We start from the raw sequence: 190,877 nt of genomic DNA, 5'->3' as shown, positions 1-190,877 counted from the left end.
GGGTTGGGTGGGTGCGACTCTTTTACAGATAAGGAATGAAGACATGACAATTAAATTAATCGCACTGGATGTCGATGGAACGCTGCTTAATGATCATCATGAACTTACCGAAATGACGCAAGAGACCTTAATTCGTGCTTCCCGTCAGGGAGCTGAGATTGTTCTGTGTTCAGGCAGAGGTCCTGCGAATACGATTCCGTTTATGGAACAGATGGGACTTGATGGATATGTCATTACACATAATGGAGCGGTAACTGCACAGGTCCAGACTCGAGAAGTAGTGCACCATTTTGCCATGGATGGACAGGGGCTGGAGCCTTTCATATCTTACTGCCGTACGCAAGGTGTGCATTTTGATATCAACACAGCGTTTGGACTTTATGTGGATCAGCCGGAAGGTTTGGAGTTGCAGGTACGCGAAATGTATCAAAACTTCATGGCAGAGCCATTAAAGCTGCCGCAATGGGCGGATATGACAGAGCCGCTTGCCAAATTCACTGCGTTTGGACCCATCGAGCAGATGAATGCGGTGCAACAGGAGTGGTCGACCTGGAATCTTCCATATTATATGACGCGCAGTGGTGATTTTTTCATTGATCTGATGCATCCCGAAGCCTCCAAAGGTGCAGCCCTAAAAAGACTGGCCGAAGCAAAAGGAATCCTGCCTTCCGAGATCATGGCGGTAGGTAACTACTATAATGACATCACCATGTTGACCTTTGCAGGCAAAGGGGTTGCGATGGACAATTCCCCGGAGGAAGTTAAGGCTGCTGCGGATGAGGTTACACTTTCGAACAACGATCAGGGTGTGGCCTACGCTATCCAAAAATATGTGTTGTCCGTCTAATAGTTCGCTCTTAAAATCTGAATAGCGTTGTATCTTATAAACTGTCGCTCTCAAGGGTAACCTAATAGAATAACGTTAGGAACCGAGGAGGACAGGTGCATGGAACTGAAAGTAGAGCTTATTCCTGATCTTCGTACATCAGGTGGCGAAGTGCAGGATATAATGGTGGAGGGTCAATATGCGGGTTCATTGCTGCTCGTGTTCAGGGAAGGGGATCGGGTATCCGGCAGCCTTCAGATTGAGCAAAATTCGCTACCTGACGAGACAGAACAGTATATTGTGGAGCAGGTGCACGAATATATTCGTTCTCTCGCGGATGCGGTAAGTGCTGCTGAATATGAAGTGCTTGTAAGCTGCGGTACACTGTATTCTGTGTTACAGAAGCCACAGTCTCAAACGGATGTGTTAATTCAGTCTTCACGGTCTGAAGATACGTATAATCACGATGGACAGAATGGTCGAGCTGATGTAAATGAAGTACACGTCATTCCTGGCTCACAAGCCGAATCATTTACATATGAAGACCCCGAACATTTGCTCGAGATGGAGCTTGTAAGCGCCGGACGCAGCATTTCCACCTATGTATTTAATGACGCCAATGGACAGGAACTGGCCGAAGCCTCTCTGAAACAATATGGTGCTGATGTACAGGGTGAGATCCACTGGTATGATGAACCGGCAGAGAATTATCAGGATGCGGCTGCCGAGCTGCTGGTACGAGAGCTGGATGAAGAAATCATCGATACGATTACGATCCGCATGTGGCATCAAGGGCAGGAGCTGGAATCGGCGGAATGGGTACACCGAGATTTTGCGGATGATGATCAGATAGTGTCCGAAGAAGATCTCGAAGAGATTGAAGCTGCTGAAGAAGCCTGTTATGTCATGTTGGTACGCAAAGATCGGGAATTTCGGGTATATGAACTGTACCTACAAGAACGCGGAGGCTTACCTGTAGGTACAGCAACGATTGATACCTCACAAGCAGATTTGTCAGGCTATATCGATTATCAGGTTCCCGGCACAAGTGTTCAACGAAAGAGTTTGGTTGAAGTTCTGATGCGAGAGCTGGACAAAGAGCTTGAGTTTGATACATTACATCTCACGATGTTATACCGAAACCAAATTATCGATGAAGCGAAGATTGAAGGGTAAGAGGCATAGCCTCTTACCTTTTTTGTTTTCTTTTTGACGAAAAAGCCATTTCCCGGTATAGTACCATTAGTTTAAGAGAGACCTGGAAGTGGAGGAGAATCATGAAGCACTCATTCAGTATCACAACAGACTACATTAATGATGAATTTAAGGCATTGCAGGCTCAGCCCGAAGACACGGAGGATGTGATGTCTCTGCTTATGGAAACAGCCGAATGGCTGCGGAGCCAGGGGTCTTCTCAATGGAATGCGTTGTTAAAAGGTGAGGATTCTCATAATACGGCGGAGGCTATTCAGCGTGGCGACGTATTTGTATTTAAAAAGGGTTCTGACGTAGCTGGCATGGTTATTTTGATGAGCCAGCCAAGTGCATGGGATTTGCATTTGTGGGGAAGCAAAGCGCATGCCGGGGATGGCGCACTTTATCTGCACCGATTAGCCATTCGCAGAAAGTATGCCCAGAGTGGATTGGGAAGGGCGATTTTGCAATGGTCCAGCAGCGGGATACAGTTTGAGGACAAACATATCGTCCGATTGGATTGTGGAGCCGAGAACGCAACATTGAACGCATTCTATGTGCGTAATGACTATACTTTTGTGGGAGAGACAGACGGCTTCAGTACGTATGAGAAGGCGGTCACACATCTGTCTGTATAACACTGTATGCAACATATCGAGTGCATTCAAAAGCCGGGAGCTACCACTGCTCACCGGCTTTCATTTGCATGTGGGCAAAGAGGTTTAACTTTCAATCCATACATTCGCTTCTTAGCCGAGCATCTTCTGAATATGTTGTATATACGACTCCGGAGTAAGGGCTTACGCAATTATTTCCATTGGAATTCCCCAGTACCTAACAGTATTCGTAATGTCGTCAGCGTCAGATGCAACATGGTACAATTGATATTGAAATGAATTCTAGTATTCGGCTGTAAATGAGCGAGTGATAAGGAATCTCATTTTGTACCTTTACTGAACATATGTTCTGATATATCATGATTGAAGATGTAATGAAAAGATTTATGCTAGAAAGGGGGAAACTAACGGTGAGATTGCTGCAGGCGCTTTTCTTTCCTCCGGAGCAGCCCGGAGGAGTATCCTCTATGATTCCGTATATGCAAGAGAGGTTTACAACCCCGAGGTGGGAAATGGATCTTTTCTCGCTGCCTAAGCGAATTCGCAACAAGGGCAGGGAAGATATCCAGTTTGAGACGTTCGATTGGACTCAGTATCAGGACAGTCCTGTCGTGCAAAAATATATGCAAACCTACCGGGATTATTTGTGGTGGACCAAGCTGCGTATTCAGAAGCCTTACGATCTGATTCATGCCCATCACCCTATTGCGGGGCTTGCAATGAAGAAGGTTTTTCCGGATGTTCCTCTCATTCAAACGATCCACTCCAGTTATGAGCGAGAGCTGATACTGAATGGACGCATTGAGCCGGATGGACCGGAGCATCAATTCCTGTTGGCCATCTATGGTGAGCTGGAGCATCAGGCAGAGCGGATGTTAACAGTATCGGATTCTTTCCGTCGTTATCTGGCTCCCTATGTACAGCATCCCGATGTTATCGGTGTGATTCCGAATGGTTTTGATGAGAAAAGGTTTAAGCCAATCCCCCATGAGAATGCGATACCACAGCTAGTCACCGTATGCCGTCTGGTTCCGGCGAAAGGGCTGGATATTCTGTTCAAAGCCTGTGCGGAATTGAAAGCGCGGGGGCATGATTACGTACTTCATATTATTGGGGACGGACCAATCCGTCCAGACTTGGAAGAATTAGCCCAGCGGCTGGGCATTTATAATGAGACTATTTTTTATGGCTACACGCTGCACCCGGAGGAATTCATGCCATTTTTTGATATCTTTGTACTTCCTTCGCGGGCGGAGGCGTTCGGGTCTGTTTTCGCGGAAGCAGCGCTTAGCTGTCTCGCCCTTGTAGGTACAGATGTTGGCGGCATACCAGAGCAGATCGAGAACGGCAGTAACGGCTTGCTGGTACCTTCAGAAGATCCGTCTGCACTGGCAGAAGCGCTGGAGAAGGTGATGGTTGACCCGGCGTACCGTTATGAGCTCGCTCGTTCGGCATGTGAGAAGGCCAAAACCCATTACTCTTTGGGCAGATCGGTCAATGCACTGAAAAAAATGTATTTGCAATTCCCGAGCCAGTTCTAACTTCTGGAAAGGGAAAAGAAGGAAGCCGCTGCGTAAACAGCGGCTTTTTTATATTTAGGGAAATGATGTTTCGCAACAAAAATACGTTGTTATAGGTGTTTGTTACGATCTCCAAAGCTTCCCCATCGATCCATAACTAATTTTGCACCCCAGATTAGTGCCAAACTGCCGAAAATGGGGTAAAGGATAGAGAGCAGGGAACTGAATCCAAACTGGCTAAGCGAATAACATAGCAGCATGATGGCCAGTATGATTAGTTTGGGATGTACATGGACATGCTGCCTGAGTTGGAGCGTCATTCCATAAATATCGGCTACAAATGTACTGAAGATTTCCATAAAAATCAGGGATACATAGATGGACTGGACTACCCATCCAAGTTGAAAGGCAATGCTGCCCATCGGAATTTCAAATTGTGTGATGCCAGGCATCTGGGCTGACATGGCGAAGTGGGCTGCCATAAGCATGAATCCTACACCAATCCCGCCCAGAACGCCGCCCCATTTGAGTACCTTTCGGCTGCGAATCTGGTTACCCACCGGAACGAGCACTGCTTGGGCAAGTGCCAGGTTGAATGAAGTATACAAAAGAGGAGATAACCAGACCTGGATTGGATTGCTGTCCGTGGTTAATGTAATAAATCGGTTTGCGCCGGGATGATGTATGGTGCTGGTGATCATAAGCAGAGAGAGCAGGAGCATCATGGGCACCACGATACTGTTCATTTGCAGAATAGCCTGAATACCCCGTCCAAGCAGCAGATATGTACCTATAAGGGTAACAATCAGTCCGGTCTGGTAATGAAGCCCTAGATGCTCTACAAAGACCGACCCTGCTCCGGCCAGCATGACACTGTTTACTCCAATGAGAATTACAAGGGTAACCCATGTAATCCAGTTTCCTGCTTTATGACCGAATAGATGCTTGTTGAGATCTTCGTAAGAGCGCGAGCCGGTATCATGGGCAATCAGCATCATTTTTGTACCTAACCAGACAAAGAGCATGGTCGATAAGCCAATGGTAATAGTGGCCCATTTGCCATACTGGGTAAAGAACTGCAATATCTCTTGCCCTGTTGCAAAGCCGGCTCCTACTACCGTTCCAATGTATGTAAATGCGATCTGCAGCACCCGAAATGCCTGTTTCATGCGTTTCCCCTCTCAGGCCCCTGAATAGTTTGGACATGTGGGTGCCATGGTACAAGGTATGCTTGACCCGTCAAAGTCATGACAATTGAAGTTTGGCAAAGGGTCATTTAACATGCTCTGAACAAGAGCAAAGGCAATTTCGCTTGAACTGAGAGCCTGATCTATGATACTTTTACGTCATAGGATAGGCTTGGGAGGTCAAATTATGGAAGTATTGAAACAACGAATTTTACAAGAAGGCGTAGTCATGTCAGATCAGGTGCTGAAGCTGGATGGTCTGCTGAATCACCAGATTGACCCTGCATTGACGATGGAAATGGGACGGGAATTTGCCGCTCGTTTTCGTGAAAGTGGGGTAACTCGGGTCATTACAGTGGAGTCTTCCGGGATTCCGGTCGCTTTTGCTGCCGCACATGAACTGGGTGTTCCGCTGGTATTTGCCCGTCGCAAAAAAACACTTTTGGCTGACCCCGATGCCTACTGTGAAAGAGTACCTTCTTTTACCAAAGGGATTGTAACGGATATTATGGTGTCCCGTGAATATATTCATGAGAATGACCGCATTTTGTTTATTGACGATATCATTGCGAATGGCGATGCCGCTCGTGGTGTCATTAAAATTATCGAACGTTCGGGTGCAGAACTGGTTGGATTCGGTGTTGTGGTCGAAAAATGTTTTCAGGCCGGAGCGCGCACCATTCGTGAGCAGGGCATCCCGGTTGAAGCGTTGGTGCGCATTCGTTCATTGAACGATGGTACCGTGCAATTTGACGATAACGAATTGTGACTTTTTAAAGGAAAAAGTGCCTATTTTTATAACAATGCCTTTGCATGACCGCTGATTTCATTTATAATGGGGTTATGTTAGGGAGAGGAGGCAACACCATGGGTAACCAACCGGCAACAGAACAATTTTTTATTGATAAGCTGGCGGAATCGAAAGTACATTTTGAGCGTGCCCTGGATTGTAAACATACGGAATTCGATGACCTTTATCCCTATATGATTGAACATCCTCAATTTTTCTGGTACAAACGCTACGTTGCCTGGTCAGAATTGCTGACGATTGTAGGCTTGTGCGAAGAGTTGTCCTTCTCTTGGAAAGAACAATTTACACCGCATCAAGTGGAGTACCTTGAAGAACGTGTGATGTCCGCCAAAGTGCTTGATTTTTGGTTTGAGAAGAACGACAGCAAAGAGCACGCGCAGCGGTAACTTTCAGTCGGGACATATTTTCGAATGACATGACAGTCCAATACAGTCACGTGAGACCTAAATGACTTTTCATTTAGGTCTCTTTTTGTAAATAATTTTTTTTGGGAAAGTAGGCGCCATGAATATGATCAGTGATGCAGAATTGGATGCACTGCGTTTATCGGGTGAGAAAGTAAGGGTAGTACGGGACGAGATTCAGTCTAATGATGTGACAGGCATTGTAGTGGCTTGGGACGGGGAGCAGGTGCTCATTCGCCGTCAGAATCGTCGTGTGGTTAAGCTTGATCGGAATTATCAGTATCAGTTGTTCAGCGAACCACGTAAGAGCCCGCTCGAAGAATAGGACAGGCGTTTTTAGGTTCATTTACCATGGATGTTTTGGCATAATTACACCTCTCGGGAGAAAAGATAGGTACAGTGAGAGCTTGTAACATATCAGCCGAGAGGATGTGCGGTAACCATGACATTGATGAATGATAAGGTCCATGCCTATAAAGATCAGATTGGTGAATTAAGCGACGTGCTGCCAGCTGTGGTGAAGTCTTATCATGAGTTCACTGGAGAGTGCTTTCAGGCAGGGGCGATTGATGCCAAGACCAAACAGCTGATTGCGCTGGGCATTGGACTGTTTGCAAACAATGAGGTATGTACGTTTTACCACGTGGAAGAAGCGCGTGCCAAAGGAGCGACCGATCAGGAGATTATGGAGACGGTTGCTGTGGCTGGAGCTGTTGGCGGAGGCCATGCGTTGTCTCAGGGTGCAATGAGAGTACAGAAGGCTTTACATTAAAAGCTTTGGTTAAGACTGATTATGACCTTGCGTATCTCTAGAATCAATATCAATGTAGACAAAGATAGACGAAGAAAAGGCTCCGGTTATAACCGAAGCCTTTTCTTGTTTAACTTATATTTTGCCCAGCATTTTGTTATACATAAACTGTCCTGTTACCCGGCGTGCTGTTACGTAACGATCATTGAAGTAAGGATTAGATAATTGTGTGATGCTAACGCCCTTGCTGCTTGAAGCATGAGCGAACTGTCCGCCCCCGATATATACACCTGTATGTGAAATACCATTACCCATCGTATTAAAGAATACCAGGTCACCCGTACGCAGATTAGCTTTGGATACAGGAGTTCCGGCCTTAGCTTGTTGCTGGGAAGTACGTGGTAATTCAATGCTATATTTGTTGAAAATATATCTCATAAATCCAGAGCAATCAAATCCGGCCATTGTTGTGCCGCCCCATTTATAAGGTATGCCAGTCATGTTGTTAACGACGGTGTTAATACTGCTTGCCTCTGTGCTTGCTGCACCGGATGTAAATAGTACTGCTGCTCCAAAAATGGAGATGATAAGCTTTTTCAAAATTTTTGTTCTCCCTTCGATGCCTACGGAGTTAGCTAAGGGTTCGGTAGAAGGTTCCCTATATTTCCTATGTATAAGAATAATTCACCCAAAATGGTTCCCCCGTTTTCAAACATGAAACTCGGCAAATGAATAATTAAGTTTTTGTAACCTTTTGAAACTATATTGCATAAATGCGAAAATGTCAAACCGTTCTTGAACACTTCTTATCATCTCAATGTTAACGGAATTATCGCTATTTATGTAGAAATAACTCGAATGTTGGGTTCTAACAGATGACAAAAAAGTAACTACTGTTTCAAATGCAGGATTCCAGCTTCCTAAAACTTGAAAGAAGAGGTGGGTATGTATTACAGTGCATGTTGATAGTATTGGTTTTGCATGAAATGATGGAGGAATATAGCTTTACACATTAGAAGGGGAATTATTTTTTTGTTGACACTAATTACCTGCACATGATATATTATTTCTTGTCGCCGCGATATAATTTCTCGGAGATACAATATACGCGGTCGTGGCGGAATTGGCAGACGCGCACGGTTCAGGTCCGTGTGGGCTAACCCCCGTGGAGGTTCGAGTCCTCTCGACCGCATCATATGTAATACGAAGAAAGGTTCCTAGAATGGCATTACTGCCACTCTAGGAACCTTTTTTCTTTGTTTACGAATTAGAGTGATTGCTCATCCTGGTTGTCTTCAACCCATTCCCTTAATTTGAGCAAAGATGAAGTTTTTATTTGTTTATTTATCCATTAATGGAAATATGTTTGTTCTGCGACGGTTTGCCCCTATATTTCAGGCTAATTGTACGTAAAATACCGAATTGTACCTATCCTGGAAATCCACCATACACTATTCTCTTCTCGTATGGAAGCGCTATCAACAGGAATTTGATTGACCAAATTCAGAGGGGGTAGGGATAATTTGAAACGAATCGGAAAAAGGATGGCAATGTGTTTCATGGTGTTCATGATTGCGGCAGTGCAGTTCGGAATTATGGGAACGACAGGTAATGTGGCACAAGCAGCAGATAAGAGCCTGGCCCAAAAGCCGTATATGGGTTGGAGCAGTTACAGCATGCAGGTATATGACGGGGCGGGTAACTGGACATCTGCTGAGAGTATTAAGAAGCAATCGGATGCGATGCGTGAGAAGCTGCAAGCCCATGGATATGAATACATTAATATTGATGCTGGCTGGAACGGTGACGAAGATGAATACGGCCGTCCTATTCCGAGTACTGTTCTTTATCCAAATGGATTTCAGGAGGTCATCGATTATGTCCATAATAACGGACAGAAGATCGGAATCTATCTGATTCCTGGATTATCAATCACAGCCTATGATAAAAACCTTGAGGTTTATGGGACGGGCGGGGCATGTCGTATGCAAGATATTGCAGTAAAACCGCTCGTTGTTATGGATGCTTGGGATTCGTACACGTACAAAATTGATTTTTCGAACCCTTGCTCACAGAAGTACATTGACTCCATCGCGGATCTTCTTGGCGAGTGGGGTATCAACTTTGTCAAATTCGATAGTGTGACGCCAGGATCGGGAATTAATAACCTGAGCCGGGATGCACGCGGTGATGTGGAGGCATGGTCCAAAGCCCTGGACAGGAATAACATCTGGTTTGAGCTTTCCTGGGCGCTTGATCACAATTACGTGGACTTCTGGAAAAAGTATGCAAACGGCTGGAGGATCGACTGGGATGTTGAAGCCTACGATAGCAGTAAGGGCTTAACGGAGTGGTCGAGTATTTCACGCTTATTTCCCATAGCGGCCCTCTGGTGGCGGGATGCAGGTCCCGGAGGCTGGAACGACTTCGATTCACTGAATGTCGGGAATGGCTCGATGGATGGTCTGACCAAGGTTGAGCGGCAAACCGCCACGACCTTCTGGTCTATCTCTTCAGCACCGCTTTATACAGGTAATGATTTAACAAGGCTGGACAGCTATGGATTGGAATTGCTTACTAATGACGAAGTCATTGCCGTCAATCAGGCCGGACGTCCAGGCCATCCGGTTTCCATGGAGACCCAGCAGCAGGTTTGGTACGCTAATAACGGAGATGGTACTTACAGTGTAGCCTTGTTCAATTTGGGCGACCAGAGTGCGGAGGTTAAAGTCAAATGGAGCGATCTTGGCCTCAACGGTCCTGCTTCGGTCCGCGACCTGTGGAGTCGTTCCGAACTGGGAACCTTTAATAAGGAATTCAGTGGCGGCGTGCTGGAACCCCATGCTTCTCGAATGCTTAAAGTAACAGCGTTGAAAGGCACATCAGCCGTCAATGACGATGATACAGGCATGCGTTATAGCGGGGATTGGCAGCGCAACGGGGGCAAGGAGCAGACAGATGGGAGACAGGATCTGAGCATAGCGATTAAGGAATCCTCTGGTACTGGTCCAGCGAATAGCAGTCAAGAGGGTACCTTGGACGCTGAAGCTGACAATGCTGCAAATTCAATTTCCGTGGAAGATGCCGCCACTGTTACCAATGAGGTCTACATTAATGATGATGATAGCAGTATTAAATACACGGGCTCATGGAACTCCAATACCGGCAGAAGTTACGGTGATTACAATGGCGATGTGCATTTTACTGAAAAAGACGGCGATTATTTTGAGTATAGTTTCACGGGCACTCGCATTGAACTGCTGACGGAGAAGGATAAAGACCAAGGAGACATGATTGTCACCCTCGATAATGGAGCACCTGAAACTGTAAACGCCTATACCAGTGGAGAAAGGGAAGTCCAGCAGGTTTTGTACAGCAAACTTGATTTGGACAACGGCCCACATACCTTGAAGGTGGTCAAGGGCTCGGGCCAGTATATGTTGCTGGATGCGCTTAGAGTAACCATGGAAATTCCTCCTGGAGGGCAGAACAGCACCATTAGTCCGACCTCTGCAAACTTTGACAAGGAGACGGAACAACAGAAGGATGTCACCGTGAGGCTGTCCTTGAACGGCAATACGCTGACCGGCGTTGAAAATGACGGGGTGCTCCTCAGTGAAGACGACTACACGGTGGTCAATGACAAGCTGACTATCAGGAAGCAGTACCTCACGCAGCTGCCTATAGGGACAACGAGTCTAAACGTAATCTTTAGCGCGGGTGATCCGCAGTCTTTGGCAATAAGGATCAGCGATACTACGGGCATTCGATTTATAATGATCAATAACGACGATCCGGCAATCAAGTACAACGGCTCCTGGTCACGAAGCACTGGCAGAGGTTTGGGTGACTATAAGGACGATGTGCAGTATACCGAAAAAAACGATGATTCTTTTGAATACACCTTCAAGGGAACGGGGATCCAGTTATTTACGGAGGTTGACCAGTCACAGGGAGACATGGATATCTATGTTGACGACCAATTCAAGGAAACAGTCAGCGCCCATCGTAACGGTCGGTTGGCACAGCAGAACCTGTACAGCATTTCGGGGCTGCCGGATGGGCAGCACACGCTCAAGGCAGTGAAGAAATCGGGGGAATACATGCTGCTCGATATGCTCAAAGTTGAGCTTCCGAATCTAATTAATCCGGTAACCACGGATTTCGACAAGTCAGCTTCCGCTCAGACGGACATTGATGTGACGCTGCTGCAACAGGCGGAAAGCTTCAGTGGTATTACTAACGGATCATTTGATCTGGTTCCGGGGTCCGATTATACAGTTGCAGGGAACCGAGTTACACTGAAAAAATCGTATCTTGCTGCCCAGCCTGTGGGAACGTTAAATCTCAGTTTTTCCTTCGGCGGTGATTATCTCAATGACGTACATTCTACGACGGCGGATGGAGCTTTCTTCGAATATACCTTCAAGGGTACCGGAATAAGCTTGATTACACCTATGGGACCGGAGCAAGGGGAAGTCGATATCTATGTCGATGGACAGCTGAAACAAACCGTGAACGCATACAGTCCGAGTCGCCAAATAATGCAGGAGATTTACAGCATCTCAGGACTGGTGAAAGGTCAGCATACACTCAAAGTTGTGAAAAAATCTGGTGATCTTATGCTGGCCGATCAACTGAAATTTACTGTGCCTACTGGAAACGGAAACGGTGAACCAACGAATCCGTCCAATCCGTCGAATCCAGGCGGTCCATCCAATCCAGGCGGACCATCGACTCCAGTCGTCCAGCCTTCAGACACTTCTGTGCCAGCGCCAACTCCTGAATCTGGAACTACAGACGGGACAATAGGAACAGAGGGTGGTCAAGATATTCTGTACAAGGCGTATATTCAAGGATATCCGGGCGGTTTGTTCAAGCCAGATAACAAACTCACCCGTGCAGAGATGGCAACCATACTCACATTGGTATCTGAGAAAGAAGCCACAGGATCTGCTGTTGCATTCAGTGACGTTAAAACTGAATATTGGGGAGCCGACGCCATTGCTAAGGTAAGCAAGATGGGGCTGATGAATGGTTACAAGGATGGCACGTTTAAGCCAAATCAGCCGTTGACTCGTGCGGAGATGGCCAGCCTTGTGGTCCTTCTCGGTCTGGCTTCCGATACTTCAGGCGATGGATTCTCGGATATCGGTGGCCACTGGGCCAAGGAAGCCATTTTGAAAGCGCAAAGCGCAGGCATTCTGAAAGGTTATAGTGATGGAACTTTTCGACCGAATGCCTTACTGACAAGAGCGGAAGCCGTTGTAGCAATCAACAGAGCTTTGGGCAGAGCACCGCTCACGAACGTTTCGCGGGCGCAGTGGAAGGATGTTCCTTCCACACATTGGGCCTTTGGTGATGTTGAAGCAGCATCGGTCGATCAGATTGTAAATCCCCGGACAGAGGGGGAAGAACCAAAGAAGAAATGATGTGAACTAGGATTGGGGGCCATCTCGGCCCCTTTTTTCTGAATGATAAGAAGGTATGGAAAAGGAGGGTTACTGTACACAAAAACAGGTTTTTGGAGTCGCGTATCATCTCAAACCAAAGAACTTCGGAAATGTTAAAAAAAGCAATGATAATCTTCTTTTTATCGTTGCCTTTTATTCATTCCCGAATGAAACATGATTGAAGAATGAGATAAAACAATTGACTAACCCGGAAAATATTATTATCTTTGATAACGCTACCAATACCTCAAGGAGGGGGAGGAGGGTTACCCATTAAATATTCCAATGTTTTTCGTAAATTTTTAATTTCCTACGTGATCATTTTGGTGATACCCAGCATTGGCGGTTATATGTCTTATCTGACGTCCATCTCCGTAACACAGTCCATTTCCATTGAGAATAGTGTTACCCAACTTCAGAAAAGCCAGGAAATATTGGAGGGCCGCATGGCGGAGGTGGAGGGCTTCACCCGACAGCTTGCGGTCAATCAGGAATTGAACGTTCTTATGAATGAAAGGGACAATGAAACCAACGTATATGGGATATGGAGAACGATGGAGAATGTGTTGACCTTTGGACAGACCAATGATTTTCTGCAAAATTATTATATTTATCTTGCGAATTACAATCTAATTTTGACCCCGGGTTCTTCTTACAGACCAAATCACTATTACGCTGATTTCCGTTATAACGATCTTTCGTTAGAAGAATGGATGAAGGACGTGTTGGGGAAGACACATCGGAGTGAGATTAAACCGCTTAGTTCCTATGTCAGTAGGGGGAAGCAGACTTCCGTAATCACATATATGCAGTCATTGCCTCTGGACAGCTTCAATGATTCTTCACCGGCTGTCGCCGTTGTAATCATTGACGAGAAAATGATTCTCAGTCTGTTGTCCAGCCTGAATGACCGATACGGTGGCTGGGTTCATATCAGCGATGCGGAGGGAAATACCATTGCGCTGCAAGGGAGCTCCGAGCCCGAGATGGTGAAAATGGCCTCTGACTCTCATTTTGATCCAAGTAGAGTCAGCCAGTTCTATGGGGATGATCTTGTGATCACTACAAGATCTGATAAGAACGGATGGGTATACCAAGCGGGCATTCCCCGTCATGTCCTGATGGAGAATGCAAACAGGATTAAGGGGATGACGATGCTGATTACAGGCGGCACACTGCTCATCGGACTGATTGTTGGACTTGTGCTGGCCTATCGCAACAGCGTTCCAATCAATCGACTGTTAAGTGTAATGAAAGAGCAGTTTGGGAAGGATGAATCGGCTCCCAAAAATGAATTTGACTTTTTGAGTGGAAATATCGCTGATATGCTTACCAAGAACAAGCTGCTCGAATCCGAATTAAATCGCCAGCTCCCACTGGTCAGGGATGCCTTCCTGAAGCGGCTGATCTCAGGCGAATTCAAATCGCGGGATGAGATTCTTTCCGCGGCCGAACAGGCAGATATTAATTTGTATCAAGGCACTGGATATGCAGGAATTGTCCAGATTAAGGGTTATGCCAGTATGGACAGCGTTGAGATCCTGAATGAACTGAATGCCTCCCGACTACTGTTGAAGCAGGCTTTGGCTGAACTGGGCGTAGATGTTCTGATGACGGATATGGGCTCGGATAAAGTGGTCATCCTGTTCTTTTCCAAGGAAACCGACTCCGAAAAGGATCGTGAGAAGGAAGATATCACGCACATCATGGAGAATCTGGCACAGTATGTGTTCAATGAATACAGGATTACCATCCAGTCAGGATTCGGAAATCTCTTCACATCGTTGACAGAGGTCAGCCTTTCCTTTGATCAGGCCAATCAGGCGTTGGAGTATGCAGTCTACATGAACAAAAAAGGCATGATGTGGAACAATGAAGCCCAAACCGAAAATACAACGTACTATTACCCGCTGGATTCGGAGCAGCGACTGATTGGCACGATTCGTGCAGGAGAACTTGAAGAGGCCAAACGGATTGTCGATGCAATCATTGTTCATAACATGGAGCAGCGGGAGTTGTCCATGGAAATGAAGCATCAACTTGTTGGAGAAATGAAGGGGACTTTTCTCAAGTTACTGGATCAAAAGGCGTTTACGGAATATGCCTCCATTGAGAATGTGAAACGGCGGGTCATTGATATTGGTTCCTCGGAGCCGCTTGAAACGATCAAAGCTGAGCTTTATGAAATCATGGAAGAGCTGTGCTCCGTTATTGCAAACAAGAAGAAGGATGCCCATATTCAAATCATCAAACAGATTAAGGAATATACTGCGAAAATGTATTCAGATACTGAGCTGACTCTGTATCGAGTGGCAGAGCATGTTGAGCGGCCCGAGAAATATATTTCTCAATTATTCAAAGAGTTTACGGGTGTTAATTTCTCCGATCACCTGATCAAAGTCCGAATGGATCAGGCTGTGATTTTGTTAAAAGAGAGCAATTATACAGTAGATGAGATTGCGTCACGGGTAGGTTACAATAGTTCTCACTCCTTCAGAAGAGCCTTCAAACGATTGAATGGCGTTTCGCCCAGTGTGTATAGACAATCGGTTGACGATTAAATGAAAGGAAGACCCATAGACTGTGTTGTCCGTGTTCCGGATAATGCGGTCTTTTTTTGCGAATACGCCTCCGTAATGGAAAAATGGCTGTCGTACTGCGGATTTGTGCCCCCAAAAACAGGATAACTGTACGTTTAACGGCGCAGGTGTACCTGTTTATGGGACATTAAAATCGACTATGATCAGAATCAAGAAAGCGCTATCATAATTTGCACATCGCAGACAGCTAGTAAGGGGGGATTGTTCTGGAGAAGGAAATCGTATTAAATCACAAGACATCAACACAGCCGAAGGCACCTGGTTTTCTGACCAATGCCCGCAAAAGAATGATGAAGCACTGGCAGTTACATCTACTGGTGATTCCGCCCTTGCTATTTTTTCTCATCTTCAAGTATTATCCGATGATCAATGCGGTTCTTGCCTTTAAGGACTATAACGTCATCAAGGGAATATGGGGAAGTGATTGGGTTGGTTTTCAAAACTTTCGTCTGTTCTTTGAGAACCCATTATTCTGGACCCTGGTGAAGAACACCATTTTACTTAGCGGTTATTTAGTGTTGGCCGGATTTCCAATTCCGATTGTGCTCGCACTCATGATTAATGAGGTGCGCGGAGCCAAGTTCAAGAAATTCGTCCAACTCGTATCCTTTGCACCCTATTTCATCTCAACAGTCGTGATGGTGTCCATGATTATGCTGTTCCTGGCACCACGACTTGGATTTGTGAACATCGCCATGAATTTCTTTGGGTTGGATTCCGTGAATTTTCTGGGTGAGCCTGGCATGTTCCGCTCGATCTATGTCTGGTCCGACATTTGGCAGACTGCCGGCTACAGTGCAGTTATATATTTGGCAGCACTTGCTGGAATTGACCCCACATTGTACGAAGCGGCAAAAGTCGATGGGGCCTCGCGTTTTCAAAAAATCCGGCACGTGGATCTGCCTGGGCTGGTGCCAACCATTGTCATTATTTTGATCCTGAATGTCGGAAATGTCATGGCGATTGGCTTTGAGAAAGTCTACCTGCTACAAAATCCGCTCAATCTGGCTAATTCTGAAATCATTGCAACTTATGTCTACCGAGTCGGCCTGTTGAATGCCAACTATAGCTTTGCAACTGCCGTAGGGCTGTTCAACTCACTGATCAATCTGGTTTTACTGGTTACGGTGAATGGTTTGGCGAAGAGAGTTACTAAGAATAGCATTTGGTAGGAAAGGAGTTCACCTATGGCTGCAAACGTTCAAACCAAGATTAAAGAGTCCGCCGTCGACAAAACGTTTCTGATTACAATCTACATTTTGCTCAGTCTCGTGGCGCTGGTGGTCATTTACCCACTGATATTTATCGTCAGCAGCTCAATCAGCAGCCCGGCAGCAGTAACTTCCGGTCGGGTATGGCTATGGCCCGTAGATATTTCCTTCAACGGTTACAAGGCATTATTTAATACACCTGAGATTCTCATCGGCTACGGTAACTCCATTTTCTATACGGCCGCTGGTACGCTGATCAGTGTAGCGTTGACCATCATGATTGCCTATCCGTTGTCACGAAAAACTTTTTTCGGCAGAAACACCCTGATGATGATCATCACCTTTACCATGATTTTCAGTGGTGGGCTGATTCCGACTTATATGGTGGTGAAGCAGCTTCATCTGATTGATACTCGCTGGGCGTTACTGATCCCGAATGCAATCTGGGTATGGCAGGTTATTATTGCTCGCTCGTTCTTTCAATCTTCGATTCCTGGGGAGCTTCTGGAAGCCAGTGAAATTGACGGCTGTAGTGATATGAGATTCATCTGGAGTGTTGTACTCCCGTTATCGAAGCCAATCATCGCCGTGCTGGTTCTCATGTATGCTGTGGGGCAGTGGAATGCGTACTTTGATGCCCTGATCTATCTCAAATCGGCAGACCTGTTCCCGCTGCAACTCATCTTACGAAGTATCATCATTCAAAACAACGGTTCGGGTGCCATGGACGTGGCGAAAATGGTGGAAAGACAGCAGCTTACCGAACTGTTAAAATATTCGTTAATTGTGGTCGCCACTTTGCCTGTACTTGTCATCTATCCATTTGTACAGCGTCATTTTGTACAGGGGATGCTGGTCGGTTCCGTTAAGGGTTGATCCTTAGATTCGGTGTATGGAGAAAGAAGATATAGACAGTTCATACGCAAGGTACCATCGTCTCAACTGGTAAACTACAAAAAGGGAGTGATCAGATTTGAAGAAAAGTATGGTAACGTTATTGATGCTGGTAGTGGCATTTACAGTTGTCATGAGCGGGTGTTCCAATGGCAGCTCGTCCTCACAACAGGGGAGCTCGGAAGAGGGCGGCAAGGTGAATATCAGCGTGTTCGCGGTTCAGGATTCTAGCATTGATATTCCGACCAATAAATTTACTGCATTTGTGGAAGACAAATTCAATATCAAATTCAATTGGGAGATCAATCCATCGGATGGAGCCAAGGAAAAGCGTCAAATCTCACTTGCAAGCGGCGACTATCCTGATGCCTATCTGCTGACCCACTATATAGACCAATTCTCTCAAGCAGATCTGCTGAAGTATGGCAAGCAGGGTGTGCTCGTTCCTTTGAACGATCTCATTGATCAATACGCTCCCAACATCAAAGCGGCCATGGAGAAGAACCCTAATTTGAAAACGCTTAATACAGCGCCTGATGGTAATATCTATGGACTTGTTGCGTATACGGAATGTTTCCACTGCTCCTATCCGAGCAAGATGTGGATTAATACCGAGTGGCTGAAAAAGCTGAATCTGGAAATGCCAAAGACGACCGAAGAATTCAAAAACGTGCTGCAAGCTTTCAAGACGCAGGACCCGAACGGAAACGGCAAAGCAGATGAGGTACCGCTGAGTGGTTCCATAGAGGAGTTCGGCGTACGAATTATTCCTTTCCTGATGAATGCATTTGTCTATGACGATGACCGAAACTATCTGCAAATGGAAAATGGAAAAGTTCAATCTGCAGCTATTACACCAGAATGGAAAGACGGATTGACTTACATCAAGTCCCTCTTTGATGCAGGTCTGATTGATCCTGGCGCATTCACACAAAACGCAGAAGCATTCAAGAAAATCGGTGAAAATGCTGACGCTGAAATTTTGGGTGCTGGTGCAGCCATGCATCCTGCAATCTTCGTAAACATTGACGAAGGCAATACTCGATCGGCGCACTATAACCCGCTGCCACCGATTTCTGGACCACAGGGTGTGTCCTATGCGACGCATGATGCGGGCGGTGTATCTCCAGGAGCGAAGTTTGTAATCACAAACAAGGCAAGTGAAGAAGCGCAGATTGCCCTGATCAAAATGGTAGACTACATGTTCACACCAGAAGGCCAAACGAACGGTGCGAGCGGTATGAAAGGGATTGACTGGACTGATCCTGTGGAAGGTGATGTGGCACTGGGTAAAGACGTTAAACCTGTAGTGAAACAAATCCCTATGGCTGAAGGTGAGGCACCACGTAATGCAGGCTGGAGCGGCATGGCTCACTTCTATATGCCAAAAGAATACCGTGATACCTTCGTACAGGGCACAGATATTTATGCATCCAATGGTTATGAGCGCAGATTATATGATGCATCGCTGTTGTACGAAGGGCATGAGCCTAAAGAGCTGTTCCCAATCTGGTCCGTCTGGATTGATCCAAACGAAATTGATGAAGCCAGCTTGCTGCAAACCAACATCAGAAACTACATTGAGCAAAATGAATTGCAATTCATCACAGGCAACAAGGACTTGAATAAGGACTGGGATGCTTATGTGAAAGGTTTACAGAACCTGAAGCTCGATCGTTATCTGGAAATTTTGCAAAAAGCATATGACACAAGCAAGTAATTAACAGGGATATCGGAATCAGGTGCCTATGATGTACCGGCGCCTGATTTTCCTTGTATTTAGGCAGAAGAGAAGTATGATGATGGAATATATGTGTTGATAGAAGATAAGCAATGGATGTGTTACATACCAAGAAGGGTGGGATCAACATTCCTGTGACTGAACAAGAACATATCACGAATTCCACGACGATAAGACTGACGGATTATGGCGCTGTGCCAGACTCTGAGTTGGACACCCAGCCAGCGATGGCTCGTGCCATTCAGGCGGCGGCCGAAATCCCTGGTCCGGTGGTGCTGGACTGTGCGAGAGGTAGGTATCATTTCTACCCGGAGGAAGCGATTCGGCAGCCTTATTATATCTCCAATACAACGAGTGAAGAAGAGAACCCAGACGTAACCAAGACCATTGCCATTTTGCTTAAAGGAATGAATGATGTAACGCTGGAGGGCAACGGCTCCCTGTTTATTTTCCACGGCAAACAGACCCTGTTTTTGCTGGACAAATGCATCAATGTAGAGATTCGCAACCTGCGTACAGACTATCACCAGCCTACGGTGACCGAAATGACGATTATCTCAAACGGAAAGCATTATTTCGATGCGCGGGTTCACCCCGATTCCCGTTATCAGATTCGGGACAACAAGCTAACCTGGCTCGGTGAAGGCTGGAGTTTTGCGGAAGGTCCCATGCAAACCTATGATCCATTGCGGAATACAACCTGGCGAATCGACAATTGGTTGGAGTTGGCCCAATCTGTGGAAGAACTTGAGCCCATGACCATCCGTTTGCATTTTGATTTTCAACCTGATGTGGTCCCTGGTCATGTACTACAAAACCGCGATGGCATTCGTGATCAAGTTGGAGTTTTTATTACCGAATGTTCAGATATAACGTGGAGAGACGTGAGTCTGCATTTTTTGCATGGACTCGGTGTCGTCGGCCAGTTCAGCACAAATCTGACCTTCTCACGGATGAACTTGGCTCCCCGCACTGAAACGGAACGTACGGTTGCCGGCTTTGCGGATTTCTTGCACATTTCCAGCTGCAGAGGCAAGGTTGCCATAAGAGATAGCTATTTTTCCGGTTCGCATGATGATCCTGTCAATGTCCACGGTACCTATTTACGAATTGTAGATCAGCCGGCGGTGGATCGCGTGAAAGTTCGATTCATGCATCCCCAGACGTATGGGCTTCCGGCGTTTTATCTTGGTGATGAAATCGAATTTGTCCGTTCCGGTTCGTTGACGACCTACGCCTCCAACAATGTGGTTGCGGTAGAGCGTTTAAGTGCTCGTGAGCTCTTGCTGACTCTTGCTCATCCGGTACCGGATGGTATTGGCAGCCATGATGTCATTGAGAATGTAACCTGGACACCAGAAGTGGAAATTACAAATAATCATTTTGCACGAGTGCCAACACGAGGCATACTCATAACGACTCGTCGGAAAGTGCTGATTACCGGGAATACGTTTGAACGCATGTCCATGAATGCTATTTTGATTGCGGTGGATGCCGAGTCCTGGTATGAGTCCGGAAGGGTAGAGGATGTGACGATCACCGATAACCATTTTATTGATTGTGGCGGCAGTGAGCATCCCGTGATATTCATATCCCCGGAGAATGTGGTGGTTGATGAGAGCGCTCCTGTCCACCGACAGGTCGTTATCCTGAATAACCGTTTCGAAACTTGTAGTGATGTCTCGATTCTGAGCGCCAAGTCCACCCGTGGGTTGATTTTTAAGTCGAATAAAATATGTTCCTCCAGCGAGACAGGAAAGTTATTCTGCGTTGAAGAGGCGGTCTATGCAACCGCCTGCAGCGAGGTTGACATTGCGGATAATACGTTCACTAATGTTCCAGAGGAACTGACTAGCAATTGAGAAAACATGAGGGAGAGTGCACATGAAACTTCAATATGACAAACCTGCACATGTATGGACGGAAGGGCTTCCCATAGGTAATGGCCGTCTTGGCGGCATGATTTTTGGTGGGGTGGAGCAGGAGAAAATTAGCTTGAATGAGGACACGCTGTGGTCCGGTTATCCGAAGAACGGCAGTAATCCTGGCGCAAAGGACGCTCTACCAAAGGTTCGCAAGCTGTTACAGGAGGAACGTTATACAGAAGCAGACACGCTGACCAAAGAGATGTTGGGTCCGTACACCCAGTCCTATCTTCCTTTCGGGAATTTACTCCTGCGCTTTGAACACGGGGACATCCACCATTCTTACAAGCGGACGCTGGATGTAGAAAATGCAGTGCACAGCCTTGAATATCAGATTGGCCATGTTATCTATACCCGTGAAATGTTTGCGTCGCATCCTGATCAGGTACTTGTACTGCGGCTGGCTGCAAGTGCGGAAGGTGCGCTGAATGTACATGCGTCACTGGATAGCCCACTTCGGCATGCGATTAGTGTTAGGGAAGGCCGCTTTGTTCTGGAAGGAACAGCCCCGGAGCATGTCGATCCCAGCTACGTTACAAGCGATGAGCCGATCCGATACGGTGATCCCGGAAATAACAAGGGCATGGTCTTTGAAGGCCAGCTAGCGGTGAAGACAGAGGACGGACAGGTAACGGTAGATGGCAGTGGAATTCATGTATTGGGTGCAACAACGGCAACCTTTTATTTCAGTGCGGCTACAAGTTTTAACGGTATGGATGCCATTCCGGGAGTCGAGGGAAAAGATGCTTCCTTCACTGCAAGTTCATTTTTGAATGAGGCGTTAGCCAAGACATATGACAGCCTGCTTGACTCACATATTGCGGATTACCGTTTGCTATTCGATCGGGTGAAGCTTCAGCTTGGGAATTCACCTGCTCCAGAGCAGATGTCCACTGAACAGCGGATTACAACCTATGGGGCGGAGGATCCGGGGCTTGTGGAGCTTCTCTTTCATTATGGGCGTTACTTGCTAATCGCAAGCTCCCGTCCTGGAACGCAGGCTGCAAATCTTCAGGGCATATGGAATGCCGTAACTCGTCCTCCCTGGAGCAGCAATTACACGCTGAATATTAATACTGAGATGAACTATTGGCCGGCTGAAATATGCAATCTGGCTGAATGCCATGAGCCCTTGCTGGACTTGATCAGCAATTTGGCGAAGAAGGGCGTTGAGACCGCACAGGTCAACTATGGCACTCGCGGCTGGACCACGCATCATAACACGGATATCTGGGGACAGACGGCACCAGTGGGCAATTATGGTGACGGTGATCCAAGCTGGGCCTTCTGGCCGATGGGAGGTATTTGGCTGACCCAGCATTTATGGGAGCATTATGCCTTCAGCGGAGATGAGACGTATTTGCGAAATTCCGCTTATCCAGTGATGAAGGAAGCTGCGCTATTCGCACTGGACTGGCTCATTGACGATGGTAGCGGTAACCTTGTGACCTCACCTTCGACTTCGCCGGAGCATAAATTCCGGACAGCGGAAGGCGTAGCAGCGGTCAGTCCGGGTTCAACCATGGATATCTCATTAATCTGGGAGTTGTTCACTAACTGTATTGAAGCCTCGGAAATACTTGGAGCGGACCCGGATTTCAGAAAAGAACTGGTGAGCATCCGTGATCGTCTTCTGCCGCTGCAAGTCGGCAAATATGGTCAATTGCAGGAGTGGTCGAAGGACTATGAGGATGAGGACATTTACCACCGGCACACCTCGCATCTGGTAGGCGTGTATCCGGGTCGACAGCTTTCGGACGAAGAGACACCAGAGATGTTTGTCGCCGCCAGAACCTCCCTTGAGCGGCGGGGAGACGAAAGCACGGGTTGGAGCCTGGGATGGCGTGTTGCGCTTTGGAGTCGTTTCAGGGAAGGAAATCGTTCCCTGCGTCTGCTTTCCAACATGCTGCGCCTGGTCAGAGATGGAGCATCGGAACAATACAACCATGGCGGTGTATATCCGAATCTTTTGGGCGCACATCCTCCGTTTCAGATCGACGGCAACTTCGCGGCCTCTGCCGGGATAGCCGAGATGCTGCTGCAATCTCACCGTCCTTATATGGAACTGCTTCCAGCACTGCCAGATGCTTGGCAGCAGGGTAGCGTTTCCGGCCTGCGTGCCCGAGGCGGATTTGAGGTCAGCATCCGGTGGGACAACGGACAACTTGCAGAAGCGCACATCACTTCACAACTGGGCCGGGACTGTGTCCTTAGAGGTGAAGGCCCGATTGTGGTAACGCTTGACGGCAGCGTGGTTGAAACGGAGGACACCGATTCAAATATCATAAGTTTCCCTACATCTGCAGGACAAACCTACAGGGTTAAGTTGAGTTAAATCGCGTTATGGATCGGAAGATCGTTGCATGGAAAATGCTCTATTCGGTCTTTATAATGAGGGCAGACTTGGGCAGGAGAGACATAATCAGCTCCGCTCAGGGCACAGCATGCAACAATAAGGAGGCATATGATGCTAACTAGCGATACAGCCGTACAAGTGCAGCAACAGAATGTTAATCTTGTAAGCGTTACAAATGGCCACGTGAGCCTGGAGATCAATCTTGAAAATGGTGAAGTGTCCTGCATCGGCAAGCATTCTTCCCATGTGAAGGGCATTCGTAGTGCTTTTCGCTGGCAGGGCCGGGAATACAGCACGGATCATTATCAGAACCATGAGCTGACGGCACAGGAAGATATTGTTCGAGAAGGATTTGGAAAAGGCATCCGCTTGGTCGTTCTGCATAAAGCCTCGTTGCTGCCGCAACTGGAGCAGCATTTCTATATGTATGAATCCTCACCGTATGTCCTGGTGCAGACCGCTATAGTCGGCGATGAAGAGCTTAAGGCGAATCGCATGGCTGTCATCCAATCCAAAGCCATATCGCTCGGCGGAGAATCCGGCCAGGATGAACCAAGCATTCTGCGTGTTCCGTTTGACAACGATAAATGGGTCAGATATACGGTCGTTAAGCCGCCGCTTGATGTGGAGAGTTACGAGGCGACAGCCTTGTTCGCGCCCGACAGCCGCCGGGGAATTGTGATGGGTTCCCTTACGCATAAGGTATGGAAAACAGGGATTCGTATGCAAAGCGAAAAAAGCGGACATATCGAGGGACTTGATCTGTATGGCGGTGCCGTGAGTGAACTGACTCGCGATTCCCAGCCTCATGGTTATGTGAAGGGAAAAAGAGTTGAGTCCCCATTGGTATTCGTCGGGTTCTATGAAGACTACCGTGAAGGTCTTGAAGCCTACGGTCAGGCGAATGCCTGGATTGAGGCTCAATTACCTTGGGAGGGCGGTGTTCCGATTGGATGGAACAGCTGGTCCGCGGCCATGAGTGATCTGGACTATGATCTGTATACAGCGACCAGCGATTTTCTGAAAAATGAAGTACAGCCGCTTGGATTCGAGAATGAGGAAACGTTATACATCAACTTTGATGCTTTCTGGGACAATTTTACGCCGGAAGAGATGAAGAGCGCGCTGGACCGGGTGCGGCAAAATGGACATAGAACGGGAACGTACTGGACCCCATTTGCCTTCTGGGGAGGGCCTGATCAGTTCGGTCAGGCGGTCGAAGGAACGAACGGCAAATACACCTATGCAGATATCCTGCTGCGTGACAGTGAGGGCGAAATTCTGCCAGATGTAGACGGTGGTCTGGCGATAGACCCGACACATCCTGGCAACCTGCAAAGAATCGACTGGTTCACGAACAAATTCATCGCGGAAGGCTTCGAATATATCAAACTGGATTTCTTGGCACATGGCTCGTTGGAGGGACAGCACCACAATTCGGATATTACAACAGGGATCGCGGCTTATCACTATGGCATGTCTTATTTGCAGCATAAGATCTCACCAGAAGTAATCGGACGGCCATTTTTCATAAACTTGTCCATCGCTCCATTATTTCCATATGCATTTGCCCACAGCCGCCGTATTTCCTGTGATGTCTTCGGTACACTCGCGGATACGGAATATATGCTGAACTCGCTGACACACGGTTGGTGGATGAGCAAGACGCTCTATCGCTACAATGATCCGGATCATTCGGTGTTATACAAGAGCTTCAACCAGGAAGCTACCGGCTGGCATGAAGGACGTAGCCGTCTGACTGCTTCAGTCATTGCCGGTACGGTGCTTCTACTCGGGGATGACTTCCGTAAAGAGGAAGCTGCCGAACGAGCAAAAGAATGGCTTGGCAACAAGGATATTTTGAACGTTGCTCGTATGGGCAAAACCTTCCGTCCAGTTGAAGGTGATTTTGGGAAACTGTCTTCTGATGTGTTTGTCCTTGAATCTCCGGAAGAGAAGAGTTTCTATCTCGCTGTCTTCAATTTTGATGCTGAACAAGCTGCGGTTAAATCCATCTCGCTGGAGCGGGCCGGACTAAACGTCAATGCCGTATACCGCTTGCAAGATCTGTGGGAAGGCTCACAAGGGGAAACGTCTGGAGAGCTTGCGGTCTCACTGGAACCGGCGGAATCCAAAATCTTCAGATTGACCGTGAAGGGAAACTGACCTGGGCGACATGACAACCAAGAGCTGTGATCGGTTGTAGGATATAAAAACAAACAAAGTCAAACGCGCGCTTTTGTATCTCACAGATCGCGCGTTTGTCTATTTTGGGTATGAGTCTATTTCTAAAGATAATCATTATTGGACTGGAGGACATGATATGAACGATTTTACTTTGTGGTATTCAACCCCTGCAGCGGATTGGTCTCAAGGCCTGCCGCTGGGCAATGGAAGAATAGGGGCAGTTGTTATGGCGTCATCGCATCGTGAGGTATGGAGTATGAGCGAGGTTACCTTCTGGTCGGGTCGGATTGACCCGGAGCATCCTTCCGAAGGAGGCAAGGCTGCACTGGAAGAGATGCGTAGCTATTTCTTCTCCGGCGATTATGATGAAGGAGATCGACTTGCCAAACAACATTTGCAGCCAAAGAAGCGTAATTTCGGCACCCATCTTGGATTATGTGATGTTGTTATTGATTTTGGGAAGAAGAATTCGAGTTCTGATGAAGCTGGAAGCTTCCAACGTGAGCTGGATCTGACTCATGCGCTGGCCGGGGCTTTCTGGAAGGATGATGACATCACGATTCTTCGTGAAGTTTTCGCTTCTCACGCCGATGATATAGTGGCCTCCCGAATTTGGAGCGATGCCCCGGGTGGCGTATCTTTTACACTTGGCTTACAGGCAGGCACGGAATCATTCAAGGTTGTAGCCTTAGATGACAACACGCTTGAATTCCAAGGGCAGGCAACGGAAAACGTACATAGTGATGGGACTTGCGGTGTATGGGCCAAGGGTTTGGTCAAGTTGGTTATATCCGGGGGGACCATCGCAAGTATAGATGGTCGATTGACTGTGACCGGAGCGGATGAGGCATGGATTTATTTTAGTGTGAGCACAGATTATCGCCGTACAGATCAGGATTGGGAAACAGAGAACGAGTCTACGCTGATGAAGGCTTTAGAGAAGGGGTATGCCTTGCTGAGGGAAGATCATATCCGTGATTACGGTGAGCAATATGACAAGGTAGATATTCAGTTGGGGCACAAGGGGAAATCCGGTCTGGCTACAGACCAACGCATTCGTTTGTTGGAACAGGGTGAGGGGAATGAAGATCCGCAATTGTTTGCATTATTTTTTCAATATGGACGGTATCTGACCATTGCGGGCTCTCGCGAGAACTCTCCACTGCCACTCCATCTCCAAGGAATTTGGAATGATGGTGAAGCGTGCCGAATGGGCTGGAGCTGTGATTATCACCTTGATGTGAATACCCAGATGAATTATTACCCCACAGAGATTACGAATCTTGGAGAGAGCCATCTTCCGTTATTTCGGTATGTTGAGGGTCTGGCACAGGCGGGCAGGGAAACGGCTCGTAATGTATATGGATGCGATGGATGGGTAGCTCATGTCTTCTCCAATGTATGGGGATTTACGTTGCCTGGGTGGGAAACCTCATGGGGGCTGAACGTTACAGGCGGATTATGGCTGGCTACACACCTGATTGAGCATTATGAGTACAGTCAGGATCGTGTTTTCCTAGAGAATGTGGCCTATCCTGTACTTAAAGAATCCGCGGCCTTCTATCTGGACTACATGTGTGAGCATCCTCGAAACGGTTGGCTGGTGACGGGTCCTTCCAATTCGCCGGAGAATCATTTTTATCCCGATAATTCGAGAGAGGGGGCACAGCAGCTGTCTATGGGAACAACAATGGACCAGATGCTGGTGCGCAGGCTCTTCGAATTTTGTCTTAATTCAGTTGAACTTTTGAATAAAGACGAGGAACTCGGACGCAAGCTGGAAGAAGCAATTAGCAAGCTTCCACCTCTACAGATTGGCAAGAAAGGCCAGTTACAGGAGTGGCTGGAAGATTATGAGGAGGTGCAGCCGGAACATCGGCATTTGTCTCATATGTATGCGCTGTATCCGGACAATCAGATTACACCTGACCATACACCGGAACTCAGTGCGGCAGCACGAGTAACGCTGGAGAACCGCATGGTCCAGGAAGAGCTAGAGGATGTTGAATTTACAGCTGCTTTGTTTGGACTGGGTTTTGCGAGATTGCACGATGGGGAGACGGCATATAAACACCTCTCACATTTGATCGGCGGCTTGTGCTTCGATAATCTGTTCACCTATTCCAAATCCGGAATTGCTGGTGCAGAGAGTAATATTTTTGTCGTTGATGGAAATTTCGGCGGTACAGCTGTCGTAGCGGAGATGCTGCTGCAAAGTTATGCGGGCGAGATCCAGCTTCTCCCAGCGCTGCCACAGGCATGGAGCGCCGGCTCGATAACCGGGCTGAGAGCAAAAGGAAATGCCGAGGTTGACATCGTCTGGGAGAATGGAAAGCCGACCTCTACGAACATTCATACTTTCTCACCGGGAACGTTCACCATTTGTTGGGGCAACCAAAGAACGATCCTTCATGCCGAAGCAGGCGAAAGTTACTATTTCAATAGCGAGCTGGAGTTGGTAAAATAACGATCTATACTTGAAAATAACTTTCATTTATATGGACCATGGTCCCACGGGGGGAAAAACATATAATAGAGACAGAAAGAGACAAAGGGAGGGGACGTTGATGTATAGTATTTTTTTGGTAGACGATGAAGAGCTGGGACTTGAGATGATGAGGGATTATATCCGTTGGGAAGAGATGGGTATCTATATCATGGGAACGGCGAATAACGGCAGGGAGGCCTTGGAGAAGATCGAGGCCACCCAGCCTGATATCGTTCTTACGGATGTTCAGATGCCGATAATGAACGGTATTGATCTGGCGAGAAAGATACATGAGAGCTACGACTCGATCCAGGTGATGTTTCTGACCGGGCACGATGAATTTCAATATGTAAAATCGGCTATCAACGTAGGGGCCGTGGGATATATGCTAAAACCTTTGGATTTAAACGAAATTGAAAGCGTTATCAGTAAAGTTAAACAGCGTTGTGAAGAAGTTGCAATGAAGAACCGTTCCATGGAGGCGGCCAAAGCCAATATTCTGAAGGAGTTATCTTACGAAAAAAATGAGGATCGTGCTCTTGATCTCGCTTTTAGTTTCAGCCGTCTAACCCGACAACCGGAGACCACCCGATATGCAATGGCCTTGTTCAGTATCGATCCCAAGGAGGCTGAAGAGGAACAGCAAAGTCTGGAGGAATGTACAGCTCGGCTGGTGTCTTTTCTCGATCATTTCTTTAAGGCGAAGAATCTGAAAGCAATCTTTGTGGATTACAAGGAAGGAGAGACCGGTGTATTTATGGAAGCGGCCCAGCAGCCGGGACATTATGCGTGGGAAGACTTAGCGGAGGCTATTCGTAGTGCCCTGGATTTTACGGTAACGGCAGCTGTAGGCGGACAAGAGACCGAGTTATCCAACATTCACTGTCTGTACGAACAGACGCGAACCATCTTGAACGAGCGTTTCTATGAAGGTACAGGCACGATAATTCATGCGGAGACGCTTTCGAACCAATTTTATACGGAGCATATGCCCCCTTTTGAACAAAAGGAATGGTTTGAGGCTATTAATCGACTGGATTTTGAATGGGCCGCACAGAAGCTGCACGGGTATATTGAGGGATTGGCAACATTGCGAGTCAAGAAGAAAATCATCTGTGACTGGTCGATAGATCTCGTTAATGAGCTGCTGGAGCAGCTTCACAAACCTGTTCCGAAGCGGGCTGAGCTATATCATTCCATCTATAATGCACTGACTCTGCATGAGATCGAAGATCTGATTCTCGGTACTGCGGAAGATGCCGTGAGTATGCTGGGGGAGCGGTTTATGGACAAAAATGCAAAATTGATTCACAAGGTCCGTACCCTCATCGATCAGAATTACAATCAGCCGATTACCATCAACAGCCTGTCTGATCAGGTCTATTTGTCACCGAACTATTTGAGATCCATTTTTAAAGAAAAAACAGGGGTGACAATTCACGATTATCTGACACGCATCAGACTGGATAAAGCCAGGGAACTGCTGGCAGATGGCTCGCTCAAGATTCACGATATCGCGCAGAACGTGGGCTATGAAAGTACATCCTATTTTATTTCTCTGTTCTTGAAGACACAGGGCGTAACACCCAACGAATACAGGAAAAGTATATGACGATACAGGCTGTTTGGTAATGATGATGTTGATCCTCCTGTTTTCCTTGAACATGATTTGGATAGGCTCCCTCTTACTAACCCCATGATATGGTAAATGAAAGAGGCTTTCCTGTATGAATAGTAACATTGTGGTATGGAACATCCCCCGCCTCCTTTTTACAATTAGGCATATAGGAAAGGAAGGAGGAGAGAGGGGATTTAACAGATCTTTATGAAAGCGATTACAGATAAAGGCTGTGAACCAACGCAGGATAGGCATATGGAGACCTAACTCAATCAAAAGAAAATGGAGGCATGTTATGTTGGGACGGATTATGAAAAAAGGATTTGTGTGCTTAATCATTTTTTGCCTGGTAGTTGGTGGAGGTCAGTTCGTTCGAACAGCTCACGCCGATGATATGAATACCTATGAAGCCGAGGCCGAGGGGAATATTTTGCTTGGCAACGCGAAAATCTCTGATAGCCCGACGGCTTCAGGCGGCAAAAAGGTCGGAGGCATGTACCAAGGCAGTTCCTTGCAATTTAACAATGTTACTGTAAGTGAGACAGGAAATTATAAGATTTCCGTTTACTACATTTCAGGTGATTCGCGGCCGTTCAATATTAGTGCGAATGGCGGGGAGAAGCAATTTGAAGAACCGCCCAAGACAGTCGACTGGGATACGGTGGGAACGTATGATGTGATTCTTCCGTTGAACGCGGGTACCAACACAATCCTGATTGATGACAACAACTGGTATTCTCCCGACATCGACAAGATTGTGATCCGCGGTTTGGACAGTGACATGCCGGGAGAAGGTGGCGGAGACGACTGGAAGAAAAATCTGCATGGTGCAATCATTGAGGCAGAAGCAGCCGACAATATTTTGAAAGGCAATGCCAAGGTGGTGGACAGCAGTATCAGTTCAGGCGGAAAAAAAGTAACGGATATGAACAAAAACAGTTCACTGCAATTTACGAATGTAAACGTACCGGCAGATGGTACATATTTGATCCGGATATCTTATATTTCTGGTGACCAGCGACCTGTCTATATGCAGGTGAACAATGGCACGGATGAGATGATTGATCTGCCCAAAACGGCAAGCTGGAATACGGTAGGCACGTATGATGCGGAAGCTTCCCTCCATAAGGGAGTTAATAGCATCACGTTCTCGGATCATGATTGGTACTCCCCCGATTTTGACCGAATTGAAGTGATCCCGTATACGCTTAGCTATGAAGCCGAAGATTCGGGCAATACACTGACTGGTGAAGCACGCGTAACAGAGAGCCCGAATGCTTCCGGAGGCAAAAAGGTCGGCTATCTGAATGGCGGGAGCTCCTTGACGTTCAATAAAATTATAGCCCCCATGACAGGTGATTACCGCGTTAAGGTAGATTATTTTTCCGGTGATCCGCGGAGTTTCTATGTCCATGCGAATGATGGGGAAGAGCAGTTCCACGACCTGCCCAAAACCCCGGACTGGGATACGGCAGGTACGTATGATCTTACACTCCCATTAACTGAAGGCGAGAATACGATTACCTTTTCAGACAACAATGGCTATTCTCCCGATCTGGACCGGATTATCGTAGAGCCTGCGATAGAGACAGAACCCGAAAATCCAGGTGAAGGAGATGACGATCTGGGAACACCGGGTGACTCTCAACGATACGGGGATATCACGGTGACTGATTACACGTATGGCCTTCTGGTATCGAACGGACAATACGAAGTGTCTTATAATACCCAGACTGGATTCGTCGGCTATAGCTGGGCAGAAGGGCAGAAGATGCGGGGGATTTTCAGCAGCATTAAACTTGGTGAGAGTCTTGTGGAAACCAAAGGTTATGAGAGTCATGCGAGCGGTGGAGCACCGCGGGAGATTCAGGATGGATTCGGCAAAGGCATTGAGTTGAACTTTGTTCATACGTCAACTGGCAAACCAACCCTGAAGCAGATCTATCGGTTTTATGAAGATAAATCGTATTTCCTCAACCGTCTGGACGCCATCAGTGATACAGAGATCCAGAGTAATTACATGTCACCAATTACCGTGAAAAATACGGGTGGTGTGGATATCGGCGTCAGCTCGGATAACCGCGTGCTTACGGTGCCTTTTGACAACGATGCATGGATTCGCTATAAATCTCAAACGATGAACCGGGCGGATACCAGTTACGAAATGACAACGGTATTCAATAACTCAACACGTAACGGTCTCGTGATCGGTTCAGTAACCCATGACACCTGGAAGACCGGTATTGACTGGAAAGGCTCAGCTAATCGTCTAAATGAATTTGCTGTGTATGGTGGTGCAGCGAGTGACGTTACTCGCGATACTCAGCCACATGGCAGCCTGACTGGTACTGAACTGTCCTCACCACTGATTATGGTAGGTGGTTTCAGTGACTACCGTACAGGACTTGAAGAATACGGTAAAGCCAATGCGATTATTACTCCTCCGCTGGCGTTGAATCCGGAGCTGCCACAAGGTGTTCCAGTAGGTTGGAATAGCTGGGGAGCTTATGATAGCGGGCTTTCGTATCAGAACGTAGTGGACGTGTCCAATTATTTCAAGAACAATCTTAAGAAGTTCAACAATAACGGCAATGTATTCATTAATATGGATTCCTACTGGGACAATCTAAGTGATGCTGAGCTTGCCCAAGCCGTATCTGTAATTAAGGACAATGGTCAGCATGCAGGCATCTATTGGGGACCATTTGTGTATTGGGGCAACGATATGAGCCAAAAAGTAGATGGTACCAACGGGCAATATACGTATGGTGATATTGTGCTTAAGGATGCTGAGGGGAAACCTCTGCCTACACTGGATGGAGCATATGCACTGGATGTGACACATCCGGGGAGTCAAATGCGTATGAATTATTTTTTGGATAAGTTTAAATCACTTGGATTCACGTTCATCAAACTGGATTTCCTGACCCATGGCTCACTGGAAGGCCAACACTATGACACTACCGTGACGACAGGAATCCAGGCTTACAATGAAGGGATGCGTTATGTCGAAGAGCGATTGGATGGGAAAATGTTTATTAGTGCGTCCATTGCACCGATCTTTCCAAGTCAATATGCGCATAGCAGACGGATCTCTTGTGACACCTATGGCAAAATCAATGAGACGGAGTACATGCTCAATTCATTGACATATGGTTTCTGGCAAAATGGAACGATCTATTCCTATACAGACCCAGATCATTTGGCATTAAGCAGTGCTTCAAGCCTGGAGGAAGCCCGCAGCCGGGTAAATTCCGGTGTAATTGCCGGCACGGTGATGATGGATTCCGATGATGTGAACGATCCCAAGGCACAGGAATACATGACAGCATTGTACAATAACACGGATGTTCTTCAGGTGGCGCTGAAAGGCAAAGTATTCAAGCCGCTTGAAGGAAATACGAATGCAAATGCCGCAGATACGTTTGTTCTGAAAGACGGCAATGATTATTACCTTGCCGTATTTAATTACAGCGCTAATGGTTCAGCGAACAAAACGATTAATTTGGGTCGTGCCGGATTAAATGAATCCAAATCCTACACGTTACAAGATTTGTGGACAGGAGAATCTTCGTCAGCCACGGGTTCATGGTCCATCTCGCTTGGACCGGCTGAATCGAAGTTGGTTAAATTGACCGAAAAACCAGTCAACCCAGGAAATCCAGGAAATCCAGGCAACCCAGGAAATCCAAGCAACCCTGGCAACAATGGCAATAACAATAATACTACTAGTGGGAACTCCGGCAACAGCACGGCTCAGGAGAATGATACAGCAAAATTGGTCATCAGGGCCGATATGCTGAAAGTGGACAATGGGGCAGGGAAAGCCGTTGTGGACATCAAGGCTGGTACTCAAGAGCTACAATTGTCATCTGCTGTTTTACGCCAGCTCGGCGACCATACACTGGAAGTGAAATCAGGTAAGTTAACCCTGCAAGTACCTGCGAGTTTGTTCCAGCAGCTGTTGAGCAAGCTACCAGCGGGGCAACAGGAAGATAGTACGATTTCCTTGAAAATGCTTTCGCTTGGCAGCAAGGCCAAGGAGGTCGTTGCTGCAGTGGAATCATCTTCCCGGGCAACGGTTTCCCTTAAGGGTGAAATCTATGAATTCAGCCTTTCGGTAACAACTAAATCTGGTGCAACCGAAACCCTCTCTGCGTTTGATCATCCGGTTACGCTGAGTCTGGCAGCGGCTGAAGGCTTCGACCCTTCACAGGGAGGAATATATTATATTAACGAAAATGGGAAATTGGAATTTCTCAAATCGGATTACTTGAATGGCGTATTAACGACTAAAGTGAGCCACTTCAGCAAGTACGCCGTTCTGGAACTGAATCGGACGTTTGCCGATGTTCCGGCCAATCATTGGGCCAGCTCTGTAATCAAGGAGTTGGCTGCAAAAGGCTATGTCGAAGGCACAAACGAAGATCAATTTGAGCCAGGACGGGCAGTCACTCGCGCTGAATTCACCGCCATGCTCGTTCATTCTCTGGGACTGACCGTAGCGGGGAAAGTACAATTTACAGATGTAGCGACAGATGCTTGGTACGCGGAACCCATCTCGATTGCGACCCAAGCCGGTATTGTAAACGGCCGAAGCGCAGCCAGTTTCCAGCCGGACGCACAGATTACCCGTGAAGAAATTACGGTGATGCTGATGAAAGCATACGAACTGAATGATGGGAAAGTGCCTGTTGGTTCTACAGACATCTTGTTTACAGATATGGCTCAGGTTTCTTCATGGGCAGCTGTTTCGGTGAAGGATGCAGCCCGACTAGGACTGGTCCAAGGCCAAAAACAAGGACAGTTTGTACCTAAAGGGATTGCTTCCCGTGCAGAGGCGGCTCAGGTCATCTATAACCTGATTTTGAAGTAAGCTATAAGGCTGCGAAATGCATCGCAGCCTTATTTTCATAACTTAGAATGACAGATGATTTCCCCTATGGATTGTAAGAATGCGATATGGCTAATTTAACTCCTGCTTCCTACAATAATATGTATGTTCACAACACACAGCACGAGGGTAACAGGAACTCGAAAGGATGATAAACTTGACGATTCAATATAATGAACAACTACGTATATTTGCAATACAGACGCAAAATTCGTCCTACATTTTCGGAATTAATGAGAGGGAACACCTCCAGCATCTGTATTGGGGTAACCCCGTGGACATCGAGGACAGCGCTCCGTTGCTCCATCTACAATCCCATAGCTCTTTTGACGCGGAAGTGGAAGGAGAGGTGGAGGAGTACAGCTTCTGGGGAGGAGCATCTTATACAGAGCCATCTCTGAAGCTGCGTATGTCTGATGGTGTCCGCGATCTTCAGGTAAAGTATGACCGTCACGAGATCATTGAACAAGATGGCAGACAGACGTTGATTATCACGTTGAAGGATCAGGTCTATGCACTTGAAACGCAGCTGGTATATCGGGTCATCCCGGAATTCGACCTGGTGGAGCGTTATGCCAATATCGTAAATAAGGGACAAGAGGATATCGTGCTGGAAAGCATGCAATCCGCAGCCTGGACTTTGCCATATCTCCAGGATTACCGCCTGACGCATGTTACGGGGAAATGGTCGGGTGAATTCCAACTGCGCAATACCATTTTGACAGAGGGAAAAAAGGTACTTGAATCGCGGAGAGGTTTCACGGACGGTCATGCCAACCCATGGTTTGCGATTGATGATGGTCTTTCGACAGAAAGCGGCGGTGGGGTATGGTTTGGTGCTCTGGCCTGGAGCGGCAACTGGAAGATTGTTGCGGAGAAGACCCCATTCACGCATGTACGGGTAACAGGTGGCATCAATGATTTTGACAATGAATGGTTGCTGGGTGCGGGCGAAACGTTCGAGACGCCTGTCTTTGTCGGCGGATTCAGCCCAGAAGGCTTTGGCGGAATGAGCCACCGCTTGCATCAATATCAATACAATTACATACTGCCTCGCAGTGAAATCGGGAAAGTGCTGTACAACTCCTGGGAAGCTACCTACTTCGATGTTAACGCACAGGACCAAATGGCGCTTGCCGAGCGGGCAGCCAAGATGGGCGTGGAGCTATTCGTCGTGGATGACGGCTGGTTTGGACAGCGGCATTCCGACCGAGCGGGGTTGGGCGACTGGAACGTGAATAAGGAGAAGTTTCCGAACGGACTTGTTGAGCTGATTGACCGGGTTCACGGACTTGGGATGGAGTTTGGCATATGGGTAGAGCCGGAGTCGGTCAACCCGGATAGTGATCTCTATAGAGAACATCCAGACTGGGTATATCATTTTGAGACCCGGGGACGTACGGAGCTTCGCAATCAGCTGCTGCTGAATATTTCCAAGCCGGAGGTTAAGCAATACATTATCAATTTTATGACCGAACTGCTTGGCAACCATGAGATTAAGTTCATTAAATGGGACATGAACCGGACCATCACGGAGCCTGGCATGAAGGGGCACCCTATTAACCGCCAGAAAGAAGTATGGGTAAGGCATGTCCAGAGTCTCTATGATATATGGGCACAGCTGAGAGCCAAGTTCCCGGATGTGGAGTTTGAGACTTGCGCAGGAGGTGGCTCGCGGATTGATTTGGGCATTTTCCGTTATGCCGACCAATCCTGGCCGAGTGACAATACGGATGCGTTCGACCGTCTGAGCATTCAGGAAGGCTTCTCCTATACGTATGCACCAGGTATGATGACCTGTTGGGTAACCGAGTCACCTACAGGAATGAACGGTCGAAACGTCTCCCTGAAGTATCGTTTCCACAGTGCAATGATGGGCACGCTTGGTATTGGCTCCAATCTGAACGAGTGGAGTGATGAATGGATCGAGCAGTCCGGGGAATTCATCGGACAGTACAAAGCCATTCGCCACCTCGTACAATTCGGCAGACAATTCCGCCTGACTGCGCTTCGCGATAAGGGAGTTACGGCTGTCCAGTACAGTAATGCTGCCGCAAGTGACCATGTGCTGTTCGCGTTTCTTCACTCGCAGAAGCTGGGTGAACCGTTACCTAGACTGCGTTTGGCAGGTCTTCAGGCTGACAAGACCTATCTCATTGAAGAGCTGGGATTATCGGTCAGTGGCCGTGCGCTGATGAACATCGGGGTGGAGCTGCCTCTACGTGGCGATTTCGACAGTCTGGTATACCGTATCCGTGAGCAGGTATAAAAGGATGCTGTAGAATGGATTAAAAGGAGTGCTTTGCAAGCCAATAGTGGCTGCATTGCACTCCTTTTTTATTGGATCTCTTTTTGTGGCAGACGAATTTGGACCGTGGTTCCCATGCCTAGTTTGCTATACACTTTAACACCGTAATATTCACCGAATTTCAGCTTAATTCTCCGATCCACATTTGAAATGCCATAGCCTCGTCCTTCTTTCTCTTCAAACAAAGACTGAAGCGTCTCACGTCGCATGCCCATTCCATCGTCTATAACAGATAAGATGATACTATTGTTTTCGATGACGCCCTTGATATGGATATTTAGGGGCCGATCCTGGTTCCACAGTGCGTGAATCACTGCATTCTCCACAAAAGGCTGTAACGCAAGCTTTACGGTCGAGTAGGGCAAGATCGATTGATCTATCGTGTAGATGATGTTCAGCTTGCCTTTAAATCGAATAAGCTGAATGGCATTATAGCTCTGCGTCAATTTCAATTCCTCATTGATAGTCAGGATGCTCTTTCCTTTATTCAGGGATATCCGATAAAACTTAGCCAGGTGAAGGACCATATCCTGAATCTGGGGATCCTGATGTTTTACGGCCAGAGAGGAGATCGAGCCGAGTGTGTTATACAGAAAGTGAGGATTGATCTGAGCTTGAAGCAGATCAAGCTCGGCTTCCTTGCTCTGTAGCTCCTTCTGGTAGACCTCCGTAACCAGACTTTTCAGCCGGGTTGTCATCTGTTCGAATGCAAAGTGAAGCTGTCCTATCTCATCATTGCCCATTTGTTCCTCATGGGTAGGGTTGAAATCCCCTCGTTCAATGCGCCGAATCATCCGTATTAACGTCCTGATGCGTTTGCTGAACAGCGATGCGGTAATATAAATGAGCAACAGCGCCACGCCGATGAAGCCCAGTGAAATTTTGATAATAAGCTGAGAGAGAGATTTGGCATCCTTGATAATACTGTCATAGGGGAAGATGGACACCGTTTTCCAGCCGTTTTTGAGCGTGTTATAAACCGCCAGAGCCTTCACACCTTGATACGTTGTATCAAATCTACCTGAAGGCGTCTCGTCAAAATTTTGATGAAGCAATTCGGGCAGGCTTGTGTTGATTAACTGCTTGTCCGCTGAAGATAGAATTATGCCCTTGTCATTTATAATAAAGATATCTTTGCCGCCTGCTTCTTTTTCCATGAGAGAGTAGATGACAGACTCGGAAATTTGAAATACCAGCATCCCGTAGGGATACTGATTACTATTGTTGTTCAGCAGCCGGGCAAGCGTAAACATGGCGGGACCATTCTCGGTCTGCGGCGATGAGAGATGAATAATGTTCCCATAAGATTGTTTCAACTTGTGGAACAGTTCCGTGTTCTGAACTTCGGGTGTAATCGGCCGGATATAATAATTGTCTTTGGGCAGTGATGGATTGTCTGAATAAATGAATGCGCTATCAAAATCAGGGTAGGCAGCCATCACGGTGTCGATTCGATTGCCAATGTAGTTATAGACGTCCAAATAGGATGGATCATCCTGATACTCGTTCGTAAGGTAATTGGCAAGACGATTATCCAAATAAATGGAGGCGGAAATATGTTCGTAGCTATCCAGTTTATTTTCTAGATTTTTAGTGATCTGAGCTGTTGAGTTCGTCATGTTGATGTAGATCTGCTCGGTAAGTTTTGTTTTGGTAAGTTCATAGGAAAAATAAACCAATAACATCATCGGAATGATGGTGACGAGTACAAATACCATAAATAGTTTGGAACGAAAGGTCAGGTTAACAAAAGGCATGTATATGTATTTTCGATATAATTGGCGCATTAGGTAGCCCTCTCTTGACTGATTATTCGTTGCACAGTTCATCATAGCAGAGTGATTATGGAAATCCAATCCTCTCTTTGCACAAAAACATCTTTAAAAAGCGGTATCTTTCGGAGAATTCGACTATGGCAAGCGATCTGCGTCAAATTTATGATAAATAGGAGAGAAGTTGATCAAGATATGGCTGGCCATGCTGCTGTATAGAAAAAGGGAGGGTATTTAATGCATAAGGTAAGCGCTATCAAAACAGTCAGGAGCAATAATCTGATAAGCAGACTAAAAGAGCAAAAATGGTTATTCGTGCTTATGCTTCCTGCCTTCATTGCGACATTGTTATTTTCCTATGGTCCGATGTTTGGACTATATATGGCGTTTACGAATTATCAGCCGGGTGGGGGATCGTTTTTTTACCAGTTCTTCCATGCCGAATTTGTAGGTTTCCAGTGGTTTGAGTATTTCTTTACTACAGGGGACTTCTATCGGGTTATGCGTAATACGCTTGCGACAAGCTTGCTGACGCTGTTCTTCGGATTTCCTGCTCCGATTATTCTCGCGCTTGTGTTGAATGAAGCGAGACAGGGATTTTTCAAGCGTTTTGTACAGACGGTTTCTTATCTGCCGCATTTTATCTCATGGGTTATTGCAGCCAACATTGTAATTACGCTGCTGGCTTCGGATGGAATGCTTAACAATATACTGGTTCTGCTGGGTATTGTCAAAGAACCAGTTGCATTTTTGCAGAATGGGCCTCTATTCTGGTGGATTATCGCATTATCGAATATGTGGAAAGAGATGGGTTTCAGTGCCATTATGTATCTCGCCGCAATCGCTTCCATAAATCCGGAGCTCTACGAAGCGGCCAGGGTGGACGGAGCCAGCCGATTTAAGCAAATGTGGCATATTACGCTGCCATCCATGCGCCCTACAATTGTCATATTGGCTATTCTTGCGGTCGGAGGCATTTTGAATGCAGGATTTGAACAGCAATACCTGCTGCAAAATAATACCGTACTTGAATACTCCGAAGTTATCGATATTTATGCTTACAAATACGGACTACAGAACAGCATGTTCTCATACGGGGCTGCTGTAGGGATGTTCAAATCCGTTGTTGCCTTTATTCTTGTTCTCATCGTGAACCGGATTTCCAGAAAAGTGAACGACCAGGCGTTGTTCTAACTATAAAAGACAGAGGGGAGCGCTTGTGATGATTCTGAACAGATTCGGGGATCGTATTTTCAAAATTATTGTGTATTTCATTCTTATTCTCGTATTACTGGTTACATTTCTTCCGTTTTGGAATATACTCGTTCTTTCATTGAACAGCGCGGAGGATACGGTAAGGGGCGGCGTTTACTTGTGGCCCAGGGACTTGACTTTGGATAGCTATCAGCAGATTTTGAAAGATAGCGAGATTTTAAACGGGCTGTGGGTAACCGTCAAACGAACGCTGATTGGCGCACCGCTATCGGTTCTCGTCATTACGATGCTTGCGTATCCGCTAAGTCGGCGGAATCTGGTTGGTCGCAAAGGCTGGAACCTGTACTTTATCTTTACCATGTATTTCAGTGGCGGGCTCATTCCGTTCTACATGGTGCTTAAGGCACTGAACATGATCGATACATTTTCGGTGTTCATTTTGCCAAGTTTGATGAATGTTTTCTATATGATTATTGTCCGTACCTTTATGGAACAGCTTCCCCATGAGATTGAAGAATCGGCGAGGGTGGATGGCGCTAACGATCTGACAATTTTCTTCCGGATTGTCATGCCGCTGACAACACCTGTACTTGCAACAGTGGGGCTTTTTCAAGCAATTGGGCATTGGAATGCCTGGTTTGATTCCTATGCGTTCACCTACAGCTCGGACCTGAAGACCTTACAAGCCGTGCTTGTCAAAATATTGAATCAATTTCAGACTGGCGGCATGATTTCACAAACGCAAATGCTGGCCAACTCGGCCAAACGAAATGCCGTTTCCAGCGATACCATTCGAATGGCTGCTACGATGGTAGCCACCTTACCAATCGTTATGGTGTATCCGTTCCTGCAAAAATACTTTGTTAAAGGCATGACTTTGGGAGCGGTGAAGAGTTAATCTATTCCATAATCCGGTTGCAGGAAAGGCTTGTCCGGTGGCCTCTCCTGAAAGGGGGTGGGCAAAGATCGTTTTGGAAATGCTCAATCAATCACTACAGGAATTTATTCATTGGGAGGAATTAGGGTGTCAATGACAAAGACAAAAAAATGGATGACCATGGGGATTACGGCTGCATTAGTCGTTGGTTTGCTTGCGGGCTGCTCCTCCAGTGATGGGGAGAACAATACAGCGGGAAAAGATGCGGAGCAAGGGCCGATTACGCTGTCCTGGTTTGATGGTAATACCAAAGGAGAGCCTTTTACCGATGCGGTTGCACAGGAAATTACCAAAAAGACAGGCATAGAGATTTCCATACAACAGCCAACGGGTAATCCAACGGAAAAACTGAGCCTGATGCTTGCCAGTGGTGACTATCCGGATGTGGTGGTCATGAGCCGGGGAGATGCTTCCCTCGATAAATATATTTCAAGCGGCGCATTCATTCCACTGGATGAGTTAATTGAAAAGTATGGTTCTGATCTGAAAGAAATGTACGGCGAAACTTTGACCAAAACACGATATTCAGACGGCAAAAACTACTATTTGGCAAATTGGTATGGACTCGACAGTGATCCGGTCTTCGGTATGCTGATGAGACAGAGTCTGTTGGAAGAGTTCCTTCCAGACAAAGCAGATGGTTCACAACCCCTCTCCACGGACGAGTTTGAAGCACTCCTGAAAAATTTTAAAGAAAAATACAACACGATTGATGGCAAAGAATCCATTCCCATGACGATGAACGGTGAAAACATGGGCGCAAATCTGGGCACATTCAAAGGCATGTGGGGTTTGAAAACGTATTATGACAACAACGGACGTCTGCAATATGATGTTAAGGACCCCAAATATCGCGAAATGCTGTTATATATGAATCGATTATATAGAGAAGGTCTGATTGAAAAGGAATTTGCGATTAGCAAAACGCAAACATGGATTCAAAAGCTGACGACTGGCGCGGTATTTGCTACCCCAGGTGCATATTGGGATCCAGGTAACGGTAATGCGGCCCTGAAGAAGGATGGCGGGGAAAAGAATCAGTTATTCGCATACAAAATTGTTGCTCCAGGAGTAGATCCGGCTCAAACCACATTTGGTCCAAGAAGCTCGCTTGGATGGGATGCAATCGCCATTACCAAAAACAACAAACACCCGGAAGAGACCATAAAGCTGTTTAATTACCTGGCGAGTGATGAAGGACAGCATTTGCTGCTGTGGGGTAAGGAAGGCGAACAATATACCATGGTGGATGGCAAGCGACAACCGGACCCTGCATTCCTGCAAAGCTTCAAGGATAACTGGGATGATACGGTTAAGAAAAGTGGCGTCCGCAAATGGTTATGGTTTGTCAAAAATGGTCTGGATCCAAATGGACAGCCGTATGACATGGCCGTTAAATTCCAACGCAGTGAAGTGGATGAACTGGCCCTCAAGAGTCTTGGTGATTCCGTATGGGATACAGCACAGTATGATAACCTGAACCCGGATGGGGGAACACCTCAAGCACTGACGGCCCAGAAGGTGAAGGATATTATGGATCAGAGCATTACGAGAGCCATTATTGCTCCAAGTGAAGCTGAAGCCAACTCCGTATTTGACAAGATGCTGGAGGATATGAAGAAGGCTGGCGATGAGAAAGTGGAAGATATCATTAACGAGAAATATGCTCAGCGTATGGAACTGTGGTCTTCCAAGTAATTGAAAAGCTACTTCTAAATAAGAGTGTCCCGGGTGATTGCCCGGGGCGCTTCTTATTTATGGACGCATTCTACAAGATGAGCTAAACCGTTGCTTTAACAATGGAGATGAAATCCCCTGCTACCGTAGAGATCTTGCCAACCTGACCAGACAGTATATATTGCTCACCAGAAGAAACTGTGCATAATGCCCCTTCTGCCCAAGGGATATAGAAGGTTAGGCAAGTACCAGCTTCGCTCTCAATCTCGATCCAATCCGTCTCCCCATCCACAAAAGCCGCACTGACAAGGAAGCCACCCACGGCACGGAGGGTGTGGAACTCTGCCTTCTGTCCATTAGGCCAGTTGGGAAAGAAACGCAGGTTTCCATTATAACTTTGAAGAAGGCATTCATTGATAACGGCAGGCAGGGAGAAATTTTCGAACCAGATACCCATCCGGGACATGAAATCGAAGTTCTCCGTGTCAGCATAGCGACCACCGCTCATGAGGACCCGATCTGTGCAAGTGCCGTTTGGTAGCAGACAATACTGGATTTGACGTTTGAAGCGTTCCAAATCCAACACGCCAAGCCGGGCTCCGGCAAGATGATAGAATACTAGTTCATTCCCACCTTCGTTGCGGTGATTAAGGTAGGAGTTCACTGCGGTCTGGTATTCCTCCTCTGGCGAATGAAGCCCGTGCTCTTCACCTGGAAATACGGTCGTAATAGGAATGGGGACGTTATACACCACATCAGGATCCTCACCCTCCACCGACACAAAGACTGGACCGTTGCGGGATTCGGCTGTGGGATAAGAAGGGAAATGGCTCAAAATCTCTTTTACTTTCTCTAGCAGATCCTGCTCGGATTCCATCCTTTCAAGAACATCGCAAGCCTGGGTGAACGCATTGAACAGAAATCGCGTTAGTGTAAGGTCAATCAGGCAGTCTTTGTTTTTGGCAAAGCCGGGTGAAATCTCATATAGCTCCGGCACCACCGTCGGAAAAATGTGATAATTACCATCTCCCCAGCGTTCACCCTGTGCTTCAGGACGATTCATGTAATCGACCATGAATAGCACGGCTTCCTTCATGGGTTGAAATGCACGATCACGCAGGAACGTCTCGTCCATGGAATACAGATAGTGCCACCATAGACTTTGTACGGTCCAAGGTGTCTCACAGATTTCCCATCCCCAGTGCGGGACAGGGTAGGGCATCATGGACATTTCAACAGGATAAGCTGAGTGGGGGAAGTAAGCACCGTTCAGTCCGTAATAATCACGTGCCCACGCTCGGCTGACGGGAAGTACATGATCAACCATATCCACGTAGGGAAGATGTTTGTCGAGATGATTGCTGGAGAATGCGAGCCAGAATGGCTGCTGTGTGTTGTAATTCATGTGGTAATCCCCATGCCAGTCTGCACCGATGGTACGATAGCTCCAGTTGGCGAATAGACCTGGACAGGTAACGCCCTCTTTCACGGCACAATTAAAAAAGTACAGATTGTGGTACCAGATACGCTCCAGAAATTCATCTTCCAGTGCGACGGAGGAGCGGCTCCAATAATCACGCCACATGGCATTGGATTCTTCCTTAGCTTGACTTAAAAAAGATAGTTCTGGCGGGTGGACCTCATTATTCAGTTCGCTATAAAGGCCTTCCCAGAGCTCTGCGCAGGCCAAAAAGCCATGTAAAGGTTCTCCCAGAGGAGAGCCGTTGACTGCGGGCTTCTGATGATGCAAAGCATGTTCTTTCATTGCAGTTAATTCAGACGAGCGAACAGCGAGCCGGAAAGCTCTATCTTTTTCATGTGTAGTATAGGGCACAGCGGGATGCTCCACGTGCGGCAAAATTTGCGTAAATGACTGTCTACCCGTAATTTCGCTGGTTACGACTGTTGCTTGGGGAAATTCAGGCGGTGTTTCAGGATCGGGAATCAGCTTGATCTCCTCGAATAAGGAAATCAGAGCACCCGTCGCGGTATCACTTACCTTCATCCAGACCCGGTCGTGCTCTCCTTCTACAAAGAGTTCGAATACAGCAGGTTCGCCATCGATCAGGAAATCAATTGTGCAAAGGCCATTGGCAATATCCATTGTATGGCCGATGACTTCGGCCTTTCGCCGATCATACCGCAGCAGCAGTGACCCGCAGGGCATGGGCTTGGGATAAGCTTTGCTGTAATTTTGGCCAGCCATCTCACAATATTGTTTGTACCACGGATGATCCGTTAATTGCGGCAAATCTGCTGGCAGTGCAGCGAATCTGTCATATACCTCTTGGAAAGTCATGAGCTCTTCACGGTGTTCTTCGGCGAGACGAATATCCCATACATTGTTGTGTCCAAAATGGAGCATTACAGCGTCAGGGCGGGTTGTTACGACAATACCCAGTCCTCCATTGCCCAGTAGTGCGCCTTCAAAAAAATCCGGTGCAGGACCATTGAAGCAAATGGGATGCTTCTTTGCACGTTCATAGCCTCTGTTCTTGTTTATCTCGTATCTTCTCTTCGGCTGCTTATCATTCTTCTGCACAAGTCGTCCTCCTCATGAAGTCATTGCGATGTACAGTTATTACTGTATCTGAACAGCAGTTTGCTGTATTTAGCAAGACGTCCATGATTTGCACGATCGTCAGATCAATTGGCGCACGATGATATGTACCTCTAGTCCCCAATTGTACCTTTCGGTGAAGGAGATGAAAGGTTAACATCGAGAAAAATGGAGTCGGAAAGGAAACTTCCAATGAATTTTGCTTCCTTGCATCCCTATGTATATTTGGCGACCCGATACCCTTTTGCGAAGGGACAGTCGAGTTCTCCGCGAGTTTGTTATACCAGCTCGATTTACTTGATCAGCGAAGGGTATGGGGTATTAAGTACAAATGGAAAGAGCAGCAGACTTGGTTCCGGTTCGCTGATCTATATTCCAGCAGGGCAACTGCATGAATGGGTGGCTGATTCGGATAACCCTATGGTTCACCTGTGTTGTTATTTTGATTGGCATTATGTGGAGCGAAAAGATGTATTTGATACGGCTTGTCCGGTCTGTTATCCACCAAAGGTGTTACAGCAAGCTTTTGTGGGCCCCACTTTTCCGTATGCGCTTAAAGAAATATCAAAGGTGGAATCTCTGCAGATTTGGCAGGATCTTTTCGAGGATTTTTATAAAAGCGGGGCATACACCAATGAGCAGAATTTTATGTGGAGTTTGATGATTCAGCGTAATTTCCAGACGTTTATCGACTATTTTCTGAACTGTTGCATGGGAAATGACCATGTAATCCCTGATCGCCGGATATCTCAAATGCTTAAAATGATGGAGCAGGACTTACTTCACGGAGCGCCCAAGCCACTGGATAGCTATTACAAAAGCCTCAATATGAGCCGTGGACATTTTTTTGAGCTGTTCAGGAAGTTTACAGGATACTCTCCCAGTAAATATATGAACCAATTTCGTATTGGACGGGCGAAGTACGATTTGCTTCACACCACATTAAGTATCACTCAAATTGCAGATAAATATCACTTTAGGTCGGTTCATTATTTCTCCCGCCTCTTTCATCAACTGACAGGTCAGGCTCCGCGCCAATATCGCTTAAGTCAATCCAACACTGCGGCCTCAAGCGCTCCATTGGAATGAACAGGCTTTTTTTGTCTACATATTCCCCCTTCATTGTTCAAATAATGATGGGACAGAACAAAGGAGGGAACGATGGATGAATAAGGCCGGGCGAAAAGGGTGGTCCAGCACCTGGAAATTCAAAATGTCAGTGGTACTTATAGGTACGATATTCATGGTTTACGTTGTAGGCCTCTCTGCCAGCAGTGCGGAACCACAGATTCCTTCAGGGCAAACGCCAGAGCAAATGTTAACGGAGCAGACCTCGATACAAGTACCTGGTTCAACTTCAGGTAAGATATCACCAACTCCGGCAGACAAATCGCAGCGTAAACGAATGGCGATCATCATTGATGATGCGGGGAATGACATGAAAGGGACTTCTGAAATTTTGGCGACCCCGGTTAAACTCACATTGGCCGTGATGCCATTCTTGCCAACGACGAAGAAAGATGCGATTGACGCACATGAAAAAGGAATGGATGTGATTGTTCACATGCCAATGGAGCCCAAAAAGGGTAGACCGGAATGGCTCGGTCCAGGAGCGATCACATCCAATCTGACGGATGAAGAAGTGCGTGAACGAGTGGAGAAAGCCATAGATGAAGTTCCTTATGCCGTCGGCATGAACAACCACATGGGTTCCAAAATTACGTCTGATAAACGCATCATGTCCATTGTATTGGATGTATGTCGAGAGCGTGGGTTGTTTTTTGTGGATAGCCGAACCAATTTTCGCTCTGTGGTAGGGGAATTGGCCATCACCAAAAACATGCCACCCGTCGGCAACGATATTTTTCTGGATGACCACAATTCCAAACAACAAATACGCAAGCAAATGGATTTGGCAGCCCAACGTGCTCTGGACAAAGATGTGTGTGTAGTAATCGGACATGTTGGCCATACCGGATTAAATACCTCTGCTGTCGTCCATGAATCCGTAGCTCGGCTCAAAGGTCAGATTGAGTTCGTCGGTATTAGCGACCTGGTCCGCGATGTGTGGCATTGGCAAGCTGAGCCTAAACTGCCGACAGATAATAAATAATACCATTAGCAATGGACTGTGCGATCCGTTTCTGTTCGCCGGGGTCGCTGATCATTGCGCGATCATGTGCATTGCTCAGAAATCCGGTTTCAACAATTACAGCAGGTTGTTTTACATGATTCAACAGGTAAAAGGGTTTGCCCCATACAACATCACGCTCCGACTCGTACAATTGATTAAGCTGATTCTGGATGGAACTTGCGAGCATGTAGCTTCGTCCTTCGTTCTGATGTAAAACAACCGGGCCTTGAGCAGATGATCTTGGACTCCAATTGGCATGGATGCTGACGACGATGTCGGTGCTGACCTCTTCGCTAAGGCTTTTGCGTTGAGCCAAATCCCTGCGATGGCGTGAGCGACTATTTAACCAGCGATTTTCGTCACTCAGTGCATAATCGCCGAGTCGGTTGATGATGACTGCATAACCCTTGCTGCGAAGCAGGAGATACACCTTTTGGCTAATGGCTAGATTGATGTCTTTTTCCAGTACGCCATGGTCTGTTGTTCCACCGTCAATGCCGCCATGACCAACGTCCAGAAGGATGACAGGTGCTGCAAACGCATGATGAGTGGAGTGATAGGCATCTCCATCGGTTACCGGCAGCATGGATGGGCTTATTGGCGATCGCTGTGAATGCAATGTAGGCAGGTCGGTCAGGGGGATGGAACTGATGCTGATTAGCAATGCCATCGATGCGGCCAGCAGTTTATACATGAGAATACACGCTCCTTCATGAAATAGGCATCTTATGCCATAAAGTGAGTGAATGGATACCTTTGGCATTAGACTGTGCATTCTTCTGTTTTTCATACTCTTTGCAGCAAAAAAAATGTTTATTGATGATCCCTTCTGCACACAATAGAGATAACAAAAGCCCCGGCTTTGCCGGAGCTAAGGGAGGCAGAGGTTATGGCCAAAAGTGATGAGCTGGTGAAATACATTACAGAGCGAGTCGTTCATTATATTGATACACCGAAGGATGAGCGTAAAGGACGCACCAAAGCCAAAGAGCCGTGGACAATGAAGTGGTTTGGAATGATTCCTTTTGCCGTATCTCTATGGGTTGGGAAAAAGGAAAAAGCGATGAATTCGCAGGGGGAAATGAAGAAACGAAGCTCTTCGGGTAAAGGGTGAATCAAGAACCAACGTAGGTAGTAGCTTCTTCCAAAGAAAAAGACGCATTCCTATGAAGAACTAGAGGAAGGCGTCTTATTTGTTGTATAGATCGGTCACGGTTTCACAGCATAGAAATGCCCGTCCCTCAGCAAGGTCTGGAGAGGTATAAATCGTCTTACCGAAGTATTCCCGCCAATAGCTACATATTGTTTTTGAACGGTTCCACGGTCGTCACGCCAGATCTGATAACCACTGACAGGCAAAGGCCCGCCATACAAGACATTTTGCTGATCTGCAGAGAAAACAATCTTTTTATGCTCTTTCCATTGCTGATTCAATGTCTTAACACCGCTGATCGAAAGTGCTTTGGACGTGATCCATAACAGATTGTCCGCGGGATCAAACAGAGGTTGCAGATCCATGGAGTCAACGGACAACGAGGAGACTTGTGATAAATCTTCAGGCGTCATCACGACAGCTTGTACAGATATTGACCTTATGGACTTCATTCGTTTCGTAGGCTGCCGTGAGTCCGTATCCAGTGCATTCAAAATACCTGTTGGCAAGGTATCCCCGTTGGTTGCGTCAATATAGATTGCATCATCGTTAGGCCTTTCCACTTTCCAATAAGCGAGCAGGGGAGGCGCATAACGTAATTGAAGCCCTCCTCCGTTAGTAATTAGCTCCTTCAAGTCCAGTTGCTGTCGATTCAGAGCTTGATCCAACAAGGAAGTGTTGTACGGCCGTTGTTCTCCCTGACCGTACTCGCCAAGTTGAAATTGTCCTTGATCGTTAGCTGAAATGATCATATAACCAACGGGTGACTCTCCAACATTAGCGTATACCAACCAGCTGCGTGTGCCTGGACCCAGGGGATAAAAATCCAATTGAGCATGATCCCAACGGTTCCCTTCATATTCAGTACTTAGAATGATGGCTTGCTCGCGAGCAAATTGTTGTACTGCATCAGGAGCCAGTGTGTCGGAATGAAGTTCCGCCGTACTTGTGGCCAATGTAGTGGGGAGTACGGACCTAAATGCATTTTGAATTCCAGCACCTTCAGCTTGCAATAAGGGGAGCAGGGTGATTACACATAGAAGGCACATTACAATTCCGGTTATTCGGCGAATCACGTTCCATCCCTTGTGGAAGGGTCGTTTCATGCTAACACCTACTTTTCTGGGGTACATATCCTGACAAAACGGAATCCATTTTCGCTGGGTGATCGTTTCTAGTTCCATTTTAGAGGACAGGTTATGCGAAGGTTGCTGCAACCTGTCGGGCTGTCACTCATGAATAAACACTACTTTTGCCGTCATTTGCGGGAAAAGTAGTGTCTTCGTCGTCTATCTTAAATGAAACATGCCGCTGCTTATCGCGGTAACCTTCACTTTGGGCTCGTATTGCCAAATCATCTCGGTACGGCGTGTCTCGTATTGCAGCTTCATGGCTTCCCGGTCCATGACCGCTTGGCGGGCTTTATCCTGTTCCGGGTCCGTTTCTGGTTCTGCCTGAACAGCAGCTTCAGCAGCGAGTTCGACATCTGATCCGATTGTCACACTAGTTGATTCAACGGGCTGCAGACGTGCATTCTGGATACGGGAAGGGGCGGGGCGGGAAGTCTGAATTTGGGCAGATGGACCGGCCCCTGCATGTTCCTGATCCGTTGAACTACCGTCTGTGTTGGAGGCAGAGCTTGAGTCTACGTCGACCTCAGGGGTATCCTCTCTAAGAACTGCTTCATAGTACGTATCCACAACAGCAAGTTCCAGATCAAGCCGTTCTTTGGCTTTCTCTGCCCAGCTATAGTCGAGTTCCAGCAAGCGGTTTGTCAAATGCGATTCCAGAGCTGCCCCAGCATCGGCTAGCGATACTTTGGCGGTCTGTATATGCATATTCTCAGCAAGCCTTGGGCTAAGGTCACGCCTGTTTAGCTTCGAGCCGAACTTCTCGACAATTTCCCCTGTTCTGAGGGAGATACCGATAAAATGAAGTTCCTCTTTTTTCAGATCACAGGCGAATTCCACTTTAAAACACACACCAAGCCATGGCTCGTAAACTGCTGGTGCGGTAGCACGCAATTGTCTTTTTGCAGCCTGTTCAAACAGGTTCACGAATGCGCCGCCTTCACGCGCTGCATTGAAGATCTGCTGCAACCTGCGGCTGCCATATACAACATCTTCTTTCAAAATCCGTCCGGGTCCCAGCTGAGGCAGAGAAGGGACAATACCGAAGTACCGACCTAGAATAGTCTCTTTGGGAGCCTCAGGGGTACCGAGACCGGCATCTGGTGAGGCTGGTGGAGCTAACTGTGCAGCTTTTGCTTCTTCAGCTTCTAACGCTTGCTGATAGGCATCCGGATCAAAGACGAATGTAAAGGACATCGTCTCGGCAGGTGCGCCGGTTCGCTCCACAAATCCCCAATAATACGGACGGTTGGTTAATGCCTTGTCGGCTTCAGGTGAAAGTTTTACCGTAACATGGGCAGGAGAACGCTCCATAATCTGACAATCAAGTGTTTCCAGGTAAGTGAGCACATATGCCTGCACTTCATGGGGTGACATGGTCATGATCAGAGGCCTCCTTTACGAATATCAAGCCCGGATACGGCCGGTGCCTCATCTGCGACTTCGCGCTGAATGGAGTTCAGCGATTGTCCAAGCGTATCCATTTTACGGCGGATATCTTCTTCGTTTTGTGATTCAAGCATGATTTTGTACAAACTTTTTTCGATCGATTCCTTCTTCTCCAGCCGCTCCAGAATGACATCCAATCCACCAATAACCATCTCGAACATATTGATCTTCTCATGAAGCAGATTCAGAATATGCTCCTCGATTGTGCCTGTCGTGGAAAGGTTGTAAATGTTCACATCATTCTGCTGTCCCAATCGGTGTACGCGACCGATCCGCTGCTCAACACGCATGGGATTCCAGGGCAGGTCGAAGTTAATCATGTGATGGCAAAATTGCAGGTTGATACCCTCACCGCCCGCCTCGGTTGCAATCATTGCCTGTACGCGGCCACGGAAGAGGTCCATCATCCAGTCTTTTTTACCCCGGTTCATGCCGCCCCGGTAGGGAACTGCGGTCAGGCCGTTGTTGCGAAAATAATTGAGCAAGTACTCCTGCGTGGCGCGGTATTCGGTGAATATAATAACCTTCTCATTCATGTCACGAACGAGTTCCATCGTTTTTTCCGCTTTGGTATTTTCCTTGATCGCTTTAATATGGGCAACGAGCTCCCAAATCTTATCCCGCAGTGGGGAGTCAAGTGGAAGCTTCTTCGACAGATTGACCAACGTCACAAACACGGCATCCCGGCTGCTGCATACTTCTCGCTGCAACGTCACCAGGGAAAGCATGCTGCTCAGGTTTCCGCCCGCTTCCTGGTACTGATCCTTCACAAAGGAAGTTACCCCATCGTAAAGGGCTTGTTCTTCAGGCGAAAGCTGCAAATTCACATTGGACACGTTCCGTTTGGTAAATTGAACAGGTCCTTCACCGCGACGGTTACGGATCATGACTTTGGACAACTCATCCTTGAGCTGCTCCTGATTTTTCGGAATGCGTTTGTCGACGACAAAGTTGGCTGCAAAATCACCCTGACGGCCAAGCTGTCCCGGCTTGAGCAGATTAATGAGGTTGAACAGCTCGCTCATGTCATTCTGTACCGGTGTAGCCGTAAGCAGCAGACAGTACTTTTTCCGCAATTTCAGCATGAATTGATAGTTCGTTGTTTTTTTATTTTTGAGTTTATGAGCCTCGTCTATAATAATCATGTCGTAATCTGTATTCAGCAGCATATCTTTATGCGGGTCACGCTTTGCTGTATCCATCGAGGCAACCACGATTTCGTTTTGCCAGGAATACGCCTTTTTCTGTGCAACGGCAGGGATGCCAAATTTGGAATTCAGCTCCCGAACCCATTGCAGTACAAGGGACGCAGGCACGAGAATGAGCACTTTGGATACGAGTCCACGAACCATATATTCTTTCAAAATCAGGCCAGCTTCAATCGTTTTGCCAAGTCCAACCTCATCGGCGAGAATGGCACGACCTGACATTTCAAACAGTACTCTGCGTGCAGTATCCATCTGGTGTGGAAGAGGAGTGAGTCCCTGTAAATGCTTCAGACATTGGATTTCATCAAAGTTGGGAATCAGATTCGTCTCTTCGGCTTGAATGCCAAGTTGAAAGAGTCTGTAATCGCCCCAAGGGCCGCCTTTATCGAGTCTGGATTCCAGTTGGGTGATCCAGCTGCGATCGAATTCAAGCGGAACGGGTAGTTCTGCTGCAGGTTGATTAATTTGATGCGGGTTTTTCCGGTTCATGGTGCTTCCTCCCCTGCCATTCGTGATGACGTTTATTCGTAGGTAATAGTATGGACGAATGAGAGGCAGTTCATAACCAACCTTGGAATAAGGGGTGATTTCAGTCAAGAAATCTGGAAGGGTTGTAAAATGATAGGTATTCACGTATGTTGATGAATAGTAACTTTACCTAAGTAGAGTGAGCATTGTATCTCATTATATATCCTGAATATAAAGGAGGAGAATCTGTTTATGCTTTCATTGATTTTTGATATGGATGGTACGTTATTTCAAACAGATCGGATATTGGAAACTTCGTTGCATGACACGTTTAATCATCTGAGGTCAAAGGGATTGTGGGAGCAGAATACGCCAATAGAAAAGTACCGTGAAATTATGGGAGTTCCTCTGCCCGTCGTCTGGGAGAATTTATTGCCCGGATACTCGGACCAGATCAGACAACAAGCAAATGAATGGTTTCATGAGAAGTTAATTGCGAATATCGAGGCAGGTCATGGTGCCCTGTACCCGTACGTAGAAGAGTTCTTTCAATACTGTAAAGAGAAGAATATACCGATATACATAGCGAGTAATGGACAAATCGAATACTTGAATGCCATCGTAACCTATTATCATTTGGATAAGTGGGTAACGGAAACATTCAGCATACAGCAGATTTCATCACAAAATAAGTCTGATCTCGTACGCTACATCGTGGAGAAATATAAGATCACTCATGGGATGGTAATCGGGGATCGATTGTCTGACATTAAGGCGGCGAAGGATAATGATTTAATTTCCATTGGGTGTAATTTTGACTTTGCTCAAGCCGATGAATTAGCTCAGGCGGATCGGGTTATTGATAGCATCGAGGAGTTGAAGACTGTAATCGGTTTACTGTAAATGGATGCAACAAAAAAGCGGCCTATGTGGCCGCTTTATTATTTATTTAAAGAGATTAACTCCAATATTTCTTGATAATTTCATCGCGTCCGGAATAAATCCGGGATTCTTTATAATATTTCGGATCTTTGCGATGGAAATTTTGATGATATTCTTCTGCCGGATAAAATACGGAGGCTTCCTCAATGGCAGTAACGACAGGTTTATCGAATCGGCCTGTTTTGCCCAGTTCCTCTCGTGATTTCAAGGCCGATTGGCGTTGCTCTTCATTGTGATATAGAATGGCAGCCCGATATTGGCTCTTGCGATCATTACCCTGACCTGTGGCATCTGTTGGATCGATCTGCGGCCAGTATAGCTCAAGCAATTTCTCATAGGGGAAAATGGCTGGATCAAACGAGATTTGCACAACTTCCAAATGCCCTGTTTCCCCGGTCAATACTTGCTCATATGTAGGGTTCTCTACGGTTCCACCCATGTATCCGGATATAATCCCGTGAATGCCAGGCTGCTCTTCAAAAGGACTGACCATACACCAGAAACATCCCCCGGCAAACGTTGCTTTTTCAATCACTGCTATTCCCCATTTCTCAGTTGTGTTTAATCAAGATTACTATGAATGCTAGTCATAGCGCAATCTATTTGATAGCTCATCCACCCGCTCCCAATCGAGCACAACAAAACCTTTTCTTTTTTTGCACAGGATTTCCAGATCGGACAGTTTCTGAATGAGACGATTCAAGTGACGGGGCGTTGTACCGATTACGGATGCTATTTCCGGAATGTGAGGCGTGCTAATTTCCTTGCCAAATTCTTTCGGCAGACGAGTGGACATCAAATAGATGGCAAATCGTTCTTCAACGGAGGAAAGTGAGTTGATACGGGATGCCGCTGTACATGTCTGCAATTTATAGGACAGATGTTTGAGCAGTTCATTCAAAAAACGATAATCCTGCATTAATTTTCGTTCAACGGTTTGTATGTCTATAAACAGGAATTTGGAGGGCTGCACAGCTTGAACCTGTGATTGTACAACCACTTTCTGAATCAATTCAATATCACCAAAGATGGATAAGGGGTGGCAGAAACGCAGCAAAAGAGATTTGCCAGTCTCGACACTTGAGGAGACTCTGGTCAGACCTTCCACCTGGAAATAAAGCCCATCCAGTTCATCTCCTTCCGTAAGAACATATTCATCTGAATCATACTCCCGAAGCTGAATGGGAAGCAAAGCAGCGTCAGCAAAGATTTGTTCCAAATTAAAAAGGGACATATAAGGTTGTATTTTTTCATATCCCCTGTACATTTTCATTTTTTTCACCTCGAATGGACATCGGTCCTTTTCATTATATATGAACTTGATATGATTAGAAAAACGAGGGGGAATGATGATGAAGTTTGTATTTGATCTGGATGGAACCATCTGTTTTCAGGGGAAACCGTTAACCAGAGAAATGGTTCAGACATTGGACTTTCTCGTGGAGAAAGGTCATGAACTTATTTTTGCATCTGCACGACCGATCCGTGATTTATTGCCTATACTGCCTGTCCATATGCAGCAATTTCCGCTGGTAGGCGGTAATGGAGGATTTGTGTATCGCAGCGGGCTTGAGATTTCCACAGTTTATTTGGAAGCATCTATTGCTGACCATATACTGGCGTTATTGAAGCAGCATGAAGCAGAGTATCTCATTGATTGTCAATGGGATTACTGTTATTCAGGCAACCCGGAGCATCCCATTCGAAGAAATCTGGACCCCGAGTGCAGAGCGAAGAATGTGCTGCTGGAGGAATTAACCGAGATTGTGAAGATAGTCGTCTTAAGCAGCCGGAATCACCAGGAGATGTTGAAGGCGTTGTACAACCTTCCTGTGGTGACCTACATGCATGGAACAGAGAATATCATTGATATTAGTCCTGAGGGTGTGAATAAATGGACAGGCTTGCAAGCACTTGGGGTCTCTCCCCATGATTTTATTGCTTTTGGAAATGATGTGAATGATATTCCGATGTTTGAGTATGCCAGTCGTTCCATTTGCGTAGGGCAACATGAGAAGCTTGCCCAGATTGCGAGTGAAACGGTGGCGAATCAGGAGAAGGATGTCATCGACAAAATTATTGAAATTGCAGAAAGATTGGAAGAAGAGAGCAGTGTATTTGGCGAAGCGAGGGTAAAAGTCGAAGGCATTGCGATAGGATGATCACTATCAGGATTTATCATTAGAGATAATCTGAAAAAACAAGAAGGAGTCCGCCAGCAGTGGCCCCGTTTTCGCTAATATTTTCGTATGTTCAAAAAGTGATTAGTGATGAAGGAAGTAATTCTTTTTCATCCTTTACTTATATTGTATAATTATGGATGAGAAAAGGCCTATTACAGCTTAAGGGCCTATTGAAAACGAAGAGGTGATCAGATGCGGAAACCGATAGATGAACCTATGTTTTATTCGTATCCCGGCATGGTGGCGGTAGTGACATCCCGTCATAAGGGAATGCAGAATGTGATGGCCTCAGGCTGGCATACCTATATTGGATCGTCTCCCGGAATTTACGGGATATCGCTGAGGAAGGAAACGTACTCTTATGAATTGATTGAGCAGAGTGGCGTATTCGGGGTACACTTCCTTCCGGGTCATCATTCGGAGTGGATTCAGGCTGCGGGAACCTTCAGTGGAAGAGACACAGACAAATTCTCGAAATTCGGAATTACATACGAAGAAGGAATCATAGTGAATGTACCAATTCTGACCGAAGCTTATTTTGCTTACGAGTGCAAGGTTATCGATATCACAACGTATGGGGATCATGAGTGGATTGCAGGTGAAGTGTTACAGCGGTATCAAGACCCGGAATACTTCTTGGAAAATGGAATGGTTAATCTGGACAAATTGCAGATTCCAATGTACGTAGGAAGATCCTCTTATCGGATTCTCGATGGGAGTGCGGAAGAGAAGGTTCATCCGTTTTACCTCTAGGGTCCTAGGCACCAAGATGCAATTATGAGCAAAACTTTCAATCCGGCAAGAGATAGGTTTATAATGGTTATTGGCTGCTGAGCAAGTCGGCAGCCTTTTCCTATTGGCTCAAGCATACACTCCAGACCCTCAGAGGGATCTGCTCATATATGAAATAAAAGGCAAGGTAATATTAGCCATTCCATGAAAAATGCTGTATTTAACAATAAAATTAGAGTATGATTTTACAGCTATATATGCTTGGCAGGAAAGGTTACATCGTTTCACTGGATTGTAACTAATGCTGTAATTTGTGAATAATCTTTCGGGCGTATAATGCTAAACGGGAGATAACAACAAAGATATAAAGAAATCGTAATCATAAAACATCATGGTTAAGTAATTCGTCTTCTTTATGTTGTAAATGAATGATGGAAGGTGCAATACGTATGTTAATGACAACCAGAACCACAAGGAGTTCTCGAACGCCCCAGACATGGATGATGTCGACTCACATTGTCAAGGAGGGGCTCGCATGTCACAATCGTTGAAAAGCAAGCGGCATATGAACGGACTGGATGGTTTGCGAGCCATCGCTGTGCTTGCAGTCATAGGGTATCATCTGAATTTAGGTTTTATTCCGGGTGGTTTGCTCGGTGTAGGCATTTTCTTTGTTCTATCAGGGTATTTAATTACAGACATTCTTTTGACACAATGGCAGGAGCATGGCCGGATATCGCTCGGTGATTTCTGGGTGCGGAGAGTAAGGCGCTTGTTACCTGGCATGATTACGATGACAGCAGTGGTGATGATTTGGTTGCTCTGCACAGATCCATCTCGACTCGCTGCGTTGCGTGGTGACATTGTCTCGGGAGTATTATACATAAGCAATTGGTGGTATATCTTTCATAACGTTTCCTACTTCGAAAGTTTCGGCCCTCCATCACCCTTTGGACATTTCTGGTCGCTGGCTGTGGAAGAACAGTTTTACATTGTATGGCCCCTTCTACTGGTCGCAGCAATCATTTTGTTCAAAAGAAAGGGATGGCTGGTCGTCTTTATTGTCGTGGCAGCTGAATTGTCTGCTGGTGCAATGGCCATCATGTATAATCCGGATCTGGACCCGAGCCGTGTTTATTATGGAACAGACACAAGAGCATTTGCTCTACTGGCTGGTGCTGCACTGGCCGTGGTATGGCCGAGTCGCAAACTATCGTCATCCCTTGCCCGCATCAATCGCCTTGTCCTGGATGTGTTAGGTTTAGCTGCGCTGGCTTGGTTAATCTACATGATGCTGAATAGCAGCGAGTACGACCCTTCATTGTATCGAGGAGGAATGGTACTTCAGGCCATAGCGACGACACTGCTCGTAGCTGTACTGGCTCATCCATCATCCTTCCTGGCAAGGCTCATTGGCGCTAAGCCATTGCGCTGGATTGGGGAAAGGTCCTATGGTTTATATTTGTGGCACTATCCTGTCATTATTCTAACGAGTCCAACGGTAGACACGGGTGGAGCACATCCTGTGCGAATGGTTTTGCAGGTTGCAGCAACGGTTGCACTGGCCTCCTTGTCACTTAAATATATTGAAAATCCAATACGTCATAACGGATTTCGTGATTCCTGGTCCCGGTTATGGGGAAGAGGGCGCAATACAACAGGTATTCGCAACGTATGGTGGAAGCGCGCTGGATTGCTGATGAGCATTCTGTTGATGTGTTTTACAGTGTCACAGATGATGATTACTTCAGCAGCGAATTCTGATTCCCATTCGGTATCGATGTCGGCTACGCTGAATGGCGAACACTCCGTAACGGAGGAAAAGGGGCAGGACGTTCTTCCAGCAACAGTGAGCACTTCTGGGGCAGACAACCAACCTGCGCCACAGAAAAACGACAAACCAGCGGCGAACGCTGGAGATCCAGCAGGCAAAGAAGAACAGCAAACGGCGAAGCCAGGTAATGCTCCCAAATCGGAGGAAACAACTTCAGGTGAGCAGAAAGGATCAACTCCTGGCGATTCGAACCATGCTATTGGTAAACCCAGAGGTAGCACCGACAATCCAGGAAATCCAGAAGACAACGGTAATGACCAACCAGAGGATCCTGTAAATACGTCAGATTCGTCCAAAGAACAAGAGGAAACAGTTCCTCCAGTCAAAGACGGCAAGATTCATTATACGGTCATTGGAGATTCAGTTATTTTGGACGCCAAGCCTTATCTTGAACAAACTATTTCGGGCGTGCACGTGGACGGTCATATCGGCCGTCAGATGTGGGAGGCTGCCGATGTACTGGATGGCCTGAAGAGAAATAACCAAATGGGCAGTCAGGTCGTATTGGAACTTGGAACAAATGGTTCCTTTAATTCCAAAAGTCTGAATTCTGTACTGGATTATTTGAAAGATGAAGAACATGTTTATCTGGTTACCGTACGAGTCCCTCGCCCATGGGAACGAACCGTGAATAAAGCACTGAACGAAGCGGCTTCCGATTATAGCAATGTATCTCTCATTGACTGGCACACTGCAAGTGAGGGGCATGACGAATATTTCGAAAAAGATGGCGTACATCTAACGAAGGAAGGTTCGGAAGCTTTTGCAGTACTTGTGAAAGACAGTATGAAATAAATCAGAACTTATCTATTCAATTATTTATAAATTCAAGAATGGTTCACGAATCCACATACAGAAAGAGCTCTCATGATGAGGGCTCTTTCTGTATGTAAGCAAAGATTTCAGGATCAACGGGGTATCCGATATTTTTCACCCCTGCATCCGTGCATCGTCACCTTACAAAATGATAGCGTTACCATTTACAATAAGTGTATTCAAATCGCCAAGGGGGAGTATAGAGATGTTGAAAAAATGGCTTTTGGGAATATTGGCAATGACGCTATTTTCCATCGTTCTGGCTGGTTGCGGCGGCGGGGACAGCTCCGAAGGCAGCAACAGCAAGGATAAAGTAACCGTCACCATCTGGCACAACTGGACTGGACAGGACGCCAAAGCGGTAGCGATGCGCAAAATCATTGAAGACTTCCGAGGGGCGCACCCGGATATTGAAGTGGTGGATGAAGGTCTGCCGACAGATGGCCTCAAAACAAGGCTCCGGACGGTGGCAGCGGCCAATGAAATGCCGGATCTGTTCGTCATGTGGCCGGATGCGATGACCAAGGAGTTTGTGAAAGGAGATCTGTTGCAGCCCATCAATGCAGAGCTGGACGCGAAGCCAGAATGGAAAGACAACTTTATTCCGAACGCTCTGGATGGATATACGGTGGACGGGGATATCTACTCGGTACCGATGAATCTCGCACCAACTTCCTTTATTTATTACAATGAAGCACTATTTAAGCAGCACAACGTGAAAGTACCTGAAACATGGGCTGAGCTGGAGCAGGCCATCGCTACATTTAATGAGAACAAAGTAATACCGATCGCATTGGGGAACAAGGCCAATTGGGTGGCTCAATCCACGATCTTCAGTACACTGGCTGACCGGGTAACCGGCACAGACTGGTTCTTAAAAGCAACAGCGCAGGATGGGGCCAGCTTTACAGACCCACAATTCATCCAGGCGCTGGACAAAATGCAGGAACTCGGTAACAACAAAGCATTTCAGGATGGTTTCAACAGTATTGACGAAACACAGATGATGCAGCTGTATTTCCAGGAAAAAGCAGCGATGGTTATAAACGGCGGATGGGCATTAGCTAACCTCGTCAACAACGCACCAGAAGACATTTTGAACAATACACACATTACGATTTTACCAGCAGTAGATGGAGGCAAAGGTGAGGCAAGAACGACATCGGGAGTTGTGGGGACAGGCTTGGGTGTAAGCAAAAAGTTAAGCGGTGCCCAGAAGGATGCGGCCATGGAGTTATTCTATGCTTTGGCAGGCCCTGAAGGTCAGAAGGCAACCCTGGATAGCAGCACGCTGGTCAGCTACAAGATTGATCTGGACAAATCAAAAGCCCATCCATTGTTTGTGGAACTCTATGACTTAATGCAGGAAGTAAAGATTACTCCGGTGTATGATTCCAAGCTAGGATCTGCAACCGTCGAGGTTATCAATAATGGATTGCAGGAGCTATTGATGGGTGGCAAAGCCGCAGATATCGCGAACAAAATTCAGGCATCGCAAGCCAGTGCAGTCGGAAATTAAGGTCATAGGTCATTCCGATCCAGATCTGGATGAGCTGTAAGACGCTCTGTAAGATTCAGACCCCTTCCCGGCAGGGGAGGGGTTTTGCATTGATATCAAGAGTTGGTAACTGCCAAAGGTTTGATGAAAGGAAGTGAGCAAAATGAACGCATTGCGCAGTCGACGTTTTATTATGCTGGGGCTCGCTCCGGCAGTTCTGATTTACGCGTTATTTGTATTTGTACCCGTCGTATGGTCAGCGTACTATGGATTCTTCAACTGGTCGGGGATCGGAGAATCAATATATATTGGACTGGATAACTATGTGGAAATATGGCATGATTCCGTATTTTGGCGGGCGCTGAAAAACAACGTCATTTTTGTTCTAGCCTCGGTATTTGGGCAAATTCCGTTAGCGTTGATGCTGGCGGTCATTTTGCACAAAAGCAATCCGTTACAGCGTTTTCTGCGTTCAGCCGTATTTCTGCCGATGGTATTATCCACAGTAGTTATCGGTATGATCTGGCAATATATCTATCACCCGCAGATCGGGATACTGAACTTCCTGCTGGATGCATTGGGGCTCGAAAGCTGGAAGCTGGAGTGGCTTTCGGATGACAAAATCGCCATTTTCTCGCTGGTACCGCCGCTGCTCTGGAGTTTTGTCGGTTTGTACCTGATTATCTTCATCTCGGCGTTGCAGAATATTCCGGGCGAAATCCATGACGCTGCCAAGATTGATGGTGCTTCCGGAATCCGCAAGCTGGTTTCCATTTCTTTGCCCATGATTTGGGGAACGGTTCAGGTTGCGATCATTCTATGTATCTCGGGCAGCCTGAAATCATTCGATCTGGTGTATATCATGACCAAAGGCGGCCCGGCACATGCGACAGAGCTGCTGGCAACGTATATGTATAATTCAACTTTCACAACGTATCGCTATGGTTTCGGGAGTGCCATCTCGACGACCATCGTGTTAATCTCCCTGCTACTGATCGGAACAAGCCAGTGGGCGACAAGCCGTAAGAGAAAAGAGAATTAGGAGAGAGGGGGGAACGTAATGAGTGTTACACCGTTATCGATGCCAACACCTGGGAATACTTCAGGCCATCCGGTTCGCCTATTCCGTAGTGGAATTGTTTGGACGCTGTTGACAGTCTATGGTATTTTAACATTGTATCCGTTCTATTGGCTTGTGATCAGTGCATTCAAAACGAATGAAGATTTCTATAGCAGGCCCTTCGGGCTTCCGGAGAGATGGAACGTGGAGAATTTCAGCAATGCTTGGGAAAGCTCCAAGCTGGGAACCGCTTTTGGCAATTCCCTGATTGTATCCGTAGGTTCGCTTATCATAACGCTGTTTATTGCAGCGCTGGCCTCATTTATACTCGCACGTTTCCAGTTTCGCTGGAAAGGGCTGATCATGACCTTCTTCGTTGTAGGCATGCTGATTCCCATTCACAGCACATTGGTTCCGTTATTTATTTTGATGAAACAGATGTCTCTGCTGAATACGTATTGGGCACTGATATTGCCGTATACCGCATTTGCGCTGCCGACCGCGATATTTGTGCTAACAGCTTATTTGACTAGCATTCCACGTGACATTGAAGAGGCTGCTTTTATTGATGGAACAGGTCTATGGGGACTGTTCACCCGGATCATGCTTCCCATGTCTGTGCCTGCCTTGTCAACGGTCACTATTCTGAGTTTTCTGCACGCGTGGAATGACTTTTCATTCGCACTCGTGTTTATTAACAAAACAGGTTTGAAAACGTTACCGCTCGCGATTGCCAATTTTGCCGACGGATATCAGACCGATTACGGCCTGACTCTTGCTGCCATGACCTTGTCCGTAATCCCGACCATCATTCTATACCTGGTATTTCAGGAACAAGTCATGAAAGGCATGACGGCCGGAGCAGTCAAAGGTTAAATGAGAGCGCATCCAGAGGAGGAAAAGGTGTGGGACGCTGGCTAACATCTTCACTGCAACGGAAGTTGTCCATCGTGATTACGGCTTCCATGATTGTGCCGCTGCTGGCACTGGGGCTGTTCGCCTTTCTGATCTCTTCCCGCATCACAGAGCAAAAAACAAAGCTTTCGGGCATGGACACATTGAAGCAGGTGGAAGCAAATTTGCGCTATATGCTTCAGGATGCCGAGACGTTATCGATTTTTTTGATTGGAGAAAGGGACATTCAGCAGTATTTGAGTAGCGATGAGGACGATGTGCAGGAGCGTGTGGATATTCTGGGCAGGATGACTAATCTGGCAGCTTCCAAAAAATATATTGCCAACATTGCCATCTATCCAGAACGTTTCGATGCGGCTCTGTCCACGGCTACATGGTATGAATCATCCAATGTCACTTATCCTCCTGCTCCGCGTGGTGATGACGTTAAAGCATGGACTGGCGTATATCCGGTTCAGAATTATGCGGGTATCCAAAATGTAATAACATTGGTTCGACCCATTCGCAGCATTCATGATTATCGGCCCATCGGATGGCTGGCGATCAGTCTAGACGAGAAGGCAATCTCGAAAGGATGGGCAGCGCTGGGACTGGGTATGGGCGAAGGTCGACTGGAACTGATCGGTCCCACTGGAGAGATTTTGTCTTCCATGGACAAATCCCGTCTTGGACAGTCACTGGAGAAGATCGAGCCTGAAGTACATACACTGATCCAACAAGAGGGAAGCGGAACAGCCACGTATGACAGCGGCGATGAGAAACGTACTTTGCTCTATTATCCGGAACTGTTGACAGATTGGACGCTGACCGGAACGGTTCCCTACGATCAGTATAAGTCCGAAAACGGTTATATTCTGATCCTCACTGCCGTTGCAGTGACGCTGTCTGCTGCCATCAGTGCAGGACTGGTCTGGTTTACGGTGCGACGAGTCACAAAGCCGCTTCGAGTTCTTACGAAGCATTTGTCCCGAATGGACCCGGATCGACCACTGCCCTTATTCCTATCGGAAAGTGATGATGAAATCGGCAAGCTGGGAGAGAGTTATAATTTGCTCGGTGCCCATATTGAGAGACTGAAGGAAGAGGTTATCCGCGGTGAAGTCCGCAAGAAGGAAGCTGATCTCAGGGCACTTCAGGCACAGATCAATCCTCATTTTCTGTATAACACCCTTTCATCCATTCACTGGATAGCCTTGATGTCTGAGGAAAAACGGATCGCAGAGATGGTCGAAGGATTGAGTGATTTTTTGCGCATCAGCTTGAATCAGGGTAGGGATTATTGTCCGGTAGGGCAGGAGATTGCTCATATTCGCCATTATGTTCGTGTGCAGTCCATCCGTTTTCCCGACAAGTTCGCCGTGCATTATATTGTAGATCCGGCACTTGAACAGCGAATGATGCTGAAATTGCTACTCCAACCACTTGTCGAAAATGCCATGATTCACGGAATTCAGCCGAAAGCGGGTACGGGCACAATCACAATCATGATTCGGCAAGAACAGGAACGAATGAATGTGCTGGTTCTGGATGATGGAGTTGGCATGGAGCTGGACAGACTGGAGCATGTCAGAAGCAATCTTGTGTCATTGGATGAGGAAGAGCACCATGATTCAAGTGGTTACGGGCTCCGCAATGTGAACGAGAGACTACTGCTTCATTACGGAGCTGAGGCGCAGCTCGAAGTGGACAGCCGGGTCGGAGGTGGAACCCGGATTTCATTTTCCATTCCAATCTTGGAGGAGTCGCCATGAGATTACTGATTGTTGATGATGAAGTAATTATCCGCACAGGGCTCGCCAGTGTAATCGCTTGGCATGAACTGGGGATTGAGTTGCTTTCGCCAGCAGCTTCGGCAGAAGAGGCATTAACACGCATGGCCGAGGAGAGGCCGCATATTCTGATGACTGATATTCGGATGACGGGAAGGACGGGGCTTGAACTGGCAGAGGAAGGGCTGCGTATGCTGCCTGAACTCGAGGTTATTATTTTATCGGGATACGATGACTTCTCTTACGCGCAACAAGCGATTCGTCAAGGTGTTACGGATTATCTGCTTAAGACGAGTAAGCCGGAAGAGATTATCAAGACGGTGCTTCAGGCCAAACAACGGATTACCGAACGATGGGCTGAGAAATCAAGAGAAGGGCAGCTGCTGCGAGAGAACAAACAGCGTCTGTTCGCTGCATGGATCATTGACGGAGACGTTGAAACTAACCCTTGTCCTGTATTTCTCCAGTCGGGAATGAATGTGCAATGGGAATGTTCCTCAGACAAGGAGCAAGTGCAGAGACAGATTCTAATTTTGAAAGCTGAGGGGTGGAATCGTTCTTCGGCTACTTTGCTAAACTTTGCCGTGCAAAATATGCTGGAGGATGTCCTGCCAGGCGCAGTTGCACACATTCAAAAGGACCGAATTATCTGTGTTGTGGAGCTGCCGTTGGGTGAGCAGGATTTCCAATTCACTTTGGGCATTGCGCTAACCCGGATGGAGCAACTGTTGAAATGTACATTGCGTGCAGCAGCAGGTCGACCCTGTATGGAGGTTCAAATTCTGCATGAGAGCTACCGTACAGCGCTGAGCGCATATCGTTACCATGGGTTACTTGAGGACAGAATATGGAAATATGAGGATATTATGCATCGCATAGGAGGTAAAACCGTCCTTCAACAAGAGGAAGAAACCACCTTGGGGTCATTGTTGATGGATAATGACTCGATTATGCTGACCACATGGACACGAGAATTGGTGGATGAACTCCTGATGGACCCCGAAGTAACGCCAGAGTCTTTTGATTCCTGTCTGCATGCTGCGGTGAATGCAGGACAGCGTTGGTTGATTCGCACCATGCGAGCCATTGGAAGGGATGAAGTGGAACGATTCAATCCATGGAAGCCAGAGCCGGATGCCGATGCTGGTGAACTTCGGGATCTGCTATTTCAACATTTATATGGGCTGATGCATACCTATCACAGCCAGATGGGACAAGGGCGGACTACGCATGTACAGAAGGCTATTGCTTATATGGAATCCGGATTGGCACAGGATATTAGCCTGCAACATGTCGCAGGACAGGTTCATCTGCATCCGGGTCATCTCAGTGAACTGTTTAAGAAGGAAACAGGCGTCACTTTTGGTGATTTTGTAACAGGTATGCGAATTCGGCGCGCGATGGACATGCTGGTGGTTTCTCCTGCGAAAGTAAGTGAAGTGGCCGCCATCAGTGGATATGAGGACGTTAAATATTTTAGCAGGCTGTTCAAAAAACATACTGGCAAAACTCCGAGTGAGTATCGCGAGGACGCTGTGTCGTACAAGACTTCCGGACATTAAAGGTTAGCAGACAAAAAAATGAATAAAGTCATGTTTTTATTGCAAACGTTTTCGATATCGTATGACCAAGGAAACTGGAGAGCGAGGCAAGGATGAAGATGAATAATTCAAGTCAGAATTTGTCAGGGCAATGGAAAGTACAGCATTTCGAGGTTGGGGAAAAGCGGGCCATGGATGTTGCAGCTGCAGCGCTCGATGATCGATTCTGGATCGGAGCGGAGGTGCCAGGGGATGTGCACACCGCTCTGGTAGAACGCAGCATCATTGATCCGCCCTACTATGGGCATAACGATGCCAAGAGTCGATGGATCGAGCAGAAGGAATGGTGGTATCGTACTAACTTCAACCTGGTGAAGGATGGGGAAGCAGAGGAGTACTTTGAGTTAGTATTCGACGGGCTGGATACGTTCGCCACCGTATATATGAACGGACATGAAGTGGGGCAAACGGCCAATATGCTCATGTCCCACACTTTCGATGTGTCGACATTGGTTCGTCATGGCTGGAACGTCATAGCGGTCAAGTTCGACCCCCTTTATCTACATCATAGAGACAAGGAAACGTTTGACTGGTCTTCGTATACGAAGGAACGGCCCTGGTTGCGCAAAGCTGCGATGAATTTCGGTTGGGACTGGGGTCCACGGATGGTCACCGTAGGAATTTGGGGAGCGGTACGTCTTGAAAGACGAACGATTGCGAAACTGGAGAACGTATTTGCACGTACCGAATCCGTGAGTAAGCAGCAAGCGGCTGTCCATGTCACTGTGGATGTGAAGTCTGTATTGTCTTTTCGTAGCAGACAGAAACGTGAAAAACCTGTGGCTTTGTCATGTGATATCCGTTTACTGGATGCGAGTGGTCAGGAAGTGGTACGGTCTGCTGAAGTCGTTGTGGAAAATGGTCTCGCAGATACAATACTAAAATTGGATTCACCGCAATTATGGTGGACGCATGATCTGGGTGAACCTTACTTGTACAGGCTGGAAGTTACTTTATTTGCGGATGGAGTGGAAGTGGATCAATACAACAAGCCATACGGTATACGAACCATTGAACTGGCGCTTCATAATGAACAGGGTGAGGATGCGTTTACGTTTATCCTGAACGGAGTGCGTGTGTACGCGAAAGGTGCTAACTGGATTCCGGCCGATCATCTAATTGGCGCCATCCCTGCCTCCCGGTATCGTGAGCTGATCGAGTTGACCGTAGAAGGGCATATGAATATGCTACGTGTCTGGGCAGGCGGTATATATGAAAAGGACGTCTTCTATGATGAATGTGATCGGCAAGGCGTACTGGTGTGGCAGGATTTTGCTTTTGCCAACGCCTTATTCCCTGATTTCAATCGGGACTTCATGAACAATGTACGGGATGAGGTTGAAAATAATGTCCTGCGCCTGCGCAATCGTGCCTCACTTGCACTTTGGTGTGGCAATAACGAAATTGACTGGCTCTATGACATGAAGTCCGCCAATGGAGATATTACCAGCCCCTTCTATGGAGAGCTGATCTACCATGAGCTGATCCCGGAAGTTCTGGAGCGGCTGGATTCGTCTCGTCCATACTGGCCTTCCTCACCGTATGGGGACAGTCTCGGCAATGATGCCAATGATCCGGATGTGGGGGATCGTCATAACTGGCAGGTATGGCATGGTTCGGTCTATCCACGAAAACACGGCGAGCCGCCCCTGCTGAATTACAGTATTGAGGGCGTGACTTTCAAAAACTATAAAAAAGATAATGCTCTGTTCAGCAGTGAATTCGGCATGCACGCCTCGGCCAACCGCTATACACTGGAGAAAAACATGCCTGCAGGGCAATTTTACTGGGGCAGTCCCGAAATGGCCTATCGGAATAAGGATACCAATCATCAGAAAGGCATTCTTCTGATGGAAGGATATACGGGCATTCCGCAAAATATCGAAGAGTACATGAACTACTCGATGCTGACACAGGCGGAAGGATTACGGTATGGCATTGAACATTTCCGGCGGATCAATCATCGTAATAGTGGAGCCCTTGTGTGGCAGCTGAATGACAGCTGGCCAGGCACAAGCTGGTCCATGATTGACTACGAGCTGCTGCCCAAGGCCTCCTTTTATTACGGAAAAGTATTCTTTCATCCGATACTGCTGTCTCTGGAACATGAACCGGGTGAGCCGCTTACGTTATGGGTTGTGAATGATACACGGGAGACCCTGAAGGGACAGCTTCGACTTAATGTGTATGGACTGAATGGGGAAAAGGTGTATTCCAGTTCGCATCATGTGGAGACAGGCTCGCAATCCGCTACTCGTATTGCAGAGCTGAGCGAAGCGGAAGTATTGGGAGGCAGATTGGCGGAAGAAGTAATGGTTGAATTGGTAGCCGAAGGTTTCACTGCACGGCTGAATCGATATTTCTTACGTGATCCGAAGGATGTTAACCTGCCTCAAGCGCAGCTCAGTGTGCATGTGAACGAAGAGGAGCAATCCGTATCGGTTACGGCCATTGGAGCAATTGCACGGTTGGTGAAGCTCGAGCTACCCCTTGGTCGTGTTCGTTTCAGTGATAACTATTTCGATCTTCTCCCTGGTGAGAGCCGTACGGTGAGATTGCGTCATCCCGAGAAGCTGTCTCTGCCTATGACTGAGCTACGGGTAAGCGCTATGAATGGTAGTGAAGCCTGATCCCTAATTATTTTTCAAAAGCTTTTGGGAATCTGATTCACAGATGGTGACATTCGGGTTAGTCACAACATAAGCAAACAGCCGATGCTTCCCCAACTGGGAGTCATCGGCTGTTTGTTGATTACGCGGTGCTTGAATACACACATCATTATTGAAAAGATTCGTACCGCTGCTGGAACGAAGACTCCATTTCCAGTTGCCTAGCCAACTGTTGCTTCACTTTTTCTCCACGTCTGGCCTGCAGCTCTTGCAGTCGTTCTGTAGAAGTGAATTGATCGGCGGCCATATCAATGAGTAACTCAGCGAGCACGTCTGCATCTTCCAATGCTGCATTCAATCCAAAAGCGCCTGTTGGAGTCATCGTGTGAGCGGCATCACCAAGCAAGACCACGTTGTCCTGCGCCCATAATTCGGCGAAACTGCTCTCTACGGATAACAAAACAAAATCACTCCATGTCTGGATATGTTGAGCTACCGAATCAGCGAGACAGGGGAAGGCCGCCACGAGTTTCTGTACAAAGGGAGCAAAAGGCTGTTCACGCAACTTGGAGAAGGACCCTTGCGGAATGTTCCATCCAATCTGCACGTATCCTCCGAATTGTGAGAATAACGCCAACTGCTGACCATCCATACTGGCCATTCGAACAGCAGGTTCCCAGCCTGCTGGAGCAGGAATGCGAGCCCATAACAGGTCGTATCCATGTTTGCGGATATCCGGGGTCAGACCAGCGTGTTTGCGAACAGCTGAATATCTGCCATCTGCACCAACAATTACCGCTGCTTCAATGGAAGCAGGCCGTCCTTCTTGCCGAATGTTGATGCCAACCGTATGGTCAGCCTTATTCCGTAATAATCCAGTCATAACCGTATTATAAAGAACTTGTTCGTTTCCCTGGTGCTGTGAATGTGACACGATGACTTCCAGCAGATGATCCTGCGGCACGTGAATGCCTACATGGGATTCTTGCTCTCCAGGGAAAATGGTGTGGATGATCTGACCGTTCTCCCAGTATTGAATTTGCTCCAGGGGCAGCACGCCACGCTTGGTAACAGAAGAGTATAACCCATGCTTATTCAATACGTTTTCACCATCTGCATTAAGTACTTCGCCACGAAACGACTTAAGCAGATGCGGCTGGCGCTCGATCAGAATGGTGGATATTCCCTGCTGTTTCAGCAGGAATGAGAGTAGGGCCCCTCCAGGGCCAGCTCCCACAATACAAACGTCAGTTTTTAAATGCGTATTTTGATTCATGTGTAAAATTCCCTTGCAATATAATGGATGAATATCGTATTACTTTATAATAACAGATTTATAAAAATCATTAAGTAACTAAAAGTAACTTTAAAGATATACGTTATTATAAACAAATTCAATCCAATATTGCAACAGAATCATTCTATTTCTATACAGGAAGGGGAGTTCAAGCCTGCGGTATTGCTTTTCAGCTTATGAGCGCAGGCTTGATAAGAACAGCAAAAATTTCTTTTAAGGGAAATACTCTGATTTCTATGTGATCAGTCGGTTGGTTATGCGAGCCACACGTTCTCCCAGAGCTTTACCTAGTGCTATGCCCTGTTCGCTGAGCAGATCATCACTGTCCACCGGGCAAGTCACCCCAACACCGTAATAGGAGCCATATAATGCATTATCTGCAAAGTTCCCAGGTAGCCCGGTAATAATCATGCCCTGATGGAGCATCGGTGTCAGCAAATGAATCAACGTTGACTCCAGTCCACCATGCTCGGTCGCGATGGTACAGAACACCGCACCGACTTTGTCTACAAGCTTGCCCTCTGCCCAGAGGTAGCCCAACTTGTCGATCCACTTTTTCAACCCGGAGCTGATGGAGCCAAAATGTCCGGGGCAGCCCCAGATAATGGCGTCCATTTCCACCAGCTTGTAGATGTCGGCTTCTTCTGTGGAATGCAAATGAACGGTTGCACCATGCACACTGGCTGCGCCAGCAGCAATCGATTCGGCAAGCGCTCGTGTATGCCCGCCTTCACTATCGAAAACAATATAAATGTTCATTGCTTGATTCCTCCTTGTGTGGTTATCTGTTCATGCTATAAGGTAGCTTGTCACATGAAACCGCAAAATAAGCATGAACTTTACAGACAAGTAGAGGGTTCTGGGAAACAAGCGCATTTTTCACAAACAAAATAGTACAAATATGTTACAATATAAGGTAGGTTATGATCAAAGGTAGGAGGAACGTTTATGAGCCCGGATACGGAGCGAAACTCTCAATTGGCAAATGTGGATCAATTGTTGGAGGCCTTCTTCAGATATAAAAATAAAGTATTGGATCAGCAGCAAAAGAATGAAACAAACTGCAAATTGAATCCGACGAAAAGTCATATATTGGGCATGATTTTACGTGAAGAACGCTGTATGGCTGTGGATGTGGCCAGACAACTTAGTCTATCTTCAGGAGCAACCACAATTGTACTGAATCAACTGGAGAGCGAAGGTCTGATTCAGCGGGTACGCAGTGAAGAGGACCGAAGAATTGTATGGTTATCCTTAACGGAAGATGGGCAGCAGCTTGCAAAAACGTTAATTAATAATCGCGGTCGAATGACGTGGGAACTTTTGCAGGCGCTTACGGAAGAGGAACAACTGCAGATGTTTGGCATGCTGAAGAAAATTGAGCTGAAACTGTTAGAGAAAATGAAAACGTTGGAACAAACGCATCGCTAAATATTTGGGATGTAAAAAGCCAGCCTTCAAGAAAGAGCCCGTTTTGGGACTTGAATCTTGAAGGCTGGCTTTTAATTTTTCCAGTCAGAGATGGAAGCGTTGAATGTGATCGGTCAGACCTTCCTGGATCAGAATTTCCTTCTGTTTTTTACCGAGCAGGTCAAAATGGGGAAAAGGCTGACGCCGATGGATATAACGTGGGTCGAGTTCATGCTCTCTACACCAATCCTCAAGCCGTTTCAGATCCGAACAGCCTACCTTGGTCACACTGGTAATGCCCGGAAAACGATTGTCGATCCAGAAATGAGTGAGATAGGCAAGGTCGCCACGAGATACACGTTCTTTCCACTCGGCCAGTTCCTGTCGTTTAATTCCAAATGCCATAGACACCAAGTTCCTTTCCAAACGGGTATTGTCCTGAGCATATTGTAACATCTTATAAACAGAACCAATCAGAAATCTGCAATCGGACTGTTGTCCATTCGCATTAGACGGGGATTGAATATGACAACATTTTTATAATAAACTTTGGTTTATGCTAAAATAAGGCTATACAAAATGGTTTTCACCACTTCATTTTTCGGAAAGGGATTGTCATCATGGAACTATTTATCGCCGTGCTTGTTTTGCTGGTACTGATCGGTTTATCGAATATTTTGAACCGGTTTGTACCCTTTATCCCCGTTCCGTTGATTCAGATTGTTCTCGGTGTAGCCATTGCACTATTACCTGCGGGTGTGCATCTGCCACTGAATCCGGAATTGTTTTTCGTGCTCTTTATCGCTCCGTTGCTGTACAACGACGGGAAGCGAACACCGAGGCACGAGCTGTGGAATCTAAGAGCACCCATCCTTTTGCTGGCCCTGGGCCTTGTATTTGTTACGGTTGTCGTGGCAGGATATGCCATTCACTGGCTCATTCCAACCATTCCGCTTCCTGCGGCTTTTGCACTCGCAGCAATTCTGTCCCCGACAGACGCTGTGGCAGTAGGCGCTATGGCAGGTCGTGTGCATTTACCCAAGAGCATACATAGGCTTCTTGAGGGAGAAGCATTGATGAATGATGCATCCGGTCTGGTTGCATTCAAATTTGCGATTGCCGCCACGGTTACAGGGGTGTTTTCCCTGGCTCAGGCGTCATTTAGTTTTATACTTATCGCGATTGGCGGGTTGCTGATTGGTGCCTTGTTATCGTTCTTGTTGATCCGATTGGGTGTCTGGATTCGGCGTCTGGGGATGGAAGATGTCACCATTCATATGTTATTGCAAATTCTTACGCCCTTCGTCATCTATCTGGTAAGTGAAGAGGTGGGTGTTTCGGGCATTCTTGCGGTCGTCGCAGGCGGGATCATTCATGCAATTGAGCGAGACCGGACCGAGTCCGTACAACTGAAGATGCAGGTGGTATCTGCCAGTACCTGGTCAGTTATTTTATTTATTTTGAACGGGTTGGTCTTTGTCATTTTGGGGGTACAGATCCCGGATGTACTGAGTACCATCTTCGAGAATGTCTCGTTTGATAACCTCCAAGTACTCGGCTATGTGGGCCTCATTTCAGTGCTATTGTTGGTGCTTCGTTTTGTCTGGATCTATTTGTTCTGGAAAGGTAATGAAAATTCCGGTGAGGCGTTGTCTAGCGGGAAGCCTCGGCTGAAAGAAATTACGATCATTACTCTTTCGGGTGTGAGAGGGGCTGTAACACTGGCGGGGGCCTTCTCCATCCCGTATGTTCTCCAAGACGGGTCTCCTTTTCCGGAAAGGGATCTGATCATATTCCTGGCGGCAGGTGTGATTCTGTTCACTCTGATTGCTGCAAGTGTGTTCCTTCCTATTCTTGCGAAGAACGAAGAAAAAGCGGAGGAAGGTACACCGCAAACGACGGAACGAAAAGCACAGGATATTATGCTGAATGCTGCCATTCGTGCAGTGAAGTCGGAAATGAATGACCAGAACAAAGCTGCTGCGCTTGCAGTTGTTTCCGATCTGTCGAAATATATCAGGCAGGCGGCTGGCGAGCTTACTGCCGGTAAGCGCAAGGACATTTTGAAACAGGAAACAGCAATTAATCTCATCGGTACGCGGGCTGAACGTAAGGAAATTGAGAATATGATGGATGAAAATGTAATTGCTTCGGAAGCCGCCTTTAGATGTAACAGCTGGTTGGACCGTAAGGAAATGATGCTTGCGAACCGCACCAATACCCAAATGATGTTCTCACTCAGTGAAATTGTGCGAGTATTTGGACATGTGTTTACGAATCGATCACAGAAGCCGGATCAACCATTCATGATTGAGAATGCGGACCTGTTCCGTCAAGTGAAGATGCGTACCTCCGAAGCAGCAATCAAGGCAATTCGTGCTAACATGAACGATAGCAACCGGATTGTGGCTCTGTCGGTTATCTCCAGATATGAACGGGTCATTGCCAAATTACGCACCTGGAACCAGGGCAAAACGGAAGATCCATTTGATCAGGAAAAGCTGGAATTGCAAATGGTTGCGATGCAGGAGCAGCGCAATACCATACAGCAGCTATACGAAAATGGTGAAATTAATCGCGATGTGGCTGCAAAGCTCCGTCGATTCATTAATGACGTGGAAGCCACTGCGCTGAAAAACACCTAATCCGACAAACCCTATATTTTAAATATGCTTAACCCTCTGATATAATATATGTGAGTTACCAACGCTCAGAAAAGGAGATGGATGAGACATGGCAGAACAACGTACTCGCTTGGGCAAAACCGATCTGATTGTTAACCCGATTGGATTGGGGGCAAATGCAGTAGGAGGACATAACATCTATCCGAACATGCTGAATGATGAGACAGGCAAGGATGTCGTTCGTACGGCTTTGAAACAGGGCATTAACTTTTTGGATACTGCTTTCATCTATGGACCTGAGCATTCAGAACGGTTAATTGGTGAAGTGCTGAAAGAAACGGGTCAGCGCCAAGATACCATCATTGCAACGAAAGCTGCACATAAATTCGTGGATGGCAAGGTAGTTTTTGATAACTCACCTGCTTTCCTCAAAACCTCGGTAGATGAGGCATTGGAACGTCTGCAGACAGATTACATCGACTTGTTTTATATTCATTTCCCGGATGAACGTACACCGAAGGATGAGGCTGTAGGGGCGCTGAAACGTTTGAAGGACGAAGGTAAAATCCGTGCCATCGGAGTTTCTAACTTCTCCATTGACCAGTTGCGTGAGGCGAATCGGGATGGAGATGTGGATGTACTGCAGTCTGAATATAATCTGTTCAAAAGAGAAGCGGAGAAAGAATTGCTGCCTTATACGGCAGAGCATGACATTTCTTTTGTACCTTACTTCCCTCTGGCAGCAGGTCTGTTGGGAGGCAAATATAATCGTGATACAACCTTTCAGGATGGGCGGGCGAAGAACCCGTTATTCACAGGGGAAGCCTTTATTCAGAATCTGGACAAGGTGGAACAACTACGCAGCATTGCACAGTCCAAGGATGCTGAGGTCGCACATCTCGTTCTGGCCTGGTATCTGACTCAGCCGTCCATTGATGCGCTCATTCCTGGTGCCAAGAAACCGGAGCAGGTCATCAACAATCTGAAAACACTGGATGTTGAGCTCACAGCTGAGGAAATTGCAGTCATTGATCAAATATTTCGTTAAATAGTTCTGGTGAATCGGGAAATGCTAACAGGGAGTTTACGTTTGAAGATAAAGAGAGGACATAAACATGAACCTGAAGGCAGCCCGATGCATCGGATTGTGTGCGCTTGTTTTTTTGCTTGGAAGTAGCTCTGCCTACGCCAAACCTGTGCAGAAGAATCGACAGTATTATGAGGAACGGGGAGAGATTGTGTGGGAGGTTCCCACACATGATAAACTCATCGCACTGACCTTTGATGATGGGCCAGATCCGGTCCAGACCCCGCAGATTCTGGCTTTACTCGAGCAGTATCAGGCCAAAGGCACTTTTTTTGTGCTTGGCAAATGGGCGGAAAAGTTTCCAGACCTGATTAAGCAGGAGCAGCGGGAAGGACATGAAATCGCCAATCATACGTATGCACATACGTACGCGGTCAGATCAACAAGGGCGGATAAGTACAGCCACGAAGTGAACACAGCGGAGAAATCCATTGTTGGAGCAGGGGCGCATCGTCCAACGTTGTTTAGACCCCCGGGAGGTTACTACAATGACATGGTCATTCAGGTCGCCAAGCAGCAAGGCTATACGATTGTGTTATGGTCCTGGCATCAGGACACACGTGATTGGGCTTCACCAGGTGTATCCGCCATTGTGAACAAAGTGCTGAAGAACGCACGTAACGGGGATATTGTTCTGTTTCATGACAAGGTGGAGGGCAAGTCCCAGACGGTTGCTGCGCTAAAAACGATTCTGCCCAAGTTGCAGGAGCAAGGTTATCGTTTTGTAACTGTATCGGAACTGCTTGCCGTTAAAGCGAGAGAGGCTGCCAAGGATGACAATTCATCCTTACCACAGCATCCATAGTGCAAGCCAAAAACCGCACGTCTCTGGATTGAAGAGACGTGCGGTTTTTTATTTTTCCTTTTACTAATTAAAGTTTGCTAATCTGATCTGTGTGATACAGGGTTGTATATAGAGTATAGGTTTGCCCAAGGCCATTTTAGCGTTCAGGCTTTACTTTACGAGGGCGGGAGCGAGCCCGCCGCAGGAATAACGACAGAAACAGACCAATGATTGAAATCCAGGTCGCTACAATGAAAGCATCATTAATGCCTTCAATCGTTGACGTCTGAACAGCGATACCATAGAGCTGCTGTAATGCAAGGCTTGAACCTTGTTCAGGCGGCATTCCAGCCGCAGTAGCCATCTGCGTGCCGAGTATACCCACTTGTTCTGTCAGTGCGACATTGGTTGTGGTCACGGTGTTGCTGTAATCGGCCAAATGAATACCTGCACGTGTCGCCATCACGGTGATGAGCAGGGCGGTCCCGATCGAACCAGCGACCTGTCTGACCGTATTGGACATGGCCGTTCCATGACTGGTGAGATGAGGCGGCAATTGATTTAACCCCTCTGTCTGTACAGACATCATCAGCATGGACATGCCGAAGCTACGAAACGTGTATAACATCATGATGTGACCATAGGGCGTCTCCCCCGTCAATTTGCTAAACTCAAAGGTTGAGATGGCGGTAATGATTAAACCGACAATGGCAAGCGGGCGAGAGCCAATCCGGTCAAACAGCGCTCCTGAGATGGGAGACATAACGCCCATTAGCAATGCCCCAGGCAGCAGCAACAACCCGGATTGCAGGGGAGAGAATCCCCTTATATTTTGCAGATAGATCGGTAACAGCAGCATTCCGCCAAAGAGTGCCATGTTAATCGTTGCACTGACCAGCGTTGAGATGGTGAAAATATCGTATTTGAATACACGAAATTCCAGCAGAGGGTTCTTCATGGCCGTTTCTCTGAGTACAAAGAAGACGATGAAGAGCACGCCGATAATCAGTGTCAACAGCACAGTTGCACTGGTCCAGCCTTTATCTCCGGCAGAGCTGAATCCATATAGCAGAAAGCCGAAACCGATGGTGGAGAATAAAGCGCCAAAACCATCAAATTTCGGCGAAGTAAGTTTGGACACATTTTTCAGCCAAATAAAGGCAAACAAAATATCTAGCAAGGCAAGCGGGATGACCATATAGAACAGAATCCGCCATGTATAATGTTCCACGATCCATCCAGATAAGGTTGGGCCAATGGCCGGTGCAAACATCATGGCAATGCCCATCGTGCCCATGGCAGTTCCCCGTTTCTCAGGAGGGAAAACAGTCAGAAACACGTTCATAACCAAAGGCATAATAATACCCGCCCCACTGGCTTGTACGATACGACCGATGAGCATGACCGTAAATCCAGGACTGATGGCACAGATCAACGAACCTAACGTAAACAACAGCATCGCAGTCACGAATAATTTGCGGGTTCCGAACGACTCGATCAAGTAGGCGGTAATCGGAATGAGTACCCCGTTCACCAGCAAATAGGCTGTGGACAGCCACTGCACGGTCGTTGCTGATACGTTAAAGTCATTCATCAGATGGGGGATGGCTACATTGAGCAAAGTCTGGTTCAGAATGGCGATAAAGGCGCCGAGCAGCAGGACAGCGATGGTTTTCCCAAGAGGTACTTGATTCTCCATCAGCAGCCTTAGATATGAACGCGCACGGTAGCGCTCATGCCGGGAACCACACCCAGTCCTTTATATCCTTCGATCGTAATGATGATCGGGATGACTTGTGTTACTTTGGTGTAATTCGCATTGGTATTGGACGACGGCAGCAGCGAAAAGGAGGACGCAGTGGCAAGTCCGATCTGGTCTACTTTGCCTGTCAATGTCGTGTCCGGAAAAGCATCGACATATACATCGACGATCTGACCCGCTTTAATTTTATCAATCGCGGTTTCATCCACATTGGCCGTCACGTACAGGTTATTGAAATCATAGGCCCGTGCGAGGGGTGTACCCGCAGATACTAGTGAATTTTCGACGGCGGTCTGTTGTACAATGGTGCCATCAACAGGCATTGTCACGGATGTTGATTTTCCCGCAGCGGTGACGGTGGCAACGGTATCGCCTGCATTAAATGTTGTACCTACCTTGCCTTTCCAGGATCGAAGCTCACCGCCTACTGCGGAAGCCACGGAGATCGGCTGCCCGGTAACAAGCGCATTATCGGTTTTAACGTAGCTGGTGGATTGGTTGTAATAGTAGATCCCGGCGGCCCCGGCTCCCAAAATCACCAGTATAACAATGATATTGATCAAAATGGCACGTGAATTCATGCTGATCATTCCCTCCTCAATTCGGTTTCCTGTAAACATTCTCTTCGCTAGGTGTTGAAAGTCTTCTGCTGACAATCCTGTTTGGAGCATTCCCGCTACTTTGTCGCTCTATACGAAACAAGATGAAATATTATTCGCAGAATAGGGCACCAATATATTGATTAAAGCTGCCTACAGGCGGATGATAAGGAGGATGCTCATATGTTGATCATTTTGGCGGTAATCGTTGTTATTGGGGTTTTGTTTCTGATGATTTATAACTCCAGATCGTCCCGCAAGGCTGCAGAAGCACGAGCTTCCAAAATAACAGAGGTGGATGAAGGGCCAGTCCTGCTGCATGAAGAAGACCAAGCCCGGAAGGAAGACCGAATTTACGCAGAGGCAGAGCATGCAGAGGTTTTGGGACATGGGGATCCTAGGCAAACGGAGATTCACCAGATGGATTCTACATCGGAAGTGACCCCTTCACCACAGAAAAGAGAGACGCAGACTACAGACGGTGATCAAGCTTATCGTCAAGCATTGCTTCATTTCCGTAAACCTGCCGAAGTGGAAGACGAAACGGTGCTGACGGAGACAAAAGAACCTGAAAAGAGTGCAGATGAAGTCTATCGATCAGCTCTGAAAGTAATGAAAAGCAAATCTTCTGATCCCTCTCCAAAGCGAAAATAACAGTTCAGTTATGCTTTTGAACATGGGACATGGCTTTCGTTTTCAATCCAAAACGTCTACAATAGATGAAGCTTTGTGAATTATGGCTACATGACATGGAATACGTTGAAGAGGAGAGAGAAAACCATGAATGGACAACAACGAGTAAATATCAAACCAGGTCTTGAAGTGGATATCGTGCTCAAGCAAGATCAGCCGACAGGCAAACTGACACGCGGTATCGTGAAGGATTTGTTGACCAAATCGCCCACACACCCGCATGGGATCAAAGTGCGTTTGACCAGTGGACAGGTGGGTCGAGTAAAACAAGTCGTTACAGGAGCGTCAGAATGAGCCGCTACCCGAGGGTGTGACATGATTACAACTACGGATGTAATGGCACATCTGGCCTCGGGGAACGAGCGTCAGCAGGATGCTTATAAGGTGTTGCAATCCAGTGGATTGTTGAGCATATTGGCTGCTTACCAGCCTTATCCGGCTGGAACAGTGCCAATTGATATTGATATTCCCGGAAGTGATCTTGATCTATTATGTGAGGCATCGGATCTCGAGGCGTTCGAAACCTTGGTGCACCAACAACTGGGCGGAATGCCGGGTTTTCGATGCGACCGGGGGGATGGCCATGCTGGCCAGCGTCCTTATGTGACCTGTATTGTGGAAATTGGAAACTGGCCTATAGAGATTTTCGCTCAATCCCTATCTGTACGCAGGCAGAATGCTTATATTCACATGTTGGTAGAGTGGGAATTATTGCAACTCTGGGGTGCAGCAGGACATCGGGAGATTCGCAAATTGAAGCTGGAAGGCTGGAAGACGGAGCCTGCATTCGCTGTGGTCCTGGGACTTCAGGGAGACCCTTATGAGAAAATGCTTCATCTGGCCTCAATGAGCAAGGATGAGCTTTGGCAATGGGCACGCTTGCGTACGTCTTTTCAGTTCGAATAGCATGTTTTCCGCAATTAGATTAGAAAGATAGCCACAATAGTAGTAACTGTTAACCCCAACAGTACAGGTTTCAGATTACGGCGTGCCAGTTCAAATGGACTGACTCCGCAAATGGCCGCAGCTGGAATTAAAGCCCATGGAATTAAGGTCCCACCGCCTACCCATATGGCGGCGACCTGACCCAGTGCCGTCAATACAGGTGCGGAATCTGCCGAGCCTGCAAACATGGACGCAATGGAGCCGACCAGGGATATTCCAGAGAATCCCGAACCATCCATTCCCGTGACCGCTCCGGTCACAGTCATCGTTATAGCACCTACCGTATTATTCAATGGCACTAGTCCTGCAAGAGCAACCCCTAAATCATTCACAATACCGTGTGATCCAGCAGGAAGCGGGTTGTTGAACAGTTCTGTGATCGCAGCATCCCCAAGATAAAAGAAAGCGGCAATCGGGATGACAGGACCAAACACCTTGAATCCGAACTGAAATCCTTCAATTAAATAGTTTGTTGTTTCTTCCGGACCTGTATGACGATGTGCGGCAAGTGATACGGCAATCAGAATGAGCACGGCCGTTCCACCAATTAGTGCTGTGGCATCACCGCCTTGTAATTTAAGTAAAAACATCAGAATGACGTCGACTAAGAATAACAATGGGATGATCAGAGCGAATACCTTTTGCAGACGTGGTGGCATTGGTTGACGTTGAACGGCTGGCTCCTCGGAAATCGACGCAGAGTCTGACGAAGCTGGATGAACGGTTACTGCTTCACCAGAGATCGGATCACTGAGTTTAACGGGGGAACCTGACTTCATCTCCTTGCGCAGCATCCAGAATGCCGTTACGGTAGACACCGTCCCCATCACTATGACAAGAGGGATACTTGCAGTCATAACAGCGGTAACGGGAAGTCCAGCTGCATCAGCTGTCAGTTTGGGTGCCCCTTGGATAATGTAATCCCCTGATAAGGCAATTCCGTGCCCGAACAGATTCATGGCAATGGCAGCGCCGATGGGAGGAAGTCCGACTCGTACGGCTACCGGAAGAAGTACAGCCCCAACCAGGGCAACGGCAGGTGAGGGCCAGAAAAACAGCGATACGATCATCATAATGAATCCAATTCCCCAATAGGCGACCTGTGGAGAACGGATGAATCGGGTAAGCGGTGTCACCATGACTTCATTGATCCCCGTCCGAATTAACACCCGGCTCATTGCAACAATGATCGAAATGATAAAAATGGTGCTGAGCAGCTCCTTGGCTGCGTAGATAAAACTGTTGAAGATTCCGGAAACCGATCCGCTTAATGTTTCAGTTGCCAGGAGTCCAATGGTCATGATACCTGCGACACAAATGATGGTTGTGTCTCTACGCCGTACCATGACGGCGATAATCAAGACGATAAAAGCCAGATATACATAATGCAATGGGACGAGTTGAATATTCATCGGACATGCCTCCTTACATCCTTGGTGTCAATCCAAGGAGTGATATATCGTATGCATGTCATCACCGGGCGTTCGTGGAGTATGGAGAAGGATTTTTTTACAGATGGAGAACTAATTAGAGCATGGACCCGCGAACACGTACTGTAAGCCAAGAAGTGCAAGTCACCAGAGTTGACAGTGACAGGTCACGGAACCACATAGACAGATGCAAGCAAGTATGACTACAATAAACATGCTATTATAAGGAAGAAGATGGAAGAAACACAGAGGTATAGCATCAGAACACGGAAGAAATCGTTTGATATTGATAGCGGTTACAAATATGTGCAACAGAACTGAAATCCAGATTAGATAAAAGGGCGGGAATTCATGAACTTCATCCGTTCACTGCGCTTTAAGTTTATCGTGGGTCTGACATTGATCATGCTGCCACTATTTATGCTGCTATATTACAACAACGTATACGCCATGAAAGTTGTACGTGATCAAGTCTCTCTCACCAATATGAATCATCTTGCAAAAAGTGTGGAGCAGAACGAGCGTGTGCTGCAGGAGACCAATCGTTATTTATACAGTCTGGGCGAGCGAGACCCGGACATTATCTCCCTATTTTTTCTCAAATACGGCAGCGGCGATTATATTATTGCCAAACAGCGTATTATGAACAAATTCATGACCGATATCGGATTTTATAATCTGATCGATTCATTTTTTCTGTACGATGCTGTGAATGACGATCTGTTACTCGCTACCTCGGGCAATTATGATGTCAAAATGTCGATTGTGCAGGAGAGCATGCCGGTGCAGATGCAGCAGCTGGAGGGGGAAATCCAGAAGCCAGAGTGGAGCATCGTTCGGGGAGGCACATGGAATGCCTTGGTCAAAACGGTGCGGATCAACGCCCAGTTCTATGCGGGGGCGCTGGTGGACATGAATGCACTGAATCACCCCGAGCAATTCACGGAATCCGGTGACCGGGGAGGTGCAGTTATCGTGGGAGCAGATGGCGGGGCGTTGTCCGATTCAGCCCTGAACTCAGCACAAATCAAATTGGCCGCAGCCCATATCACTGGATTGAATAATCCATACCAGGTGATCTCTGAAGTAACGTCCACAGGCAGTGCACGTCAGTATCTGATGCTTGGCATTCCCTCAGCCATGTCTGAGATGAATTATATTGTCCTGCTGCCTGAGGAGGACATGATGCGAAACCTACCATTTTTTCAGCGGATCATTCGCCTGCTTCCGATCGGTGCAGCGGTCATCTTGATCACAGCTATGATTTTTCTCAGGCAGCTCCTATTCCGTCCAATGAATGTGCTCATACGTGGGATGAGGAGGGTTAGCAGAGGAGAACTTGATGTAAGGCTTGAGACGCCGGCTTCATCTGAACTGGAGTTTGTCACGCACAGCTTCAATCAGATGACAAGTGAGATCCAGCATCTGAAGATAGATGTGTATGAGGAGCAATTACGAACGAGAGAAGCAGAGTTTAAACAATTGCAGATGCAGATCAATCCTCACTTTTACCTGAATTCATTGAATATCATTCATAGCCTGGCTTCGTTGCAAAAGCATGAGTTAGTGCAGCAGATGGCTGGTCATCTGGCAGATTATTTCAGGTTCAGCCTGCGTGCAGGCAAACGTGTCATACGATTGGATGAAGAATTGGAACACATCAGTCATTATTTGGAGATCCAGAAGCTGCGGTTTCCCAACAAGCTGGATTTCGTACTGGATGTTGGAACAGATCTTGGGCAGTATGTGCTGCCGCCCCTAACGGTTCAACCTTTTGTGGAGAATGCCATTATTCATGGCTTTCAGCGTCGCAAAGAACCTTTTGTTATTTGCATAACAGTACGGAAGTCGAAAACGTTATCTGATCCTGAACCATCTTCGGTTCTTCAACTTACAATTACAGATAACGGTGTTGGATTTGAGCAAGACATACTGGAGCGCCTGCAACAGGGGCAATACGCCGAAGATCCGGGTGGACAGCACATTGGCATCTGGAACGTTATCCATCGGCTGCTTGTAAAGTACGGCGAACATGCCGGATTGCAGTTCAGCAATCTGACTGAAGGAGGGGCAGCAGTTCATATTCATATGCCGGCCCAGACGGAAGAAGAAGAAGGGAGAGCCTATGCGGAACCTGTTGATCGTGGATGATGAAGTATACGCCCTGCAAGCGATGGTGGAAGGGGTCGACTGGAGCCTGGCCGGAATTGACCAGGTATTCAGTGCTGGTGATGCGGAAGAAGCGAGAATGCTGATGAAAGCCCATCCCATTGATATTATGATCTGTGATATTGAGATGCCGGGTGAAACGGGACTGGATCTGCAGAGCTGGGTGTTAAAGCATGATCCCGGCATGCTGACGATTTTTCTTACAGGTCATGCCCTGTTCGATTATGCCCAAACGGCAATCAAGCTGAACAGCTTCGATTATGTACTGAAGCCTGCTCCCGCAGACCAGCTGCTCAAGGTTGTGAGCCAGGCAATGGACAAAATCAAGGATGACGAGCAGCGTTCCCGCACCAATGAAGTATATGAGACCGTGTATAAACGCTGGCAAACGCATAAACCACTGTTGACCGAGCGTTTCTGGAAAGACGCCATCTCACAGCGTGTAACCTTAACCCAGCAAAAGCTTCAGGAGCTGGCCGAGGTATATGGAGCCGAGATTGATCCGCAAGTGCGCGTGTTGCCGATTGTCATATCCGTCGAAGAATGGGTGCGAGACTTCGATTTGCGAGACGAGGAGGTGCTGGAATATGCGCTCCGCAATGCTGCCAAGGAAATGCTGCTTGGTGACAAACCTGGGGAGGTGTTTCAGGATCACAGTGGACTAAATATTGTGCTTGCATACGAACAGGACGGTATCATACCTACGGCGAGTGAAATGGCACAAGGATGTCAGAGTTATATTCAGGAGTGCGGTACCTACTTTTATTGCCGATTGTCCTGTTACGTCGGAGTCCCGGTAGCAGTTACAGATTTACAGGGGATGCTGAATGAGCTGATGGACATGGAGCGTCGCAATATCAACGAGCTTGAAGGGGTCTTTATATATGACGAGCAAGGCCGGGAACCGGAGGATCGCTTCTTGCCGATACCGTGGTTTTCCGAGCTATCCATCCTGTTTGAAACGGGGAAGTTCGAGGACCTGCGTGAGCGCGTCGATGAAATCTTTGAGTTACTGGCTGCTCAGGAGCGGCTGTCACCTGAGATTCTGCGCTTGTACTATCATGCGATGCTGCATGTGGTCTACCCGCTGCTTCATCAGAAAAATGTGTCCGTGCGCAGCCTGTATCCTGGCGAAAGGGAGCCGGAGGAAAGTGTAGTAACTCGTTCGTTACCCCAACTGAAGCAGTGGACATCAGACTTGATCAGTCGTGCGATCCCTGTGCTGTATCCGGACGATCACAGTCCTATGACCATTGTGGATCAACTGTGCATTTACATTGAAAATCATATTGGTGAAGAGCTGATGCGTGAAGAACTTGCATCCTTTGCCGGATTCAACCCGGCTTATTTATCCCGCCTGTTTCGTAAAGAAAAGGGCATGTCGCTCTCCGAATTCATTCTCCAGCGCAGGGTAGCCAAAGCAAAGACATTATTGTCCCAATCCACCGTGAAGGTAACGGATATCGCAGGCAAGGTCGGGTATTACAATTACTCTCATTTTACGAAAATGTTCAAAAAGTGCACGGGCATTACACCGCAGGAGTTTCGCAAACAGTCCAGAACGGTACAGATTTGACGCAGCGTGCTGCGTCTTTTGTTTTTTTGTGCCCTAAAGTCATAATTTGATAAGTGAACAGGTCACCACAGCCGATAGTGGACTTGAGCTTCCCGCCGTATACTTGAATCACAGGAGACACAGCGGTGTTTCATTCTGAGGATGAAATTCAAGAGGAGTGAGGGAGAACAAGTTATGAAGACACAACCCCAGGTGGGTAAGGGAGCACGTCTATCAGCTGTACAGGACATCCCGGATGTACCGGTTCGAAAACGAAAGTCTGTCCTGTACAATCTAGGTAAATTCAAGGTTTTGTATCTCATGTTTTTGCCAGGCATTCTGTTTCTGCTGGTGAACAACTATATGCCAATGTTTGGCGTTCTGATTGCGTTCAAAAATGTGAATTATGCCGACGGTATTTGGGGCAGCCCGTGGAGTGGTTGGGATAATTTTAAGTATTTGTTTTCTACCAGCGATGCTTGGGAGATCACACGCAATACGCTCGCTTATAACACCGTATTTATTGCGCTGAATTTATTTGTAGGTGTAGGGCTTGCGATTTTGTTGAATGAAGTGAAGAACAAGGCGATGTCCAAATTGTATCAATCACTCATGCTGCTTCCCTATTTTCTGTCAATGATTGTAGTCAGTTATCTGGTGCTTGCCTTCCTTGGCAAGGATTCCGGATTCATGAACTCGACAATCCTTCAGCTCTTTGGCGGACAGCCCATTGATTGGTATTCGGAACCCAAGTATTGGCCGTATATTTTGCCCTTGGTGAATACATGGAAGAACATCGGTTATTATGCCGTTATTTATCTCGCAGCTGTGGTAGGTATCGATGAGGAGTATTATGAAGCGGCCGTGCTGGATGGCGCGACCAAGTGGCATCAGATTCGCTTCATTACGGTTCCGTTTCTCGTACCGCTGATCGTGGTCATGACACTGCTGCAGATCGGTCGTATTTTCTACGCGGACTTCAGTCTGTTCTACCAGGTTCCACTGGAATCGGGCGCATTGTTCCCGGTCACGAACGTTCTGGATACGTATGTGTACCGTACATTCCTCATCGGGGGCGATATCGGGATGTCCTCTGCAGCCGGGCTGTACCAGGCTATTGTCGGATTTGTACTCGTTCTCGTATCCAATACCATCGTAAGGAGAATGGACAAAGATAATGCATTATTTTAAGAGGAGGCAAGCCAGCTGTGAAATCACGTGATCCATTAGCCGTGTCGCGGCGTTCCGCGTCCGTCATTCACGGTATGTTTATATTCTATGCCATTGCCTGCATCGTGCCGATCCTGCTTGTCTTCGCCATCTCATTCTCGGACGAGACAACGGTTATTGCGAACGGGTATAAGCTGATTCCAGAAAAGTTTAGCCTGACTGCCTATGAATTTCTGTTCAAGGACATGGATCAGATCATCCATTCCTACGGCATTTCGATCATTGTAACCGTGGTAGGTACGATCACGAGTGTGGCACTGACTGCATTGTATGCGTACCCGCTTTCCCGGAGGGATTTGCCGTATCGAGGATGGTTCGCCTTTTTCATCTTCTTCACTATGTTGTTCAATGGTGGTTTGGTCCCTTGGTATCTCGTTTATGTGAACGTGCTGGATTTGAAAAATTCGATTTTGGCACTGATCATGCCGCTGTTGCTGTCACCATTCTTCGTGCTGGTGATGCGTACGTTCTTCGCCAATTCCATTCCGGTCTCCATTCTGGAATCGGCACGGATTGATGGAGCGGGTGAAATGAGAACGTTTACACGTATCGTGCTGCCGCTCTCTCTTCCAGTGATGGCGACCGTTGCACTGTTCAGCACATTGAATTACTGGAATGACTGGTATCTCAGCATGATCTTTATATCTGATAACCGGACGATCAGCCTTCAGTACCTTATGTATCGGACGCTGCTCGATATTCAATATTTAACATCCAACTCCAATGTCTCTTCACAGATTTCTTCCCAGGGCGGATTGCTGAATCTGCCGAATAAGACACTGCAAATGGCGATGGCTGTTGTCGGTATTGGTCCAATCGTACTGGCATATCCGTTTTTCCAGCGGTATTTCATCAAAGGCCTTACGGTAGGCGCAGTGAAGGGGTAACTCCGGCCGGTTAGCGGAGAGGGCAATGGATAAACGAAGATGGACCTGAAAGGGCATATAAAAAAAACAGCAGCGAGTACAGTCATGCCGGAGGGCCGGCAAAGGGAACGGACCTTGCACATTGAGGAACATGGCGAATTGGGGCAAACGGTTGCAAGGTCCAACAAATGACGGGAGGGGTTCACTTGATTAGAACGTTAAAAGTATGGCCGCGTATGGCAGCAGCCGCTATGGCGCTGAGCCTGGTGCTGGCAGGATGCTCATCGGACAAAGGGGGGACGACAACACCTGGAGCCGAGGGCGGCGGTGCAGCAGAGAGTGGGGGCAAGCCCTATGAAGTGACCCTGTATTATCCGGGCACTCCGCAGAAAGATGTGGCGCTGGTTGAGGCCGAGATCAACAAAAAAATGGAGCCCAAAATCGGAGCCACACTCAAGATCAATGCCATCGACTGGGGACAGTGGGATAACAAGCTGAACCTCATGATCTCTTCCGGCGAAAAATCGGACATTATTTTCACGGCTGCATGGCAGAATTACACTGTCAATGTGGCAAAAGGTGCTTTCCTGCCGCTCAATGAGCTGCTTGACAAGTATGGGCAGGATATCAAGAAAAATCTCGACCCCGCCTTCTTGGAAGGTTCCCAGGTGGATGGGGTTAACTATGGTGTTCCTACCAACAAGGAGTTGGCAGCAACACGTGGTGTACTGGTACGCAAAGATCTGGCTGACAAATACAAGCTCGATCTAACCGCAGTGAAAACATGGGTTGACCTGGAGCCGCTGCTCAAAACAATTAAGGAGAATGAACCTGGCATTACACCGTTCTATATGTCCAATACCAATGGTAACGGACTGCTGGAAAACCTGGACTGGGATTATCTTGGCGATGCCTCTGTCCCTGGTGTAATCTCCAAAACAGCAGGTACAACAACGGTGCTGAATGAAGTAGAGACTCCTGAATTCAAGGAGGCCGCCGAGCTTGCACGCAAGTGGTATCAAGCTGGATACATCAACAGTGATGCGGCGACTTCCAATGTCTTTCCAAAAGATCAGGCGAAAGCAGGCAAGGCTTTCCTGTGGACCGATGGCATGAAGCCAGGCAAGGATAAGGAAGAAGAAGGGTATGTTGGATATCCACTGACCCAGATTGAGATGACACAACCTACAATTACAACCGGTGATGCTTCGGGTGCCATGCTGGCGATCTCCCGTTCCTCGGAACAACCTGAGAAAGCCATGCAAGTCATTAACCTTCTGCATTCTGACAAAGAAATCAACAACCTGCTCAACTTCGGTATTGAAGGCACACATTATGTGAAAAAAGACGGACAGGACAACATTATTACCCTCCCGGAAGGGGTAGATGCGAACAGTCGAACCTACAATCCGGGCGCACAATGGCAGCTCGGTAACCAGTTCCTGAACTATCTCTGGGATAATGAAGATCCACAGAAATGGGAAAAGTTCAAGGAGTTTAATGCCAAAGGCGTTAAGTCACCTGCACTGGGCTTTACGTTCAATAGCCAATCCGTCAAAAACGAAATTGCTGCGGTCAACAACGTGAACAAACAGTTCAAACCGGGCATGACCTCGGGTGCAGTAGATCCGAACGAGATGATCCCGAAATATCTGGAGAAATTGAAAGCCGCAGGTATTGATAAAATCATTGCAGCCAAACAAGAACAGCTCGACGCATTCCTATCCAAAAAGTAGACTTGAGTTGCAAAACCAAAGACGTCTTCGGTTAAAAACCGGAGCGTCTTTTTTTATTTGGATCACAAACCATAATAAGGAAAAATATGATATAATCAGGTGGTTGATTAGGGGGTGTTCGTGTGTCGAGAACCAGACTTGTGTTCTCTGCGATGTTATTGCTGTTTGGCATCATTTTTACGTTTAAGCATCACCTTGGTTTCTCAGTGGGGGACACGATGCTGTCTGCTATAGGCATGTCGCCTTATACCACATCCTACGTAAGTGGTGTGCATATCACATTTTTTTTTGGAATGGGTATATTAGTGTGCAGCTACTATTTTACACGCAAAGAAATCATGTCATTATATCCGGTTCTGGCCAAACGGCTCTGGCTGATCGTTCTCGCTATCGTTCTCAGTTATTCCTACATGACGGATAAATTGATGTATGTAGCCAAATGGGGGGCTTCGGGTATCAATGGTGTTTCCTATGTCCAAAATGATAGCTCCTGTACCTATGATGTACTGGACAATGGTATTACACGAGTTAACTGTGACCTGAAACTCAAAAATTACACCCGAGAGACTGTAGCAGCTGTGCTTTTGCCTGACTTGGGCCGCAGTTACAAACAACATGATGATCCGCTCTATGAATCCCTGCAGTCTGTCGAGCTCAAACCTGTACATATTGAGATTGAGCCGTATGGAACATTTAAGGGTCAACTGGCGTTTTCCGGATTAGCTGACTCCCCGTTGCAAGTGAATGGAAAGCTAACCGATATTGTTTTGGATGTCGCCGTGGATGGAGAGAATACGGTGTTTGATTACGATATTCCATAATAGATACTGCGTTAGCAAGATAGAATGAATACATAAGAAGAGTATTTTGAAGTAGAAGAGATTAAGCAATATATAGTATTTAGAAAAGAGCTGACGGTTGTCAGCTCTTTTTTGCGTGGAAGTTGCAATTAGTGCAGAAAAGTTGGTTTTGTCACCTTTATGCATGTATATGGTAACGCTTACGATATATAGATAACCTCTTTAAAGAGGTTAAGTCAGGAGTAACAGATGAGCTGTGAAGCGGTTTCGCCCAGAAAAAACAGTTTATGTTTAACGCTTTCATCGTTAAAATTAGATTCACTGACTAATGAAGGCAAGGTGAGGTAGGAAGATGTCATACCGGACGAATCTATTTTCCAAAATGGTCATTTTAATTCTAATTATGCTGGTTCCAGTCGTACTTCTGTACTGGTATTCCAACCATAAAACAACAGCAGTTCTACGGGATGAACTCAATCGCTCCAACAGTAACCAACTTGAATTTTTTCAAAATCAGGTGAATACACACATCGAGTTGTTATCCTCGTGGCCGAATCTGCTCATTCATGATCCCGATATTGCGAGCTTTCGGCGGATCTACGCCGACAGTAAATATTTCGATCTGGATACGATCAATCTGGTAAAACGTATTCAGAACAAGCTGAGTATCCAGGAAAGTTCATCCAACTGGACAACGAAATTGTATCTTTATTCGCCGACGCTTGGCAGGGTCATCTCTGAACGAGATGCCGGTTATTACGATCAGCAAACGCTGCGAGGCAACATTTCATCCGGATGGAATGTTCGAAAGGCTCAGGAGGGGGAAGATGATAAATTCATCTTCAGCTGGATCACCGTATCTCCATACGGCATTAGCGATCCCGCAGCCAATGCGCAGACCGTGATTAAGCTTGAATTCGACAGTGACAACATTCGAGATATGCTGGACAAATTCAAGGACGATGGTCGCCATGACCCCTTCTATTACCGGGAAGAGACGGGGGTTATCTATAACCGAACCTCGGATCGTGCCCTGACGGGTGAGCTGATGGATAATCTGGCCATTGATAAGCTTAAAGATGTTGATAACCGGACGGTGGTCATTGACGGTGAACCTTACATGGTTAATACGGTAAAGTCCAGCACGACAGGCTGGTATCTAGTTGATTACATGCCACTATCAGCTATTCTGAAGCCGATTCATCAGTCCAATATTCTATTTTATTCGGCCATGATCTGTCTGCTATTGATGAGCTTCGCCGTAGCCTATCTGTTATATGTACAGGTTCAAGTCCCTGTCAAACAGTTGATTCGTGGATTCCAACGATTGAAGCAAGAGGATTATTCAGTCCGAATTACGCCCAAGGGACGCAATGAATTCAGCTTTTTATCCGAACGATTCAACTCCATGGTGGCGCAGATTCAGCAGTTGTTTGAACACGTGTATTTGGAACAGATTCATGTGCGTGAAGCCCGGCTGAAACAGCTGCAATCTCAGATTAATCCACACTTTTTCTATAATTGTTTCTCATTCATTACGAGCATGGCCAAGCTGAAGCGTGTCGATGCTGTCGTTGCCATGTCGCATAATCTGTCCCGATACTATCGCTATACAACGAGGCAGGAACGTGATGTGGTGCCGCTCACAGAGGAAATCGAGTTCGTCACCTGTTATCTGGAGATTCAGCAGATGCGTATGGACCGAATACGTTTCAAAATTGAATTATCGGAAGACATCCTGAGGCAAGAGGTACCACCACTTATCGTACAACCACTGGTAGAGAATGCGGTTATACACGGGATTGAAACCGATGCCGAAGCTGGGGAAATACGGGTGTCGGGGGAACAGAGAAATGGCATGATGATTCTTACCGTAGATGACGACGGACAAGGTATGGATGAACTGGCCCGGCAGATGCTGCTCCACAAACTCACAGGAGGTATGGATCAAGAGATGGGTTGTGGGTTGTGGAACGTCAATCAGCGCCTTCAGCTCAGATATGGGGAGCAGGCGGGAATTAGCATTATGGAATCACCTCTTGGTGGGCTACGTGTTACCTTGTCCTGGCCGGCCGACGAAGAACATCTTCTTGAATAGAAGGATAGAACTAGTGTGTTTATATGACTACAGCATAAGAACGATAGATTTCATTGTATAACGAAGTGGATAGGGAGTGACTGTCTTGATTGATATCTTATTGGTGGATGATGAAACGTATGTAACGGAAAGTCTGGAATTGACCATTCCCTGGGGCGAGCTCGGTGTTACGACAGTTTTGCGTGCGGCATCTGGCAAGGAAGCGCTGCGGATATTGGAAGAGAATGCAGTGGACCTCGTGGTGACCGATATTCGAATGCCGGGCATGTCCGGGCTGGAGCTGGTTGAGGAGGTAAGTAGTCGATGGGCGCATATCCGCTGTATCCTGTTGACCGGACACAGTGATTTTCAATATGCCAAAAAAGCTATTCAACTGCAGGCTGCCGATTATATTCTCAAGCCGGTGAACGATGAGGAATTCATGGCTTCGGTCTCTGCTGCCATCACGTCCCTTCGGGATGATTGGGATGAATTTGATAAATACCATCGGTTGTTATACAGCCGGAAGTCAGATTATAAAATTTTGCGGGAGAATCTGATGCATGATTTGTTATTGGGCCGCGAGATTACAGCACGGGCACTGGGTGAACAGCTTGAAAAGTATGAGATTGTGCTTCAGCCGGATCAACCAGCAGTTATGATGTTAATTCGCCTTACGGGCCGGTTCTCTGCAATGGATCAGCAATCACTGGATTTGATGGAGTTTGCGGTTGGTAATATTGCTGAAGAGGTGTTTGGTCCGCATTTCAACGTATGGTTTGGGCGAGGTCCCCATGAGAGTCTGGTCATGATTATACAGAATCAGGGCTGGACGGAGCCTGTTCAGACGAATGTGGAAGAGCTGAAGCAGCCAGTTGGGACTTTCCGCGAGCATGTTATTCGATATTTGCAAGGCGATCTGTCCATGGTGGTCACAGCACCGTTTCAATTTGCCGATCTGACGAACGCTTATCGTAAAGGTTTGGGATCACTTGTTCTATCGGGTCCAGAGGAAAATACGATCATTTACATGGATAAAGAAGTGTCGAAACGACCGGAGAACGATGCGGCTCAAGCGCTTGAAGAGCTCTATAAGCCACCCGTACTGCCTCAATTGCTTGAAACCAAACAGTGGGAGGCAGCGGCACGTAAACTGAATGCCGTATTTGATGCAGCGGACCGCGTATGTCTTTCCAGAGAGCATGTATATGAGATGTATTTGTCTGTAACGAATGCCTTTATGTATATCGCTCATAAGCAGGGGCATCTCGTACATGAGATTGATCATGCGGGATTTGACCTGCTGCTCGCGCATCAGTTGATTCAATCACCTGACAAACTTCGCCGCTGGGCAACTGAGATGCTTGCCAAGCTGCAGGAGGAGCTGTCGGATCAGGAAGGCGTACAGAGCCGCAGACACGTCATCAAGCAGGTTCAGGAGATGGTAACCAGAGACGCAGGACAGGATCTGTCCGTGAAGATGATCGCAGACAAGGTGTATTTGCATCCGGTCTACTTGTCCAAGATCTACAAAGCCGAGACAGGTGAGGGGCTGGGCGATTATATGATTCGCATGCGGATGGAGCGTGCATTGTATTTGCTCAAAAACACCAACAAAAAGATATACGAGATTACGAGTGAGCTGGGGTACCAAAATCCGCAATATTTCAGCAAAATGTTCAAAAAGCATTACGGGATGACACCGAATGAATATCGGGATCAGGCATAATTTCAACATCATTCCAATATATAGGTTGCCAAAGGTGCAGAAATCTTGTTTTCGTGACATAGGCTGAAAGACCCGGCAGGCCTATAATGAAAGGGTAACCAAAATGATTGAAGGGGGAACAACATTGAGAGCGAAATCCACGAAAAAGAGATTACTGTCGCTTCTCGCAACGGCGGTGTGTCTGACCGGCGTCCTTGCAGGCTGTACAGGAGGAAATAGCGGAGGAGATAGCGAGGCATCAAGTGCGCCAGCTGTTGAAAACGAATACAAAGAAAAATATGATCCTGCAGTTACCATTACAACGGCATGGGGAATTGACCCTGAGCTAAAATTCAAAAATGGCGAATCGATGGAAAATAACGTAGCAACCAAGTGGGCCAAAGATCAATTCGGAATCGACATCAAATCATTGTGGTCTGTGACGGATACGAACAACGCATTCGCCACAAAACTTCGTCTTGCGATGTCATCCGGGCAGGAGATGCCTGAAGTGGTAATGGTAGGGGACAACCTGCTTGCACAGGATCTGATTGATTCTGGCATGTACCAGGAAGCGGGACCGCTGTTCGACAAATACGCTTCAGACACATGGAAAAAAGCGATGGAGCAGGATCCAAATGTATGGAACCAGTATAGCCGTGACGGCAAAAGAATGGGTATTCCCGTACTGGACTATGCGTACAACAATGATTACCTGCTGTGGATTCGCCAGGACTGGTTGGACAAGCTGAATCTGGAGGCGCCAAAAACAATCGACGAACTGGAAAAAGTCATGGATGCGTTCAAAAATCAAAATCCAGATGGACTGGCTCCAGACAAGGTTACTCCACTGAGCATCGGTTTCAAAACATCCATGAACACTTGGATGGGTGATCCATCCTGGATTTTCGGTGCATACGGAACACTGCCATTCCAATGGAATGTAGCTGAAGATGGCAAGCTGGAGTATGGTTCCATCAATCCTGGCATGAAGCAAGGTCTGACCAAATTGAGCGAATGGCTCAAAAAAGGATATATCCCACAGGAAGCAGCATTATGGGATGAAAACAAAACAGCCGAGCCAGCAGTGGCAGGTACAGCGGGTATTATCCCAGGTCCATACTGGATGAGTGGATGGCCGCTTCTGGATACAGTGAAAAATGTGCCAAGTGCCGTTTGGAAACCGATTGAAATCCCGACCGGTCCAGAAGGCAAAGCGATGCGTCATGGTACACAGTTTGTTAACGGCGTCATTCTGATCAAGAAAGATATGGAGCACCCTGAAGCGTTCTTCACGTATGAGAACTACCTGTTCGACAATTATGCAGACCCGGCACCAGGTAGCCAATATGATAACGGTCTATTTGCAAAGTATGACTATCAATTGGATGCCAATGGCAAACAAATGCCGATAGACCAAATTGAAGGCGGTTATGTGAACGTTGTACGTTATTTGCTCGTTCGTGACGGTGCCCGTATTCCGGATGCTCAGATGAAAGCCCTGCTGAATCTGGCAGATGGCAAAGAGCCGGAAACTAAGTTGGAGAAAGACGTAGCCGTTAACTATGGGCCAGAAACCCCTGCTGCTGCAAAAGTTTTGCTCAGTCAGGAAGAAATCTCGTTCAAAAACATGTTCACAGGTCCTACAACAGCGACAATGAAATCCAAACTAGACTACCTGAACAAAATTGAAAATCAAGCATTCAACGAAATTATTTATGGCAAAAATCCGGTAGATGCGTTCGATACATTTGTACAAACGTGGAAATCGGGTGGCGGTGACCAAATCACACAAGAGGTCAACGAATGGTATGACAGTGTGAAAAAATAAGGATAGAGGGGCGTGCAGACCATCCAAGTCTGCACGCTTTTTTTGTCGTTATGAGAGCCTGATTTGCTTCGGAAAGGTGTGGGTCAGCAGTGGATGAATGATTGAAAAGACAGCGAGTCCAAACTGGTTGCTTTTGTGCCATTTATATTGCTTTTATGTGCTGTTTGACCTATGCAAACGGTTGATATAATCGCAGTATAAGCCACTCAGGGAGCACTTGAGTAGGAAGAATTACAGGGGGAGCAATCATGAGAACTTTAAAACGAACTTGGCCATTTCACGTAATGCTGCTGCCAGCCATCATCTTTCTGATTATATTCAGTTATGTGCCTATGGGCGGAATCGTTATGGCATTTCAGAACTACAAACCATGGCTCGGCATCAGCGGCTCGGAGTGGGTCGGGCTAGATAATTTTAGATATTTGTTTGAACGCGAGGACAGTCTGCAAGTCATTTGGAACACACTGATCATTGCTGTGCTCAAACTCATCTTTAACTTGTTTGTCCCTTTTGTATTCGCGATTTTGTTGAATGAGGTTCGCAAGATGGCGATCCAGCGAACGATCCAAACCTTGGTGTATCTGCCTCACTTCTTGTCTTGGGTTATCCTGGGCGGAATTCTGATTGATCTGTTATCCACCGGTGGACTGGTGAACCGGGTACTCGGAACATTTGGACTTGGGCCATATTTCTTCCTTGGAGATAACAGCTGGTTCCGACCAACAATCATTCTAACGGATGTGTGGAAGGAATTCGGCTACAACATGATTGTATTCTTGGCTGCCCTTGCCGGCATTAACCCGGCGCTGTATGAAGCAGCAGAGATTGACGGAGCGGGTCGCTGGAAGCAGACGCTGCACATTACCATCCCGTCACTTGTACCGATGCTGATGGTGGTTGGGACACTGGCACTGGGGAACGTACTTAACGCCGGGTTCGATCAGATTTTCAATCTGTATAACCCGCTTGTATATCAAACGGGTGACATTATTGATACATTCGTTTATCGCTCGGCGCTGGAAAACGGAGAGATGGGCTTCGCGACCGCAATTGGATTATTTAAATCGGTCATCAGCATGGTCTTGATCCTTGTGTCATACAGCCTAGCCAAAAAATACGCCGGATACCGCATATTCTAATCGAATGAACAGAGAAAGAAGGGACCACGATGTATCATAAATCAACGCCTTATCGCGTGTTCAATGTCATCAATATTTGTTTTCTCATTTTGGTTGCCATTATGTGTATTGTACCGATGATTCACGTTTTGGCTGTATCCTTCAGTAACAAGGCTGCCGCAGATGCCAATCTCGTTAACCTCTGGCCGGTAGGGTTCTCACTTGAAGCATACAAAAAAACGATGAATAATCCGATTTTCCTAAACTCTCTCTGGATTTCCTTGCTGCGGACAGTCATTGGTACAGGAATTACGTTGCTGATTACCTTTTTGGCGGCGTACCCGTTGTCGAAAGAAAATAGTGAATTTAAAGGCAGAACCGTATATTCATGGATTTTTGTTTTTAGTATGATCTTTAATGGGGGACTCGTTCCTTTCTACATGGTCATCCAGAAGATCGGCCTGATGGATTCCTTCTGGGTACTGGTGCTTCCGGGAGCTGTCAACACCTTCCTCGTCATTCTGATGCTAAACTTCTTCCGGGGTATTCCGAAAGAGCTTGAGGAAGCGGCGCTGATGGATGGTGCCAATCACTTTAGAACGTTGTTCAGTATCTTCCTGCCGATTTCCATGCCATCTATCGCAACGATTGCATTGTTCAGCATGGTGTTTCACTGGAACTCATGGTTTGACGGATTACTCTACATGAACAATGCCAAGGATTATCCGCTGGCTACTTTCATGCAGACGGTAATTATCAAACGTGATATGAGTACGATGGCCATGAACCCGAAAGAGATGGAAACCATTTCTCAAACCACAGTAAGAGCGGCACAGATTTTTATCGGAAGTGCGCCAATCCTCATCGTGTATCCATTCCTGCAGCGCTTCTTTGTCAAAGGTATGACCTTGGGTTCGGTTAAAGGCTGAGCCTGCATCTAAATTAAACGGAGGTTGATGAAGTGAGCAATTTAAAGGAAGAGGCATTCATTCTCGGAATGGATGTGTCATTTATGGATGAAATTGAGCAGCATGGTGGGAGCTATCGTGATGAGCATGGGCAACAGGCGGACTTACTGACCCTTCTCAAGCTGGGTGATGCCAATGCAATCCGATTGCGAATCTGGAATGATCCTGTAGGCGGATTCTGTAATCTGGAGCGGACGGTAGCGGTAGCCAAACGGATTAAGGAACAAGGATTGCAATTTTTACTGGATTTTCATTATTCCGATCGTTGGGCTGATCCAGCCAATCAATGGAAGCCAAAGGCGTGGGAGAAGCTCTCCTATGAAGAACTGCAGCGTGAGATATGTACCTATACGGCAGATGTACTGAGAACACTCAAGGAGCATGATGCGTTACCGGACATGGTGCAGGTGGGGAACGAAATAACACCGGGCATGTTATGGGATGAGGGACGTGTGAGCGGAGAAGAGCATGATACGGATGAACAATGGGAGCGTTTTGCCGGACTTGTGAAGTATGGTATCGCTGCGGTTAAATCCATCGATCCTGATATCAAGATCATGATCCATATAGACCGCGGTGGTGATAATGCGGAGAGTCGCAAATTCTATGATCGGTTTGAGGCGCTAGGTGTGGATTTCGATATCATTGGGCTCTCCTATTACCCTTGGTGGCACGGAACACTGGATGCACTGCGGGATAATCTGCATGACCTGGCTCAACGCTACGGCAAACCAATTAATGTTGTTGAAACCGCTTATCCGTGGACATTGGAGCAGCCTGAAGGCCACGAGTGGATTCTGAATCAGGAAGAACTGTTGCTGCCAGGATATCCGGCAAGTGTGGAAGGACAGACACGTTATCTGAAGGATCTGCTGCAGATTATTCGTGAGGTTCCCGACGGTCTAGGAGTGGGATTCTATTACTGGGAGCCTGCCTGGATTCCTAGCAAGGAAGAGTGGTCTGTTGGACATCCGAATAACTGGGGCAACCTGACGATGTTTGACTTCAAGGGTCAGAAATTGCAATCGTTTTCAGCGCTGAAGGCTGGAGAGGAAATTAACACTGCATTGGATGAGCAGCCGAGTGCTGCATTGATCAAATAGATAATTAAAATGAAATAAATAAGGAGTTGTCAGCATGACATACAAATATCCACCTGTAAGTTCCAAAGCACCTCATATGTTACATGGTGCAGACTATAACCCGGAGCAATGGCTACGCTATCCTGAAGTCCTTGAGGAAGATATTCGCCTGATGAAGCTTGCCAAATGTAATGTGATGTCCATTGGTATCTTCTCATGGGTATCCCTTGAACCGGAGGAAGGGGTATACACATTTAACTGGCTCGATCATGTATTGGATACGTTTGCAGCGAATGGAATTTACGCATTTTTGGCTACCCCAAGCGGGGCAAGACCTGCCTGGATGTCGGCCAAGTATCCCGAAGTGCTGCGTGTTGGGGCCAATCGGGTTCGCAACCTGCATGGCTTCCGTCACAACCATTGTTATACATCTCCGGTATACCGGGAAAAGGTTACGGCAATCAATACAAAACTTGCAGAACGTTACTCGGATCATCCCGCAGTCATTGGCTGGCACATTTCCAATGAATTCGGCGGGGATTGCCACTGTGATTATTGCCAGGACGCTTTTCGCGGCTGGGTGAAAAACAAATACGGCACACTGGACGAGTTGAATCACTCCTGGTGGACAACATTCTGGAGCCACACCGTGACAGACTGGAGTCAAGTGGAGTCTCCTGCCCCGCACGGAGAGACACAGGTCCATGCGATGAATCTGGACTGGCGCAGGTTTGTCACCGATCAGACTGCTGATTTTATCGTGCACGAAACGAAACCGTTGAAGGCCAAAAATCCCGATCTGCCGGTAACGACCAACTTGATGGAATTTTATGAAGGATTGAACTATTGGAAGTTCGCTGACATTCTGGATTTCCTGTCATGGGACAGTTATCCGACATGGCATGATGCGGATGAAGAAGATACGCTGGCATCCCGAATTGCCATGATGCATGATATTGTTCGTTCAATCAAGGGTGGGCAGCCGTTTCTATTAATGGAGAGCACACCAAGCTCAACCAACTGGCAAGAGACAAGCAAATTGAAACGTCCGGGCATGCATTTGCTTGCATCTCTGCAAGCTGTAGCGCACGGCTCGGACAGTGTACAGTACTTCCAGTGGAGAAAGAGTCGGGGGTCCAGTGAAAAGCTTCATGGAGCAGTTGTGGACCATGTTGGACATGAACATACCCGTGTGTTCCAGGATGTTACCGACGTAGGAACGGCACTGGAAGGAATGCAGGCGGTGGTTGGAACGTCCGTTCCGGCTGAGGTTGCTATCATCTTCGACTGGGAAAACCGCTGGGCAGTAAAGGATTCCCAAGGACCGCGTAACATCGGAGTGAAGTACGAGCAGACGGTAGAATGGCATTATGATGCCTTTTGGAAAAAAGGTGTGCCTGTGGACGTGATCGACATGGATGCTGATCTCTCCAAGTACAAACTGCTCATCGCACCTATGCTCTATCTGGTACGTGAAGGCGTCGGCGAACGCATTGAGCGATTCGTAGAAAATGGTGGTACATTTGTAGCCACGTATTGGTCAGGTATCGTAAATGAGAATGATCTATGCTTCCTGGGAGGATTCCCTGGACCACTTCGCAAGACGCTGGGAATTTGGTCAGAAGAGATCGACGGCTTGCATGACCGTGATCTGAATGGGGTTGTGCCTGTGAAGGACAACGAGCTTCAACTGAATGCCGAGTATGATGCTTTCGAATTATGCGACCTGATTCATCTGGAAGGTGCAGAAGCGTTAGCGACATATCGCTCCGACTTCTATGCTGGACGGCCTGCTTTGACCGTTAATCGTCTTGGTTCAGGTAAAGCTTATTATATGGCTACACGTTTCAAAGCTCCATTTTACGATGATTTCTATGGCAGTTTAATCGCTGATCTGGGTATTGAGCGTGCTCTTGAAACTCAGCTTCCTACTGGAGTTACAGCACACATTCGTACTGATGGCACAGCTGATTATGTATTTGTGCAGAACTACACACCGGAGCCGAAACAAGTACAACTGGACAATCAGTCCTATCGTGATCTGCTGAGTGATGATGCTGTGGAGGGCAGCCTGGATTTGCAGCCATATGACATCCGGGTACTGCGCAGAGCGGCTGAGCGTAAATAATATAATATTACTCAATTGACTGTAAAATCTGGGGATAAAGCGATCGGAAGGTTGTTCTGTCATCAGAGTGGCAAGTGTAAATTTCTTTAGATCAACTTATATAGCATGCAGAAGGGTCACCCATAACGTCTCGATCAGACGGAGAGGGTGGTCCTTTTTGTCGTATTTAGATCACGTTGAGTACTTTTTCTGGGCAAGATAAAGGATAAACGTGTCCGCGCAGCGAAGACAAACAGGTAACATTGCAACTCATGACTTTCAGTCTGGGAGGAATTGGAATGAATCAAAGGAATTTAGACGGTAACAGCTTTATTATTCGGCTGGAAATGACAACAAAAGACATCAAGTTTGGCGAAGTGGCTTCGGCCATCTCGGAAGCTGGCGGGGACATCATCGCCATCGACGTAATTTCGACCAATCAGGATGTTAGTGTGCGCGACTTAACTGTCGCTGTAACGGATGCACAAGATAACAACAAAATTATAGAAGGGGTGCGTCAGCTTAAAGGGGCATCCATCATAAACGTATCGGACCGGACGTTCCTGCTGCACTTGGGCGGCAAGATCGAGGTTACTCCGAAGGTCCCGATTCATAACCGGGAAGATCTGTCACGCGTATATACACCGGATGTGGCCCGGGTATGTTCGGCTATATCAGAAGAGCCTGGAAAGGCATTTTCGCTGACAATCAAGCGGAATACGGTTGCCGTAGTATCAGACGGCAGTGCGGTGCTCGGACTTGGCAATATTGGACCACGTGCCGCGATGCCGGTCATGGAAGGTAAAGCGATGTTGTTCAAACAGTTTGCAGGAGTGGACGCTTTTCCAATCTGCCTGGATACACAGGATACCGAGGAAATCATTCGAACTGTGAAAGCGATCTCACCAGCATTTGGCGGGATTAATCTGGAGGATATTTCTTCACCACGTTGCTTCGAAATTGAGCGTCGCCTGAATGAGGAACTGGACATCCCAGTATTTCATGACGATCAGCATGGTACAGCAGTTGTATTGTATGCAGGTCTGATTAATGCGCTCAAGCTGGTTGGTAAGTCCATCACGGATGTAAAAATAGTTGTCTGTGGTATCGGTGCAGCAGGTGTGGCATGCAGTAATATTCTGCTGTCCGCTGGTGCGAGTCGGGTTGTCGGAGTCGATCGTGAAGGTGCATTGGTACGGACGACTACCTATGAAAATGAAGTATGGAGCGACTATGCAGCGCGTACCAACCCAGAACTGGAGACAGGTTCACTTCGTGACGTGATTCGCGGAGCAGACGTCTTCATCGGCTTGTCACGCGGTAATCTGTTAACCCGGGAAGATGTGCAAACGATGGCCGCTGACCCGATTGTCTTCGCCATGGCGAATCCGGTACCGGAGATTATGCCATCAGTGGTGGAAGACATCGTGGCTGTCATGGCGACAGGCCGCTCGGATTATCCGAATCAGATCAATAATGTATTGTGTTTCCCGGGGATGTTCAGAGCCGTGCTGGATTGCCGTGCCAGTGAGATTAATGAGGAAATGAAGCTCGCAGCAGCTCAGGCGATTGCTTCAGCCATTTCAGATGAAGAGCGCACCCGTTATTATATTATTCCGAGTGTGTTTAACGATAAAATTGTCAAATCGATGCGCAATCGCGTGATTGAAGCAGCGGTCAAGACCGGTGTGGCAAGACGTATACCACGTGAACAAACTCGCGAAGGCGGGGACGTGTAAGATGCAAGAGAATTCCCCTCAACATCTGAATCAAAGCACGCAACAATCAGGGCATGGGGATCAGGTTGATGGAACGTTAAAAGGAGAGGCTATTCTTCGGGCGGCTCGTGCTTTTGTACAGGGAGATGCGGCTGCACATACGGATGGTCATGACTGGCCTCATATCGAGCGGGTGACCGCACTTGCGGTCGAGCTTGCACACCGTATGGGTGCCGATCCCTTTATCTGTGAACTCGCTGCATTGCTTCATGATGTGCCGGATGAGAAGCTGAACGAAAGTCTCGAAGCCGGAATGGCGAAGCTGAATGCGTGGCTGGACACCCAGCCGCTTGAAGCGGGTACACGGGAAGCCGTGGTACACATCACTAGTTCCATTTCCTATGCAGGAGGACAGCGCCCTGCCGTCTCATCCCTGGAAGCCCAGGTGGTGCAGGATGCAGATCGTCTGGATGCGCTGGGCGCTATTGGTATTGCGCGTACGTTTGCTTTTGCCGGCGCGAGAGGTCGTGAGATGTATGATCCTGCACTTCCGCCACGAGAGCAGATGAACCGGGAGGAATACCGGAATGGACGCAGTACAACGATCAATCACTTTTACGAAAAGCTGTTTAAGCTAAAAGATCTGATGAACACGTCCTACGGCAAGGAACTGGCGGAGCAGCGTCATGACTTTATGATGCAGTTTGTGGAGCAGTTCAAGCGTGAATGGGAAGGAAGGTTTTCATAACTTTCTCCGTTTGAGTTAAACATACAATACCCCCTACTTCCGAAAGTGGAGTGTGGGGTATTGTTTTGTGTACATAGAAGTAGTAGGAAATTGAATTTAACTCATCAACAGGATACAAGGCATGGTAACCCAAAGGCTTCCATGATACAATAAATCGTTCTCCTGAATAGATTCGGGCAAAAAAAGAAATATGGGGTAATAATGATAATGATCATCCAACGAATGAAATCAGTTTCGAAAAAGAGGAGGGGTCACCATGTCATTTGGTGCACGTGTACTTAAGACAGGGATTGCGGTCACGCTGGCCCTGTACCTTAGCAGCATGTTCCTGAACCCGCAATCTCCCGTTCCCGCCGCGATTGCGGCCATCTTTGCGATGCAGCCATCGATTTATCGTTCCTGGAAGTATTTCCTGGATCAGCTGCAAACCACCACACTTGGGGCAATTGTGGCCTTGCTGGGAGGCATGGTGCTGTCCAATGAGCCCATCGCCGTCGGGTTAATTATTGTGCTGGTTATTATGATTTGTCTTAAATTGAATATGGGCGAAACGGTTGGTCTGACGCTGGTAACCGTTGTATCGATTATGGAAGCGTCGGGTGACTGGCATTTTGCATTGAACCGTTTCCTGCTGACCCTTGTCGGCATTGTATCTGCGTTTCTTATTAACATTACGGTATTTCCACCCAAGCCGAAGATTCAGTTCGTGAAGCAGATTCAGAGTGTGTTCAGTGGCATGTCACTGCTGCTGCGTACATCGATCTCGGATGAGATCAAGGAAGTGGTGTTCCGGGATGAGAAAAACAATCTGGGCGGTTCCATTAAATCTTTGTCAGATAAATATAATTTGTTTGAAGAAGAACAGAAGAAGATGAAACGTTCCAAATTCAGTGAGACCCGGCAGATGGTCGTTTACAAACAGATGCTGCTGAGCCTGCAAAAAGGATTCGATGTGCTGGATTCGGTAGAACGCCATTATTTCCAGGCACAGCGAACACCGGAAATGGATCAGTTCTTTGATACACATCTGGAGCTTGTTATCAAATTCCATGAACATGCGCTGCTCAAATTCGAGGATAAGCTGAAACCGAACGGAGAAGAAGCGGCACAGTTCATTTTGGATAATGATCGTTTTATGGAGCAGGCCATTTCCCAGTTTGATATCGATCAGGAAGGGATGTTGAGACTGTCCATCGTTGCCGCTGCAATCTATGATTATGGCTATCAGCTGGAACGATTAAACCGGCTTGCCGAACATGTGCATAGTGCCAGTGAAGACAAGGAGTCACAGGATAAAATTCTGAATTGGCTTAAATGGCCGTAAACATGGTAATACGGTTTGCGGTGATGTGGTTTGTCATATACAATGGAACCACAACCAGCCCGGACAGCGTGTCCGGGTTGTTTTGCATACATAGCGCAAACCTTGCGCAACCAACTCAATCGAACCGAGGTAGATACGTATGAATTTAACACAGCTTAGCACTGAATGGATGGAGTGGTTCAATGGACAGGATCTGGAGCAGAAGCAGCACGAAGCGATGCAATTGCTTACTGTGTCCGAAGGTGGCTGGCCGCATCAGGCGATGATCAGTATGGGGGAAGTCATTGCGGTCACGCCAAACCTGCTGAGACTGGCTTTATGGCCGGGAACACAGACAAGTATGAATATGAGTCGAACAGGCAAGGCTACCTTGATTGCTGTTCATCAGCAAAGCTTGTTATCTATTCGTCTGGATGTGACGTCACTGCCACAACTCATGGAAGCTGTGCATCCGAGAGATCGCTTTGAGGCTCAGGTGTTAAACGTTCGAGTAGATCATGCACCCTATGCGGAGATTACTTCTGGAATAACATTTCAATTAAAAGACGTATCTGGGGCCATCACACGCTGGAGAGAGACCATAGAAGAATTAAGACAATAGCAGAGGAAAGTTCTATATTCATCCCATCCGAGGGTAATAATAGAATGAAAACAACAAAAAACGCCTCCGCTTGCATCGGGACGTTGTCACTGGTACAATAAAAAATGGTTTTCAGAAAATTAGAACTAATTAACATAAAATAAAAATGTTTACTTTCTAATTAATTATACCATAGCCTTTTCGGGCTTGTCAAATGGGCTTTTGAGGACACAATCCGGGGAAAGAGGGGCGTATTAACATATGAGTACAGACCAGCAATGGAGCGAGGAGCAACAGCGGGTCAACGTTGTAACGGAACAGATTGATCGGAAAATCGACATCCTAGAAAAAGAGGTAGGTTCCTTCAGGGACGAAGTTGTGGGGATGAGAAAAGACTTCTGGGACGAAGTCACCATGAACTTCAGCGAAGCGGATGACGTGGGTGAGACCTCCACCAGTATGAGGCAGCAATCACAGGTTCTATCGGATCGGGAGCGCAGTCATCTGAATACGGCAGCAGCGCTGGACAAAATGAAACGGCTACATCATTCACCGTATTTTGGACGCATCGATTTTAAGGAAAATGGCTATCCAAATGCAGAGCGAATCTATTTGGGGATCGCATCATTGCTGGATGAGAAGGAGGAATCCTTTCTTGTCTATGACTGGCGTGCACCCATATCGAACCTGTATTACGATGGTGCGCCAGGTCCGGTCACGTATCATACACCGAGCGGTGAGATAAGTGGCGATATTGAGATGAAACGGCAGTTTGTCATTCGGGATGGACGTATCCGCTTTATGTTCGACACCGGAGTTACAATTGGGGATGAACTGTTACAGGCCGTTCTCAGTCGAACCTCGGATGCACAGATGAAAAGTATTGTGGCGACGATCCAGAAGGAGCAGAACCGGATTATCCGTAATGACCGGACTCGCATGCTGATCGTGCAGGGAGCTGCTGGCAGTGGTAAAACATCTGCTGCACTTCAGCGTGTGGCGTATCTTCTCTATAAATACCGCGAGCATCTGCAAGCGGATCAGATGGTTCTTTTTTCGCCAAACCCAATGTTCAACAGTTATGTTTCCACCGTACTGCCTGAGCTTGGGGAGGAAAATATGCTGCAAACGACCTTCCAGGAATATCTGGAACGCCGTCTGGGCCGTGAATATCAGCTGGAAGACCCATTCATTCAGCTTGAATATGTACTGACCGGAACAGAAGATCCTGAGTATGAAGCGCGTATGTCTGGCATTCGATTCAAGTCATCCGAATCCTTCCTGAAGGTGATAACGCGTTATAAGGACAGCATGATGTCTGAAGGTATGAAATTCAAGCCGGTTCGTTTCCAGGGACGGGCTGTGGTTACAGCTGAGGCCATGGCGGAGAAATTCTATAGCTTCGAGCCATCCGTCAAACTGGTGAATCGATTGGAAATCCTGCGGGACTGGATGCTGAAAGAATTATCGGCCTTTGGCAAAGGTGAATTGGAAGCCCCTTGGGTAGATCAACAAATGGATCTGATGGAGCCGGAAGATCTGCAGCGGGCCTATCAGCGCCTCAAGCGAAAGCAAAAAGGGAAGGCAGACACCTTCGATGATTTCCAGCAGGAACGTGAGATCCTTGCCCGGATGGTGGTCAGTGATCGGCTCAAGCCTTTGCGCAAATGGATCAAATCGTTACGTTTTGTCGATGTCCGTCAACTGTACGCGAACTTATTCAACGATCGGGCCCAGATGGTTCGCCTGTTGGGAGAGGAAGCACTGCCTTCACACTGGGAAGAGATTGGTGAGATGACACTTCGCAGACTGAAAGTACAGGAGCTGGCCTATGAGGATATCACACCATATTTGTATTTGCGTGAGTTACTGCTCGGTTTCCATATTAACTCCAATATCCGCCATGTGATCATTGACGAGGCACAGGATTACTCTGCCTTCCAGCTGGCCTTTATGAAAAGATTGTTCCCGAGATCGAAAATCACCGCACTTGGAGATTTTAATCAAGCTATCTATGCACACTCTTCGGTATTAAGTGGGACGGGGCCGCTGACCAACCTGTACGGACCGGAAAATACGGAAGTGATCGAGCTGACGAGAAGTTATCGTTCAACACAGGAGATCGTGGAGTTTACACGCGGCATGGTTCCGGGTGGAGAAGAGATTGTTCCATTTAACCGGGGTGGGGAGAAGCCGAAAGTGATCGTTTCCTCCAATGAACAGGAGCATCTGGATGTTATTACAGCCGATCTCAAACATCTGATTCAGGAAGGGTATGAATCGGTTGCGGTCATCTGTAAAACCGCGGAAGAGAGCCAGGACATCCATGAAGCGTTAAGCAAAGTACTGCCTACGGCACCGAAGCTGATCAAGAAAACAACGTTAGCCTTTGAACGGGGTGTGCATGTCATCCCGGCGTACCTGGCCAAAGGTGTGGAGTTTGATGCGGTTCTGATCTATGACGGATCTGCATCGCAATATGCGCAGGAACATGAACGTAAGCTGTTCTATACGGCATGTACCCGGGCCATGCATTTGCTGCATGTCTATTGCATGGGTAAACCGAGTCCATTCATTACGTCCCAGTCCGAGGAATTGTATGATATGGGTAAGGTGTCTGCGGTTCAAACCGATTGATTTTGTCTTTCATGTTCATAAAGAAGGCTTCCGTTCGAAGGGACGGGAGTTTTTCTGTGTATTGCGGAATACGATGTGGGGAATAAGAAGCTCCATGAGGTTGGCCTTTGCTGTGAAAGGTATGAAGTAGATTTCTGGAAATAGGTATCTCTTCTAACGTGAGAATAGGATGAATTAGGTTTTATGGATAAAAAATGATCCAGCATTTGTGTTCATACACAATAGGTGTGAATTTTCTTTACACATGACGGCGAGACTCATATAATCGTAACAATCTATTTTTTTGGATCGTTTATTTCATGAAGGAGGCAGCAGCATGAATACACCATCTTTTGAACGCCCATTAATGGCGGATTGCGTACCGGATCTGGTGGCAACAGCACGGGGAGACTTGCCTGCGACCTTGGTCATTCGGGGCGGAACACTGGTTAATGTGGTTTCGGGTGAAATTTTACCGGGCATGTCTGTAGCGGTACAGGGAGCCCGGATTGCATATGTTGGCAAAGATGTAAGCCATACGATCGGAGAGAATACACGCATCATTGAGGCTGAAGGCAAATACATTGCTCCCGGATTGCTGGATGGGCACTGTCACATTGAAAGTACACAAATGAAAGTAACCGAGTTTGCAAGAGCCGTTCTGCCTTCTGGTACAACGGGAGGGTTCTTTGACCCGCATGAGATCTCCAATGTGCTTGGACTCAAAGGTTTGCGATTGATGCTGGATGAAGCTCGGACGACGCCAATGGCTGCTTATATGCAGGTGGCTTCCTGTGTTCCTTCCACACATCCTGGACTGGAGACAACAGGCGCTCATATTGGACCGGAAGAAGTGGCGGAAGCCCTCTCTTGGGGTCCGGATATGATTGGTCTTGGTGAAGTAATGAACTTCCCTGGGGTCGTGTACGGGGACGAGACGATGATCGGTGAGATCCAGGCTACGCTTCGAGCAGGAAAGGTGGCAGACGGTCACTTCACCTGGGCAGCGGATGACTGGCGTTTGCCAGCCTACGCAGCAAGCGGCGTTACGGGGGATCATGAATGTGTTACGAAGGAAGATGTGGTGGAACGTCTGCGGCTTGGCATGTACGCCAAAATGCGTCAGGGCTCTGCATGGCATGACGTTGCGGAAACGATCAAAGCCTGCACAGAGCTTGGCCTGGATACACGTCGCATGATGCTGGTGACTGATGACCGAAGTTCAGAATCGCTTCTTAAAGAAGGCCATATGGACTTTGTTGTGCGTTTGGCCATTTCTCAAGGGGTGAAGCCGGTTACCGCTTTCCAGATGGCAACGATTAATACGGCTGAACGTTTCGGTGTAGCACGCGATATTGGTGCGGTTATTCCGGGGAATATCGCGGATATTATATTGCTGGATGGACGCTTGGCTGATGTCCGTGTAGGCATGACGATTGCCGCAGGGCATGTCGTGGCAGAGAACGGGAAAATGACAGCGGTCTGGGACAGCTTCACATACCCGGAAGAGGCGCTGAACACCGTGAAGCTGGAAGCCAACATCCAGCCGAAGGACATGGAGCTGTCTGCGCCAATTACCGAAGGTACGATTGGAGCAAAAGTCATTCATGTGACGGAGAATCATGTGGATACCAAAGAGAAGCATGTTAATGTCATGGTGGAACAAGGCAATGTAGTCGTCTCAATATCGGGTGGAATCTGCAAAATTGCGGTGTTGGAGCGTCACAAACAAACGGGCAATCGCGCGGTTGCTCTTGTTGGGGGAATTGGCTTTACAGTTCCTGCGGCCATTGCGATGACCGTTGCTCATGACAGCCACAATCTGCTCATTATCGGGAATGATGACGCATTGATGGCTGAGGCGGGCAACCGGGTCATTGGGATGCAGGGAGGCGTAGCCGTCGTGACTGCCTCTGGTGTGACCGAATTCCCGCTGCGCATTGCAGGCCTGATGTCCACGGAATCTTTTGAAGTGGTAGCAGCACAATCTGCAGCTATAAGTGAAGCGTTACAGTCTGCTGGTTGTACGTTAAATAACGCATTTATGACGCTGTCTCTGCTGGCGCTTGTTGTTATTCCGGAATTGCGCTTGTCTGATAAAGGCTTGGTACGCATATCGGCAGAAGGCATTGAGCTGGTATCTCTGTTTGATGAGATGGTGGAGAATACACCGTCTGCTCCGGCAGGTAATTAACGAATAATAGTGTGTCCATTCTTCCTTGAAACGGGGAGAGAAGTATAGGTCGCCTTTGGGCGGCCTTTTTTTGTTTTTACAGGAAAACGCTTACTAGGTCTTGAGTCGTCTGTTGTACATATGCAATAAATGACCCATGTTAGGGTGGAATTAGGCTAAAATTAAAAAGTTTTTCATAAATGAGACTTAAGAACTATAAATACAGAAGTGTGAATACCCGAAATAATGTTATATGATTCTTTCGTCGTAAGTCTAAGAGATGATGTTGCATATAAAAGCAATGTAAATAGTCGTACATCGAAATTGTTTCCAATGAATGAATATAAAACGACAGAATTTCATCGAGATTTGCACGATAGAGCTGCATAACATCAAAGGGAGTGTACAAATATGAAAAGCAAAAAGAGATACCAATTCATTTTGTTAATTAGTTGTTTCATGCTGTTTACGGGGAATACTTATGTTTGCAAGGCCACTGCACTTGGCTCAGTCGACAGTTATGAAACCATCCATGGAATGGTACAGGGATCCGTAAGAGCAACTTGGGTGTGGGATACCACACAGATTCAAAATAACCCTCAGCTAGTGCTGAAGTTTGCCACAACGAACAAAATCAATACGATCTACCTACAAATGAATCGGGATGTAAAGCTTCCGTACTATACATCTTTCATTCGTCAAGCCAGAGAGAAAAATATTGCCGTGGACGTTATGGATGGAAGACCTGCTTGGGGACTGACGGAGAGCCGGGGTCAAATTGCAGATTTTCTGGACTGGGTTGAAGCGTATCAAAATCAAGTTGAGCCCAATGAGAAATTTGCCGGCATCCATCTGGACATTGAACCTCATGTACATCCGGAGTGGAAAACCAATCAGGCCAGTGTGATTACGCAGTGGCAGGGCAATGTTCAATACATCGTCGATCGGGCCGCACGCATGAAGATGCCTGTAGCCGCTGACCTGCCTTTCTGGCTGGATGGTTACAAGATTCCGGGTTCCACGATGAATGTAAGCAGCTGGATGATCCGCAAGTTTGACTCGATTACCATTATGGCTTACCGGGATACGGCAGCGGCCATCTATAATGTAGCGAAGGATGAGCTTGAGGAAGCATCGCTTTTGGGTAAAACGGTATCGATTGCCGTGGAGACCAAGCAAAGCAAGGAAGGTGATTTTATTACCTTTTATGAAGAAGGAACAGCGTATATGGAAGCACAGCTCAAGCTGGTAGAGAAAATGGCAAGTGTACATTCGTCCTTTAACGGATTCTCGGTGCATGAGTACAGCTCATGGGAGACATTGAAAAATTAAAATGAAATTCCATACATCAGAATGATAAAGAAGGTGCTTACGGCTGAACGGGCTGAAGCACCTTCTTTGCATCTGTTATCAGAAATATAAGTGAAGAACAGTGAAGTATCGTCCGTTCAGAGTGCCGAATGCTGGTCCTGAAAGATGTTTAAGCTTAGACCAATGCAGGTTCCATCGCCACTTTCTCATAAAACATTTTGCGATATTGGGACGGGGTAATATTCTTGTGTTTCTTGAATGTTGTAATGAAATAGCTCAAATGCTCGAACCCAACGTCCATGGCAATATCCACAATCTTGTGATCGGTATTCTCAAGCTGAACACAGGCCTGCTGGATGCGATAATAGTTGATATAGTCGACCGGACTTTTCTGCACCATCTGTTTGAAAAAGCGGCAAAAGTGTCCTTCGCTCATATTGGCCTCATCTGCCAGTTCTTTTAACTTGAGTGGTTCGGGGTAACGCTTGTGAATATAGCTTAACACTGATTTCAGACGCTCCACTTTATCATGACTGCCTGACGGAACGGTGCCTTTGAGTGCAGCAGGTCTCATATGTTCAAACATTTGTGCAAATATTAGATAGAGGTAAGCTTTGGTTGTCATTTCGCAGGTTGGCGTCCCGGCGGCATGATCAGCGAAAATTCGTTTCAAATGAAAAATGATTTCTTGGCCCCACGCTTCATCTGATTGGATGTGGTAAGGGGGGATTACCGTTTTGTGTACAAGCGGGTTAACGAATTTCTCCTGTACAGCATCGAACGTACGACTGCCTAACAGCTCCGGGTTAAATACGATGGATGAAAAAATACAAGGGACATCACCTTTCAGATAGCCAGCGTGAATTTCGCCTCGATTGATAAAGATGGCTTCTCCCGCTTGGACTTCTACCGTATTCATATCAATTTGAAAAACAGCACTGCCCTGAGTCACCATGGTGAACTCCATCTCATCGTGCCAATGGCAATCGAGAATGCTGTCCCCATTCAATTGTTGAATATCCGGGTAAACACTGACTGGATACATGGCATTGCCGTGAATCCGGTCTTCCCGTAATCGTTCACGTTCCATATGAGAATCTCCTTTTGCATCATTATTAATGTAAACGTTCCCATAGATTGGTGGTGTTTATAAAGAATCGGATAAGAAATATCAGAATCGTGATATATTTGGTCAAAATATGAGAAGAAATTCGTTATTAATGTCAATATTATTATAGTATAACCGAAGGGGGAAAGAAAACATGAAATTTACTGATGGATTCTGGATGACTCGTGAAGGGTACCACATTCAAAACCCGACTGACATTCGTGATATTGTGCAAAAAGGGGATTCTTTGACCGTATATGCGGCAACTAAATATATTCGCACCAAAGGCGACACTTTGAATGGTACATTGCTTAAAGCAACGTACAGCTCACCTATGCCTAACGTTATTCGTGTAACTTTGAATCATCATAAAGGCGGAGTAAAAAAAGGGCCTGTATTTGAGCTTAACAATCAAGATGCAAACGTTGACATCTCGAAAAATGAACAAGGTGCTGTTTTGAAAAGCGGCAATCTGGAAGTTCAAATCGACAAAACGAACGGTTGGGACGTCAGCTTCCTGTATGGAGGAAAACGGATTACAGGTAGCGGTCAAAGGGCGGCTGGTTATATTACTGGTCCAAGTAAGGAAGCGTACTTCCGCGAGCAGCTTGATCTCGGCATTGGTGAATACGTTTACGGACTCGGTGAGCGTTTCACGCCATTTGTTAAGAATGGTCAAGTGGTTGACACGTGGAATGAGGACGGCGGTACAAGCAGTGAGCAGTCATATAAGAATATTCCTTTCTACTTGTCCAACAAAGGATATGGCGTATTTGTAAACCATCCTGAACGCGTATCGTATGAGATTGCATCTGAGAATGTATCTAAAGTGCAGTTTAGCGTAGAAGGCGAGACTTTGGAATACTTCATTATCGGCGGTGACAATCCAAAGGATGTACTTGATAATTATACCAAATTAACAGGTAAACCAGCGCTTCCACCAGCATGGACATTTGGTCTGTGGCTGACCACATCATTCACAACGGATTATGATGAAGCAACGGTTAACCATTTCGTAGATGGCATGGCTGAACGTGATCTTCCGCTGTCTGTATTCCATTTTGACTGCTTCTGGATGAAGGAATACCAATGGTCTGATTTCGTATGGGATGAAGCGATGTTCCCAGATCCGGAAGGCATGCTTGCACGTCTGAAAGAGAAAGGACTCAAAATCTGTGCGTGGATCAATCCATATATTGCAGAAAAATCCTACTTGTTCGATGAAGGTATGGAGAACGGTTATCTGGTAAAAACAGCGGATGGCAGCGTATGGCAATGGGATATGTGGCAAGCAGGTATGGCTCTGGTTGATTTCACGAATCCGGATGCTGTTAATTGGTATAAGAGTAAGCTGGAAGTTCTGCTGGATCAAGGTGTTGATTCATTCAAAACAGACTTCGGTGAAAGAATTCCGACAGATGTCGTGTACTTCGATGGCTCTGATCCGGTTAAAATGCACAACTATTATACACAGCTCTATAACAAAGCTGTATTTGAATTGCTCGAAGAAAAGATTGGCAAAAACGAAGCTGCCCTGTTTGCACGTTCTGCAACAGCAGGTGGTCAACAGTTCCCAGTTCACTGGGGTGGAGACTGCTCTTCTACTTATGAATCCATGGCTGAATCACTTCGAGGCGGCCTCTCGCTTGGACTTTCCGGTTTCGGATTCTGGAGCCATGATATCAGTGGCTTTGAAAGTACAGCAACCCCTGACGTATACAAGCGCTGGGTACAATTCGGACTTTTATCTTCTCACAGCCGCCTACACGGAAGCACTTCGTATCGTGTGCCTTGGCTGTTCGACGAGGAATCTGTGGACGTTGTTCGTGACTTTACCAAACTCAAAATCAGCTTGATGCCGTATCTCTACAATTCTGCGGTGGAGTCGACTGTAAAAGGTATTCCGATGATGCGCGCCATGCTGCTGGATTTCCCTGACGATCCAACAACATACAGCCTGGATACACAATACATGTTTGGTGATTCGATCCTGGTGGCTCCAATCTTTAACAAGGAGGGTGATGTGCGTTATTACCTACCTGAAGGTACATGGACCAACTATCTGACAGGGGCTAAAGTTGAAGGTGGACGCTGGATTAGCGAAAACCATGACTTCAAAACACTGCCAATGATGGTTAAGCCAAACAGCCTGATTGCTGTTGGTGCTGTGGATAGCAAACCGGATTATGACTTTGCGGATAATGTATCCCTTCACTTGTTCGAACTGGCTGACGGCAACTCCGCTCAAGCGGTGGTTGTAAACCAAAATGCTGAGCAGGAGCTGGTTGTTAACGTATCCCGTAAAGGCTCTGTTCTGGAAGTTCGTGCTGAAGGTGCAGGCAAACCATGGAATATCGTGCTGCGTGGCATCGAGAGTGTATCCGGTGTAGAGGGCGGTTCCCAAGCGTCTGGTGCAAATGGTGTTGTCGTTACGGCAGCAGCAGGTGCTAGCTCGCTTACAATTCAACTGTAATGTTTATTGGATAAACAGAAGGACGGTGCCGCAAGGTGCCGTCTGTTTGTCTACTGTCGTGCCATTGGAAGTATGGTTATAGAAAAGAAATGGTAGTATCATTTATAGATTGAACTAAACTTTTACATGATCGGAAGGTTGTTCGGTCATCGAAGTGGCAAATGTAAATATTCTTTAGTTCAATTTATAAAGCGACAGATAAAGATAGGGGATTATATCAAATGAGTACAACGAATTCAGGTTTACACCAAACCATTACAGCAGAGATGCTGCATAAGTTGGTAGAGAATACTTTTGGAACCGCTACCATTGTGAAGAGTTTTGCACTGTTGCAGGGTGGACTTTTTAATACAACGTATCGAATTCAGCTTGAACATGCGTCGTATGCGGATGTGATATTACGTTTGGCTCCAGAGCGGGTAGAGATGCCGCTCGGTTCTGCTGGCGATCCGTTATTTTCATTTGAACGTACGATGATGTCTGCTGAACCTGTTGTTTATGAATATTACCGTAAAGCAGGCATTCCTGCTCCAAATATTATTGCCTGTGATGACAGCGGATTGATCATTCCCAGAACCTATATGTTTATGGAGTTTATACCTAGTAAGCAGCTGGATCATTCATCGATTTCGAAAGCAGATAAAGAACGATTATATCATCAACTCGGCGCTTATACGGCTGTCATGCATCAGATTGAGGGAGAATCGTTTGGCTGGCCGCAGGGCGATGGGACGATTAAAGGCTCGGATCATTGGTCCGAGGTGCTGCACTCTTTTGCAGAAGAGACGGCACTCAAAGCGTCACAAGCCGGGTTTATGCCAGGTGTAGGAGAAGGAATCGCAGATATGTTCATAACAAACAAGGATTTATTTGATCAGGTGACTGTTCCGGTTCTTGTTCATAACGATCTTTGGGAAGCCAACGTGCTTGTTCATGAGGAGAACGGGCAGCTAAACATTGCCGCCATCATTGATGGGGATCGTTCCATGTTTGCGGACAGGCAGTTTGAGGCTATTTTATCGACAGAATCATCAGCTGGTTTTCATGAAGGCTATGGCCGTCCACAGGATATGTCCGATGAGGGACAGGCACGTCTTCTGGCCTATCGCGTACTTTCCTCTTACTTTAACGCATATGTGCATGAACATCAGGTTGATCAGCCGGAGGCAGGGCAGAAGTATCGTGAGCGTACACTGGATCTATTGGAAGAATGGAAGGGACTCAAACTTAACGAATAAGTAGGAGGGTTTAGTATGAAAGAGTATATTCAATATCCGATGTGGGACGCAACATTGCCATTGGAAGAACGATTAAATGACTTGATTGCGCGTCTGACAACGGAGGAGAAAATCCGATTAATTCCTACACGCGAAGCCGCAGTCCCTCGCTTAGGAATACCCGGCTACAATGTGGGAGGAGAAGCAGCTCACGGGGTTGCCTGGATAGGTGAGGCTACCGTTTTTCCGCAGCCGCTCGGTCTGTCGAGCACCTGGAATACCAAGCTCATGCGCGAAATCGGTTCCGTCATTGGAGATGAAGCGAGAGCATACCACCATCGTGCACCCGAGCGTCACGGCTTGACCTTATGGGCGCCAACCGTCGATCTGGAACGAGATCCGCGTTGGGGCAGAACGGAAGAGGGCTATGGTGAAGATCCCGTACTGACAGGTGAAATGTCGGCTGCTCTTGTGAAGGGCATGCAGGGTAACCACTCTTTCTATCTTAAAATGGTAGCGACGCTAAAGCATTTTTTTGCCAATAATAATGAGAAGGATCGGTTGAATTGTTCATCCAGCATCGATCCGCGGAACTTGCGTGAATATTATTTAAAAGCATTCGAGACACCTTTCGTAGAAGGTGGGGCCTTATCCATGATGACAGCCTACAATTCGATCAACGGCACACCCGCCATTGAAAGCCCATATGTGAATGATGTGGTCAAGGGTGAGTGGGCCATGCCTGGATTTATCGTGTGTGACGGGGGAGATTTGTCCCAGACGGTCAATTATCACGGTTATCATGCCACGCATGCGGAATCAGCAGCAGGGGCATTAAAAGCAGGTGTGGACTGTCTGACAGACGAGGTTGACTTAGTCGTATCTGCCTTGGAAGAGGCGCTTGAGCGGAACTTGCTGGAGGTCGAGGATCTTGACCGGGCCATTCGCAATATTTTTGGCGTGCGGATGCGGCTTGGACAACTGGATCAGACGGGACTTAACCCGTATGCTTCGATATCGGAATCTGTATTGTGTGCGCCTGAACATGCCAAATTAAGTTATAGAGCAGCAGCAGAGTCTATCGTTTTACTTAAAAATAATGGACTGCTTCCTCTCCAATCGGAAAGATTGCAGAAGGTTAGCGTAATCGGTCCCCTTGCAGATGTAGTCTATACCGATTGGTACAGTGGCACACTGCCATATCGTGTTACTGTTTTGGAAGGGCTGCGTAAGAAGCTTGGCGGTGCGGAAGTATCATTTGCAGATGGTAATGATCGCATCAGCCTAAAGACAGCCGATGGCAAGGTAATCACGCTTGGTGCGGAAGGAAAGCTTGTTGCCGTGCCGGAAGGCAGTGCAGAGGCTACTGAGTTCATTCATCAGGACTGGGGCTGGGGAAGTCACACACTTCGCAGTGTGAAAAACAATCGCTATGTCTCGTTAACCGAACAGGGCATCTATCAGGCGAATGCGCCGGAGATTGGTGGCTGGTTCGTCAAGGAAGTGGTACAGATTGATTCACAATCGGATAGAAACAGTACGCTGCGAACGTGGAACGGACTGCCACTAAGGTTTGATGAACATCAGGGGCAACTGGTGCTATCCCCAGCGCCGGAACAAACAGACGAAGACCTGAGTTCACCTAGTAATCCGGACGCCGTAGAAGGGAAGCAGCAACCTGCTGTGTTCAAGCTGGACATTGTTGTTAACGGAATAGAACAGGCGAAAAAAGCTGCTCAGAATAGTGACGTTTCTGTCGTTGTTGTCGGTAATAGTCCCTATATTAACGGTAAAGAGGAAATTGATCGCCCAAGTCTTCAGCTTCCGCCTGAGCAGGCCCGACTGGTAAGAGAAGTCTGCCACGTGAATCCTAATACGGTCGTTGTCATTGTTGGCAGTTATCCCTTTGCACTGCAAGAGTTAAAAGACGTGGCTCCGGCAATCGTATACCTTACGCATGCAGGCCAAGAACTGGGGAATGCGGTTGCGGATGTTCTGCTCGGAAATTATGCTCCTGCTGGTAGACTGAACATGACATGGTATGAGGATGAATCGCAGCTTCCTGACATCATGGATTATGACGTTATTCATAACGGTACAACCTATATGTATCATGAAGGTCCAGTCCTGTATCCCTTTGGTTATGGATTGACCTATTCCGATTTTGAGTATAAGGCGATTCGAGTGGAGCGGGCAGAGGGATCTTCTGGAGATGATTTGCTCAAGATTGAAGTGCAGGTTGAGAACAAAGGGGAACGTGCCAGCGATGAAGTGGTGCAGCTGTATGGGCACGCCCAAACTTCACGGGTGAAGCGCCCACAACGTCAATTGATCGGCTTCCGGCGGATTCATCTTGCTTCAGGCGCCGTGGAAAATCTTTCTTTCGAAATTCCTGTTCAGAAACTGGCCTTCTGGGATGTCACTCGTGACAGATATTGTCTTGAAACAGCTACCTGGTCGATCATGGCTGGACGTTCCTCAGCAGATATTCGTCAGACCGCAGAAATTCTCATCGGGGGTGAAACCATTCCTCAACGAGCACTGAACCTACCTACGTTTGCGGAAAATTACGATGCTTATGCAAGCGTTTTGTTGGATGAGTGTTTGGAAGGTCGTTCAGCCGTCCGTGCCATTGCTTCAGGCGAACCGCTGTATCGTGAAGGTCGTTCTTCCTGGATTTCATTCCACGACAATGCTTTCCGGCAAGCTAGTGAGTTTGAGGGTCGGGTGGCAGCCTTCGGAGTAAGTGGCGAATTGGAGATTCGGGCTGAAGGTCCAGAAGGCCCGCTGCTCGGCACTTGTGTCGTTCCCGGTTCCGCTGGAACAGTCAACGGAAAGGATCTTCAGTGGAGCACAGTTCGCTGTTCCCTGAAGGCAGAGCGTGAGATTGAACAGCTCTGCATCGTTTTCAAGGGCGGTGCAGCTCTTCAGCAATTTGTATTGAAATAAATGTTGATTTGTTGATCTTCTTAATGATAGTAAAAAGGCTGTCCTGACACTGAATTTAGTGCGATAGCCTTTTTGCGCTATCATCCCAAGTGACCTTTTTTACATAAGCCGTATATTCAACTGCAGAACAACCCACAATAACGTTGTTGTTTTCTGATTCTGTAAAGGTGGTTGAGGCATGAACGATAAAAAATGGGACCTCGTCGCACTTGCTTCCATTCCGGTAATAATGACGCTGGGCAACTCCATGCTGATTCCCATCCTACCGCAAATTGAGCGTGAATTGAAAGTGTCCTCATTCAAGGTCAGCATGTTAATTACGGTTTATGCGGTCGTCGCAATCCTGCTCATTCCACTTGCAGGATATCTGTCGGATCGTTTCGGCAGAAAAGCCGTCATTATTCCCAGTCTCATCATTGCAGCTGTAGGAGGCGCGGTAGCAGGTGGAGCAGCCTGGATGCTGAATGGAAATGCGGCATATTGGGCCATTCTTGGTGGCAGACTTTTGCAAGGGATAGGAGCAGCTGGAGCTTTCCCGATTGTCATACCATTGGTTGGTGACATGTTTGATGATGAGAACGAGGTGAGTAAGAGCCTTGGCATTATTGAAACCTCGAACACCTTTGGCAAGGTACTAAGTCCGATATTGGGTGCAGCTCTGGCTGTGTGGATTTGGTATATGCCTTTTATGGCTATTCCGGTACTCTGTATGCTTTCACTGGTTCTGGTTATTTTCTTGGTCAAAACACCAAAGAGGAAAGAAGAACCAAAGAGTTTTCCCGAATTTGTGGCTTCCATCCGCAGTGTACTAAAAGAAAAGGGCCGCTGGCTGTATGCGATTTTTGCGATCGGCGGTATTTGTATGTTTGTTCTCTTTGGCGTGCTCTTTTATCTGTCGGAGACATTGGAATCAGAGTTCAAATTAAAAGGGGTACTTAAAGGACTTGTGCTTGCTATACCACTGGCTGCCTTATGTCTGGCGTCTTTTTTTGCTGGAAAATGGATAGGAAAGAACAAGACACGGATGAAATGGCTTGGGTTTATCGGACTTGCTGTTTTAACGGTATCTCTTGGTGTAATCGGACTTTTTGACAACATCTATGTAGTTGTCGGTTTGTTCACCCTTGGCGGAGCAGGAATAGGCGCTACACTGCCATGTCTGGATGCTATGGTTACTGAAGGGGTGGACAAGGAACAACGGGGCACCATCACGGCGTTATTCAGCAGCATGCGTTTTATTGGCGTGTCTCTCGGCCCTCCTGTCGTGTCATTGTTGATCTCTTCCCACCATTTCCTTTTATTTGGTATTCTCGCCGCGTCCGGAGCGGTGGGAGGATTGCTTACGTTATTGGCAGTCAAGCCAGACCAGGGGAACCAGCCCACATCAGGTAGTGGTAAAAATCATCGTGAACGTGAGTATGATGAAGTAAAACAGCCCAGTGGTTATCTTCCAGGGCGACGGAAGAAAAGTCCATTCTGATTATTTTAAGATGATAAAAAACGCGTTTACTCTGAGGGATGTATTTTCCCTCACAGAGTAAACGCGTTTTTACTGAATTGAAGTACAGCAGCGTAGTTGCATCAACTATCTTTTTGCTGAGTAGTAGTGTTATTTTCGGTTGCATTCTCAGTATGCTCATGCCGATCGGAATCCTGTGCAGCGATATGTGTATGAGTCAATAACGGATGCACAGGTACCGCAAAACCTCCATTTCTTTTCCCTTGAATCAGGTATATCAGGAGAAATAGAATCATGAACACAACGGAATAACGGTACATATCGGTATAACTGGTTATGGAAGCAATAGCGCCCAGCAGAAGTGCTCCCAGAGCAATCCCCAGATCCAGCGTATTCAGAAACATGCCGTTAGCCATACCGCGCTGTGAAGGGGAGACAATCTGAATCATCCAGGTCTGCATGGAAGACTGTATCGAACCATATCCGATTCCATATAAAAATGCAGCCACAAACAAGATGGACATCGACGAGGCGTATGAGAGCATGATCAGTCCAGCAGCGATGAATATCGCTCCGGGAATCAGTAATGCTTTGGGACCTTTACTGTCATAGATCCGTCCTGCAAACGGTCTGACCAGCAGTACAGCGAGAGCATTAAACAAGAAGAACAGTGCAGGATTAGCCAGGTTGGCTTCTTTTCCGTACAAAACGATGAATCCGACCAATCCGCCATACGTGATGGACAGCAAACAATTCAGTATACTTGGCAGAATCAATTTGCGGTTGAAAGGTGTCTTTACTTTGGTGCCTGATATCGCAGCTGTTCCTACTGGTGGAGTGGGTACCACCTCATCATTGACCCTGCGAGCTTTCTTGCGTGTCAGTGAATAGCTGAGTGGATAGATGACCGCAATAACACCTGCCGTACATAACATGAGTGTGACGAAACCGGCACCCTGAAGCACGGTGACCCCAATAATGGGACCCATGGACATGGCTAGGCTTGTGGACAGGCCGAAATAGCCCATGCCCTCACCCATTCGTTTCACAGGCACAATATCCGATGCCATTGTGGGGAAAGCCGTGCTACTCATACCAAATCCGATACCGAACACCATGCGCAGCAATAACAGGACCGCAATCCCGGCGGCAAAATAATATCCAAGTGTAGCGAGTAAGGCAACTGTGAGGCCAATATAGATCATGGCATTACGAAGACCCTTCTCCAATGCTTTGGCTGAATAGAGCCGGGCAGCAATGGCGCTAAGGGCAAAAAGACAGGTGAAGAGGCTGACTTCAAAGGCATTGGCGTGAAAACGGTCCTGCACATAAGAAGGAAGTGGGGATACAATCATGTGAAGTTGCAGAAAGAGTAGAAAGTTACATAACATGAGCAGGATAAAATCGGTGGTCCATAGTTTGACTTGTGCTGATTGTGGTTTCATTAGTTGTTCATTCCCCCTGGTGTTAAAGTTCGTTACAAGTTGCTGTTCATGAGGGAAAGAGTATGTCTAAATGCTTCCATCTGGTCTTCGGGAATACCTTCAATCAGATTTTTATTCATTTCTCTTTCGAGCGGAACAAGCTGGTCAAGCAATTTTTTTCCTTCTTCGGTCAAGTAGAGCAAGTAGGCTCTGCGATCCTGTTCGCTGGTCCGACGATCGACCCAGCCTTTCTTTTCCAACAGATCAATAATGCGGGCAGTTGTGGGCTGATCTTTATAGACGCGAGTAGCGACTTCCTTCTGATTTACGCCTTCGCCTCTACCGATGTTGAACAGAACGGAAAATTGCTCTGTTGTAATATCATAGGGTTTGAAACGTATGGCTAGTAAAGCCGACGCCTTGCGGTGTGTCATGCCCAGCATGAATCCAATGGATTGATCGAGCGAATAGTCGTTCCCCATATAATCCTCTCTTTCTTTAAGCAAAATAGCCTCAATTCATTTACTTGTTATAACAACTATATGCTAAACAATTAATTTTGTCAAAACGGATTTATGAATATCAGCGCCGTGATAAGATCCGTTCATATGTGAATTCACATTGGAATAACCTTATGCGAACATTGAAATATGCAAACGTTGGAAATTACTGATAAAATGGAAGTGCCGCTGTATCGCGGTAATTGGGCTACATGATGGTGAGGTTACGAAGACGAATCTGCTCCAGCTAATTTTGGAGCTGACTGAGGAGAGCTGAGTATGCTGAAGAACATTCCCGCAATAATACCTCCGGAACTGCTAAAGATCATGTCTGAAATGGGCCATGGAGACGAGCTGGTACTGGCTGATGGCAACTTCCCCGCAGCTAGTCATGCCCAGCGGCTGATTCGCTGTGATGCGCTCGGGACAGTGGAGTTACTGGATGCCATTTTAAGTTTGTATCCACTCGATACGTACGCTGAGCGGCCGGCAGCCGTTATGCAGGTCGTCGAGGGGGATCAAGTGGTGCCCATCATCTGGGAAGACTATCGCAGGCTGATTCTTGACCATGAGGGCATAACGGATGCCTTTGATCATGAAGAGCGTTTCGCGTTTTATGAGAGAGCTTCTCGCGCCTATGTCATTGTTGCAACCGGTGAACGTGCGCAGTATGCCAATTTGATTTTGAAAAAAGGGGTCATTTTCCCAGATACAGATCCTTACCCACAAGCGAAAAAAGTTGAACTGAACTGAATCCAAAGTCAAGGCGACGGGGCGGGAGAAGCCTCGCTCGCCTTTTTGCCTTTCCCGAAACGCAGCCAGTAAACAACAACATATAATATAGGCATACACTCGATAAGTACGCCATAGACAGCAATGGCGAAAGAACGAATGGCTAATTCATAAGAAGCCGCGTCTTTTGCATACTGAAGTACATATGAAGCCGCTGTTCCTGCCAGTAGATAGACGACCGTCCTATCCTTCCGGACTCCAGTAAGTTTAGCAAGACAAATGGATGCGACGTATAACAGAAACGAGCTGCGCGTAAACATGGTCGTAGACCAGATGGCAATCAGGAAGGGATCCAGGTTATCCAGAAAATCGCCGTAACGGGCAAAACGTATCATCTCCAGCAAAGGGTAGCGAAGACTGCTGGCTTCGTAAGGTCCAAAATTCATTAAAGTAAACATCCAGAACACGATAATGAATAATGCAAGTGTAGAGCCTGCAAATAACATACTTCGTAGAAGCGGCCGCCTGAAAGCAATGGCAGGGGCGAGGAATAGGAACATCATCCATTCTGAAAACCAAGGCATGGTTGAAATCGAGCCTGTCAATATTTCTTTCAGATCATGATGAGTTACCATGGCAAGAAGTACGTCAGGATTTCCTCCACCCATTACAGCAGGCATGAGAAAAGTAGACGTGAAGACTTGCACCAGAAATATCCCTTCTGATAAATAGACAATGGTAATTAAACCCGAGCGTGCTGAAAGGCTGATACATAAAATGGTTATAGTTGCTGTCAGCCATATGGGTGTCTCGGGTAAATACATGGATTGCAGAAAAACGATGAAATTCTCTACGTCAACAGATATCAAATACAGGCACAGCAACACAATGAGACCGAGGAACAGCTTGTGAACAACCTTGCCCACAATTTCTTCACCAAAATCAATCCAGGGTCGATCCGGGTGAACCGCTCCCAATCTATATGTGAAAAAGAGTAGGATCAGACTAATCGCAAACCCGCCAAGGATGGATATCCACCCTTGATAACCGCTCATTTTGAACAAGCGTTGCAAAAGGAAAGCAATGGGTTCGGAATATAGGTAGACAAACATAAAACGGTACGCTTGTCCGGCTGACAATTTGATCATGGCGTGTTCCTTTCTTAGCCAAACAAGCGGTCTGCCCAGCCAAAGACCAGCCTGATGACATCATTGGGATTAGGCCAGCCCGGTACAGAGACAGCCAACGTATTCCACAGCAGAAATATTCCCAGCAGAACGAAATAGGTCTGTTTCATTCCCTTTTTGCTGGACTTGATCATGGGCCACTCCAGTATGTACAATACGGCAAACAATACAACAGCAATCATTGGTTTACCTCCTAAAGTGGCCTGACGCTTCCTCTGTTCCAATTAGTAGCTGGATTCCGAACCTACAAACTGGATGTTAATCTGGGCATGCACCTTAAACTGCAAATCGTTTTTTACATAATCATTCCAAACGGGACGTAACTGTTCCCAGATGTGAGGATATGCCCATTCCAGGCGATAACCGAGCATCAGAATATCGGCTTTTTTACGTTGGCCGGTTCTTATTGCGTCTGTAAGATGGGCACTTACTTTTTCATTAGCCTTTTGCTCGATCTGTTTGACGCCCACAATATCTTTTACCTTGAGAATCGGAATTACGGAATTCAGTTCTGCTTGCCCCCGTAAAGTGATATCAAAGAAAGGCTGTCCGTTTACGAGTCTGACCTTGATTTTGGAACTCGTATTATAGACCGTCATACTCGCTTTTTCATCTTCGGTTTCCACGGAGACCGCCAAGGTATCCAATTTACGATTGGCCCACGCTATGCTCCTTGTTTCATCGGCAGAGATCGAATCCACCATCTTCATCTGTTTGAAAAGAGCACCCCCTACCTGGCTGGTCCATTGCTTTCGTTTATTTTCCTCACTTGCCATCGCGGTTGATTTTGATTCCAGTAAGGGGGCGGCAAAGCCCTGATTCATTTTGTCAGCCATAAGTACACTGAGTATTTGCGTCTTTAACATGTTTTCTTCGGTTGCAAATTCCCTTAACACATCACTGGGTGTTTCTTCGAAAACCGGTGTCAGATCAGCCACGTCTCTGGCTCTGCCTTTGGCAACCATGACGTAACTGCTAAGATGGAACAAAGGTTCACGTGAGATCCATTCCATCGCATCTTGAATTCCCTCTCTGGCGTATGCCTCACCGAATACCACTACTCGTGTGTGCCCCCAGGAAATCTTTCGTGTGAGATCGGTTTGAATTCTCTCCATGGCATCAGCAATTGTGTATGCGGTAGCCGAAACGAGAGCATATGGGTTTTTTCCGGGTCCTCCCGTTCCATCCGGAGACAGACGGTTGGGCAGTGGCATACTTAGTGAAATATCAATTTCACCCGGCTTTTCTCCTTTATCCACATACATGGTCGTAATAAATGTACGTTCATTTATCTCCACTTTGGACCAGCAGCCACTGCACAGTAAAACGCACATCAAAGCGACAGTCAGTTTGGGTGTAATCATCAATCTTTTCATGTCTTTTGCCTTTTCTTATTAGCATCTTCGTAAGCTGCTGGTCGCTTCTTCATTAGGAACCAGGGCACACGAACGATCGTATCCTTGATATCACGCAGAACGAGGGGGGCAAATGGCTGCATGTATGGCACGCCAAATGAACGCAGACTAACCATATACCAATAAATCATAAAGATCGAAATCACGATGCCGAACAGACCCAGCGTTCCACCCATAAACAGCACCGGAAAACGAAGCAGCCGGAATGCCAGTCCGAGCTCGAAGTGTGGAATGATAAAGGCGGCAATCCCAGTGATGGACACAACAATGACCAGTGGAGCTGAGACTATTCCGGCTTGTACGGCCGCCTGACCAATAACAATCCCGCCAATAATAGACACCGTTTGCCCCAGCGGCTTCGGAATACGAATCCCCGCTTCGCGCAAACCTTCGAAGGTCACTTCCATAATGAGCGCTTCAATCAGGGCAGGGAAGGGAATGTTTTCTCTCGCAGAAGCGATCGTAATCAGCAGGTTGGTCGGAATGATTTCCGGGTGAAATGTAGTAACGGCGACATAAAAGGATGGAAGCAGAAAGGCTATAAAGGCAAACAAGAGACGAATAATCCTGATAAAGGAGGCAGAATAAAATCGTTGATAATAGTCTTCCGAGGACTGCATTAAAGAGAAAAAAGTAACCGGAATGAGCAGGGAGAAAGGTGTTCCGTCCTGCATGACCCCGATCCGCCCTTCAACCAGTGCAGCAGCAACCGTATCGGGACGTTCGGTATATTGATATTGTGGAAAAGGTGAGAGGGGATGGTCCTCCAGAAATTCAGATAGATAACTTACGCCCAAACTACTATCCATATCAATATTACCAAGGCTCTCCAATACATTTTCCAAAATGTCTGGCTTGCATAATCCTTGGATATAGACTACGAACACCTCGGTTTTGGTATATTTTCCAACGGTGAATTTGATCATCTTCAAATCAGGGTGTTTAATTTTGTGCCGAAGCAGAGACATATTCACATGAATATCTTCGATAAAGGCTTCCTGGGGCCCTACAATCACGACTTCGTTGGTTGATTCCGGTACGGAACGTCTTTGATAATTTTGGAGGGCGAAATGGATCATGCCCGAAACTCCTTCAATGTATAAGGCAGCATTGCCCGATACGATATCAGTAACGATAGCTTCTGGTGAATTGGAGTGATGGCTGTTCAGTGTGAAAAATGATCCGGTCACGACACGAGCAATGAATTGATGATCTATTTCATTTCGAGAGGCTTCCTCCAGCAATGGTTTGACGATGGCTTCCCGCATAGTAGGGGTATCCACAATGGACTGAATATAGATGAGTTCACAATGGAAAGGTCCAATTTGAAAAGGCTGATAGATCATGTCGGCAACACCCAACAGACTGGCTCTAACCTGTTCATAAATATTGTCTTTTTCCATTTCAGTTTCGCCTCCCTATGCTGTAATGCTGAGCCTGTAATCTGACTATAGTGTGCGACGCTTCCAATGAAATATACTTTTAAGTTTGGATTATCGAAATATATTACAAACTTTGATGCAGAAGATGAATGGGGAGATCGTGAAATCTGCTTTAAAATAAGAGGGTGGAATTAAGCAGGGAGACGTTTTATATAAGGAGTTGAGTAAAGATGGCGTATCGGATTAGACGTGCCGAGCTTAGCGATGTTAACGGAGTAGCACAGTTGTTCAATGAGTATAGGATGTTTTACGATCAGCTTACTGATCTGAACGGAGCGAATGAATATATTAGAGAACGTATGGAACGCAATGAATCCGTTATTTTGATTGCAGAATCGGAAGTGGAGACAGAAAAGGAAGAGGAGTGCAGTTTGACGGATAAACTTTTAACGGGTGATTTTGGTGGATTTGTACAGCTGTACCCAAGCTTTAGCTCAGTGTCGATGAGGCCAATCTGGGTACTTAATGATCTGTACGTACATGCGGATCATCGCCAGCGAGGAATTGCGCGTAAGCTGCTGCAAGCTGCAAGACGATGGGGAAATGAGAGTGGAGCTGTGCGAATAGTGCTCTCTACGGCGATCAGCAACAAGAAAGCTCAGGCATTATATGAGTCGGAAGGCTATACGCTGGACACCAAGTTCATGTATTATGAACTTCAGATATAAGAAAGACTTGGAGAACCCTGAAGTTCAGGATAAGCAGGAGGGATTAGCACAAAATGATGCAATGGATAGCCATGATCACGATGTTGATCGATCATATAGGGGCCGTCTTTTATCCACAGGTGGGGGAGCTAAGAATCATAGGACGGATTGCTTTCCCAATCTATGCTTTTGCCGTTTATATCGGTTATAAACATACTCGCAACGTACAAAAATACATATGGCGGTTATTCTGGATAGCAGTGATCTCTCAATTACCTTTTATGGCGGCTTTTAATCATTTTTCGCTGAATGTGGTATGGACATTATGGTCTGCCCTGCTTGTATTGCTTGTGCTTGATAAACTTCCGGTACGTTTGCTGGGAATTCCAATTGTGATCGTGGCTGGTGTGGTCATGGAGATGACCCATATGGATTATGGTATGTATGGCTTACTGCTTGTGTTGCTATTCCGTTACTTCCAGGGCCCAGTACTGGCAATGGCTCATCTGCTCTTAAATGTGCTGTATATTTATCTTCATAGCAGCTCTATTCAGATGTATAGCGTGATAGCTACCATAGGAATTGCGATTGCCCAATATTATAACGCAGGGTTCCGCCTGAAAGGTCCGCGTTGGATTTGGCGTTATTTCTATCCTGCACATTTGGCTGTCATTGCTTTGATCCGCTTGATTTGAGATTTCTTTGCGTAGAAAAGAAGCCACCTTATCCGTCATCACTGACGTTGAGGTGGCTTCTTTATATTCATTAATGGATGCAATATATGCATTCACTTTATTGAATTTATTCCATCGTTGGAGAAGTGCCAAACTGCGGTCGAACGGCCTTAGGGAAATAACCAATCTCGATGGCGTGTTCCAGCATTTTTGAGATGAAACGGTCATCTGTTTTTGCACATATAATGCCGGCTGGTTCCACATAAGCAGTTGTTACAGGAGAGGCATACACGTATGCAGAATCCTTTGCACCGTCTCCTTCAAGCTGGGCGATAGCCAGTTGAAGGGCCTCAGGGTCCTTGCTGACACTGCCATCGAACAACCAGTTGGTATACTCTGCAAAAGGCAGAGTCTCCACTTCATAACCGGCCCGATTCACAGAACGAATCAGATCATCGTAGCTGATAGGCTCCGGATTACAGATGTGGAATACACGTCCTGCTGTATCCTGGCGTAATGCCAGATGTACAATGGCCTGACTTGCATAATCAATAGGTGTAAAATCAACCATCCAGTCGGCTGCAGGTGCTTTGCCCAGCAATAACATTGCTTTAATCATACGATAAAAGGCATTGCTATCGATATTAGATTGGAAACGTCCCGTCTCGGAATGACAGGTCAGGTTACCTGCACGATAGATGCTCACAGGTACACCTTCTTCAGCAGCAATCATAAGCACTTTCTCGGCTTCAAGCTTGCTGTCCGAGTACAGGTTGTCCACGTGCAGGTCCGTTGGGAAGCGATCATATTGCAATGAGGACTCCCACTGTCCACTGAGTGCAAGATCTTCCGGTATACCCATCGTGGATACATGATGGAAGGAGGCACCTGGTTTACTGCGAACGAGTTTCAGCAATGCGGTGGTTCCATCCACATTGGTTTTGGCGAATTGTGCTGCATCCCCGAAATGTCGTACATCCGCAGCGCAGTGTATCACACGGTCAATTCGTTCTTGCACGTAAGTTGTCTGCTCGACTGAAAGACCAAGATTCGGTTGCTCCAGATCGCCTTCAATAATCTCGACGCGGGCTGCGAGGAGAGGTAGCAGTTCTGGGCCAAAGTAACTTTTCATAACGCTGCTCAGTCGTTCCATCGCAGAGCTTCCGTCTGCTGGGCGGCGAACAAGAGTATAGATGCGTGTATTCGAAGTTAGAATCAACTGTTGCAGCACATGGGATCCAAGATATCCGGTAGCCCCGGTCAGGAGTACATGCTCGGGATTCAGAATTTCAGGATATCCAATCTGGGATCTCAGCTCTACAGGATGTTCTGACAATTGGGTAATTACGCCGTTATTCCCTGAAGAATGGGCAGTTTCTTCTGTAGTTTGAGCCAGCTTCTCCACGCGTTGTGCCAAGGCACGAACCGTCTTCTCGGCAAAAAAGTCGGCAATTTTCAGCTGAGGATAATGCGGCTTAAGAATGACGAGCACATGGATAACCCGAAGTGAGTCACCGCCAATGGCGAAGAAGCTATCCTCCACACCAAAGTCATCGTGCTGAAGAATTTCTTTCCATGATTCCAGAATAATTGCTTCGGTTTCCGTCTCCGGCAGTACCCGATCAGGTCGATCTTCATGACGCTCTACGTGAGGCAGAGCTACCATCGCTTTGCGATTGATTTTGCCTGTCGGTGCAATCGGCATTTCATCAAGCTGACAGATCCATTTGGGTACAAAATAGGAAGGAAGCTTAACCGTTAGCTCCGCTTTAATGTCCGCAACGGAAAGTGTACTGCCATCTTTGGAAGTAAAGTATCCTACGAGCATGTTTTGACCATCAGATTCTTTCTTGGGAATCACGGCCACATCCTGAACCTGATCCAGACGGGCAAAATGATCCTCGATCTCTCCAATCTCAATCCGGTGACCCCGGATTTTCAACTGAGAATCGCTGCGTCCGACATATTCCAGCAGTCCGCTATCGAGCATTTTGGCAATATCGCCAGACTTATAGATTTTCTCATCGACTGCAAATGGATTATCAACGAATGCCTGTTCTGTACGCTCGGGCTGGTTCAGATAACCTTTGGCCAGAGCGGGTGTTGCTATATATACCTCGCCAGGAACGCCTACCGGGCATAACTGCTGTTCTTCATTGACGATATACACTTTATAGTTATGAATCGGTCTGCCGATTGGAATGTTAACAACACTTTCCGGAACTTGCTCGCTAATTCGGTGAGTCGCTGTTGCTACTGTACATTCTGTAGGCCCGTATACATTGACGATATCAATTTGGTTGCCGAATTTGCGCTGGAAGGCACGAACCTGCTCACCATACAGTGCTTCTCCAGCCACGGTAATGATTTTGACTTTGGCCAGCTTGTGGAAGCCTTCATCAGACAGGAAGGAAGCAAGCTGGTTGAAAAAGATGGTTGGCAGAATCGTAATAATCGTTGTGCCTGTGCGCTCAATTGCACTTGCAAATTCTTCAACAGATACACGTTCTTCCGCCGACAACAGGTACAGTTCTGCTCCGTAGAACAAGGCGCCAATCGTATCCCACACTGATGCATCGAAGCTGTATGTAGCAAACTGGGTTAATACGTCACCTGGCTGAATATCGCAATCCCGTTGCACCACACTACCAAGATTGGCAACACCCCGATGAGCGATAAGTGCACCTTTCGGTTTGCCAGTAGATCCCGAGGTATAGATGATATACGCCAGGTCGTCTGGCTGAATATCCAGATTGGGGTTGCTTGCTGCGAATCCGGCAAGGCGTCCATCCACGGCCAGGATTTGGCGAACGGTAGTAATTCCTGAGAATAACCGTGAAGCTTCAGGTAAAGAGGACTCTTTGGTTAGGACAAAGGATGAAGCTGTATCTTCGACAATATAACTGTTGCGTTCTTGTGGATGCTCAGGATCGACAGGAACATATACTCCGCCAGCTTTGAGAATACCGAGCAAAGAAATAATCGTTTCCAGACTCCGCTCCATAAAGATGCTGACGAATTCTCCTTTTTGCAATCCGTTGGATAACAGCACACGGGCTACCTGATTGGCACGTTCGTTCAATTCTCTATAGGTGTACCCGCCAGTTGGTGAAGTAATTGCTGGAGATTCAGGATATTCGGCTGCTGTTGCTTCGAACCAGCCATGAATTGTCTGATGTTCTGGTTCGAGAACGGCGGTATCATTCATTTCTCGGTATAGCAATCGGTCTGAAGCGGATAAAATGTCCACTGTACCGATTGCCTTGTCTTGGTCACGCAGCATAGCCAAAAGAAGAGTCTGATAGTACTCTGCATATCTTGTGACCGTAGGTTCATTTAGAAGTGAACTGTCATAGAACAGATCCAGTGTGAGCATACCCTGATCATCACGAATATTCCAATTTAACAATTGAGGAGCTTTAGGCAGCTGTACACTGTTATACATGAACAGCGTCTCCGGATTTCCTGCCGCTTGGAGCGTGTAATGAAGCTGGAGTTGATCGGAAATCTGATGAATCAGTTCATTAAAGGTTAACTTGCCTTGAATTTGCAATAACACATGGGATGCTGCCTGATCGGGAGCCAGTGTGCCGATGGCAAGTTCCTGCTCAGCTGATAAACGGAACAACAGGGCTGCGTAGGCAGACAATAATGCTGGATACACACCCTCTGACCCGAATTTTTGTTTCAGTTCCCGACCCAGGGACGATTCCAGTGAAAGATGAGCAGACTCATAAGTGAATGATTGTTGACGGCGCCCAAAATCCAGTGGAATCTGAAGAACCGGCAGGCTAGATTCCACTGTTTGGGGAGATGATGATTGATTTTCGACCACTTCAGTTGTTCCTCCTTGGTTCAAACCGTTCAAGTTGTGGGTTGAATTATTGTTTGGTTACATTAAAATGCGAAATCAGTTCTTGCAGTTCCTCAGACATGCTGTTCAAACGGGTAGAGGAATCAACAAGTGTAATCAGTGATGCTTTTTGTTCATCAACGGATGAAGAAATCCGTTCACTATTGTCAGCTGTCTTACTCACACTGGCAGACAAATCATCCGCAGTTGCGGTCATTTCTTCTGTACCTGCAGAGATTTCTTCTGTAGCACTCGATACTTCCTGAATCTGATTCGATACTTTCTTGGCTGCTTCCAGAATCTCTTCGAACAATTGACCGGTTTGATCAGCTACGCTGAGCCCAGTATCTACTTCAGACGTTCCTTGTTCCATCGCACGAACGGCTTGTCTGATTTCAGCCTGAATCTCCTGGATCAGTACGGCAACTTGGCTCGTGGATTGTTCAGACTGCTCAGCAAGCTTACGTACTTCACCTGCTACAACCGCGAATCCTCGACCTTCTTCACCAACACGTGCTGCTTCAATAGATGCGTTGAGTGCAAGCAAGTTCGTCTGGCTGGAAATGCCTGAGATGATATTCAGAATATCGCCAATTTCCTGCGAGCGGCTCTCCAGAACCTGAATGGCCGATGCGGTGTTTTTAACAGATTCCGTAATCAGATTCATCTGTTCGGATACCTGACGAACCACACTGTTTCCTTGTTGGGATCGACGTTCCATCTCATAGGCCTCGTCAGCTACGCTCGCTGAACTGCTGGCAATAGTCTGAATGACGACAGCCATCTCGGACATCGCACGGGCACTATCGCGGGTCGCCTGTTCCTGCGCACGAATGTTGGATGTAATCTGAGTAACATTACTATTAATAGTCTCAGCATTCTCACTGTTTCTCTCGGAGACTTCATACAGTTCCTTGGCAGACTCGTTAACTTCTTGCGAAGTGATTTGTACTTTGACGATGGTATCGTTGATCTTGCGAACCATGGTATTGAACTTTTCGTTCACAATGCCCAGATCGTCTTTGCCTGTCGGAATTTTGACATTCAAATTACCCCGGCTTACGTCATCAATCCCTTTGATCAGGTGACGAATAGGGGAGAGCGTGTTTTTGACAACAAGATATTGGATAATCAGGAACAACAGCAGGAACGCTACCAGGATGATAATTCCGTTCTTAAGCAATTTGTTCAGTCCGGCAGGTACTGCTGATGCGTCTGCATCGACTGCAAAGTAAGAGTAAATCTTGCCGTTACTATCCTTGATCGGATAAGCAATGGTTGTCCAGGTTCCGAAATCGTCGGAATAAAATGTGGTGAACGTTGGGCGATCCGTATTCACCATTTCTTTCAGTGCATTTGCCACAACGACAGGTTGTTCATACATGTCGCCGATATTTACATTTTCACTCTGGAAGGCTTCCTTCAGATTGGTTGGCATGGCAACCAGGGAAGTTAACCGCTTGTTATCTCCACCCAGCTCGACACCAAAGATGTAGGCTTGTGCAATGTTGGGATAATATTGCTGCATTTCATCGAAGTAGGCACGCAATTTGGTTTGTGTTTTTCCATCATAATTGGCTTCTGTAATAGCAGCCTGTACTTCGGTGGAATCAATGCCCTCTGCCCATTTTTTGGTGATTTGTTCTACTTGACCATGTAGCTGGTCAACGAGAATCGTTTTTTGAAAGTAATAGCTGCTGGCAATAAGTGCCACGCCGATAATAATAATGTTAGTAAATGAAAGCAACAGATTTTTGGAGAAAAAAGACATGCTTTTCCAACTTAATGATTTCACTAAAGTCCACTCCTGATCTTCTTTGAATTGATAATATGCTGGTGTTTTCATGATGCAATTTAAGTCATTCCTGTATCCCCTCCAAAGGCATAATATGAGACCATGGTCTTGGGTTTCTGGTCGCTATGTAGAGATATTTTTACCTAGATACCCATGGGTGTCTAATTATTAAAACACATCTATACTTAATATGTCGTATAAAATGTCGTCAAATTGAATAGTTTTGTTAAAACTTTTTTAATATTTTACGTATTTATGGACATATGAAAGTGAGATGTAGGTATTTAGAACTGTTTATTTAAAATAATTCCCATTTTTTAGTTTCATTCTGTATTCTATAACATGGTGGGTTAAAAAACATCCTAAAACATTGAAAAAATAGTGAAAACGACAGAAAACGGACTTTCTTCTGCCACACAAATCAGATATCAGGGAGGAGAAGCTTACCAAGATTGTACATAAGCAACATCCAATGATACATGTGAAGCAGAGAAACAGGCCAAGTTTTCCAGTTGAACACCTCATGCACAGATATACATCGGAAGCGGTTTTATCTATAATAACTACAGTATGCATTTCTCAAATCATGAGCAGGCGGGGGTTTATAGATGAATCTTAAACAGATAGCAGCTGAGCGCGCGGCAGAATATGTTCAAGATGGAATGAAGGTTGGATTGGGTACAGGGTCAACGGCGTATTACGCTATTTGTCGAATTGGTGAGCGAGTACGTGAAGGGTTGAACATTCAGGCTGTAGCAACTTCGGAAGCATCGGACAAGCTCGCCAAAGAGTGGGGAATTCCGATCGTTCCATTTGATCAAATTGGACGTCTGGATCTTACCATTGACGGTGCAGATGAAGTTGATCCTGAGTTTAACCTGATCAAAGGTGGCGGCGGTGCGCTTTTGCGTGAGAAAATTGTAGCTGCAAACAGCGACAAACTGATTATTGTGGCCGATGGCAGCAAAGCCGTACAAAAGCTGGGAAAATTCCCGTTGCCAGTTGAAGTGGTTCCGTTTGCTTCAGAATGGACCTTCCAGGCGCTGGAGAAACTCGGATGTCACCCGGAATGGCGTATGGATGGGGATCAACGTTATCTTACGGATAATGGAAACCTCATTGCAGATTGCCATATGGAAGCCATAGAACATGCTGCGGAGCTTAACGTTCAGTTAAATATGCTCCCAGGTGTTGTCGATAATGGATTGTTTATTAAAATGGCTGACACCGTCATTCTTGCGAAGGATGATGGCAGCATCGATGAGCGTCATCGTTCATGAACGGAAAGTGAGGTCATTGCATAGATGAGGGAAAACCCGTTAGTGGATGGTGAGATTGTTCTTCGATGTGTGGAGAAAGAGGATCTGACTGAACTCTATGAATTGATCTACAGTGAAGAAGTACCGGAATGGAAGCAATGGGATGCGCCATATTATGCCCTTGAACATGAGAGCTACGAAGACTTCGAACGGAGTATGTTAAGAAGACTTGAAGCAACTCAGAGCAATGCTGATCCGGACTCCATTCGAATCATTGAGTTGAATGGCCGAATCGTCGGTACAATCAGCTACTATTGGGAACATCGTCCATCCATGTGGCTGGAAATGGGAATAGTGCTATATCGTTCAGCCCAATGGGGGCACGGGATTGGCACGCGAGTACTTCAGATATGGTCCAGCTACTTATTCGAGCAATTGCCCCTGGCCCGGGTTGGGTTGACGACCTGGTCAGGCAATGAACGGATGATGCGTTCAGCTTCGAAGGCGGGACTGCAGGTGGAAGGACGCATGCGTAAATGCCGCATCGTGGATGACAAACATTATGATTCAATTCGTATGGGAATGCTGCGCGAAGAGTGGGAGCAGATACGATCTTCAGGCGCAGGTCGAAATGTAAACAAGTGATGGAGGATTAAGAAATGCCGAACAACGAGGACAATCGGGAACTGTCTTTACAATTATTTGTGGTTCTCGCTCGCGCATATAATTCCGTTACATCCAGATCCAACCGGGATATCCAGAGTCATGGACTGAATACAACAGAATTTGGCGTGCTTGATTTGTTATACCATAAAGGGCCGCAGGCGTTGCAAAAGATCGGTGAAAAAGTGTTAATGTCCAGCGGCAATATCACGTATGTTGTGGACAAGCTTCAGAACAAAAATCTGCTGATTCGTCGAGCATCCAAGGAAGATCGGCGTGTCATATACGCTGAATTGACGGAGGAAGGAAGACATCTGTTCACACAAATCTTTCCTCAGCACCACCAGGTGATCATTGATGCGGTGGATGGGCTGGAACCTTCGGAAAAGGCGGATGCGATTCGTTTGTTAAAAAAGCTTGGACTCGCTGCAGAGGGGAAAACTGACTTGCGTTAATAACGCAGGTCAGTTTTTTTTATATGAATGTATGCCATTCGTCGTTCATGTATAATGAATAAATAGGTTGTATTTGAACGGGGACGATCGAGGCTGCTGAAGCTGCTGAGAGAGATTGAGGAAGCCTTTGTATAAGCAGTAGGGCTTAATTCGCGATTAGGAGAGTGATCATGTGATGTCTAATGAACATGGAGAGAAGAACTCATCGCACAGAACGATTGAATCGTTATCCAATCAGATGGTTCACGGCAAGGAGAGCCGAGGGCAGAGTTTTATATCTCTTCCGATATCAATCTTGCTTGCAGATGATAACGTCATCAATCGGCAAGTTGTGAAGATGCAACTCAAAAGGCTGGGCATGACGCAGGTGGATGCCGTCTCTAATGGGGAAGAGGCTAGCGAGGCCTTTCTCAGCAATAAATATAGTATGATCCTGATGGATAACATAATGCCTGTAATGGACGGACTGGAGGCGACACGTCATATCAGAGCCATAGAACAGGATAAGATGTGGCCTCCCATTCCGATTATTGCGATGACAGGAAATGTGATGGATGGAGAGAAAGAGAAATGTTTTGAAGCCGGGATGAATGATTTTATTGGTAAACCCTTCACGCTTGAAGCTCTAAACAACGTGATTCAGAAGTGGCAACAAGCATCTCAGTCCGGAGAAATTACGAAATGATAGATAGTATACATACTTGTTTCACGTGGAAGATCGACTGAAAGAGAGGGGAATTTTCATGTTATTATACAGCCTTGCGGTTCTGGTGCTGATCGTTCTTGCCTTACTATGGTTAGGTGGACTTTACTTCTTCAAAACCGCCATTCGGCGTGCTCCAAAATCATTTCTGGTTGACAATCCGAATCTGATGCCCGAACCGGATAACGAAATAATCAGCAGTGCGTCTGACTTGACGTGGCTTGATACGCAGACAACCGAAGATATATATGTTGAATCCCATGACGGATTAAAGCTGCATGGAACATGGCTTCCTTCCCACAGGGGATCGCAGCAACCAACAGTTATCCTGGCTCATGGTTATTCGGGAAAAGGCAGAGAGATGGCCGGTTTTGCGCGCTTTTATGCTGAAAAGCGGGGCTACAACGTCCTGATGCCGGATGATCGCGGTCATGGCCAAAGTGAAGGCAATATCATCGGGTTCGGCTGGCTGGACCGTAGAGATTATGTTCAATGGGTCCATTGGGTTCTGGGCAAGGTCGGCACAGAGACGGAGATCATCTTGCATGGAATTTCGATGGGAGGCGCTACTGTATTGATGACAGGTGGTGAAGCTCTCCCTGATCAGGTGAAGGCCATCGTAACGGATTGTGCGTATACCTCAGTGAAGGATGAACTGACCTTCCAGCTCAAGCAGCTATACAAGTTGCCCGCATTTCCGTTTATACCCGTTACCAGTCTTATCTCTAAATGGAAGGCAGGCTACTTCTTTGGGGAGGCATCGGCACTAAATCAACTCACGAAAGTTCAAGTTCCTGTTCTTTTTATTCATGGTGAGGCAGATACGTTTGTTCCGACGGAAATGGTTTACAGACTATATGAAGCTTGTCCGACAGAAAAAGAACTGTTGACTATCCCCCGTGCGGGTCATGGAACAGCGTTTCAAGTGGATCGTCCCCGATACGAGGAGGTACTGGAATCCTTTTTGACAAAGAACCTATCGAATTCTTCTGCAGTATCATCATTGATCTGATTCCAATAAAGCAACCTGGGTATTAAGTAGAAGATGTCCTTAAGGGGAGGTGCGAGATGCCATATACACCTAGAGTTTGTTCATATTGTCATGAAAAAATGGCAGAGAATGAGTTCAAATGCAAATCTTGCGGCAATCTGGTTACTACCAAGACGGTTCAGCCTGAACAACCGTACATGATTGAAAATGATGAATTTATATTGGATCGATATTCAATTGTGTTGCTTGTTCTGATGACACTGTTTCTTCCTCCGGTAGCCATGACCATCGGCGGCGTGATGTTATTTAATGACAATACGTATAAGCAGGATACAGGTAAATTACTCGTAACTGGGGCATTTGTAGTGATGGTAATTCTCACCATTATTCTGTTCGCAGGTTCGGGGACATTGACGATTAATATCTAATCTATGGAGGTGCTTTTATGGCAAATGAACAATTTGAGGCTGCACGGAAAGCAGAGGCAGGTTACCATTCTAACTTCTATCAGAATAATGAATTATTCGCGTCCGGTACCTGGATGGCGAGGCCCATGCCTATGGTTATGGATATGCTGGAGCGTCTCCTTGCCCATAAGACGGAACTGCGAGTTCTCGATTTGGGATGTGGTGTAGGCAGACATACGATTCCTATTGCACAGCGTCTCGGGCAAACAAACAGTGAAGTTATCGGGGTGGATTTGCTGGATGAGGCTGTAGATGGACTTCGCAAATATGCGAAAGAATATCAGGTTGATCATATCGTGCAAGCAGAGAAAGCAGATGTTGAGCATTACGCTATCGAGCCGGATCATTTTGATTTTATTGCGGCTTGCTCTTGTCTGGAACATGTTTCAAATAAACAAGCTTTAGTGGAAGCTATTGAACGTTTGCAAGCGGGAACCCGTACAGGCGGCATTCATTGTATCACGATGAGTACAAGTGTAGATGAAAAGGAAATCAACACAGGACGGGAGATTGAGCCGTTGATTGAATTGAATCTGCCCACAGCGGAGGCTATCGCATTACTGGAGAAGGCTTATACGGATTGGAATATTCTTCTCCAGGAACATGTAACACAGACGATCGAAGAGGAAAAGTATGATGAACCGACACAGTTCCGTTGTGAACTGCTTCGTTTCGCTGCACAGAAGCAGTAGCAGCCTGCCGGGATCGCGTAGTAAGATCCCGGCAGTTCGTATTACTCGGTAGCTTAATAGGAACATCACAAGAAGCATCATGTGACAGGGGACATCATCACACCAGAACATGGGGGATCAGAATGAGTACATATGTGATTGGGATGGATGGCGGGGGAAGCCATACACGTGTGGCATTGGCCGATGAGAACGGAAAGGTTTTGACTTATGTGCAAAAAGGCGGTTGCAACCGCTATCATGATGCCAATGCAGAGCAGAATGTATTGGAGGGCATTGCCGAAGCCATTCGCGGAGCTGGGTTAGAAGTGAATCAGATTGCTTCCATTCAGGCGGGGATGGCAGGCCTGGATCGGCCTGAAGATACAGTCTGGGCTGAAGCGTTACTCGCCCAAACCGGTATATTAGGCAGAATCAGCGCAGTAAATGACACGCATATTGCACATACGGCAGCTTTTGTTGGTGAGCCGGGCATTGTAGCTATTGGAGGCACAGGCTCTCTGATTCTGGGTAAAACGGAACAAGGGACCTGGCTCCGCAATGACCAGTTCGGCCACTATGCGCCAACAGCAGCTCGCTTTTTGGCTTATGACACGGTGCATTCCATCCTTGCGGGACGTTATGGTCCGCAGGATCAACCCTGGATCGAACAGATATTAGCCTATTGGAATGTAACTTCGGTTCCGGAGCTTGCTGCATTGGGCGTGTCAGGTTTTGCTGAAAATAGACAGGCCATCAATCGGATATTTGGTCAAATGGCTCCTTTGGTTACCGAAGCAGCAGCCGAAAATATTCCGCTTGCGGTCAGAGTATGTGATTCGGCAGCGGATACGGCCGTTGTGGGTATTCTAATGCTTGCATCATGTTTTGAAGATCAGCAGGTGTGCATGACGCTTACAGGAAGTTGTCTGAGTACATCTTATATGGTGGAGGCCGTTCGAAAGGGGCTGGATGCAGCCTATAAACCGGGTGGACAACAGATTCATTACATTACCAGCCATGTGCCGGCAGTCGGAGGTGCGCTGCTGGATGCATATCATTTGGCAGGAATTCAGGTGCCTGAAGGTATCACGTCTGATCTCCAATCGGAGCTGAAACGGCATACGACTTGAACTTTTAAAGGCTAACGACTACAATACGATAACGGAATCAAGCAAGTTATAGGAGGAATCAGGGTGTTAATTCAATTGAAATCACGCATACAGGATCCGGAAGTACAGGAGCTGTTGTCCTACTCGGTCTTTCCCGATCCGGATCACCTGAATCGTGCGTTACAACAGTATGTTGATAAGGAAGATCTGCATTTGGACGGTTATGAAGACGAAGGTCAGCTGATCGGTCTGATTGGATATGAAAGTACAGGAACGAGTGAGATCACTATTCATCACATTGCAGTCTTGCCTGAGAACCGTTTTAAAAATTATGGTCGTGGCATGATTTCACAGGTGCTGGCCCAATATAACCCGGATAGACTGATCGCAGAGACCGATGTGGAAGCGGTAGAGTTTTATCGAAATACGGGATTCGTAGTGTACAGCCTGGGTGAGCTGTATCCGGGTGTGGAGCGATTCCGCTGTGTGCTGGAAAAAGACGAGGAGCAAGACGAACAATAGTTTTGATCCGGTTTACTACTGTGCAACGGAAATAGAGCATAATTATAACAGGATGTTGGATTTGGCGAATAAGCTGAGTCGGACGTCCTGTTTTTTTTGTCGTTTGTTAAAAAAAAATAGGAAAAACGTATTGCTTTGCAATATAGTTTCATTATAGAATAGTTTCATTGGAGAATAGTTCTACAAGTGAACTATATTTTGAGGGAAGGAGAATGAAGAATGAACACACCGGATGCTAGAAGTTTGGTTAACCGCTATTTGGATGCTTCTTTCCTGGTAACCAAACGGTTTGATACCCAGATACGTGAACGCTTGGGGCAAACCATTACCACAGATCAGTTCTGTGCACTTCGTATGATCGAGGAGAAACCGTTATGTACGCCTTCTGATCTGGCAGAACTTCTGTGTGTGGGCAAGAGCAGTATCACTGCTCTGGTCAACAAGCTGGTGGACCGGGATTTGGTCCATCGGGCCGGGGATGAACGCGACCGCAGAGTTGTGTATTTGACCCTGACGGACAATGGACGGGAAGTATACAAGGAAACGGAACAGGAAATACAGCAGCTTCTGGAGCCATATTTGGTCCATTTCAAACCGGAAGAGGTTCAGAATTTCATTGAATCTTTTGAGAAGCTGGCAGCTCTGCTAACGCATGAAGGAGGACAGGAGAACGAATGAGAACGATTTTGAAAGCGCGATGGTGGCTGATGGGGCTATGGGTTGTTGTGGCTGCTGTATTAATGTTCACCGCCCCTAATATGAGTGAATTGATTCGGGAAAAAGGACAATTTTCGGTTCCTGAAGGGCACTCTTCCACCCAGGCAGCGGCGATTCTGGATGAAGCCGCAGCACAAAAGGGTGAGCAGCAGGGTAGCCAGTTGGCTCTTGTATTTTATAACCCGGATGGTTTGGGTGCCGAGGGTAAAGAAGAAGCAGAACAGGCTGTTAAGAAACTGGAGGCTGAAAAAGAGAAACTGGGCATTCTGTCCATACTGGAACCATTCTCTCAGCCTGAATTATCTGACAAAATGATCTCTGAGAATGGCAAGACGATCTTAACGTCGCTTTCCATTGATCAGGGAGACCGTACAGTCAAGGAAATGCGCGAAGACCTCAATGAAGCTTTGTCATCGGTCAATGTGGAACATTACATAACCGGTAAAGGTTTGATTGATGAAGATACGGTGGAAAGTTCCCAAGAAGGACTCAAAAAATCGGAGTACATTACTGTAGTATTTATTTTGCTCATCCTGTTCCTTGTATTCCGCTCTTTTGTCGCTCCATTTGTTCCACTGCTTACAGTGGGGATCAGCTACATTGTTTCACAGCAGATTGTTGCGTTTCTTGTAGACGGTCTAGACTTCCCTATATCGACGTTTACGCAAATCTTTATGGTGGCAGTCATGTTCGGGATCGGTACGGACTATTGTATCCTGTTGATTAGCCGGTTCAAGGAAGAATTGGCTCATCATGAAAATACGTGGGATGCTATTATTGCTACTTACCGCACAGCAGGCAAAACGGTATTCTTCTCCGCACTCGCCGTGCTGGTTGGATTCATTGCCATTGGTTTTGCACAGTTTATGTTGTATCGTTCCGCGGTAGCAGTTGCTGTCGGTATTGCCGTGATGATGCTGGCATTAGTCACGATTGTTCCATTTTTCATGGCAGTGTTGGGAAAAAGGCTGTTCTGGCCTTCCAAAGGTTCACTGGAGCATGCCGAGAGCAAGATTTATGGTGCAGCCGGTCGTTTCTCCCTAAAACGTCCATGGGCAGCCCTGCTCATCGTTGCAGCGGTATGTGTGCCATTGCTGGCAACTTATGACGGTAAACTGTCGTTTAACAGTCTCGATGAGATTGGTGAGAAATATGATTCGGTCAAAGCATTCAATATCATTTCGGACAGCTTCGGTCCTGGTGAATCCTTGCCGGGTCAGGTCGTTATCCAGAATGATGAAGCTATGGATAACGCCAAGTACATGGCGCTCGCCGAAAAAATCAGCCGGGAAGTGGAGAAGGTGCCGGGGATCTCTGGTGTCCGCAGTATGACACGTCCAACCGGTGATGAGATCAAAGATTTTGAAGTGACACAACAAGTAGGGACATTGTCTGATGGTTTGGGCGAAGGCAAAACGGGTCTGGATAAAATCCGTGATGGTCTGAGCGAAGCCAGCAGTCAGTTAAGCAAAAATGAACCACAACTTAAAGAAGCTGCGGATGGAGCTGGAGAACTGACCAAAGGTACTTCCCAACTGCAGTCTGGTATTACACAGTTGTCGGAAGGACTTCAGCAGATTGAAAAAGGAATTCGTGACAGCTCCTCGGGCGCCGGTGATCTAAAAGCAGGTCTGCAGAAAGCCAAAACGAGTGCAGATCAACTTGCACAGGCCAACAATCAGCTGCTTCAAGCCTATCGTCAGGCAGGAGCAGGTGTCGCAGCGCTGGGTGATGGTGTAGGTGAACTGCAATCACAACTCAAAGGTGTATCTACAGCGTTGACCAGCTTGAATGAATCGTTCACAGCGCTTGAAGAGCGTTATCCTGATTTGCTGCAAGACGCCGATTATCAGCGGGTCAAAGGAACCCTTGGTGAAACAGGTACCGGCACCGCACAGCTTGCTCAAGGTTTGGGTCGAATTCAAACCAAGCTGGGCGAAGCCGCAGCTGGAATCAATCAGGCTAACGAAGGCTTTGCCTCCGCAGCTTCCGGACAGAAGGCACTTGCAGATGGTCTGGGTCAGATTGTGACGGGAATCAGTCAGTTGCAATCCGGTCTTAAACAGGCCGCTGACGGTCAAGGTAAAGTGATTAGTGAAATTCCTTCAATTCAGAAAGGACTTGGTCAGCTTCAGGGCGGTCAAGAGAAAATTCAGCAAGGCTTCTCGGATCTGAGTGGTCAACTGACTCAATTGACAGATGGTCTTAATCAGAGTGTGGATGGAATCGAACAGGTTTCAGGTGGACTCGATTCAGCACAGGACTACCTGACACAATTGCAAAGCTCTCCTGATTCTGATCTGGCAGGCTGGTATGTTCCTGAAGAAGCACTGAATAGTAAAGACTTCACACAGGTATTCGATACGTATCTGTCCAAGGATCGGAAAACGATGACGATTGACGTTATTTTTGCCGAGAATCCATATGGAACAGAAGCGATTGATCGTGTTCCGGATATTGAAGCTGCGGTACATCGTGCCGTACAGGGTAGTGCACTTGAAAAAGCGGATATTGCAATTGGCGGGGTAACCAGTACATTTGCAGATCTGCAGGAAGTCTCCAACAACGATTACACACGCACAGTTATGCTGATGCTTGCAGGAACGTTTATCATTCTGGTCCTGCTGCTCCGTTCAGTTATTATGCCGCTGTATCTGATTGTCTCGTTGCTGCTGGCGTATTTCACATCGATGGCCCTGACTGAAGCGATCTTTGTGAATATACTTGGGTTCTCGGGTATCAGTTGGGTTACGCCGTTCTTCGGCTTTGTCATGCTGATTGCACTGGGTGTGGATTACAGCATCTTCCTGATGGATCGTTTCAATGAGAACAAAGGTATGAGAGTCCATGATGCCATACTATATGCCATGAAAAACATGGGTACGGTCATTCTGTCTGCAGCCGTCATTCTGAGTGGTACCTTTGCCGCAATGTATCCATCGGGAGTTCTTTCGATGATGCAGATTGCGACGGTTGTACTCAGCGGACTGATCTTGTATTCTCTGCTGTTCCTGCCATTCTTCGTTCCTGTAATGGTGAAAATGTTTGGCCGTGCCAACTGGTGGCCATTCCCGAACAAAGAACAGGCAGATTCCGTAGATTCAGATCGTAATATAGGCATGTAATGTAATGATATATGAAAACCCCGCTGGATCCCCGGCGGGGTTTTCTGTATGGTTTAGTGCATCCATTTATGAAACGGACAAATAAATGTGTATGCCTACGGACACCATCCCGCGCCTTGTCTCCGTTCCTCTCATACGATATATAGGAATTGTATATGGAGTAAGTTTATAACACAGCAGAGAGGGGCGGCGGGATGGTATATCGATATGTGGCTATAGGAGATTCATTAACGGTAGGTACAGGAGCGCTGCTGGGCACCGGCTTTGTTCCTTTATATCGGAGAATGGCAGAAACGAATGTGCGTACGTTTGTATCGATGGATAATTTGGGAGTGAATGGACTTACGTCAGGGGAAATGCTGCAGATGATATCCAACAATCCAAGAGTACGCCAATCGCTGCGTGAGGCGGATATTATTACGTTGTCGATTGGTGGGAACGATCTGATTCGTACATTCAAAGCAAGTGGCGGGATCCCGAATTCAAGTAAGATGACACAGGTGCTTGGGGATACTCGCAGTAACGTGTCCCAGATTATGAGGCACATCCGGCAGTTGAAAGGAAATAGTGTATATATGGTCCGTACGATTGGGTTGTACAACCCGTATCCACAAGCGGCGGAAGCTGCATATTGGGTGCGGCAGTATAATTCCTTTCTGAATAGTGCAGGATCGGGGAACTATGCCTGTGCTCAGGTCTATGACCGGTTTGAAGGGCGTGAACGTGAACTGTTATTTTGGGACAGGGTTCATCCAAATGCAAAAGGCTATCGCGTGATTGCAGAACAGCTGAATCGTACAGGGTACTATCCATTTGCCTGATCAGCAGGTAGTGAAGCTTAGAATGACTATTCACTCGGAGCTGACTAGACCGAAAGAAATACTTCCGTTAAGATGAGGACATATAGAGGTTGTATTATGTGAGGTAAAGGAGTTATTTTTGGTGCACATCATCGATTCAGATTCCCTAAATGATTCAGAACAGCAGCTCATATCCACCGTTTTATCCTCATATGGCTTCACGTCCGACTGGAAAGCTCAGCGCGGAAGGGGAGGCATGAACAACTCTACCTTTATGATAGAGATGGGCCAAGAATGTTACGTGCTGAGGCAGTATGAAACGCATAATGATCGAATGAAAATTGCTTTTGAACACGAGGTGCTGTCTGCCTTGTCACGTTCAGAGTTTGAGCTTGATGTGCCTGCGCCCGTTAGCCTTCCTGATGATAAGCATGCAACATTTCTTACTGTGCAGGATCGCTCGTCTGGAAGGAGCAAAATCGTGACGTTGTTCCATTATCGTGAGGGCCATAATCCCGTGTGGAATACACCAGAGCAGCTGAGCGGACTGGGCAGGGCGGCGGGCATGTTATCTTCCGTTATGGCGCGCCTTCCCATATCCCTGGCTCCCGTTTACCCGCCCTATTATCAGATTCAGGAGGCTTACCCGCTTTGTTCACCGGAGAAATTATTGCAACTATGCACCTCACCCCTGGGTACGCTGATGGCATGTGCGGATGACCTGCAGAAGCTGAAGGTTGTATTGCCAGACTTATTCAATACGCTGCGAGGTTTGGAGCTTTTGCCACATCAACTGGTCCATGGGGATTTGAATGCATCCAATGTATTGGCAGACTCTCGGGAAATCATATGTGCCATTTTGGATTTTGAATTCGCCACATGGGATCTGCGGGTAATGGAGCTTGCTGTGCCCATGTCTGACCTTCTGACGATGGACAAGGAGCAGTCATGGATGTGGGAGGCTTTGGAGGGACTGATTCAGGGATTCAGGCAACAGGTCAGTCTGGAGCCAGAGGAGCTGAGCATGATTCCAGCTCTTATTTTGCTTCGAAGTCTGGATGTGGTCATGCATTTTATCAGTCGCTTGTTCGAAGGTACAGATGAGCCTGAAGTGGCTGTGCAGCAAATCAGGAAGCTTAGAGAACGGATAGACTGGATGAAAGGTAATGAGGAACGGCTGCGCGAGCTGCTGGTCTAGCTCTGCAACTTGCAGATGTATAACAAAAGAGCACTGATTTAAGCCTTGAGGCAAGAATCAGTGCTCTTTTTATTTGGTGAAATTTATTATCACGAATGAATGGGATGGATGCGTACATTTCGAATTCACGACGTCGAATCCAATGCTCAATCTAACGTAATCAAGCAGCCTTACAGTCCACGCTTGCGGAACCAGCTGCGTACAGCCCAGCGACGCTCCTGGCGCTTCTTATATTTTGGCAGGGAGCGATACACGTTCAGTGATTGTTCATAGGCTTGTTTTGCATCAGCAGTACGTCCAAGAGAGCGGTACACCGAGCCGAGCAGATAATACGCTTCACTGGATGAGGAATGAATCTCCTGGAATTGCTGAACGTATGCCAGCGCTTTGTCCCGGTGGGTATCCTTGAATGCACCTGCAAGTGTCAGATAAGGACGTCCATATTTCACTCTTGGATTAATATCCAGTGCCTGCAAAATATGACGCTCGCCTTCTTCTGTTTGGCCCAGATGGAGTTCAGTTGTGCCCAGCGCCTCCCAATATTCGGCTGATTGTTCATAAGGACGCTCCAGTTCCAGCAGCAAGGCATGAGCTTCGCTATAACGTTTGCGTTCAATCAACAGACGGGCCAGATCCAGCTTGGAAGAGACTTCATTCGGACTCATGGCAAGCTGCTGCCGGAGTCGTGAGATGTTACGCATACGTTTAAGTGGCTTCATGAAGCTTGGCATCACCCCAACATAGCGACGATCCAGGAAATACAAAATGATGAGGAAAATAAGAACCGCCAAGAATGGATTGCCTACAATCCGCCACAGCAGGCCAAAGATTAGAAATTTAATCAGCACGACAAAGTCAACTCCAATTATGATGTAATCGCATTTCGAACACTTAAAATATATTTGGATTGGTCCAGCGGGTTAACTCCTCTGCGCTTCCGCGTATGGGTCTGATCCGAAGGACAATCCTGGTACCCGGCAAAAGAAGTCGTGAGCACCCCGCGTCCGCTCGTCTCTGAACGCAGCTTCACCGGATAATCCATGGAGCTTGCCAGAGGCATACGTCCTTCAACGATGCATCGACCGCCTCCGATGATCGGCGCTTCAAGGGTTGCTCGCATATGTACCAGATCACTAAGCGCTTTGCCGCCGTACTCCTCCGGAACCGTTAACCGGAAATTCAGGATGGGTTCCAGCAGGGTTGTACCTGTGTTTGCCAACCCATCCATAATTCCCATCGGCGTTGCTACTACAAAATCCAGGGGATGGGTATGCCAGACATGGTGCTCTCCTTCGATTAGTGTAATGCGCAGGTCGGTAACTTCCCACCCCAACAATCCCTGAGATAGCGCTTCGGGAATACGGCGTTCTACTTCATTCTGATAACGGAGCAGGAGATGATCCGTCCGGACGGTGGATGAGTAGATCAGACCGCTGCCACGTGGCAAAGGCTCAATGCTGAATCGAAGAATGGCCCAGCAGGGCTTGGGCATCGTATATGCGATGAATCCTTCCCCGGAAGAACGAGGGGTTTCCTTATAGATGACGGACGGCGGGTCAAATACGATATCCAGTCCGAAACGACTCATCAACAGGCTGGACAGAATCTCAAGCTGAATGGTTCCCATGACTTTAAGATGCAGTTCCCGTTCTTCAGGCAACCATTGCAAATCGAGCAGGGGATCTTCATCCGTCAGCTCTTGCAATGCCGCTACAAGGTCAGGATAACGAGCCGTGTCTTTACCATGGACCTGCACGGTCAACAAGGGAACAGCCAGCTGGGGTACAGGAGGCACACCTTCGGGGCTGCCAATAATATCACCAACATGGGTTTCGCTTAGTCCGTACAGTGCGGCGATCTGTCCGGCATGAACAGCACCGGTATCCGCCCATTTCCGACCATCCATTCGGCGAATCTGTGTCACTTTCTCTTCCAGCTTCCGAGTGGAGTTATAGATCGTATCCCGATTATGCACGCTGCCACCATACATGCGAACATAGGCTGTACGGCCCATCGTTTTATCCCGTTCAATTTTGAATACAACCCCGGATACTGAAGGTTCTTGAGGCTGTGCAGGTGCAGGAAGAAATTCGATGATGGCATCCAGCAGTTCCGTTACGCCGATCCCTTTGCCAGAAGCACCATAACAAATGGGGAACACTTCGCCCTGATGCACCTTTTTGCGAAATGCTTCATCTAGCTGGTCAGCAGGCAGCGTTTCACCATTAATGTAGGCTTCCATCAGATCTTCGTCGAGTTCGGCAAGTAATTCAAAGAGGCCAGAGATAGATGAAGAAGAACCTTTCACTTGCGTTTGGCTCTCATTCCATAAGGTGTCAATGCCCTCAAATACATCTTCATTCATACGAAAGGATTGGATCTCGCATACGAAGGGAGATAGGCTGGAGCGGATCTGATCGATAACCGTCTCAGCAGAGGCACCAACCCGATCCATTTTGTTAATATAAATCAGGGTAGGAATTCCAAGCGAGCGGAGAGCATGCCAGATGGTCTCGCTTTGGGATTGGACCCCTTCCACGGCGGATACAATCAGTACGGCTCCGTCCATAACACGCAGGGCTCGCTCTACCTCAGAGCTGAAATCGATATGTCCCGGCGTATCAATCAGATCAATAATCGTATCTTTCCAGATCAAAGAGGTCATAGCCGCCTGCACGGAAATGCCTCGTTCCTTTTCAATATCCAGAGAGTCTGTGGCTGTAGTTCCGTCATCTACGCGACCTGGACTACGTACGACACCGCTTTGAAATAACATATGTTCTGTCGTTGTTGTTTTCCCTGCATCGACGTGTGCGAAGATGCCGATATTTCTGCGATTCAATTCGTTTAACATGGGATGTAAGGCTCCTCTGGCAGCAGAAACGCATCGTTTCCGACATTGTAATTCAGTATTATAACATACCACACGAATAGTATGGAAGAATATGTTACACACAGACAATTCTCTACATTTCAGGATGTCGTGACAATCACGTTTGATCCTGATTCTTCATGGTTTTACGGTAGGCAGCGGGTGTGGTGCCCGTCAGTTTCTTGAATTGTCGATAAAAATGGGGCAGGCTCTCAAAGCCGCAGGCATCGGCAACAACGGCCATCGTCTCATCACTTCGAAGCAGATGCTCTTTCGCCATAATAACCCGGCGGGCCAATGCATAGTCAGTTAGCGTCATGCCAGTATACCTTTTGAACGCACGGCTGAAGTGGGCCGGGGATACGGCTGCCTGCCGAGCCAGTTCCGGCAAGGAAAGGCCACTGCGCAGCTCTTCATCCATATGATTCAGCGTAGAGGAGAGCCAGCTTGGTCCAGGAACACTTCTGGCAGGACTTGCAGGACCAACTGCCTCCAATCGTTCCAGATAAATAAGTAAGAGCTGCAACCGCAGCAGAGCGGCGTGGGCACTCAAGTGATGTTCTAACTGGAATTCTGCATGAATGTCGTCAATTAATGCAGCCACCTGAGCTTGCTCCTTGGCTTCTAGATGCCTCTTGTACACCCTGCGTTTGCGGCAGCGTTCAAATAGAGAGAGCATGGCTGACGCACTTCCTCCCGCTGTGGAGGCCAGTAATCCTGGACTGAAGAACAAGGCCGACGAAGTCACCGGATTCCCGGCATCCGGTAATGCGCGGTGTACCGTGCTGCCAGGAATGATAAACAAATCGCCCTCCTGCATGTCTTCAAGACCAGTATCAATGAAAATGGTGCCCTGACCCCGATATACATAAATAATTTCATGCCAGTCATGAAGATGATCCGGCAATTCGTTCTGGGGGGACTTGGTATCTGCATACACCAGACGAAAGGGAATCCCCCATTCCGCCTGAATGGTTGTACGAACGGGCGAACGTTCCATTCGATCTCCTTTCAAAACAGAGCTACAAAAAAAAGTGGTTACATCTGATCATGAAAGAGTACATTTACCGCAATATAAGCAATTAAATTTCCTTTTATTGATGATACAATGAATTTAAAGCGTTTTCAATGGAAGTGTAAGCGGCTGTGGCCGTGCAGCGGGACATCTGATGTTGACAAATAAAACGATGAGGTGAGTGTTCATGTCGGCGAGCACGAAAAGACCAAGGCTAAAGCTGAATCTGCTTGGAAGTGATAACCAGCGCAAGTGCAAAGAAGTGATGGAACGTCCCGTAAAGGTACTACAGATTGGGGAAGGCAACTTTTTGCGTGGGTTTGTAGACTGGATGCTTCATGAGAGTGCCAGACAAGGCAAATTCCATGGCAGTGTTGCGGTGACCCAACCTCGGCCTGGGGGAAAGGCAAAGCTGGAACAAATTCGTGATCAGGATGGATTATACACGATGATTACCCGGGGGCTGTCACAGGGAAAAGCAGTGGAACGTACGGAAATGATCTCGATTTTTTCACAGTGTATTAATCCATACGAAGAATGGCAGGGTTTTCTGAAACTTGCGGAATTGCCCTCCCTGGAGTTTGTCATCTCCAATACAACCGAATCGGGATTGAAATATACGCATTCAGAGTACACGCAGGGTGAACCTGTACAATCATTTCCGGGTAAACTGACGGTCTTCTTGCATCAACGTTATCTGAGGTTTGATGGGGACCCATCCCGAGGATTGATTCACCTGCCGTGTGAGTTGCTTGAGGGCAACGGGGATGTACTGCGCAGTTGTGTGCTGCGGCATAGTGAAGATTTTGGTTATTCTGAAGGCTTTCGTTCATGGATTGAGAACCATAACTTGTTCCTGAACAATCTGGTTGACCGGATTGTCACGGGTGCACCGACTACGGAAGAAGCTGATTCCCTGACCAATCGCTGGGGATACGAGGATCAACTGGTCAATACGGCTGAGCCATATCATTTCTGGGCCATTCAGGCAGATGAAGCACTGGATAAGAAACTCCCCCTGAAACAGGCGGGACTCAACGTTCATTGGGTGAAGGATTTGAAACCTTTTCAACTGCGCAAAGTTCGTATTCTGAATGGTGCTCATACCCTCATGTCTTCGCTCGGCATTTTGCAAGGCAAGGAACATGTGAGAGAGACGATGGAGGACCCGCAGTTTGGCTCATGGGTCAGAGAAGCGGTACATCAGGAAATCGTGCCTGCACTGGATATGCCGGATCATCATCTGGATCAGTACGCAGGGGAAGTGTTTGAACGTTTCCTCAATCCGTATATTAATCACAAGCTGCAGGATATTGCATTAAATACAGTAGGAAAGTTCAAAGTTCGTGTGCTACCTACACTTTTGGCCTATGAACAAAATCAGGGAACCTGGCCAGCACGGCTCGTAAAGGGATTTGCGGGATTATTGTGTCTGTATCGTCCAGTGAACACGCCAGATGGTTATATGGCACAGCGGCTGAACGGTGAGTCTGTCCTGCTTCGGGATGATGCGGATGTACTGGCTGCACTCGCCAAGCATTGGGATCGTTATGATCCTCTGAAGAGGGATAAGCAGCAATTAGAGCAGAGTGTAGCTGCTGTATTGTCTGATGTATCGATCTGGGGCGAGAATCTGGATGATCGACAGGGGCTTCGCGAAGCACTCGTTCACGAAATTGGTTTGCTGGAAGGTGAGAGTTAATGAACACAACACGTACAGTCAATGACTGGATTGCGATTCAACCGCAGGATGATGTCATTATAGCTCTTCGGGATTATGTAAAAGGGGAAAGTATTACCCTGCCAGACAGCACTGCTTTTACATTAAGGGATGATGTGCCCAAAGGCCATAAAATTGCTGTGCATACCCTCGCACCGGGCGAGGATGTGATGAAATATGGTTTTTCCATTGGGATAGCCAAGGAACAGATCGAACAGGGGAGCTGGATTCATAGTCACAATCTGAAAACAGGACTTCACGGTTTACTTGAATACCAGTATCAGCCGGGACCACTTGTCCAGACGGACATGCCTCCTGAACATCTGCGTTCATTTGATGGGTATCTGCGCCCTAACGGTGAAGCAGGTATTCGTAATGAAATCTGGATTGTAAATACGGTCGGCTGCATTAATAAAGTGTGTGAGGCTTTGGCTCGGATGGGCCAGTCTCAGTTCGGCAGCAGGGTGGATGGCGTATATCATTTCCCACACCCGTTCGGCTGCTCGCAGCTTGGAGATGACCTGAAATATACGCAGCAGGTATTGGCTTCCCTGGTGGAACACCCGAATGCTGGCGGCGTGCTGGTCATTGGTCTGGGTTGCGAAAATAATCAGGTAGACCAGTTCCGCGAATGTATCGCACCGGAATATCAGGGGAAAGTCCGTTTTCTCAAAGCACAGGAAACAGATGACGAACTTGAGGAAGGACTGCGTCTGATGGAAGAGCTCGTGGAGCTCGTCGAACATGAACAGCGTCAGCCGCTACCTTTGAGCAAGCTCAAAATTGGATTGAAGTGCGGCGGTTCGGACGGTCTGTCCGGGATTACGGCGAACCCGCTCGTAGGCTCCGTTGCGGATATGCTGGTTGCTGCCGGAGGTACAACCATATTGACCGAAGTTCCCGAGATGTTTGGTGCAGAGACCATTCTGATGAATCGGGCGATCAATGAGCAGGTATTTGATGATTTGGTAGACTTGGTGAACGGTTTCAAGCAATACTTTGTGAACCACGGTCAAAATATATATGAAAATCCTTCACCAGGGAATAAAGCAGGCGGGATTACCACGCTGGAAGAAAAGTCTTTGGGATGTACGCAAAAGGGAGGACGTTCTTCCGTAGTTGATGTACTTCGTTACGGCAAACGTGTCACTCAAACCGGCCTGAACATTGTGGAGGCTCCAGGGAATGACCTCGTGTCTGTTACAGCACTGTCAGCTGCGGGTGCGCACATTGTTCTTTTCACGACAGGTCGCGGAACGCCGTTTGGTGGCCCGGTACCTACCGTCAAAATTGCAACCCAATCCGACCTCGCAAATCGGAAAAAGCACTGGATCGATTTTAACGCTGGTCAACTGCTGGAAGGGAAGACGATGGAGGACGTGAAAGTGCAGCTATTCAGCCAACTGATCGATATTGCTTCAGGACGTGCGCAGACGCTCAGCGAGCAGCATGGATTTCGGGAAATTGCGATATTCAAGGATGGAGTCATCCTGTAATTGTATTCGTTCGTTGATTTATATTTGTAGCATGTATGGTATCGGTATATACAGCAAATCCCGGTGGCCCTCTTTGGCTACCGGGATTTGTCGTTCAAAGGCATTTCATTCACTTTATCGCAAAAGATTTTTTGATTTTGGTCAGTGAGGCAGCAGAAGTGTGTTTCTCCAATTGTTGTACCAGGAGTTCGCTCGCATCAGCAACGCTGCCCTCAAACGGCTTAATACCTTGACGTTTCATCCAGCGGCCTGAGGTCTCATAAGCAGAGCTATTCCAAGCAACCTTGCCTTCAGCGAGGCCTTCTTTTTCTTTGGTACCGCAGATGACAATGGCACACATGCTTTGAAGGTCCAGCAGCCCCTGGTCAAATGCTTTTTTGTCCTCTTTGGCTCCAAAACCTGCCAGTGAACGTAATTTCCGTCCATCAATCCCCTCCTGCTTCTCGATTATCTCATACAGTTTGAATGCTTCTCGAGAGAGGAGACCCGCGTCATATTGTTCTTCCATGACTCTGGAGTCCGCTAGCAGACGGTGCACCCATGGGAAATATTCGCGTGAGACAAGAATGGCTTTCTTATTGAGAAATTTGCCGTAGGCAGCGATCCCTTCCTCAGCCAGACGTGAACGCCACAACCAAGGATCAAGCGCGTTACCCTTGTGCCAGTTTTCTTGAGGCGTTATGGAGGACAGTGAAGGGTATTCGGGAAATAAAGGGGCGAGTGGGAGCAATCCCACAGCCTCTATTCGCTGCACAGCTTCTTCGTAAGTTACGATCGATTCATGCTCATTCATCATGATTTTGGCAAGCTCCTTTTTAGCGTGTGCTACAACGATTATTGTTGGAAGTAAGATACATCTGGTAGACTTCCTCGGCATGTTTGCGAATATCGCAGCGAAGGTTCTCAGGTTCAAGTACTTCTGCTTCACGTCCAAGTCGATAAAAGAATCGTACGGCCCAGGCCCACTCACCGGGAGGGCAGAGAAAGGACAGTTCCCAGACATCCGGAGCAATCTCGGTCATCCGTTCTCCAATATGCTTGTCCTGTTCTGCTTCGATCATTCCGCTGTAACTCAGACGTGCGGTAACACGTGTCGGAGAAGGTTCGGGAGATTTCGGTTTGCTGCGCTGTCGCTTTGCCTGTTCTGCCAGCTGTTGTGATTCAAGCAGCTCAACTGGCGTAACGTCCAGAATGCGGTCTGCCCTGAACAGGCGCTGTTCACCGTGCTCCTCCGAATACGCTTCACAATACCAGAAACCGGCTGAAGCATAGACTCGAATGGGGCAGATTGTTAGCCAGCGTTGACGGGAAGCAGAGCGGTACAACATACGCAGCCACCCTTGTTCCGGGATACAAGCCAGAAGCGGTTCCAGATGATGAAGGATATAGTTTCGCTCGGGAACATCATGCTGCAGTTGTTTGAGCATGGGATCCATCCTTGCTTTGACATCATCCGGAATAATGCTTTTGATTTTGTCCATTAATGTCCAGCGTTTCTCTTGAAAAGGGGTATCTGCATAATGGCTTAGGCCTTCGAGAGCAAAGATGAGAGTAGCTGCTTCAACCGGGTCTAATTGCAGTGGGGGCAGTACATACCCCTCCATAAGTCTGAAGCCGCCTCCGGGACCGGAGATAGCAATGATCGGGACATTCATCTCTGAGAGAGATTGGATATCCCGCAGGATGGTACGGCGGGAAACTTCAAACTTTTCTGCAAGTGAATGTGCCGTTTCGTGACCTTGCTGCAATGCCATAACGATGGCGGCAAGCCGATTTGTTCTATTCATGTCAGCCACTCCGTTTCGAGGGTTGCGCCGCCGGAAAGGATGCTGGAGTGTTCCTCTCATTGTAGCAGTGTATAAGTGACATCATGATTGTCACCAATATTTCGCAGCATTATATTATTTATTCTATACAGTGCAGCGCCTACTTTTGGAGGGTCGCTTCCTTTTCCCGGCGGGGCGTCGTTAAATTGTGTGTCTCGTCCAATTCGCTTCGCTTCTCGGTATTTCCTTCTAACCGATAGCCTCACAAATAATGACAAAAACCCGTATCCGGTCTAAACGGATACGGGAAGTAGCAGATTGAAACAAGTTCAATCATATAATACTTTAAATTTTAACAATTAACACCCTTTTAAGCTGCAAATATAGATCAATGCGATTTCTATGTAACATGTTGTATCATCAATTTTCGAATATTATTTCATTTCAAGCAGCTGCACACCGCGTCCTTCAATCTCGATCGTACCTGAGAGGGACCGATCTGTGAGCAAATCATGAGCTTCAGCTTTGCCCAAATCATAGGATTGAGTGGTAGCATTGTGATTCATTACAAACAGGTACTGTTGTCCATCCTTAGTACGAGCAGTCACTTCAACACCATCTGGAGTATCCAGAAGAGAAGCAATATTTTTGGATGCGGCCAGTTGTCCCAGCAAGCCGTCCAGGAATCGATCTTCCGGATCGGAAGCTACATACCAGGCTTCACCTTGGCCAAACGTGTTACGAGTTACTACAGGCATGCCTTTGTAGAAGTCGTCTCCATACTCGGCGATGATCTCTGCACCTTCACTGTGCAGCAAGTCACACAACATGCCACAACCATATTCTCCTTGAAGATCGCCATAAGCCTCTTTCATGACAATACGGTTTCTTTGCTCAGGCAGCAGGGCATCAATTTCTTCGACCCAGATACCAAGCAGTTTGCGAAGTTCGCCAGGATAACCCCCAGTTGTTACGATGTCACTCTCATTGACGATACCACTGAAGAAGGTTGTCAGGAATGTACCGCCTGCTTCAACGAACTTCTCCAGCTTGGCCGCAAAGCCTGGTTTAACCATGTAGAGTACCGGAGCGAGCACGATGTCGTATTTGCTGATATCGGTATCCACACTAACGATGTCCACCTGAATGTTGCGGCGGAAGAATGCAGCGTAGTATTTGTGAATTTGATCTACATAGTTCAGTGCAACCGTAGGCCCGCTGGATTTTTCGATCGCCCACCAGTTATCCCAGTCAAACACAATCGCCACTTTGGCATCCACGGTAGCATCCAGCGTTTTGTCGCCCAGCAACTGCAATTCCTTGCCCAGCTCCGCGACTTCACGGAATACACGGGTATGTTCATGACCGACATGTTCAATAACTGCACCGTGATATTTCTCGCAGGCGCCAACAGAACGGCGGAGTTGGAAGAACATGATCGTATCCGCGCCATGAGCAACGGACTGGTAGCTCCACAGGCGCATGACGCCGGGGCGTTTCAATGAGTTATAAGGCTGCCAGTTTTGCTGGCTTGGTGTCTGCTCCATGAGCATGAACGGCTGTCCGTCCTTCAATCCACGCATCAGATCATGAGCCATAGCTGTGAAACTTACCGGGGTGGCAAGGCCCGGATAACTGTCCCAGGAGACGATATCCATATATTTGGCCCATTTGAAATAGTCCAGCGGTTTGTAAAAACCCATTAGATTGGTTGTAACCACCGAATCCGGGATATGTTTTTTGATTGCATCATACTCCAGCCGGTAACAATCAAGTATACTGTCGGAGTTAAAGCGAGAGTAATCTAGTGAGATTCCCTGGAAGGTTGAGTTGTTGTCTCCCGAATGTTCGCTCAGATTACTTGGAAGTACAATCTCGTCCCAATCATAGAACGTGTGTCCCCAGAAATTGGTGTTCCACGTTTTGTTGACATTATCCAATGTCTTATAGCGCGCTTTCAGCCACACGCGGAAGGCTTTCTCGCAATTTTCACAATAACAGTCGTCGCTGTACTCGTTGGAAACATGCCAAACAAGAACAGCTGGATGATCTTTGTAATGTTCCGCCAGTTTTTCTGCAATCTTCTCAGAATATTTGCGATATGTTGGACTGTTCGGACAGGAGTTGTGGCGTCCGCCGAATTTACGCTTACGTCCATTAGTATCTACACGGAGCACATCCGGATATCTCTTCGCCATCCATGCAGGATGGGCAGCAGTGCTCGTTGCAAGGCAAGTATAGATACCGCTTTCATAAAGATTATTAATATATTGGTCAAGACCTTCAAAATTATAAGTCACTTCATCAGGCTGAATCAGTGCCCATGAAAATACGTTGATGGTGGCAATATCAATACCTGCCAGTTTGAACATGCGCAGGTCTTCAATATGGGTTTCGTGATCCCACTGTTCAGGGTTGTAGTCACCGCCATAGAACATTTTGGGTAATTTGCTGCTAATCAATGTGTTCACCTCTTGTATAAGAATAATTTTATATTATATGATTCATATGACTTTTAAAATATAAGAAAAGTAATGATGAGTATAAGAATACGGAAATATATTATTAAACTTTATGCCCAAAGGAGAGCATGCTATGCTTGTTTCACCTCACTATCAGCGCTATTTTATGACCCCACGGGATCAGCCGCTTCCGCTTTACATCGAAAGTATAGGGTATAACGGCAATCAGGAGAATGTGTACAGACCTGCCGGATATCCTTGTTATCACTGGCTTCAGACGGTGAAGGGAGCTGGAGAGTTCAAGTTTGCAGGTTCAACTGTACTGCTGGGAGAGACATCCGGCATTTTGCTGCCGCCGAATGAGCCGCACGAGTATGTACGCTCGCAAGGAGAGTGGGAGACACTTTACATTACATTTGGAGGCTCCCAGTGCCCGGCCATTACAGAGTCACTTGGTTTGGGGGAGGCAGCCCTTCACCAGTGGGATTCAGAGAGTCCACTTGAATATTATGGCAGGGAAGTGCTGGGTTCCATCAGCAGTGACCAGGATTTATCTGGGTTGGAAGCGTCAGCGGACATGTATCGATTTCTGATTTTGCTCAAAAAACATGGCATGACGGGCAGTCGTTCTTCGATTTCCCATGCCGTGGAACGACTGGCTCCGTTAATTTCGTTTATGAATGAACACTATGCCGATCCCGAAATTGGTCTTGAACAGATGGCCGCCATACCCGGCATTACGCCTAGGCATCTGAATACCCTTTTCAAACAATCCTTTGGCATGACCGCCTATAGTTATTTCATTCTCCTCCGTATTCGCAAATCAAAAGAATGGATGACAGGGAACAGCAATCTAACCGTTAAGGAAACGGCAGCGAAGGTGGGTTTTCGGGATGCGAGTCATTTTGTGGCTACATTTCGGCGGATTGAAGGCGTAACTCCGGAGCAGTATCGAACGTTATATTAATCCGTCTGAGGTATAAATGTGCTATAAAACACTGTTCAAGCATGAGGATTCCTTGTAACCTGTTACAAATTGAACAAAAAGTGATGCCAGGAAGGTATTGATGCGCAAGGGTGCTACCCGTTATGATGATATCGATTCCTTAGATTGGAAAATGACTATACGGATCAACGTATCCATTCAACTTAGAGAGGATGATAGAAGTGACATCAACTATACCATTGTGGGACCATGCAGCACCTTATGCGGCCAAGGGTCATGAGGATGAAATGCCCCATCTGATTCCATTTATTCAGCCGGGTTCCGAGAGCGCTGTCATTATCTGTCCGGGTGGAGGCTATGGATTTTTGGCTGATCATGAAGGAGCTCCAATTGCTGAATTGCTGAACCGTGCGGGAATTAGCGCATTTGTGCTGAAGTACCGTGTGGCGCCTCACCAGCATCCGGCACCCATGACAGATGGTCAGCGTGCGATCCGTTATGTACGGGCTCATGCCGAGCAATATGGCATTCAGCCTTCCAAAATTGCCGTCCTTGGTTTCTCGGCGGGCGGTCATCTTACAGCCACGTTGGGAACCTTGTATGACGAGGGCCAACCAGATCATGAAGATCCTATTGAACGGGAGAGTTCGCGTCCGGACCGGGTTATTCTTTGTTATCCGGTAATTACGATGGAGTCCTACGGACATGCCGGATCTCGTGAAAATCTGCTTGGATCAGATGTGTCTGCTGAACAGATCAAGGCTTTCAGTGCGGAGCAGCAGGTGAAAGCCGACGCACCTGAAGCATTCATCTGGCATACGAGTGATGATCAGGCGGTCCCTGTAGAGAACAGTTTGCGTTACGCGCTTGCCCTGGGTGCACACGGCATTCCTTATGACTTGCATGTATTTGAAAAAGGTTCACATGGTCTGGGATTGGCAGAGGATGACCATGCCGTTCGGGCTTGGTCTGATCTGTGCCTGACCTGGCTTAAGAATCAAGGGTGGTAACCCGGCACCTGGCTGATCTATGACTTTCCCTAAATATGAATACGAGTGATCTCACATATTTTAACGCTTATTAGAGCGAAGGAGAAAACGATAATGAAATTGCAAAAGAATGATAAGCTGCTTTTTATCGGAGATTCAATCACAGATTGTGGCCGTGAACATCCTGTTGGTGAAGGTAGTTCTGGACTGGGGCACGGCTATGTGGCGCAAGTGTATGCCTTGCTGCGTTCCATCTATCCGGAATTGATGCTGCGGATTCAAAATGTGGGTAATAGTGGGAATACAATCCGTGATTTGAAGCAGCGCTGGGATCGAGATGTGCTTGATCTCAAACCGGATTGGCTAACCATCATGATCGGGATCAATGATGTATGGCGTCAATTTGACAATCCGTTATCCACAGACTCGCAAGTTTTTCTGGAAGAGTATGAATCCACACTACGAGATCTGGTTGCTTCTGTTCGTCCTGGGTTGAAAGGACTTGTTCTGATGTCTCCTTATTATTTGGAAGCCAATCCGGAAGACCCGATGCGGGCTACGATGGATATATACGGTGAGGCTGTTCGTAGAGTAGCCGCTGAATATGACGCCATTTTCGTGGATACACAGGCTGCATTTACTCCATTCTGGGATCATTTCTATACGTCTGTGCTGACTTACGATCGGGTTCATCCCGATGCAACAGGCCATATGGTGCTTTCCAAAGCGTTCTTGGATGCCATTGGTTTTGAATGGTCAGGCGGCGTCAAATCTTAAAAAGGACGTGATGACATGGGCGATTTGAACATTGCAGTACATACCCCGGCACTGTTGGGCGAAGGTCCAAGCTGGGATGCTGAACACAATCGATTATTATGGGTGGATATTGAAAGCTACAAGATCCATGTATACGTTCCAGCTACAGGAGAAGATCGGACTTATGATGTTGGCGAGCATGTAGGGGCAGTTGTGCCATACCACGGTGATGAGGTTATCGTTGCTTTGCGCAGTGGCTTCCACACGTATAACTTGCTCACGGGAGAGTTACAGCCGATTGAAGATCCGGAGAAAGGTAAGGACAACAACCGTTTCAATGACGGAAAGTGTGACGCTCTTGGACGCTTCTGGGCAGGGACAATGAGCATGAACAATGAAAGCAATGCAGGGGCATTTTATTGCCTGGAGGAAGGCAAGACTGTTCGAACGTTGTTCAGGGATGTATCCACATCCAATGGTTTGGGCTGGAGCCCGGATCAACAGAAGATGTACTACATTGATACGCCGACACGATCCATTGACCGTTTTGATTTTGATCTGGCTGCTGGAGAGATAACGAACCGGACAAGTGTAATTGCTATACCGGAGGAATTTGGCTATCCGGATGGAATGACTGTAGACAGTGAGGGAATGCTGTGGGTTGCCCACTGGGGCGGAGGAAGAGTTACTCGCTGGAATCCGCATACAGCAGAGCTGATGCAACAGATTGAGGTACCTGCAGATCAGGTGACATCCTGCTGTTTCGGAGGGCCGGAGTTGGAGGACTTATATATTACGACTGCCCGAATCGGTATTCGAGAAGAGCGGCTGACGGAGACGCCGAATGCTGGATCTCTATTTGTAATTAAACCGGGTGTGAAAGGGCAGAAAACCTACGCTTTTGGCGGGGGAGCAGCAAAGTCGGATACGAAATGAGAGAAGGACCGTGTTAATAGATCTTTGTTCTTATTCTATAAAATATTTATCAATGAAGAAGGATGCTGTTTTAAACAGCATCCTTTTTTTATATTTTCAAAAGCGATACGCAGAAAAAATTACAAAAAATAAATTGGAGCAGAAGGGGATTTTTAATTGCCATCGAATGTTATTTATTGCAAGTATAATCCAATAGATGGTAATCGCAATCGATTTATGAAAGCGTTTTATAAAAATGGAGAGGAGGTGGGGCTGGTTGCCTGTTCCAATGCATTAAATGTCTGACACTGCACTCATCAACATGATGACACAGCGGGGTTTACTGGATGCGATGAACATATTGAAGAGGAGGCTAAGTAATATGAAAACGTTTTTGGGAAAGCTGCGGGTGATGAGCCTGACGGTAGCCGTGGCAGCAGCTTCACTGGGAGTACTCGCCGGAACAACACATGCGGCACCTAGTGATCCATACCAGTGGAAAAATGTCGTGACCGGGGCAGGTGGAGGTTTTGTACCGGGGATTATTTTCAATGAGTCAGAGAAAGATTTGATCTATGCCCGGATGGATATTGGGGGAGCCTATCGCTGGAATCCTGCGAATGAGAGTTGGATTCCACTCACCGATTTTGTCGGCTGGGATGACTGGAACAAAAACGGAGTCGATGCGCTGGCAACAGACCCGGTTGACCCTAATCGAGTGTATATGGCTGTCGGCACGTACACGAATTCATGGGACAAAAACAACGGTTCCATCCTGCGCTCTACGGATCGCGGTGATACTTGGCAGACAACAACTCTTCCGTTCAAAGTCGGAGGTAACATGCCGGGACGTTCAATGGGGGAACGCCTGACCGTTGATCCGAATAAAAATAGCATTTTGTATTTTGGTGCACGCAGTGGCAACGGACTCTGGAAAAGTACGGATTACGGCGTAACCTGGAACAAAGTAACGAGCTTCCCCAATCCGGGTACGTATGTGGAAGATCCGTCTTATGAGTATACGAGTGACATCGTGGGTCTTTCTTGGATCACATTTGACAAATCAACAGGTTCTGCTGGACAGGCAACACAGACCATCTATGTCGGGGTAGCCGACAAAAATCAAAGTATATACCGCAGTACGAATGAAGGCGAAACGTGGACTGCTGTTGCTGGACAGCCTACAGGGTATTTGCCTCATCACGGAGAACTGGATGCCAATGGAAATCTCTATATTTCTTACAGCGATGGTGCGGGCCCTTATGATGGGGAAAAGGGAGACCTGTGGAAATTAAATACAACTACAGGAGTATGGACCAACATTAGTCCAGTACCAAGCAGCAGCACGGACAATTACTTTGGCTACGGTGGACTGGCTGTAGATGCTCAGCATCCTGGTACACTGATGGTGGCAACCCTCAACTCATGGTGGCCTGACGCGAATCTGTTCCGCAGTACGGACAGTGGAGTTACTTGGACCCGCATTTGGGAATTTGAAGGATATCCAAACCGTAAAATGCGCTATACACAGGATATTTCGGCCGCTCCTTGGTTGACCTTTGGGACAAATCCTGCACCGCCTGAAGTTTCTCCAAAGCTGGGCTGGATGATTGGCGACCTGGAGATTGACCCGTTTGACTCTGACCGCATGATGTATGGAACAGGTGCGACCATCTACGGTACGAAAAATTTGACAGACTGGGATGACGGGAACAAAATCAATATTTCAGTAATGGCCAAAGGGGTCGAGGAGATCGCAGTTCTAGATCTGATCAGCCCGCCAAGCGGAGCACATTTGTTAAGTGGGGTAGGGGATGTCTCGGGATTCCGTCATAACGATCTGGATCAGGCACCAGCTACGATGTTTACCAGCCCGAACTACTCTTCTACGGAAAGTCTGGATTTTGCAGAGTTAAGTCCAAATACCATGGTTCGCGTAGGGAAAGCAGACTACACTGCTGACCCAAATGCAAAATCCATTGGTTTATCCAGCGACGGTGGGACCACGTGGTATAAGGCGAACGCAGAACCTGCCGGTACAACCGGAGGAGGAACCGTAGCTATATCTGCAAATGGTAACCGACTTGTATGGAGCACGTCAGATAAGGGTGTGCATTATTCTACTGGCGGCAACTCATGGACAGCAAGTTCAGGTATACCCGCACAGGCAAAAGTGATCTCAGACCGGGTAAATCCGAACAAATTCTATGGATTTGCTGCCGGTAAAGTCTATGTGAGCACCAATGGTGGTGCCTCCTTTACTGCATCTGCGGCTACCGGGCTTCCGGTAGAAGGAAATGCGGATCTGGATGCTGTTCCAGGTACGGAAGGCGAACTTTGGTTTGCAGGCGGCAGTGAAGAAGAAGGGCCATATGGTCTGTGGCATTCCACCGATTCAGGAGCGACCTTTACCAAGCTTGCAAATGTGGAGGAAGCTGACAGCATCGGTTTTGGTAAAGCGGCACCTGGGCAGAATGTGGTCGCGCTGTACACGATTGCAAAGATCGACGGAACACGTGGATTTTTCCGTTCCGATGACGGTGGGGCGAATTGGGTACGGATTAACGATAATCAGCATCAATATGCACGTGTGACCACGATTACAGGTGATCCACGTCTATATGGAAGAGTGTATTTGGGTACGAATGGACGGGGCATTTTATATGCTGACCGCATTGGTGGGAACAATGGAGGTGGAGAAGGTGGAGGCGAGACTCCGGTGACCAGTTCGGCCATCACACCAGTGAATGCGGAATTTGACAAGAATACAGTCAATCAGGTAGATATTCCTGTAACGTTGACACTGAACGGAAACACGCTTAGTGCAATCCGTAATGGCAATACAACGCTGGTTTCAGGGACGGATTACACATTATCCGGCAATCAGGTTGTGTTGAATAAAACCTATCTGGCTTCTTTGCCCAAGGGAAGCGCAGCGTTAACCTTTCATTTCAGTGCAGGCAATGATGCGATCCTGAATCTGACTATCAAAGACACAACGGCTGTACCCGCTGGAGCCATTCGAATTGAGATGTTTAATGGAACGACTTCAGCGACGGGTAACTCCATTAATCCCAAGATCAAATTAACGAATACAGGCACTTCGGCCATCAATCTTTCCGATGTCAAAATTCGTTACTATTATACGATCAATGGCGTTCAAACCCAAAACTTTTTCTGTGACTGGGCAACAGCCGGAAACGAAAACGTTACAGGCACGTTTAGTGCGCTGTCGCTTCCAGTGACCGGAACGGATTCCATGCTGGAGATTGGTTTCAAAACTTCTGCGGGTTCATTGGCAGCGGGGCAAAGTACTGAAATTCAGGCACGGTTCTCCAAAACAGACTGGACTAACTACACTCAGACGGATGATTATTCGTTTGCTCCAAGTCACACAGTCTACGCCGACTGGACCAAGGTAACTGGATATATTGCCGGAAGTCTTCAATGGGGGATCGAACCTTAGACCTGAATTTGAAATGAAAGTTGGAGTTAATCTAAACGTACATTGATAAAAAGTCCTGGCTCGCCGAAAATGATTCATGGCGGGCCGGGGCTTCTTATTTTGTCGAAATATAGTGTACACTAAAGAGAGTTTCCATTGCTTAAACGTTCGTTTTGAGATATAAAAAGAAGTACAAAACTTTTAAAATAATGTAACCGCTAACACGTGGAGGCCATTTTATTCGATATATGATGTTGTAACTTGCACAGACATAGAAGAGAGATTAGACAAGGGGGTCAAGGGTCATGAACCGGTTGTGTAAGGTGCTGATTGTTGACGATGAGTTTCTTGTAAGGCAAGGCATTAAGCACCATATGAACTGGGAAGCTGAAGGTTTTCAGATTGTAGGTGAAGCTTCCAACGGGGAAGAAGGGCTTCAACAGGTACAGTCATTACAGCCGGATATTGTCATCACGGACATCGTGATGCCTGTGATGGATGGGGAAACATTTGTCCGGACGTTAAAAGCCAGTCACCCGCAGATTGAGGTTATCGTACTTAGCAGCTTCAGTGAATTTGAATATGTACGTTCAACGCTCCAAAATGGAGCAGCAGACTATATTTTGAAACCTAAACTGGATACCAATGAATTATTACAAGTACTTCAGCGTACGGCTGGCAAAATTCCCGAATTGCAGTTTGAGCCTTCACATGATGGGTGGAAGCTCGGACAACTGATGGAGAAGATGCTGTCCGGTTTTACGTTGGATGAAGAAAACGAGATGCATATGATAAGGGAGACGTTTCCTCACCGATGTTTCCGTCTACTCGTATATAAGCCGCAGGATACGCAAGTACATGTGCACAAGCTGGATAACGAGCAGTTGGAGTCCAGGTTACGAGACCTGCTCCCTGATGTGGAGTGCGCAATCGTTCCGGCCGAAGGCACGTCGCCAGTGGTGCTTCTTAATGTTGAGCCTGCGAAGGATGAATGGATGGTGCAGCGAATTAAGGAGTTGGCGAGCGAGAATAAGGATGGGCAGGACGGACATTGCTGGGTGCTGAGCGACAGTTTCTCTTCATTTGAAGAGATGGGGGACGTATATCGAACACGTCTAATCAAGTTAATGGAGTATCGCTTTTATTATGAGGAGCGATCTATTCTGGTGTATGGCGAACTTCCCCCTCTTCATCCTGCCGGGTATCAGTTCAATGTGAACATGTTTTTGCAGCATGTGAAGAGAAATCGAACTGAAGCGGCAAGAGAATATTTGCAGGAGCATGCCCTTACGTTGGGACGGGATTATATTGCGGATGTGTTTGAAATTAAGTCTTTTCTGGGCAATCTGATCTTTAACGTAACCATTACGTTGGCAGATATGGATGTGCAGTCTGCTGCGTTGGAAGAGAGCAAGTATGCCTATTTCAAACATGTGGATGGCGCCTCTAGTCTAACAGAAGCGATGAGTGTGCTGGATCAGTTCATGGCTGAGGTACAGGAGTGCACGACTGGAGAGGGCGCAAAACGAAGTGATCCGAATATGAAAATGCTGCTGGAATATATGCATGAGCACTTTGATCAGCCACTCGGACTTGCCGAAGTAGCCAAGCATTTTCATTTTAATCCATCGTACTTGTCCAGTTATTTCTCTTCACACAAAAAAGAAGGCTTTAACGAATATTTGAATAAAATTCGGATTGAAAAGGCAGAGGAACTTCTCCGCTCAGACGATGTCACTATCTCCGAAATTAGCAGTATGGTAGGTTATTCCGACCACAGTTACTTTTGCAAGGTGTTCAAAAAATTTACCGGACTATCACCGAGCCGATACCGGCGAAAATTCTGGGCATAACGTCAGAAGGAAGAAATAAATGAAGAAATGGATGAATGCATTTTCAAGGCTTGGACTTTTCCCTAAACTGTTCCTCGTTATGTTCGTTAGCATCATTCTTGTCTCCGTGCTCATCCTATGGACATCGATTCATATGTCGACGAAGCTGTTTACCGAGACGTTCAGTATTACGAACTCCAAGGTACTTAGCCAGATCAAAACGAACTTTGAATCTTTTAACGATGCGATTGCTGCTGTATCCAATAATGTTAGCCAAAGCGGGGCAATACGGGGTTATCTGTCTGAAGGGGAGGGGGACTCCCTCACGATGGCAAAATCCTATTATAATATGAGGGAAACGATGGACCGGATTCAGTCGATAACAGAGTCCTATGAAGTTGGTATAACGATTAGCGGTGTTAATGGACGCACGTATTCAACCGATCGGTCTCACCTTCGTTTATCAGCGGATGAATTGAAAGAACAACCGATTACGCTGGAAGCAGCGGCCAGTCCGAATCGAATCATTTTTGACGACTATCAGACGAATGATGAGACTGCCCAGCAGATGATCTCAGCGACCAAGGCATTGACGGATCGTGCCCAAAACCGACTTTACGGTACGTTGTATGTCACCATGAGAGAGAACGCATTTCGTCAGTTCTACAGCAGCTTCACGAGCAGAGGCAATGATGTGGTTATTCTGAATGATGCAGGTGAGATTGTATCGTCCAATCGTGAAGAATGGATCGGTACCACTCAACTCGAATTGCTGACTTATGCCAGAGAAATGAATAACGAAAGTGTAAAAGGTGTAAATGCACGGGTCATGGATCAGGACAGTGTGGTGCTGTCCGAGTACTTGCCCTTTTATCGGTTTTATATCGTAAACGTCGTCGATAAGGATCTCGCGATGGGGCAGCTGATTGACATGAAGACGGTTGCTCTGATCTGTGCAGCCATTGTAGCCGGAGCGCTCATACTCGTATTCCTTATTACGAATCAGATCACCAAGTCGCTGCGCCGACTTGTGAAGCAGATGTCCAATATAACGAAAAGTGATCTGGACAACTATATTCCAGTCAGTGGAAGTTACGAGAGTCGACAGTTAGGTCACGCCTATAACTACATGTTGGACGAACTGCATGATTATGTGGATCAGTTGGTGCTTACACAGCGGGAACAACGAAATGCCGAGCTAGCGGCGTTGCAAAGCCAGATTAATCCTCATTTCCTGTACAATACCCTGGCTTCCGTCAAAGTCCTGGTTCAGCAAGGCAATAAGGATAGGGCTGCCGAAACCATCAATGCGTTAATCTCCTTATTGCAAAATACGATTAGTAATGTGAGTGAGACAATAACGGTGGGGCAAGAAGTCGAAAACCTGAAAAACTATGTATTCATTAATCATGTCCGATACGGAGGACGTATTAAAGCTGCCTTCTACGTAGCTCCGGATTGTACCCATTATCATGTGCCCAAACTGGTGATTCAGCCCTTTATCGAGAATGCCTTCTTCCATGGATTCATCTCCAAGGAAACAGGTACCATCCATGTGATGGTCTCCAGAGCAGGAGAGTCATTGATATGCGAGATTATGGATAATGGGGACGGGATCGAAGGGTTCTCCATGGGTGAGTCGCTGCCCAATCCGAAGAATAATCGGCAATTGTTTAGTGGTATTGGTATCCGGAATGTACATGATCGCATAGAGCTATTGTACGGGGCACCTTATGGTGTAACCATAATGAGCAAACCGGGAGAGGGAACAAGAGTTACTGTTACACTCCCGTTGATTACGAGCTAATAATAGCTTTTGAGTGAATGCAAGGTCGTTATTTTTATGAAAAGGTGGCTTTAATAGAAGGTCTTCCTAGGTTGTCGATGACAACACGGGAGGGCCTTTTTGGTGTTCAGAGCCTAAGAATGCAGCCTGACTTGTAAAATATTCAGATCCAAAAAGTACAAAATCAAAAGAAATTACAAAAAAACAAATTTAATGCAAGCGGTTTCTGTAAAGGTTTTCATTGTGGCAATAAGATGACAAATCCACACAAAATTATTACTAACGAATGAAGATTTGGGAATGATAAGATGACTATATCGAAAGCAACCGCTTTCAGAAAACGCAAACAAATTACACATAAAGAGGTCGAAGGGGAGTTGAATCTTTTGAAAAAAATGTGGGTACTTATGCTCGTTACTATCCTGCTGTTGTCTGCATGTTCTTCCGGTGGTGGAGGGAATAAGGCAAGTGAGGGTGAAAAAACCTCCAATGAAATTACGATCTGGGCTTGGGATAAAGCGTTTAACGTCGCTGCATTAGAAACTGCAAAAGAAGCCTATCAAAAACAAAATCCTGATCTGAAAATCAACATCATTGAATATGCTCAAGCTGACATTATCCAAAAGCTGAATACAGGTTTGAACTCGGGAACAAGCAGTGGCCTTCCGAACATCGTTCTGATTGAAGATTACCGTGCCCAAAGTTTCCTGAACGCTTACCCTGATGCGTTTAAAGATATGTCTTCTACTATTAAAGCTTCCGATTTCGCGGAGTACAAATTGGGGCCAACCGCTTTTGATGGTAAACAGTTCGGTGTTCCGTTTGACTCTGGTGTAACAGGTCTCTACTACAGAACAGATTTGCTGGAGCAAGCAGGCTACAAAGCAGCTGACCTTCAGGACATCACATGGGATGATTACATCAAAATCGGTAAAGATGTGAAAGCCAAAACTGGCAAAGATCTGATCACACTTGATCCTAACGACTTGGGTCTGATCCGTATGATGATCCAATCCGCAGGTTCATGGTATTCCAAAGAAGATGGCAAAACACCTGATCTGGCTGGCAATGCTGCACTGAAAGAAGCATTTGTAACCTACAAAGCAATGATGGATGCAAATGTCGTGAAGTTGAACTCCGACTGGAGCCAATTCGTGGCAGCATTCAACAATGGTGATGTAGCTACCATTCCTACAGGAAACTGGATTACACCATCTGTTCGTCAAGAAGCATCCCAATCCGGCAAATGGGCGGTAGCACCGCTTCCTAAAATGGCTGGACAATCGAATTCTGTACACGCATCCAACTTGGGTGGTAGCTCTTGGTATGTCATGAACAATGTTGCTGGTGCAGACCAAGCTGCTGAATTCATGGGTAAAACATTCGGTTCTGACAAACAATTGTATCAAGATTTGCTGAATAACATTGGTGCGATCGGCACGTACAAACCGGCAGCAGAAGGCGAAGCGTTTGATAAAGCCGACGAGTTCTTCGGTGGACAAAAAGTGTTTGCTGATTTTGCAAAATGGACACAAGAAATCCCTAGCGTAAACTACGGTATCAACACATATGCCATCGAGGACATTCTGGTTGTTGAAATGCAAAACTTCCTGAACGGCAAAGCGATTGATGACGTTCTGGCTGATGCACAGAAACAAGCTGAAGCACAATTAAACTAAGATGATCCACGGTAACTTATAGAACCCAAGGAAGCATCGGAGCCGTTCCACTGTCTGGCACAAGCAACAGCCGACCCGGACATGGTTGTGGCTCCCTGGGTTCTATCCATGTTACACGGAGAGAGAGGAGCCATACTGTGAAAGCCAAAGCCATGAATACAGGAGACAGTCTGCAAAAGAAAAATAATTTGACTGGATGGGCTTTTATATCGCTCGCTGTTATCGGGATCGTTGCATTTTACTTCTATCCGATGCTGCAAGCGCTGCTCTTATCGTTCAAGTCTGGTGTAGGAGCCAATCTTGAATTTACGGGCCTAGCTAACTATAAAAGATTATTCATTGATACAACGTTCCGTACTGCCGTATCCAATACATTTCTGTACTTGATTATTCAAGTGCCTGTCATGATTATTCTCGGTTTGTTTATTTCCGTTTTATTGAATGACAGTACGTTGCGCTTCCGCAGCTTCTTCCGTACTGCTATCTTCCTGCCTTGCGTAACCTCATTGGTTGCCTACTCTGTCGTATTCAAATATCTGTTCTCTTCTGACGGAATGGTTAACCAATTCCTGATGAATCTGCACGTGATTGCTGAACCGATTCAATGGATCACAGACCCGTTCTGGGCTAAAATTACGATTATAATCGCCGTTACTTGGCGTTGGACCGGATATAACATGATTTTCTATCTGTCATCTCTTCAGAACATTGATCAGTCGATCTATGAAGCTGCACGGATTGATGGCGCGAATGCTTTCACGCAATTTTTCAAAATTACCGTTCCATTGCTCAAACCGATTATCCTATTCACCTCTATTACATCGACGATTGGTACATTGCAAATTTTCGATGAGATTATGAACATCACCAAAGGTGGTCCGGGTAATGCGACGATGTCCATCTCCCAATACATCTATAACCTCTCGTTCAAATATTCACCGGACTTTGGATATGCGGCAACCGTTTCGTATTCCATCGTGCTGATGATTATCGTATTGTCCATTATCCAGTTCAAAGTGGCAGGTGAGAGAAATGGCTAAAGCAAAAGCAAAACGTATATTCACATATGTCTTTCTGTCCATCGTTGCATTTGTGTCCATCTTCCCGTTCTTCTGGATGCTTGTCAGTTCGACCAATGCTTCTGTAGATGTCACCAAAGGAAGACTGCTTCCTGGATCGGTTTTCCTTGATAACTTCAACAAATTGCTGGATTCGACCAATCTGGTACAGGCTCTTGGAAATTCGGCGATTGTTTCCGTTATTTCCACGATTCTTGCTCTGCTAATTGGTTCCCTGGCCGGTTATGGATTCGAAGTATACCGGACGAAATCACGTGATATCGTATTTAACATTCTGTTGCTGTCCATGATGATTCCGTTCGCAGCGCTGATGGTTCCGTTATACCGAATGTTTGCTACGATCTCCGGTTTTGCACCGTTTATCGGAATCAACACCATGGCTGCAGTTATTCTGCCGACCATCACAACGGCGTTCCTGATCTTCTTCTTCCGTCAGAACACCAAAATGTTCCCGAAAGAAATGCTTGAAGCAGGCCGGATTGATGGTTTGAGCGAAATAGGCATCTTCCTGAAGATCTACATGCCAACGATGAAAACAACATATGCAGCCGCTGCGATCATCACATTCATGAGCAGCTGGAATAACTACCTGTGGCCTCTCGTGGTGCTGCAAACGCCAGACCAACAGACGATTCCGCTGTTAATCTCGAACCTCGGTTCCAGTTATTCACCGGATTATGGTGTCATCATGACCGCCATCGTCATCGCAACATTACCGACAGCCCTTGTATTCTTCATTATGCAAAAACACTTTGTCGCAGGTATGGTTGGTTCTGTCAAGTAATGCATCATCATTAAACCGTCAGAATGGACGTCAATGCAGAAAAGAGAGAAGAGGACGCCTGACATGGTGTTCCTCTGTCTTTCTGTTTGTTTATGTTTGTTTTGTAAAAGGAAAATAAGAATCTGTACTGAATAAGTAATAAATATATTTGTTTCTAGAGGGAGAGAGAGCCGAATGAAAGCAACACATGCAGATATCAACTGGCTGGGCGATGTAAGCGTTTTTGAAGTAAACCGCCTTAACGCTTACTCGGATCATCGCTATTACCGTACTATGGAAGAAGCGAAAGCATCCGGTGCAATCGCTATGCGCTACAATCTTAACGGAACGTGGAAATTTAATTATGCGATCCGACCGGATTGCCGCCCCGAAGCTTTTTACAAGCAGGAGTTCTCCAGTGCCGGTTGGGATGATATTGAAGTGCCGGGGCATATTCAGCTCCAAGGGTACGGTCAGATCCAATACGTAAATACACAGTATCCTTGGGATGGGTTCAACGATCTGCGTCCACCTGCATTGCCGCAGGACCAAAACCCGGTAGGCAGTTATATTCGCACTTTCCATTTGCCAACAGGCTGGCAGAACAGTCCGGTATATATTTCGTTTCAGGGTGTGGAATCTGCATTCTATGTATGGCTTAACGGACAATTTGTTGGATATGGGGAAGATAGCTTCACGCCATCCGATTTTGATCTGACACCATTCCTCCAGGACGGAGAGAATAAACTGGCTGTGGAAGTGTATCAACGCAGCACAGGCAGTTGGTTGGAAGATCAGGATTTCTGGCGGTTCTCCGGCATTTTCAGAGATGTATATCTGTATACAGTGCCAGCTGCGCATATTCGCGATGTGCGGGTTGTGACGGATCTGGACAAGTCTTATAGCAATGGTACGTTAAACGTGGATCTAAAACTTGAAGGGAAAGCCGCTGCCGGAGCCAAAGTCGAGGCTGAACTGCGGGATGCTGAAGGCAACACGGTGAAAACATTTGGTGGTATTGAAGTTACCGATGGTCTGGTGAGTCTTCGTGAGGAGATTGGCCAAGTAAACCTATGGAGTGCGGAGATTCCTTACCTGTATCGTCTGTACATTCAAGTATATGATGCAGCGGGCGAGCTGGTGGAAGTTGTACCTCAGGCCGTTGGCTTCCGTACATTTGAAATGATCGATAAAGTGATGCACATCAACGGTAAACGTATTGTCTTCAAAGGGGTAAACCGTCACGAATTCAATCCACGTCGCGGACGCGCTGTAACCAAGGAAGACATGCTGTGGGATGTTCAGACGATCAAACAAAACAATATGAACGCTGTTCGTACATCTCACTATCCAAACCAAAGCCTGTGGTATGAACTGTGTGATGAATATGGATTGTATGTGATTGATGAAATGAACCTAGAGACACACGGATCATGGCAAAAATTAGGTGCAGTTGAGCCTTCCTGGGTTATTCCTGGCGACCGTCCAGAGTGGCATGATATCGTTATGGATCGTGCGGTGTCGATGGTAGAGCGGGATAAAAACCATCCGTCCATTCTGATCTGGTCTTGTGGTAACGAGTCTCATGGTGGTGAAGTGATTTATAAAGTGTCTCAGTACTTTAAAACAACAGATCCCACTCGTCTCGTCCACTATGAAGGGGTCTTCCATGACCGTCGTTTCAACGATACGAGTGATATGGAATCACGCATGTATGCCAAACCTGCGGACATTGAGGAATTCTTAAACGCGAATCCGGAAAAACCATATATCAGCTGTGAGTACATGCATGCTATGGGTAACTCCATTGGCGGTATGCATAAGTATACGGAACTCGAAGACAAGTATCCGATGTATCAGGGCGGATTCATTTGGGATTACATTGATCAAGCCATTTACAAAAAAGACCGTTACGGCAAAGAGTTCCTTGCTTATGGTGGAGATTTCGGTGATCGTCCTTCGGACTATTCGTTCTGTGGAGACGGCATTGTGCACGCAGACCGCAAAGTTTCTGCCAAGATGCAGGAAGTCAAATTCCTGTACCAAAACATCAAGCTGTTCCCGGATCGGGAAGGTGTGAAAATCGTTAACGGTAATTTGTTCGCGGACACGTCTGAATTCGAACTGGTATACAGTTTGGACCGTGAAGGTCATGAAGTGCTGCGTGGAACGCTAGAGGTAAATGTTGGCCCACAAAGCGAGACCGTTGTGAAACTTCCACTTGATGTGGAATCTCTTGCTGGTGGGGAATATGCAGTGAATACCGCGTTTGTATTAAAAGCAGCAACATTGTGGGCAGAAAAAGGCGAGGAAGTTGCCTTTGGACAGTTTGTATTTGCTCAGGATAAGTCGGAAACTGTGACGTCGGATCTGAACCTGATAAATGAAATTCAGGTCGTTGAAGGGGACGTTAATATCGGGGTAAGGGTAGGCCAGACCCATGTCCTGTTCTCCAAGGCTTTCGGAACATTGGTATCCCTGAAGCTGTCAGGTCAAGAGACGATTGCACAGCCTCCAATGCCGTTGTTTTGGCGTGCGACCACCGATAATGATAAGGGTACTGCCATGGGCTTCGAGCTTGGGGCTTGGTATGCTGCAAGTCTGCTGCCTAGATGTGTGAACTGGAAAGCGGAACAAAACCCGGATCAATATCGGATCGAATTCACATACAAACTTAATATTTCGGCAGATGTACAAGTGAAAGTGGCTTATACCGTGCGTGCAGATGGTAGTGTGCATGTGCATAATACGTATAAAGGAGCGGCAGGTCTGCCAGATCTTCCGATTCATGCGCTTTCCTTCAAGACATCACCGGAGTTTGATAATGTGGAATGGCTGGCGATGGGACCGGAAGAAAATTATGCGGACCGTGCATTTGGCGCTCGTCTGGGTATCCATGACAGCAAAGTAACTGATACCGTTGCTCCATATCTTGTACCGCAGGAGTCGGGCAACCGTACGGGTGTACGTTGGGCCAAATTGACCGACAACGCAGGACGTGGCTTCAAAATTGAATCGGCTGCAGCTCCAGTCGAGCTGAATGTATCCCCATATACGGCATTTGAGCTGGAGAATGCACAACATGCGTATGAGCTGCCTCCGGTGCATTATACGGTTGTAACGGTAGCCGGCAAACAAATGGGCGTAGGTGGTGACGATAGCTGGGGCGCACCGGTTCATCCAGAATATCGCATTGCCTCGGACGGCGAACTGCAATTTGAATTTGTCATTCGTGCGCTGTAATAGCGCTGTATAAGATGTAGCTAAGGATAGGGGTCTCCAACACTGGGGGCCTCTGTTTGTTGTTATCAGATGATGATCTATGAAACCGCTACCGTATCTGTCTCGTACTGTACTGGACATGGATAAAGGAGGGGCTTATTTTGAGCAGAAAAGCAAAGACAGGTGTATGGGTAACGATTCTCGTCATACTAGGCATCATCGTAGGATGCTTAATCTGGTATTTCAACACGGCTTCAGGTGAACGTGCGCTAAAAACGATGCGGTCCAACAACTCCGGGGGTCTGGAGCGTGTGGTTAACGTATACAGTAATTCGGGAGAATTGATTCATACGTATGAGGGTAAGATTGATTTGCAAGATACGGAGTATGGAAATAAGGTGCTTTTTGATCTGGATGGCAAACGGATTGTGATTTATAACGCGACAGTGATTAGTGAAGAGAAGTAAATGAGGGTGATATGGAGAGTTCAGGCAGGAACATTCCGATGCCAATGACACTCTTTCGCTTATATGGTAAAATTAAGGGGATGAAGTGAGTGGAGTGAAGGAGGGGAAATCTTGGGCAATGCTGCTTTAATCATATTCTTTGCCATTCTCGGAATGGCTGTTTTCTATAGTACGGTTGCCTATTTCCTGATTCGGATGATTTCCAAAAAGGCATTCAAAAGAAATTTGGACAGATACCAGATTACACAGATCATCATGCTGATGGCGATTGGTTTGATGATCATTCAATCCGTGAGATATCAGACCTGGAATATGGCCTTGCCTGCCCTGGGATTATTGATGCCGCTGTTGAGTTTGAATGTATCCATGCGCAGGAGAAGAGAATCCAATAAGGTGGATTGAGGGAAGAAACATGTCTCTACTGCCTGACGTTGTGTGCATCGGAATTAGCTAGAAGAGAGGGCGTGTGCCATGATACTGGATAAATCAACCGACACCTCTGGATTAACGCAGGTAGCCGCACTTTCGGATGAATTACAGCCGGTGTTTGATAAAGCAGAAAGTAAGTATCAAGCGTGTGGCATTGAGCTGTTCTTTGTTTTCAGATGTCTGCCTGAAGAATATGAGAGAAAATCGACGGTCAGATACGCTAAGAAGGACAATACGATTTACTTTGATATGACGGTCAGTGAGGATCAGTATAAAACGTTTAGCAAAAGCAGACAGCGATATGAGCTGAGTCATTATTTCTATGCTTTTCTGAGTGATAAACTGAAGAAATACAAGATCGAACACTTGATTCATACGGAATTTATGAATGACATGGAAGAATGGCTGAAAGATATTGGATGGTTACAGACCGAATTCGAAGCCAGTATGAATGAAAATGGGGAATAGTGTTGTCTGAGGGCAACGGTTTTATAATTGGTCGATGCGGTTATGTTACATAATAATGATAACAAAAAGAAGCCCTCTTTCGAGAGCTTCTTTTTCATGGGAGAGGAGAAACCGGACGAAGAGCTTATGGGGAAACGTAAGTCTTCTCCGCGGTTGTCTACGACACTTGTGATGTCGATAATTACAGGATGGCCGGAAAGTTTCCTTTTTATACATTTGCGTCAACAATTCGTCAACAATATTTCGGCGACAAAGCAGACGGACTATTTTTCAAACTGAACCCGATTGTGGTACGATAGCTTTATCAATAAACTTACATAGAGAGAAAAGGTGACTCATCAGTGAGAGTGGTATCTGGGAGTGCGAAAGGCAGACCGCTGAAGGCTGTTCCTGGCACAGGGACGCGGCCGACCACCGACAAGGTGAAGGAAGCGTTGTTTAGTATGATTGGCCCGTATTTTGAGGGCGGTACAGCATTGGATCTGTTTGCAGGCAGTGGAGGTCTCGGTATTGAGGCGCTGAGCCGCGGCATGGACAAGGCTGTTTTTGTTGACTTGGAATCGAAAAGTATTGAAGTGATCCGTGCAAATCTGAAAGCAACCAAGCTAGAAGATCAGGCGGCCATATACCGGAATGATGCCAGTCGTGCATTGAAGGCGCTCGCCAAGCGAAGTACACAATTTGATCTCGTATTTCTTGATCCGCCCTACCGTATGAAAAATGGGGACGAGTTAATGCTTACGATGCACGAACTGGATCTGCTTAAACCGGAAGCGACCATCGTGCTTGAATATGAATCCAAATATAGTTACCCTGAGCAATTCGGCCCGTTTGAACAAACGCGCAAGGCATTGTATGGGGAGACAGCTGTATCCATCTATTATTATGCACCTGCTGCAACAACAACAGAAGATGGAGAACCTAGCACAGCGAAAGAGGAGGCTCCTCATGAGTGAAATGATACATCGTCAGGAACGAATTGCCGTATATCCAGGGAGTTTTGATCCCGTAACTATGGGCCATCTGGACATTATTGCCCGGGCGTCGAAGCAGTTCGATCGCGTCATCGTGGCTGTATTGAATAATATGAGCAAAAATCCATTATTTACGGTTGAAGAACGCAAGAGTCTTATTACGGAAGTCACGAGTCATCTGCCTAATGTGGAGGTGGACAGCTTCCGTGATCTGACGGCAAATTATGTACGGCAAAAAGATGCTCAGGTCATTGTCCGTGGTATCCGCTCGGTGACAGATTTTGAATATGAGCTTCAGCTGGCTTCGACGAACAGCAAGTTAAATCCGGATGCGGAAACCATTTTTATGATGACTAATCCGAAATATTCTTATCTGAGCTCCAGCATCGTCAAGGAAATTGCCCACTACCACGGAGATGTCACCGATCTGGTCTCACCTGAAGTGGAAGCTGCGCTGCGTCAAAAAATTAGCGAGAAAACCGGCGGTTAAACCAGAAGGTCAGCCCGGATAGGCAGATCATGACGGTGAGCAGCAATGCCAGACTGATACAGGCAGCAGGGAAACCAATCCAGACGGCATCGATGATGTCGGAGGTGTTCATGCCTACCAGGGACTGCTTGGTTAGGAATGGTGCCAAACCATTGCCCGAATTGTTCTGAAACGTGGCCCAGACTTCGGAGCTGTAACGGCTGAAAGGCAGCCACAGCAGTAAGCTGATGAAAAATGCAACCAATGCATGAAGCAGGCGGATTCCGGCAAAATACAACATGGATGTTGCGGCAAGTCCAGCAGCTTTCAGCACGGCGGAGACTTGCAGATGAGAGCATAGACCTCCCCAGCCGAGAACAGCTGCAAGCAAAGACATTAGCAGAACGGGTGTCAGTGGGCTCTGACTCAGATGATAAGTTCCGAGATGGAGTTCCAGAAGTGAGGGCCAAAAAGCAACTGAAGTACCGGGGGTGATATAGAGGGTGAGCAGCCGAACAAACACGGCAAACACAATCATATATCCTCCGGTCATCATTAAGGTTTGTACAGCTTGGGAGACCGTGTCACCAAGCAATTTGCCGAACCCGCGCCCGTCACGTTCCTGGGCTTCGCGCGCTGCAATCATCATCTGGGACCATAGGCTCCGTCGTTTATACGAAGAAGGGTTTGCAGTTGAGAATTTTTCCCCTATTGATTCCTTGGGTAGGAGTCGTACTCCAATCATGGTGGCAATCCATCCACTAACCCAGTGAACGATCAGAAGGAAATATCCAGCAGCAGGCTGATGAAGAAAAGCTGCACCGATGACAAGTATAATCATCAATGGATTGGCGAAATGAGATGCTGCTGCGACAATGCCCGCCTGTTTGGCGGTAATTTGTTGATCCTGCACTAGGCGGGAGGCGGTATCTGCTCCTGCCGGAAAGCCGCCACACATGCCGACAACAACAGCCAGTCCGGCTTTGCCCGGCAGACGGAACCACCGCTGCATTAATGGCCCTAATAAGACGCCAAGTGCGTGGGTAAAGCCGAATGCAGTCAGCATTTGGGATAACATCAGGAATGGAAGCATGGCGGGAAAGATGATTTTCCACCAGATATCCAAACCTTGAATAGAGGCATCGAATGCATCTTTCGGAGATACAACTACTGCAATTACTAGCAATAAAGCGCCTGTACTCATAAGTACCGTTCGTAACGGTCCAGAGCCAGTAACTTCGCTCTGCATTGTCATTGTTTCACCTCATATGGATAGTGCCGCATATACTCGGCCAGGATTAGTTGTGGACGGCCGAATGACGTCCGTGGACGCTTCGGCCTTGACCGGATAAGCTACTGTAAACAGCGGCCTATCCGGCCTGTACCATTGTATGCAAAAGCATGAGAGTGTTAGACTTATAATTATTGAAAGATACGCAAAGAACGGGGGCTCATGCAATGAATCGGATTCGGAAATCTGGCGGATTCAGAGCTTCGATCTTTGTGATCGTGGTGGCTCTGGTCGTCTATGTTGCGGTATATATGCCAACGCCATATATCATTTATATGCCTGGCAGTGCCGACGAAGTAAAACCCATGGTTACCGTGAAAGAGGGGGATAAGGAAGAACGCGGTGTGTTTATGATGACGACAGTGTCGGCAACATACGCCAATGTGTTTTTACTAGGAACCTCCTTGTTTAATCGAAATGCCCAAGTGGATAAAAAAGAAGATCGGCTGCGCGGCAAAAGCGAAGCAGAATATTCTGCCGAACAGGTCTGGTTCATGAGTGATTCACAATCCTCGGCCATGGAGGCAGCTTATGAGCAGGCGGGAGTGAAATACTCCATTGTTCCTGAGCATATTTTTGTATTTGGGCTGTCCGAAGATCCAAAACCTAAGGGAGATATTGAGCCCGGAGATATTATTTTGGGTGTAAACGGAACGGCAACTCCGGACAATACGGTGCTGTCTGAGCAGTTAAAGAACAAAAAGGTCGGAGATACGGTCGAGATGCAATTGGAGCGAGGCGGAGAAACGATCAGCCGCGACGTTCAACTGATTGAAGTAAAAGACAGCAAAACGGGTGAAGTTCGCCCGGCACTGGGTGTCATGATCGGAGCGGTTCAGAAAGTGAAAGCAGAAGATCCGGATAAACAGATATCCTTTACGGATACTCAGGTAGGTGGTCCATCTGCCGGACTGATGTTCACCCTGGAAATTTACAATCAGTTGACCCCTGGAGATTTGACGAAAGGTCACCGGATTGCTGGCACAGGCACCATTAACAAAGAAGGTGTGGTTGGCGCAATTGGTGGCGTTGTACACAAAATTGTTGCGGCAGATCGGAAAGAAGCAGAGTTTTTCTTTGTGCCGAAGGATAATTATAAAGAAGCTGAAGCTAAGGCTGAACAGATCGGTACCAAAATGAAACTTATTCCTGTCAGCACGGTGGATGATGCGCTGGCTTATCTGAAAACCTTGTCTGTCAAATCCTAAACGATCATTATTAGTGATTAGCATGACTAAAAGAATATCAGGATGATGTAAAATCCCCCTATTGCAACGGTGCCGAATCGGTTTGCAATAGGGGGATTTTGTTTGGGTAATCGATATAAAATAACCCATTATCAACGAGAGTCTGATCGATTTTATTACAATAGATCAGGATTAAGGATTGCATCAAACGATGGTTAAGCGTTGGCTCCAGCAAAAGCTTGTGAGTCGATATATTGAACTTGGGTTTCGAAATCGTTTATGTTGAACCAGCTTTGGATAGGACTGAACGTAGAGTTAGAGCCTCACAGGCGGGTCATAGTAGTCGCTGTACATCATACGTGTATCGGAGTGTTCGCAGGCGAGTGCATATGCTGCCTGGGCTTGTATATCCAGTTCCAACTGGTTATGAACAAAGGTTGATGGTTTCAGCAGAACGGGCAGAGAAGCCGTCTTTTTCATCTGTTTCAAAAGGCCCTGTCCTTGTGCATTAAACCCAAGCACTCGAAGATATGCGGGCCCTTCAGCCAGCTTCTCGGGCGAACATTCGGCCTTGGTATGATTCAGCAGGATATGGGTCAGCATGCGCTGTAGCTTTGTGCGTGTGTACCGTTTCGTTTTGAGTGCGTTCAGCAACGCCTCGACTGAAGGCTCTGGGAGCTGAGCAAGTGTACGGCTCAGCCGGTGTTCGAGTCCTTCCGTGACCTCGGCGATCTGCTCCAGCTCGGAGGCACGGCGTGTGGCCGCGATGTGCAGCAGCGGCTGTGCAAAGCGCTCCCAGTGCACGGGAGCGCGTCCTTCCTGCCATTCGCGCCGCAGAATGGCAAGGGTTGCCGCCGGCACGTATGGCGCGGCGGCTTCGGGCCCGTCCGCCATCAGCAGGCGGCGGACGGCAGTTGCACTGGCGATCGCCCCCGGTCCGGGCGTCGCCTCATGATACGCGGCACCGGTACGCGCCGCCGTAAAGGGCTTGATCGCGCTACCCAGCCGTTGCAGCGCGATCAGGTAGTGCAGCCCAAGCGAATTGTTGGGCTGCCCCAGCAGTGCAGCGGCGTCATCTGCATCGACGCCGCCAGGCGCCAGTGCTGCCGCCGCACTTGCGTATGCGGCGGGATAGCTGGCGCCTTCCCGCAGGCGGCGCGCGATATCCTCGCGCAGCCCTGCGGGCTCCACAGCCAGCACGCGCGCAATGCGCTGCAGGCTGTCCAGGTCGCCGGACTCGCTGCCAAAGCAGAGCGAGTCCACAACGCCCGTGCGGTGCAGCAGGGACACCGCACCATAGGCGAACCACTCGGCCGATTGTACAGCATAGGCAACCGGCAGTTCAAGCACCAGATCGGCGCCAGCATGCAGCGCCATCTCAGTCCGTGGCCTTTTGCCCACGATGGCGGGTTCGCCGCGCTGGAGGAAAGGGCCGCTCATCACAGCCACAACAACGTCTGCTCCACTGAGCCGTCTGGCTTCGCTTAGATGATAGACATGTCCGTTATGTAAAGGGTTATATTCAACAATGACGCCAACGGCTTTCATATGAGAACGCGCTCCTTTCGTTAAATATTCAATTGCGGTTCAATCCTTTACTCCTAGCCCGATTATATCCGAGCTCATCTTGTTCCATAATAGGACATGGGCATACCTTTGTTCAAATCATATCGCGGTGTACACACGAAAAAGAAAAGAATCTTCTCGTCGATATAGCCCGAACCTACCTTCAAAATGCATGACTTGTAGTTTAACTTATAGTAAGCCTATAATGTATCAGAGATCGAAAGCGGATTAGGATCGTCATTTTTAAAAAGGGTGTAAAGTTAAAAGTGTTGACAAACGTCTTGAAAAATCGGTATAATGATTTTTGTTTGTTAAGTCAATTTCATAATACTTTTAACGAGGAATCGTCAGAATACATACAGTCAGGAATATGATGTGTTGCAAGAGTCAGGCTTGACCTGTATAACTGTCGTAAGGCGTTTAACTTTAATTATGAGATTGGTTTCGTTTGGAGTGATGGGAAATGTTAATGCCATTTCGCAAAGTGGCTACCAGTGACCGCCCCCTGCAGTTTAATGAACAGTGGGATATTAAGGAACTGGTTTCTAACCGACAGGATATCACAGCCGTTACCCCGCTGACTGCGGATTTATCTGCAGAATACAGAGAGGGCGACGTTGTGGATGTTCATGGCAAACTGACAGTAGGAGTGGACATGTTATGCTCCCGATGTCTTAAGCCGATTAATGAACATTTTCATATTGATTTTCATGAGCAATTCAAGCAGGGGAAACAGCCAGAGGAATTGCCTGAAGACGACGATACTTTCTACGTGGATGGAGAGAGCGTTGATCTGAAAGGTTATGCCGAGGAAGCTTTTCTGCTGGATCTTCCGTTTATACCGCTATGCAGCGATACATGCAAAGGGTTATGCCCCAAGTGTGGCCATGAGCTGAACGAAGGTGACTGCGGTTGTGATAACCAAGTTATCGATCCGCGGCTTGCAGGGCTCAAGGATTTTTTTAAATGAGCATGAGTGAAAATCGAACATTGTAACAACTACCTGCAAAGGTTGATTTTGATAAGGAGGTGGGAATAATGGCAGTACCTCAACGGAGAACGTCCAAGACGCGTCGCGACAAACGTCGCACTCACTTTAAATTGGCTGTACCGGGCATGGTGAAATGTGAACAATGTGGCGAACTTAAACTTAGTCACCACGTGTGCAAAGTGTGCGGAACGTACAAAGCAAGAGAGATCATCTCTCAATAATAGCTAGACATTAAGTAGCACTTCATTTCGATGAGGTGCTACTTTTTTTAGACTATAGCATCGCAAAAAAGACCCTTTCTACCTGTACTCTATCTTCTTGAATAAAGTTCAATATACGTATTTGATATTTTAGTAAGGCTCATTACGGGTTGTGTTCGGGACTGTTCAGCCAGGCTCCGCAAGGCAGGATTGTTTTTGTTCAGCCAGCCTTTCTTTTTGACACGGGATGAGATATACTATAGTTTAGTACCAGGTTCTAAGATTTGACGTTACATAAACATGAACCATAATATGTGTGAGAACGACCCTGCTGAACAGGGATGCAACTATAGAAGCAACGTGAAAGAATATATTGAACTGACCGGATTAGGCGGTTCCTTAAACGATACAGCGGGGGGTGTCAGGCATCGAACGTGTACCGAAGAGACAGAGGCAGCAGCAGTTAACCAAAATGATCGAAGACAACCCGTTTGTGACGGATCAGGAACTTACACGCCAATTGAAGGTGAGTATTCAGACGATTCGTCTCGACAGACTGGAGCTTGGGATTCCCGAGCTTCGGGAGCGGATGAAACTGATGGCGGAGCGTTCCTATGATCAGGTGCGCTCCTTGCCCCTGCATGAGATTATCGGTGATATTGTGGACTTGCAGCTGGACAAGAGTGGGATCTCCTTGTTTGAGATTAAGGAAGAACACGTATTTTCGAGAACGGGCATTGCTCGGGGACACTATGTTTTTGCACAGGCCAACTCATTGGCTGTAGCCGTTATTAATGACGAGATTGCACTGACGGCTTCCGCAGACATTCGTTTTGTCCGTTCGGTCCATTTGTCTGAGAAATGTATTGCGAAGGCTTATGTGAGATCGATATCGGGTCAAAAGGGCAAAGCCAAAGTGGAAGTGTTCACTTATGTGGGTGAAGAAATGGTGTTTCAAGGCAACTTTGTAATCTACCGTTCAGGTGGAGAAGACAGCGTAGAAGGAGGTCATTTGGGATGAAAATCGTCATTGATGCCATGGGAGGCGATAACGCACCAGCGGCAACAGTAGAAGGTGCGATCGCCGCGGCTACGGAATGGGCGGATACACAGATCGTCCTGGTCGGCGATGAAGCCAAGCTGGAACCTCTTCTGAGTCAGTCGGGTGCCAAACCTGCTAATCTGACCATTCAGCATGCTTCCGAAGTGATTGGTTCGGATGATGAACCGGTGAAGGCAGTCCGTCGCAAGAAGGATGCCTCCATGGTGGTTGCAGGTCGTATGCTTAAGGAAGGCGAAGCAGACGCCATGATCTCAGCGGGCAATACCGGAGCGCTGATGACAGCCGGCTTGCTTGTAGTAGGCCGTATGGAAGGTATTGAGCGCCCGGCGCTTGCGCCCATGATTCCAACGATCGATGATGTGGGTGTACTTGCACTTGATCTTGGTGCGAATATGGATGCCAAACCGGAACACCTCGCACAGTATGGTCTGATGGGGAGCTTGTATCGGCAAAAAGTGCAGGGAATCGCGTCACCAAGAGTGGGCCTGCTCAATGTGGGAACGGAGCCGGGTAAGGGGAATGAGTTGACCAAACATGCCTATCCATTGCTCGAGCAACTTCCAATTCGTTTTGTTGGTAACGTAGAGGCCCGTGACGTGCTTACAGGTGCATGTGATGTGCTTGTATGTGATGGATTTGCCGGGAATATATTGCTCAAATCTCTCGAAGGCACAGCGGGTGCCATTTTCGCTCTGCTTAAGGAACAATTCTCATCATCGCTCAAAAGCAAACTGGCTGCTGCTGTGCTCATGCCTGAGCTGCGCGGTTTGAAGCGGAAACTGGATTATACCGAGCATGGTGGTGCACCACTTCTCGGTTTGAGCAGACTTGTGGTGAAAAGTCATGGATCGGCTGATGGCAATGCCATCAAAAATGCTGTGCGCCAAGCACGGATTGCAGTACAGAACCAGCTGGTGGAGAGCATATCTAAGGAAATTAGCGGGAAGTGAGTGACGACATGAATAATTTGCGCCCGGTAGGGGTTATCGGTACAGGTAAATATGTACCTGAGAAAATTTTGACAAACAGCGATTTGGAGAAAATGGTCGATACGAATGATGAGTGGATTGTCAGTCGTACAGGAATCAAGGAACGTCACATCGCTGCACCGGATCAGGCGACTTCGGATCTGGCTTACGAGGCAGCTATTAAAGCGCTTGAGTCTGCTGGCATGACTGGCAGTGATCTTGATCTGATTATTGTGGCAACTATCACACCGGATTCTTCATTCCCTTCTACTGCTTGTATTTTGCAAGATAAACTTGGTGCCAAGGGCGCTGCGGCATTTGACTTGTCTGCTGCCTGCTCCGGATTTGTATACGGTCTGGCAACAGCAACAAGCTTTATCCAAAGCGGCATGTACAATAATGCACTTGTTATTGGTGCAGATTGTTTGTCTCGTATTACTGACTATACCGACCGTAATACCTGTGTGCTGTTTGGCGACGGAGCGGGCGCGGTTATCGTTGGTGAAGTACCGGAAGGCCGTGGATTTAAATCATTCGATCTCGGAGCTGAAGGTGCGGGTGGAAGCCTGCTTCAAATGGAGGGCGGCGGTTCCCGTCTGCCTGCATCCGTAGAAACAGTTGAGAACAAAAAACATTACATTTACATGAATGGCCGTGAAGTGTTTAAATTTGCAGTACGGGTGATGGGTACAGCGACAATCGAAGTACTGCGCAAGGCTGGCCTGGAGCGTACGGACGTGGATCTGTTTGTTCCTCACCAAGCCAATATTCGGATTATCCAATCGGCAATGCAGCGACTTGAGCTTCCTGAAGAGAAAGTTGTAGTCAATGTGGATAAATACGCCAACACATCTGCAGCCTCCATTCCGCTTGCTTTGGTAGAAGCTGCTGAAGAAGGCCGCATGAAAGCCGGAGATACCGTGCTTATGGTTGGTTTTGGTGGCGGTTTGACGTGGGGCGCATCGGTACTCGTTTGGTAAATTAGACAGCTGGGAGAGATGAATTGGATGGGTAAAATAGCATTTGTATTTCCCGGACAGGGATCGCAGACTGTGGGCATGGCCAAGGACGCATATGAGTCTGTGCCTGCGGCAACAGAAATTTTCCGTACAGCCGATGAGACGCTGGGTTTCTCGCTGAGCAATCTTGTTTTTGAGGGACCAGAGACCGAGTTGAAACAGACATCAAATACGCAACCGGCTCTGCTGACAGCAAGTATTGCATTGCTTGAGGCTTTTAAAGAAAAAGGAATTCAGCCTGATTATATGGCTGGACACAGTTTGGGTGAATACAGTGCACTGGTCGCGGCGGGCGTTCTTTCGTTCGCGGACGCGGTAAGCATTGTGCGGGCACGCGGTCAATATATGGAACAGGCTGTTCCTGGTGGACAGGGTGCGATGGCTGCGGTATTGGGTGCGGATCGGGAAGCGCTGGGGGTGCTTTGCCGGGACGTATCCGAAAGTGGTCATGCAGTTGAACTTGCTAACATCAACTGTCCGGGACAAATCGTGATTTCCGGTGTGAAGGAAGGGGTAGCTGCTGTCGCTGAACGGGTTAAGGAAGCAGGCGGCAAACGTGCCATCACACTTGAAGTAAGCGGTCCGTTCCATTCTTCCTTAATGAAGGATGCAGCAGAAAAGTTGGCTGAGAAACTGAGAACTGTCTCGTTCTCACCCGGGGCGGTCCCTGTAGTCGCGAATGTGACTGCAAGACCTGTGGAGGACGGTAAGGTTCAGGATTTATTGACAGCTCAGGTCTATTCCCCGGTTTTATGGGAAGACAGTGTGACATGGCTTATTGAGCAAGGTGTAGATACCTTTATCGAGATTGGCTCTGGCAGTGTGTTAACAGGTTTGATTAAAAAAACAGATAAAACCGTTAAACTGTACAATGTAAACAGTCTTGAGACGCTCGAAGCAACGGCAGCTGCACTAATTTGATTAACAATGATTAGATTTGGGGAAAGGAGGAATGATTATGTCTAAACCATTACAAGGCAAAAATGCGCTCGTTACCGGTGCATCTCGTGGTATCGGGCGTAGTATTGCACTCGCTTTGGCCGAGGCAGGCGCCAACGTGGCCGTGAATTATGCGGGCAGTCAAGCGGCAGCTGAGGAAGTAGCGGAAGCGATTCGCGCCAAAGGTGTCCAGGCAATTACGATTCAAGCGAATGTGGGCCAGATGGACGAAGCCGAACAAATGGTCAAAGCAACGATTGAAGCGTGGGGCAATGTTGATATTCTTGTCAACAATGCTGGAATTACCCGTGATAATCTGATCATGCGTATGAAAGAAGAGGAATTTGATCAGGTAATCGAAACCAATCTCAAAGGGGTGTTTAACTGTCTTAAGGCGGTTACGCGTCCAATGATGAAGCAACGGTCTGGTAGAATTATCAATATCTCCTCTGTTGTGGGTGTGCTCGGAAATGCTGGACAAGCAAACTATGTTGCTGCCAAGGCAGGGGTCATCGGTTTGACGAAGGCATCTGCACGTGAGCTTGCCTCCCGCGGCATCACAGTTAACTGCGTTGCACCAGGATTTATTGAGACCGATATGACGAAGGAATTGTCCCAGGAGATCGTGGACAACATGTTGAACGGTATTCCGTTGTCCCGTCTGGGCCAGCCGGATGAAATTGCCGGTGTTGTCACGTTCCTGGCTTCAGAAGCTTCATCTTATATGACAGGGCAGACACTGCATGTTGATGGTGGCATGTACATGTAATTCTTCCCGGACTTGAACAATAGTCGGGGAACAGGCGCTGGACGATCCGAAATGCCGGAAAAAGGCCGGGTTCCCCGGCCGGGAGCCGCATATGTCTTCTATGGCATTTTGCCTGCGATTCTCGTATAATACCAAGGAGGAGGTGAACCGGATGTCCGATGTATTGGAGCGTGTAAAACGCATCGTCGTCGACCGCTTGGGCGCAGACGAAGCTGAAGTTACACTTGAAGCATCTTTCAAAGAAGATTTGGGTGCTGATTCTTTGGATGTAGTGGAATTGGTCATGGAATTGGAAGATGAATTCGATTTGGAAATCTCTGATGAAGATGCAGAAAAAATCACGACCGTAGGTGAAGTTGTAAACTACATACAATCTCATACCTAAAGTCAATTCAGTCCCGCACCTGTTTTCGAACAGGCGGGACTTCTCATCATTCATTGGTTTTTCTCATTCCGCAAGCGGCGCCGGTCAAACGGATCTTCGGGTCCTGCTTGGCTAGACGTCTGCTTGCGGATATTCCCACAAAATACTTGCGTAATGCAGTCGATATAGAGGTGAGTCGGTTTGAAACAAAGAGTTGTAATTACCGGAATGGGCGTAATGACATCGCTCGGAAAAGATTTAGAAACGTTCTGGGGCAGTTTAATGGCAGGCAAGTCCGGAATCTCTCAGATTGAGGCGTTTGATGTAAGTGAATACACCACTCAAATTGCAGCCGAGATTAAGGATTTCAACCCGGAAGAGTACATGGATCGCAAAGATGCACGTAAGATGGATCGTTTTGTTCAGTTCGCTGTAGCAGCTGGTTTCAAAGCCGTTGAAGACAGTGGTCTGAAAATAGACGAGAACATTGATGCAGAACGTTTCGGTGTGTCGATCGGATCGGGTATCGGTGGATTGGGTACTTGGGAGGACCAACATAATGCATTGCTGCAAAAAGGTCCTAAACGGGTAAGCCCATTTTTCATTCCGATGATGATATCCAACATGGCTTCTGGCCAGATGTCGATTTCTCTCGGGGCGAAAGGTCCTAACATCAACGTGGTAACGGCATGTGCTACAGGAACACACTCCATTGGAGATTCCTTCAAGCTGATTGCAAACGGTGATGCGGATGCGATGATTTGTGGCGGTGCGGAAGCAACCATTAGACCAACCGGTCTGGCTGGGTTCTGTGCAATGCGTGCCATGTCTACACGTAATGATGATCCGGCTAAATCGAGCCGTCCTTTTGATACAGAACGTGACGGGTTTGTTATGGGCGAGGGCGCAGGTGTTCTGATTCTTGAATCCCTAGAACATGCTCAAAAACGTGGTGCTCGTATTTATGGCGAAGTGATTGGTTACGGTCTCACTGGCGATGCACATCACATGACGGAGCCTGATCCGGATGGAGCAGCTCGTTGCATGAAGATGGCTCTGCGTAATGCGGGTATCGAACCAGAAGAAGTGGACTATATCAATGCACATGGTACATCAACACCTGTAGGTGACAGATCCGAAACGCTTGCGATCAAAAAAGCGTTTGGCGATCATGCGTACAAGCTTGCGGTGAGTTCAACCAAATCGATGACAGGTCATATGCTTGGTGCTGCTGGTGGCGTGGAAGCCGTAATCTGCGGATTGTCGCTGACACATCAGACGCTTGCTCCAACGATCAACCTGGAAAATCAGGACCCGGAATGTGATTTGGATTATGTTCCAAACGTTCCACGTCAAACTAAAGTCAATATTGCCATGTCCAATTCATTTGGGTTCGGCGGTCACAATGCCACCATTATTCTCAAAAAATTTGAAGCATAAGGGGCTAGTTCGTTTGAGTGAAGATCTGAAGCAGTTACAACACAAACTTCAAATCAAATTTGACAACAGGCAGCTTTTAAAACAAGCGTTTACCCATGCTTCTTATGTAAACGAACACCGGTTCAGTCAGCATCAGGATAACGAGCGTCTGGAGTTTCTGGGCGATGCGGTACTGGAACTGACTGTGTCGGAATACTTGTATCACTTGTTTCCTAACCGGCCGGAAGGTGAATTAACTAAGCTGCGGGCATCCATTGTCTGCGAGCCTTCCCTCGTCAAATTTGCTGAAGCGTTGGGTTTTGGGCAGTATGTACTTCTTGGTAAAGGTGAGGAACTGACGGGAGGACGAACTAGACCGGCTTTGCTAGCGGATGTGTTTGAATCTTTCATCGGTGCATTATATCTGGATCAGGGATTGGCGCCTGTCCGGACATTTCTGGATCAGCATGTATTTCCGTTGATCGTTCTGGGCAGCAAATTGCAAATGAGCGATTACAAAACGGAATTGCAGGAACTCACTCAACATCACAATATGGGAGCTCTTGAATACCGTATTGTTGAGGAACGGGGCCCTGCCCATGAACGGGAGTTTGTCTCCGAGGTCCATATGGGTCAAGAACGGCTTGGCAGAGGTACAGGACGTTCCAAAAAGGAAGCCGAACAACAGGCTGCATCTGCAGCGCTGGATCGACTGAAGCTTCCGGAAGCCTGAGCTTTACCGTAAGCGCATAGACAAACGAAGAGCAAAGAGCAGCCCGCGGGTCCGCCTGGCGGAATTTATCGGCCGGACTGCTTTTTGCTCTTTTTTTTGTAAAGGGGTTCAGGGCTAGCTGCTCCTGTTAGTTTAACTATAAGTTGAACCTGAGTTTTACACCAAAACGGAGAGGACAGAAATAACCTGAAGAAGCGTAGCGTTCGCCTTTATCCCCGGATTTTCCCTTTTTAAAAGGGAATCAAAAAAAATCTGGGGATAACAGCGA

At 47.1% G+C, this 190,877-nt stretch carries 145 protein-coding genes, 1 tRNA gene and 1 riboswitch; of the genes, 113 read left to right on the top strand and 33 right to left on the bottom strand.

What is annotated here, in order from left to right:
• The first annotated feature begins 43 nt into the window (after nt 1-43).
• From G3352_RS23000 to G3352_RS22985, 4 genes are all read left to right on the top strand, one after another.
• A complete protein-coding gene (locus G3352_RS23000) occupies nt 44-847 on the top strand; it encodes a Cof-type HAD-IIB family hydrolase (protein WP_163760347.1) in 804 nt (267 codons plus the stop codon).
• Between the two features lie 99 nt (nt 848-946).
• On the top strand, nt 947-2,002 hold the full coding sequence (locus tag G3352_RS22995; RefSeq protein ID WP_163760344.1) for a hypothetical protein: 1,056 nt from the start codon (nt 947-949) through the stop codon (nt 2,000-2,002).
• 101 nt (nt 2,003-2,103) lie between these two features.
• On the top strand, nt 2,104-2,658 hold the full coding sequence (locus G3352_RS22990; RefSeq protein ID WP_163760340.1) for a GNAT family N-acetyltransferase: 555 nt from the start codon (nt 2,104-2,106) through the stop codon (nt 2,656-2,658).
• A gap of 389 nt (nt 2,659-3,047) precedes the next feature.
• A complete protein-coding gene (locus G3352_RS22985) occupies nt 3,048-4,178 on the top strand; it encodes a glycosyltransferase (RefSeq protein ID WP_163760337.1) in 1,131 nt (376 codons plus the stop codon).
• Nucleotides 4,179-4,267: 89 nt separating this feature from the next.
• Here the strand turns inward: G3352_RS22985 and G3352_RS22980 are convergent, their stop codons facing one another.
• Complete coding sequence (locus tag G3352_RS22980) at nt 4,268-5,326, bottom strand: YkvI family membrane protein (protein ID WP_163760334.1); 1,059 nt, start codon at nt 5,324-5,326, stop codon at nt 4,268-4,270.
• Between the two features lie 205 nt (nt 5,327-5,531).
• Between G3352_RS22980 and G3352_RS22975 the strand changes: the two genes are divergently transcribed.
• From G3352_RS22975 to G3352_RS22960, 4 genes are all read left to right on the top strand, one after another.
• Nucleotides 5,532-6,113 carry a xanthine phosphoribosyltransferase gene (locus tag G3352_RS22975; RefSeq protein WP_063564778.1) on the top strand — a complete coding sequence of 194 codons (582 nt, stop codon included), beginning with the start codon at nt 5,532-5,534 and terminating at the stop codon, nt 6,111-6,113.
• 98 nt (nt 6,114-6,211) lie between these two features.
• Nucleotides 6,212-6,541 (top strand): hypothetical protein, encoded by a 330-nt coding sequence (locus tag G3352_RS22970; RefSeq protein WP_024629266.1) that lies wholly within the window; start codon nt 6,212-6,214, stop codon nt 6,539-6,541.
• A gap of 124 nt (nt 6,542-6,665) precedes the next feature.
• Nucleotides 6,666-6,884, top strand: coding sequence for a hypothetical protein (locus tag G3352_RS22965; protein ID WP_076289379.1), 219 nt, complete (start codon nt 6,666-6,668; stop codon nt 6,882-6,884).
• A 117-nt stretch (nt 6,885-7,001) separates the two neighbouring features.
• Nucleotides 7,002-7,331: a carboxymuconolactone decarboxylase family protein gene (locus G3352_RS22960; protein ID WP_062322073.1), complete on the top strand. Its 330-nt coding sequence runs from the start codon at nt 7,002-7,004 to the stop codon at nt 7,329-7,331.
• A 114-nt stretch (nt 7,332-7,445) separates the two neighbouring features.
• Here G3352_RS22960 and G3352_RS22955 read toward each other — a convergent pair whose 3' ends face one another.
• On the bottom strand, nt 7,446-7,910 hold the full coding sequence (locus tag G3352_RS22955; RefSeq protein WP_163760330.1) for a C40 family peptidase: 465 nt from the start codon (nt 7,908-7,910) through the stop codon (nt 7,446-7,448).
• A gap of 5 nt (nt 7,911-7,915) precedes the next feature.
• A riboswitch (cyclic di-AMP (ydaO/yuaA leader) is annotated at nt 7,916-8,047 on the bottom strand.
• 371 nt (nt 8,048-8,418) lie between these two features.
• On the opposite strand from G3352_RS22955, the gene G3352_RS22950 reads away from it, so the two are divergent.
• The 13 genes from G3352_RS22950 (at nt 8,419) to G3352_RS22890 (ending at nt 36,946) form a co-directional block, all read left to right on the top strand.
• A tRNA-Leu gene (locus G3352_RS22950) sits at nt 8,419-8,502 on the top strand.
• Between the two features lie 331 nt (nt 8,503-8,833).
• Nucleotides 8,834-12,742: a X2-like carbohydrate binding domain-containing protein gene (locus G3352_RS22945; RefSeq protein ID WP_163760327.1), complete on the top strand. Its 3,909-nt coding sequence runs from the start codon at nt 8,834-8,836 to the stop codon at nt 12,740-12,742.
• A gap of 371 nt (nt 12,743-13,113) precedes the next feature.
• Complete coding sequence (locus G3352_RS22940; RefSeq protein ID WP_163760324.1) at nt 13,114-15,324, top strand: helix-turn-helix domain-containing protein; 2,211 nt, start codon at nt 13,114-13,116, stop codon at nt 15,322-15,324.
• Nucleotides 15,325-15,650: 326 nt separating this feature from the next.
• Nucleotides 15,651-16,535 carry an ABC transporter permease gene (locus tag G3352_RS22935; RefSeq protein WP_143805411.1) on the top strand — a complete coding sequence of 295 codons (885 nt, stop codon included), beginning with the start codon at nt 15,651-15,653 and terminating at the stop codon, nt 16,533-16,535.
• A gap of 15 nt (nt 16,536-16,550) precedes the next feature.
• Nucleotides 16,551-17,450, top strand: coding sequence for a carbohydrate ABC transporter permease (locus G3352_RS22930; RefSeq protein ID WP_076289382.1), 900 nt, complete (start codon nt 16,551-16,553; stop codon nt 17,448-17,450).
• A 97-nt stretch (nt 17,451-17,547) separates the two neighbouring features.
• Nucleotides 17,548-19,188, top strand: a complete 1,641-nt coding sequence (locus tag G3352_RS22925; RefSeq protein WP_163760321.1) for an extracellular solute-binding protein — start codon at nt 17,548-17,550, stop codon at nt 19,186-19,188.
• Nucleotides 19,189-19,301: 113 nt separating this feature from the next.
• Complete coding sequence (locus tag G3352_RS22920; RefSeq protein WP_163760317.1) at nt 19,302-21,071, top strand: right-handed parallel beta-helix repeat-containing protein; 1,770 nt, start codon at nt 19,302-19,304, stop codon at nt 21,069-21,071.
• Between the two features lie 22 nt (nt 21,072-21,093).
• The gene (locus G3352_RS22915) at nt 21,094-23,469 is read left to right on the top strand and encodes a glycoside hydrolase family 95 protein (RefSeq protein ID WP_163760314.1); all 2,376 of its coding nucleotides are present in this window, start codon (nt 21,094-21,096) and stop codon (nt 23,467-23,469) included.
• A 129-nt stretch (nt 23,470-23,598) separates the two neighbouring features.
• A complete protein-coding gene (locus tag G3352_RS22910) occupies nt 23,599-25,656 on the top strand; it encodes an alpha-galactosidase (protein WP_163760311.1) in 2,058 nt (685 codons plus the stop codon).
• 157 nt (nt 25,657-25,813) lie between these two features.
• Complete coding sequence (locus tag G3352_RS22905) at nt 25,814-28,144, top strand: glycoside hydrolase family 95 protein (protein WP_163760308.1); 2,331 nt, start codon at nt 25,814-25,816, stop codon at nt 28,142-28,144.
• A gap of 100 nt (nt 28,145-28,244) precedes the next feature.
• Complete coding sequence (locus tag G3352_RS22900) at nt 28,245-29,777, top strand: response regulator (protein WP_163760305.1); 1,533 nt, start codon at nt 28,245-28,247, stop codon at nt 29,775-29,777.
• Nucleotides 29,778-30,078: 301 nt separating this feature from the next.
• Nucleotides 30,079-34,659 (top strand): S-layer homology domain-containing protein, encoded by a 4,581-nt coding sequence (locus G3352_RS22895; RefSeq protein ID WP_163760303.1) that lies wholly within the window; start codon nt 30,079-30,081, stop codon nt 34,657-34,659.
• Between the two features lie 166 nt (nt 34,660-34,825).
• A complete protein-coding gene (locus G3352_RS22890) occupies nt 34,826-36,946 on the top strand; it encodes an alpha-galactosidase (protein WP_163760300.1) in 2,121 nt (706 codons plus the stop codon).
• A gap of 68 nt (nt 36,947-37,014) precedes the next feature.
• Here the strand turns inward: G3352_RS22890 and G3352_RS22885 are convergent, their stop codons facing one another.
• Nucleotides 37,015-38,772, bottom strand: a complete 1,758-nt coding sequence (locus G3352_RS22885) for a cache domain-containing sensor histidine kinase (RefSeq protein ID WP_163760298.1) — start codon at nt 38,770-38,772, stop codon at nt 37,015-37,017.
• Nucleotides 38,773-38,994: 222 nt separating this feature from the next.
• On the opposite strand from G3352_RS22885, the gene G3352_RS22880 reads away from it, so the two are divergent.
• The 3 genes from G3352_RS22880 (at nt 38,995) to G3352_RS22870 (ending at nt 42,607) form a co-directional block, all read left to right on the top strand.
• Nucleotides 38,995-39,951 carry an ABC transporter permease gene (locus G3352_RS22880; RefSeq protein ID WP_076289390.1) on the top strand — a complete coding sequence of 319 codons (957 nt, stop codon included), beginning with the start codon at nt 38,995-38,997 and terminating at the stop codon, nt 39,949-39,951.
• 28 nt (nt 39,952-39,979) lie between these two features.
• Nucleotides 39,980-40,870, top strand: a complete 891-nt coding sequence (locus tag G3352_RS22875; protein WP_076289391.1) for a carbohydrate ABC transporter permease — start codon at nt 39,980-39,982, stop codon at nt 40,868-40,870.
• Between the two features lie 132 nt (nt 40,871-41,002).
• On the top strand, nt 41,003-42,607 hold the full coding sequence (locus G3352_RS22870; protein WP_163760295.1) for an extracellular solute-binding protein: 1,605 nt from the start codon (nt 41,003-41,005) through the stop codon (nt 42,605-42,607).
• A gap of 82 nt (nt 42,608-42,689) precedes the next feature.
• Here G3352_RS22870 and G3352_RS22865 read toward each other — a convergent pair whose 3' ends face one another.
• Nucleotides 42,690-45,128 (bottom strand): glycosyl hydrolase family 95 catalytic domain-containing protein, encoded by a 2,439-nt coding sequence (locus G3352_RS22865; protein ID WP_163760292.1) that lies wholly within the window; start codon nt 45,126-45,128, stop codon nt 42,690-42,692.
• Nucleotides 45,129-45,338: 210 nt separating this feature from the next.
• Between G3352_RS22865 and G3352_RS22860 the strand changes: the two genes are divergently transcribed.
• Both G3352_RS22860 and G3352_RS22855 read left to right on the top strand, forming a co-directional pair.
• Complete coding sequence (locus tag G3352_RS22860; protein ID WP_163760289.1) at nt 45,339-46,235, top strand: AraC family transcriptional regulator; 897 nt, start codon at nt 45,339-45,341, stop codon at nt 46,233-46,235.
• Between the two features lie 76 nt (nt 46,236-46,311).
• Nucleotides 46,312-47,259, top strand: a complete 948-nt coding sequence (locus G3352_RS22855; RefSeq protein ID WP_240343187.1) for a divergent polysaccharide deacetylase family protein — start codon at nt 46,312-46,314, stop codon at nt 47,257-47,259.
• Here the strand turns inward: G3352_RS22855 and G3352_RS22850 are convergent.
• Nucleotides 47,234-47,974, bottom strand: coding sequence for an N-acetylmuramoyl-L-alanine amidase family protein (locus tag G3352_RS22850; protein ID WP_163760286.1), 741 nt, complete (start codon nt 47,972-47,974; stop codon nt 47,234-47,236). The two genes, G3352_RS22855 and G3352_RS22850, sit on opposite strands and share 26 nt — an antisense overlap.
• A gap of 195 nt (nt 47,975-48,169) precedes the next feature.
• On the opposite strand from G3352_RS22850, the gene G3352_RS22845 reads away from it, so the two are divergent.
• Entirely contained in the window at nt 48,170-48,394 is a 225-nt protein-coding gene (locus tag G3352_RS22845; RefSeq protein WP_163760283.1) for a YqzE family protein, read from the top strand.
• A gap of 95 nt (nt 48,395-48,489) precedes the next feature.
• On the opposite strand, the gene G3352_RS22840 is transcribed toward G3352_RS22845, so the two are convergent.
• From G3352_RS22840 to G3352_RS22830, 3 genes are all read right to left on the bottom strand, one after another.
• Nucleotides 48,490-49,389 (bottom strand): hypothetical protein, encoded by a 900-nt coding sequence (locus G3352_RS22840; RefSeq protein WP_163760281.1) that lies wholly within the window; start codon nt 49,387-49,389, stop codon nt 48,490-48,492.
• Nucleotides 49,390-49,722: 333 nt separating this feature from the next.
• Complete coding sequence (locus tag G3352_RS22835; RefSeq protein WP_163760278.1) at nt 49,723-50,946, bottom strand: YqhG family protein; 1,224 nt, start codon at nt 50,944-50,946, stop codon at nt 49,723-49,725.
• A 2-nt stretch (nt 50,947-50,948) separates the two neighbouring features.
• Nucleotides 50,949-52,709, bottom strand: coding sequence for a DEAD/DEAH box helicase (locus G3352_RS22830; RefSeq protein WP_163760275.1), 1,761 nt, complete (start codon nt 52,707-52,709; stop codon nt 50,949-50,951).
• A 231-nt stretch (nt 52,710-52,940) separates the two neighbouring features.
• On the opposite strand from G3352_RS22830, the gene G3352_RS22825 reads away from it, so the two are divergent.
• Entirely contained in the window at nt 52,941-53,591 is a 651-nt protein-coding gene (locus G3352_RS22825) for an HAD-IA family hydrolase (RefSeq protein WP_163760272.1), read from the top strand.
• 55 nt (nt 53,592-53,646) lie between these two features.
• Here G3352_RS22825 and msrA read toward each other — a convergent pair whose 3' ends face one another.
• Together msrA and G3352_RS22815 are read right to left on the bottom strand one after the other, a co-directional pair.
• Nucleotides 53,647-54,162, bottom strand: a complete 516-nt coding sequence (gene msrA, locus G3352_RS22820; protein WP_345940795.1) for a peptide-methionine (S)-S-oxide reductase MsrA — start codon at nt 54,160-54,162, stop codon at nt 53,647-53,649.
• A 51-nt stretch (nt 54,163-54,213) separates the two neighbouring features.
• Entirely contained in the window at nt 54,214-54,849 is a 636-nt protein-coding gene (locus G3352_RS22815; RefSeq protein WP_240343186.1) for a Crp/Fnr family transcriptional regulator, read from the bottom strand.
• A 133-nt stretch (nt 54,850-54,982) separates the two neighbouring features.
• On the opposite strand from G3352_RS22815, the gene G3352_RS22810 reads away from it, so the two are divergent.
• The 9 genes from G3352_RS22810 to G3352_RS22770 all read left to right on the top strand — a co-directional run bounded on the left by G3352_RS22810 (nt 54,983) and on the right by G3352_RS22770 (nt 68,668).
• Complete coding sequence (locus G3352_RS22810) at nt 54,983-55,792, top strand: HAD-IIB family hydrolase (RefSeq protein WP_163760262.1); 810 nt, start codon at nt 54,983-54,985, stop codon at nt 55,790-55,792.
• A 213-nt stretch (nt 55,793-56,005) separates the two neighbouring features.
• Nucleotides 56,006-56,566 carry a flavin reductase family protein gene (locus tag G3352_RS22805; RefSeq protein ID WP_163760259.1) on the top strand — a complete coding sequence of 187 codons (561 nt, stop codon included), beginning with the start codon at nt 56,006-56,008 and terminating at the stop codon, nt 56,564-56,566.
• 514 nt (nt 56,567-57,080) lie between these two features.
• Entirely contained in the window at nt 57,081-59,174 is a 2,094-nt protein-coding gene (locus tag G3352_RS22800; protein ID WP_163760255.1) for an acyltransferase family protein, read from the top strand.
• Between the two features lie 226 nt (nt 59,175-59,400).
• Complete coding sequence (locus G3352_RS22795) at nt 59,401-60,714, top strand: extracellular solute-binding protein (RefSeq protein ID WP_163760252.1); 1,314 nt, start codon at nt 59,401-59,403, stop codon at nt 60,712-60,714.
• A 142-nt stretch (nt 60,715-60,856) separates the two neighbouring features.
• Complete coding sequence (locus G3352_RS22790) at nt 60,857-61,735, top strand: carbohydrate ABC transporter permease (protein ID WP_163760249.1); 879 nt, start codon at nt 60,857-60,859, stop codon at nt 61,733-61,735.
• Between the two features lie 39 nt (nt 61,736-61,774).
• Complete coding sequence (locus G3352_RS22785) at nt 61,775-62,629, top strand: carbohydrate ABC transporter permease (protein ID WP_481856325.1); 855 nt, start codon at nt 61,775-61,777, stop codon at nt 62,627-62,629.
• Nucleotides 62,630-62,658: 29 nt separating this feature from the next.
• Complete coding sequence (locus G3352_RS22780) at nt 62,659-64,419, top strand: histidine kinase (RefSeq protein WP_163760242.1); 1,761 nt, start codon at nt 62,659-62,661, stop codon at nt 64,417-64,419.
• Nucleotides 64,416-65,999 (top strand): helix-turn-helix domain-containing protein, encoded by a 1,584-nt coding sequence (locus G3352_RS22775; protein ID WP_163760240.1) that lies wholly within the window; start codon nt 64,416-64,418, stop codon nt 65,997-65,999. Before G3352_RS22780 ends, G3352_RS22775 begins: the two co-directional genes overlap by 4 nt.
• Before the next feature lie 92 nt (nt 66,000-66,091).
• Nucleotides 66,092-68,668, top strand: coding sequence for a beta-mannosidase (locus G3352_RS22770; protein ID WP_163760238.1), 2,577 nt, complete (start codon nt 66,092-66,094; stop codon nt 68,666-68,668).
• A gap of 148 nt (nt 68,669-68,816) precedes the next feature.
• Here the strand turns inward: G3352_RS22770 and G3352_RS22765 are convergent, their stop codons facing one another.
• Nucleotides 68,817-69,923, bottom strand: a complete 1,107-nt coding sequence (locus tag G3352_RS22765; protein ID WP_163760235.1) for an FAD-dependent monooxygenase — start codon at nt 69,921-69,923, stop codon at nt 68,817-68,819.
• Between the two features lie 255 nt (nt 69,924-70,178).
• Entirely contained in the window at nt 70,179-70,703 is a 525-nt protein-coding gene (locus G3352_RS22760; RefSeq protein WP_053783691.1) for an NAD(P)H-dependent oxidoreductase, read from the bottom strand.
• Between the two features lie 189 nt (nt 70,704-70,892).
• Here G3352_RS22760 and G3352_RS22755 point away from each other — a divergent pair, with 189 nt between their 5' ends.
• The gene (locus G3352_RS22755; protein ID WP_076289407.1) at nt 70,893-71,375 is read left to right on the top strand and encodes a MarR family winged helix-turn-helix transcriptional regulator; all 483 of its coding nucleotides are present in this window, start codon (nt 70,893-70,895) and stop codon (nt 71,373-71,375) included.
• An 84-nt stretch (nt 71,376-71,459) separates the two neighbouring features.
• Here G3352_RS22755 and G3352_RS22750 read toward each other — a convergent pair whose 3' ends face one another.
• Nucleotides 71,460-71,759, bottom strand: coding sequence for a hypothetical protein (locus G3352_RS22750; protein WP_163760233.1), 300 nt, complete (start codon nt 71,757-71,759; stop codon nt 71,460-71,462).
• Nucleotides 71,760-71,974: 215 nt separating this feature from the next.
• Here G3352_RS22750 and G3352_RS22745 point away from each other — a divergent pair, with 215 nt between their 5' ends.
• The 3 genes from G3352_RS22745 to G3352_RS22735 all read left to right on the top strand — a co-directional run bounded on the left by G3352_RS22745 (nt 71,975) and on the right by G3352_RS22735 (nt 75,870).
• On the top strand, nt 71,975-73,999 hold the full coding sequence (locus tag G3352_RS22745) for a Na+/H+ antiporter (protein ID WP_163760229.1): 2,025 nt from the start codon (nt 71,975-71,977) through the stop codon (nt 73,997-73,999).
• 88 nt (nt 74,000-74,087) lie between these two features.
• Entirely contained in the window at nt 74,088-75,026 is a 939-nt protein-coding gene (locus G3352_RS22740) for an aldo/keto reductase (protein ID WP_163760226.1), read from the top strand.
• Nucleotides 75,027-75,093: 67 nt separating this feature from the next.
• The gene (locus G3352_RS22735) at nt 75,094-75,870 is read left to right on the top strand and encodes a polysaccharide deacetylase family protein (protein WP_163760199.1); all 777 of its coding nucleotides are present in this window, start codon (nt 75,094-75,096) and stop codon (nt 75,868-75,870) included.
• 136 nt (nt 75,871-76,006) lie between these two features.
• Here G3352_RS22735 and G3352_RS22730 read toward each other — a convergent pair whose 3' ends face one another.
• Together G3352_RS22730 and G3352_RS22725 are read right to left on the bottom strand one after the other, a co-directional pair.
• Nucleotides 76,007-77,548 carry a DHA2 family efflux MFS transporter permease subunit gene (locus tag G3352_RS22730; RefSeq protein WP_163760196.1) on the bottom strand — a complete coding sequence of 514 codons (1,542 nt, stop codon included), beginning with the start codon at nt 77,546-77,548 and terminating at the stop codon, nt 76,007-76,009.
• Nucleotides 77,549-77,556: 8 nt separating this feature from the next.
• Nucleotides 77,557-78,192 (bottom strand): biotin/lipoyl-containing protein, encoded by a 636-nt coding sequence (locus G3352_RS22725; protein WP_053783698.1) that lies wholly within the window; start codon nt 78,190-78,192, stop codon nt 77,557-77,559.
• A 201-nt stretch (nt 78,193-78,393) separates the two neighbouring features.
• Here G3352_RS22725 and G3352_RS22720 point away from each other — a divergent pair, with 201 nt between their 5' ends.
• The 3 genes from G3352_RS22720 to G3352_RS22710 all read left to right on the top strand — a co-directional run bounded on the left by G3352_RS22720 (nt 78,394) and on the right by G3352_RS22710 (nt 79,809).
• The gene (locus G3352_RS22720; protein WP_163760194.1) at nt 78,394-78,864 is read left to right on the top strand and encodes a hypothetical protein; all 471 of its coding nucleotides are present in this window, start codon (nt 78,394-78,396) and stop codon (nt 78,862-78,864) included.
• Between the two features lie 126 nt (nt 78,865-78,990).
• The gene (locus G3352_RS22715) at nt 78,991-79,197 is read left to right on the top strand and encodes a YwbE family protein (protein WP_063564738.1); all 207 of its coding nucleotides are present in this window, start codon (nt 78,991-78,993) and stop codon (nt 79,195-79,197) included.
• A 21-nt stretch (nt 79,198-79,218) separates the two neighbouring features.
• Nucleotides 79,219-79,809 (top strand): DUF4269 domain-containing protein, encoded by a 591-nt coding sequence (locus tag G3352_RS22710; RefSeq protein WP_163760191.1) that lies wholly within the window; start codon nt 79,219-79,221, stop codon nt 79,807-79,809.
• 14 nt (nt 79,810-79,823) lie between these two features.
• On the opposite strand, the gene G3352_RS22705 is transcribed toward G3352_RS22710, so the two are convergent.
• Complete coding sequence (locus G3352_RS22705) at nt 79,824-81,260, bottom strand: hypothetical protein (RefSeq protein WP_163760188.1); 1,437 nt, start codon at nt 81,258-81,260, stop codon at nt 79,824-79,826.
• A 369-nt stretch (nt 81,261-81,629) separates the two neighbouring features.
• On the opposite strand from G3352_RS22705, the gene G3352_RS22700 reads away from it, so the two are divergent.
• From G3352_RS22700 to G3352_RS22605, 20 genes are all read left to right on the top strand, one after another.
• Nucleotides 81,630-83,429, top strand: coding sequence for a sensor histidine kinase (locus tag G3352_RS22700; RefSeq protein ID WP_163760186.1), 1,800 nt, complete (start codon nt 81,630-81,632; stop codon nt 83,427-83,429).
• Nucleotides 83,404-85,023, top strand: a complete 1,620-nt coding sequence (locus G3352_RS22695; RefSeq protein WP_163760183.1) for a response regulator transcription factor — start codon at nt 83,404-83,406, stop codon at nt 85,021-85,023. Before G3352_RS22700 ends, G3352_RS22695 begins: the two co-directional genes overlap by 26 nt.
• 174 nt (nt 85,024-85,197) lie before the next feature.
• Nucleotides 85,198-86,193 (top strand): ABC transporter permease, encoded by a 996-nt coding sequence (locus tag G3352_RS22690; RefSeq protein WP_205525005.1) that lies wholly within the window; start codon nt 85,198-85,200, stop codon nt 86,191-86,193.
• 17 nt (nt 86,194-86,210) lie between these two features.
• Nucleotides 86,211-87,119, top strand: a complete 909-nt coding sequence (locus G3352_RS22685) for an ABC transporter permease subunit (RefSeq protein ID WP_163760180.1) — start codon at nt 86,211-86,213, stop codon at nt 87,117-87,119.
• A 185-nt stretch (nt 87,120-87,304) separates the two neighbouring features.
• Nucleotides 87,305-88,834, top strand: a complete 1,530-nt coding sequence (locus G3352_RS22680; protein WP_163760177.1) for an ABC transporter substrate-binding protein — start codon at nt 87,305-87,307, stop codon at nt 88,832-88,834.
• A 122-nt stretch (nt 88,835-88,956) separates the two neighbouring features.
• Nucleotides 88,957-89,655, top strand: coding sequence for a hypothetical protein (locus G3352_RS22675; RefSeq protein ID WP_163760174.1), 699 nt, complete (start codon nt 88,957-88,959; stop codon nt 89,653-89,655).
• Between the two features lie 361 nt (nt 89,656-90,016).
• Nucleotides 90,017-91,732, top strand: a complete 1,716-nt coding sequence (locus G3352_RS22670; protein WP_481856323.1) for a sensor histidine kinase — start codon at nt 90,017-90,019, stop codon at nt 91,730-91,732.
• Between the two features lie 85 nt (nt 91,733-91,817).
• Nucleotides 91,818-93,440 (top strand): response regulator, encoded by a 1,623-nt coding sequence (locus tag G3352_RS22665; RefSeq protein WP_163760168.1) that lies wholly within the window; start codon nt 91,818-91,820, stop codon nt 93,438-93,440.
• A gap of 124 nt (nt 93,441-93,564) precedes the next feature.
• Nucleotides 93,565-95,250 carry a type 2 periplasmic-binding domain-containing protein gene (locus G3352_RS22660; RefSeq protein WP_163760163.1) on the top strand — a complete coding sequence of 562 codons (1,686 nt, stop codon included), beginning with the start codon at nt 93,565-93,567 and terminating at the stop codon, nt 95,248-95,250.
• Between the two features lie 248 nt (nt 95,251-95,498).
• Nucleotides 95,499-96,389: an ABC transporter permease gene (locus tag G3352_RS22655; RefSeq protein WP_062321959.1), complete on the top strand. Its 891-nt coding sequence runs from the start codon at nt 95,499-95,501 to the stop codon at nt 96,387-96,389.
• Between the two features lie 29 nt (nt 96,390-96,418).
• A complete protein-coding gene (locus G3352_RS22650) occupies nt 96,419-97,297 on the top strand; it encodes a carbohydrate ABC transporter permease (protein ID WP_163760160.1) in 879 nt (292 codons plus the stop codon).
• A gap of 32 nt (nt 97,298-97,329) precedes the next feature.
• Entirely contained in the window at nt 97,330-98,439 is a 1,110-nt protein-coding gene (locus tag G3352_RS22645; RefSeq protein ID WP_163760158.1) for a glycosyl hydrolase 53 family protein, read from the top strand.
• A gap of 34 nt (nt 98,440-98,473) precedes the next feature.
• Nucleotides 98,474-100,546 (top strand): beta-galactosidase, encoded by a 2,073-nt coding sequence (locus G3352_RS22640; RefSeq protein ID WP_163760155.1) that lies wholly within the window; start codon nt 98,474-98,476, stop codon nt 100,544-100,546.
• 278 nt (nt 100,547-100,824) lie between these two features.
• On the top strand, nt 100,825-102,264 hold the full coding sequence (locus G3352_RS22635; RefSeq protein WP_076289426.1) for an NAD-dependent malic enzyme: 1,440 nt from the start codon (nt 100,825-100,827) through the stop codon (nt 102,262-102,264).
• A gap of 1 nt (nt 102,265) precedes the next feature.
• The gene (locus G3352_RS22630) at nt 102,266-102,991 is read left to right on the top strand and encodes an HD domain-containing protein (RefSeq protein ID WP_163760152.1); all 726 of its coding nucleotides are present in this window, start codon (nt 102,266-102,268) and stop codon (nt 102,989-102,991) included.
• Between the two features lie 256 nt (nt 102,992-103,247).
• Entirely contained in the window at nt 103,248-104,315 is a 1,068-nt protein-coding gene (locus G3352_RS22625; RefSeq protein ID WP_076289428.1) for an FUSC family protein, read from the top strand.
• 139 nt (nt 104,316-104,454) lie between these two features.
• On the top strand, nt 104,455-104,916 hold the full coding sequence (locus tag G3352_RS22620) for a pyridoxamine 5'-phosphate oxidase family protein (RefSeq protein WP_163760150.1): 462 nt from the start codon (nt 104,455-104,457) through the stop codon (nt 104,914-104,916).
• 240 nt (nt 104,917-105,156) lie between these two features.
• Nucleotides 105,157-107,532, top strand: coding sequence for an RNA polymerase recycling motor HelD (gene helD, locus G3352_RS22615; RefSeq protein WP_163760147.1), 2,376 nt, complete (start codon nt 105,157-105,159; stop codon nt 107,530-107,532).
• Between the two features lie 316 nt (nt 107,533-107,848).
• Complete coding sequence (locus tag G3352_RS22610; RefSeq protein ID WP_163760144.1) at nt 107,849-109,705, top strand: adenine deaminase; 1,857 nt, start codon at nt 107,849-107,851, stop codon at nt 109,703-109,705.
• A 390-nt stretch (nt 109,706-110,095) separates the two neighbouring features.
• Complete coding sequence (locus G3352_RS22605; protein WP_163760141.1) at nt 110,096-111,016, top strand: hypothetical protein; 921 nt, start codon at nt 110,096-110,098, stop codon at nt 111,014-111,016.
• A 154-nt stretch (nt 111,017-111,170) separates the two neighbouring features.
• On the opposite strand, the gene G3352_RS22600 is transcribed toward G3352_RS22605, so the two are convergent.
• The gene (locus tag G3352_RS22600) at nt 111,171-112,085 is read right to left on the bottom strand and encodes a helix-turn-helix domain-containing protein (protein ID WP_163760138.1); all 915 of its coding nucleotides are present in this window, start codon (nt 112,083-112,085) and stop codon (nt 111,171-111,173) included.
• A gap of 172 nt (nt 112,086-112,257) precedes the next feature.
• Here G3352_RS22600 and yicI point away from each other — a divergent pair, with 172 nt between their 5' ends.
• The 4 genes from yicI (at nt 112,258) to bcbE (ending at nt 120,222) form a co-directional block, all read left to right on the top strand.
• Nucleotides 112,258-114,576, top strand: coding sequence for an alpha-xylosidase (yicI, locus tag G3352_RS22595; RefSeq protein WP_163760135.1), 2,319 nt, complete (start codon nt 112,258-112,260; stop codon nt 114,574-114,576).
• Between the two features lie 221 nt (nt 114,577-114,797).
• Nucleotides 114,798-115,814 carry an aminoglycoside phosphotransferase family protein gene (locus tag G3352_RS22590; RefSeq protein ID WP_163760132.1) on the top strand — a complete coding sequence of 339 codons (1,017 nt, stop codon included), beginning with the start codon at nt 114,798-114,800 and terminating at the stop codon, nt 115,812-115,814.
• 15 nt (nt 115,815-115,829) lie between these two features.
• Nucleotides 115,830-118,742, top strand: a complete 2,913-nt coding sequence (locus G3352_RS22585) for a glycoside hydrolase family 3 C-terminal domain-containing protein (RefSeq protein WP_163760128.1) — start codon at nt 115,830-115,832, stop codon at nt 118,740-118,742.
• Between the two features lie 178 nt (nt 118,743-118,920).
• Complete coding sequence (gene bcbE, locus G3352_RS22580; protein ID WP_163760125.1) at nt 118,921-120,222, top strand: bacillibactin exporter BcbE; 1,302 nt, start codon at nt 118,921-118,923, stop codon at nt 120,220-120,222.
• A gap of 101 nt (nt 120,223-120,323) precedes the next feature.
• Here the strand turns inward: bcbE and G3352_RS22575 are convergent, their stop codons facing one another.
• Together G3352_RS22575 and G3352_RS22570 are read right to left on the bottom strand one after the other, a co-directional pair.
• Nucleotides 120,324-121,646: an MFS transporter gene (locus G3352_RS22575; RefSeq protein ID WP_163760121.1), complete on the bottom strand. Its 1,323-nt coding sequence runs from the start codon at nt 121,644-121,646 to the stop codon at nt 120,324-120,326.
• Between the two features lie 32 nt (nt 121,647-121,678).
• Nucleotides 121,679-122,107 (bottom strand): MarR family winged helix-turn-helix transcriptional regulator, encoded by a 429-nt coding sequence (locus G3352_RS22570; protein ID WP_024630121.1) that lies wholly within the window; start codon nt 122,105-122,107, stop codon nt 121,679-121,681.
• Between the two features lie 297 nt (nt 122,108-122,404).
• On the opposite strand from G3352_RS22570, the gene G3352_RS22565 reads away from it, so the two are divergent.
• Complete coding sequence (locus tag G3352_RS22565; protein ID WP_163760118.1) at nt 122,405-122,878, top strand: RbsD/FucU family protein; 474 nt, start codon at nt 122,405-122,407, stop codon at nt 122,876-122,878.
• Nucleotides 122,879-122,886: 8 nt separating this feature from the next.
• On the opposite strand, the gene G3352_RS22560 is transcribed toward G3352_RS22565, so the two are convergent.
• The 4 genes from G3352_RS22560 to G3352_RS22545 are packed head-to-tail and all read right to left on the bottom strand — an operon-like array spanning nt 122,887 to nt 126,862.
• Nucleotides 122,887-124,005: a GerAB/ArcD/ProY family transporter gene (locus tag G3352_RS22560; protein ID WP_163760114.1), complete on the bottom strand. Its 1,119-nt coding sequence runs from the start codon at nt 124,003-124,005 to the stop codon at nt 122,887-122,889.
• 14 nt (nt 124,006-124,019) lie between these two features.
• The gene (locus G3352_RS22555) at nt 124,020-124,226 is read right to left on the bottom strand and encodes a hypothetical protein (RefSeq protein WP_163760112.1); all 207 of its coding nucleotides are present in this window, start codon (nt 124,224-124,226) and stop codon (nt 124,020-124,022) included.
• Nucleotides 124,227-124,268: 42 nt separating this feature from the next.
• Nucleotides 124,269-125,420: a Ger(x)C family spore germination protein gene (locus G3352_RS22550; RefSeq protein ID WP_163760109.1), complete on the bottom strand. Its 1,152-nt coding sequence runs from the start codon at nt 125,418-125,420 to the stop codon at nt 124,269-124,271.
• Nucleotides 125,417-126,862, bottom strand: a complete 1,446-nt coding sequence (locus G3352_RS22545; protein WP_163760106.1) for a spore germination protein — start codon at nt 126,860-126,862, stop codon at nt 125,417-125,419. Before G3352_RS22545 ends, G3352_RS22550 begins: the two co-directional genes overlap by 4 nt.
• A gap of 209 nt (nt 126,863-127,071) precedes the next feature.
• Here G3352_RS22545 and G3352_RS22540 point away from each other — a divergent pair, with 209 nt between their 5' ends.
• Both G3352_RS22540 and G3352_RS22535 read left to right on the top strand, forming a co-directional pair.
• The gene (locus G3352_RS22540) at nt 127,072-127,569 is read left to right on the top strand and encodes a GNAT family N-acetyltransferase (protein ID WP_163760103.1); all 498 of its coding nucleotides are present in this window, start codon (nt 127,072-127,074) and stop codon (nt 127,567-127,569) included.
• A 53-nt stretch (nt 127,570-127,622) separates the two neighbouring features.
• Nucleotides 127,623-128,243 (top strand): TraX family protein, encoded by a 621-nt coding sequence (locus G3352_RS22535; RefSeq protein ID WP_240343185.1) that lies wholly within the window; start codon nt 127,623-127,625, stop codon nt 128,241-128,243.
• Nucleotides 128,244-128,349: 106 nt separating this feature from the next.
• Here the strand turns inward: G3352_RS22535 and G3352_RS22530 are convergent, their stop codons facing one another.
• Nucleotides 128,350-132,057 (bottom strand): amino acid adenylation domain-containing protein, encoded by a 3,708-nt coding sequence (locus tag G3352_RS22530; RefSeq protein ID WP_163760100.1) that lies wholly within the window; start codon nt 132,055-132,057, stop codon nt 128,350-128,352.
• A 46-nt stretch (nt 132,058-132,103) separates the two neighbouring features.
• Nucleotides 132,104-133,846 carry a methyl-accepting chemotaxis protein gene (locus tag G3352_RS22525; RefSeq protein WP_163760360.1) on the bottom strand — a complete coding sequence of 581 codons (1,743 nt, stop codon included), beginning with the start codon at nt 133,844-133,846 and terminating at the stop codon, nt 132,104-132,106.
• A 632-nt stretch (nt 133,847-134,478) separates the two neighbouring features.
• Between G3352_RS22525 and rpiA the strand changes: the two genes are divergently transcribed.
• The 13 genes from rpiA to G3352_RS22460 all read left to right on the top strand — a co-directional run bounded on the left by rpiA (nt 134,479) and on the right by G3352_RS22460 (nt 146,550).
• Nucleotides 134,479-135,150, top strand: a complete 672-nt coding sequence (gene rpiA / locus G3352_RS22520; protein WP_163760097.1) for a ribose-5-phosphate isomerase RpiA — start codon at nt 134,479-134,481, stop codon at nt 135,148-135,150.
• Between the two features lie 42 nt (nt 135,151-135,192).
• Complete coding sequence (locus G3352_RS22515) at nt 135,193-135,774, top strand: GNAT family N-acetyltransferase (protein ID WP_345940794.1); 582 nt, start codon at nt 135,193-135,195, stop codon at nt 135,772-135,774.
• 14 nt (nt 135,775-135,788) lie between these two features.
• Nucleotides 135,789-136,247 carry a MarR family winged helix-turn-helix transcriptional regulator gene (locus tag G3352_RS22510; protein WP_024630132.1) on the top strand — a complete coding sequence of 153 codons (459 nt, stop codon included), beginning with the start codon at nt 135,789-135,791 and terminating at the stop codon, nt 136,245-136,247.
• A gap of 175 nt (nt 136,248-136,422) precedes the next feature.
• Complete coding sequence (locus G3352_RS22505) at nt 136,423-136,932, top strand: response regulator (protein WP_163760091.1); 510 nt, start codon at nt 136,423-136,425, stop codon at nt 136,930-136,932.
• Nucleotides 136,933-136,990: 58 nt separating this feature from the next.
• Nucleotides 136,991-137,962, top strand: a complete 972-nt coding sequence (locus tag G3352_RS22500) for an alpha/beta hydrolase (protein ID WP_163760089.1) — start codon at nt 136,991-136,993, stop codon at nt 137,960-137,962.
• Nucleotides 137,963-138,018: 56 nt separating this feature from the next.
• Nucleotides 138,019-138,369: a C1 domain-containing protein gene (locus G3352_RS22495; RefSeq protein WP_163760086.1), complete on the top strand. Its 351-nt coding sequence runs from the start codon at nt 138,019-138,021 to the stop codon at nt 138,367-138,369.
• Between the two features lie 17 nt (nt 138,370-138,386).
• Nucleotides 138,387-139,100: a class I SAM-dependent methyltransferase gene (locus G3352_RS22490; RefSeq protein WP_163760083.1), complete on the top strand. Its 714-nt coding sequence runs from the start codon at nt 138,387-138,389 to the stop codon at nt 139,098-139,100.
• Between the two features lie 122 nt (nt 139,101-139,222).
• Complete coding sequence (locus G3352_RS22485; RefSeq protein ID WP_163760080.1) at nt 139,223-140,209, top strand: N-acetylglucosamine kinase; 987 nt, start codon at nt 139,223-139,225, stop codon at nt 140,207-140,209.
• 63 nt (nt 140,210-140,272) lie between these two features.
• Nucleotides 140,273-140,710: a GNAT family N-acetyltransferase gene (locus G3352_RS22480; protein WP_163760077.1), complete on the top strand. Its 438-nt coding sequence runs from the start codon at nt 140,273-140,275 to the stop codon at nt 140,708-140,710.
• 219 nt (nt 140,711-140,929) lie between these two features.
• Complete coding sequence (locus G3352_RS22475; RefSeq protein ID WP_163760074.1) at nt 140,930-141,388, top strand: MarR family winged helix-turn-helix transcriptional regulator; 459 nt, start codon at nt 140,930-140,932, stop codon at nt 141,386-141,388.
• Nucleotides 141,385-144,552, top strand: coding sequence for an efflux RND transporter permease subunit (locus G3352_RS22470; RefSeq protein ID WP_163760071.1), 3,168 nt, complete (start codon nt 141,385-141,387; stop codon nt 144,550-144,552). The genes G3352_RS22475 and G3352_RS22470 overlap by 4 nt, the downstream gene beginning before the upstream one ends.
• Before the next feature lie 194 nt (nt 144,553-144,746).
• Nucleotides 144,747-145,373, top strand: a complete 627-nt coding sequence (locus G3352_RS22465) for a GDSL-type esterase/lipase family protein (RefSeq protein ID WP_163760068.1) — start codon at nt 144,747-144,749, stop codon at nt 145,371-145,373.
• Nucleotides 145,374-145,494: 121 nt separating this feature from the next.
• Nucleotides 145,495-146,550, top strand: a complete 1,056-nt coding sequence (locus G3352_RS22460) for a phosphotransferase (RefSeq protein WP_345940793.1) — start codon at nt 145,495-145,497, stop codon at nt 146,548-146,550.
• Nucleotides 146,551-146,720: 170 nt separating this feature from the next.
• Here the strand turns inward: G3352_RS22460 and G3352_RS22455 are convergent, their stop codons facing one another.
• The 3 genes from G3352_RS22455 to G3352_RS22445 all read right to left on the bottom strand — a co-directional run bounded on the left by G3352_RS22455 (nt 146,721) and on the right by G3352_RS22445 (nt 150,422).
• Nucleotides 146,721-147,398 carry a tetratricopeptide repeat protein gene (locus tag G3352_RS22455; protein WP_064639115.1) on the bottom strand — a complete coding sequence of 226 codons (678 nt, stop codon included), beginning with the start codon at nt 147,396-147,398 and terminating at the stop codon, nt 146,721-146,723.
• 17 nt (nt 147,399-147,415) lie between these two features.
• Nucleotides 147,416-149,404 (bottom strand): GTP-binding protein, encoded by a 1,989-nt coding sequence (locus G3352_RS22450; protein ID WP_163760062.1) that lies wholly within the window; start codon nt 149,402-149,404, stop codon nt 147,416-147,418.
• Between the two features lie 136 nt (nt 149,405-149,540).
• Nucleotides 149,541-150,422, bottom strand: coding sequence for an AraC family transcriptional regulator (locus G3352_RS22445; RefSeq protein WP_163760060.1), 882 nt, complete (start codon nt 150,420-150,422; stop codon nt 149,541-149,543).
• Between the two features lie 202 nt (nt 150,423-150,624).
• Here G3352_RS22445 and G3352_RS22440 point away from each other — a divergent pair, with 202 nt between their 5' ends.
• Both G3352_RS22440 and G3352_RS22435 read left to right on the top strand, forming a co-directional pair.
• Nucleotides 150,625-152,139: a tagaturonate reductase gene (locus G3352_RS22440; RefSeq protein ID WP_163760057.1), complete on the top strand. Its 1,515-nt coding sequence runs from the start codon at nt 150,625-150,627 to the stop codon at nt 152,137-152,139.
• A complete protein-coding gene (locus G3352_RS22435) occupies nt 152,139-153,653 on the top strand; it encodes a UxaA family hydrolase (protein ID WP_163760055.1) in 1,515 nt (504 codons plus the stop codon). The genes G3352_RS22440 and G3352_RS22435 overlap by 1 nt, the downstream gene beginning before the upstream one ends.
• 109 nt (nt 153,654-153,762) lie before the next feature.
• On the opposite strand, the gene G3352_RS22430 is transcribed toward G3352_RS22435, so the two are convergent.
• The 3 genes from G3352_RS22430 to G3352_RS22420 form a co-directional block, all read right to left on the bottom strand.
• Complete coding sequence (locus G3352_RS22430) at nt 153,763-154,449, bottom strand: AlkZ-related protein (protein ID WP_240343184.1); 687 nt, start codon at nt 154,447-154,449, stop codon at nt 153,763-153,765.
• A 19-nt stretch (nt 154,450-154,468) separates the two neighbouring features.
• Complete coding sequence (locus G3352_RS22425; RefSeq protein WP_163760052.1) at nt 154,469-155,440, bottom strand: helix-turn-helix transcriptional regulator; 972 nt, start codon at nt 155,438-155,440, stop codon at nt 154,469-154,471.
• 413 nt (nt 155,441-155,853) lie between these two features.
• The gene (locus tag G3352_RS22420) at nt 155,854-157,881 is read right to left on the bottom strand and encodes a beta-galactosidase (RefSeq protein WP_163760354.1); all 2,028 of its coding nucleotides are present in this window, start codon (nt 157,879-157,881) and stop codon (nt 155,854-155,856) included.
• Between the two features lie 133 nt (nt 157,882-158,014).
• Between G3352_RS22420 and G3352_RS22415 the strand changes: the two genes are divergently transcribed.
• The 16 genes from G3352_RS22415 to coaD all read left to right on the top strand — a co-directional run bounded on the left by G3352_RS22415 (nt 158,015) and on the right by coaD (nt 178,121).
• Complete coding sequence (locus tag G3352_RS22415) at nt 158,015-158,848, top strand: AraC family transcriptional regulator (protein WP_163760049.1); 834 nt, start codon at nt 158,015-158,017, stop codon at nt 158,846-158,848.
• 200 nt (nt 158,849-159,048) lie between these two features.
• Nucleotides 159,049-159,837 (top strand): alpha/beta hydrolase fold domain-containing protein, encoded by a 789-nt coding sequence (locus G3352_RS22410; protein WP_163760045.1) that lies wholly within the window; start codon nt 159,049-159,051, stop codon nt 159,835-159,837.
• A 93-nt stretch (nt 159,838-159,930) separates the two neighbouring features.
• Nucleotides 159,931-160,593, top strand: coding sequence for an SGNH/GDSL hydrolase family protein (locus G3352_RS22405; RefSeq protein ID WP_090895847.1), 663 nt, complete (start codon nt 159,931-159,933; stop codon nt 160,591-160,593).
• 15 nt (nt 160,594-160,608) lie between these two features.
• A complete protein-coding gene (locus G3352_RS22400) occupies nt 160,609-161,508 on the top strand; it encodes an SMP-30/gluconolactonase/LRE family protein (RefSeq protein ID WP_163760043.1) in 900 nt (299 codons plus the stop codon).
• A 361-nt stretch (nt 161,509-161,869) separates the two neighbouring features.
• Nucleotides 161,870-164,953 carry a X2-like carbohydrate binding domain-containing protein gene (locus G3352_RS22395; protein ID WP_163760040.1) on the top strand — a complete coding sequence of 1,028 codons (3,084 nt, stop codon included), beginning with the start codon at nt 161,870-161,872 and terminating at the stop codon, nt 164,951-164,953.
• Nucleotides 164,954-165,237: 284 nt separating this feature from the next.
• A complete protein-coding gene (locus G3352_RS22390) occupies nt 165,238-166,785 on the top strand; it encodes a response regulator transcription factor (RefSeq protein ID WP_163760037.1) in 1,548 nt (515 codons plus the stop codon).
• A gap of 19 nt (nt 166,786-166,804) precedes the next feature.
• Nucleotides 166,805-168,571, top strand: coding sequence for a cache domain-containing sensor histidine kinase (locus G3352_RS22385; RefSeq protein ID WP_163760034.1), 1,767 nt, complete (start codon nt 166,805-166,807; stop codon nt 168,569-168,571).
• A 365-nt stretch (nt 168,572-168,936) separates the two neighbouring features.
• Complete coding sequence (locus tag G3352_RS22380) at nt 168,937-170,229, top strand: ABC transporter substrate-binding protein (protein ID WP_240343183.1); 1,293 nt, start codon at nt 168,937-168,939, stop codon at nt 170,227-170,229.
• Nucleotides 170,230-170,381: 152 nt separating this feature from the next.
• The gene (locus G3352_RS22375) at nt 170,382-171,269 is read left to right on the top strand and encodes a carbohydrate ABC transporter permease (protein ID WP_072733438.1); all 888 of its coding nucleotides are present in this window, start codon (nt 170,382-170,384) and stop codon (nt 171,267-171,269) included.
• Complete coding sequence (locus G3352_RS22370) at nt 171,262-172,092, top strand: carbohydrate ABC transporter permease (protein WP_076289470.1); 831 nt, start codon at nt 171,262-171,264, stop codon at nt 172,090-172,092. The genes G3352_RS22375 and G3352_RS22370 overlap by 8 nt, the downstream gene beginning before the upstream one ends.
• Nucleotides 172,093-172,266: 174 nt before the next feature.
• Nucleotides 172,267-175,314, top strand: coding sequence for a beta-galactosidase, LacZ type (gene lacZ, locus G3352_RS22365; RefSeq protein WP_163760030.1), 3,048 nt, complete (start codon nt 172,267-172,269; stop codon nt 175,312-175,314).
• 140 nt (nt 175,315-175,454) lie between these two features.
• Nucleotides 175,455-175,760 (top strand): hypothetical protein, encoded by a 306-nt coding sequence (locus G3352_RS22360; RefSeq protein WP_076289472.1) that lies wholly within the window; start codon nt 175,455-175,457, stop codon nt 175,758-175,760.
• Nucleotides 175,761-175,871: 111 nt separating this feature from the next.
• Complete coding sequence (locus G3352_RS22355) at nt 175,872-176,162, top strand: hypothetical protein (RefSeq protein WP_163760026.1); 291 nt, start codon at nt 175,872-175,874, stop codon at nt 176,160-176,162.
• A gap of 69 nt (nt 176,163-176,231) precedes the next feature.
• Complete coding sequence (locus G3352_RS22350; RefSeq protein WP_163760023.1) at nt 176,232-176,657, top strand: hypothetical protein; 426 nt, start codon at nt 176,232-176,234, stop codon at nt 176,655-176,657.
• A gap of 341 nt (nt 176,658-176,998) precedes the next feature.
• Nucleotides 176,999-177,613, top strand: coding sequence for a 16S rRNA (guanine(966)-N(2))-methyltransferase RsmD (gene rsmD / locus G3352_RS22345; RefSeq protein WP_163760020.1), 615 nt, complete (start codon nt 176,999-177,001; stop codon nt 177,611-177,613).
• Nucleotide 177,614: 1 nt separating this feature from the next.
• Nucleotides 177,615-178,121, top strand: coding sequence for a pantetheine-phosphate adenylyltransferase (gene coaD / locus G3352_RS22340; RefSeq protein WP_090807427.1), 507 nt, complete (start codon nt 177,615-177,617; stop codon nt 178,119-178,121).
• Here coaD and G3352_RS22335 read toward each other — a convergent pair.
• The gene (locus G3352_RS22335) at nt 178,099-179,355 is read right to left on the bottom strand and encodes a nucleoside recognition domain-containing protein (protein ID WP_163760018.1); all 1,257 of its coding nucleotides are present in this window, start codon (nt 179,353-179,355) and stop codon (nt 178,099-178,101) included. The genes coaD and G3352_RS22335 overlap by 23 nt on opposite strands.
• A gap of 203 nt (nt 179,356-179,558) precedes the next feature.
• Here G3352_RS22335 and G3352_RS22330 point away from each other — a divergent pair, with 203 nt between their 5' ends.
• Nucleotides 179,559-180,599, top strand: a complete 1,041-nt coding sequence (locus G3352_RS22330; RefSeq protein WP_163760014.1) for a SepM family pheromone-processing serine protease — start codon at nt 179,559-179,561, stop codon at nt 180,597-180,599.
• Between the two features lie 294 nt (nt 180,600-180,893).
• Here G3352_RS22330 and G3352_RS22325 read toward each other — a convergent pair whose 3' ends face one another.
• The gene (locus tag G3352_RS22325; protein ID WP_163760011.1) at nt 180,894-182,126 is read right to left on the bottom strand and encodes a nucleotidyltransferase; all 1,233 of its coding nucleotides are present in this window, start codon (nt 182,124-182,126) and stop codon (nt 180,894-180,896) included.
• A gap of 481 nt (nt 182,127-182,607) precedes the next feature.
• On the opposite strand from G3352_RS22325, the gene G3352_RS22320 reads away from it, so the two are divergent.
• The 10 genes from G3352_RS22320 (at nt 182,608) to rnc (ending at nt 190,609) form a co-directional block, all read left to right on the top strand.
• A complete protein-coding gene (locus tag G3352_RS22320) occupies nt 182,608-183,114 on the top strand; it encodes a YceD family protein (protein ID WP_076289478.1) in 507 nt (168 codons plus the stop codon).
• 68 nt (nt 183,115-183,182) lie between these two features.
• Nucleotides 183,183-183,356 (top strand): 50S ribosomal protein L32, encoded by a 174-nt coding sequence (gene rpmF / locus G3352_RS22315; RefSeq protein ID WP_017689233.1) that lies wholly within the window; start codon nt 183,183-183,185, stop codon nt 183,354-183,356.
• A 451-nt stretch (nt 183,357-183,807) separates the two neighbouring features.
• Nucleotides 183,808-184,356: a transcription factor FapR gene (gene fapR, locus G3352_RS22310; protein WP_205525006.1), complete on the top strand. Its 549-nt coding sequence runs from the start codon at nt 183,808-183,810 to the stop codon at nt 184,354-184,356.
• A complete protein-coding gene (gene plsX / locus G3352_RS22305) occupies nt 184,353-185,348 on the top strand; it encodes a phosphate acyltransferase PlsX (RefSeq protein ID WP_163760008.1) in 996 nt (331 codons plus the stop codon). Before fapR ends, plsX begins: the two co-directional genes overlap by 4 nt.
• Nucleotides 185,349-185,356: 8 nt before the next feature.
• Nucleotides 185,357-186,346 carry a beta-ketoacyl-ACP synthase III gene (locus G3352_RS22300; RefSeq protein WP_063564927.1) on the top strand — a complete coding sequence of 330 codons (990 nt, stop codon included), beginning with the start codon at nt 185,357-185,359 and terminating at the stop codon, nt 186,344-186,346.
• A gap of 27 nt (nt 186,347-186,373) precedes the next feature.
• Nucleotides 186,374-187,306: an ACP S-malonyltransferase gene (gene fabD / locus G3352_RS22295; protein WP_163760005.1), complete on the top strand. Its 933-nt coding sequence runs from the start codon at nt 186,374-186,376 to the stop codon at nt 187,304-187,306.
• A gap of 37 nt (nt 187,307-187,343) precedes the next feature.
• Entirely contained in the window at nt 187,344-188,093 is a 750-nt protein-coding gene (gene fabG, locus G3352_RS22290; protein WP_063564667.1) for a 3-oxoacyl-[acyl-carrier-protein] reductase, read from the top strand.
• Nucleotides 188,094-188,244: 151 nt separating this feature from the next.
• Nucleotides 188,245-188,478: an acyl carrier protein gene (gene acpP, locus G3352_RS22285; RefSeq protein WP_024630176.1), complete on the top strand. Its 234-nt coding sequence runs from the start codon at nt 188,245-188,247 to the stop codon at nt 188,476-188,478.
• 180 nt (nt 188,479-188,658) lie between these two features.
• The gene (gene fabF / locus G3352_RS22280; RefSeq protein WP_024630177.1) at nt 188,659-189,897 is read left to right on the top strand and encodes a beta-ketoacyl-ACP synthase II; all 1,239 of its coding nucleotides are present in this window, start codon (nt 188,659-188,661) and stop codon (nt 189,895-189,897) included.
• A 13-nt stretch (nt 189,898-189,910) separates the two neighbouring features.
• Nucleotides 189,911-190,609: a ribonuclease III gene (gene rnc / locus G3352_RS22275; RefSeq protein WP_024630178.1), complete on the top strand. Its 699-nt coding sequence runs from the start codon at nt 189,911-189,913 to the stop codon at nt 190,607-190,609.
• Nucleotides 190,610-190,877: the final 268 nt, after the last annotated feature.

The sequence above is a fragment of the Paenibacillus sp. ALJ109b genome (genome assembly GCF_010747435.1).
In the GTDB taxonomy this organism is placed as follows: Bacteria; Bacillota; Bacilli; order Paenibacillales; family Paenibacillaceae; genus Paenibacillus; species Paenibacillus taichungensis.
Note: the sequence above shows the minus strand (reverse complement) of the source record. Positions and strands in the feature narration are given on the sequence as shown.

Coding starts and splice junctions, on each gene's coding strand:
- G3352_RS22805 (WP_163760259.1), top strand. CDS start 56,006: ATGCGGAAACCGATAGATGAACCTATGTTTTATTCGTATCCCGGCATG.
- G3352_RS22990 (WP_163760340.1), top strand. CDS start 2,104: ATGAAGCACTCATTCAGTATCACAACAGACTACATTAATGATGAATTT.
- G3352_RS22385 (WP_163760034.1), top strand. CDS start 166,805: ATGAAGAAATGGATGAATGCATTTTCAAGGCTTGGACTTTTCCCTAAA.
- G3352_RS22600 (WP_163760138.1), bottom strand. CDS start 112,085: ATGGAACGTGAACGATTACGGGAAGACCGGATTCACGGCAATGCCATG.
- G3352_RS22745 (WP_163760229.1), top strand. CDS start 71,975: ATGGAACTATTTATCGCCGTGCTTGTTTTGCTGGTACTGATCGGTTTA.
- G3352_RS22855 (WP_240343187.1), top strand. CDS start 46,312: ATGAATAAGGCCGGGCGAAAAGGGTGGTCCAGCACCTGGAAATTCAAA.
- G3352_RS22765 (WP_163760235.1), bottom strand. CDS start 69,923: ATGAATCAAAATACGCATTTAAAAACTGACGTTTGTATTGTGGGAGCT.
- G3352_RS22700 (WP_163760186.1), top strand. CDS start 81,630: ATGAACTTCATCCGTTCACTGCGCTTTAAGTTTATCGTGGGTCTGACA.
- G3352_RS22415 (WP_163760049.1), top strand. CDS start 158,015: ATGCTTGTTTCACCTCACTATCAGCGCTATTTTATGACCCCACGGGAT.
- G3352_RS22435 (WP_163760055.1), top strand. CDS start 152,139: ATGAACACAACACGTACAGTCAATGACTGGATTGCGATTCAACCGCAG.
- G3352_RS22585 (WP_163760128.1), top strand. CDS start 115,830: ATGAAAGAGTATATTCAATATCCGATGTGGGACGCAACATTGCCATTG.
- G3352_RS22720 (WP_163760194.1), top strand. CDS start 78,394: ATGTTGATCATTTTGGCGGTAATCGTTGTTATTGGGGTTTTGTTTCTG.
- G3352_RS22510 (WP_024630132.1), top strand. CDS start 135,789: ATGCCGAACAACGAGGACAATCGGGAACTGTCTTTACAATTATTTGTG.
- G3352_RS22895 (WP_163760303.1), top strand. CDS start 30,079: ATGTTGGGACGGATTATGAAAAAAGGATTTGTGTGCTTAATCATTTTT.
- yicI (WP_163760135.1), top strand. CDS start 112,258: ATGAAATTTACTGATGGATTCTGGATGACTCGTGAAGGGTACCACATT.
- G3352_RS22775 (WP_163760240.1), top strand. CDS start 64,416: ATGAGATTACTGATTGTTGATGATGAAGTAATTATCCGCACAGGGCTC.
- G3352_RS22890 (WP_163760300.1), top strand. CDS start 34,826: ATGATAAACTTGACGATTCAATATAATGAACAACTACGTATATTTGCA.
- G3352_RS22875 (WP_076289391.1), top strand. CDS start 39,980: ATGATTCTGAACAGATTCGGGGATCGTATTTTCAAAATTATTGTGTAT.
- G3352_RS22635 (WP_076289426.1), top strand. CDS start 100,825: ATGAATCAAAGGAATTTAGACGGTAACAGCTTTATTATTCGGCTGGAA.
- G3352_RS22570 (WP_024630121.1), bottom strand. CDS start 122,107: ATGGGGAACGACTATTCGCTCGATCAATCCATTGGATTCATGCTGGGC.
- G3352_RS22390 (WP_163760037.1), top strand. CDS start 165,238: ATGAACCGGTTGTGTAAGGTGCTGATTGTTGACGATGAGTTTCTTGTA.
- G3352_RS22540 (WP_163760103.1), top strand. CDS start 127,072: ATGGCGTATCGGATTAGACGTGCCGAGCTTAGCGATGTTAACGGAGTA.
- fabD (WP_163760005.1), top strand. CDS start 186,374: ATGGGTAAAATAGCATTTGTATTTCCCGGACAGGGATCGCAGACTGTG.
- G3352_RS22825 (WP_163760272.1), top strand. CDS start 52,941: ATGCTTTCATTGATTTTTGATATGGATGGTACGTTATTTCAAACAGAT.
- G3352_RS22650 (WP_163760160.1), top strand. CDS start 96,419: ATGTATCATAAATCAACGCCTTATCGCGTGTTCAATGTCATCAATATT.
- fapR (WP_205525006.1), top strand. CDS start 183,808: ATGATCGAAGACAACCCGTTTGTGACGGATCAGGAACTTACACGCCAA.
- G3352_RS22335 (WP_163760018.1), bottom strand. CDS start 179,355: ATGACAATGCAGAGCGAAGTTACTGGCTCTGGACCGTTACGAACGGTA.
- G3352_RS22930 (WP_076289382.1), top strand. CDS start 16,551: ATGGCTGCAAACGTTCAAACCAAGATTAAAGAGTCCGCCGTCGACAAA.
- G3352_RS22710 (WP_163760191.1), top strand. CDS start 79,219: ATGATTACAACTACGGATGTAATGGCACATCTGGCCTCGGGGAACGAG.
- G3352_RS22640 (WP_163760155.1), top strand. CDS start 98,474: ATGACATACAAATATCCACCTGTAAGTTCCAAAGCACCTCATATGTTA.
- G3352_RS22425 (WP_163760052.1), bottom strand. CDS start 155,440: ATGAATAGAACAAATCGGCTTGCCGCCATCGTTATGGCATTGCAGCAA.
- lacZ (WP_163760030.1), top strand. CDS start 172,267: ATGAAAGCAACACATGCAGATATCAACTGGCTGGGCGATGTAAGCGTT.
- G3352_RS22810 (WP_163760262.1), top strand. CDS start 54,983: ATGAAGTTTGTATTTGATCTGGATGGAACCATCTGTTTTCAGGGGAAA.
- G3352_RS22880 (WP_076289390.1), top strand. CDS start 38,995: ATGCATAAGGTAAGCGCTATCAAAACAGTCAGGAGCAATAATCTGATA.
- G3352_RS22980 (WP_163760334.1), bottom strand. CDS start 5,326: ATGAAACAGGCATTTCGGGTGCTGCAGATCGCATTTACATACATTGGA.
- G3352_RS22785 (WP_481856325.1), top strand. CDS start 61,775: ATGCCAACACCTGGGAATACTTCAGGCCATCCGGTTCGCCTATTCCGT.
- G3352_RS22705 (WP_163760188.1), bottom strand. CDS start 81,260: ATGAATATTCAACTCGTCCCATTGCATTATGTATATCTGGCTTTTATC.
- G3352_RS22905 (WP_163760308.1), top strand. CDS start 25,814: ATGAACGATTTTACTTTGTGGTATTCAACCCCTGCAGCGGATTGGTCT.
- fabG (WP_063564667.1), top strand. CDS start 187,344: ATGTCTAAACCATTACAAGGCAAAAATGCGCTCGTTACCGGTGCATCT.
- G3352_RS22965 (WP_076289379.1), top strand. CDS start 6,666: ATGATCAGTGATGCAGAATTGGATGCACTGCGTTTATCGGGTGAGAAA.
- G3352_RS22490 (WP_163760083.1), top strand. CDS start 138,387: ATGGCAAATGAACAATTTGAGGCTGCACGGAAAGCAGAGGCAGGTTAC.
- G3352_RS22450 (WP_163760062.1), bottom strand. CDS start 149,404: ATGTTAAACGAATTGAATCGCAGAAATATCGGCATCTTCGCACACGTC.
- G3352_RS22695 (WP_163760183.1), top strand. CDS start 83,404: ATGCGGAACCTGTTGATCGTGGATGATGAAGTATACGCCCTGCAAGCG.
- G3352_RS22795 (WP_163760252.1), top strand. CDS start 59,401: ATGTTGAAAAAATGGCTTTTGGGAATATTGGCAATGACGCTATTTTCC.
- G3352_RS22850 (WP_163760286.1), bottom strand. CDS start 47,974: ATGTATAAACTGCTGGCCGCATCGATGGCATTGCTAATCAGCATCAGT.
- G3352_RS22325 (WP_163760011.1), bottom strand. CDS start 182,126: ATGAAAGCCGTTGGCGTCATTGTTGAATATAACCCTTTACATAACGGA.
- G3352_RS22915 (WP_163760314.1), top strand. CDS start 21,094: ATGAAACTTCAATATGACAAACCTGCACATGTATGGACGGAAGGGCTT.
- G3352_RS22755 (WP_076289407.1), top strand. CDS start 70,893: ATGAGCCCGGATACGGAGCGAAACTCTCAATTGGCAAATGTGGATCAA.
- G3352_RS22995 (WP_163760344.1), top strand. CDS start 947: ATGGAACTGAAAGTAGAGCTTATTCCTGATCTTCGTACATCAGGTGGC.
- G3352_RS22430 (WP_240343184.1), bottom strand. CDS start 154,449: ATGATGAATGAGCATGAATCGATCGTAACTTACGAAGAAGCTGTGCAG.
- G3352_RS22620 (WP_163760150.1), top strand. CDS start 104,455: ATGAATTTAACACAGCTTAGCACTGAATGGATGGAGTGGTTCAATGGA.
- G3352_RS22750 (WP_163760233.1), bottom strand. CDS start 71,759: ATGGCATTTGGAATTAAACGACAGGAACTGGCCGAGTGGAAAGAACGT.
- G3352_RS22655 (WP_062321959.1), top strand. CDS start 95,499: ATGAGAACTTTAAAACGAACTTGGCCATTTCACGTAATGCTGCTGCCA.
- G3352_RS22690 (WP_205525005.1), top strand. CDS start 85,198: ATGAAGACACAACCCCAGGTGGGTAAGGGAGCACGTCTATCAGCTGTA.
- G3352_RS22800 (WP_163760255.1), top strand. CDS start 57,081: ATGTCACAATCGTTGAAAAGCAAGCGGCATATGAACGGACTGGATGGT.
- G3352_RS22770 (WP_163760238.1), top strand. CDS start 66,092: ATGAAGATGAATAATTCAAGTCAGAATTTGTCAGGGCAATGGAAAGTA.
- G3352_RS22445 (WP_163760060.1), bottom strand. CDS start 150,422: ATGGAACGTTCGCCCGTTCGTACAACCATTCAGGCGGAATGGGGGATT.
- G3352_RS22565 (WP_163760118.1), top strand. CDS start 122,405: ATGCTGAAGAACATTCCCGCAATAATACCTCCGGAACTGCTAAAGATC.
- G3352_RS22845 (WP_163760283.1), top strand. CDS start 48,170: ATGGCCAAAAGTGATGAGCTGGTGAAATACATTACAGAGCGAGTCGTT.
- bcbE (WP_163760125.1), top strand. CDS start 118,921: ATGAACGATAAAAAATGGGACCTCGTCGCACTTGCTTCCATTCCGGTA.
- G3352_RS22375 (WP_072733438.1), top strand. CDS start 170,382: ATGAATACAGGAGACAGTCTGCAAAAGAAAAATAATTTGACTGGATGG.
- G3352_RS22330 (WP_163760014.1), top strand. CDS start 179,559: ATGAATCGGATTCGGAAATCTGGCGGATTCAGAGCTTCGATCTTTGTG.
- G3352_RS22730 (WP_163760196.1), bottom strand. CDS start 77,548: ATGGAGAATCAAGTACCTCTTGGGAAAACCATCGCTGTCCTGCTGCTC.
- acpP (WP_024630176.1), top strand. CDS start 188,245: ATGTCCGATGTATTGGAGCGTGTAAAACGCATCGTCGTCGACCGCTTG.
- G3352_RS22300 (WP_063564927.1), top strand. CDS start 185,357: ATGAATAATTTGCGCCCGGTAGGGGTTATCGGTACAGGTAAATATGTA.
- G3352_RS22975 (WP_063564778.1), top strand. CDS start 5,532: ATGGAAGTATTGAAACAACGAATTTTACAAGAAGGCGTAGTCATGTCA.
- G3352_RS22400 (WP_163760043.1), top strand. CDS start 160,609: ATGGGCGATTTGAACATTGCAGTACATACCCCGGCACTGTTGGGCGAA.
- G3352_RS22535 (WP_240343185.1), top strand. CDS start 127,623: ATGATGCAATGGATAGCCATGATCACGATGTTGATCGATCATATAGGG.
- plsX (WP_163760008.1), top strand. CDS start 184,353: ATGAAAATCGTCATTGATGCCATGGGAGGCGATAACGCACCAGCGGCA.
- G3352_RS23000 (WP_163760347.1), top strand. CDS start 44: ATGACAATTAAATTAATCGCACTGGATGTCGATGGAACGCTGCTTAAT.
- G3352_RS22960 (WP_062322073.1), top strand. CDS start 7,002: ATGACATTGATGAATGATAAGGTCCATGCCTATAAAGATCAGATTGGT.
- G3352_RS22715 (WP_063564738.1), top strand. CDS start 78,991: ATGAATGGACAACAACGAGTAAATATCAAACCAGGTCTTGAAGTGGAT.
- G3352_RS22485 (WP_163760080.1), top strand. CDS start 139,223: ATGAGTACATATGTGATTGGGATGGATGGCGGGGGAAGCCATACACGT.
- G3352_RS22870 (WP_163760295.1), top strand. CDS start 41,003: ATGACAAAGACAAAAAAATGGATGACCATGGGGATTACGGCTGCATTA.
- G3352_RS22670 (WP_481856323.1), top strand. CDS start 90,017: ATGGTCATTTTAATTCTAATTATGCTGGTTCCAGTCGTACTTCTGTAC.
- G3352_RS22790 (WP_163760249.1), top strand. CDS start 60,857: ATGAACGCATTGCGCAGTCGACGTTTTATTATGCTGGGGCTCGCTCCG.
- G3352_RS22440 (WP_163760057.1), top strand. CDS start 150,625: ATGTCGGCGAGCACGAAAAGACCAAGGCTAAAGCTGAATCTGCTTGGA.
- G3352_RS22405 (WP_090895847.1), top strand. CDS start 159,931: ATGAAATTGCAAAAGAATGATAAGCTGCTTTTTATCGGAGATTCAATC.
- G3352_RS22505 (WP_163760091.1), top strand. CDS start 136,423: ATGTCTAATGAACATGGAGAGAAGAACTCATCGCACAGAACGATTGAA.
- G3352_RS22555 (WP_163760112.1), bottom strand. CDS start 124,226: ATGATTGCTGTTGTATTGTTTGCCGTATTGTACATACTGGAGTGGCCC.
- G3352_RS22500 (WP_163760089.1), top strand. CDS start 136,991: ATGTTATTATACAGCCTTGCGGTTCTGGTGCTGATCGTTCTTGCCTTA.
- G3352_RS22525 (WP_163760360.1), bottom strand. CDS start 133,846: ATGTCTTTTTTCTCCAAAAATCTGTTGCTTTCATTTACTAACATTATT.
- G3352_RS22590 (WP_163760132.1), top strand. CDS start 114,798: ATGAGTACAACGAATTCAGGTTTACACCAAACCATTACAGCAGAGATG.
- coaD (WP_090807427.1), top strand. CDS start 177,615: ATGATACATCGTCAGGAACGAATTGCCGTATATCCAGGGAGTTTTGAT.
- helD (WP_163760147.1), top strand. CDS start 105,157: ATGAGTACAGACCAGCAATGGAGCGAGGAGCAACAGCGGGTCAACGTT.
- G3352_RS22350 (WP_163760023.1), top strand. CDS start 176,232: ATGATACTGGATAAATCAACCGACACCTCTGGATTAACGCAGGTAGCC.
- G3352_RS22735 (WP_163760199.1), top strand. CDS start 75,094: ATGAACCTGAAGGCAGCCCGATGCATCGGATTGTGTGCGCTTGTTTTT.
- rpiA (WP_163760097.1), top strand. CDS start 134,479: ATGAATCTTAAACAGATAGCAGCTGAGCGCGCGGCAGAATATGTTCAA.
- G3352_RS22395 (WP_163760040.1), top strand. CDS start 161,870: ATGAAAACGTTTTTGGGAAAGCTGCGGGTGATGAGCCTGACGGTAGCC.
- G3352_RS22740 (WP_163760226.1), top strand. CDS start 74,088: ATGGCAGAACAACGTACTCGCTTGGGCAAAACCGATCTGATTGTTAAC.
- G3352_RS22630 (WP_163760152.1), top strand. CDS start 102,266: ATGCAAGAGAATTCCCCTCAACATCTGAATCAAAGCACGCAACAATCA.
- G3352_RS22370 (WP_076289470.1), top strand. CDS start 171,262: ATGGCTAAAGCAAAAGCAAAACGTATATTCACATATGTCTTTCTGTCC.
- G3352_RS22835 (WP_163760278.1), bottom strand. CDS start 50,946: ATGACCATGTCACCCCATGAAGTGCAGGCATATGTGCTCACTTACCTG.
- G3352_RS22935 (WP_143805411.1), top strand. CDS start 15,651: ATGATGAAGCACTGGCAGTTACATCTACTGGTGATTCCGCCCTTGCTA.
- G3352_RS22885 (WP_163760298.1), bottom strand. CDS start 38,772: ATGCGCCAATTATATCGAAAATACATATACATGCCTTTTGTTAACCTG.
- G3352_RS22495 (WP_163760086.1), top strand. CDS start 138,019: ATGCCATATACACCTAGAGTTTGTTCATATTGTCATGAAAAAATGGCA.
- G3352_RS22470 (WP_163760071.1), top strand. CDS start 141,385: ATGAGAACGATTTTGAAAGCGCGATGGTGGCTGATGGGGCTATGGGTT.
- G3352_RS22900 (WP_163760305.1), top strand. CDS start 28,245: ATGTATAGTATTTTTTTGGTAGACGATGAAGAGCTGGGACTTGAGATG.
- G3352_RS22625 (WP_076289428.1), top strand. CDS start 103,248: ATGTCATTTGGTGCACGTGTACTTAAGACAGGGATTGCGGTCACGCTG.
- rpmF (WP_017689233.1), top strand. CDS start 183,183: ATGGCAGTACCTCAACGGAGAACGTCCAAGACGCGTCGCGACAAACGT.
- G3352_RS22830 (WP_163760275.1), bottom strand. CDS start 52,709: ATGAACCGGAAAAACCCGCATCAAATTAATCAACCTGCAGCAGAACTA.
- G3352_RS22320 (WP_076289478.1), top strand. CDS start 182,608: ATGTTAATGCCATTTCGCAAAGTGGCTACCAGTGACCGCCCCCTGCAG.
- G3352_RS22725 (WP_053783698.1), bottom strand. CDS start 78,192: ATGAATTCACGTGCCATTTTGATCAATATCATTGTTATACTGGTGATT.
- G3352_RS22860 (WP_163760289.1), top strand. CDS start 45,339: ATGAATTTTGCTTCCTTGCATCCCTATGTATATTTGGCGACCCGATAC.
- G3352_RS22970 (WP_024629266.1), top strand. CDS start 6,212: ATGGGTAACCAACCGGCAACAGAACAATTTTTTATTGATAAGCTGGCG.
- G3352_RS22465 (WP_163760068.1), top strand. CDS start 144,747: ATGGTATATCGATATGTGGCTATAGGAGATTCATTAACGGTAGGTACA.
- G3352_RS22910 (WP_163760311.1), top strand. CDS start 23,599: ATGATGCTAACTAGCGATACAGCCGTACAAGTGCAGCAACAGAATGTT.
- G3352_RS22920 (WP_163760317.1), top strand. CDS start 19,302: ATGGATGTGTTACATACCAAGAAGGGTGGGATCAACATTCCTGTGACT.
- G3352_RS22545 (WP_163760106.1), bottom strand. CDS start 126,862: ATGGAAAAAGACAATATTTATGAACAGGTTAGAGCCAGTCTGTTGGGT.
- G3352_RS22605 (WP_163760141.1), top strand. CDS start 110,096: ATGAAAAGCAAAAAGAGATACCAATTCATTTTGTTAATTAGTTGTTTC.
- G3352_RS22940 (WP_163760324.1), top strand. CDS start 13,114: ATGTCTTATCTGACGTCCATCTCCGTAACACAGTCCATTTCCATTGAG.
- G3352_RS22550 (WP_163760109.1), bottom strand. CDS start 125,420: ATGAAAAGATTGATGATTACACCCAAACTGACTGTCGCTTTGATGTGC.
- G3352_RS22575 (WP_163760121.1), bottom strand. CDS start 121,646: ATGAAACCACAATCAGCACAAGTCAAACTATGGACCACCGATTTTATC.
- G3352_RS22760 (WP_053783691.1), bottom strand. CDS start 70,703: ATGAACATTTATATTGTTTTCGATAGTGAAGGCGGGCATACACGAGCG.
- G3352_RS22610 (WP_163760144.1), top strand. CDS start 107,849: ATGAATACACCATCTTTTGAACGCCCATTAATGGCGGATTGCGTACCG.
- G3352_RS22560 (WP_163760114.1), bottom strand. CDS start 124,005: ATGATCAAATTGTCAGCCGGACAAGCGTACCGTTTTATGTTTGTCTAC.
- G3352_RS22475 (WP_163760074.1), top strand. CDS start 140,930: ATGAACACACCGGATGCTAGAAGTTTGGTTAACCGCTATTTGGATGCT.